The organism is Izhakiella australiensis, from assembly GCF_002006995.1.
In the GTDB taxonomy this organism is placed as follows: Bacteria; Pseudomonadota; Gammaproteobacteria; order Enterobacterales; family Enterobacteriaceae; genus Izhakiella; species Izhakiella australiensis.
On the sequence record NZ_MRUL01000009.1, the window covers coordinates 1 to 199,171 of the forward strand.

At 54.7% G+C, this 199,171-nt stretch carries 182 protein-coding genes and 2 pseudogenes; 69 read left to right on the forward strand and 115 right to left on the reverse strand.

What is annotated here, in order from left to right:
* The 9 genes from BTJ39_RS13465 to fkpA form a co-directional block, all read right to left on the reverse strand.
* The coding region (locus BTJ39_RS13465) for a GTP-binding protein (RefSeq protein ID WP_176110319.1) at positions 1-358 on the reverse strand (358 nt) is incomplete at its 3' end.
* Positions 359-429: 71 nt separating this feature from the next.
* Positions 430-2,538, reverse strand: coding sequence for an elongation factor G (gene fusA, locus BTJ39_RS13470; protein ID WP_078003222.1), 2,109 nt, complete (start codon positions 2,536-2,538; stop codon positions 430-432).
* A gap of 93 nt (positions 2,539-2,631) precedes the next feature.
* The gene (rpsG, locus tag BTJ39_RS13475) at positions 2,632-3,102 is read right to left on the reverse strand and encodes a 30S ribosomal protein S7 (protein ID WP_013510774.1); all 471 of its coding nucleotides are present in this window, start codon (positions 3,100-3,102) and stop codon (positions 2,632-2,634) included.
* Between the two features lie 96 nt (positions 3,103-3,198).
* A complete protein-coding gene (rpsL, locus tag BTJ39_RS13480) occupies positions 3,199-3,573 on the reverse strand; it encodes a 30S ribosomal protein S12 (protein WP_003852912.1) in 375 nt (124 codons plus the stop codon).
* A 125-nt stretch (positions 3,574-3,698) separates the two neighbouring features.
* Positions 3,699-3,986, reverse strand: a complete 288-nt coding sequence (tusB, locus tag BTJ39_RS13485; protein WP_078003223.1) for a sulfurtransferase complex subunit TusB — start codon at positions 3,984-3,986, stop codon at positions 3,699-3,701.
* 8 nt (positions 3,987-3,994) lie between these two features.
* A complete protein-coding gene (gene tusC, locus BTJ39_RS13490; protein ID WP_078003224.1) occupies positions 3,995-4,351 on the reverse strand; it encodes a sulfurtransferase complex subunit TusC in 357 nt (118 codons plus the stop codon).
* Positions 4,351-4,737 carry a sulfurtransferase complex subunit TusD gene (gene tusD / locus BTJ39_RS13495; RefSeq protein WP_078003225.1) on the reverse strand — a complete coding sequence of 129 codons (387 nt, stop codon included), beginning with the start codon at positions 4,735-4,737 and terminating at the stop codon, positions 4,351-4,353. Before tusD ends, tusC begins: the two co-directional genes overlap by 1 nt.
* Positions 4,737-5,459, reverse strand: coding sequence for a helix-turn-helix transcriptional regulator (locus BTJ39_RS13500; RefSeq protein WP_078003226.1), 723 nt, complete (start codon positions 5,457-5,459; stop codon positions 4,737-4,739). The genes tusD and BTJ39_RS13500 overlap by 1 nt, the downstream gene beginning before the upstream one ends.
* 205 nt (positions 5,460-5,664) lie before the next feature.
* The gene (gene fkpA, locus BTJ39_RS13505) at positions 5,665-6,531 is read right to left on the reverse strand and encodes an FKBP-type peptidyl-prolyl cis-trans isomerase (RefSeq protein WP_078003227.1); all 867 of its coding nucleotides are present in this window, start codon (positions 6,529-6,531) and stop codon (positions 5,665-5,667) included.
* Between the two features lie 292 nt (positions 6,532-6,823).
* On the opposite strand from fkpA, the gene BTJ39_RS13510 reads away from it, so the two are divergent.
* Positions 6,824-7,042 carry a SlyX family protein gene (locus tag BTJ39_RS13510; RefSeq protein ID WP_078003228.1) on the forward strand — a complete coding sequence of 73 codons (219 nt, stop codon included), beginning with the start codon at positions 6,824-6,826 and terminating at the stop codon, positions 7,040-7,042.
* A gap of 128 nt (positions 7,043-7,170) precedes the next feature.
* Here BTJ39_RS13510 and slyD read toward each other — a convergent pair whose 3' ends face one another.
* The 4 genes from slyD to kefG form a co-directional block, all read right to left on the reverse strand.
* Positions 7,171-7,716: a peptidylprolyl isomerase gene (slyD, locus tag BTJ39_RS13515; protein ID WP_078003229.1), complete on the reverse strand. Its 546-nt coding sequence runs from the start codon at positions 7,714-7,716 to the stop codon at positions 7,171-7,173.
* A gap of 127 nt (positions 7,717-7,843) precedes the next feature.
* The gene (locus tag BTJ39_RS13520) at positions 7,844-8,038 is read right to left on the reverse strand and encodes a YheV family putative zinc ribbon protein (protein ID WP_078003230.1); all 195 of its coding nucleotides are present in this window, start codon (positions 8,036-8,038) and stop codon (positions 7,844-7,846) included.
* 54 nt (positions 8,039-8,092) lie between these two features.
* A complete protein-coding gene (gene kefB, locus BTJ39_RS13525) occupies positions 8,093-9,898 on the reverse strand; it encodes a glutathione-regulated potassium-efflux system protein KefB (RefSeq protein WP_078003231.1) in 1,806 nt (601 codons plus the stop codon).
* The gene (gene kefG, locus BTJ39_RS13530; RefSeq protein ID WP_078003232.1) at positions 9,898-10,449 is read right to left on the reverse strand and encodes a glutathione-regulated potassium-efflux system ancillary protein KefG; all 552 of its coding nucleotides are present in this window, start codon (positions 10,447-10,449) and stop codon (positions 9,898-9,900) included. The genes kefB and kefG overlap by 1 nt, the downstream gene beginning before the upstream one ends.
* 125 nt (positions 10,450-10,574) lie before the next feature.
* Between kefG and BTJ39_RS13535 the strand changes: the two genes are divergently transcribed.
* Positions 10,575-12,479 carry an ABC transporter ATP-binding protein gene (locus tag BTJ39_RS13535; protein WP_078003233.1) on the forward strand — a complete coding sequence of 635 codons (1,905 nt, stop codon included), beginning with the start codon at positions 10,575-10,577 and terminating at the stop codon, positions 12,477-12,479.
* A gap of 542 nt (positions 12,480-13,021) precedes the next feature.
* Here BTJ39_RS13535 and tauD read toward each other — a convergent pair.
* The 5 genes from tauD to BTJ39_RS13560 all read right to left on the reverse strand — a co-directional run bounded on the left by tauD (position 13,022) and on the right by BTJ39_RS13560 (position 17,249).
* A complete protein-coding gene (tauD, locus tag BTJ39_RS13540; RefSeq protein WP_078003234.1) occupies positions 13,022-13,909 on the reverse strand; it encodes a taurine dioxygenase in 888 nt (295 codons plus the stop codon).
* The gene (gene tauC / locus BTJ39_RS13545) at positions 13,906-14,733 is read right to left on the reverse strand and encodes a taurine ABC transporter permease TauC (RefSeq protein ID WP_078003235.1); all 828 of its coding nucleotides are present in this window, start codon (positions 14,731-14,733) and stop codon (positions 13,906-13,908) included. The genes tauD and tauC overlap by 4 nt, the downstream gene beginning before the upstream one ends.
* Positions 14,730-15,497 (reverse strand): taurine ABC transporter ATP-binding subunit, encoded by a 768-nt coding sequence (gene tauB / locus BTJ39_RS13550; RefSeq protein ID WP_078003236.1) that lies wholly within the window; start codon positions 15,495-15,497, stop codon positions 14,730-14,732. The genes tauC and tauB overlap by 4 nt, the downstream gene beginning before the upstream one ends.
* A 9-nt stretch (positions 15,498-15,506) precedes the next feature.
* Positions 15,507-16,487, reverse strand: coding sequence for a taurine ABC transporter substrate-binding protein (gene tauA, locus BTJ39_RS13555; RefSeq protein ID WP_078003237.1), 981 nt, complete (start codon positions 16,485-16,487; stop codon positions 15,507-15,509).
* A 159-nt stretch (positions 16,488-16,646) separates the two neighbouring features.
* Positions 16,647-17,249 carry a LysE family translocator gene (locus BTJ39_RS13560; protein ID WP_078003238.1) on the reverse strand — a complete coding sequence of 201 codons (603 nt, stop codon included), beginning with the start codon at positions 17,247-17,249 and terminating at the stop codon, positions 16,647-16,649.
* 59 nt (positions 17,250-17,308) lie between these two features.
* Between BTJ39_RS13560 and BTJ39_RS13565 the strand changes: the two genes are divergently transcribed.
* The 5 genes from BTJ39_RS13565 to BTJ39_RS13585 all read left to right on the forward strand — a co-directional run bounded on the left by BTJ39_RS13565 (position 17,309) and on the right by BTJ39_RS13585 (position 22,657).
* Positions 17,309-18,325, forward strand: a complete 1,017-nt coding sequence (locus tag BTJ39_RS13565) for a hydrolase (protein WP_078003239.1) — start codon at positions 17,309-17,311, stop codon at positions 18,323-18,325.
* 1 nt (position 18,326) lies between these two features.
* Complete coding sequence (locus tag BTJ39_RS13570) at positions 18,327-18,545, forward strand: YheU family protein (RefSeq protein ID WP_078003240.1); 219 nt, start codon at positions 18,327-18,329, stop codon at positions 18,543-18,545.
* Between the two features lie 58 nt (positions 18,546-18,603).
* Positions 18,604-19,473 (forward strand): phosphoribulokinase, encoded by an 870-nt coding sequence (locus BTJ39_RS13575; RefSeq protein WP_078003241.1) that lies wholly within the window; start codon positions 18,604-18,606, stop codon positions 19,471-19,473.
* A 414-nt stretch (positions 19,474-19,887) separates the two neighbouring features.
* On the forward strand, positions 19,888-20,520 hold the full coding sequence (gene crp / locus BTJ39_RS13580; protein ID WP_000242758.1) for a cAMP-activated global transcriptional regulator CRP: 633 nt from the start codon (positions 19,888-19,890) through the stop codon (positions 20,518-20,520).
* 64 nt (positions 20,521-20,584) lie between these two features.
* Complete coding sequence (locus BTJ39_RS13585; protein ID WP_078003242.1) at positions 20,585-22,657, forward strand: YccS/YhfK family putative transporter; 2,073 nt, start codon at positions 20,585-20,587, stop codon at positions 22,655-22,657.
* A gap of 69 nt (positions 22,658-22,726) precedes the next feature.
* Here the strand turns inward: BTJ39_RS13585 and argD are convergent, their stop codons facing one another.
* The 4 genes from argD to ppiA all read right to left on the reverse strand — a co-directional run bounded on the left by argD (position 22,727) and on the right by ppiA (position 25,871).
* A complete protein-coding gene (argD, locus tag BTJ39_RS13590; RefSeq protein WP_078003243.1) occupies positions 22,727-23,947 on the reverse strand; it encodes a bifunctional acetylornithine/succinyldiaminopimelate transaminase in 1,221 nt (406 codons plus the stop codon).
* Between the two features lie 87 nt (positions 23,948-24,034).
* On the reverse strand, positions 24,035-24,610 hold the full coding sequence (locus BTJ39_RS13595; protein WP_078003244.1) for an aminodeoxychorismate synthase component II: 576 nt from the start codon (positions 24,608-24,610) through the stop codon (positions 24,035-24,037).
* 44 nt (positions 24,611-24,654) lie between these two features.
* Positions 24,655-25,203, reverse strand: a complete 549-nt coding sequence (locus BTJ39_RS13600) for a YhfG family protein (protein WP_078003245.1) — start codon at positions 25,201-25,203, stop codon at positions 24,655-24,657.
* Between the two features lie 95 nt (positions 25,204-25,298).
* Positions 25,299-25,871 (reverse strand): peptidylprolyl isomerase A, encoded by a 573-nt coding sequence (gene ppiA, locus BTJ39_RS13605; RefSeq protein WP_078003246.1) that lies wholly within the window; start codon positions 25,869-25,871, stop codon positions 25,299-25,301.
* A 259-nt stretch (positions 25,872-26,130) separates the two neighbouring features.
* Between ppiA and tsgA the strand changes: the two genes are divergently transcribed.
* The gene (gene tsgA / locus BTJ39_RS13610) at positions 26,131-27,318 is read left to right on the forward strand and encodes an MFS transporter TsgA (protein WP_078003247.1); all 1,188 of its coding nucleotides are present in this window, start codon (positions 26,131-26,133) and stop codon (positions 27,316-27,318) included.
* Positions 27,319-27,373: 55 nt separating this feature from the next.
* On the opposite strand, the gene BTJ39_RS13615 is transcribed toward tsgA, so the two are convergent.
* From BTJ39_RS13615 to pilM, 13 genes are all read right to left on the reverse strand, one after another.
* Positions 27,374-28,657, reverse strand: coding sequence for a cytosine deaminase (locus tag BTJ39_RS13615; protein ID WP_078003248.1), 1,284 nt, complete (start codon positions 28,655-28,657; stop codon positions 27,374-27,376).
* A 200-nt stretch (positions 28,658-28,857) separates the two neighbouring features.
* Positions 28,858-29,862 carry a tryptophan--tRNA ligase gene (gene trpS, locus BTJ39_RS13620; RefSeq protein WP_078003249.1) on the reverse strand — a complete coding sequence of 335 codons (1,005 nt, stop codon included), beginning with the start codon at positions 29,860-29,862 and terminating at the stop codon, positions 28,858-28,860.
* Positions 29,863-29,877: 15 nt separating this feature from the next.
* Positions 29,878-30,555, reverse strand: a complete 678-nt coding sequence (locus BTJ39_RS13625) for a phosphoglycolate phosphatase (protein ID WP_078003250.1) — start codon at positions 30,553-30,555, stop codon at positions 29,878-29,880.
* Entirely contained in the window at positions 30,539-31,225 is a 687-nt protein-coding gene (rpe, locus tag BTJ39_RS13630; RefSeq protein ID WP_078003251.1) for a ribulose-phosphate 3-epimerase, read from the reverse strand. The genes BTJ39_RS13625 and rpe overlap by 17 nt, the downstream gene beginning before the upstream one ends.
* Before the next feature lie 67 nt (positions 31,226-31,292).
* Positions 31,293-32,108 (reverse strand): adenine-specific DNA-methyltransferase, encoded by an 816-nt coding sequence (dam, locus tag BTJ39_RS13635; RefSeq protein ID WP_078003252.1) that lies wholly within the window; start codon positions 32,106-32,108, stop codon positions 31,293-31,295.
* Positions 32,109-32,232: 124 nt separating this feature from the next.
* On the reverse strand, positions 32,233-33,252 hold the full coding sequence (locus BTJ39_RS13640; protein WP_078003253.1) for an SPOR domain-containing protein: 1,020 nt from the start codon (positions 33,250-33,252) through the stop codon (positions 32,233-32,235).
* An 83-nt stretch (positions 33,253-33,335) separates the two neighbouring features.
* The gene (aroB, locus tag BTJ39_RS13645) at positions 33,336-34,433 is read right to left on the reverse strand and encodes a 3-dehydroquinate synthase (RefSeq protein WP_078003254.1); all 1,098 of its coding nucleotides are present in this window, start codon (positions 34,431-34,433) and stop codon (positions 33,336-33,338) included.
* Between the two features lie 50 nt (positions 34,434-34,483).
* Positions 34,484-35,005 (reverse strand): shikimate kinase AroK, encoded by a 522-nt coding sequence (gene aroK, locus BTJ39_RS13650; RefSeq protein ID WP_078003255.1) that lies wholly within the window; start codon positions 35,003-35,005, stop codon positions 34,484-34,486.
* 363 nt (positions 35,006-35,368) lie between these two features.
* Positions 35,369-36,604, reverse strand: coding sequence for a DNA uptake porin HofQ (hofQ, locus tag BTJ39_RS13655; RefSeq protein WP_241825912.1), 1,236 nt, complete (start codon positions 36,602-36,604; stop codon positions 35,369-35,371).
* Positions 36,507-36,923, reverse strand: coding sequence for a HofP DNA utilization family protein (locus tag BTJ39_RS25420; RefSeq protein ID WP_078003257.1), 417 nt, complete (start codon positions 36,921-36,923; stop codon positions 36,507-36,509). Before BTJ39_RS25420 ends, hofQ begins: the two co-directional genes overlap by 98 nt.
* Positions 36,889-37,416 carry a HofO family protein gene (locus BTJ39_RS13665; RefSeq protein WP_078003258.1) on the reverse strand — a complete coding sequence of 176 codons (528 nt, stop codon included), beginning with the start codon at positions 37,414-37,416 and terminating at the stop codon, positions 36,889-36,891. The genes BTJ39_RS25420 and BTJ39_RS13665 overlap by 35 nt, the downstream gene beginning before the upstream one ends.
* Positions 37,409-37,951, reverse strand: coding sequence for a PilN domain-containing protein (locus BTJ39_RS13670; RefSeq protein ID WP_078003259.1), 543 nt, complete (start codon positions 37,949-37,951; stop codon positions 37,409-37,411). The genes BTJ39_RS13665 and BTJ39_RS13670 overlap by 8 nt, the downstream gene beginning before the upstream one ends.
* On the reverse strand, positions 37,939-38,784 hold the full coding sequence (gene pilM, locus BTJ39_RS13675; protein WP_078003260.1) for a pilus assembly protein PilM: 846 nt from the start codon (positions 38,782-38,784) through the stop codon (positions 37,939-37,941). The genes BTJ39_RS13670 and pilM overlap by 13 nt, the downstream gene beginning before the upstream one ends.
* 118 nt (positions 38,785-38,902) lie before the next feature.
* Here pilM and mrcA point away from each other — a divergent pair, with 118 nt between their 5' ends.
* Positions 38,903-41,461: a peptidoglycan glycosyltransferase/peptidoglycan DD-transpeptidase MrcA gene (gene mrcA, locus BTJ39_RS13680; protein WP_078003261.1), complete on the forward strand. Its 2,559-nt coding sequence runs from the start codon at positions 38,903-38,905 to the stop codon at positions 41,459-41,461.
* A 46-nt stretch (positions 41,462-41,507) separates the two neighbouring features.
* On the opposite strand, the gene nudE is transcribed toward mrcA, so the two are convergent.
* Positions 41,508-42,074 (reverse strand): ADP compounds hydrolase NudE, encoded by a 567-nt coding sequence (gene nudE, locus BTJ39_RS13685; RefSeq protein ID WP_078003262.1) that lies wholly within the window; start codon positions 42,072-42,074, stop codon positions 41,508-41,510.
* A gap of 411 nt (positions 42,075-42,485) precedes the next feature.
* Between nudE and BTJ39_RS13690 the strand changes: the two genes are divergently transcribed.
* The 4 genes from BTJ39_RS13690 (at position 42,486) to pckA (ending at position 48,152) form a co-directional block, all read left to right on the forward strand.
* Positions 42,486-44,630, forward strand: coding sequence for an IgaA/UmoB family intracellular growth attenuator (locus tag BTJ39_RS13690; protein ID WP_078003263.1), 2,145 nt, complete (start codon positions 42,486-42,488; stop codon positions 44,628-44,630).
* 174 nt (positions 44,631-44,804) lie between these two features.
* On the forward strand, positions 44,805-45,206 hold the full coding sequence (gene hslR, locus BTJ39_RS13695; protein ID WP_078003264.1) for a ribosome-associated heat shock protein Hsp15: 402 nt from the start codon (positions 44,805-44,807) through the stop codon (positions 45,204-45,206).
* Positions 45,207-45,346: 140 nt separating this feature from the next.
* On the forward strand, positions 45,347-46,228 hold the full coding sequence (gene hslO, locus BTJ39_RS13700) for an Hsp33 family molecular chaperone HslO (RefSeq protein WP_078003265.1): 882 nt from the start codon (positions 45,347-45,349) through the stop codon (positions 46,226-46,228).
* 304 nt (positions 46,229-46,532) lie between these two features.
* Positions 46,533-48,152 carry a phosphoenolpyruvate carboxykinase (ATP) gene (gene pckA / locus BTJ39_RS13705; protein WP_078003266.1) on the forward strand — a complete coding sequence of 540 codons (1,620 nt, stop codon included), beginning with the start codon at positions 46,533-46,535 and terminating at the stop codon, positions 48,150-48,152.
* 43 nt (positions 48,153-48,195) lie between these two features.
* Here the strand turns inward: pckA and envZ are convergent, their stop codons facing one another.
* Entirely contained in the window at positions 48,196-49,566 is a 1,371-nt protein-coding gene (envZ, locus tag BTJ39_RS13710) for a two-component system sensor histidine kinase EnvZ (protein ID WP_078003267.1), read from the reverse strand.
* Positions 49,563-50,282, reverse strand: a complete 720-nt coding sequence (ompR, locus tag BTJ39_RS13715; RefSeq protein ID WP_001157751.1) for an osmolarity response regulator transcription factor OmpR — start codon at positions 50,280-50,282, stop codon at positions 49,563-49,565. The genes envZ and ompR overlap by 4 nt, the downstream gene beginning before the upstream one ends.
* Before the next feature lie 418 nt (positions 50,283-50,700).
* Between ompR and greB the strand changes: the two genes are divergently transcribed.
* From greB to BTJ39_RS13745, 6 genes are all read left to right on the forward strand, one after another.
* Positions 50,701-51,177, forward strand: coding sequence for a transcription elongation factor GreB (gene greB, locus BTJ39_RS13720; protein ID WP_078003388.1), 477 nt, complete (start codon positions 50,701-50,703; stop codon positions 51,175-51,177).
* A 414-nt stretch (positions 51,178-51,591) separates the two neighbouring features.
* Positions 51,592-52,944, forward strand: coding sequence for a histidine-histamine antiporter (gene hdcC, locus BTJ39_RS13725; protein WP_078003268.1), 1,353 nt, complete (start codon positions 51,592-51,594; stop codon positions 52,942-52,944).
* A gap of 35 nt (positions 52,945-52,979) precedes the next feature.
* Complete coding sequence (locus tag BTJ39_RS13730) at positions 52,980-54,116, forward strand: histidine decarboxylase (protein ID WP_078003269.1); 1,137 nt, start codon at positions 52,980-52,982, stop codon at positions 54,114-54,116.
* Positions 54,117-54,290: 174 nt separating this feature from the next.
* On the forward strand, positions 54,291-55,553 hold the full coding sequence (gene hisS, locus BTJ39_RS13735) for a histidine--tRNA ligase (RefSeq protein WP_078003270.1): 1,263 nt from the start codon (positions 54,291-54,293) through the stop codon (positions 55,551-55,553).
* Between the two features lie 161 nt (positions 55,554-55,714).
* Entirely contained in the window at positions 55,715-57,559 is a 1,845-nt protein-coding gene (locus BTJ39_RS13740) for an ATP phosphoribosyltransferase regulatory subunit (protein WP_078003271.1), read from the forward strand.
* A gap of 134 nt (positions 57,560-57,693) precedes the next feature.
* A complete protein-coding gene (locus tag BTJ39_RS13745; protein ID WP_078003272.1) occupies positions 57,694-60,027 on the forward strand; it encodes a Tex family protein in 2,334 nt (777 codons plus the stop codon).
* Positions 60,028-60,127: 100 nt separating this feature from the next.
* On the opposite strand, the gene BTJ39_RS13750 is transcribed toward BTJ39_RS13745, so the two are convergent.
* Together BTJ39_RS13750 and bioH are read right to left on the reverse strand one after the other, a co-directional pair.
* Complete coding sequence (locus BTJ39_RS13750) at positions 60,128-60,394, reverse strand: YdgH/BhsA/McbA-like domain containing protein (protein WP_078003273.1); 267 nt, start codon at positions 60,392-60,394, stop codon at positions 60,128-60,130.
* A gap of 238 nt (positions 60,395-60,632) precedes the next feature.
* The gene (gene bioH / locus BTJ39_RS13755; RefSeq protein ID WP_078003274.1) at positions 60,633-61,403 is read right to left on the reverse strand and encodes a pimeloyl-ACP methyl ester esterase BioH; all 771 of its coding nucleotides are present in this window, start codon (positions 61,401-61,403) and stop codon (positions 60,633-60,635) included.
* Between the two features lie 34 nt (positions 61,404-61,437).
* Here bioH and gntX point away from each other — a divergent pair, with 34 nt between their 5' ends.
* Positions 61,438-62,121 carry a DNA utilization protein GntX gene (gene gntX / locus BTJ39_RS13760; protein WP_078003275.1) on the forward strand — a complete coding sequence of 228 codons (684 nt, stop codon included), beginning with the start codon at positions 61,438-61,440 and terminating at the stop codon, positions 62,119-62,121.
* A gap of 58 nt (positions 62,122-62,179) precedes the next feature.
* On the forward strand, positions 62,180-62,755 hold the full coding sequence (nfuA, locus tag BTJ39_RS13765; RefSeq protein WP_078003276.1) for a Fe-S biogenesis protein NfuA: 576 nt from the start codon (positions 62,180-62,182) through the stop codon (positions 62,753-62,755).
* Positions 62,756-62,777: 22 nt separating this feature from the next.
* On the opposite strand, the gene malQ is transcribed toward nfuA, so the two are convergent.
* Positions 62,778-64,856, reverse strand: coding sequence for a 4-alpha-glucanotransferase (malQ, locus tag BTJ39_RS13770; protein WP_078003277.1), 2,079 nt, complete (start codon positions 64,854-64,856; stop codon positions 62,778-62,780).
* Positions 64,857-64,868: 12 nt separating this feature from the next.
* On the reverse strand, positions 64,869-67,271 hold the full coding sequence (gene malP / locus BTJ39_RS13775) for a maltodextrin phosphorylase (protein ID WP_078003278.1): 2,403 nt from the start codon (positions 67,269-67,271) through the stop codon (positions 64,869-64,871).
* A 287-nt stretch (positions 67,272-67,558) separates the two neighbouring features.
* Between malP and BTJ39_RS13780 the strand changes: the two genes are divergently transcribed.
* Complete coding sequence (locus tag BTJ39_RS13780; protein ID WP_241825913.1) at positions 67,559-68,302, forward strand: helix-turn-helix transcriptional regulator; 744 nt, start codon at positions 67,559-67,561, stop codon at positions 68,300-68,302.
* Between the two features lie 87 nt (positions 68,303-68,389).
* Positions 68,390-69,010, forward strand: a complete 621-nt coding sequence (locus tag BTJ39_RS13785) for a LysE family translocator (RefSeq protein WP_096777736.1) — start codon at positions 68,390-68,392, stop codon at positions 69,008-69,010.
* 53 nt (positions 69,011-69,063) lie between these two features.
* Here the strand turns inward: BTJ39_RS13785 and BTJ39_RS13790 are convergent, their stop codons facing one another.
* From BTJ39_RS13790 to glpE, 3 genes are all read right to left on the reverse strand, one after another.
* On the reverse strand, positions 69,064-69,822 hold the full coding sequence (locus BTJ39_RS13790) for a DeoR/GlpR family transcriptional regulator (RefSeq protein WP_078003280.1): 759 nt from the start codon (positions 69,820-69,822) through the stop codon (positions 69,064-69,066).
* A gap of 46 nt (positions 69,823-69,868) precedes the next feature.
* The gene (glpG, locus tag BTJ39_RS13795) at positions 69,869-70,687 is read right to left on the reverse strand and encodes a rhomboid family intramembrane serine protease GlpG (protein ID WP_078003390.1); all 819 of its coding nucleotides are present in this window, start codon (positions 70,685-70,687) and stop codon (positions 69,869-69,871) included.
* Positions 70,688-70,751: 64 nt separating this feature from the next.
* Positions 70,752-71,081 carry a thiosulfate sulfurtransferase GlpE gene (gene glpE / locus BTJ39_RS13800; RefSeq protein WP_422386037.1) on the reverse strand — a complete coding sequence of 110 codons (330 nt, stop codon included), beginning with the start codon at positions 71,079-71,081 and terminating at the stop codon, positions 70,752-70,754.
* 218 nt (positions 71,082-71,299) lie between these two features.
* Between glpE and glpD the strand changes: the two genes are divergently transcribed.
* Positions 71,300-72,808 (forward strand): glycerol-3-phosphate dehydrogenase, encoded by a 1,509-nt coding sequence (gene glpD / locus BTJ39_RS13805; RefSeq protein WP_078003282.1) that lies wholly within the window; start codon positions 71,300-71,302, stop codon positions 72,806-72,808.
* A gap of 54 nt (positions 72,809-72,862) precedes the next feature.
* On the opposite strand, the gene glgP is transcribed toward glpD, so the two are convergent.
* From glgP to asd, 6 genes are all read right to left on the reverse strand, one after another.
* The gene (gene glgP / locus BTJ39_RS13810; RefSeq protein WP_078003283.1) at positions 72,863-75,310 is read right to left on the reverse strand and encodes a glycogen phosphorylase; all 2,448 of its coding nucleotides are present in this window, start codon (positions 75,308-75,310) and stop codon (positions 72,863-72,865) included.
* 21 nt (positions 75,311-75,331) lie between these two features.
* The gene (gene glgA, locus BTJ39_RS13815; RefSeq protein ID WP_078003284.1) at positions 75,332-76,765 is read right to left on the reverse strand and encodes a glycogen synthase GlgA; all 1,434 of its coding nucleotides are present in this window, start codon (positions 76,763-76,765) and stop codon (positions 75,332-75,334) included.
* Positions 76,766-76,832: 67 nt separating this feature from the next.
* The gene (glgC, locus tag BTJ39_RS13820) at positions 76,833-78,131 is read right to left on the reverse strand and encodes a glucose-1-phosphate adenylyltransferase (protein WP_078003285.1); all 1,299 of its coding nucleotides are present in this window, start codon (positions 78,129-78,131) and stop codon (positions 76,833-76,835) included.
* A gap of 10 nt (positions 78,132-78,141) precedes the next feature.
* Positions 78,142-80,118 (reverse strand): glycogen debranching protein GlgX, encoded by a 1,977-nt coding sequence (gene glgX, locus BTJ39_RS13825; RefSeq protein WP_078003286.1) that lies wholly within the window; start codon positions 80,116-80,118, stop codon positions 78,142-78,144.
* Complete coding sequence (gene glgB, locus BTJ39_RS13830) at positions 80,115-82,301, reverse strand: 1,4-alpha-glucan branching enzyme (protein ID WP_078003287.1); 2,187 nt, start codon at positions 82,299-82,301, stop codon at positions 80,115-80,117. Before glgB ends, glgX begins: the two co-directional genes overlap by 4 nt.
* A gap of 434 nt (positions 82,302-82,735) precedes the next feature.
* Positions 82,736-83,845 (reverse strand): aspartate-semialdehyde dehydrogenase, encoded by a 1,110-nt coding sequence (gene asd, locus BTJ39_RS13835; protein WP_078003288.1) that lies wholly within the window; start codon positions 83,843-83,845, stop codon positions 82,736-82,738.
* Positions 83,846-84,020: 175 nt separating this feature from the next.
* On the opposite strand from asd, the gene BTJ39_RS13840 reads away from it, so the two are divergent.
* Positions 84,021-84,614 carry a YhgN family NAAT transporter gene (locus tag BTJ39_RS13840; protein WP_078003289.1) on the forward strand — a complete coding sequence of 198 codons (594 nt, stop codon included), beginning with the start codon at positions 84,021-84,023 and terminating at the stop codon, positions 84,612-84,614.
* On the opposite strand, the gene msrA is transcribed toward BTJ39_RS13840, so the two are convergent.
* Together msrA and BTJ39_RS13850 are read right to left on the reverse strand one after the other, a co-directional pair.
* Positions 84,604-85,140 (reverse strand): peptide-methionine (S)-S-oxide reductase MsrA, encoded by a 537-nt coding sequence (gene msrA / locus BTJ39_RS13845; RefSeq protein WP_078003290.1) that lies wholly within the window; start codon positions 85,138-85,140, stop codon positions 84,604-84,606. The genes BTJ39_RS13840 and msrA overlap by 11 nt on opposite strands.
* Positions 85,141-85,180: 40 nt before the next feature.
* Positions 85,181-85,855 (reverse strand): TetR/AcrR family transcriptional regulator, encoded by a 675-nt coding sequence (locus tag BTJ39_RS13850; protein ID WP_078003291.1) that lies wholly within the window; start codon positions 85,853-85,855, stop codon positions 85,181-85,183.
* Between the two features lie 288 nt (positions 85,856-86,143).
* On the opposite strand from BTJ39_RS13850, the gene bhsA reads away from it, so the two are divergent.
* The 3 genes from bhsA to BTJ39_RS13865 all read left to right on the forward strand — a co-directional run bounded on the left by bhsA (position 86,144) and on the right by BTJ39_RS13865 (position 89,512).
* Positions 86,144-86,401: a multiple stress resistance protein BhsA gene (gene bhsA / locus BTJ39_RS13855; RefSeq protein WP_078003292.1), complete on the forward strand. Its 258-nt coding sequence runs from the start codon at positions 86,144-86,146 to the stop codon at positions 86,399-86,401.
* A 31-nt stretch (positions 86,402-86,432) separates the two neighbouring features.
* Entirely contained in the window at positions 86,433-86,690 is a 258-nt protein-coding gene (locus BTJ39_RS13860) for a hypothetical protein (protein WP_078003293.1), read from the forward strand.
* Between the two features lie 440 nt (positions 86,691-87,130).
* Positions 87,131-89,512: a glucose/quinate/shikimate family membrane-bound PQQ-dependent dehydrogenase gene (locus tag BTJ39_RS13865; RefSeq protein ID WP_078003294.1), complete on the forward strand. Its 2,382-nt coding sequence runs from the start codon at positions 87,131-87,133 to the stop codon at positions 89,510-89,512.
* A 67-nt stretch (positions 89,513-89,579) separates the two neighbouring features.
* On the opposite strand, the gene BTJ39_RS13870 is transcribed toward BTJ39_RS13865, so the two are convergent.
* On the reverse strand, positions 89,580-90,656 hold the full coding sequence (locus BTJ39_RS13870; protein WP_078003295.1) for an AbrB family transcriptional regulator: 1,077 nt from the start codon (positions 90,654-90,656) through the stop codon (positions 89,580-89,582).
* Between the two features lie 53 nt (positions 90,657-90,709).
* A complete protein-coding gene (locus BTJ39_RS13875) occupies positions 90,710-91,150 on the reverse strand; it encodes a MarR family winged helix-turn-helix transcriptional regulator (RefSeq protein ID WP_078003296.1) in 441 nt (146 codons plus the stop codon).
* Positions 91,151-92,675: 1,525 nt separating this feature from the next.
* Between BTJ39_RS13875 and BTJ39_RS13885 the strand changes: the two genes are divergently transcribed.
* Positions 92,676-93,080, forward strand: coding sequence for an H-NS family histone-like protein (locus BTJ39_RS13885; RefSeq protein WP_078003298.1), 405 nt, complete (start codon positions 92,676-92,678; stop codon positions 93,078-93,080).
* A 108-nt stretch (positions 93,081-93,188) separates the two neighbouring features.
* On the opposite strand, the gene BTJ39_RS13890 is transcribed toward BTJ39_RS13885, so the two are convergent.
* From BTJ39_RS13890 to BTJ39_RS13920, 7 genes are all read right to left on the reverse strand, one after another.
* Entirely contained in the window at positions 93,189-94,994 is a 1,806-nt protein-coding gene (locus BTJ39_RS13890) for an ABC transporter ATP-binding protein (protein WP_078003299.1), read from the reverse strand.
* The gene (locus BTJ39_RS13895) at positions 94,991-95,914 is read right to left on the reverse strand and encodes an ABC transporter permease (RefSeq protein WP_078003300.1); all 924 of its coding nucleotides are present in this window, start codon (positions 95,912-95,914) and stop codon (positions 94,991-94,993) included. The genes BTJ39_RS13890 and BTJ39_RS13895 overlap by 4 nt, the downstream gene beginning before the upstream one ends.
* Positions 95,914-96,888 carry an ABC transporter permease gene (locus BTJ39_RS13900; RefSeq protein WP_078003301.1) on the reverse strand — a complete coding sequence of 325 codons (975 nt, stop codon included), beginning with the start codon at positions 96,886-96,888 and terminating at the stop codon, positions 95,914-95,916. Before BTJ39_RS13900 ends, BTJ39_RS13895 begins: the two co-directional genes overlap by 1 nt.
* 12 nt (positions 96,889-96,900) lie before the next feature.
* Positions 96,901-97,851: a nucleoside hydrolase gene (locus tag BTJ39_RS13905; protein WP_078003302.1), complete on the reverse strand. Its 951-nt coding sequence runs from the start codon at positions 97,849-97,851 to the stop codon at positions 96,901-96,903.
* Entirely contained in the window at positions 97,848-98,801 is a 954-nt protein-coding gene (locus BTJ39_RS13910; protein WP_078003303.1) for a nucleoside hydrolase, read from the reverse strand. The genes BTJ39_RS13905 and BTJ39_RS13910 overlap by 4 nt, the downstream gene beginning before the upstream one ends.
* Positions 98,798-99,682 (reverse strand): dihydrodipicolinate synthase family protein, encoded by an 885-nt coding sequence (locus BTJ39_RS13915; protein ID WP_078003304.1) that lies wholly within the window; start codon positions 99,680-99,682, stop codon positions 98,798-98,800. Before BTJ39_RS13915 ends, BTJ39_RS13910 begins: the two co-directional genes overlap by 4 nt.
* A 150-nt stretch (positions 99,683-99,832) precedes the next feature.
* Positions 99,833-101,386, reverse strand: a complete 1,554-nt coding sequence (locus tag BTJ39_RS13920; protein ID WP_078003305.1) for an ABC transporter substrate-binding protein — start codon at positions 101,384-101,386, stop codon at positions 99,833-99,835.
* A 143-nt stretch (positions 101,387-101,529) separates the two neighbouring features.
* Here BTJ39_RS13920 and BTJ39_RS13925 point away from each other — a divergent pair, with 143 nt between their 5' ends.
* Positions 101,530-102,435, forward strand: coding sequence for a LysR family transcriptional regulator (locus BTJ39_RS13925; RefSeq protein WP_078003306.1), 906 nt, complete (start codon positions 101,530-101,532; stop codon positions 102,433-102,435).
* On the opposite strand, the gene BTJ39_RS13930 is transcribed toward BTJ39_RS13925, so the two are convergent.
* The 6 genes from BTJ39_RS13930 to ggt form a co-directional block, all read right to left on the reverse strand.
* Complete coding sequence (locus tag BTJ39_RS13930) at positions 102,428-103,030, reverse strand: hypothetical protein (protein WP_078003307.1); 603 nt, start codon at positions 103,028-103,030, stop codon at positions 102,428-102,430. The genes BTJ39_RS13925 and BTJ39_RS13930 overlap by 8 nt on opposite strands.
* Before the next feature lie 395 nt (positions 103,031-103,425).
* Complete coding sequence (gene gntK, locus BTJ39_RS13935) at positions 103,426-103,956, reverse strand: gluconokinase (protein WP_078003308.1); 531 nt, start codon at positions 103,954-103,956, stop codon at positions 103,426-103,428.
* Between the two features lie 162 nt (positions 103,957-104,118).
* Entirely contained in the window at positions 104,119-105,114 is a 996-nt protein-coding gene (gene gntR / locus BTJ39_RS13940; protein ID WP_078003309.1) for a gluconate operon transcriptional repressor GntR, read from the reverse strand.
* Positions 105,115-105,232: 118 nt separating this feature from the next.
* Positions 105,233-105,928 carry a pirin family protein gene (locus tag BTJ39_RS13945; protein ID WP_078003310.1) on the reverse strand — a complete coding sequence of 232 codons (696 nt, stop codon included), beginning with the start codon at positions 105,926-105,928 and terminating at the stop codon, positions 105,233-105,235.
* A 397-nt stretch (positions 105,929-106,325) separates the two neighbouring features.
* Positions 106,326-106,880 (reverse strand): GNAT family N-acetyltransferase, encoded by a 555-nt coding sequence (locus BTJ39_RS13950; RefSeq protein WP_078003311.1) that lies wholly within the window; start codon positions 106,878-106,880, stop codon positions 106,326-106,328.
* 329 nt (positions 106,881-107,209) lie between these two features.
* Positions 107,210-108,880, reverse strand: a complete 1,671-nt coding sequence (gene ggt, locus BTJ39_RS13955; protein ID WP_241825922.1) for a gamma-glutamyltransferase — start codon at positions 108,878-108,880, stop codon at positions 107,210-107,212.
* Between the two features lie 269 nt (positions 108,881-109,149).
* Here ggt and BTJ39_RS13960 point away from each other — a divergent pair, with 269 nt between their 5' ends.
* On the forward strand, positions 109,150-109,440 hold the full coding sequence (locus tag BTJ39_RS13960) for a DUF2756 domain-containing protein (RefSeq protein ID WP_078003313.1): 291 nt from the start codon (positions 109,150-109,152) through the stop codon (positions 109,438-109,440).
* Here BTJ39_RS13960 and ugpQ read toward each other — a convergent pair.
* The 10 genes from ugpQ to BTJ39_RS14010 form a co-directional block, all read right to left on the reverse strand.
* Positions 109,437-110,183, reverse strand: coding sequence for a glycerophosphodiester phosphodiesterase (gene ugpQ / locus BTJ39_RS13965; RefSeq protein ID WP_078003314.1), 747 nt, complete (start codon positions 110,181-110,183; stop codon positions 109,437-109,439). The two genes, BTJ39_RS13960 and ugpQ, sit on opposite strands and share 4 nt — an antisense overlap.
* Positions 110,184-111,254, reverse strand: coding sequence for a sn-glycerol-3-phosphate import ATP-binding protein UgpC (locus BTJ39_RS13970; protein WP_078003315.1), 1,071 nt, complete (start codon positions 111,252-111,254; stop codon positions 110,184-110,186).
* A gap of 1 nt (position 111,255) precedes the next feature.
* Entirely contained in the window at positions 111,256-112,101 is an 846-nt protein-coding gene (gene ugpE, locus BTJ39_RS13975) for a sn-glycerol-3-phosphate ABC transporter permease UgpE (RefSeq protein ID WP_078003316.1), read from the reverse strand.
* Positions 112,098-112,985, reverse strand: a complete 888-nt coding sequence (gene ugpA / locus BTJ39_RS13980) for a sn-glycerol-3-phosphate ABC transporter permease UgpA (RefSeq protein ID WP_078003317.1) — start codon at positions 112,983-112,985, stop codon at positions 112,098-112,100. Before ugpA ends, ugpE begins: the two co-directional genes overlap by 4 nt.
* A 96-nt stretch (positions 112,986-113,081) precedes the next feature.
* Positions 113,082-114,398 (reverse strand): sn-glycerol-3-phosphate ABC transporter substrate-binding protein UgpB, encoded by a 1,317-nt coding sequence (ugpB, locus tag BTJ39_RS13985; protein ID WP_078003391.1) that lies wholly within the window; start codon positions 114,396-114,398, stop codon positions 113,082-113,084.
* A 274-nt stretch (positions 114,399-114,672) separates the two neighbouring features.
* On the reverse strand, positions 114,673-115,386 hold the full coding sequence (livF, locus tag BTJ39_RS13990) for a high-affinity branched-chain amino acid ABC transporter ATP-binding protein LivF (RefSeq protein ID WP_078003318.1): 714 nt from the start codon (positions 115,384-115,386) through the stop codon (positions 114,673-114,675).
* A gap of 1 nt (position 115,387) precedes the next feature.
* Positions 115,388-116,155, reverse strand: coding sequence for a high-affinity branched-chain amino acid ABC transporter ATP-binding protein LivG (gene livG, locus BTJ39_RS13995; RefSeq protein WP_078003319.1), 768 nt, complete (start codon positions 116,153-116,155; stop codon positions 115,388-115,390).
* Entirely contained in the window at positions 116,152-117,423 is a 1,272-nt protein-coding gene (locus tag BTJ39_RS14000; RefSeq protein WP_078003320.1) for a high-affinity branched-chain amino acid ABC transporter permease LivM, read from the reverse strand. Before BTJ39_RS14000 ends, livG begins: the two co-directional genes overlap by 4 nt.
* Positions 117,420-118,346: a high-affinity branched-chain amino acid ABC transporter permease LivH gene (livH, locus tag BTJ39_RS14005; protein WP_078003321.1), complete on the reverse strand. Its 927-nt coding sequence runs from the start codon at positions 118,344-118,346 to the stop codon at positions 117,420-117,422. The genes BTJ39_RS14000 and livH overlap by 4 nt, the downstream gene beginning before the upstream one ends.
* 157 nt (positions 118,347-118,503) lie before the next feature.
* Positions 118,504-119,631 (reverse strand): branched-chain amino acid ABC transporter substrate-binding protein, encoded by a 1,128-nt coding sequence (locus BTJ39_RS14010; protein WP_078003322.1) that lies wholly within the window; start codon positions 119,629-119,631, stop codon positions 118,504-118,506.
* A 401-nt stretch (positions 119,632-120,032) separates the two neighbouring features.
* Between BTJ39_RS14010 and panM the strand changes: the two genes are divergently transcribed.
* The gene (gene panM / locus BTJ39_RS14015; RefSeq protein ID WP_078003323.1) at positions 120,033-120,437 is read left to right on the forward strand and encodes an aspartate 1-decarboxylase autocleavage activator PanM; all 405 of its coding nucleotides are present in this window, start codon (positions 120,033-120,035) and stop codon (positions 120,435-120,437) included.
* 78 nt (positions 120,438-120,515) lie between these two features.
* Here panM and rpoH read toward each other — a convergent pair whose 3' ends face one another.
* From rpoH to ftsY, 4 genes are all read right to left on the reverse strand, one after another.
* The gene (rpoH, locus tag BTJ39_RS14020; protein WP_078003324.1) at positions 120,516-121,373 is read right to left on the reverse strand and encodes an RNA polymerase sigma factor RpoH; all 858 of its coding nucleotides are present in this window, start codon (positions 121,371-121,373) and stop codon (positions 120,516-120,518) included.
* Positions 121,374-121,651: 278 nt separating this feature from the next.
* Positions 121,652-122,644 carry a permease-like cell division protein FtsX gene (gene ftsX, locus BTJ39_RS14025; RefSeq protein WP_078003325.1) on the reverse strand — a complete coding sequence of 331 codons (993 nt, stop codon included), beginning with the start codon at positions 122,642-122,644 and terminating at the stop codon, positions 121,652-121,654.
* On the reverse strand, positions 122,634-123,302 hold the full coding sequence (gene ftsE / locus BTJ39_RS14030; protein WP_078003326.1) for a cell division ATP-binding protein FtsE: 669 nt from the start codon (positions 123,300-123,302) through the stop codon (positions 122,634-122,636). Before ftsE ends, ftsX begins: the two co-directional genes overlap by 11 nt.
* 5 nt (positions 123,303-123,307) lie before the next feature.
* The gene (gene ftsY, locus BTJ39_RS14035) at positions 123,308-125,128 is read right to left on the reverse strand and encodes a signal recognition particle-docking protein FtsY (RefSeq protein ID WP_078003327.1); all 1,821 of its coding nucleotides are present in this window, start codon (positions 125,126-125,128) and stop codon (positions 123,308-123,310) included.
* 177 nt (positions 125,129-125,305) lie between these two features.
* On the opposite strand from ftsY, the gene rsmD reads away from it, so the two are divergent.
* On the forward strand, positions 125,306-125,908 hold the full coding sequence (gene rsmD, locus BTJ39_RS14040) for a 16S rRNA (guanine(966)-N(2))-methyltransferase (RefSeq protein ID WP_078003328.1): 603 nt from the start codon (positions 125,306-125,308) through the stop codon (positions 125,906-125,908).
* Complete coding sequence (locus BTJ39_RS14045) at positions 125,898-126,170, forward strand: DUF1145 family protein (RefSeq protein WP_078003329.1); 273 nt, start codon at positions 125,898-125,900, stop codon at positions 126,168-126,170. The genes rsmD and BTJ39_RS14045 overlap by 11 nt, the downstream gene beginning before the upstream one ends.
* Before the next feature lie 17 nt (positions 126,171-126,187).
* Here the strand turns inward: BTJ39_RS14045 and BTJ39_RS14050 are convergent, their stop codons facing one another.
* A complete protein-coding gene (locus BTJ39_RS14050; RefSeq protein WP_078003330.1) occupies positions 126,188-126,556 on the reverse strand; it encodes a DUF2500 domain-containing protein in 369 nt (122 codons plus the stop codon).
* 181 nt (positions 126,557-126,737) lie between these two features.
* Between BTJ39_RS14050 and BTJ39_RS14055 the strand changes: the two genes are divergently transcribed.
* Positions 126,738-127,364 carry a lysoplasmalogenase gene (locus BTJ39_RS14055; RefSeq protein ID WP_078003331.1) on the forward strand — a complete coding sequence of 209 codons (627 nt, stop codon included), beginning with the start codon at positions 126,738-126,740 and terminating at the stop codon, positions 127,362-127,364.
* Positions 127,365-127,459: 95 nt separating this feature from the next.
* Positions 127,460-129,841 (forward strand): zinc/cadmium/mercury/lead-transporting ATPase, encoded by a 2,382-nt coding sequence (locus BTJ39_RS14060; RefSeq protein ID WP_078003332.1) that lies wholly within the window; start codon positions 127,460-127,462, stop codon positions 129,839-129,841.
* A 23-nt stretch (positions 129,842-129,864) separates the two neighbouring features.
* Here BTJ39_RS14060 and tusA read toward each other — a convergent pair whose 3' ends face one another.
* Complete coding sequence (gene tusA, locus BTJ39_RS14065; RefSeq protein WP_078003333.1) at positions 129,865-130,116, reverse strand: sulfurtransferase TusA; 252 nt, start codon at positions 130,114-130,116, stop codon at positions 129,865-129,867.
* 212 nt (positions 130,117-130,328) lie between these two features.
* On the opposite strand from tusA, the gene BTJ39_RS14070 reads away from it, so the two are divergent.
* From BTJ39_RS14070 to BTJ39_RS14080, 3 genes are all read left to right on the forward strand, one after another.
* Positions 130,329-130,994: a 7-cyano-7-deazaguanine/7-aminomethyl-7-deazaguanine transporter gene (locus tag BTJ39_RS14070; RefSeq protein WP_078003334.1), complete on the forward strand. Its 666-nt coding sequence runs from the start codon at positions 130,329-130,331 to the stop codon at positions 130,992-130,994.
* Positions 130,995-131,042: 48 nt separating this feature from the next.
* Positions 131,043-131,477 (forward strand): GNAT family N-acetyltransferase, encoded by a 435-nt coding sequence (locus BTJ39_RS14075; protein WP_078003392.1) that lies wholly within the window; start codon positions 131,043-131,045, stop codon positions 131,475-131,477.
* A 76-nt stretch (positions 131,478-131,553) separates the two neighbouring features.
* Complete coding sequence (locus BTJ39_RS14080) at positions 131,554-132,111, forward strand: DcrB family lipoprotein (RefSeq protein WP_078003335.1); 558 nt, start codon at positions 131,554-131,556, stop codon at positions 132,109-132,111.
* Between the two features lie 146 nt (positions 132,112-132,257).
* Here BTJ39_RS14080 and iolE read toward each other — a convergent pair whose 3' ends face one another.
* The 3 genes from iolE to iolD form a co-directional block, all read right to left on the reverse strand.
* Positions 132,258-133,154 (reverse strand): myo-inosose-2 dehydratase, encoded by an 897-nt coding sequence (gene iolE, locus BTJ39_RS14085; RefSeq protein WP_078003336.1) that lies wholly within the window; start codon positions 133,152-133,154, stop codon positions 132,258-132,260.
* 115 nt (positions 133,155-133,269) lie between these two features.
* Positions 133,270-134,283 carry a bifunctional inositol 2-dehydrogenase/D-chiro-inositol 1-dehydrogenase gene (gene iolG / locus BTJ39_RS14090; RefSeq protein WP_078003337.1) on the reverse strand — a complete coding sequence of 338 codons (1,014 nt, stop codon included), beginning with the start codon at positions 134,281-134,283 and terminating at the stop codon, positions 133,270-133,272.
* Positions 134,284-134,351: 68 nt separating this feature from the next.
* Entirely contained in the window at positions 134,352-136,292 is a 1,941-nt protein-coding gene (gene iolD, locus BTJ39_RS14095) for a 3D-(3,5/4)-trihydroxycyclohexane-1,2-dione acylhydrolase (decyclizing) (RefSeq protein WP_078003338.1), read from the reverse strand.
* Between the two features lie 534 nt (positions 136,293-136,826).
* Between iolD and BTJ39_RS14100 the strand changes: the two genes are divergently transcribed.
* Both BTJ39_RS14100 and BTJ39_RS14105 read left to right on the forward strand, forming a co-directional pair.
* Positions 136,827-138,746: a bifunctional 5-dehydro-2-deoxygluconokinase/5-dehydro-2-deoxyphosphogluconate aldolase gene (locus BTJ39_RS14100; protein WP_078003339.1), complete on the forward strand. Its 1,920-nt coding sequence runs from the start codon at positions 136,827-136,829 to the stop codon at positions 138,744-138,746.
* Positions 138,747-138,979: 233 nt separating this feature from the next.
* Complete coding sequence (locus tag BTJ39_RS14105) at positions 138,980-139,831, forward strand: MurR/RpiR family transcriptional regulator (protein ID WP_078003340.1); 852 nt, start codon at positions 138,980-138,982, stop codon at positions 139,829-139,831.
* A 43-nt stretch (positions 139,832-139,874) separates the two neighbouring features.
* Here BTJ39_RS14105 and iolB read toward each other — a convergent pair whose 3' ends face one another.
* From iolB to BTJ39_RS14145, 8 genes are all read right to left on the reverse strand, one after another.
* Complete coding sequence (gene iolB, locus BTJ39_RS14110; protein ID WP_078003341.1) at positions 139,875-140,696, reverse strand: 5-deoxy-glucuronate isomerase; 822 nt, start codon at positions 140,694-140,696, stop codon at positions 139,875-139,877.
* Positions 140,697-140,719: 23 nt separating this feature from the next.
* Positions 140,720-142,225: a CoA-acylating methylmalonate-semialdehyde dehydrogenase gene (locus BTJ39_RS14115; protein WP_078003342.1), complete on the reverse strand. Its 1,506-nt coding sequence runs from the start codon at positions 142,223-142,225 to the stop codon at positions 140,720-140,722.
* Positions 142,226-142,556: 331 nt separating this feature from the next.
* On the reverse strand, positions 142,557-143,765 hold the full coding sequence (locus BTJ39_RS14120; RefSeq protein ID WP_078003343.1) for an MFS transporter: 1,209 nt from the start codon (positions 143,763-143,765) through the stop codon (positions 142,557-142,559).
* A 241-nt stretch (positions 143,766-144,006) separates the two neighbouring features.
* Positions 144,007-144,318, reverse strand: a complete 312-nt coding sequence (locus BTJ39_RS14125) for a PTS lactose/cellobiose transporter subunit IIA (RefSeq protein WP_241825914.1) — start codon at positions 144,316-144,318, stop codon at positions 144,007-144,009.
* 1 nt (position 144,319) lies between these two features.
* Positions 144,320-144,631: a PTS sugar transporter subunit IIB gene (locus BTJ39_RS14130; protein WP_078003344.1), complete on the reverse strand. Its 312-nt coding sequence runs from the start codon at positions 144,629-144,631 to the stop codon at positions 144,320-144,322.
* Between the two features lies 1 nt (position 144,632).
* Positions 144,633-146,093, reverse strand: a complete 1,461-nt coding sequence (locus tag BTJ39_RS14135) for a M17 family metallopeptidase (RefSeq protein WP_078003345.1) — start codon at positions 146,091-146,093, stop codon at positions 144,633-144,635.
* Positions 146,086-147,057, reverse strand: coding sequence for a glycosylasparaginase (locus BTJ39_RS14140; protein ID WP_078003346.1), 972 nt, complete (start codon positions 147,055-147,057; stop codon positions 146,086-146,088). The genes BTJ39_RS14135 and BTJ39_RS14140 overlap by 8 nt, the downstream gene beginning before the upstream one ends.
* Positions 147,058-147,089: 32 nt before the next feature.
* Positions 147,090-148,370, reverse strand: coding sequence for a PTS sugar transporter subunit IIC (locus BTJ39_RS14145; RefSeq protein WP_078003347.1), 1,281 nt, complete (start codon positions 148,368-148,370; stop codon positions 147,090-147,092).
* Between the two features lie 168 nt (positions 148,371-148,538).
* On the opposite strand from BTJ39_RS14145, the gene BTJ39_RS14150 reads away from it, so the two are divergent.
* The 8 genes from BTJ39_RS14150 (at position 148,539) to BTJ39_RS14185 (ending at position 158,966) form a co-directional block, all read left to right on the forward strand.
* On the forward strand, positions 148,539-149,399 hold the full coding sequence (locus tag BTJ39_RS14150; protein ID WP_078003348.1) for a helix-turn-helix domain-containing protein: 861 nt from the start codon (positions 148,539-148,541) through the stop codon (positions 149,397-149,399).
* A 230-nt stretch (positions 149,400-149,629) separates the two neighbouring features.
* Complete coding sequence (locus BTJ39_RS14155; RefSeq protein WP_078003349.1) at positions 149,630-150,334, forward strand: ABC transporter ATP-binding protein; 705 nt, start codon at positions 149,630-149,632, stop codon at positions 150,332-150,334.
* Entirely contained in the window at positions 150,331-151,302 is a 972-nt protein-coding gene (locus tag BTJ39_RS14160; protein WP_078003350.1) for an ABC transporter substrate-binding protein, read from the forward strand. The genes BTJ39_RS14155 and BTJ39_RS14160 overlap by 4 nt, the downstream gene beginning before the upstream one ends.
* 48 nt (positions 151,303-151,350) lie before the next feature.
* Positions 151,351-153,003, forward strand: a complete 1,653-nt coding sequence (locus tag BTJ39_RS14165) for an ABC transporter permease (RefSeq protein ID WP_078003351.1) — start codon at positions 151,351-151,353, stop codon at positions 153,001-153,003.
* Between the two features lie 88 nt (positions 153,004-153,091).
* Positions 153,092-154,123: an AI-2E family transporter gene (locus tag BTJ39_RS14170; protein ID WP_078003352.1), complete on the forward strand. Its 1,032-nt coding sequence runs from the start codon at positions 153,092-153,094 to the stop codon at positions 154,121-154,123.
* A gap of 175 nt (positions 154,124-154,298) precedes the next feature.
* Positions 154,299-155,879, forward strand: a complete 1,581-nt coding sequence (locus BTJ39_RS14175; protein ID WP_241825915.1) for an EAL domain-containing protein — start codon at positions 154,299-154,301, stop codon at positions 155,877-155,879.
* A gap of 420 nt (positions 155,880-156,299) precedes the next feature.
* A complete protein-coding gene (gene proP, locus BTJ39_RS14180) occupies positions 156,300-157,805 on the forward strand; it encodes a glycine betaine/L-proline transporter ProP (protein ID WP_078003354.1) in 1,506 nt (501 codons plus the stop codon).
* Positions 157,806-157,979: 174 nt separating this feature from the next.
* Positions 157,980-158,966 carry a sensor domain-containing diguanylate cyclase gene (locus tag BTJ39_RS14185; RefSeq protein WP_078003355.1) on the forward strand — a complete coding sequence of 329 codons (987 nt, stop codon included), beginning with the start codon at positions 157,980-157,982 and terminating at the stop codon, positions 158,964-158,966.
* Here BTJ39_RS14185 and pdxR read toward each other — a convergent pair.
* Positions 158,963-160,441 (reverse strand): MocR-like pyridoxine biosynthesis transcription factor PdxR, encoded by a 1,479-nt coding sequence (gene pdxR, locus BTJ39_RS14190; protein WP_078003356.1) that lies wholly within the window; start codon positions 160,439-160,441, stop codon positions 158,963-158,965. The genes BTJ39_RS14185 and pdxR overlap by 4 nt on opposite strands.
* A gap of 112 nt (positions 160,442-160,553) precedes the next feature.
* Between pdxR and BTJ39_RS14195 the strand changes: the two genes are divergently transcribed.
* The gene (locus BTJ39_RS14195) at positions 160,554-161,276 is read left to right on the forward strand and encodes a GNAT family N-acetyltransferase (protein WP_078003357.1); all 723 of its coding nucleotides are present in this window, start codon (positions 160,554-160,556) and stop codon (positions 161,274-161,276) included.
* A gap of 269 nt (positions 161,277-161,545) precedes the next feature.
* Here BTJ39_RS14195 and BTJ39_RS14200 read toward each other — a convergent pair whose 3' ends face one another.
* From BTJ39_RS14200 to pdxK, 3 genes are all read right to left on the reverse strand, one after another.
* Positions 161,546-161,911: a hypothetical protein gene (locus BTJ39_RS14200; RefSeq protein ID WP_078003358.1), complete on the reverse strand. Its 366-nt coding sequence runs from the start codon at positions 161,909-161,911 to the stop codon at positions 161,546-161,548.
* A gap of 317 nt (positions 161,912-162,228) precedes the next feature.
* Positions 162,229-163,188, reverse strand: coding sequence for a chemotaxis protein (locus tag BTJ39_RS14205; protein WP_078003359.1), 960 nt, complete (start codon positions 163,186-163,188; stop codon positions 162,229-162,231).
* Positions 163,189-163,396: 208 nt separating this feature from the next.
* The gene (gene pdxK, locus BTJ39_RS14210; RefSeq protein WP_078003360.1) at positions 163,397-164,239 is read right to left on the reverse strand and encodes a pyridoxine/pyridoxal/pyridoxamine kinase; all 843 of its coding nucleotides are present in this window, start codon (positions 164,237-164,239) and stop codon (positions 163,397-163,399) included.
* A 205-nt stretch (positions 164,240-164,444) separates the two neighbouring features.
* Here pdxK and BTJ39_RS14215 point away from each other — a divergent pair, with 205 nt between their 5' ends.
* Genes BTJ39_RS14215 through BTJ39_RS14225 form a run of 3 tightly spaced genes read left to right on the forward strand, consistent with a single transcriptional unit; the run spans position 164,445 to position 167,726 of the window.
* Positions 164,445-165,719 carry a nucleoside permease gene (locus tag BTJ39_RS14215; RefSeq protein WP_078003361.1) on the forward strand — a complete coding sequence of 425 codons (1,275 nt, stop codon included), beginning with the start codon at positions 164,445-164,447 and terminating at the stop codon, positions 165,717-165,719.
* Between the two features lie 11 nt (positions 165,720-165,730).
* Positions 165,731-166,759, forward strand: coding sequence for an ADP-ribosylglycohydrolase family protein (locus BTJ39_RS14220; RefSeq protein ID WP_078003362.1), 1,029 nt, complete (start codon positions 165,731-165,733; stop codon positions 166,757-166,759).
* Positions 166,749-167,726: a PfkB family carbohydrate kinase gene (locus BTJ39_RS14225; RefSeq protein ID WP_078003363.1), complete on the forward strand. Its 978-nt coding sequence runs from the start codon at positions 166,749-166,751 to the stop codon at positions 167,724-167,726. The genes BTJ39_RS14220 and BTJ39_RS14225 overlap by 11 nt, the downstream gene beginning before the upstream one ends.
* Here the strand turns inward: BTJ39_RS14225 and BTJ39_RS14230 are convergent.
* A complete protein-coding gene (locus BTJ39_RS14230; RefSeq protein WP_078003364.1) occupies positions 167,713-168,456 on the reverse strand; it encodes a GntR family transcriptional regulator in 744 nt (247 codons plus the stop codon). The two genes, BTJ39_RS14225 and BTJ39_RS14230, sit on opposite strands and share 14 nt — an antisense overlap.
* A 162-nt stretch (positions 168,457-168,618) precedes the next feature.
* Between BTJ39_RS14230 and BTJ39_RS14235 the strand changes: the two genes are divergently transcribed.
* Complete coding sequence (locus BTJ39_RS14235; RefSeq protein ID WP_078003365.1) at positions 168,619-169,179, forward strand: chorismate mutase; 561 nt, start codon at positions 168,619-168,621, stop codon at positions 169,177-169,179.
* 39 nt (positions 169,180-169,218) lie between these two features.
* Here BTJ39_RS14235 and BTJ39_RS14240 read toward each other — a convergent pair whose 3' ends face one another.
* The 8 genes from BTJ39_RS14240 to BTJ39_RS14275 all read right to left on the reverse strand — a co-directional run bounded on the left by BTJ39_RS14240 (position 169,219) and on the right by BTJ39_RS14275 (position 177,594).
* Complete coding sequence (locus tag BTJ39_RS14240; protein ID WP_241825916.1) at positions 169,219-170,322, reverse strand: hypothetical protein; 1,104 nt, start codon at positions 170,320-170,322, stop codon at positions 169,219-169,221.
* Between the two features lie 22 nt (positions 170,323-170,344).
* Positions 170,345-172,861, reverse strand: coding sequence for a fimbria/pilus outer membrane usher protein (locus BTJ39_RS14245; protein WP_176110321.1), 2,517 nt, complete (start codon positions 172,859-172,861; stop codon positions 170,345-170,347).
* Positions 172,862-172,972: 111 nt separating this feature from the next.
* The gene (locus tag BTJ39_RS14250; RefSeq protein WP_078003367.1) at positions 172,973-173,737 is read right to left on the reverse strand and encodes a fimbrial biogenesis chaperone; all 765 of its coding nucleotides are present in this window, start codon (positions 173,735-173,737) and stop codon (positions 172,973-172,975) included.
* Between the two features lie 2 nt (positions 173,738-173,739).
* A complete protein-coding gene (locus BTJ39_RS14255) occupies positions 173,740-174,453 on the reverse strand; it encodes a fimbrial biogenesis chaperone (RefSeq protein WP_078003368.1) in 714 nt (237 codons plus the stop codon).
* Positions 174,446-174,754: a hypothetical protein gene (locus BTJ39_RS25425; protein WP_176110323.1), complete on the reverse strand. Its 309-nt coding sequence runs from the start codon at positions 174,752-174,754 to the stop codon at positions 174,446-174,448. The genes BTJ39_RS14255 and BTJ39_RS25425 overlap by 8 nt, the downstream gene beginning before the upstream one ends.
* Positions 174,755-174,977: 223 nt before the next feature.
* Positions 174,978-175,679 carry a fimbrial biogenesis chaperone gene (locus tag BTJ39_RS14265; protein ID WP_078003370.1) on the reverse strand — a complete coding sequence of 234 codons (702 nt, stop codon included), beginning with the start codon at positions 175,677-175,679 and terminating at the stop codon, positions 174,978-174,980.
* Positions 175,680-175,732: 53 nt separating this feature from the next.
* Positions 175,733-176,290: a fimbrial protein gene (locus BTJ39_RS14270; protein WP_078003371.1), complete on the reverse strand. Its 558-nt coding sequence runs from the start codon at positions 176,288-176,290 to the stop codon at positions 175,733-175,735.
* A 398-nt stretch (positions 176,291-176,688) separates the two neighbouring features.
* On the reverse strand, positions 176,689-177,594 hold the full coding sequence (locus BTJ39_RS14275) for a LysR family transcriptional regulator (protein WP_078003395.1): 906 nt from the start codon (positions 177,592-177,594) through the stop codon (positions 176,689-176,691).
* Positions 177,595-177,733: 139 nt separating this feature from the next.
* Here BTJ39_RS14275 and BTJ39_RS14280 point away from each other — a divergent pair, with 139 nt between their 5' ends.
* The 6 genes from BTJ39_RS14280 (at position 177,734) to BTJ39_RS14305 (ending at position 184,322) form a co-directional block, all read left to right on the forward strand.
* Entirely contained in the window at positions 177,734-178,507 is a 774-nt protein-coding gene (locus BTJ39_RS14280) for an SDR family oxidoreductase (RefSeq protein ID WP_078003372.1), read from the forward strand.
* A gap of 455 nt (positions 178,508-178,962) precedes the next feature.
* Positions 178,963-179,703: a fimbria/pilus periplasmic chaperone gene (locus BTJ39_RS14285; protein WP_078003373.1), complete on the forward strand. Its 741-nt coding sequence runs from the start codon at positions 178,963-178,965 to the stop codon at positions 179,701-179,703.
* A gap of 39 nt (positions 179,704-179,742) precedes the next feature.
* Positions 179,743-182,229, forward strand: coding sequence for a fimbrial biogenesis outer membrane usher protein (locus BTJ39_RS14290; RefSeq protein WP_078003374.1), 2,487 nt, complete (start codon positions 179,743-179,745; stop codon positions 182,227-182,229).
* Between the two features lie 230 nt (positions 182,230-182,459).
* A complete protein-coding gene (gene afaD / locus BTJ39_RS14295; protein ID WP_176110325.1) occupies positions 182,460-182,906 on the forward strand; it encodes an AfaD family invasin in 447 nt (148 codons plus the stop codon).
* Positions 182,907-182,965: 59 nt separating this feature from the next.
* Positions 182,966-183,490, forward strand: a complete 525-nt coding sequence (locus BTJ39_RS14300; RefSeq protein ID WP_078003376.1) for a hypothetical protein — start codon at positions 182,966-182,968, stop codon at positions 183,488-183,490.
* Positions 183,491-183,788: 298 nt separating this feature from the next.
* Positions 183,789-184,322, forward strand: a complete 534-nt coding sequence (locus BTJ39_RS14305; RefSeq protein ID WP_078003377.1) for a hypothetical protein — start codon at positions 183,789-183,791, stop codon at positions 184,320-184,322.
* Positions 184,323-184,430: 108 nt separating this feature from the next.
* On the opposite strand, the gene BTJ39_RS14310 is transcribed toward BTJ39_RS14305, so the two are convergent.
* From BTJ39_RS14310 to BTJ39_RS25170, 5 genes are all read right to left on the reverse strand, one after another.
* Positions 184,431-186,920 carry a membrane-bound PQQ-dependent dehydrogenase, glucose/quinate/shikimate family gene (locus tag BTJ39_RS14310; RefSeq protein ID WP_078003378.1) on the reverse strand — a complete coding sequence of 830 codons (2,490 nt, stop codon included), beginning with the start codon at positions 186,918-186,920 and terminating at the stop codon, positions 184,431-184,433.
* Positions 186,921-187,347: 427 nt separating this feature from the next.
* Positions 187,348-188,856 (reverse strand): aldehyde dehydrogenase, encoded by a 1,509-nt coding sequence (locus BTJ39_RS14315; protein WP_422386038.1) that lies wholly within the window; start codon positions 188,854-188,856, stop codon positions 187,348-187,350.
* Positions 188,831-190,477 (reverse strand): GMC family oxidoreductase, encoded by a 1,647-nt coding sequence (locus BTJ39_RS14320; protein ID WP_078003380.1) that lies wholly within the window; start codon positions 190,475-190,477, stop codon positions 188,831-188,833. Before BTJ39_RS14320 ends, BTJ39_RS14315 begins: the two co-directional genes overlap by 26 nt.
* 14 nt (positions 190,478-190,491) lie before the next feature.
* Positions 190,492-191,211: a purine-cytosine permease family protein gene (locus BTJ39_RS14325; protein ID WP_096777739.1), complete on the reverse strand. Its 720-nt coding sequence runs from the start codon at positions 191,209-191,211 to the stop codon at positions 190,492-190,494.
* Positions 191,212-191,445: 234 nt separating this feature from the next.
* Complete coding sequence (locus tag BTJ39_RS25170; RefSeq protein WP_241825917.1) at positions 191,446-192,012, reverse strand: transcriptional regulator; 567 nt, start codon at positions 192,010-192,012, stop codon at positions 191,446-191,448.
* A 178-nt stretch (positions 192,013-192,190) separates the two neighbouring features.
* On the opposite strand from BTJ39_RS25170, the gene BTJ39_RS14335 reads away from it, so the two are divergent.
* The 7 genes and pseudogenes from BTJ39_RS14335 to BTJ39_RS14365 all read left to right on the forward strand — a co-directional run.
* The gene (locus BTJ39_RS14335) at positions 192,191-192,427 is read left to right on the forward strand and encodes a helix-turn-helix domain-containing protein (RefSeq protein WP_078003381.1); all 237 of its coding nucleotides are present in this window, start codon (positions 192,191-192,193) and stop codon (positions 192,425-192,427) included.
* 2 nt (positions 192,428-192,429) lie between these two features.
* Positions 192,430-194,250 (forward strand): Mu transposase C-terminal domain-containing protein, encoded by a 1,821-nt coding sequence (locus BTJ39_RS14340; RefSeq protein ID WP_241825918.1) that lies wholly within the window; start codon positions 192,430-192,432, stop codon positions 194,248-194,250.
* Complete coding sequence (locus BTJ39_RS14345; protein WP_241825919.1) at positions 194,207-194,572, forward strand: baseplate J/gp47 family protein; 366 nt, start codon at positions 194,207-194,209, stop codon at positions 194,570-194,572. The genes BTJ39_RS14340 and BTJ39_RS14345 overlap by 44 nt, the downstream gene beginning before the upstream one ends.
* Positions 194,569-195,138 (forward strand): YmfQ family protein, encoded by a 570-nt coding sequence (locus BTJ39_RS14350; RefSeq protein ID WP_078003383.1) that lies wholly within the window; start codon positions 194,569-194,571, stop codon positions 195,136-195,138. The genes BTJ39_RS14345 and BTJ39_RS14350 overlap by 4 nt, the downstream gene beginning before the upstream one ends.
* Positions 195,138-196,073 carry a glycine-rich domain-containing protein gene (locus BTJ39_RS14355; RefSeq protein WP_078003384.1) on the forward strand — a complete coding sequence of 312 codons (936 nt, stop codon included), beginning with the start codon at positions 195,138-195,140 and terminating at the stop codon, positions 196,071-196,073. The genes BTJ39_RS14350 and BTJ39_RS14355 overlap by 1 nt, the downstream gene beginning before the upstream one ends.
* Positions 196,073-196,252 carry a hypothetical protein gene (locus tag BTJ39_RS14360; RefSeq protein ID WP_078003385.1) on the forward strand — a complete coding sequence of 60 codons (180 nt, stop codon included), beginning with the start codon at positions 196,073-196,075 and terminating at the stop codon, positions 196,250-196,252. Before BTJ39_RS14355 ends, BTJ39_RS14360 begins: the two co-directional genes overlap by 1 nt.
* A gap of 131 nt (positions 196,253-196,383) precedes the next feature.
* Positions 196,384-196,515 (forward strand): annotated as a pseudogene (locus BTJ39_RS14365) (helix-turn-helix domain-containing protein); the annotation flags it as partial.
* A 5-nt stretch (positions 196,516-196,520) separates the two neighbouring features.
* On the opposite strand, the gene BTJ39_RS14370 reads toward BTJ39_RS14365, so the two are convergent.
* On the reverse strand, positions 196,521-197,336 hold the full coding sequence (locus tag BTJ39_RS14370; RefSeq protein WP_241825920.1) for a purine-cytosine permease family protein: 816 nt from the start codon (positions 197,334-197,336) through the stop codon (positions 196,521-196,523).
* 370 nt (positions 197,337-197,706) lie between these two features.
* Positions 197,707-197,934: a hypothetical protein gene (locus BTJ39_RS14375; protein ID WP_078003387.1), complete on the reverse strand. Its 228-nt coding sequence runs from the start codon at positions 197,932-197,934 to the stop codon at positions 197,707-197,709.
* A gap of 66 nt (positions 197,935-198,000) precedes the next feature.
* Between BTJ39_RS14375 and BTJ39_RS14380 the strand changes: the two are divergent.
* Together BTJ39_RS14380 and BTJ39_RS14385 are read left to right on the forward strand one after the other, a co-directional pair.
* Positions 198,001-198,777: pseudogene (locus BTJ39_RS14380) on the forward strand (LysR family transcriptional regulator); the annotation flags it as partial.
* Between the two features lie 88 nt (positions 198,778-198,865).
* On the forward strand, positions 198,866-199,171 hold a 306-nt coding region (locus tag BTJ39_RS14385), incomplete at its 3' end, for a helix-turn-helix domain-containing protein (protein ID WP_139356346.1).

Here is a 199,171-nt window from a genome sequence, read left to right on the forward strand (position 1 = left end):
TGTGCTCACGCGTCTGCGGCATCGGGCCGTCAGTCGCTGCAACTACCAGGATCGCGCCGTCCATCTGGGCAGCACCGGTGATCATGTTTTTCACGTAGTCGGCGTGTCCCGGGCAGTCAACGTGTGCGTAGTGACGGGTCGGGGTTTCGTACTCAACGTGAGAAGTGTTGATGGTGATACCACGTGCTTTTTCTTCCGGCGCGTTATCGATCTGATCGAACGCACGAGCCTGGCCACCAAACTTCTTAGACAGAACGGTGGTGATTGCAGCAGTCAGAGTGGTTTTACCGTGGTCAACGTGGCCGATGGTGCCCACGTTAACGTGCAGTTTATTACGTTGAAATTGCTCTTTCGCCATGGCGATATTCCTTAACTGGTTATGCCCTCATCCTGGATGAGGGCATCTGTTCACTTTGCTAAATCGTAGCCTTATTTGCCACGAGCTTCGATAACGGCCTGAGCGACGTTGTTCGGCGCTTCAGAGTACTTCAGGAACTCCATGGAGTACGAAGCACGACCCTGGGTCTGAGAACGCAGGTCAGTTGCATAACCAAACATTTCAGACAGAGGTACCTGAGCACGAACGGTCTTACCGGTAGCCGTATCATCCATACCTTCGATGATACCACGACGACGGTTAAGGTCACCGATTACGTCACCCATGTAGTCTTCTGGCGTTTCTACTTCAACCTTCATTACCGGCTCAAGCAGAACGGGTTTCGCTTTCTTAAAGCCATCTTTAAAGGCCAGAGAAGCTGCCAGTTTAAACGCCAGTTCAGAGGAGTCTACATCATGGTATGAACCAAAGTGCAAACGAACCCCCAGATCCACTACCGGATAACCGGCCAGAGGACCTGATTTCAGCTGTTCCTGAATACCTTTGTCAACGGCAGGGATGTATTCACCAGGAATTACACCACCTTTAATGTCGTTGGTGAAGGTATAGCCCGGGCCGCCTGGCTCCAGCGGGAACAGGTCGATCACAACGTGACCATACTGACCACGACCACCAGACTGCTTCGCGTGTTTACCTTCGATATCCTTAACGGTATCGCGGATAGTTTCACGGTAAGCAACCTGCGGTTTACCGACGTTCGCTTCAACGTTGAATTCGCGTTTCATACGGTCAACGATGATTTCCAGGTGCAGCTCACCCATACCAGCGATAATAGTCTGGTTAGACTCTTCGTCAGTCCATACGCGGAATGACGGGTCTTCTTTCGCCAGACGACCCAGAGCAAGACCCATTTTTTCCTGGTCAGCTTTGGTTTTCGGCTCAACGGCGATAGAAATTACCGGCTCAGGGAACTCCATACGCTCCAGGATAATCGGCGCGTTAGTATCACACAAGGTATCACCTGTGGTGACGTCTTTCAGGCCGATAGCTGCCGCGATGTCGCCTGCGCGAACCTCTTTAATTTCTTCACGCTTGTTAGCGTGCATCTGAACGATACGACCAAAACGTTCACGCTGAGCTTTAACTGAGTTCAGCACGGTATCGCCTGAGTTAACCACGCCAGAGTATACGCGGAAGAAGGTCAGGTTACCCACGAACGGGTCGGTAGCGATTTTAAACGCCAGCGCAGAGAACGGCTCTTTGTCGTCAGAATGACGCTCAGCCGGGGTATCTTTGCCATCGTCCAGAATACCTTTAATTGCCGGAACATCTGTCGGCGCAGGCAGGTATTCGATAACCGCATCAAGCATAGCCTGAACGCCTTTGTTCTTAAATGCAGAACCACAGGTGACCAGGATGATTTCGTTGTTCAGTACGCGCTGACGCAGCGCGCCTTTGATCTCTTCTTCAGTCAGATCTTCGCCGCCGAGATATTTCTCCATCAGCTCTTCTGAAGCTTCAGCAGCCGCTTCAATCAGATTCTGATGCCACTCTTCAGCCAGATCCTGCATCTCAGCCGGGATCTCTTCGTAAACGAAGGTCACGCCCTGATCGGCATCGTTCCAGTTGATCGCTTTCATTTTCACCAGGTCGATAACGCCGGTGAAATTGTCTTCAGCGCCAATTGCCAGCTGCAGCGGAACCGGGTTCGCGCCCAGACGGGTTTTGATCTGACCAACAACTTTCAGAAAGTTCGCGCCCATGCGGTCCATTTTGTTAACGAACGCAATACGCGGAACTTTATATTTGTTTGCCTGACGCCATACGGTTTCAGACTGCGGCTGAACGCCACCAACCGCACAGTAAACCATCACTGCACCGTCCAGAACACGCATTGAACGCTCTACTTCGATAGTAAAGTCAACGTGTCCCGGGGTGTCGATGATATTTACGCGGTGCGGCTCAAACTGCTTAGCCATACCAGCCCAGAACGCAGTGGTCGCTGCGGAGGTGATGGTGATACCACGCTCCTGCTCCTGAGCCATCCAGTCCATGGTGGCAGCGCCATCGTGAACTTCACCGATTTTGTGGTTAACACCGGTGTAGAACAGGATGCGTTCGGTAGTGGTGGTTTTACCGGCGTCGATGTGTGCGCTGATACCGATGTTACGGTAGCGCGTAATGGGTGTTGTACGAGCCATTTGATTCCTCTGATTCTCGGACGTTCTAAGTTAGTCAATCCCAGCGGGATGACAGCTTTCGCGCCCGCCGGGTTAATAACAACTACGAGGCTGTTACCAGCGGTAGTGTGCGAACGCCTTGTTGGCTTCGGCCATACGGTGAACGTCTTCACGTTTCTTCACTGCAGTACCTTTGTTTTCTGCAGCATCAGAAAGTTCGTTCGCCAGGCGCAGAGCCATAGATTTATCACCGCGTTTACGAGCAGCTTCAACGATCCAACGCATTGCCAGAGCATTACGGCGAACCGGACGAACTTCAACCGGAACCTGATAAGTAGAACCACCAACGCGACGTGACTTAACTTCGACAGTCGGACGTACGTTTTCGAGGGCTACTTCAAAGGCTTCCAGCTCGTTTTTACCTGAACGCTGAGCCAGGGTCTCAAGCGCAGTATAAACGATTGATTCGGCGGTAGATTTTTTACCATCTACCATCAGGATATTTACAAATTTAGCCAGCAGCTCTGATCCGAACTTCGGATCCGGCAGAATTTTACGCTGACCAATGACGCGACGACGTGGCATGGAAATACTCCGTTGATAATTCAGGATTGTCCAAAACTCTACGAGTTTAGTTTGACATTTAAGTTAAAACGTTTGGCCTTACTTAACGGAGAACCATTAAGCCTTTGGCTTCTTCACGCCGTACTTGGAGCGAGCCTGCTTACGGTCTTTAACACCTGAGCAGTCCAGCGCGCCACGAACGGTGTGGTAACGCACACCTGGCAGGTCTTTAACACGACCGCCACGGATCAGGATCACGGAGTGCTCCTGCAGGTTGTGACCTTCACCACCAATGTAGGAAGTCACTTCGAAACCGTTAGTCAGACGCACACGACAAACTTTACGCAGCGCGGAGTTAGGTTTCTTCGGAGTGGTGGTATATACGCGAGTACATACACCACGTTTTTGCGGGCAAGCTTCCAGCGCCGGCACGTTGCTCTTAGCAACTTTGCGCACGCGCGGTTTGCGAACCAGCTGATTAACTGTTGCCATTAAAAAGCTCCTGGTTTTTTACTTTGCTTCGTAAACACGTAATAAATCCGCCTCGTAATACAACGAGGACGCAGAATTTTAGGGCTGAGCAGAAAAGGTGTCAAGAAATAACCAGGTTTCTCGCACTACCAGGTCATTTGTTGCGGATTTTTAACCGCCAGCGCAACGAAGTCATTATAGTCCACGACGCTGATTTCGGTTGAAATTTGAGCAATAAAGCCGCGCGCCTCAAGATCGTCACGTAAAGCAAACAGCGCGACACCCCTGCTCTGCAGCGCCTGGAACGCCGTCGTGGCGGGCAAAGCGGCAATCACGCCATCCTGCAACATCAGCAGATCATCCCCGGGCTTTAGCATGCGCAACAGGGCGGAAAAATCACACTGGAAGGGAGAATGGCGCAAGGTATGCAGCATCAGAGGCCTCAGAAGGTAAAAATTTGCTGATAGCCAGCCAGCGTTTCACGCAGCGCTGCCGGCGGCAATGGCGTGACCGGCAGCACCCAGCTCGCCTGCTCCAGCCCGCGCTCGCGTACGGAAGCGTCGCAGATAAAACATGATTCCACGTCATACAGCGGCAGCACGCCGAAAGTGGCGATATAGTCACGCGACAAAATTCTGTCCGGTTGCTGCTGAGACAAAATCTGCAGCACCCCGTCGGCAATGAAGAAAACGCCGATCTTGTCACTCAGCGCCGACACGGCCAGTAATGCATCCAGCCCTTCGCGTCCGGCGCTGGTGCCGTGCGGAGGCTGCGTGAAAACAAACGCCACCGATTTCATCAGAACTGCACCACGCGATCGCAGCTTAACGCCGCCTCAGCCAGCGCGCCCAATCCCGACAGCACAAAGCCCGCAGCAAGGTTATCCCCCTCAACGCCAGCCTCGCGCCCTTCTTCACTATTCAGCACGCCGCGCCGCAGCCCGGCGGCGACGCAAATATTCAATGCCACATCATGCTGTTGGTGGAGATCCTGCCATGCGCTCACCATATGCTGCTCATCGCTGGCGGGCGCCGTGAGGCGGTTAGCATTGTAAACGCCCTCACGATAAAAAAAGATACTGACCAGCTGATGTTCACTGGCGCAAAGCGCTCGAGCAAACTGCAGGGCGCTGATGCTCTGCTGCGTACCGTAGGCCGGGCCGGTCACCATCAGGCTGAAACGCATTAGCGATCCTGCCCCTGGAAATCGCCGCTTTTAAACTGGCGGATATACAGATAAACCGTGTGCTTAGAAATATTGAGACGATCCGCCACCTGGTTAATCGCATCTTTAATATCGAAAATGCCTTTTTCGTAGAGATTAAGGACAATCTGCCGGTTCTTGGCATTATTGGAAACATTGCGATCGGCGCTAACCTCTTCAATGGTAAATTCCAGCGTCTGGGTAACCAGATCTTCAACGGATGAAGCAAAGTTTACCGCAGGCGATACCTCCGGCGTTTCCGGCGGAATGAAGGTGGCCATGATTTGTGAGAAAGGCACGTCCAGATTCATATTGATGCACAGCAGGCCGATTACCCGTTGCTGGTGATTGCGAATAGCGATAGTTACCGATTTCATCAGCACGCCGCTTTTGGCGCGGGTAAAATAGGCGCGCGAGACGTTGCTGGCGGCATCCGTCATATCATGCAGCATGCGCAGAGCCAAATCAGTAATCGGCGAGCCAATTTGCCGGCCGGTATGCTCGCCGTTAGCTATTCTTACCGCCGAGCAATTCAAATCCTCCAGAGAATGGAGCACGATCTCACAATGGGAACCAATCAGCATGGCCAGCCCATCAACGACGGCCTCGTAGGAGTTAAGTATCTCACGATCGCTGTCTTCAAACGGATGCTGTTCCAGCAATTCTGAATCGGCGAGATCACCTGTAATAAGTGAATTCGACATTAACGACACCACCCTTATAACCGGAGCCTGTCTGCACCTATCGTGGCAGACTCACTTTTCATGTTTTTGCACCAGGATAAGTTTATCAAATGCAAGAGAGGCACGCCCTGCCTTTGTTAACAATTCCTCAGTTTGATTCAGATGACGGACGGCAGGAAAATGCGGAGAAAAAAATCGCCACCCGGAGGTGGCGACGGCAGGATAATTATTTACTGGCTTTAGTCGCCGCGGCGCTCTTGCCTTTTGCTGCCTGCGCAGACTGCTGAGTTTTATCATCAGCCTGGGTTTTGGCATCGGCCTGGGCTGCCGGTTTAACATCCAGTAGCTCAACGTCGAACACCAGCGTAGAGTTCGGCGGGATACCGGGAACGCCGTTCTTGCCGTAAGCCAGATTCGGCGGGATAACCAGCTTGATTTTGCCGCCTTTTTTGATATGTTTCAGACCTTCAGTCCAGCCGGGGATGACGCCGTCAAGACGGAAGGAAAGCGGTTCGCCACGGGTATAAGAGTTATCAAACTCAGTACCGTCAATCAGCGTACCCTTGTAGTTCACTACCACGGTATCGCTATCTTTCGGCGCCTCGCCGGTACCTTCTTTCTCTACTTTATAGAGCAGGCCGGACTTGGTTTTTTGCACGCCTTTTTCTTTAGCGAATTTTTCTGCGAAAGCCTCGCCTTTAGCGGCGTTATCTTTGGCGTCCTTTTCCATTTTTTCCTGAGCGGCGGTCTTCACCCGTCCCTCAAAAGATTGCAATGTCTGTTCGATTTCCTGATCGGAGAGTTTGCTTTTACCCGCAAATGCGTCCTGAACGCCGGCAATCAGCTGTGACTGGTCAAGCTTGATACCCAGCTTCTCCTGCTCCTTCAGAGAGTTTTCCATGTAACGGCCCAGAGAAGCGCCAAGCGCATAAGCGGACTGCTGATCCTCATTTGTAAATGCAGCGTTCTTCGGCGCCTGCTGCGGCTGAGCCGGTGCCGGCGCAGCCTTGGTTTCCGCCGCCATTGCCATAGGGGCATTCAGGGCGACGGCCATGGTGGTGGCTAACAGCGTTACTTTAAACAGTGATTTCATCCATTTCTCCAAACCCGAAGCCTCTCGCCTCGGAAATCATGTGCAGGCCAGATGACCTGTGGCGGTACTATACCTTTGCGTGAGAAAACAAAACACTCTCACATTCAAACAGCCTGCTCGATAAGACTTTAGCTGCGAGAGGAAGTTTCAACAAAAACATGCGGCTTCCAGTTTATTTTTTCAACCTCTAAGAACAAATTCATCCGTTTTACGTGCATCCATGTTTAGATTACCCTTAATATCAGCATATTAAGACCGGCCGGTTTTGCAGGCGGTAACAAGAGGAAACATGATGCAACAATTCCCGCTCGAACAGCGTCTGGAAGAATTGGAAAGCCGTCTGGCGTTTCAGGAACACACGATTGAAGCCCTGAATCAAACCGTCACTCAGCATGAATTGGAAATGGCGCGAGTACGTGAGCAGATGCGTTTAGTGGTTGAGAAACTAAAAACTGCTGCGCCCTCAATGGTGGCAGATCAGTCCGAGGAAACGCCCCCGCCGCATTACTGATAATCTGTTTCAGTGAAAAAGACGCGCCTGATAATAAGGCCAGCAGAGCACTAAGCTTTGCTGGCCTTTTAATCATCAGTCGCTCGCGGCGCCTTAGCGAACTTGCGCGCCGGAAGGGAAACGCAGACTTAGTGGCAGCCGCAGCTACCGTTACCGCCGCATCCGCCGCCATGTTGATGATCATGGTCGTGGTCATGATGATGGTCATGCTCGCCGTGAACGTGACCGTGAGCAATTTCTTCCTCGGTCGCTTCGCGCACAGCCATAACTTCCACGTTAAAATGCAGGTTCTGCCCTGCCAGCATGTGGTTGCCATCGACGGTGACGTGGTCGTCTTCGACTTCGGTAATCTCTACCGGCACCGGCCCCTGATCGGTTTCCGCCAGGAAGCGCATGCCAACCTGCAGTTCATCCACGCCCATAAAGACATCTTTAGGCACGCGCTGGACCAGGTTGTCATCATACTGACCGTAGGCGTCATTAGCGCCGACGTTCACTTCAAATTTGTCACCAATCTCACGGCCTTCCAGCGCCTTTTCCAGACCGGAGATAAGAGAGCCGTGACCATGCAGATAATCCAACGGCGCGCTCACCGGAGATTCATCAACTAATACACCGTCTTCGGTACGTACCTGATAGGCCAGGCTGACCACCAGGTCTTTTGCTACTTTCATGATTACTCCTAACCGTTGAGAGCGTTCTGTATGCAGTACCAGCTGTACTGACATATTTGATTGCGCCAATTGTACCGGAATTCAAGGCGTCTGTATGGTTAAGCTTAAAAAAAGGTGAGCGATTGCGCTACTCCGGATGAAAGATGCCGATGACCTGCTCTTTTTCACGCACGCTCTTCTGATTTTGCTTGTCGGCCTCGCGCATCTGGTGGCCACACTTAACGCACTCAACCACGTCTATGTTGTTTTCTCGCCATAGCGCCAGCGTATCTCGCTGCTGACAGGCCGGGCAAACTGCACCGGCAATAAAACGTTTAGCCATTGTCACACCTTTTATAACCGATGGGCATGCCGGCGACTTTGCCCGCAGCCCGCTTTATTCATATTCATCCCAGCCGTCAAACTGACGCTGTTCGTGGCGCATTTCCGTTTTGAAAATATCTTCCAGTTCCCGGCGTGCTTCCTTAACGCGGGAAATTTGCTGGCTATCAGCATGGTCAGGCATTAATTCACGCAGCATTCGCATATCGAGCCGGCGAAAGTGCTGCTGAGCGCGAAACGCCTGATGTGGATGCATTCCGAGAGAAATAAGCGCCTTGCGCCCCAGCTCCAGCGCGCTGGAAAAGGTTTCACGCGAGAACTGATCTACGCCGGCCTGTAGCAGCTCATGGGCCTCCACGCGCCCGCGTGCCCGCGCCAGAATTTTCAACTGCGGAAAATGGGTCTGGCACAGCTGCACAATATGCATCGCCGTTTCCGGTCCATTACAGGTAATCACGATCGACTCGGCATTTTCAGCGCCGGCGGCGCGCAACAACTCAAGCTCGGTAGCATCACCGTAATACACTTTATAGCCATATTTACGCATCAGGCTCACGGCGCTGATATCACGTTCCAGCACCGTAATACGCTTTTCGTTGGCCATCAGCAAACGTGCGACAACCTGACCAAAACGGCCGAAACCCACGACAATCACCTGCGGCTCATCGTTCTCGACAAAGGGTTTTTCGCCCTGCTCGTCAATGTCGTTAAAGCGCCGGGCCAGAATCTTATCCACCAGCTGCATCAGCAGCGGCGTGGTAATCATCGACAGCGTGACCGTCACCAGCAGCAGCGGTAGCTGGTCGCCCTTAAACAGCTTCGCCGACGAGGCGGCGGAAAACAGCACGAAGGCAAACTCACCGCCCTGACTTAGCACCGCAGAAAACTGCAAGCGCTCCGAACTGCGCAAGCCATAAATACGTGACAGCAGATAAAGCACCAGCGCTTTGATCGCCACCAGGCATATTACGCCCGCTAAAATAATCCCTATATGGGTATAGAGCACCCCAAGGTTTAACGCCATGCCAACCGAGATAAAGAACAAGCCCAGCAGCAGCCCCTTAAAAGGGTTGATGGCGATCTCCAGCTCGTGCCGGTACTCGCTCTCCGCCAGCAGTACGCCGGCGATAAAGGTGCCGAGCGCCATCGACAATCCCAGCGCATCCATAAATAGCGCCGCGCCCAGCACCAGCAGCAGCGAAGCGGCAATAAAAATCTCGCGTACGCCCGAAGCGGCAATAAAACGCAGAATCGGCCGCAGCAAATAGCGACCGCCAATCAGCATGCCGGCAAAAGCCAGCACTTTCATACCGACCTTCATCCAGTCAGTATGCTCATCACCGTGACCCGCCAGCAGCGGAACCAGCGCCAGCGCCGGGATCACCGCCAGATCCTGAAACAGCAGCACCGAAAATCCAAGCTGCCCCGATTCATTGCGGTTCATTCCTTTATCGCGCATCAGCTGCAGGGCCATCGCGGTTGATGACATTGCCAGTCCAATACCGCCAACCACCGCCGCTTCCCAGCTAAAGTTGGTTAGCAACAGCAGCCCCGACAGCGCCGCCGCACTGAAAATCACCTGCGCGGCGCCGACGCCGAAAATTGAACGCCGTAACTGCCACAGTTTGGACGGGTTGAGCTCCAGGCCGATAATAAACATCAGAAAGACTACGCCCAGCTCGGAGAAATGCAGAATCTCGTCCACATCACTAATAAAACCCAGGCACCAGGGACCAATAGCAATACCAGCCAGCAAGTAGCCCAACACGGCGCCAACGCCGATACGCGCGGCAAACGGCACCACCAGCACCGCAGCAAACAGATAAACCACGCCTGCGGTTAACAGCTCCTGTCCTTCCATCAATACCCTCCCTGAGGTAAGGGTGAAGACAACCACTCGCCGTAAGCACGGGCAAAATTTTTCATCGCCTCCGCTGACTGGCGACGCGCCCAGTAAACGATCATCGGCGTCAGCCAGTGCATGCGGCACATCTGGGCCGTCAATTCAAAAGGGCGCATAATTTCCGACAGCGGATAACGATTCAGTCCGTTGTGATGATAAGCCGCTTCGGGTTCACCGGTGGTGATAACACTACGCCAGTATTTGCCTTCCAGCGCGTTGCCGCCGACGCCGCTGGCAAAGCCACGCGACAGCACGCGATCCAGCCACTCTTTTAACAGCGCCGGGCAACTGTAAGTATAAAGAGGATGCTGAAAAACAATCACCTGATGCTCGCGCAGCAGCTGTTGTTCGCGGTGAATATCAATAAAAAAATCCGGATAGTGGGCATACAAATCATGCACGGTAACGTTATCCAGTTGTTTTGCTGATTGAAGTAGTACCTGATTGGCAATAGAGTCCTGTGACTCCGGGTGCGCATAAAGCAGCAATACTTTCGGCGGCTGCGACATCTTTTCCCCTTCCAAATCGTCGTGTTAATCGGCGATTTCCGTTACCATGCACTACTGCGATGGAATCGGTGATTCCGAAACTCTTTTGAAATACTAATTTAACATATACCCTTAATCCGGCGCTTATGATTGTCTTCTCTTCCTTACAAATTCGACGCGGCGTGCGCGTGCTGCTTGATAGCGCCTCCGCCACCATCAACCCAGGACAAAAAGTCGGTCTGGTTGGCAAAAACGGCTGCGGAAAGTCTACCCTGCTGTCGTTACTGAAAAACGAAATCAGTCCCGATGCCGGCAGCGCCAACTGGCCCGGCACCTGGTCGCTGGCGTGGGTCAACCAGGAAACCCCCGCGCTGGAGAAGGCCGCCATTGAGTACGTTATTGATGGCGATCGCGAATATCGTCAGCTGGAAGCGGCGTTAAGCGATGCCAATGCCAGGGATGATGGCAATGCCATCGCCTTAATCCACGGTCAGCTGGATGCGATCAATGCCTGGAGCATACAGGCGCGCGCGGCCAGCCTGTTAAGCGGTCTGGGCTTTTTGCAAGATCAAATAACCCGACCGGTGAGCGACTTTTCCGGCGGCTGGCGTATGCGCCTGAATCTGGCTCAGGCGCTGCTATGCCGCTCCGACCTGCTGCTACTGGATGAGCCGACTAACCACCTCGATCTGGATGCAGTTATCTGGCTTGAGCGCTGGCTGAAAAGCTACTCCGGCACCCTGATTCTGATTTCGCACGACCGTGATTTTCTCGATCCGGTCGTGGACAAAATTCTGCATATTGAGCAGCAAAATCTGTTCGAATACACCGGCAACTATAGCTCCTTTGAGATCCAGCGCGCCACCAAGCTGGCACAGCAACAGGCAATGTTTGAAAGCCAGCAGCAAAAAGTGGCGCATCTGCAAAGTTATATCGACCGCTTTCGCGCAAAAGCGTCAAAAGCGAAACAGGCTCAGAGTCGCATTAAGATGCTGGAGCGCATGGAGCTTATCGCCCCGGCCCATGTAGATAATCCCTTCAGCTTCAGCTTCCGCCCGCCGGAAAGTTTGCCAAACCCCCTGCTAAAAATGGAAAAGGTCAGCGCAGGCTATGGCGAACGCACAGTGCTCGACGCGATAAAACTGAACCTGGTGCCTGGCTCGCGCATCGGCCTGCTTGGCCGCAATGGCGCCGGTAAATCCACCTTAATTAAGCTGCTGGCGGGTGAGCTGGCGCCGCAGCTAGGTGATATTGGCCTGGCAAAGGGCGTCAAGCTTGGCTACTTCGCTCAGCATCAGCTGGAATTTTTGCGCCCGGACGAATCGCCGCTTCAGCATCTGGCGCGCCTGGCGCCAAAAGTGACCGAACAGCAGCTACGCGATTACCTCGGCGGCTTTGCTTTTCAGGGAGACAAGATTAATGAGCATATCGCGCGTTTCTCCGGCGGCGAAAAGGCCCGGCTGGTACTGGCGCTAATCGTCTGGGATCGGCCTAACCTGCTGTTACTCGATGAGCCAACTAACCATCTCGATCTCGATATGCGTCAGGCGCTAACCGAGGCGCTGATTGATTTTGAAGGCGCGCTGGTCGTGGTATCGCACGACCGGCATTTGTTACGGGCAACGACCGATGACCTCTATCTGGTTCACGACGGCAAAGTGGACGTTTTCAGCGGCGACCTTGAAGACTATCAGCAGTGGCTGAGCGACCTGCAAAAGCTGGAGACGCAGCCGTCAGCCCAGGATCGCAGCGACAATCAAAACAGCGCCCAGGCGCGTAAAGATCAGAAACGACGCGATGCCGAACTGCGCGCCCAGACTCAGCCGCTACGCAAACTGATCGAAAAGCTGGAAAAACAGATGGAGAAGCTGAACGCGCAGCTCAGCCAGACAGAAAACCTGCTGTCCGACAGTGCCATCTACGATCAGAGTCGCAAAGCTGACCTGACCAGCGCATTGCAGCAGCAGGCACAGGCGAAAAGCGAGCTTGAGACCTGCGAGATGGAATGGCTGGACGCTCAGGAGCAGCTTGAACAGATGCAGATGCAATAGCGGTGGTTATGAGGGGCCGTCTGGCGTCACGGCCCTTTTAGCCCGGACTTCAGGAGGTTATTCCCCTCCCTGCCAGCCCGGTTTATTTCACCTGCGGTGGGCTGTTGTGTTTGCCGGTGTTCACCAAAGGTGGAGTATTTTGTTGCATGGGCAGCGGGATTTTTCCACCTTAGGTGGGTTGTTCCGTTCGCTCTGACAGCGGCTGGCTGATTTCTCCACCTTAGGTGGACTGTTCCGTTCGCCAGCCAGGCCGGTGGTTTATTTGCCCGCCGCTGCGGGCGACCGGCAAGGGGCCATCAAACGTCATGGCCCCTTGACCCCGGACTTCCGGCAGTTTCTGCGTGGCTGCGCCCTTCCCTCACGCATGTAGCCCGCCTGACGGGCCGTTCGCGATGCGTTCCCGACGCAGCGCTTACTTTCGCCGCATCCCTGCGGCTCACCCTGGCGGGCTTCATTCGTTCGGCGCAGAAAAGCCTGTTGGTACAGGTTTGCAACAAGGCGCCAGCGGCGGACTGAACGCAGCATACATCAGTATGTGAGCATCAGGACGTACGCGCAGTAACACCGTCGCAGCCCCGCTCAGCCGGCGAGGAGAAAGGTTTATCGCCCAACACCGTCGCCCTATTCATCACCCGCCGGGCAGGATAATAATCGGCATTGGCATAGTGCTGCGTTACCCGGTTATCCCAGATTGCCATATCGTTTTGCTGCCAGCGCCAGCGCACCTGGAATTCGGGCTTGGTGGTATGGGCGAACAGGAAACCGAGCAGTGCTGCGCTCTCTTTTTCACTGACACCCAGGATGCGGGTGGTGAACCCTTCATTAACAAATAGCGCTTTACGCCCGCTGACTGGATGGGTGCGAACTACCGGATGTACAACCGGCGGATTCTTTGCCACCGCCTGCTTCCAGCGCGCATGCTCTTCAGCGCTTTTACGGTATTTAAACTCCGGGAACGATTTGGTGAAGTCGTGCTCCGCCTGTAAACCCGTCAGCAGATTTTTAAACGGATCGGATAATGCCTCCCATGCGGCAATGCCGCTGGCCCATAGCGTATCGCCGCCGCTTTCTGGTAGCAGCTTTGACGTTAATAATGCGACGGCGGGCGGCGTATCGATAAAGGTGACGTCGGTATGCCAGTTATCATTATCCGGCGGATTATCCTGATGAGTATCCAGCACGATAATCTCCTCCACCCCTTCGGCATGAGGATAAACAGGATGGATATGCAGATCGCCAAAGCGAATCGCCAGCGCGCGCTGCTGCGGCGGCGTGACCGGCTGATTACGCAAAAACACCACCTGGTGGCGCAGTAGCGCATGATAGAGCTGCTCAAACTGGCTGTCGCTTAGCGGCTGGCTAAGATCGAGATTGCCGATTTCTGCGCCGATATAAGGTCCCAGCGGGACAATCGTCAGACGTTCATTCATGATGAAACTCCATGCCACGGGGTCAGGCGCTGCTGTAACGCACGCAGCCCCAGTTCAAGAATAAAAGCGATAATGGCGATAACGGCGATGCCGGCCATCACCACATCGGTTGCCAGAAATTCACCGGCCGACTGCACCATAAAACCCAGACCGCGCGTTGCCGCGATAAGCTCGGCGGCGACCAGGGTTGACCAGCCGACGCCAAGCCCGATACGGATGCCGGTAATAATGTCCGGTAGAGCGCCGGGTAAAATAACGTAGCGCAGCACCTGCCAACGACTGGCGCCGAGCGACTGCGCGGCGCGGATACGCACCGGCTGGGCGCCTTTCACTCCTGCAAGGGTGGAAAGAACCACCGGAGCGAAGATCGCCAGATAAATCAGCAGAATTTTTGAGGTTTCACCAATGCCGAACCAGATAACCATCAGCGGCAGGTAAGCCAGCGGGGGGACCGGACGGTACAGCTCAACCAGCGGATCGAGCATGCCGCGCACCGTTTCATTAAGGCCCATCGCGATCCCTACCGGGGTGCCAATAACCACGGCGCCCAGCAGGGCCAACAGGATACGCGTCAGACTTGCGGCCAGATGCTGCCAGAGCGTTGCATCCATGAACCCCTGCGGACTGGCGATGGCAAGCAGTTGATGCAGCACCGCCCCGGGCGGCGGTAAAAATAGCGGCGCAATCAGCTGCAGCGCGGTCACCAGCCACCATATTGCTAACAAGGCCAGCAGCGTTGCCCCGCTGATCGTCAGCTGGCGCGATAGCGGCCAGCGCCAGCTGCGCACCTTCAGTTCGCGCTTTTCACTGGAAATCAGACTCATGCAAATACCTCCCGCTGCTGAAAAAAGCGCGCCAGAACCTGTTCGCGCCGGGCGATAAACTCAGGGTCGGACTTGATGCTGCGACAGCTGGCGCCATCGGCATAGCGCTGGCCAAACGACAACGTCAATCGTTCCACCACTTTTCCCGGGCCGGGAGACAGTAAAATCAGTTCGCTGGCGAGAAAAACCGCCTCTTCAATATCGTGGGTAATCAGCAGAATTTGCTTGCCGCTATCGCGCCATAACGTCAGCAGCAGCGCCTGCATTTGCTCGCGGGTAAATGCATCCAGCGCGCCGAAAGGCTCATCCAACAGCAACAGCTGAGGATCATTGGCCAGCGCCCGGGCAATGCCAACGCGCTGGCGCATGCCACCGGATAGCTGCCAGATTGCGCGCTGCTCCGCGCCGGCAAGCCCGACGCGCGCCAGTAACCGCGCGGCTTTCTGCTCACGCGTTTTTCGGTCAACCCCTGCCAGCTTGAGGCCAAAAGCAACGTTCTCAATCACATTCATCCACGGCAGCAGTCCCTCATTCTGAAAGACCACCCCACGCTCTGCGCCCGGGGCTGTCACTGCCCGCTCGTTCAACACGATGCTGCCACGCTCAGCCTGTTGAAAACCGGCAATCAGATTCAGCAGCGTAGTCTTACCACACCCGGAAGGGCCGAGGACCACGGTCAGGCTACCAGGCTTCAGCTGCAAATTGATATCCTTCAGCGCCGGATGTCCGTCATAGCTGGCATAAAGATGAGAGATGCTGAGCATCGCGCCCCCTTATGGTTTCTGTGCGGCGATGACAAACCGGTTGGTGACAAAATCGTGATAATCAGTGCCCGCCTGAGCGACTTTCCCCTGTTCTTTGAGGAAAGCGGCGGTATCAACAATCGCTTTATTTACCGGCTGACCGAGGTCGGAGATTTGCTGGCTGTTGGTCAGGTATTGATTCCCCTTAACCAGCTGCGGTATCTGCTCAACGGGTACGCCGCTATAGCGGGAAAGTTTCTGCAGATTATCGGGATTTTTCAGCCAGCCTTCCGGGTCATCAAGGTACGCTTTTTGCGCCTGAATAGCGCTGCGAGCAAAGGCGGTGACGATTTCAGGATGCGCGTTGGCAAAATCTTTACGCACCACCCAAACGTCCAGCGTCGGTGAACCCCAGGTGCCGACCTGCTGAGAATCTGTCAGCACCTTACCGCTTTTTTCCAGCTGATTTACCGCGGGCGCCCAGACGTAAGCGCCATCAATATCGCCACGCTGCCAGGCAGCAATAATTGCCGGGGGCTGGAGGTTAATGATCTGCAACCGATCGGGCTTAATGCCCCAGTGCTTCAGGGCTGCCAGCAGGCTGTAATGGGTGGTGGAAATAAAAGGCACCGCGATGCGTTTGCCGATAAGATCCTGCGGCTTGCTGATGTTGTTTTTCACCACCAGCGCCTCGGAGTCGCCCAGGTGTGAAGCTAACAGGAAAACTTCGATCGGCAGATTTTGCGTTGCAGCAACGGCCAGCGGGCTGGAGCCCAGATTACCGATCTGCACATCACCCGAAGCCAGCGCGCGCACGATGCTGGATCCACTATCAAATTTGCGCCAGTCGACATGGGCGCCGCTGAGCTTTTCAAATGTATTATCTGCCTGCGCGACTTTGGCTGGCTCAGCCGAGGTTTGCCAGGCGACGGTCACGTTTGTCGCTTGGGCCTGAAGGCTCAGTGCGGCCAGAACCGCCAGTAGTGCCATGCGTTTTACTGTCTTAATCATTACCTTGCACCCCGGTTATTTTTATTTCGCTATCATGGCGACAGTTTTAACCGGGGGAGACCGTAACGATAAAGGAATAAAAAATTATTTTTTATAACCAAAAATCTTTAGAACAAAAGCAGCAATGCATTACCAAAAATCGAAAAAGCGACGGCGAAATTAGCGCCAGATCAGCAGCACGCAGCTGGCCGTCAGCAGGCCCATTGCCAGATTAAAAATTTTCCAGGCCCGCCGTCCATGTAAAATGCGGCCAATCCCCGCGCCAAAGCCAAGCCAGATAATGCCGGCGACCAGGTTAACCAGCGCCATGCCGATGCTGATAGCCACCACAGAGTGAAGATACTGCGCACCGGCTAACGAAAAGCTGGCAACCGCGCCGAGGGTCATCAACCAGGCTTTCGGGTTAATCAGCTGCAGCATCCCCCCCTGCCAGAACGGCATCGGTTTAGATGGCGCCGCGCCGGTATCCAGTTTTTCATAGGGTGCGCTGGCGATTTTCCAGCTTAGCCATAGCAGATAAACGCTGCCGGCAACTTTCAGAAACAGATGCAGGGAAGGATAGAGTAGAATCAGACCGCCGATGCCAAAAGCAACCATCAACAGCATCAGCTGCATACCCATCATGATACCAACCAGTAGCATTATGGAGCGGATAAAACCATAATTCGCCGCCGAGGCAGTAAGTAACATATTATTGGGGCCTGGCGTGATAGCAGCAACCCAGAGAAAACCCAGCATTGATAAAAAAAGACTCAGTTCCATGGAAGACGGGTGCTCCTCACCCAACAAACAAACTAATCTCCTGAAGCTAACAGTGTGATATGGATCCGACAAGCATTACCGACATAAATTTTCACCGGCCAGATGAGCGTGTTTTTACCCCCCTTGCCGGCTTTCAGAATGCCCATCTGCAAACGCTGCTGCCGCGCATTTTGCGCCGGCGTGTCCGGCTGCGCCCCCACTGGCAGCGACTGGCTTTGCCGGATGGCGATTTTGTCGACCTGGCGTGGAGCGAAGATCCGGCTCATGCCGCACATAAGCCGCGGATGGTGCTGTTTCACGGTCTGGAAGGCAGCATTAACAGCCCCTATGCCCACGGGCTGATTGAAGCAGCACAGCAGCGCGGCTGGCTGGGCGTTGTCATGCACTTTCGCGGCTGCAGCGGCGAGCCAAACCGGCTGAAGCGCATCTATCATTCGGGGGAAACCGAGGACGCCAGTTACTTTTTACAATGGTTGCACACCCGGTGGGGCCGGGTTCCTACCGCAGCAGTTGGCGTTTCTCTGGGCGGCAACATGCTGGCCTGTCTGATGGGCAAGCAGGGTAACGACTGTCTGCTGGACGCGGGCGTGGTGATTTCCGCACCGCTGATGCTCGAACCCTGTAGTGTCAAACTGGAGCAGGGGTTTTCCCGCTTCTATCAGTACTACCTGCTGTCGTTGCTAAAACAGAACGCAATGAGAAAGCTGCGCGCCTTCCCGGGGACGCTGCCGGTTGATGCCCTGCAGCTGAAGCATATTCGTCGGCTACGGCATTTTGACGATGCCATCACCTCGCGCGCTCACGGCTTTAGCGACGCGCTGGATTATTACCGTCAGGCCAGCGCGCTGCCGCTGCTGCATGGCGTGCGCAAGCCGCTGCTCATTATTCATGCCAAAGATGATCCGTTTATGACCGATGACGTCATTCCAGCCCCCGCTCAGCTATCAGCCAGCACCACTTATCAGCTAACCTCAAATGGTGGGCATGTAGGATTCGTCGGCGGAACGCTGCTCAGGCCACGAATGTGGCTTGAGCAGCGGGTGCCCGACTGGCTTGTAAACTGGCTGGAGCAATAGCGTGATTATCCCCTGGCAGCAGCTCGAAGCGGAAACGCTGAACAATCTGATTGAAGCATTTGTGCTGCGCGAAGGCACCGATTACGGTGAGCAGGAGCGCAGCCTCGAACAAAAAGTGGCTGATGTCCGCCGCCAGCTGCAAAACGGCGAAGCCGTATTGGTATGGTCGGAACTGCATGAAACCGTCAATATCATGCCGCAAAATTCGTTTCGCGGGTGACAGCAGCAGGCGGAACGTGATAACAAGACATTCAGCCATTTATCAGGGAGCGTAACCTATGTCAGCAAAACACCCGGTGATCGCCGTAACCGGCTCCAGCGGCGCGGGAACGACGACCACCAGCCTGGCGTTCCGTAAAATATTCCAGCAGCTTGATTTAAAAGCCGCTGAGGTAGAAGGCGATAGCTTTCACCAGTACACGCGCCCGGAAATGGATATGGCAATTCGTAAAGCGCGCGATTTAGGCCGCCATATTAGCTATTTCGGCCCGGAAGCAAACGACTTTGCCCTGCTGGAAAATACCTTTGCAGAATATGGCCGCTCCGGCACCGGCCAGGCGCGTAAATACCTGCATACCTATGATGAAGCCGTTCCGTGGAATCAGGTCCCCGGCACCTTCACCCCCTGGCAGCCGCTACCGGAACCGACCGACGTGCTATTTTACGAAGGGCTGCACGGCGGCGTGGTTACCCAACAGCATAATGTCGCCGGACACGTTGACCTGTTAGTTGGCGTGGTACCTATCGTCAACCTTGAATGGATTCAGAAAATGGTCCGCGACACCACCGAGCGCGGGCATTCGCGCGAAGCGGTGATGGATTCCGTGGTGCGTTCAATGGATGACTACATCAATTACATTACACCGCAGTTCTCCCGCACCCATCTCAACTTTCAGCGCGTACCAACGGTAGACACCTCCAACCCTTTCGCCGCTCGCGGCATCCCGTCGCTGGACGAAAGCCTGGTCGTGATTCATTTTCGCGATCTTGAAGATATCGACTTTCCCTATCTGCTGGCCATGCTGCAGGGCTCTTTTATCTCGCACATTAACACCCTGGTGGTGCCGGGCGGGAAAATGGGTCTGGCAATGGAGCTAATTATGGCGCCGCTAGTAAAACGCCTGATGGAAGGCCGGAAAATCGTCTGACGTGGCAGCCGCTGATTATAAATTAACTACCTGTATGCGGGCATCGGCTAATAGCATTGACTAAGGATTCTCTCAAAAAATTAACCCTATGGCGCATTTGCGCCATGCTTACAGAACAGTATTATCGTTTCGCTTACCGTGGCGCTGACGTTCCTAAAACGCGCATGCTCTGTTAACTGCATCAAGCTGAAGCGAGACAACAGGAGACAGTGAGATAAAGCTATGCTACAAACAAGTCTGAACAATCTGCCGGTGGTAAACCACGTGGCGAAAGCGGGATGAAAACCTGAGCGTTGCTCTGATAACAGACCCGAAATAAATTTCCCGATGGGAAATCGCTTTAACATTTCAATGCCTGGCAGGGAGCTCTGCCCCTGTGTTCAGGGCACGATTACAAACAGAGGATAACAGCGAATGGTGCTCGGCAAACCGCAAACAGACCCGACTCTTGAATGGTTCCTGTCACATTGCCATATTCACAAATATCCATCAAAAAGCACCCTGATCCATCAGGGCGAAAAGGCTGAAACGCTTTACTACATCGTTAAAGGTTCGGTAGCCGTTCTGATTAAAGACGAAGAAGGCAAAGAGATGATCCTCTCTTACCTCAACCAGGGCGACTTTATTGGCGAACTGGGGCTATTTGAAGAAGGTCAGGAGCGCAGCGCATGGGTAAGAGCAAAAACCGCCTGTGAAGTTGCTGAAATTTCGTACAAGAAATTCCGCCAGCTAATCCAGGTTAACCCGGATATTCTGATGCGGCTTTCATCGCAGATGGCTCGCCGTCTGCAGGTCACCTCTGAAAAAGTGGGTAACTTAGCCTTCCTCGACGTGACCGGGCGTATCGCCCAGACGCTGCTGAATCTGGCAAAACAGCCGGACGCGATGACGCATCCGGATGGCATGCAGATTAAAATCACGCGCCAGGAGATCGGTCAGATCGTCGGCTGTTCGCGCGAAACCGTTGGCCGCATTCTGAAGATGCTTGAAGATCAAAACCTGATCTCTGCTCACGGCAAAACTATCGTTGTCTACGGCACTCGCTAAGCCCTATCCTATGCACACGGCGCGATAATGACTATCGCGCCTTTTTATTTTTGTTAAAGGCCATATGTGGCGTCGAATTATTTATCACCCTGAGGTCAATTACGCGCTACGCCAGACGCTGGTGCTTTGCTTACCCGTTGCGGTAGGATGGCTGCTCGGTGATTTACAAAGAGGGCTCCTTTTCGCGCTGATCCCCGCCTGTTGCAACATCGCCGGTCTGGATACCCCGCATAAGCGCTTCTTTAAACGCCTGGTCGTCGGCGGCTGCCTGTTTGCGTTCAGCAGCTTTGCCATTCAGTATCTTGGCCTGCTGAACGTCCCCCTGCCGCTGATCATGTTTGTCATGACGATGCTGTTAGGCATCACCGGCGAAATTAGCCCGCTGCACGGGCGCCTGCTCCCCGGTTCGCTGATCGCCGCGATCTTCACCATCAGCCTTGAAGGGCGCATGCCAATCTGGCAGCCGCCGCTGCTCTACATCCTTGGCACCATATGGTACGGACTGTTCAACTGGTTCTGGTTCTGGCTGTGGAAAGAGCAGCCCATGCGGGAAACCCTGAGCCTGCTTTATCGCGAGCTGGCCGACTACTGCGAAACAAAATATACCCTGCTAACCAGGCTGACCGACCCGGAAAAAACCCTGCCGCCCCTGCTGGCGCGCCAGCAAAAAGCAGTCGACCTGATTAACCTCTGCTATCAGCAGATGCATATGCTGTCGGGGGGCAATCACAATTATTACAAGCGGCTGACGCGCGCCTTTCAGGTCGCACTTGATTTGCAAGAGCATATCGCCGTCAGCCTGCATCAGCCTGAAGAGGTGCAAAAGCTGGTCGAGCAAAGCCACGCTGAAGCGGTGATCCGCTGGAATGCACAGACCATCGCCAACCGCCTGCGGGTGCTGGCAGATGATATCCTCTATCATCGCCTGCCTGACCGCTTCAGCATGAACAAACAGCTAAGCGCACTGGAAAAAATCACCCGCCATCATAACGATAATCCGGTCGGTCATTTCTGCTATCACCATTTCAGCCGCATCGGCCGGGTGTTGCGCACTCAGCGACCGCTGTACCAGCGCGATCTGATGGCCGATCGCCAACGGCGCCTGCCGCTTATACCGGCGCTGCGCAGCTATCTGTCGCTTAAATCTTCGGCGTTGCGTACCGCCGCGCGCTTTGCGGTAATGCTCAGCTTCGCCAGCATCCTCGCGCTGTTTCTCAACATGCCCAAGCCTTACTGGGTACTGATGACCACCATGTTCGTCAGCCAGAACGGCTACAGCGCTACCCGGGTACGTATCCAGCACCGGGCGCTGGGCACCCTCGCCGGATTGGTTATTGCCGCCCTGTCACTGCGCCTGCACGTTCCCGATACTCTGGTACTGCCAGTTATGCTGCTGATCACCCTGGTGAGCTACCTGTTTATTCGTAAATATTACGGCTGGGCAATGGTCGGCTTTACGGTCACGGCGGTGTATTCGTTGCAGCTGCTGTCGCTCAACGGCGCGGACTTTCTCTGGCCGCGCTTGCTGGATACGCTACTGGGCTGCCTTATTGCCTTTGGCGGCATGCTCTGGCTGTGGCCACAGTGGCAAAGCGGTCTGCTGCGCCAGAACGCCCACGACGCGCTTGGCGCTTATCAGTCAGCACTTCAGCTTCTGTTGGGTAATGAACAACAGCCGGAAAAACTGGCCTACCAGCGCATTGTGGTTAACCAGGCCCATAACGCCCTGTTCAACTCGCTGAATCAGGCGATGCAGGAACCGGCGTTTAATGCCCATTATCTGGCCGATATGAAGCTCTGGGTCACTCACAGCCAGTTTATCGTCGAGCATATCAACGCGATGACCATTCTGGCGCGTGAACATACCATGCTTACATCAGCCCTCGCTGAGCGCTATCTGCAAACCTGCGAAATTGCGCTTCAGCGCTGTCAGCAGCGGCTGGAGTATGATGGTCCGGGCTCTGACACCAATATTATGGAAGCGCCGGAAAACTTTCACGAAGGGCCGATTACCGTAGTAGAACGCCACGTCAGGCGCATTCTCAGTCATCTGAAGGTGATGCATACCATTTCATCGCTGGCCTGGTCGCAGCGGCCGCATCATGGCAAGTGGCTGGCGGGAAAACTGCGCAAATAGTGGTTTATGGCTGAGCGGCAAATGCCGCGCCGGGATAAATGGCCGCCTGCGTCGGGGCGGCGCAGTGAACTATGCCTTAACGACTTTTTCCAGCGCGCGGGCAAAGCGCTGCATTCCCTCTTCAATATCCGTTGGTTCAATAATCAGAGAAGGAGCCAGGCGGATAACGCCGGTGCCGGCATTCAGTATCATCACCCCTTCCGCCGCGGCGGCATTCAGAATATCACGCGCTTTATCGACATATTGCGGCTTGAGAGCGGCACCGATGAGCAGCCCCATGCCGCGCACATCGCTAAACACGTCCAGCCGCGAATTAATCGCGTTTAATGCCGCCTCGAACTGCTGACGTCGCTCGGCTACGCCGTTCAGCACCTCGTCGGTGTTGATAATATCCATCGCCGCTTCAGCCACCGCACAGGCCAGCGGATTGCCGCCATAGGTAGTGCCATGCACGCCGGGCGTCATGGCGGACGCGATTTCATTGGTGGTCAGCATAGCGCTGACTGGAAAGCCGCCACCGAGCGCTTTGGCGGTAGTCAGAATATCCGGCACCACGCCGTAATGCTGGTAGGCAAACAGCTTGCCGCTGCGTCCCATACCGCTTTGCACTTCATCAAATACCAGCAGCGCATTGTGCTTATCGCAAAGGGCGCGCAGCCCTTCCATAAAGGCCTGGCTGGCAGGCATGATACCGCCTTCGCCCTGGATAGGTTCCAGTACCACCGCGCAGGTATGGTCATCGATAACTGCTTTCACCGCCTCAAGATCGTTAAACGGAACGTGTACGATGTCTGCGGGTTTCGGACCAAAACCATCAGAATATTTAGGCTGACCGCCAACGGAAACGGCAAACAGCGAACGCCCGTGGAAAGCATTGTGGAAAGCGATGATTTTGGTTTTATACGGGCTGTGCTTTTTGCCAACGTAATAGCGCGCCAGCTTAAATGCCGCCTCGTTGGCTTCCGTTCCTGAGTTAACAAACAGCACCCGCTCAGCAAAGGTAGCGGCGATCAGTTTGCTGGCCAGCCGCAGCGCCGGTTCATTAGTGAAAACGTTACTGGTATGCCATAGCGTTTCACCCTGGCTTTTCAGCGCTTCCACCAGCGCCGGATGGCAGTGGCCGAGCGCCGTTACCGCAATGCCGCCGGAAAAATCGATATACTCCGTGCCATTCTGGTCCCAGACGCGACTCCCTTTGCCCTTGACCGGAACAAACTGTGCAGGTGCATAAATGGGCAAAATAACTTCGTCAAAAGTCGCCCGGTTAACCATTAACTTATCTGCTGCCATGCCTGACCTCGCGCTGTCACATCAATCGTCAAATTGAAAATATAATCATAAAATATGCATAAAAAGTCACCTCAAGGCAACATAAATTCAACGTTGTAAGAAATTATCCAGCAGCTGAAGCCCCTGCTCGCTGAGTATGCTTTCCGGGTGAAACTGCACCCCTTCCAGCGCCAGGTGCCGATGGCGCAGCCCCATAATTTCATCGCGCTCGCCGTCACGCATACTCCACGCTGTGACTTCAAAGCAGGCGGGTAAGGTCGCGGCTTCCACCACCAGTGAATGATAGCGTGTTACGCTCAGGGGCTGATTCAACCCGGCGAACACACCCTGCTGCTGATGCGTAATCTGCGACACCTTGCCGTGCATCACCTGGCGGGCGCGGACGACGCGGCCGCCAAACGCCTGCGCCAGCGCCTGATGCCCCAGGCAAACGCCAAGAATGGGAAGCTTTCCGGCAAAGTGGCAGATCGCCGCCAGCGAAATACCGGCTTCATTCGGAGAACAGGGGCCGGGTGATATCACCAGATGGTCAGGACGACGCGCGCTAATCTCTTGCAGTGAGATCGCGTCGTTGCGGTAAACGTCAACCTCAGCGCCTAGCTGGCAGAAATACTGGTAAAGATTCCAGGTAAATGAGTCATAGTTATCGATAAGCAGCAGCATAGGCACTCCGGCCAAAAAGAAACGCCGCTATTCTACGCATTTTTTTACTGAGGAATATTTATTACTTTTTGCAAAATTGCGGCCAGCGCCTTGCTATCGCCCCGTATGCCCTGCTGTAACGCGGAATCCCATTCTGCACCGTTGGTTTTACGCCACTGAACGTCATAGCCGGCATGGATAATGAGCTGTTCGAGAAATAATCGCAGCGTTCGGCCATTACCACGACGAAACGGAGACAGTACGCTAAGTTCGCAGTAAAACCAGGCCAGTCGCGTCGCCAGGCTCTCCGCTGAAAGCAGCTCAAGCCGCGCCTCTTCCTCAAGGGAAGCCATCAGTGCGTTGCCCTGCTGCTCAAGGTATTCAAAGTGACAGCAGGGAATATCAAAGCGCTGAATATCGGTCACGCGCAGCTCACCGGCATCGTCCAGAACCTCGCCATACAAAGCCTGATGCAATGCGCACAAATGCGGCATGCCGGGATTAAAGGCGCCCAGCGCCAGCGTGGTTCCGGTCAATTGCAGGCTTGCCAACAGATTATCAGCACAGCGCTGCTGCCAGAGGTTTTGTTTTTGTTTGTCTGTCAGAGTCGCCATGCTGCTTCCTCCACGTTTATCGTGCAGTAAGTATAAGCAGCATTATCTGGCTTTGCTGGCGTCCGGGCGCGATAGATGTCGCGCCCGCTGCGCTGTCAGGGAAGCACTTTTGCCGAAAGGATCACAACAGGTTTTACCGGTACGTTCTGGTAAGGCCCGACGTTATGAGTCTGCACCTGGGCGATTTTATCCGCCACATCCATGCCTTTAACCACTTTGCCAAACACCGCGTAGCCAAAATCACGCTGGCCGTGGTCCAGGAAAGCATTATCAGCAATGTTGATGAAGAACTGGCTGGTGGCGCTGTCCTTATCTGCAGTACGCGCCATGGCGATAGTTCCGCGACTGTTAAGCAGGCCGTTGTCCGCCTCATTTTTAATCGGCGGGTTAGTATTTTTCTGCTGCATTTCAGCGGTGAATCCGCCGCCCTGAATCATAAAGCCCGGAATAACGCGGTGAAAAATGGTGTTGTTATAAAAACCGCTGTTCACATAATCAACGAAATTCTTAACCGATATCGGGGCTTTCTGGTTATTCAGTTCGAGTTCTATATTGCCAGCAGAGGTCGTCAGCATAACGTGCGTATCATTTTTAGCAGCCAGAACCGGGGCTGATACGGCAGACAACATTAAAACCGTGGAAAGGGCTGTGAGCGTGCGTTTAAACATGAATCATTCCTTAATGAGGCAGCAAACAACAAACCAACAAGATTCTAAAGAGTGGTTAACCACCGCGCCAGCATTTTACCGATATTTACCTGCGAGTTAATGCGGCACGCTCAAAATACGAGCGACAAAAGGTGACTGGACTCACAAATCGCATGAATACGAAGATATTTGTTTCATTATTTATTTATGAGGATCACGATACTGAGTAAAATAAGCGCAGCTTTTTTTAAGGTTTTCTTTACAATATACAGGTTGTTTTATGTCTAATCACGATCGTATCGGTCTTACCTGGATTAGTTTCCTCTCCTATGCCCTGACCGGGGCGCTGGTTATCGTAACCGGCGTGGTAATGGGTGATATTGCTAAATATTTTGATATGCCAGTGTCAGAAATGAGCAATACTTTTACCTTTCTGAACAGCGGCATTCTGGTTGCTATTTTCCTTAATGCCTGGTTGATGGAAATTATTCCACTCAAGCGTCAGCTGATATTCGGTTTTATATTAATGCTGCTGGCCGTAATCGGCTTAATGCTAACCAAAAGCCTGATGCTGTTCTCAGTATGCATGTTCGTGCTGGGCGTGGTGAGCGGCATTACCATGTCGATTGGTACCTTCCTGATTACCCATTTATATGATGGTCGTCAGCGCGGCGCACGCTTACTTTTTACCGATTCTTTCTTCAGCATGGCCGGCACCCTGTTCCCGGTTCTTGCCGCCTGGCTACTTGCCCACACCCTGCCCTGGTTCTGGGTTTACGTGTGCATCGGTGTAATCTATCTGGCCATCTTTATTTTGACACTGAGCGTGAAGTTTCCGCAGCTAGGTAAAACCGCGTCGAATGAAAACCAGCCGCCGGTGGAAAAAGAAAAATGGGGCGTAGGCGTGGCACTGCTCGCCGTTGCTGCTCTCTGCTATATCCTTGGACAGTTAGGCTTCATTTCCTGGGTGCCGCAGTATGCCAATGCAAATCTGAACATGAATATGCTGCAGGCAGGCGGTCTGGTAGGCAGTTTCTGGACGGCTTACATGGTGGGCATGTGGGCCTTCAGCGCCGTGTTACGCTTCTTCGATCCTCAGCGCATCGTTACGGTACTGGCGCTGCTGGCCACGGCGCTGATGTACTGGTTCGTTAACAGCGGCGATCCGGCAATGCTGAAATGGATTATCTTGGCTCTTGGCTTTGTCTCCAGCGCGATTTACACCACCATCATTACGCTGGGCTCGCTGCAAACTAAAGTTTCCTCGCCGAAGCTGGTTAACTTTATTCTGACCTGCGGCACGGTCGGGACCATGCTGACATTTGTGGTTACCGCGCCAATCGTCAGTCATTACAGCGTGCTTACCGCGCTGAAAACCGCTAACGGCCTGTACGCAATTGTGTTCCTGATGTGCCTGCTGCTTGGCTTCGTGACTAAGCATCGCAGCCACGGTAACTGGAAACACTAAGCTTTAAACCTCAGCTCCCGCTAAAGGGAGCTGTCTGCTCTGACTTCACGCTGACTTACCGCGTGAAGTCGATTGCTTCTTGCTGCTCCAGATACAGCGTTGAGCTGGCGGGTTCCGTTGCCGCAATCACCTTCCCCGCCCGCACCGAATAGCGTACCGGCACCTGACGCCGCAGCGCATCAAATCCATTTTCAGCTGGCAGGATAACCAGACTCGCCGGATTGCCGGTGTGAATCCCGTAATCTTTTAGCTGCAACGTGCGCGCGCTATTGCGCGTAATCAGATCGAGACCGGCGTTAATCTGGTCATAGCCCATTAGCTGACATACGTGCAGCCCCATATGCAGCACCTGCAGCATATTGCCGGTCCCCAGCGGATACCAGGGATCAAACACGTCATCATGGCCGAAGCAGACGTTAATGCCGGCAGCCAGCATCTCTTTAACCCGGGTAATACCACGTCGTTTGGGGTAATCATCAAAGCGCCCCTGCAGATGGATATTCACCAGCGGATTAGCCACAAAATTAATCTTCGACAGCTTAAGCAGCCGAAACAGGCGGGAGGTATAAGCGCCGTTATAGGAGTGCATCGCGGTGGTGTGACTGGCCGTAACGCGCGCGCCCATATTTTCTTTATGCGCTAATGCGGCCACCGTCTCAACAAAGCGCGACTGCTCATCGTCTATTTCATCGCAGTGTACGTCAACCTGACGCTGATATTTCTGCGCCAGCGCAAACGCGATATGCAGCGACTCTACGCCGTATTCACGGGTAAACTCGAAATGGGGAATCGCCCCAACCACATCGGCGCCCAACTTCAGCGCTTCTTCCAACAGCGCTGCGCCATCCGGATAAGAAATAATCCCTTCCTGTGGAAAAGCCACCAGCTGCAAATCCACCCAGGGCGCCATTTCCCGCTTAACCTCAAGCATCGCTTTAAGCGCCGTCAGCGAGGGGTCGGAGACATCAACGTGCGTCCGCACGTGCTGGATGCCGTTAGCAAGCTGCCACTTAAGCGTCTGCTTCGCGCGCGTTTTAACATCGTCATGGGTTAACAGCGCTTTGCGTTCTGCCCAGCGCTCAATGCCTTCAAATAGCGTACCGGAGCGATTCCAGGAAGGCTCGCCAGCGGTCTGGGTCGTATCAAGGTGAATATGCGGTTCTATAAACGGTGGAATGGCCAGTCCGCCTTCGCCGTGCAGGCTTGATTCATCCTGCGGACAATTCTTCAACTGCGGTCCGATGCGGCTTATTTTTCCGGCGGCAATGTCAATCTGCCACAATCCCTCCTGCCCCGGTAAACGCACGTGGGTGATCCGTTTTAGTGGCGAACCATGCATAAACATCTCCTTCGGTTACGATGATGTCTTTACCCTGGCACGGTTTTCACGACTTGAAAATAGCGAGGCGGGCGTAAAAGCGGTAAAAAGCCGATCGGCCAGCAAGCGTTTGATGCCCGGGCAGGCGAGCCAGCGTTCAAATAAAAAACCCCGACGTCACGACGCCGGGGCCAGTCTGGTCTTTGCAGAGGAACAGGAAATTAAGGCTTAGCAACAAAGCCTATGGCCTGATAGACCTTTTTCAGCGTTTCCTGGGCCATCGCACGGGCTTTTTCCGCGCCGTCGCGCATCACCCCTTCAAGGAAGGCCTCGTCGTTACGATAACGATGATAGCGCTCCTGCAGCTCGGTGAGCATCCCGGATACTGCATCCGCGACTTCGCCTTTGAGATGACCGTACATTTTACCTTCGAACGACCTCTCCAGCTCAGCGATTGACTGACCGGTTACGCCGGAAAGAATATCCAGCAGGTTAGAAACTCCGGCTTTTTCTTTAATATCGTAACGCACCACCGGCGGCTCGTCGGAGTCAGTGACCGCCCGCTTGATTTTTTTCACCACCGATTTGGGATCTTCCAACAGGCCAATCACGTTATTGCGGTTGTCGTCTGACTTCGACATTTTTTTCGTCGGCTCCAGCAACGACATCACGCGCGCGCCGGATTTAGGAATAAACGGTTCAGGCACGCGGAAAATATCGCCATAAAGCGCGTTAAAACGCGAGGCGATATCGCGGCTCAGCTCGAGGTGCTGCTTCTGATCCTCACCCACCGGCACCTGATGCGTCTGATAAAGCAGAATATCGGCAGCCATCAGCACCGGGTAATCGAACAGGCCGGCATTGATATTCTCTTCGTAGCGCGCCGACTTGTCCTTAAACTGCGTCATGCGGCTTAGTTCGCCAAAATAGGTATAGCAATTCAGCACCCAACCGAGCTGCGTATGCTCCGGCACGTGAGACTGCGCGAAGATAATACTCTTATTGGGATCGATGCCGCAGGCCAGATAAAGGGCCAGCGTATCCAGCGTCGCCTTACGCAATTTTTCCGGGTCCTGGCGCACCGTGATAGCGTGGAGATCGACAATGCAATATATACACTGATACTCATCCTGCATCTTTACCCACTGACGCAGCGCACCCATATAGTTACCAATAGTCAGTTCACCGGAGGGTTGTGCGCCACTAAAAACGATGGGTTTACTCATTGCTAATATCCTGATTTACAGCCCTAATGCGGGCAGAAGCTGATTGAAATTATCGAGTACGACGTCGGGTCGGCTGCTGTTAATCGGCTCGCCGTGATTATAACCATACGTCATACCAACGCAGGGACATCCTGCCGCCTGCGCAGCGAGAATATCATTGCGTGAATCGCCAACAAATAACAGCGATTCTGGCAGCAGGCCAAATGTGCCTAATACCAAAAATAACGGCGCCGGATGGGGCTTCTTCTGAACGACGTCATCGCCGCCCAGCACCAACGAGAAGCAGTGCGCAATACCCAGAGAATGCAGCAATGGCGCAATAAAAGGCGTAGGTTTATTGGTAACAATCGCCATCGGCAGGCCGCTGGCGGCCAGGGCCTCAAGCGTCGCCTTTACTTCAGGAAACAGTTTGCTGCCCTGCTCAACGGTACGGGCGTAATGCTTATCAAACAGGGTGCGCGCATCATTGATTTGATGTTGCTGCGGCTCCGCGCCCAGCGCCCAGCGCAGGGCGCGGGTAACCATGATATCAGCACCATTGCCTATCCAGGTAGCAACCCGGTCGATCCCTGGAGCAGGCAGATTCAGTTCAGTCAGGGCAAGATCCACCGCGTCGGCCAGCCCCGGCGCACTGTCCACCAGCGTACCATCAAGATCGAATGCCAGCCCCTGAATATTAGTGAAATGAACCATGACGGGACTTCTCCAGTTCAGTGCGCATTTGTTCGATGACCTGCTGATAGTCAGGCTGGCCGAAAATAGCTGAACCGGCCACAAACATATCCGCACCGGCCGCCGCGATTTCAGCGATATTTTCAACCTTGACGCCGCCATCCACCTCAAGGCGGATATCGTAACCGCTCTGATCAATACGCTTACGCGCCACGCGCAGCTTATCCAGGGTGGAAGGAATAAACGACTGGCCGCCAAAGCCCGGATTCACCGACATAAGCAAAATGATATCCAGCTTATCCATCACGTAATCGAGGTAGCTCAGCGGCGTCGCCGGATTAAATACCAGCCCCGCTTTACAGCCGTGCTCTTTAATCAGTTGCAGGGTGCGGTCGATATGCTCAGAAGCTTCCGGATGGAAGGTAATAAAGCTGGCGCCCGCTTTGGCAAAGTCGGGAATCAGGCGGTCGACGGGCTTTACCATCAGATGAACGTCAATCGGCGCGGTGATGCCATAATCACGCAGCGCTTTTAGCACCATCGGCCCCATTGTCAGATTGGGAACATAGTGGTTATCCATTACGTCGAAATGCACAACGTCGCCGCCGGCAGCCAGTACCTTAGCCGTATCCTCACCGAGTCGGGCGAAGTCTGCCGACAGAATCGAAGGGGCAATCAAAGGTTTTTTCATCCGTTTCTCCCAGTTCTTGCGCCTGGCTTCAGGCGGTTAGCAACGTAATTGTCATCAGATAACCGGCTTAAATATACAGGGCCAGCAGCTCATCGACTTTGATTCGACCGCCGCCGCGACTGCTAATTGAGCGTCTGACTTTGATCTGCATCAGGCGCGAAGCACTCTGATACCATTCGCGGGTCAACGGCGTGTCGTGATTCGAAATCAAGACCGGTATCTGATGTTTCGCCGACAAAGTATTCGCCATTTCGGCCAGCAGTTGTTGCTCCTGCAGCGAAAAATTATTGGTATGGTATGCAGTAAAATTCGATGTGGCCGAAAGCGGCGCATAGGGTGGATCGCAATAGACAACCGCCCCTTTGCCTGCCTTGCTCAGAGTAACATCGTATGACTCACAGACAAAAGTTGCCTTCTGCGCGCACTCAGCAAACCAGTACAGCTCGTCTTCCGGAAAATAAGGCCGCCGGTATCGACCAAAGGGCACGTTAAACTCACCGCTAAGGTTGTAACGGCACAGGCCGTTGAAACAGTAACGATTGAGATACAGAAACAACTGCGCCCGTTCGTAAGCATCAGCGCTGCGATTAAAGCGCTCCCGCTGGGCGTAGTAAAAATCTGCCACATTGGATTGTTCGCTGAACAACTTGCGCGCATCCTGTACGAACTCGGCGGTGCGCGTCTTAACGATGTTGTACAGATTAATCAGATCGCTGTTGATATCCGCCAGGATATACTGCGGATAGTCGGTGTTAAGGAATACTGAACCTGCGCCAACGAATGGCTCAATCAGACACTCACCCTCAGGTAAATGACGTCGGATCTCATCCAGTAACGGGTATTTACCCCCGGCCCACTTCAAAAAAGCGCGATTTTTCTTCATGCCGTTATATTAGTTATTCTCTTCAGGCTGCGGCATAACCTACAGCTAAAGCGCTTTAAGAGTGTTGAACGATCCACTGTTATGCGGAGCAGAGCCGTTTAAACCGGCTCTGCCTGTATAGTGATTATTTTTTTACCTGGCTGAGCGGTTTAACCCAAGGGTTCTGCGCACGCACGCCAGCAGGCAAAGAGGCAACCGCGCGTTTGGCTTCAGCCGGCGTGGCGTACGAACCGGTAACCAGCACGTACCATGGCTGGCCGTTGCGCGTCGTCTTATACACGTGATAGCTGCTCAGATTTTGTTTTTTCGCCCAGGCATTCAGGGAATCTTCCCGCGATGCGCCGCTAAGCTGCAACGTATAGCTGCCTGACGGCGCTGCCCGTGAGGCGCTTTGCTCATTACGCGCCGCGCCGCTGGCGGATTTTGCCGCGGGTTTCGCCGTTTGTGCCGGTTCAGACTTATGCGTTGGATGTTTAGCGGCTGCGGAGGAAGATTTTACCGGTGCAGACTGACGAGGCGTACCAGGTGCTTTTGACGAAGACGCGCGCGCGCCGCCCGGCGCCACGGTCGCTGCCGCCGTCGGCAGCGTGCTGCCGCCATCACTCTGCGCGCCAGAGGCGGCATCGTTAACCTGATTTTGCTGATTATTCAAGGCGCTGTTGAGGTCGCCCGGCAGTTCTACGCGACGCTGACCTTCCGGAACAGGCTGCGCTTTGCCTTCCGTCGGGGTTGATGCGATAGCCGGGGGATTGAGCTGCTGAGGCGAACTGCCGTCAGCAGGCGTCGCTGGCGCCGCGCCGTTACCTCCGGTGCTATTACCGGCCACATCGTTCGGCGCTGATGGAGAAGCATTGCCCTGGCTGCCTGAAGAGGTGCCGGCAAGATCGATATTTTTCTCAGCGCCGCTCTGTGCAGTGGTTCCGCCAGCGGCAGAGTTCTTGTCAGTCGCAGCCGGTTTGTCGTTGCCATTGAGCGCGGAGCCGATGCCAATAACCAGCAGCAGCAGCACCAGGATACCGATACCCATCATCATACGCTGGCGTGAAACCGGCACCTTGTTCGCAGAAGACGGCTTACGTGGCCGCGTAGGACGACGGTCACTGGCATCAGGTTTTAGCTCATCTTCCGGTTTAAATTCGTCCATCAAACCTCCTCCAGTCTGGCGACTTCGCCACACGTTTCCGTGTGAATAGCATTTTGGTCAACTTAGCAGCGTCCTAACGCCCGTCAGGCGATCGGGTTCGCGATACACTCTTCTATTGCAGCCAAAACAATATCATGGGCTACGCCGCCCCGCACCTCAGCTGCACCGATACTGAGAGGCAACACCAGGCGCAGCTCGCCGGCTAATACCTTTTTATCCCGCAGCATATGGGGCAGATACTCTTCGGCTCGCATCGCTGACGGGCCGCTGGTCGGCAGGCCTGCGCGCTCAAGCAAATTAATGATACGCGCGGTTTGCCCGGAGGTGAACTGTCCGAGGCGCTCCGCGGTCCTGGCGGCCATGACCATGCCAGCGGCGACGGCTTCGCCATGCAGCCAGTTGCCATAACCCATATGCGCTTCAATGGCGTGCCCAAAGGTATGCCCCAGGTTCAGTAAAGCACGCTGGCCGCCTTCCCGCTCGTCGGCCGCGACAACCTCGGCTTTAAGCTCGCAACAGCGGCGAATACACCAGGCCATGGCGGCGCCGTCCAGCGCCAGCAGCGCATCGAGATTATTTTCCAGCCAGTCAAAAAAATCGCCATCGAGGATGATGCCGTATTTAATTACTTCGGCAAGTCCGGAGGCGAGCTCACGCGCGGGCAGGCTATTGAGGCAGTTCAGATCGATAATAACCGAGGCGGGCTGGTAGAAGGCACCAATCATATTCTTGCCCAGCGGATGGTTAACGCCGGTTTTACCGCCGACCGAGGAATCAACCTGAGACAGCAGCGTGGTAGGCAACTGGATAAAGCGCACGCCGCGTTGATAACTGGCAGCGGCAAACCCGGTCAGGTCGCCAACCACACCGCCCCCCAAAGCAACCAGGGTAGTATCACGACCGTGCGCGCCTTCCAGTAGCGCGGTAAACACCTGATTCATCACCTCCAGCGATTTATGCTGCTCGCCGTCAGGTAAAATACGCGAATCAACCCTGATACCGGCCTGCTCAAGAATCAATCGGACTTTATCAAGGTATAGCGGAGCCAGCGTCTCATTGGTCACCAGCATCACCCGGTCACCGGACTTTAGCGGCCAGAAAGAAGCCGGAACGTCAAACAAGCCGGCCGCTATGGTAATAGGGTAACTGCGATCCCCCAGTGAGACGGTGATCTTTTCCATGATGCGCTTACTGCCTTAATTGATTAGCGATGGATTCAGCTGGCGGCGACTCAGCGCTTTTCCAGCATGCTGATGATTTGGTTGGCAACCACCTTCGCGCTTTGCTCATCCGTACGGATAGTCACATCCGCGATCTCTTCATACAGCGGGTTACGTTCTCCAGCCAGAGATTCCAGCACTTCACGCGGCGGTGAATCAACCTGAAGCAATGGACGCTTCTTGTCTCGCTGCGTACGCGCCAGCTGCTTTTCTATGGTGGTTTCCAGATAAACCACTACGCCGCGCGCAGAAAGGCGGTTACGCGTTTCGCGCGATTTAACCGAACCTCCCCCCGTTGCCAGTACGATGCCCTGCTTTTCAGTGAGTTCGTTGATGATTTTTTCTTCTCGATCGCGAAACCCTTCTTCGCCTTCGACGTCGAATACCCAGCCCACATCCGCTCCGGTACGTCGCTCAATTTCTTGATCAGAATCGAAAAATTCCATATTGAGTTGTTGAGCTAACTGACGCCCAATCGTGCTTTTTCCGGCACCCATAGGCCCAACCAGAAAGATATTGCGTTTCTCTGCCATTTTTTCGGTATTACTAAGACAATTCGTTAATGATACCCCGTCCTCTATGGACAGGACATGAACTGAAACCTCATGAGCGATAGTGCGAGAGTCAGACGAAAATTATCTCAACACTACCCGTGCTTTGGCAACCAAATAGTTCATTTGGTCTGGCGCAGTTTTATTCGCCATAAAGGGTGAGTAAGCAACTTTTTTTGCGAACGGACGCCCAGGGCAATGAAAACAGTGCTCCAGAATCCGTAACGCGCTCTCCCGGACTCAGCCATAAAGTAAACCGCTAACCTTGTAAGCTAATTCCAGGCGTGCGTCAAACGCTCTTCTACCCCGACAGCAGAAAAATCAACCGTTAGCACAGAGAGTTTGCTATTCATTGGTAAGATGCGGGGTAATAAAGATCACTAGCTCACGCCGCTTTTGCTGGGAAACCTGATGACGAAATAGCCGCCCCAGTAGCGGAATATCGCCCAGCAGCGGCACCTGCGTTTTTCCATTGTCCCGCTGCTGCTGAAAGATTCCGCCCAGCGCCAGCGTCTGACCATCGCGTACGGTGACCTGAGTGTCGATCTCCTGTTTATCGATGGTAACCACCTCGCCGTCACCGTTGTGCACCGTTTTCCCCGGGACGTTCTGCGTGATATGGAGTTTCAGCAAAATCCGACCATTGCCGAGGATAAGCGGCGTAACCTCCATTCCCAGCACCGCTTCACGAAACTCCATTGAGGTTTTGCCGTTGCTGCCGCTGGAAACCTCATAGGGTATTTCCGTGCCTTGTTTAATACTGGCCGGTTGCTGATGCGAGGTGAACAGATGTGGGCTGGCGATAATCTCTACCTGATTTTCCCGCTCCAGAGCGCTAAGTTCCAGCGACAGCAGGCGTCCATCAATATGCGCCAGCGAGAATCCCGCGCTGATAGCAAGGTCCGCCAACGGTAAATTGACATGAAACTGGCTGGCGCGCAGCGCCTGATTAATCGGGTCAGCGCTCTCCAGCCCCCACCTTACCCCAAGCTGCTGCAGCTTTTCTTTATTAATAGTAACGATATGCGCTACCAGCTCAACCTGCTGCAGCGGGATGTCCAGCGCCGTAATCCATTGCGCCGTTTCTTCAAGGGCTGGCGCGATATCCCGCAGTAGCAGGCTATTGGTGCGGGCATCAAGGGTAACGCTACCGCGGGCGCTCATCAGCGCCGCTTTTTCTTTTTGCAGGCTGCTAAACAGCACCCCGGCATTGGCATATTGCAGGTGAATGACGCGATTTTTCAACGGCATGCGCTGTCGGGCATCGTCCCCGGCTGTCCGTTCAGCCAGAGCGGTCTGAGGGCGAGGAAATACCAACAGCACGTTGCCCTGTTTTTCACTGCTGATGGCGGCCATGCGGTTAACCAGCCGCCATGCCTGCGGCCAGGGCACCTCATGCAGGCTGAGTGTTAAGGTGCCTGCAACGCCGGGAGCAATCACCAGGTTAACGCCACGCTGTGCGGCCAACGCCTGCAACACATCGCTAACCGGCGCCTCGTTGAATGTCAGGGAAACCATCGGCTCTGCTGCCTGAACGTTTTGCATCGGAACCAGCAGCAGGGGCAACATCCATGTACGCATTGCGTTGACCTTTTTTTAAGGAATAAAAATAATCTGACGTCCGACACTGCCCCTGCCAGCTAAGGGTGACGCCGGTAAAATCAATCCTGACAATTTGCCACTGAGTCCGGCGTAAACGTGACCGCTCGACCAACATGAAACGGTGGTTATGCGGCGATTGCCAGCGGCTGACAAGCCTCCCGTCGCTGCCGATAACCCCCAGTAGCCGCCATGATGACGGTGGTGCGGGTCGGGAAACACAGTCCGGAGCGGGGGGAAGAAAAGGGTCGCGTCCCTGAGCGCCATTACAAAGCAGTAGCAGCAGCCAAAGTCGGCTCATCAGCCACCTCCAGAACCAGATTCATATACAGCGTTCGCTCACGCAGGCGCAGTCTTAGCCTGGAGATGACAGCGCCTGGCAATTGACGCAGCAGGCTCGTCATCAGCGGGGAGACCTGCGGCCACTCCACGGCAATCTGTAGCGAGCGCGTGGAGGGCGACGTTTGCCATTGCAACAAATGTGCCCGCGATGCGCGCAGTAATGCCGACAGCGAGAAATCCCGGCGGGCAAGGTCGACGACTCTTTTCGACTGCTGGCTTTGCCGGGCGTGCAGAAGCCGGGATGCAGGCAACGCCGCCAGCTGCTGCAGGCACGATGCAGCATTGCTGCGTAAATAGCGCTGCTGCTGCGCCAGTTGAATCGCCTGCTGCCCGGCAGCTCGCCCCGTAACCAGCCAACAGCCAAAGCTCAACCAGAGCGCCATAAGCAGCAGAATGCAGCACCTGCGCCACGGCGGAGATGTCAGCAGCCACCATATGCCGGACTCAATCATCACGTCCTGCCTCAGCCCAGCGGCCAGTCAGGGTAAAATCGAGCGAGCCGCCGGCGGCTCGCTTGAGGTGAGTAATAGTCAGCCGGTCGAACAGTCCGGCACTTTGCAGCGCGCTTCGGAAAAGCGTACTTTCTTCAACCTGCGTACAGCGCCCTGTAAAGATTACGGCTTGCGCATCACCGCTAATTGCTGTCAGCCAAAGCCCCGGCGGCAGCCTGGCATCCAGGGTATTCATTAACTGCTGCCAGCCCATTAAACGCCGGTGGCGCCGTTCAAGCCGCTCCAGCGTTGCCTGCTCTGAGCGAATTAAGCGCTGCAGAGCCGCTCTCCGGGCAAGCGCATGCTTAAGCTGGGTCTGAGATTGCCGCCAGGCCTGATTTTCAATCGCTTTCAGCGCATTGAATTGGTGCTGAAGCATTCCGGCCAGCGCAATGACGCCTGGCAGCATCAGCGGCAGGAGCAGCCCTTTTAGCCAGCGCCGTCGTTGAGATGCCAGCCAGCGCTCACGCCAGGGCAACAGGTTCACCCATACCATGTATTCTCCTCCTGGCGCAGCGCCAGCCCTGCGGCCAGCGCGAAAGGCTGCTGATGCCGGGGAAGCGGCGGCTGCAGATTATCGAACAGAGAAAACGGGTTCAGCGCCTGATAACCCGGCCGCGTCGGGCAATCGCTTATAGCATCACTCATAAATACCGGTCCGCTGGCAGACAGGCGGGTATCGATCAGCGCCTGAATCCCGCTGACATCGCGGCGAAGACACCATCCGGCGACAGGATGCTGCTGAGGAGAAAACCACAGCCAGTGATCGCTGAGAGCATGTACCAGCGTCGCCTGAGCGGGCAGCTTCATAGCGGCAGCTAGCGCCCCCAGCGCCCCTGGCGTCAGTTCCAGTACATCCGGGGTCAGGCCTGCGGCCTGTAAGCAGCCATGCCAGCTATCCAGCGCCGTACGATGAGCAGCCGTAAGGCATATCTCCCCGGACGATGGATGCTGACGGTAATCAACGACCAGCTCCTTCAGGTCAATTGGGAAAAATCGCCTCGCCGCTGCGGTGATATACCTGCTACGCTCGGGTTCCCGTAGCTGGTTTTTCTCCTCCGGCAGCGCCAGCTGGCGCTGTAAAACTAACTGAGGATGAAGACCTACGCGCAGGGAAACGTTATAAGGCAACCGCTGGCGCCATGCGCTGAGCAGTGCAACCAACGTTTCAGAACGTTGGATAACCCCCTGAACCAGGGTGTCATCAGGGAGGGGGTAACGCCACCAGTGGCGCAGCTTCCAGCCTTTACGGCGATGACGTTGGACGGCCAGCGCACAAAGCTGACCATTCTGAATATCAAGACCAATTTTCCAGCGTTGAAAAGACATCGGGCGCGATCTCCATATCGGCGGAAACAAAAGAACGTATCAAAGCCTTTAGCTTGCATTTATACTACCGCGCGATTGTTTATAAACTGCCCAAACGACTATAAGTGGGAATAATCAGGTGAAGTTCGTAAAGTATTTTTTGATTCTTGCAGTCTGTTGCATTTTGCTGGGAGTCGGCTCGGTCTATGGCCTGTATAAATTTATTGAGCCACAGCTGCCGGACGTAAATACGCTGAAAGATGTGCGTCTACAGACGCCGATGCAGGTATTCAGCGCAGACGGAAAGCTGATTGCTCAATACGGTGAGAAGCGGCGGATCCCGGTCACCCTGCAGCAGATACCGCAGTTACAAATCAATGCGTTCCTTGCCACCGAGGACAGCCGGTTTTATGAGCATCATGGTGTCGACCCGATTGGCATCTTCCGCGCCGCCAGCGTCGCGGCGTTTTCCGGCCGGGCTTCGCAGGGCGCCAGTACCATTACTCAGCAGCTGGCTCGTAACTTTTTCCTCAGCCCCGAACGGACGCTGATACGAAAAATTAAAGAGGCTTTTCTCGCCATCCGCATTGAGCAGATGATGACGAAAAACGAAATCCTTGAGCTTTATCTCAATAAGATCTATCTCGGCTATCGCGCATACGGCATCGGCGCCGCAGCCCAGGTTTACTTCGGCAAAACGCCTGAACAGCTCAGCCTGAGCGAAATGGCGATGATCGCGGGCTTGCCTAAAGCGCCCTCGACGTTCAACCCGCTTTATTCACATACCCGGGCGCTGCAGCGGCGTAATGTGGTGTTAGCGCGCATGCTGGATCAGCACTACATCACCCAGCAGCAGTACGATGAAGCGCGCAACACGCCGCTGGTCGCACGCTATCACGCGCCGCAAATTGAATTCTCAGCGCCCTATCTCACCGAGATGGTGCGTCAGGAAATGATCAAACGCTATGGTGAAAACGCCTATACCGATGGCTTTAAGGTGTACACCACCATTACGGAAAAATTGCAGGTTGATGCCCAAAAGGCAGTGCAGGATAACGTCATCAACTATGACATGCGCCATGGCTATCGCGGGCCTTCCGAGGTCTTATGGAAAGCGGGTGAGCGCGCGTGGGAACATAACGAAATACTGAAAAAGCTTAAAACGCTGCCCACTTATGGCCCGCTGGAACCGGCGGTCGTGACGACAGTAAATAGCCAGGAAGCCACGGCCACTACGCGCGACGGCAGTTCCGTTTCACTGGGACTGGCAGGTATGCGCTGGGCACGTCCTTACAGGTCAGATACCCTACAGGGACCGACGCCGCGGACTATCGGCCAGGTGGTTCAACCCGGACAACAAATTTGGGTGCGCAAGGTCAACGACGACTGGTGGCTGGCTCAGGTGCCTGACGTTAACTCAGCGATAGTCTCTATCGATCCGCAAAATGGCGCGGTGCTGGCGCTGGTCGGCGGTTTTGACTTCAATCAGAGCAAATTTAACCGCGTGACCCAGTCGCTGCGTCAGGTGGGTTCTAATATCAAACCGTTTCTGTATACCGCGGCGATGGATCGTGGCCTGACGCTGGCTTCAATCCTTAACGACGTGCCCATTTCCCGTTGGGATGCCGGCGCTGGCGCTGACTGGCGGCCGAAAAACTCGCCGCCAACCTATGCCGGACCGATTCGCTTACGTCAGGGGCTTGGCCAATCAAAGAACGTGGTAATGGTACGTGCGATGCGGGCGATGGGCGTTGATTACGCGGCAGAGTATTTGCAGCGTTTTGGCTTCCCGGCGCAAAATATCGTCCATACCGAATCGCTGGCTCTCGGTTCCGCGTCCTTCACGCCGCTGCAAATGGTCCGCGGATATGCCGTGATGGCTAACGGCGGCTTCCTGGTAGACCCTTACTTCATCGGCAAAATAGAAAATGAGCAAGGCGAGACCCTGTTTGAAGCGAAACCAAGAATTGCCTGCCCGCAATGTAATCTGCCGGTTGTCTATGGCGAAACCCAAAAAGCGCTGGCGCTGAACAACGAAAGCGTTGAAAACGTTGCCGTTTCACAGGAAGGCAATAACAACGCGGTTCCGGCGCCGCAGCTGGAGCAGGTGGCGCCAAACCAGGCGAATCAGGACAGCGCGCAGCAATATGCGCCGCACGTCATCAATACGCCGCTCTCCTTCCTGATTAAAAGCGCGCTTAACTCCAACATTTTCGGCGAGCCGGGCTGGATGGGAACCGGCTGGCGCGCCAGCCGTGACCTGAAGCGTAATGATATTGGCGGTAAAACCGGTACCACCAATAGCTCAAAAGATGCATGGTTTTCTGGCTATGGTCCGGGCGTGGTGGCTTCGGTCTGGATTGGTTTTGACGATCATCGCCGCGATCTTGGTCGCACCACTGCATCCGGCGTGATTAAAGATCAAATTTCTGGCTATGAAGGCGGCGCTAAGAGCGCACAGCCAGCATGGGATCAGTTTATGGCGGCCGCTCTGCAGGGCGTACCGGTACAACCGCTAACCCCACCGGAAGGCGTGGTCACGGTTACTATCGATAAAGCGACCGGGAAACTGGCGAAAGAGGGTGGCGGTTATACCCGACAGGAATACTTTATCCAGGGAACGCAGCCGACGGAATATTCTACCCATGACGTAGGCACCACTCTGCAGGAAAACGGTGAGAGCCACGAGCTGTTTTAAAAGCACCAAACGGCGCCGGTTTCAACCGGCGCCGTTTTATTCTCATTCAATAAGCTAAACGCCCCTGCTGCACCAACCATTCGCGCACCAGGAATAGCGCGCTGACGTTGCGTGCTTCGCGAAAGTCCGGCTCGTTAAGTAAGGCCATCAGATTTGCCAGCGGCCAACGACGCACCGGGAGCGGCTCAGGCTCATCGCCTTCAAGTTTCTCCGGATAAAGTCCTTCAGCGACCACAATGTTCATTTTGCTGGAAAAATAGGACGGGGCCATTGTCAGCTTACTCAGCGCCTGTAGCCGTTCGGCGCCAAAACCGACTTCCTCTTTTAATTCGCGGTTAGCGGCTTCAAACACCGTCTCGCCAGGATCGATAAGCCCTTTGGGAAATCCCAACTCATACGCCTCCAGCGCCACGGCGTACTCTTCGATAAGAATCAGACTATCATCAATGATCGGCACAATTAGCACGGCCTCCCGTCCTGAAGGACGCATACGCTCATAAATCCGTTTCACCCCGTTGCTGAACTCAAGATCTACCGATTCGATGGTAAAAAGTCGCGACTGAGCAACGGTTGCAACGCGATGAATAGCAGGCTTTTGTCGTTCTTTGGTCATCCTGGCCTCTGATCGTGCGAATAGGGTTGAATCAATGCATGCGCCAATGCCATGCAGATCGCATATCTCAATATTGTGCGGCAGCCATTGCTGGAAGCCAATCGAAAGTGGCGATATTTTGACTTTTTCTGATACTTTCAACCTGTTACTACTCAAATTTAATGCCAGATGTCAACACAGACGGAACAAAATAGGACTATACCGATACCTCACAATCTATATGGTTGATAAGATTTGCTAAGGCATTATTATATAATTATTCTAATCTCATGATTTTATGCTTCTTTTTCATTATGCCAACGCTGAGTCCATACGGCCTGTTTGCGTGTACTGAATAAAATAACCAGTTATGACAAAGGCCTGTTTACTAGATTTACTCCTGAGGAGTCACTTGCCGCAGATGAGGGAAGCATGAATACAATAGCTCTTATAGTATTGCTTGTGCTTGTCTGTGCTCTGCTGATCGCTGGCTATTTCTGGTTCAAAGCACGTCGCCAGCCGAAACTGCCGGAACCTCAGCTGTTTCTCGATCCCGCGCATCGCAAGCTTACCTTCGACGAACAGCAGGCTATACAGCGCTATATTGACTCCCTTGAAAAACGTCGCCATGGCAACATTTTCCCTGATAGCTATCGCCGCCAGGTTGAAGATAAGCTGACGCTAACCTCACAAAGCCTTAACGTCTACCCGCTGACCCGTGCGATTACCCGCTATGGGCTCTCGACTGATGAGCCGGATAAATGGCGCTATTATCTGGATGAAGTTGAAGTTCACTTACCGCCGCAGTGGGAACAGTATATTGCCGATGAAAACTATGTTGAGCTGGTCAAAACTTATCCTGTTCCGTTAATTATCTCGTTAAATGGTCATACGCTGACTAATGACAATACTGAAAACGTTACGTTACCGCCGACGGTACCACCGGCAGGTCGCAATGCGTCTATTCGTCAGGAAGAGTTTGAAAATATTGAGCTGATCCGGGTACGTAAAGAGACGCTGCCGGAGCATGCGCTGAGCCGCTCGGACGGCACGCGCGAAGCGCTCGCTATCTGCGCTGCGCTGCTGCTGTTTTTTATCAGCCTGATAAGCCCACTGCTGCTGATGCCATGGCTGATTGCCGCTGGCGTAGTGATTGCCGCAGTCAGCGGTTGGTTTCTTTATCGCACGCCCGGTGAAAAATCGCTGCGCGATATCCACTGCCTGCGCGGCGCGCTGAAGCGCTGGGGGTTATTCAGCGAAGCTAACCAGAGCCAGATGAGCAATCTATCACTGGGAAGCATTGATCTTATTTATCCCTCACACTGGCAACCGTACGTTGCTAACGACCTGGGTCAGACCACTGACGTTGAAATCTATCTCAATCGCCAGGTGGTGCGCCAGGGGCGCTTCCTTTCTCTGCATGACGAGGCGCGGAATTTTCCCGTTCAGCGCTGGCGTAAAAACGTCGTGCTGGCGGCGGGGTCGCTGTTGGTTCTGGCGCTGCTGATTACCTGGATCCCCCTCAGCATGCCGCTCAAACTCAGCGTTGCCTGGGTTAAAGGCACCGAAAGTATTCGCGTAAACAACGTTGAGCAGCTGGAAAAAACCGCGCTGCATATCGGCGATCGCCTGCGTATCAATGGTTATGGCATGTGCTCGATTCCCGCCACCTACCAGGGAAATCGCAGCTATGCCTTTATGCCTTTTGACTGTTCGGCCGTTTACTGGAACAACGCCGCACCGCTTCCGCTACCGCAATCAGACATCATTGATAAAGCCACTGCGCTGCTCAACAGCACCAACCAGCAGCTGCATCCGCAAACGGCCACGGACCCCAAGCTCAACCCGCAACTGGCAACGGCGATTCAAAAATCGGGCATGATTTTGCTGGATGACTTTTCCGATGTGGTGTTAAAAACGCAGGATCTCTGTAGCCAACAGCAGGACTGCGTACGACTAAAGAATGCGCTGGTCAATCTGGGAAATGCTAAAGACTGGAGCTCGCTGGTGCGCCGGGCCGATTCCGGTTCACTCAATGGTATGAACGTTTTGCTGCGCCCGGTAAGTGCAGAAGCGCTGGAAAATCTGGTCAATACCGCAACCGCGTCGTTTTTCTACCGTGAAACCCGTCGGGCAGCCGATGCGCTTAACAGCCCACCGCCCGGCGGATTTTTAATTATGAGCGATGAAGGCTATCCATTGGTCAACCAGCCGGCACCGGCGGTATCTTTATTTGACTACAACGCGCCGGAGCAGTGGCCGGAGCTGCAACGCCTGGCGGGAATGTTACTGCATACTCCCTTCGCCGCTTCCGGTATTATTACCAATATCAGCGTAGATGCTAATGGCACGCAGCATATTGCGATACACAATGAGCCGGACACTATCACGCTCTGGCGCTATCTCGGCATCAGCCTGCTGCTGTGCATATTGCTGCTCAGCCTGATCATCAATAGCCTGTTAGCGCTGCATCGGGTTCATCGTAATCGCGTGCGGATGCAGAAAATACAGCAGTATTATGAAAGCTGCATGAACCATACTTTATCGCCGCCGCCACCCGTGAGTTCGCTATTCTGATGACAGAAAATGCCTAAGACGGGCTTTTTCACGCGCCTTAATGCAAACGTTGGATCGTCCGGGCTTGATATCCTATTTTTAACCCACACACTAGTAACCCGTCATCGCGTCAGGGGTCTATGCTAACCGCACCGGTCCGGCAACCAGCCAGGCCGGCCAGCGCAGGAACAGATTATGCAAGAAACGTCGGGCGAAGAGGTAAGGCTTGATAAATGGCTTTGGGCCGCACGGTTTTATAAAAGCCGCGCTATCGCCCGCGAAATGATCGATGGCGGCAAGGTCCATTATAATGGTCAGCGCTGTAAGCCCGGTAAGCTGGTCGAATGCAACGCCGAGTTGACGCTGCGTCAGGGTAATGACCAGCGGACGGTGATCGTCTGCGGTCTCAGCGATCAGCGCCGTCCAGCCAGCGAAGCTCAGCTTCTTTATCGTGAAACGGAACAGAGCATTGAGAAGCGGGAAAAGCTGGCGCTGGCGCGTAAAATGAACGCGCTTAGCATGCCGCATCCGGACCGACGGCCGGATAAAAAGGAGCGGCGGGATCTGCTCAGATTTAAAAATGGCGGTGAGGAATAAAGCCACTGTGCCTGCCGTTGCCGATGGGCGTTGCTGAAGCCGATAAGACCGCTACCCGGCCAGATAAAAATTCCGTGAACCCGCGAGGTCAGATTAGCAATAACGACGCACGGGCCGGTCGCAAAACATGAGAGAAAAATATGTCACATTCCGATCAGATACATCGTTACCTCTTTGAAAACTACGCCGTACGCGGCGAACTGGTAACGGTCAGCGAAACCTGGCAGGAAATAATCAAAGATCATGATTATCCTCAGCCCGTACAGCAGCTGCTGGCTGAACTGCTGGTCGCGACCAGCCTGCTGACTGCAACGCTGAAATTTGATGGTGACATAACCGTTCAGCTACAGGGTGATGGCCCACTGACGCTGGCGGTTATCAATGGCACCAATAATCAGCAGATGCGCGGCGTTGCGCGTATGCAAGGCGACATCGCGCCCGGCAGCAGCCTGAAACAAATGGTTGGTAAAGGCTATCTGGTGATTACCATCACGCCTTCACAGGGGGAACGTTACCAGGGCGTGGTTGGGTTGGAAGGCGATACCCTGGCCGCCTGCCTGGAAGATTATTTCATGCGTTCGGAACAGCTGCCGACCCGGTTGTATATCCATAGCCGAAGCGACGAGCAAAATGCCGGCGCCGGCGGCATATTGCTACAGGTTTTGCCGGCTCAGGACGCCGATAGCAATGACTTTGACCATCTGGCGACGCTGACCTCGACGCTCAAAACTGACGAGCTTCTCGACCTGTCCGCGCGCGACGTGCTCTGGCGCCTCTATCATCAGGAAGAGGTGACGGTTTACGATCCCCACCCAATCAGTTTTCACTGCTCATGCTCACGCGAACGCTGTGAGGAGGTGCTGAGAACGCTGCCAGCAGAGGAAGTCGACCAGATTTTACAGGAAGACGGTAAAATCGATATGCACTGCGATTACTGCGGCAGCCACTATATTTACGATGCCGTCGATATTGCGGCCCTGCGTAACGATGCGGCAGAGAGTGGCAGCGAGCGCACACATTAATCGCTGATAATCGCCGTCTTTAACCCCGGGAGCGTAACGCTCCCTTTTTTTGGCAGCTAAGCTGAAGCTTGCTGAAATTTATTTTTTAGGAGCATTCCTTAATAACTTTACTTTCTTAACCTACTAATTAACTGGAAATATTTATCTTCAGCTCATTTCAGCAATAATTTCTGCCTGACCTCTCATTTTCTGCGTTCGTATACCTCCGCGTCATGTGGGCAGGTGTAAACTGCGCGCGATCGCAGTGTTCATCCGATCGTGAGCCCTGCCTGTATTACCTCGTCATCGATAAAGGAGCAGTCACATGCGCGCTAACGACCTGGCCCCTCAGGACCTTGTTCAGTATGGCATTACGGATGCAACCGACGTCGTTCACAATCCTGATTACGACACATTGTTTGCCGAAGAAACCCGTTCAGACCTTCAGGGCTATGAGTGTGGCATCGTCACTACATCCGGCGCAGTTGCCGTCGATACCGGCATTTTTACCGGAAGATCGCCGAAAGATAAGTACATAGTGCGCGATGATACCACCCGCGACACGCTGTGGTGGAACGATCAGGGCAAAGGGAAAAACGATAATCAGCCACTTTCCCAACAAACCTGGGAGCGGCTGAAATCGCAGGTCACTCAGCAGCTATCTGGCAAACGTTTGTTTGTCGTCGATGCCTGGTGCGGCGCCAATCCTGATACCCGCCTTAGCGTAAGATTTATTACTGAAGTCGCCTGGCAGGCTCACTTTGTTAAGAACATGTTTATCCGCCCGGACGATGCCGCACTTGCTGATTTCAAGCCTGACTTTGTGGTGATGAATGGCGCCAAATGCACCAACCCTGACTGGCAGCAAGAAGGCCTGCATTCGGAAAATTTCGTCGCCTTTAACCTGACGGAAAAAATACAGCTGATTGGCGGCACCTGGTACGGCGGAGAAATGAAAAAAGGGTTGTTCACCGTGATGAACTACCTATTGCCGCTGCGGGGCATTGCCTCTATGCACTGCTCGGCCAACGTCGGCAAGAAAGGGGACGTTGCCGTATTCTTTGGCCTTTCCGGCACCGGGAAAACCACCCTGTCCACCGATCCAGCACGCCAGCTGATCGGCGATGACGAACACGGCTGGGACGATGACGGCGTATTTAACTTTGAAGGCGGCTGCTACGCAAAGACGATTAACCTTTCGGCCAGCGCCGAGCCGGAAATTTTCCAGGCTATTCGCCGCGACGCCTTACTGGAAAATGTCACCGTACGCGCCGACGGCAGCGTTGATTATGCTGACGGCAGTAAGACGGAAAACACCCGCGTTTCCTACCCGCTCTATCATATTGAAAACATCGTTAAGCCGGTGTCAAAAGCGGGCCACGCGCGCAAGGTTATTTTTCTTACCGCCGACGCCTTCGGCGTGCTGCCGCCAGTGGCGCGTTTAACGCCAGACCAAACGCAATACCATTTTCTCTCCGGTTTTACCGCAAAACTGGCGGGAACCGAACGCGGCATTACTGAGCCAACACCAACGTTCTCCGCCTGCTTTGGCGCGGCGTTCCTGACGCTGCATCCCACCCAATATGCAGAAGTGCTGGTCAAACGCATGCAGGCGGCAGGTGCTGAAGCATGGCTGGTCAATACCGGCTGGAACGGCGCAGGAAAACGCATTTCGCTAAAAGAAACCCGGACGATTATTAACGCAATACTTAACGATGAACTGCAGGACGCAGCGATGCAAACGCTGCCGGTTTTCAACCTGGCAATTCCGCAAACGCTGGCGGGCGTCGATAGCGCCCTGCTCGACCCTCGTACCAGCTGGTCATCGTCAGAAGACTGGGATCGGCACGCCCGGGATCTGGCGCAACGCTTCATTACTAACTTTGATAAATATACCGACACTCCCGCAGGGGCAGCGTTGGTAGCGGTGGGTCCGCAGCTTTAATCGGAAATTTTCCGATAAAAAAGGGAGCTCACGCTCCCTTTTTTTATTTCCCGGGTTTTTCTGCCGGCGGCGGCAACGCGCCGGAAGTACGCACATCCGGCATCGGCAGCCAGGCGCGAATGCGTAAGCCACCGTGCTCGCTGCTGCCAATGTCCAGCGCGCCCTGATGCGCATCGATAATACGCTGCACAATCGCCAGCCCCAGACCGGTTCCACTGGTACTGCGGGCGCTATCGCCGCGCACAAAAGGCTGAAACAAATGTTTAAGCTGCTCCGGTTTGATGCCCGGTCCGTCATCTTCAACCTGGAACCAGGCGCGCTGCAGTTCCGAGCCGGAACTGACTTTTATCCAGCCGTTACCGTAGCGGGCAGCATTGACCACCAGGTTTGCTACCGCGCGCTTTATCGACAGCGGATTAATATCCAGCATTAGCTCACCCTGCTGAATGCCGTTCTCAATCTCGCGCTCATAGCCGCTTTCAGCCGCCACCACTTCGCCCAGCACACCGTTCAGATCGGCTCTTTCCGTCTGGATCTCCTGACCAGTACGCAGATAATCGATAAATTGCTCAATAATGGCATTACATTCTTCGATATCTTTGTTGATAGATTCAGCCAGGTAACCGTCTTCCTCGCTCATCATTTCAGTCGCCAGACGAATGCGCGTCAGCGGCGTCCGCAGGTCGTGGCTGACGCCAGCCATCAGTAACGTACGGTCGTCGGCTAGCTGCTTCACTCCGGCCGCCATCTGATTAAAAGCACGCGTTACCGAGCGCACCTCTGACGCGCCATATTCGCGCAGCGGCGGGGGAATAATGCCTTTGCCAACCTGCAAAGCGGCATGCTCCAGATCCACCAGCGGTCGGTTCTGGATACGAATAAACAGCCAGGCGCCGCCAATCGCCAGCAGCATAATCGCCAGGGTATAGCGGAATAGCGGTGAGAAGTCGCCCTGATGAATTTCCGTTAGCGGTACCCGCACCCAGATATCAGGCTGCAACCAGGTTTTCAGCCAGACCACCGGCGAGTTTTTATTGACCTCAACCCGTACATCGGTTGGTCCGCCAAGCTGCTGTGCCATTTGCTGACTGAGGAACTCGTAATGCTGCGCCCAGCGCAATCCGCTCTCCTGAGCCGCTGCGTTGGTATAAAGCGAAATGCCCAGCTCGCGATATATCTCGCGCCGAAAAGCCGGAGGCACCTCCAGCTGCGTACCGTCTTCTAGCTGCAGCCGATCGGTCATTAACATACGCACTTCGTAGGCCAGCACCTTATTAAACTGCTGCAGGCTGGGAAGAATAGCGAAGTTAAGCACAACCAGATAGGTCGTTACCAGGCTGACAAACAGCAAGGTAACGATCAGCAACAGCGTACGAGCAAACGAGCTACGGGGCGAGAAACGCAGTCGCCTCATGCTTTACTGCCATCCGGCACAAAGACGTAGCCTAACCCCCATACGGTCTGGATATAGCGCGGATGGGCCGGATCTTCTTCAACCATACGACGCAGGCGCGAGATCTGTACGTCGATAGAACGCTCCATGGCGCTGTATTCACGGCCACGCGCGAGGTTCATCAGCTTATCGCGGGAAAGCGGCTCACGTGGATGGCTGACCAGCGCTTTCAGCACGGCAAACTCACCGCTGGTAAGCGGCATAGGTTCATCTTCGCGAAACATTTCGCGGGTGCCGAGATTCAGTTTGAATTTACCAAAGGCGATCACGGCTTCTTCCTGAGAAGGCGCGCCCGGTAGCTCATTGGCCTGGCGGCGTAACACCGCGCGAATGCGCGCCAGCAGCTCACGCGGGTTGAACGGTTTTGGAATGTAGTCATCCGCACCGATTTCCAGCCCGACGATGCGGTCAACCTCTTCCCCTTTCGCCGTCACCATAATAATGGGCATCGGGTTACTCTGACTGCGCAGACGACGGCAAATTGACAGACCGTCTTCACCGGGCAGCATCAGGTCAAGCACCATCAAATGGAAGGACTCACGCGTCAGCAGACGATCCATTTGCTCGGCATTCGCCACGCTACGAACCTGGAAACCTTGTTCCGTCAGATAACGCTCAAGCAGTGCGCGTAGACGCATGTCGTCATCTACAACCAGAATTTTGTAGTTTTCTTGCATTTCAATACTCCCAAAGGCGCAATTGCCTGAACCTGTATTCTCAAAAACTCCAGCGTTCGTGACAATTCATAATAGTTTATATTCTAGCCGAAATTGTTACAAAGCATATTAAACAGCAGCTTATCTTTATACTTTATGGGAAAAACGACACTTTTGCCGCCTAAAATCCATTAGCCGCGATAGCCATTTATTGTTAGTAATCAATCAACTTTCAGGGCGAAATCATTTCCACTACGCTGCAAACCCTATTTTCCCGATGCGTATGGCCGTTGACGGGCGCCCTGCCAGTAAAGCCCGCTATCATGTTGCCGTCTACACCGCTAAAATATACGTTTGGTATGCAGATGACAGCATCAACCACGTGGCGCTGACTGCATCCACCCCAATTTATCGTGAAAATTTACCGGGACTACTTGCCATGCCGACAAAAATCATCACCCGCGAAGGTTTCAATAAACTGCAGGAAGAGCATGATTATCTGTGGCGGGTTAAGCGTCCTGAAATAACTAAGATCGTCTCATGGGCAGCCAGCCTCGGCGATCGCTCGGAAAATGCGGATTACACCTACAATAAAAGACTACTACGCCAGATCGACCGCCGGGTGCATTTCCTGCGCAAGCTGATGCCCGCTCTGCAGGTCGTCGATTACTCCCCCCAGCAGGAAGGCCGCGTCTTCTTTGGCGCCTGGGTCACCATTGAAAATGACAGCGGCGCCAGCCGGCGCTTCCGGATTGCCGGCCCGGAAGAGATTTACGGTGAAAATAAAGACTACATTTCCATTGATTCACCGATGGCAAGAGCGTTGCTGAAAAAAGCCGTCGATGATGAATTCGAAGTCACGACGCCGGAAGGCGTGAAAAAATGGTATGTCGTTAGCATTGAGTACCCCAAATAATAGCGATTCAGATCCGCTGCGATAAGCGTTGCTTATCGGCTATATTCCCTCTGTCTTATCAGCGTAAAAATAACTATTAATCCCGCCATGTTTCCGCCACCAGCTAACAATCATTTAACGCTGGCATCACGTTATTAAACATCCTCTTTTTTATGCATCCCCCGCTGTCGAAATAAAACCATCCCACCGGTTAATTACGCCATATAAAAAAATACCTGCTGCGCTAATAAAAAAAGGGGACGGAGTTAAATTAAGAAAAACAGCTCAATTATTAATCATAAAGTTCGCCATCTTCGTTATTATCACCAAATAAAAATGACTTAGATCAAAAATAACCACCCACCTGCCCATAGAATCACCTGAAAATCGTTAACGGTCTTATCTCTGCACATTTTATCAAACAGGAACGAAATTATGGGAAAGGTAAGTTCTGCCTCCGCAACTAAAATGGGGGTCGTTGCCCTTACGCTGGTAACCGCCTCAAATATGATGGGCTCCGGCGTATTTATGTTACCAACCAACCTTGCTGGCGTCGGATATATATCCTTATGGGGTTGGTTATTTACCATTATCGGCGTTATTGCTATCGCGCTGGTATTTGCAAAAACCAGTCTACTGACGCCGCGCAACGGTGGCATCGTGGCCTACGCAAGCGATGCGTTTGGTCCGTTCATCGGTTTCCAGACGACCGTCTGCTACTGGATAAGCGCCTGGGTCGGTAACGTCGCCCTGCTGGTTGCCGGTATCGGCTACCTGAGCTACTTCTTTCCGGAGTTAAAAAATCCGCTATACGGCTGTATTGCGGCGATTGTTATTCTTTGGGGCTTTATTGCCCTTGCCAGCCTGGGGGCCAGAGCGGCGGGCCGCGCGCAATCTTTTACCGCCAGCTGCATGCTGCTAGTGGTGCTGGGCATCGGCGTCGTCGGCTGGTTCTGGTTCGACCCTAAAATGTTTAGCGCGGTGTATAACGGCACCGGAAAAAGCGACACTTCAGCGATTATTACCGCCGCCTCCATCGCGCTCTGGGGCTTTTTAGGCGTTGAATCCGCCGTGGTTTCAACCGGACAGGTCAATAATCCGGAAAAAACCGTCCCCCAGGCAACGGTCTATGGCCTGCTGATCGCCTCCGTCTGCTATGTCGGCAGCTGCTCGGTCATTATGGGGCTGGTGCCGCACGAAGAGCTGGTCAACTCCGCGGCGCCTTTTGCCGACGCCGCCCGGTATATGTTCGGCGAAACGGCGGGCAACATCGCTTCGGCGCTGAGCATCATCGCCTGCTTCGGCTCAATTTCCGGCTGGCTTATTTTGCAGTCAGAAGGCCCACGCGCTGGCGCGCAACAGGGACTTTTCCCGCAGTTCTTTGCCGATACCAATAAACACGACGTTCCGATGAAGAGCCTGATTTTCACCGGCGTACTGATGAGCGTGGTGCTGCTGCTCACCGCATCACCCAACCTTGCTCAGCAGTTCCAGGTGGTCATTCTGATGTCGGTCTTCGCCTCGCTTCTGCCCTATATGTATGCCCTGATTTCGCTGCCCATCATCATGGTTTCTAAAAAACAAAACCGCGGGCCGACCTTCATGTTTTACAGCGTCATGGTAGTGATTGGCATGATTTACAGCATTTTTGCCCTGCTGGGCGCCGGCAGCGACTCCATGTTCTGGGGCATCGTAATGATGATGATCACTATCCCCTTATTCTGCTTCGTTGCCGTCGGAAAAAACAAGAAAGGACAGGACATTCTCTATCTGGATAAAAAAGCCTGATTCACCTAATTCATATTTTACAAGGAGCTAAGAAAATGAATTTATCTATTAAAGATCAGAACAGACTCGACGCTTTCTGGGCATATTGTGTAAAGAACCAGTATTTTAATCTCGGCTATCCTGAGTCAGCCGATTTTGACTACACCATTCTGGAACGATTCATGCGCTTTTCAATTAATAATTGCGGGGACTGGGCTGAATACTGTAATTATCTGCTCAACTCTTTCCAGTTTGAGAAAGAGGTGATGGAGTTTTTTGCTGACCTATTTCATATTCCGTTTAAAGAAAGCTGGGGGTATGTTACTAACGGCGGCACCGAAGGCAATATGTTTGGCTGTTATCTCGCCCGCGAAATTTTTCCCGATGGCACGCTTTATTACTCGAAAGACACGCACTATTCGGTCGCCAAAATTGTTAAGCTACTACGCATCAAATCACGACTGGTCGAATCACAGCCTAATGGCGAAATCGACTATGATGACTTGATAAATAAAATCCAGTCTGACAATGAACCTCACCCTATTATCTTCGCCAACATCGGCACGACGGTAAGAGGCGCTATCGATAATATCGGCATTATTCAGCAGCGTATCGAACAGATCGGCATTCCGCGCGATGAATATTACTTACATGCGGATGCGGCCCTGAGCGGCATGATTTTACCGTTTGTCGACGATCCACAGCCTTTCACTTTCGCCGATGGCATCGACTCTATTGCCGTTTCCGGCCATAAGATGATCGGCTCCCCGATCCCCTGCGGTATTGTGGTCGCGCAGCGCAAAAACGTTGATCGCATCTCAGTGGAGATTGACTACATATCCGCCCACGACAAAACCATCACCGGCTCGCGCAACGGTCATACGCCGCTGATGATGTGGGAAGCAATCCGCAGCCGCAGCTTCAGCGACTGGCAGCGTCGTATCAAGCACAGTCTGGAAATGGCGCAGTATGCAGTCGATCGCTTCCACGTCGCCGGTATTGATGCCTGGCGCAATAAAAACTCCATTACCGTGGTCTTTCCCTGCCCTTCAGAAGCGGTGTGGAAAAAGCACTGCCTGGCGACATCCGGAGAGGTGGCACATCTCATCACCACCGCTCACCACCTCGACACCAGCAAGATCGATGAACTGATCGACGACGTAATCGCCGACCTTAACTTCCAGGCTGCCTGAAGAGGAGAAATAAAACCCTCCGTCGCACTGAAGCGTCGCCGCCATCAGCGCTAACGATGGCCGGCGACGCTGCCAACGCAGCGGTTTTCATCTCCTGATGCCAACCGCGAATAAAGGCGAAAAGACGCCTTGCCGAAGTCAGCGCCGGAATTTTATTGCGAAAAGGATAACGACATGAATAAGTTACAATCAATACGCGGTATGCGTGATGTTCTGCCTGATGAAACGCCCATGTGGCAATGGCTGGAAAGCAAATTCCGTCATATCGCCTATCGCTATGGCTATCAGGAAATGCGGCTGCCGTTACTGGAGCCGGTATCGCTATTTGAACGCGCCGTCGGCGAAACCACCGATATTGTGTCGAAAGAGATGTACAACTTCCTCGATAAGAACGGCGAGCACATCACGCTGCGACCAGAAGGCACCAGCGGCTGCATGCGTGCGGTGCTGGAAAATAATATGTGCTACAACAAAACACAGCGCCTTTGGTACCAGGGTCCGATGTTTCGTTATGAAAGGCCACAAAAAGGCAGGCTCCGCCAGTTTACCCAGTTCGGTGTTGAAGCCTTTGGCATGGCCGGTGCAGACGTTGATGCCGAACTGATCTTTATGGTCCGGGATCTGTTCAGGGAACTGGGTATTCTCAACCATGTCCGGCTTGAAATTAACTCACTCGGCACGCTGGAGGAAAGGAGAGAGCACCGCCGTGAACTGGTAAAATGGTTTGAACAACACCGTGAGCTGCTCGATGCGGATAGCCTGACCCGGCTTGAAGTGAATCCACTGCGCATTCTCGACAGTAAAAACCCTGAAATGCAGGAGATGATCGACCAGGCGCCACGCTTGCTGGATTATCTTCACGAAGCGTCGCGCGATCATTTTGAAACCCTGTGCCTGATGCTCGATAAAGCCGGGATTGCCTATAAGATCAACCCCCGTCTGGTACGCGGTCTGGACTACTACACCCGCAGCGTATTTGAATGGATCACCGATGCGCTCGGTTCCCAGGGGACAGTCTGCGGCGGCGGGCGCTATGACGGTTTGGCCCAGCTGTTCAGCGATAAACCGTTGCCGGCAAGCGGCTTCGCCATTGGCATTGAGCGGCTGCTGCTGCTGATCCAAACCGTAACCCATGACCATCATCCCGACTGGCATTTCAGGCCGGACGCGGTCATCACCAGCGAGCTTGACGATGATGGCGTACAGACGCTGATGCTGGCGGAAAGCCTGCGCCAGCAGCATAGCGCGCTAAATATTCTGGTCGACTGCAGCGGAGCGAAGCTCAAAAAACAGCACCAAACGGCGCTTAAAACTCACTGTAAGTACATTATTACGCTAAATAAAGACGACGAAATCCGCCTGTGGAACCTGAGCGATAACACCCAGACCGCTGTGGATGAAAAACAGCTTGCCGCTCAGCTAAGCAAACACACGTGATGGTCAATCTGGCGGCGTCGATCATTCTGCAAGACCGGCGCCCCGACACAGACCTGATAACCCGCCAACAGCACCCCAGTGCATACGCAATGTGAAGCGTAGACGCTGCGCACGCCATGATGCCGGAATAACGCTGGGCGGCGAAAAATTAAAAGGAAAACATGTCCAGAACCCGACGACTTTTTATCCAGGGCGTGCCGCATCTGATTGGCCTGCGCGGACACAATTACTCGCCGCTGTTTCAGGCGCCAGAAGACTACCATCAGTTTCTCAACGATCTGGATGCCGCCCTGGAACAGTTTGACGTCAGGCTGTATGCCTATTCTCTTGCGCCGGAGCATATCTTGCTGCTGCTGGAGTCAACGACCAAAGATATGCTCGGGCGTTTTATGCAGTCGCTTGGCCGCCACTACGTTCCCTGGTATAACCACCGCTATGGACGCCGGGGGACGCTATGGGACAACCGATTTCTTGCCAGCCCGGTCGAGCCTGATAGCTACTTTTTACTGGTAAAAAAATTCGTTGAACGCAGCAATCAAGGAAAAGAAGGCTATCACAGCTTTGCGGATACGCCTGCTGAACGCATCACCCGCCACAGCGTCTGGCTGGCATTGGCGACTACGCCGGAAGAGCGTAAAAAGAAGTATCAACAGCTTTACCAGCAACCGCCCAATACCGCGCTGACTAACCGATTTCAGTCTGCCCTTGGGCAAAACTGCCCCATCGCGACCGCCGGTTTCACCAAAGCTATGGAGCAGCAGTTGGGGAGATTGCTACGTCCGAGGCATTGCGGCCGGCCCCGTAAATATGAACGTAGCCAGGTTGAAGAATGGACCTGGCTGGAAAAACAGGCTGGTCATATCCTGCAACGCTATGGCTATAACGAAGTGCGCCTGCCGCTACTGGATGAGTGGGAAAAAGCGCTCGACGACCCGCCCTTCTCGCACGAGAACAACCCGGTTCCGTTGAATAATCAGGCCCTGCTTGCCGGCGACGGCACGCGCGGATGCCTAAGGCTACTGGCGCAGAATGCCAGACTGCCCGAACTCTGTAAGCTCTGGTATCAGGGAACGCTTTTCCGACGGCCGAATCAGTCGGCGCAGTTGAAGCCCAGCCCGCAGCTTGGCGTTGAAGCGTTTGGCTATCCCGGTGTGGCTATTGAGCTTGAACAGATTATTTTGCAATACCGCTTTTTCCAGTTTCTCAAGCTGGACGGCTACGCGGAGCTGCGGATTAACAACCCAGGAACGTCAGAGGAGTATCAACGCTTCCGCCATGCCCTGCTTAATTATTATTATCCGATCCGCCACCTGCTCACCGATGCGCAGAATGCATTGCTGAATAGCCAGCCTGAACAGCTGCTGATGGACAAAGACAGCCTGCTGCAACGGCTGGCGGCTACCGCGCCATCGCTTACTCATTTTATCTCCACCGCATCCAGAAAGCGTTTCGAGCATCTCTGCAACGGCCTGAATCGCATGGGGGTGCCCTGGATGCTTGATGAAAATATGTATCCCACCAATGATTACTGCCACCTGGTGGTGGAATGGCATAACGAGCGCAACGCCGATGCAGGCTTACTGTGCCGCGGCGGGCGCTATGATGGCTGTGCCAGCAGGGTCACCGGGCGGCAAACTTTCGCCTGCGGGTTTGCATTCATGCTGGAACCCATTATGCAATTACTGCACGAAGTGCGACGCCCCACCCTACCCGCCAGGAAAGTGGATATTATTCTGATACCGGCACAAAGCCACGCGCACTCCCTCACGTTGCATATTGCCGATCAGATACGGCAAGGCTATCCGGATCTCAGCATCGCCAGCGACTTCTCTGGCCTGAAAGCCGCCACCCGGGAAAAAAACGCCTGCCGTCAGGGCGCACGCTTTATTGTTACCGTCGATGATGAACGACAGCAGGTTGTGCTCAACGATCTGGAAAAACAGCGCCAACAGCAGCTCTCCCCGCAGGCGCTACTGATGGAGTTACGCAGCGCGGCAATGCTGTAGGCGCGCCATTCCAGCGCCCGCAATCTGCGTTTTAACAGTAAGAATCCGGTGAAAGCACGGCTAACGGCTGGCATTTTATCTCTCCAATCCGTATAACTGTCCCCTGTTTCTTTAGCCACTAAGTATCCGCAAAGATGAGTCATTCGCTGAGCCGTATTATCGCAACCGAATTGCACGTCCGGGACGAACAGGTTGAAGCCGCCGTTCGTTTGCTGGATGAAGGGAATACCGTGCCGTTTGTGGCACGCTATCGTAAAGAAGTCACCGGAGGGCTGGACGATACCCAGCTGCGCCAGCTGGAAACCCGCCTCGGCTATTTGCGCGAGCTGGAAGAGCGACGCCAGACAATCCTCAAATCCATTGAAGAGCAGGGCAAGCTGACAGACGAGCTGGCCAGTGCAATAAGCGGCACGCTCAGCAAAACCGAACTGGAAGATCTCTACCTGCCCTATAAGCCCAAACGTCGCACCCGTGGGCAGATTGCGATCGAAGCGGGACTGGAACCGCTGGCGGACAGCCTGTGGCAGGATCCTTCCCAGCAGCCGGAAAGCCTGGCGCAACGCTACATCGATAGCGAGAAAGGCGTTGCCGATAGCAAAGCCGCGTTGGACGGCGCACGCTATATCCTGATGGAACGCTTTGCTGAAGATGCCGGTCTGCTGGCTAAAGTGCGTAATTACCTGTGGAAAAACGCACATCTGGTGGCCAAAGTGGTCGACGGCAAAGAGGAAGCCGGCGCTAAATTCCGCGACTACTTCGATCACCATGAGGCGCTGTCCACCGTCCCGTCCCATCGGGCGCTGGCCATGCTGCGCGGTCGTAATGAAGGGGTGTTACAGCTTTCTCTCAATGCCGATCCGCAGTTTGACGAAGCGCCTCGTGAAAGCCAGGGCGAGCAGATCATCATCAGTCATCTTAATCTACGATTGAACAATGCCCCGGCCGATAGCTGGCGGCAGGCCGTCGTCAGCTGGACATGGCGCATCAAGGTGCTGCTGCATCTGGAAACCGAGCTGATGGGCGTGGTGCGTGAAAGAGCCGAAGAAGAGGCGATTAACGTTTTTGCCCGCAATCTGCACGACCTGCTGATGGCCGCGCCGGCCGGTCAGCGCGCTACCATGGGATTGGACCCCGGACTGCGCACCGGTGTAAAAGTCGCGGTTGTCGATGCAACCGGCAAGCTGGTCGCCACGGATACCATTTATCCGCACACCGGCCAGGCCGCCAAAGGGGCAACGGTGGTGGCCGCTTTATGCGCTAAACACCAGGTGGATCTGGTTGCCATCGGTAACGGCACGGCTTCCCGTGAAACCGAACGCTTCTTCCTCGATGTACAAAAACAGTTCCCGCAGATTCAGGCGCAAAAAGTTATCGTCAGCGAGGCGGGCGCCTCGGTATATTCCGCTTCGGAATTAGCCGCGCTGGAGTTCCCCGACCTTGACGTTTCGCTGCGCGGTGCGGTTTCGATCGCCCGTCGGCTGCAGGACCCGCTGGCTGAGCTGGTCAAAATCGAACCTAAATCAATCGGCGTCGGTCAGTATCAGCACGACGTCAGCCAGAGCCAGCTGGCTAAAAAGCTGGACGCGGTCGTAGAGGATTGCGTAAACGCCGTCGGCGTTGATCTGAATACCGCCTCCGTCGCCCTGCTCACCCGGGTTGCCGGCTTAAGCAAAATGATGGCGCAGAACATCGTGACCTGGCGTGACGAAAACGGCCGCTTCCAGGATCGCCAACAGCTGCTGAAAGTGAGCCGACTCGGCCCCAAAGCCTTTGAACAGTGCGCCGGCTTTTTACGTATCGGCCAGGGCGACAACCCGCTGGATGCCTCCACCGTTCACCCGGAAGCGTATCCGGTGGTTGAGCGCATAATGGATGCCACCCGCAAGACGATCAAAGAATTGATGGGCAATGGCGATGCGCTGCGCGCTATCAAGGCCGTCGATTACACCGATGAACGCTTCGGCCTGCCCACCGTCAGCGACATCCTTAAAGAGCTGGAGAAGCCGGGACGCGACCCGCGACCTGAATTCAGAACGGCGCAGTTTGCCGAAGGTATTGATACGCTCAACGACCTTCAGCCCGGCATGATTCTGGAAGGCGCGGTAACCAACGTGACCAACTTTGGCGCTTTTGTAGATATCGGCGTCCATCAGGATGGTCTGGTACACATCTCATCGCTGTCGGATAAGTTCGTTGACGATCCGCACAAGGTGGTGAAAGCGGGTGATATTGTTAAAGTCAAAGTGATGGAAGTGGATATTCCGCGTAAGCGTATTGCACTGACCATGCGTCTTGATGAACAGCCTGGCGAGAGCGCCAGCCGGCGAGGTGGTTCCAACTCAGCGCCGCGCGAGAACAATCGCGCACAGCAAAACAGTAAGCCACGCGGGCGCACCAGCCCCGCTCCGGCAGCGGGTAACAGCGCCATGGGCGATGCGCTAGCCGCAGCGTTTGGTAAGAAACAGTAATCGACTGCAACCACAAAGGGGGTCGGTTAACGGCTCCCTTGTGGTCGCGTCAGGTCGTACCATTGTTACGGGCAACGTGCCCGGCAGCGAGCGCCAGGCGTTATTTATACACCTCGGCGGTGGCGTGAAGGTGCCCTTTACCGGCAGCAGCAATAATCACATAGTACTTGCCGCCTTTCTCATCTGCTTTTTTAGCAAGATGCTGCTTGGCATCCATCGGATCGAGGGTAGAGTTGGTATCGACGGTGCCAATCATTTCCAGCTTCATCTCTTTGGCTTTTTCGCGCGAGATCTCCTGAGCGGCAAAAACGCTGAAAGACAAGGTGCTGATAATAGCGGCGGCGGTAAGGGATTGAAGCAGTTTCATATTATCTCTCCTGAGAAAATTACGTCCATACAGAGCTATCTGCCCTGGCGGCAAACCTTTGCCATTACGAGAGCAACCCTGCTCCGTTTAATAGTTGTAGCTGCAAACTATAAAAAAATACAGCAAAACGTCGGCCGGAAATGTTGCGATTTATCGTTTCAGCGTTATTTTGCTGACAAACCCGCAACGGCCGATTTTCCCCGCAGCAAATCAGTGCCATCGGGCAGCGCGGCGGCGACTAGCTGTCGGCAATAAATGCCAGTAAGCAATCGCAAAACTGCTCGGGATGCGAAATGAAAGGTGCATGGGCGGCCTGCGCGATCACCTGGCTTTGACTCTCCGGCCAGCGCTCGTCCAGCAGCTGCGCTACCCGCCTTGGCACCAGGCCATCCAGGTAGCCGTAGATACGTAGCAATGGCGTCGGAAAATCATCCATCGCAGCCCGCAGATCGACTTTTTTCAGGATTTCCAGGCCGCCGTTCAGCACCTCCACCGCAGGAGCGGACTGAGCCAGCACAGTTTGTTTAAGCTGTCGCGCATCCTGACGCGCATTGTGGGTTCCCAGAGTCTGCAGGGCCAGAAATCGTTCCACCGTACGCTGGTAGTCCTCGCTGAGCTGCTGCTGAAAATCTCCCAGCGTATGGGGTTTAATACCCGGCCACGCATCCTCAGCCGCAAAGCAGGGCGAGGAAGCCACGGTAATCAGCGCCGATACCCGTTCCGGCGCCTGCAAGGCCGCCTCGCTCGCGACCAGACCACCCAGCGACCAGCCCAGCCAGATAGCCCGCTCTGGCGCCCGCGCCAGCAGCGTCTCCGCCATCTGCGACAGCGACATCGCTCCAAATCCCTGACTGCGGCCATAGCCCGGCAGGTCCACAAGGTGCAGACGAAATTGCGCGCTAAGTCGCGGCACGATGTCGTGCCACACCTCTGCGTTCAATCCCCAGCCGTGCAGCAGCACAAAATCGCGATCGCCACTGCCCGTGGTGTGCCAGTGAAGGGAGGTCATCGGTTATGGTCCTTGTTTTAACTGTGAGGCCACTATGCTAACAATCCCTGCCTGCTGTTGGCTATGCCAGATGCCGCTGCGCCTGCCGCAGCACGGTATATGCAGCGTTTGCCTGAAAGCGCTTCCTGCGCCGCCGCCGGTGTGTCCCTGCTGTGGCCTTCCGGCCAGCAAGAACGACGCGCCCTGCGGGCGCTGCCAGCTACACCCGCCGCCCTGGCAGCGAATGATTCTGGTCAGCGATTACTGCGAGCCCCTGCGTAAGCAGGTTCATCAACTGAAATTTTCCCAGGGAACAGCACGTGCGGTAATGCTTGCCCGGCTGATTCTGCTAACCTGGTTAACAGCACGACGCCAGCGCGCTTTGCCGCGTCCTGATCTTATGCTGACGGTACCGCTGCACCACCGGCGAGCGCTGAAGCGAGGCTATAACCAGCTGGCACCGTTGGCGAAGCAGCTGTCGCACTGGACCGGCATTCAATGGCGGCCTGAGGCATTGACCCGCTGGCGGGCCGGTAAGGTGCAGCACCGGCTCAGCGCCAGCGCACGCAGACGCAACCTGCGCGGAGCCTTCCGCCTTGAAATAGACGTTAATGGCCGTCATATCGTGCTGCTTGACGACGTAGTCACCACCGGCAGCACCGTCGCGGAGCTAAGCCGCCTGCTGATGCGGGCGGGCGCGGCCAGCGTCGAGATTTGGTGCCTGTGCCGAACCTTGTGAAGCGTTCGGCATCGGCGTATAATAACTGAGTAATTTAGTCAACTATTGAGCAATCACCATGATCCGTATTACTGATGCAGCACAAGAACATTTCGCCAAACTGCTTTCAAATCAGGAAGAAGGCACCCAGATTCGTGTGTTCGTTATCAATCCGGGTACGCCGACGGCAGAGTGCGGAGTCTCCTACTGTCCGCCGGATGCGGTGGAAGCAACCGATACTGAACTGAAGTTTGAAAAGCTATCAGCCTACATAGATGAGCTGAGCGCGCCCTATCTGGAAGATGCCGAGATTGATTTCGTCACCGACAATCTTGGCTCCCAGCTCACGCTGAAAGCGCCAAACGCTAAAATGCGCAAGGTCGCCGACGATGCGCCGCTTATTGAGCGCGTTGAATACCAGCTTCAGGCGCAGATCAACCCACAGCTTGCCAGCCACGGCGGCCGCGTTTCGCTGATGGAGATTACCGACGAAGGTTACGCCATTCTGCAATTTGGCGGCGGCTGTAACGGCTGTTCAATGGTCGATGTCACGCTGAAAGAAGGCATTGAAAAAGAACTGCTGAATACCTTCCCTGAGCTGAAAGGCGTGCGCGATCTGACCGAACACCAGCGCGGCGAGCACTCCTTCTACTAAGCCGGCAACACCGCAGCGATGTTTATCGCTGCGGTTTTTTCTGCCGCCGTCGGCGATCGACCGCCGTCACCAGCGTTTTTATCTCTTTATTGGCGAAAATAGCCTCCAGCGGCTGGCTCAGCTTGCGCCGCCAGTTTGGGTATTCATCCACCGTTCCCGGCACGTTGACAGGTAAGTGCATCGCCAGCCAGTCCTCAGGCTGCAATCCCAGCAACGCGGACTCGGTCTGCGCCAGAAACAGGTGCATTCCCCGACGTAAGTTCGTCGACATCGCCATGCGTCCGGCATCCTTTCCCACTGACGAGGGCAGGCAACCGGCCTGATGCAGAGCGTTAAGCAACGCCTGTTTCTGACGGGCGCGGTTTTCCAGCAGCGACTGATATACCCCGGCATCCGGATACATCCCAAGCCCGGCCCCCAGCTGTAAGTCACCTCCGGTCCAGAACCCTTCCAGGGTGGGCAGATCGTGCGTGCTGGCGCTGGCAATAGCCTGGCGCGCCCAGCCTGACGGGGGGCGATAGCGGCCCGCCGCAGTCTGCTCAAACCACAGCACCTTCCATGAATAGATAGCGCAGCGGCGAAGTTTGCTGACGATTTCTTGCGGCACGGTGCCCAGATCTTCGCCAATCACCATACAGTGATGACGCTGACTTTCCAGCGCCAGAATCGCCAGCAGATCATCGACCGGATAGCGTACATAAGCCCCATAATCGGCGCTTTTCCCCTGAGGAACCCACCATAATCGCAACATCGACATCACATGGTCGATGCGCAATGCGCCGCTGCTGGCCATATTGGCGCGCAGCAAATCGATAAATGGCTGATAGCCCCGCGCCTGCAAAACCTGAGGATGGACCGGCGGCAGGCACCAGTTCTGACCGAGCGGGCCGAGGGGGTCCGGCGGCGCGCCGACCGATGCTGCCATGCAGTAAAGCTCGCGATCGCACCAGGTTTCACTGCCGCCCTGTGCCACGCCCACGGCCAGATCGCGATAAAGGCCAATGGTCATTCCACTTTGTCGACATACCTGCCAGCAGCGATCGTATTGCCGCTGTGCCAGCCACTGCAACCATTGATAAAATCTGAGCTCATTTTGCCGCGACTGACAGAACGCTTTCACCGCCGCGCTGTTGCCGTGGCGCAGCGCTTGCGGCCACTGCTGCCAGTCGCTACCGGCGTTCCCGGCGCTCACCTGTTCAGCCTGCACCACGTCATACGCCGACTGCTGCCACAAACTTTCGCCACCGTGCTCAATGAAGGCGGCAAAAGCGCGGCGCTCATCATCATCCTCGCGACGCTGAGAGAAATGTTGCCAGGCATGGCGTAGCGCGGTCATCTTCAGCGCTGCGACCGCCGTGTAATCGACAAACGGCGTTTCGCGCGCCGCCTGTAGCTGCCGCTGAGTGTTGTCGCTTTGCCACCAGCGCTGCGCTGCATGACTGCGCAGAAAATCTTCAACCGCCGGTACCTCGATATAGCTGATATTAAGCCAACGGCGGGATGAGGGACTGTAAGGGCTGGCCTGTTCCGGCAGCGCCGGATAGAGCGCATGCAGCGGATTGAGGCCAATGAAATCCCCACCCCAGCCGGCCACCTGGCGGATCAGCTGCTGCAAATCGCCAAAATCGCCCATTCCCCAGTTAGTGGCAGAGCGCAGGGTGTAAAGCTGCACCATTACGCCCCAGCGTTTCTCACCGGCCTTCATTTCTGCGGGTTGATAACAGCGCGCTGGCGCGATAATAATCCGACAGTGCCAGCATTGCTCCTGCCGGGTCAGGGTCAGTTGGTGATACCCCAGCGCCAGCGCATCCGGCAGTTTTATTTCGCCGTTATCCTGCACGCTCCCCTGCCAGCGTCGGCCCTGCTCGCTGACCAGCTGCCAGTCGCCGGCGCCGCTAACCGTCAGGTAATTGCCACGTCGGCGCGTGAAGACCTTCACCGGCGGCAGAGGCCCGGCTTCTGCAACAGTCGTCCGGGCCATAGCTGCCAGCAGCAACGTGATGCTTTCATCACTGACCGTCAGCGCCTCGCCTTTAGCCGAACGATATTGGGTGGCGATGCCGGCCGCCAGAGCGGCCTGTTCAAGCTCCGGGCTATTCATGTTTGCTCCTGCTCAACGTTTGGCCTGCCAGATGCGCTGCTGATAGTCGCTGATCGCCCGGTCGGCGCTAAAAAAGCCGGTGCGCGCCGTATTCAGTATCGCTTTGCGCGTCCAGCTTTCGCTGTCCAACCACAGCTGGTCCACGCGCTGTTGTGCTGCGCAGTATGACGCGAAGTCCGCCAGCACCAGCCAGGGATCGCCGCCCTTTGTCAGGCTGTGTAGCAGCGGGGCAAACGCCTGTTTGTCTTTCTGACTGAAAACGCCCTTTTCCAAATCTCTCAGCAGGCTGTCGAGATGCTTATCCTGCTTGCGCAGCTTGCGCGGATCGTAGCCCTGTTGCTTGAGCGCTTTTACTTCATCCACGCTGTGACCAAAGATAAAGATGTTCTCCTCGCCCACCTGTTCAGCGATTTCCACATTGGCGCCATCCAGGGTGCCGATGGTCAACGCGCCGTTCAGCGCCAGCTTCATATTACCGGTGCCGGACGCCTCATAGCCGGCGGTTGAGATCTGCTCTGAGAGATCCGCCGCCGGAATAATCATCTCCGCGGCGCTGACGCGGTAATCAGGAATAAGCACCACCTTCAGCCAGTCGGCCGCGCGCGGATCGTTATTAATGACCTGCGCCACCTTATTGATGGCGTAAATGATATTTTTCGCCAGTACATAGCCCGGAGCGGCCTTGGCGCCGAATATAAATACCCGCGGCACCCGCTGCGCGTTAGGGTTATCAAGCAGCATCCGATAGCAGTGCAGAATGTGCAGCAAGCCGAGATGCTGGCGCTTATATTCATGCAGCCGCTTGATCTGCACGTCAAACATCGCCTGCGGGTCGACAATTATCCCGGTACAGGTTTGGATATAGTCTGCCAGTTGCCGTTTGTTCTGCTGCTTAATCTCACGGTAGCGCTGGCGGAACGCTTTTTTGCCCGCGTGTTTCTCCAGGCTGAGCAGTTGCTCAAGATCGTTGGCCCATTCAACGTTCAGCGTCTGATCAATCAGCGACGCCAGCGCCGGATTACACTGCTTGAGCCAGCGACGCGGCGTTATGCCATTCGTGACGTTATGAAATTTTTGCGGCCACAGCTGGTGATATTCCGGGAACAGATCTTTCACCACCAGGCCGGAGTGCAGCGCCGCTACGCCATTCACCGCAAACCCGCTGACCACGCACAGGTTAGCCATGCGCAGCTGACGATCGTGCAACACGGCAACCTTTTCCCATACCGCATCATCCCCCGGCCAGGTTTGCCTCACCAGCGCATGAAAGCGTTTATTGATCTCTTTCACGATCTGATGATGGCGCGGCAGCAGCTTCCGTACCAGGCGCTCATCCCACTTCTCCAGCGCTTCCGGCATCAGGGTATGATTGGTGTAGGCAAACAGGCGGCTGGAGATGTGCCAGGCCGCATCCCAGTCGAGCTGGTGCTCATCCAGTAGCACCCGCAGCAGTTCAGGAATTGCGATGGTCGGATGGGTATCGTTGAGCTGAATCACCTCAAAGTCCGGCAGCTGCTGCAGCGTACGGCCTGCCAGATGGTGGCGACGCAGGATATCGGCGATCGCACAGGCGCACTGGAAGTATTGTTGCATCAGCCGCAGCGCCTTACCTTCATCATGATTATCATTGGGATAAAGCACCTGGGTCAGGCTTTCCGCGTTAACGCCATCTTCTGCGGCTTTAAGGTATTTACCGTCGTTAAAACGCGTCAGATTAAACGGCTGCGGGCTTCTGGCGCGCCATAAGCAGAGGGGCAGCGTCACGCCGTTGCGATAGCCGACGATCGGCAGTTCCCAGGCTTCGCCGGTGAACCAGCGATCAGGCTGCCAGAGCGGCTTACCCTCTTCGGTTTTAATCACGCTGCCGCCGAGGCCAACCCGCACATCGCGTGCGCGGTTGTAGTGAAACCAGGGATAGCGATCGCGGTGCCAGTCATCAGGCGCCTCTTTTTGCTGGCCGTCATCAAATGACTGGCGAAAAAGGCCATACTGATAATTCAGACCGTAGCCAGTTCCCGGCTGGCCTCGGGTCGCCATGGCATCAAGATAGCAAGCCGCCAGGCGTCCGAGTCCCCCATTGCCCAGCGCAGGGTCCACTTCCTGTTCCAGCAGATCGCTCAATGAAATCTCATAGGGTTCGAGCAGCGCGGCAACGTCGTTATACCAGCCAAGGTTAAGCAGGTTATTACCGGTCAGTCGGCCAACCAGAAACTCCATGGAAAGATAGTTTACGTGGCGCTGCGCCCGACGCGGTTTCACCTGCGGCAGAGCAGCCAGCTGTTCTGCCAGCGCGCCGCTGACGGCCTGCCACCACTGCTGTTGCGTCATCGCCTGCGCGCAGGTTACTCCAAACTGCTGCCACTGCCGTGTCAGCGCGGCGGCAAAACGCGACTTACTGAATTTTTGCTGCGACATTTGATCCCTCTTTCACTGAGAAAAACAGAAAACTGCGCGCCGGGTTCACATTCTATCCCGCTATATAGTAAAGACGTCAGATGAAAAAAAGCGCTCCGCTAACCCGAATAAGCGCGTATTTTTATCAAAAGGCGCATCGGGACATCTGGCGCAAAGCCACCTCAACTGGTTTAATCATAAGCATAATCCAGCCTCTGCAACCGCGGATCGTTATCTAAGGAATTTCTCTGGAAAAACATCTTCATCACGTCCGCCAGCATCCGCCAACTATCCCCGGTACCGAATCGATGTCATTGCTCACCGGGCACGCCTTTCCGCGACACGCCCACGATCAGTTTGGTATCGGCATTTTCGTGCAGGGGTCGCAGCGTTCATGGAGCAACATCGGCAGCGTGGAATCGGCTGCGGGCGACGTGATTATGGTGAATCCGGCAGAAATTCATGACGGGCTGCCGCTACAGGGGCCGCGCGGCTGGCATATGATGTATCTCAACCCGGAAATGGTGATGGGAGAGCTAAGGGAGCAGCCGCAGACGGACAATATCATTATGCGCCCGGTCGTCAGCGATGCGGCGCTGGGCTGCGCGATGCGCGCGCTGTTTAACGAAGTGCTGGCTGCCACGCCTGACCCCATCGCCGCCGAGCAGGCGTTGCTGCTCTGCCTGATGCGGATCACCCGCTATCATGCCTTCACCGCCGCCGTTCGGGAACCCCTCTCCCCGGCCATCACGCTTGCCAAAGAATATATTGATGATGCGCCCGGCAACGCCATTTCGCTGAGCATGCTGGCGGATTTGTGCGGCATGACTCGCTTTCAGCTAATCCGCAGCTTTACCCGCGAAGCGGGCACCACGCCCCATGCCTATCTGATTCAGGCGCGGGTGCGGCTGGCAAAACGCCTGCTGTTAGCGGGTCATAAGCCCGCCGGAGCGGCGTTAAGCGCAGGATTTGCCGACCAGAGTCATCTTACCAGGGCTTTCCGCCGTCAGTTTGGCCTCACGCCCGGCAAGTATCTGCACGCGATGCTTTAGTCGCCAGCGCGCAATTTCCTTCAAGACAGCCCCCGGCTTCCCGACGATATTCTGCGTTACCTATCCGCTCAAACCCAGGAAGACGTAATGCAGATAACCGGCGAATTTTTAATAACTTCATGCATCGTGGTGATTTCGCCAGGCAGCGGCGCGCTTTATACCATCGCCACCGGCCTGACTCACGGGGTAAAAAACAGCATTATCGCCGCCGTGGGATGTACGCTGGGCATTATTCCCCACATCGCGGCGGCCATCACCGGGCTGGCGGCGATATTTCACAGCAGTACGCTGGCGTTCAGTCTTATCAAATGGGCTGGCGCAGCCTGGCTGCTGTATATGGCATGGCGTACGCTGAGGGAGTCCGGCGCGCTGCAACTCACTCGCCCGGACCATCGGCGTACGCCGGGAAGGACCATCGCGCACGCCGTACTGATCAATCTGCTGAACCCTAAGCTGTCACTCTTTTTTCTGGCGTTCCTGCCGCAGTTTATCAGCAGCCATGCGGCAACGCCGCTGCGCGATATGCTGATACTCAGCGGCATTTTTATGCTGATCACCCTGCTGGTTTTTATTTTTTATGGCGCTTTTGCGGCGCTGGTGCGCGATTACGTACTTTCCCGGCCGGCGGTAATAACAGGCTTACGCTGCTGCTTTGCTGGCGGCTTCACCGCCCTGGCCGTCAGACTTATCTTTACGCAAAGGGCATAACGCGGCGGCCCGATAAAAAACGCCAGCGCTCTCAGCTGGCGTCAGGGCGGTTTTCAGCACAGCTCCAGATGAACATCGTGCTGTTCAATGACCCGCATTACGCTGTCGGGCGGCGTATCGTTGGTAAACAGATAATCAATCAGGCTCATGTTGCCGAGGTTGACCATCGCGTTACGGCCAAACTTCGAGTGGTCAGTGACCAGCATCACGCAGCGCGAATTCTCGATAATCGCGCGCTTAGCGCGCACTTCGTGGTAATCGAACTCCAGCAGCGAGCCATCCATATCAATGCCGCTGATGCCAAGGATGCCGTAATCAAGGCGAAACTGCGAAATAAAATCGAGGGTGGCTTCGCCCATGATGCCGCCGTCACGCGTGCGCACTTCACCGCCGGCAAGAATAACGCGAAAGTCGCTTTTCCCCATCAGCAGGGTCGCCACGTTAATATTATTGGTCACGATACGTAGATTCGTGTGGTTCATCAGCGCGTACGCCACCGCTTCCGGCGTGGTACCGATGTCGATAAACAGCGTAGAGCCGTCAGGGATCTGGCTGGCAACGCGCTGGGCAATGCGCGCTTTTTCCGCCGACCACATCATTTTCCGATCCTGCCAGGCGGTGTTTTCTGAACTGGAAGGCAGCGCGGCACCGCCGTGGTGGCGATGAATTTTATTCTGCTCGGCCAGATCGTTAAGATCGCGACGGATGGTCTGCGGGCTGACGGCAAAAAAGTCCACCAGCTCCTCTGTGCTGACATAACCTTGTCGACGCACCAGATCGATGATGGCGTCATGACGTTGGGTCTGCTTCACGAGAGTCTCCTGCTGTTATTATTTATTTTTCGTTGCAGCGCTGAGGTCAGCGCCGCGCCTGTCTGGTATCCACCCAGGCCATGGCAAGGCCCAGCAGCAGCCCGGTAAGGTGCGCCGCGTTGGCAATCTCCATACCAAACCAGCCCATATAGCCGATAAACAGCCACAAAATGGCGAAGCCCATTAGCCCACGCTCGAGGTACACGCCGCTGTCAGGATCGCGCTCGCCCCTGAGCCATGCATAGCCCATCAACGCATACACCACGCCGGAAAGGCCGCCGAACATAATGCCGCTAAAGCGCGCCTGCATCCAGCCGCTAAGCAATGCGGCAATCACCGTCAGAACGAACAGCTTGCCGCTTCCCAGCCGCCTTTCAATCACGCCGCCGATATACCACCACCAGATAAGGTTAAACACGATATGCAGCAGTGAAAAATGCAGCAGTATGTGAGAAAACCAACGCCACAGCTCAAAATATTGCCCGCTATCCGGCCAGGATAACCAGCTCATGACCTCCGTTTCGCCCAGCAGCTGCATCAAAATAAACACCAGCACCGCCGCAATCATCATGCCGAGCGTTAACGGCCCGGCTCGCGCCTTCAGCGCCGGTAAAAGCGACGATGAGCGATAGCGCAAACCGCTGGTGGTGGTGCCGCTATGCCAGCTGGCCGCCTGATAGCGCGGATGATTAGGGTCGCGAACGAACTGATGAAGTTCGTTTTCAACCGTTTCCCGCTGTGCTTCGCTATCCAGCCAGAGGGTTACGCCATCCCCCTGCTCAGCGTGGAGGTGAACGCCGCGGCTGGACATATAATCGATAAACGCCTGCGCCTGGCGCGGGTTAGTAAAATGCGCAATACGGATCATGCTGCTTCCCTGTTAACCTCAGCAAAAAGGCAGTATACCGCGCCGGCGGGCAATTGCCGACTCAGCGCGCATCGGATTCGATTTGTTCAGGAAACGCCTGACGCCAGTGCTCAAAGCCGCCGTCAACGCTGTACACCGCATCAAATCCCTGAGTAAGCAGATACTCCGCTGCGCTTTTACTGCTGACGCCGTGATAGCACATCACCAGCAACGGCGTTTCAAACTCAGTTTGCTGAATAAAGGTATTCAGGCTGCTATTGGTCAGATGGAATGCGCCCGTTGCATGCGCTATTGCGAAACTCTGCGGATCGCGGATATCCACCAGCCGTGCGTCGCCCTGCGCCAGCATCTCGCTGGCCTGCTGTACGCTGATACACTCAAATTGGTCCATCGTTTTCATCTCTGTTCCCATGATTACTGCAGGTTAGTTTACCGCGAACCTACGCCACAATAACCCGGTAGAGGTGAGGGATATTGTATCAATTTTGTTACCTGAATCACGCCTGAATGTTTTTATCTGGTTAACACTGGCGCCGATGTTGGTTTACGAGTACAATCATGCTCGAAAACGAACATTAAAGAACAAACCCGAACATCGGAGGGGATGACGTGGAAACCAAAGACTTGATCGTTATCGGTGGCGGTATTAACGGTGCCGGCATTGCGGCTGATGCCGCAGGACGCGGCCTGTCAGTGCTGATGCTCGAAGCGCAAGACCTGGCGTGTGCGACCTCCTCCGCCAGTTCCAAGCTAATCCACGGTGGCCTGCGCTATCTGGAGCACTACGAGTTTCGTCTGGTCAGTGAAGCGCTGGCAGAGCGCGAAGTGCTGTTGAAGCTGGCCCCGCATATTGCTTTTCCTATGCGCTTTCGCCTGCCGCATCGTCCGCATTTGCGTCCGGCCTGGATGATCCGCATTGGCCTGTTTATGTATGACCACCTTGGCAAACGCACCAGCCTGTCGGGCAGTAAAGGATTGCGATTTGGCTCAGACTCGGTGCTTAAGCCCGAAATCGTGCGCGGTTTCGAATATTCAGACTGTTGGGTTGATGATGCGCGTCTGGTGGTTCTCAACGCTCAGGAAGTGGTGCGTCACGGTGGTGAAGTACGTACCCGCACTAAAGTAACCCGCGCATGGCGTGAAAACGGCCTGTGGGTGGTGGAAGCGGAAGACATCGATAGCGGAAAAACCTTTACCTGGCAGGCCAGAGGTCTGGTCAACGCAGCGGGCCCCTGGGTACGCGAACTGTTTGATAACAAACTTCAGCTCAAATCGCCGTACGGCGTCCGCCTGATTAAAGGCAGCCATATCGTGGTGCCGCGCGTACACAACCAGAAGCAGGCTTACATTCTGCAAAACGAAGATCACCGCATCGTGTTTGTTATCCCGTGGATGGACGAGTTCTCTATCATCGGTACTACCGACGTCGAATATCAGGGCGATCCGCAGGATGTGAGTATTGATGACAACGAAATTAATTATCTGCTGAAGGTCTACAACGCGCACTTCAAGCAGACGCTGAGCAAAGAAGACATTGTCTGGAATTACTCCGGCGTGCGCCCACTGTGCGACGATGAGTCAGATTCGCCGCAGGCAATTACCCGCGACTACACGCTCGACGTTCATGATGATAACGGCCAGACGCCGCTGCTCTCCGTCTTTGGCGGCAAGCTGACAACCTATCGTAAGCTTGCGGAGCATGCGCTGGAGAAGCTGGCAAAATACTATCCAAATGCCGGCCCGGCCTGGACGCGCAACGGCGTATTGCCGGGAGGTAATTTCACCGGTAGCCGTGAAGATTATGCCGTCAGCCTGCGACGCCGTTATCCATTCGTCAGCGAAGCGATGGCGCGTCACTATACCCGCACCTATGGCAGCAACACCGAGATACTGTTGGGCGAAGCGAAAACCCTGGAAGAGCTGGGTGAAAACTTTGGCCATGAATTCTACGAAGCGGAGCTGCGCTATCTGGTGAAGCATGAATGGGTGCGCAGGCTGGATGATGCCATCTGGCGCCGGACAAAACAGGGAATGTGGCTGAATGATGCGCAGAAAGCGCGAATCAGCGAATGGCTGGCCAGCCACAGCGAAGAACCCTCGCTATCCATGGCATCCTGACATCATGCGCAATAAAAAGCGCGGGTTTATCCCCGCGCTTTTTACTTCACTTCACTACAGCCGCACCGGCTTGATCCCCCAGATCTCATCGGCGTACTCCTTAATGGTACGATCCGAGGAGAAATACCCCATGCTGGAGATATTCAGCAGCGCTGTACGCGTCCATTCCTCGCGATTGCGGTAAAGATCGTCCACTTTATCCTGCGTATCCACATAGCTGCGATAATCCGCCAGCAGCTGATAATGGTCGCCAAGATTGACCAGTGAATCAAAGATATTGCGATAGCGCCCCGGTTCCTGCGGGCTGAATACGCCGGTGGCAATCTGCGTGAGCACCTGATGCAGTTCTTCATCCTGCTCATAAAACTCACGCGGGTTATAGCCATCGCGACGCAGCGCCTCCACCTGTTCGGTGGTGTTGCCGAATATAAAGATATTCTCTTCACCCGTATGCTGGCGCATTTCGACGTTGGCGCCGTCCAGCGTCCCAATGGTCAGCGCACCGTTCAGCGCGAATTTCATATTACTGGTGCCGGAAGCTTCCGTTCCGGCAGTGGAGATTTGCTCTGAGAGATCGGCCGCCGGAATAATGATCTGTGCCAGGCTCACGCTGTAGTTAGGAATAAACACCACTTTCAGCTTATTTTTAACCAGCGGATCGTTATTGATCACCGCCGCGACATCATTGATCAGATGAATAATATGTTTTGCCATGTAATAGGCCGAAGCGGCCTTACCGGCAAAAATACACACCCGCGGCACCCAGTTCCCTTCCGGTTCGGCTTTAATGCGGTTATAGCGGGTAATGACGTGCAATACGTTAAGCAGCTGACGCTTGTACTCATGAATACGCTTAATCTGGACATCAAATAGCGCGTTAGGGTCCAGCACGATATCCATCTTCTGGGCGATATACTCCGCCAGGCGCTTTTTATTGCTCAGCTTGGCGTCGGCAATCTGCTGGATAAAGGCCGGATAATCAATATGCTGCTTCAGCTCTTCCAGCTGGCTAAGATCGGTGCGCCAGGTCTGGCCGATGGTGTCATCCAGCACCTGTGAAAGGGGCGGATTGGCCAGCGCCAGCCAGCGCCGCGGCGTAACGCCATTGGTTTTGTTACAAAAGCGGCCGGGAAACAGATGGGCGAAGTCAGCAAACAGCGACTGGACCATCAGGTTAGAGTGCAGCTCCGATACGCCGTTTACCTTGTGACTCACCACCACGGCCAGCCAGGCCATGCGCACCTGTCGACCATTACTTTCATCAATAATGGAAACCCGCGACTGCAAATCCCAGTCGTCAGGATAATGCTCATTGATGGTCTTGAGAAAATAGTCGTTAATTTCAAAAATTATCTGCAAATGGCGCGGCAAAATTTTGCCAAGCATATCTACCGGCCACCGCTCCAGCGCTTCCTGCATCAGGGTGTGGTTGGTGTAGGAAAATACCTGGCAGGCAACTTCAAAGGCGTCGTCCCAGCTAAACTTGTGCGCATCAATCAATACCCGCATCAGCTCCGGGATCGCCAGCACCGGGTGGGTATCGTTGAGGTGAATGGCGATTTTATCCGACAGATTGTCGAAGGTCTGATGCATGAGCCAGTGGCGGTTCAGGATGTCCTGTACCGTTGCGGAAACCAGGAAGTACTCCTGGCGCAGACGCAGCTCGCGACCAGAATAAGTGGAATCATCCGGGTAAAGCACGCGGGATACGTTTTCCGAATGGTTTTTATCTTCTACCGCGGCGAAGTAATCGCCCTGGTTAAACTTGCCAAGATTAATTTCGTTGCTGGCCTGCGCGCCCCACAGCCGCAGAGTATTGGTCGCATCGGTATCATAGCCGGGGATTATCTGGTCATAGGCGGTCGCCAGCACCTCTTCGGTTTCCACCCAGCGAATACGGCTTCCCTCGTGCTGTAAGCGCCCGCCAAAACGGACCTTGTAGCGGGTGTTATAACGCTGAAACTCCCAAGGGTTGCCGTATTCCAGCCAGTAATCTGGTGATTCAGCCTGACGCCCATCGATAATATTCTGCTTAAACATGCCGTAATCATAGCGGATGCCGTAGCCTCGCCCAGGCAGGCCCAGGGTGGCCAGCGAATCGAGAAAACAGGCAGCCAGACGCCCTAACCCGCCGTTACCCAGCCCCGGATCGTTTTCTTCTTCAATCAGCTCGGCCAGGTTCAGTCCCATATCTCTCAGCGCCATATCGGTATCTTCATACATCCCTAACGCCAGCAGGGCATTGGATAATGAGCGGCCGATAAGAAACTCCATCGACAGGTAATAAACCTGGCGTACGTCCTGCGACAGCTGGGCGCGATTCGAGCGCAGCCAGCGTTCAACCATGCGGTCGCGAATGGCGAGTAACGCCGCATTGAGCCATTCATGTTTATTGGCAGCTGCCGGGTCTTTGCCGATGGTAAACATCAACTTATAAGCAATAGAGTGCTTGAGAGCTTCTACGCTCAGCGTCGGCGATGCGTAGGAAAACGGTGCGTTCATATCTGCTATCCCCTGAACTGGTTACAACAAGCGTTGATAAAGATCGCGATAAGCTACGGCAGCAACATGCCAGCTGAAATCCATGCCCATTGCCTGGCGCTGAACGTAACGCCATAGCGTGGGCCGGGACCACAAAACAAAGGCGCGCCGGATAGCACGCAGCAAAGACCAGGCGTTGCTGTCTTCAAAGCTGAAGCCGCTGGCCATCCCGTCAGCCAGGTTCTCCAGCGAACAGTCATTAACCGTATCCGCCAGACCGCCGGTTCGCCGCACCAGCGGCAAGGTGCCATATTTCAGGCCATAAAGCTGCGTCAGGCCACAAGGCTCAAAACGGCTGGGCACCATAATCACGTCGGCGCCGCCCATAATGCGGTGAGAAAACGCTTCGTGGTAGCCTATCTGCACGCCCACCTGGCCCGGATGCTCAGCCGCGGCGGCCAGGAACCCCTGCTGCAAAACCGCATCGCCGGCCCCCAGCAAGACCAGCTGGCCGCCCTGCTCCAGCAGACCCGGCAGCGCCTCCAGCACTAAATCTAATCCTTTCTGCTTCGTCAGGCGGCTCACCACAGCAAAGATCGGCGCTTTTTCATCAATCTTTAGCCCCATCGCCACCTGCAGCTGACGTTTATTTTCCTGCTTGGACTCCAGCGTATCGCGATTGTAGCGCGCGGTCAGCAGCAGGTCATAGGTCGGGTCCCAGATCGCCGGATCGACGCCGTTCAGAATACCGGTCAGACGCCCTTCAAGCATGCGCTGCTTGAGCAAATCCTCCATGCCGTAGCCAAACTCCGGCAGGGTGATTTCTTTCGCATAGGTCGGACTGACCGCCGTGATATGGTCGGCATAAAACAGTCCCGCTTTGAGATAAGAAATTTGATTATAGAACTCCAGGCCATACATATTAAAAAATGACCTGGGCAGCTGGATCTGCGCCATATGTTGAGCCGAGAACAATCCCTGATAGGCCAGATTATGTACAGTGAACACGGATTTTGCCGGTCGCCCGCGCGCCGCCAGGTAAGCGCAGGTCAGTCCGGCATGCCAGTCATGGGCATGCACGATGTCAGGCCGCCAGTGGGCATCCAACCCGCAGGCTATTTCGCAACCGACCCACCCCAGCAGCGCAAACCGCAAATAGTTATCGGTATAGGCGTACTGTGATTCATCATGGTAGGGACTGCCGGGACGATCGTACAATCCCGGCGCATCGATCAAATAAATACCCACCCCGTTAAACTGGCCGAAGTGCAACTCGGCATAGCCGGCAAACGTATGCAGCGCCGCCACTTTTTGCGTATCCACGATGCCCTTTTTCAGGTCGGGAAACGCCGGAAGCAGCACTCTGACATCTGCGCCCTCGGCAATCTGAGCCGCCGGTAATGCCCCGATTACATCTGCCAGCCCGCCAGTTTTCAACAGCGGGAATATCTCCGAACACACGTGTAGCACCTGCATTATCGGCTCCTTACCAAGCGCGAGCGTATTCCTGCGCAGCGCGAAATAGTTTAATTTTTTTAGTCAGTTAACTGTTATGGCCGGCCAGTCTGGCCAGCATGCTGCGTGTTACCAGCACTATCCCTTCTTCGGAACGATAAAAGCGTTTGCTGTCCTCGTCCGGATTCTCCCCAATAACCATCCCTTCCGGTAGTTCACAGGCGCGGTCGATGATGCAGCGACGCAGGCGACATGAGCGCCCCACCACCACATCAGGCAGCAGGACCGAGGAATCGATATTGCAGAAAGAATTAACGCGCACGCGCGGAAACAATACCGAATGCACCACCACCGAGCCGGAAATAATGCAGCCGCCGGAGACCAATGAATTCATCGTCATACCGTGGCTGCCTGAACGATCCTGAACAAACTTTGCCGGCGGTAACGGCTCCATATGGGTACGGATCGGCCAGCGCTGGTCATACATATCCAGCTCCGGCGTAACCGAGGCCAGATCCAGATTTGCGCGCCAGTAAGCCTCCAGCGTACCGACATCGCGCCAGTAGGGCGCCGCATCTTCATCACCGGTTACGCAGGAAAGTGCAAAAGAGTGGGCATGGGCCTCGCCGCTGGCGACAATTTTGGGCAGCAGATCCTTGCCAAAGTCATGCTTAGATTTTTCATCGGCCAGATCGTCTTCCAGCAGCTGATAGAGATAATCGGCGTTGAAAACATAAATTCCCATGCTGGCAAGAGACTGAGTGTCATCGCCCGGCATGGCCGGCGGATTCTCCGGTTTCTCCACGAAATCCACCACCCGGTTGTTTTCATTCACCGCCATGACGCCGAAAGCGCTGGCTTCGGCGATCGGTACCGGCAGGCAGGCGATAGTACACAAGGCATCGTTATCCACGTGATCGAGCAGCATGCGCGAATAATCCATCTTGTAGATGTGATCGCCGGCGAGAATGACAATGTAGCGCGCCTGATAGCGGCGAATGATATCGAGGTTCTGCGTCACCGCATCGGCCGTGCCGCGATACCAGCTTTCGGTAGAAAACCGCTGCTGCGCCGGTAGCAGGTCAATAAACTCGTTCATCTCCTCATTAAAAAGCGACCAGCCGCGCTGGATATGCTGCACCAGGGTATGTGACTGATATTGCGTGATGACGCCGATACGCCGGATGCCGGAGTTAATGCAGTTTGAGAGTGCGAAATCGATAATACGGAACTTACCGCCAAAGTGAACCGCTGGCTTAGCGCGTTTGGCGGTAAGATCTTTTAATCTCGATCCGCGTCCGCCCGCCAGAATCAGCGCCACGGTCTGGCCTGGAAGCTGTTTGGCCAGCATCAGGCTATCAGTATCGTTTTTATCTAACTTAACCATGTCTGACTCCTTATGCTTTTTCGTGGAACACGCAGATACCGCCAGCCAGCCCGCGCCATACGGTGTGCGCGGCGGAACTATTTTCTGCGGCAAAAGGCGGTTCGGCGTACCAGCTTCCGCCGGGCAGCCTGATATCCTGCGTCCGATCGCTGGCATTTAAGGCAATCAGCCAGCGTTGCGACAGGCGAATTTGCAATACGTTTGCCCCCTGCTGCCAGCCGTCGGCGTCCAGTAGCGCGCCGTCGCCATCAAGCCATTCGACGCTGCCATCGCCCTCCTGCCACCAGCGATTGGCGGTCAGGGCCGGAATGCGCCGCCGTAAATGAATAAGCTCAGCGACGAAAGCGAACAGCGCAGGATCCTGATGCTGCCAGTCAAGCCAGGTGGTGGCGTTATCCTGGCAATAGGCATTGTTATTGCCCTGCTGCGAGTGGCCGCTCTCATCGCCAGCCAGCAGCATCGGCGTACCCTGAGCGAGTAGCAAAGAGGTTAACAACGCCTGTACGCTACGCCGCCGCCGCTCCTGCACCGACGGTTCAGCGTCCAGCCCCTCAATGCCATGGTTGTTGCTAAAGTTGGCATCATGGCCGTCGCGGTTATCTTCGCCGTTAGCCTGGTTATGCTTATGGTTAAAGCTAACCAGGTCGCGCAGCGTGAATCCGTCATGGGCGCAAATCAGATTGATACTGGCCGAGGGAAGACGTTCGCTGCGTTGAAACAGATCGCTGGAGGCGGCGAAACGGCGGGCAAACTCCCCTTTACCGCAATCGCCTTTCAGCCAGAAACGCCGCACGGCATCGCGAAAATGGTCATTCCACTCAGCGAAAGGTGACGGAAAATTACCCACCTGGTAGCCATCCGGACCAATATCCCACGGTTCCGCGATCATTTTGACCCCGGAGAGCAACGGGCAGGCGCGCATAGCGGCAAACAGCGGCGCATCCTGGCGAAAACCGGGGGTTCTGCCGAGCACCGTGGCCAGATCGAAACGAAAGCCATCGACCTGAAAGTCAGTGACCCAATAGCGCAGGCAGTCGAGCATACTTTCCAGCACCTGCGGATGCGTCAGATTGCGCACGTTGCCGCAGCCGGTCCAGTTTTGATATTCACCGTTTTCCGTCAGCCAGTAGTAATTTTTATTATCGACGCCGCGAAGCGAAAGCATCGGCCCGCTATCTTCCAGCTCGGCGGTATGGTTAAACACCACGTCGAGAATAACTTCGATGCCAGCCCGGTGAAGGGCGCGGATAGCCGTCTTCAGCTCGCAGAGCGGATCGTCAGTACTGGCGTAGCGTCCATCAGGCGCCCATGGCGCCAGGGTGTTGTAGCCCCAATAGTTGCTCAGGCCCATTTGCTGCAACCGCGGTTCGTTGGCAAAGCAGGCAACCGGCAGCAGCTCAAGGGTGCTAACCGACAGCGCTTTCAGGCTGTCGATAAACGCCGGATGGCCCAGCGCAGCATAGCTCCCGCGCTGAGCCGCTGGGATGCCCGGATGATGACGCGTCAGTCCGCGTACGTGCGCTTCGTAAATCACCGTCTCGCCCCAGGCAACGCGCGGGCGTTCAACGTTCTGCCAGTCAAACTGGCTATCGACCACCACGCTTTTTGGCGCCAGCGCCGCGTTGTCATGGGGATCGGGACGCTCATCACCGCCCTGAAACCGCGCATCGTCAGCGACGTTGCCGTCCACCAGACGCGCGCAGGGGTCGAGCAACAGCTTTGCCCGATTAAAACGATGGCCCTGCTGCGGCGCCCAGGGACCATCAACACGATAACCGTAGCGCTGCCCCGGCCCGACGCCAGCCAGATAACCCTGCCAGATATCGCGGCTGCGCTGCGTTAATGGATGCTGAGTTTCCTTACCCTGAGCGTCAAAAAGGCACAGCGTGACGCCCTCCGCGTACTGGGAGAACAGCGTGAAATTCACCCCTGCGCCGTCCCAGTGCGCCCCTCCCGGACTGGCTGCACCCGCACGCAGTATGCTCATGGCGCCTCCCGCAGTAACCAGAGCGTAGCGAGCGGCGGCAGGGTCAAAACCAGTGAATAAGGGCGGTCATGGCTGGCAATATCATCACTGCGCACGACGCCCATGTTGCCCGTATTGCTGCCGTGATAGCGGTGAGCATCGCTGTTCAGCACTTCGCGCCAGACGCCCTGCTGATTAACGCCGAAGCGATAGTGATGGCGAGCGACGGGGGTAAAGTTGCTGGCGACAATCAGCTCATTACCGGCCCGATCGCGGCGAACGAAAACCAACACTGAGTTGTCCGCGTCATCGACCACCAGCCATTCAAAGCCATCGGGATCAAAATCACATTGATGCAGTGCCGGAACGTCGCGGTAGAGGTGGTTTAGATCGCGAACCAGACGCTGCACGCCATTATGCCAGTTGTCTTCGCCTTCCAGCAGGTGCCAGTCAAGACTGCTGTCGTGGTTCCATTCGCGCCCTTGGGCGAACTCATTACCCATAAACAGCAGTTTCTTACCGGGAAAGCCGTACATCCAGCTGTAATACGCGCGCAGGTTGGCAAACTTCTGCCACACATCGCCCGGCATGCGATCCAGAATGGAGCGCTTACCGTGAACCACTTCATCATGGGAAAGCGGCAGAACGAAGTTCTCGGTGTAATTATAAACCATGCCGAAGGTCATCAGATTATGATGGTAACGACGGTAGATCGGGTCGAGCTTCATATAATCGAGGGTGTCGTGCATCCAGCCAAGGTTCCACTTAAACCAGAAACCCAGCCCGTCCATTTCTGGCGGGCGGGAAACGCCGGGATAATCAGTGGACTCTTCCGCTAGCGTAATAGAACCCGGTGCCGCATGCCCGAGGGTACGGTTGGTATAGCGCAGGAAGGATACCGCCTCAAGATTCTCACGCCCGCCATAATAATTGGGCACCCACTCACCTTCAGCGCGGCTGTAATCACGGTAAATCATTGACGCCACGGCATCGACGCGTAGCCCGTCAATGCCGAAGCGCTCAATCCAGTAAAGGGCGTTGCCAGCCAGATAGTTACTCACTTCCCGGCGACCATAGTTATAAATCAGGGTATTCCAGTCCTGATGAAAGCCTTCACGCGGATCGCTGTGTTCATACAACGCCGTGCCGTCGAACTGCGCCAGACCAAAATCATCTGATGGAAAGTGGCCCGGCACCCAGTCAAGCAGCACGTTCAGACCAGCCTGATGGGCAGCGGCGATAAAGGCGCGAAACTCATCGCGGGTGCCAAAGCGCCGGGTAGGCGCATACATTCCCAGAGGCTGGTAGCCCCAGCTCCCGTCAAAAGGGTGTTCGTTAATCGGCATCAGCTCAAGATGTGTAAAACCCATATCTACCGCATAGGGGATCAGCTGCTCGGTCAGCTCTTTGTAGCTGAGCCAGAAATTATTGTCGGTATGGCGCCGCCAGGAGCCGAGATGCACCTCATAGATAGAAATCGGCGCATCGAAACCATTAGCACGCTTGCGCACGTCGCTCATGGCGACCTTTTCAGGTAGCCCGCAAATCATTGATGCCGTTTCCGGGCGCATCTGCGCTTCGAAAGCGAAAGGGTCGGCTTTCAATCGCAGCTGCCCTTTGACGTCAATCAGCTCAAACTTATACAGCTGGCCCTGGCGCGCGCCGGGAATAAACAGCTCCCAGACGCCATTCTCGACGCGCTGACGCATCGGATGACGCCGCCCGTCCCAGTAATTAAACTCACCAACCACTGAGACGCGCTGTGCGCTCGGTGCCCAGACGATAAACCGGGTACCGGTGACGCCGTCAATCACGCAGGCGTGCGCCCCCATGGTTTCATAGGGACGCAAGTGCGTACCTTCGGCCAGCAGCCAGCTGTCCATCTCTTCTAACAGCGTGCCGAAACGATAGGCGTCATCAATAAGATTCTGCTGGCCGTGCCAGGTGACCGCCAGCTGATAGCGAAACGGCTTTTTTCGACGCGGCACCACCCCCTGGAAAAAACCTCTGCCATCCAGGCAGGCGAGCTGAACGCACTTGCGCCCGGTTGACGTTTCAATCACCCATACTTCACTGGCATCCGGCAGCAGCGCGCGCACCTCAACCCCCTGATCGGTAAGGTGCATACCAAGTAATGAAAAAGGATCGGCATAATGGCCTGAGATCAGCGCGTTAATGACGCGACGATCGGGATGCTCTGACATGACTTTCTCTTCCTGTGGTCGTTGGCAGCTAAAATGCATACAGCCATAAAAAAAAGAAACCTACCTAAGCTGCACTTTATGTAAGTCAGACTACGCCAGCATGAAGCCGGGCAAGAATTCCCATACGGTGTAAATTGCAAATCAGGCTTGCAGTAAAAAGTCGTATCGTTAAAGCATAGCCAGCTCATTAAAAAAATTAGAGATTGAATAACAAAAAATTTTAATGCCGACGGCAGAATGAGGCTTCGCTTGCAAAAATCGAAAAAGCTCGCCGAATTTAAACGGCGTTATCTGTTCAGATGCTATGGCAATAATGCCGCTTCGCAGGTGGATGGAACATGAATAAAATCAAGAAGTGGTGAAAACCATCGCCTCCGGAAATGAATAAGGCAAAAACCGGGATGCTCCTCCCGATTTTTGCCGGCAGTAAGCTTTTAGTCGACCAGCAGACGCAGCATGCGGCGCAGCGGCTCTGCCGCGCCCCACAGCAGCTGATCGCCCACGGTGAAGGCCGACAGATATTCCGGCCCCATATTCAGCTTGCGCAGACGGCCAACGGGCGTCGCCAGGGTACCTGTAACTGCCGCAGGCGTCAGTTCGCGCATGGTAACCTCGCGATCGTTCGGCACCACTTTAACCCAATCGTTATGACCGGCCAGCATTTGCTCAATATCAGCCAGCGGAATATCTTTTTTCAGCTTCAGCGTAAACGCCTGACTGTGGCAGCGCAGCGCGCCGACGCGCACGCACAAACCATCAACCGGAATAATATTGCGCGTTGCCAGAATCTTGTTGGTCTCGGCCTGGCCTTTCCACTCTTCGCGGCTCTGACCGTTCTCCAGCTGCTTATCTATCCAGGGGATCAGGCTGCCGGCCAGCGGCACGCCAAAGTTATCCGTCGGCAATACGCCGCTGCGCGACATCTCCGTCACCTTACGTTCGATGTCCAGAATAGCGGAGGACGGGCTTTGCAGGGCTTCGGCCACGCCATTGTGCAGCAGGCCCATTTGCATCAGCAGCTCGCGCATGTGACGCGCGCCGCCGCCAGAAGCCGCCTGGTAGGTAGCGACAGAGGCCCATTCCACCGCATCCTGAGCAAATAACCCGCCCAGCGACATCAGCATCAGGCTGACGGTACAGTTACCGCCGACATAGGTTTTGATGCCGCGATCCAGCCCCTCTCTGATCACCTGATGGTTGACCGGATCGAGAATAATAATCGCGTCATCCTTCATACGCAGCGTGGAAGCGGCATCAATCCAGTAGCCCTGCCAGCCTGCGCTGCGCAGCTTTGGATAAACCTCGGTGGTGTAATCTCCGCCCTGGCAAGTAATAATAATGTCCAGCGCCTTCAACGCGTCAATATCATAGGCGTCCTGCAGCGTGCCGCCAGACTGGCCGCCAAAAGACGGCGCGGCCGATCCATGCTGAGATGTGGAGAAAAATACCGGGCGAATCGCGTCAAAATCGCGCTCTTCGCTCATGCGCTGCATCAGCACAGAACCCACCATACCGCGCCAGCCAACCAGACCTACTGTTTTCATTTTACACCTGCCCTCTCGGATGCTGTTCCTGGCATCACATAATTTGGTTTACCTCTGACAAACAACTCTACAAAATGCAGCACGTCAGGCAAGTGAATAAATTCGATTAGGCCTGTTTTTTTAGCAATGCAGCTTATAACGCCTGGATCAGGCGAAAATTAAGAGAACGGCAACGATGAGTGAAATGATCTCCGCAACGGTATTATTGTTGCTAATTATGGACCCGCTGGGCAATTTACCGATTTTTATGTCGGTTCTGAAGCATCTGGAGCCAAAACGTCGGCGGGTAGTATTGATAAGGGAGCTATTAATCGCCCTGGCGATTATGCTGTTGTTTTTGTTTGCCGGTGAAAAAATTCTCGCATTTCTCAATCTGAGAACTGAAACCGTTTCTATTTCCGGCGGGATTATCCTTTTCTTAATCGCCATCCGGATGATTTTTCCGGCCCATGATAACAACAGCAGCGGTCTGTCTGCTGGCGAAGAACCTTTTTTGGTTCCACTCGCTATTCCGTTAGTGGCCGGGCCATCGCTGCTGGCAACGCTGATGTTGTTATCGCACCAGTATCCGCATCAAATGAGCTATCTGGTCGGCGCGCTGTTAATTGCCTGGGGGCTGACTGCGCTAATCCTGTTGCTTTCCGGGCTGTTCCTGCGGCTGCTGGGCGAGAAAGGGGTGAATGCGCTGGAGCGGTTGATGGGGCTTATCCTGATTATGCTCGCCACCCAGATGTTTCTGGATGGCATTCGCACTTACCTCAGGCTTTAGTCAGCCGGCTGGCAAACTGTTTTTTCAGCTTTTGCAACTTAGGGGGAATAACCGCCAGACAATAACCATTTTGCTGGCCTTCCCCCTGCCAGTAATCCTGATGGTATCCCTCAGCCGGATACCAGGCGCTCGCAGGTTCGATCGCCGTCACTATCGCATCGCGGTGATCGGCCTGCGTGCGTTGAATGGCTTCTTTTGCCGCCTGCTGCTGCGCTTCGCTCTGCGGAAATATCGCCGAACGATACTGGGTGCCAATATCGTTACCCTGCCTGTTCAGCAGAGTTGGATCGTGAGTCGCAAAAAAGATATCCAGCAGGTCGCTGTACGCAACCTTGCTGGCGTCAAAGCCGATGCGAATGGCTTCCGCATGGCCGGTGTCGCCGGCGCAGACCTCCCGGTAGGTCGGATTTTCCGTACGCCCGCCGGTGTAACCGCTTTCGACGCTTAGCACGCCGTCAATTTGCTTAAACACCGCCTCGGTACACCAAAAGCAGCCGCCAGCCAGTACCGCATATTCAGTCGACATCTTTTCTCCCCCGTTTTAAGTTTTGCCGCTGCGCCCCGGGCTAGCGAGCGCACGCGTTGGCGTTTGCGCGCGGTTCACACCCGAGGCGGCTCAGAACCGGCCACTGTAGCATCAGAGCATCCACAATCGCATCCAGCCGGGCGCGGTCCGCGCCCTCGCGCGCCTGCACCGACATCCCCTGCAGCACGCAGTTTAAATAATCGGTCAGTGCGCTGATATCGGTGTTGCTATCCAGCTCGCCGCGCTGCTGGCGCTGCCGTAAAAATTTAAGCAGCGTATTGAACTGTACGTCATGGCGTTGATGTAGCATTTTTGCTATTTCGGCTGACCCGGCAGACAGCGTGCTGGAGGTGCAGATAAAAAAACAGCCTCCGGGCCGGCTTCTGTCAGTAAAGCAGGCCGCCGTTGAACGAAAATAGTTTTCGATAACCTGCTCAACCATGCTATTCGGGCAGTCAAGCTCGGCCTGACGTTGACGGCCGAACTGTTCGATATAGCGCTCCATCGCCGCCCGAAAAAGCCCTTCTTTATTCGTAAATTCGGCGTAAAGCGTTGGCGCCTTAGCGCCGGTAGCCGCCACTAAATCGGCAAGGGAAGTCGCTTCGTAGCCATGCCGCCAGAAAAGATCCAGAGCTTTATCAAGCGCCACGTCACGTTCAAAAGTTTTTGGCCTGCCGCGTCCTTTGCGGCTATATTCCAGCTGATCGGTCGCCATCTTTTGCCCTCCACTCAAACCGCACGAATCATTAAATTATCAATCATTACAAAATCAATCAACCCCATTATAATAAACATGACAACTTCTCTTCTGCGCCTCCCCATCTGCGGGTCATCCGCGCGGTAAAAAAACTTTAAAATTCTAAAAATCATAAAGATAGCAATTAAGTTAACGATTATTAAAAAATAAAGTTGACGTGATGTGCATCACACTCTACGATTTAATTATCGATCGTTAATTAAATGACGATAAGATATTCAACCTGCAAATTTAAGAGAGACCATCATGAAATCATTATCAATCATCCTGACCGCTGCTGCCCTTATCACCCTGCCCGCTGCCGGGTTTGCCGCCGAGCTGGTTGCACAGGCGCCGCACAATCAGCAATCTATCGGTGTCGTTTCCGCTAACGGCGTAAACAACCTCGATTCATTACAGGCGCAGCTGTCAGCCAAAGCCGACGAAGCCGGCGCGAAATCTTTCCGTATAACCTCCACGACCGGCAACAACAAGCTGCATGGTACTGCGGAAATCTTCCAGTAATCATTGAGGCGCCTGTAAAGACGAAGCCATCATGAAAGTGATCAAAGCCGCTGTAGCTATTGCCATACTGCTTAGCGCCTTGCCGCTTACCAGCCAGGCGACGGAGAGTGCTTCCCATCCGTTCATCGCCCGGCAGGCAACGGACAGCATCAGCGCCACCGGCAGCACATCGCTGATTTCGCTGACGCGTCAGCTGGAAAAGAATGCACAAACGGTAAACTGCCCGGTTGGCAATATTTCCAGCGCCGGGCGCTCCCAGCCCGCTGAGGCAACCGGCCTCTATAACTGACCGTTTTTCCCCATAATAAAGGCGGACGTCGATGACGCCCGCCTTTATGCTGTCCACTGCTTTTCTTCCCCGCCAACATCCTGCCATTGCGCCTGCGCGATGACCTGCACCCCGTTTAGTTAAAAAAATGTGATTCCGTTAACACTTTTTCAATGGTAATTTACGCCGCGAAAAATACTGCCTGCCGGTAACTTTCCGGCATACCTGACTGTAAAGCGGAAAAGTAACCATTGCAGTGGATAGTTATTAATCAGCTTCTATTCTTAAAACGCGACGTTGGTCTTTATGACGCCGGGCGGCCTCAGGCATAAGCCGGTGAATCGCCTGATTAAGTAGAAAAGAATTAGAAATAAGCACGCCCGAAGGCGCGCAACTGGCACTCTCTGCTGCGTCTCATTGAGAAACGTCAGCAATTAAAGGAAAACGCAAAGGTCATTACTATGGAATCAAAAGCATCCCTATCACGCATACTGGTGATACTTACTGCTTTATTCACCGCCCTGAGCGGCATCTATCTGTCCGGCGGCGGCATCTGGCTAATCAGCATCGGCGGCTCGGTTTATTATCTGATAGCCGGGATCGCGCTGCTGATCACCGCCTGGTTAATATATCGTCGTAACGCCATTTCCCTGCTCCTTTATGCTGGATTCCTGCTTGCCACCTTAATCTGGGCCCTGTGGGAAGTTGGCTTCGATTTCTGGGCATTGACGCCGCGCCTCGACGTGGTGTTTTTCCTCGGTCTGTGGATGGTGCTGCCATTTATCGCCAAGGCGATGATCGTGCCCAATGCCGGCGCGCTGAGCGGCGTACTGGTTATTACCGTGCTGGCGTTAGGCTGGGCGGTATTCCACGATCCGCAGGAAATTAATGGCACCCTGCCAGCACAGGATAAGTCAGCAGCAAACGTCAGCGATCCGACGGTTCCGCCAGGCGACTGGCCGGCATACGGGCGAACCCAGGGCGGGACGCGCTATTCACCGCTCAGCCAGATTGATGACAAAAATGTCAAAAACTTGCAGGTGGCCTGGACTTTCCGCACCGGTGATGTCAAAACCGCCAACGATCCGGGAGAAATCACCAATGAAGTCACCCCGATTAAAATTCGCGATACCCTGTATCTCTGCTCACCGCATCAAAAACTGTTCGCGCTGGATGCGACTACCGGCAAGCAGAAGTGGACATTCGATCCGGGCCTGAAACCGAACCCGACGTTCCAGCACGTCACCTGCCGCGGCGTCTCCTGGCACGAAGATAAAGCGGCGCTGGCGGCTGCGCGCAATCATGCGCCGGCAGCCTGCGCACGACGTATCCTGCTGCCGGTTAATGACGGCAGGCTTTACGCTCTGGACGCAGATACCGGCGCCCGCTGTACGGGCTTTGGTGATAACGGCGAGCTAAACTTGCAGGCCAATATGCCTTACGCCACGCCCGGCGCCTACGAACCGACCTCACCGCCCGTGGTTACCGATAAGGTGATCGTGGTCGCCGGCGCGGTGACCGATAACTATTCGACAAAAGAGCCATCCGGCGTGATCCGCGGCTTCGACGTTAACAGCGGCAAGTTACTGTGGGCATTCGATCCCGGCGCGAAAGACCCTAATATCATTCCGCAGGGCGAGCAGCATTACAGCCCGAACTCACCTAACGCCTGGGCGCCGGCGGCGTATGACGACAAGCTGGATTTGGTTTACCTGCCGATAGGCGTCGCCACGCCGGACATCTGGGGAGGCCATCGCACGCCGGAAATGGAGCGCTTTGCGAGCGGCATGCTGGCACTTAATGCCACGACCGGCAAGCTCGCCTGGTTCTATCAGACCGTGCATCATGACCTTTGGGATATGGACGTACCGGCTCAGCCAACGCTGGCGGATATTCAGAAAGACGGTCAGACGGTCCCGGTTATCTATATTCCGGCTAAAACCGGTAATATCTTTGTACTCGACAGGCGCACCGGGAAACCGGTCGTCGCCGCGCCGGAAAAACCGGTGCCGCAGGGTGCCGCCAAAGGCGACCACGTTTCTGCTACCCAGCCCTTCTCTGACCTGACCTTCCGTCCGAAGAACAATCTGAGCGGCAAAGATATGTGGGGCGCCACTATCTACGATCAGCTGGTGTGCCGGGTGATGTTCCATCGCTTACGTTACGAAGGCATTTTCACCCCGCCTTCAGAGCAAGGCACCCTGGTGTTCCCCGGCAACCTCGGCATGTTTGAATGGGGTGGCATTTCGGTGAATACCGATCGTCAGGTGGCGATAGCTAACCCAATCGCCCTGCCGTTCGTATCCAGGCTGATCCCGCGCGGGCCGGATAATCCGATCGAGCCGGATGAAAACAGCAAAGGCGGCAGCGGCACGGAAACCGGCATTCAGCCGCAGTATGGCGTACCGTACGGCGTCACGCTGAATCCGTTCCTGTCTCCCTTTGGCCTGCCCTGTAAGCAACCCGCCTGGGGTTATGTTGCCGGCGTTGACCTGAAAACCAATCAGATTGCCTGGAAAAAGCGCATCGGCACCGTGCGTGATAGTTCGCCGCTACCGCTACCGTTCAAAATGGGAATGCCGATGCTGGGCGGCCCCATCTCTACGGCGGGCAACCTGTTCTTTATTGCCGCAACCGCAGATAACTACATCCGGGCCTTTGACGTCACCAATGGTAAACAGCTGTGGCAAGCCCGCCTGCCGGCTGGCGGCCAGGCCACTCCAATGACCTACGAGGTTAATGGTAAACAGTATCTGGTTATTGCCGCAGGCGGCCATGGCTCCTTCGGCACCAAGCTTGGCGATTATGTGATCGCCTATGCCCTACCTGATGGGCATAAATAAGGCCGCTCAGCGTTAAAACGCGGCAGCCCGGTAAACGCCAAACCGCGACCAACGGGTCGCGGTTTTTTTATTGCGGCGTCTTCTTTTCCACCAGCCGGGCGATCAGCCGGGCCAGGGCGGGGCCGCAAATTAATACCAGCATAAAGCGACCCGTTTGCATCGCCATAACAAAGGGCATGTCCACATGGCTGGAGGCGGCGATAATTGCCACGGAGTCGGCCCCACCCGGACTGGTTGCCAGATAAGCGGTCAGAGGATCAACGTTGCCAAAATGCACCAGCAGGGCGGCAAAGCCGCCGCAAAGCACCACCAGGCTGAGAATCGACAACAATATGCGCGGTAAGGCTTTAGTCGCATACTTTAGAATATCGCGGTTAAAACGCAGGCCGATGCTCCAGCCAACAACAGCATACGCCAGCATCAGCAGCCAGGGCGGCAGCTCTATTTGTAGCAGATGGTTATCGTGCAATATTGCGCCTACTATCAGGCTCAGCAGCATAGGCCCGGCGGGGATTTTCCAGCGTTGTCCACACCAGGTGAGCAGGCCAATGAGCAGTAGCGTTAGCGCAAAGGCCCCCCAGTTGACCGGGCTGAATAGCTGAAAGCTCGGCGAAACCGGTACGCTATCGCCGCCGCTCCAGAAGCGAGCCACCAGGGTTGCGACCAGCGCGACGATCATCACCCGCAGATACTGCATAAACGCCACCAGGCGCACATCGGCACCGAAGCTTCCCGCCATTAACACCATCGCCGTCGCCGCACCGGGAGACGATCCCCATACCGCGGTAGAACCCGGCAGCACCTGAAAACGAGCCAACAGCCATCCCAGCACCGAGCTGGCAATCAGTACCGAGAACACGCAGGCAAAAAATAACGGCCACTGTTTGGCTATTTCACCAAACACCGAGGGCGGGATCACCCGTGCGATCATTGCGCCAACCACCCCTTGCGCCAGCTGAAACAGTAAGGGAGGAACCTTGAGTGGTCGGTTGCTAACGGCAAAAACAATCGCTGCCGCCATGGGACCCAGTAACAGGGCGGCCGGCAAATGAGCCAACTCAAGCACAAAGATAAATGCCGCTGAAAGCATAATCAGCCATAGCCAGTGCGATAAGGGTAGCGTCGCAGTTTCAGAATCAGCCATTAAACACCCCGGATAACGGAAACGATCTCAGCAATCACGCTGAAAGGTCATAATTAGTTGCGATGGATATCGCTGACGGCAATGCGCTGTAGCAGACCGATAGCCTGCTGGAGCAGCTGTTGTTCATTCGCATTGAGCTCACGATCGATAGTTGCCGCCAGCCAGTCATCGCGTAGCGCCCGGTTAGCGCGAATAAATTCGCCACAGCGCGCGGTGCTACGGTACTGTGTTTTGCGGCCATCCTGCGGGTCAGGTTCCCCGCGCAGCATGCCGGCGAGCTGTAAAGCGGCAACAATGGCGCCCATTGACTGTGAGCGCATGCCTTCGGCATGTGCCAGATCGGTTACGGTCATCGGCCCGTTACGCTCGATATGTCCTAAGACTGCGATTTGCGACCAGGTTAGCTCCCCGCCGGGGGCTTCTTCCCGTAGCCTGCGACGCAGCTTGCCAACGGCCTGACGTAGCTCAGCAGCTGTTTGTAAGATATCTTTCATCCGAACGCCCTCTATTAGCCTGCTAACAGTATCCTCCTGAGCAGGCAAACAGTGAAGTTAAACTTCCTATCCGCGTAGTATAGGGGCGGTATTTTCTGAAAAGCTCATTATGCAGAGCAGTCTCATAGTCCCCCCGGGTAAAATACGTAAAGTACCTCCACCGCTGAAGCAGTTAATAATCAGCGTCAATAAGCAGGCGATGCCTGCATCGAGTATCATCTGGAGAACTAATATGGTTGAGATCGGTATTGTCGCTACCAGCATGGTTTGTCTGGTGGGACTTTTTTTCTGACGTAGTAAAATTTGAGCCCATACCAGGGGTGCAAAGATAAGTGGTGATGGCAGCGGATGCTGCGTTAATCAGCGATGCTCGCCATCACCATTCAATTCTGAAACCAATAGAGCCCCATGGCCATTCTGAACAACCGCCAGCTAACTATTAAGATTCCTCTTATAAACGTGTAAATACCAGCGCTATCAAAAAGATAATAGCATCCTGATTCAATAGCCAATGTTTATCCGAGCTGTCAGCCTGTAATAAAACTTTAAGAATCCTTCATCATTTAGCATGACTACTTTAATAAGTCATAAACCCGATGCCGCGGATTTGGTTTTTGGCATTGTTCAGCCAGCGACCAGCAGCAAGAAAACGCGACCCAGGTATTTCTTACGCATCAGAGTTGTAAAATCATCAGTAACAATAAGGATAAAACCGATCAACATCCGCGGATGCCCAAAAAATGAGACCTGCTTGTTTATTCACATCAGGCAGCGAATAACTTTTTTCATCGCAGTACAACGGTAATATCACTCACTTTGGGTTGTTATACAGCGCCGGAGGCCCGTTTATTATTGTCCAGCTCAGGCCATAGTGCCGCCATAATCACTCGCCGCTGTCGCCCTAATGCAATCCATTCTCAGAAACCGGGCAAAAGGATAAAGACGTCATTCCTGCAACAGGAAGATAAGTTACCGCTCAGATCGTTCATCAACAAACAATACATATGAAGCGCATTTTTAGCGTAACCGGCAGCACTGATTGTGATTTGTTTCACTAAATAACGCGGTAATTATCATAATAAATAGACATAGCGGCGCTTCACCGTTCAGATTTTTCGGCAACGTTGCGCTGCCCCGGTGCTGTGATGTTATTATGATGTTGCCCTTTCAGTCATACTATTTATCCTTTGACGTAACAGCCCGGTGACTATCTCTGTCATAAGACAAGCATCACAATGTATCGCTACAGGCAGGCTGCCAATATCATGGACCAGGTTTGAATTATGTGGATATAGCACCATATCAAGAGTAGATTGTGGAATATAATATCGTTCAGCAATCATCCCCCAGGAATCATCTCACTAAAATGATATTTCTAAACGGTAGGTTAATGTTCGGTAACATATCGATTGTCATATAGACAAATTTATTTAAATTAACTATTTTTTAAATAGACATTTCCCGGTACACTTAACCGCGAAATGACACTAAACTGATTAATCAACTTTACTCTACGGACTGTTTTATGAGCGAAACTCTGAAGATTTTAAATAATATCCGAACTCTCCGTGCGCAGGCTCGTGAACTTCCGCTGGCTGAGCTGGAAGAAATGCTGGAAAAACTTGATTCAGTTGTCAGCGAGCGTCGCGAAGCTGAAGCCGCAATTGCGGAAGAAGCGCGTCAGAAAGAAGAGAAGCTGGCTAAATATCGTCAGATGCTTCTGGAAGACGGTATTGACCTTAATGAACTGACCGCGGGTGATAGCGTTTCTTCTAAACCGCGTGCAAAACGCGCGCCGCGTCCGGCTAAATACAAATACACAGATGAAAATGGCGAAGAAAAATCCTGGACAGGCCAGGGACGTACGCCAGCTGTGATTAAACAGGCTCTGGACGACGGCAAAAAGCTGGAAGACTTCCTGATCAAATAAGCTAACTCTGCCGGCAAAGGCCCAGTAGGGTTTAAGAGCAATAGCTGTTTTTTTCGCTCAACCGGCGGTGATTAATTGTTTGAAGCAGCGCGATGCGCTGCTTTTTTATTATGTTTCCGTGGCTATTTGTACAAAATGCTGCTGGCTTATCTGGCGATACTGTCGCTCTGGCGATTGATAATCGAGGGGCTTTAACGGCCCGCTAAGATCGGCCACTAACTCAACCTGCGGACGCGGCTGGGTCGGGTCTGGCACCGGAACCGCCGACAGCAGACGACGCGTATAAGGATGCTGCGGGTTCTCAAAAATATCAGCACGTGAACCTATTTCCACTATTTCGCCCTGGTACATCACGGCGACCCGATGGCTGATGCGCTCAACGACGGCCATATCATGAGAAATAAACAAATAAGCCAGCCCGGTATCACGCTGTAGCTCCAGCATTAAATTAATAATCTGTGCTTTGACCGTCACGTCCAGCGCAGAAACCGCTTCATCGGCGATAATTAACGCCGGGTTTAATGCCAGCGCGCGCGCAATACAAAGACGCTGACGCTGACCGCCGGAAAACTGATGCGGGAAGCGCGTTGCCATATCCGCCCGTAATCCCACCCGGGTCAGTAAGCGATCCACTTCCGCGCCGACGGTGGATTTGTTAAACAAACCGTGGCTAATCAGAGGCTCGGCAATCGCCTCGCCAACCCGCATACGTGGATTAAGGCTTTCATAGGGATCCTGGAAGATCATCTGCGCGCGGGTACGCAGCTGTGCCAGCCTGTCCGGCCGCGCCAGGCGCATATCTTCACCACATAAGGTGATTTCGCCGCGCTGTGGCTGGCTAAAGCGCAGAATTGCACGACCGGTGGTGGATTTGCCGCTGCCGGACTCCCCGACCAGCGCCAGGGTTTCACCGGGACGGATGCTTAGCGAAACGTTTTCTACCGCGTGTACCTGCCCGGTTACCCTTCTTAGCCAGCCGCTGCGCACCGCAAAGCGCTGCACCAGGCCGTTGACCTCCAGCACCGAAGCGCCCTGCTGCGGCGCGTTAGCCAACGCATCTTCTGCCTGAGATGCCCCGCCGTCGGCCAAAGGAAACGGCTGCGGCAACGCTATCCCTTTCATTGCGCCCAGCAGGGGAACCGCCGCCAGTAGCCGCTGGCTATAGGCATGCTGAGGCTGCGCGAAAAGCTCGCGGGTAGCGCGCTGCTCCACCGCCTTTCCCTGATACATCACCAGCGTGCGATCGGCCATGCCTGCGACAACGCCCATGTCGTGAGTAATAAACAACATCGCCATGCCGTTTTCCGCTTGCAGCGTTTTCAGTAAATCGAGGATCCCCGCCTGGATAGTAACGTCCAGCGCGGTAGTGGGTTCATCGGCAATCAGTAAATCGGGCTGGCAGGCCAGCGCAATGGCAATCACCACCCGCTGACGCATCCCGCCGGAAAAGCTCAGCGGATAATCATCAAGTCGCGCGCGGGCGGCGGGAATGCGCACCTGTTCCAGCAGACGCAGCGCCTCGGCCCGCGCTGCGCCGCCGCTCATTCCCCGATGACGCTGCAACACTTCGGTTATCTGCCGTCCAATCTTCATCACCGGATTCAGGCTGGTCATCGGCTCCTGAAACACCATGCCGATAGAATTACCGCGAATAGCGCGCATTTGCTGCCCATTCAACGCAAGCAGATCCTGACCAGCGAACTGCACCCGTCCGCGAATACGGCTCTGCATTGCCGGCAATAGCCGCATTAGCGACATCGCCGTCACGCTTTTACCCGAGCCGGACTCGCCAACCAGCGCCAGGGTCTCGCCGCGATCCAGTGAGAAAGAGAGATCCTGCACCACCGGCAGCCATTCCCCCTGAACCTGAAACTCGGTCGTTAGATTTTCTACCTGCAACAGCGGCTGACTCATTGTTGCGCCTCCTCACTGCGGGGATTAAGCAAATCACGCAGAGCATCGCCAATCAGGTTGATGGCAACAATCAGCAGTAACAGCGTTAATCCGGGAAACAGGCTAATCCAGTAATCACCCGACATCAGGTAGTCAAATCCGTTGGCAATGAGCAGCCCCAGCGACGGCTTAGTCACCGGCAGGCCAATGCCAAGAAACGAAAGCGTTGCCTCCAGCATAATGGCGTAGGCCACGCGCATGGTAGCCACCACAATCAGCGGCGGCAGACAGTTCGGCAACAGATGGCGCAGCAGAATATGCCGTCCCGGCAGCGCCATGCCGCGCGCGGCCTCCATATAGCTGCGCTGACGTTCCACCAACGCCGCACCGCGAATCGTGCGCGCGTAGTAGGCCCATTGGGTCACCACCAGCGCCAGAATAATTTTGTCGACGCCCTGCCCTAGCAGGGCCAGCAGAATTAAGGCAATCAGGATCGGCGGAAAGCTGAGCTGAATATCAACAATACGCATGATTAACGTATCGGTTTTTCCACCGCGCCAGGCGCTGATCAGGCCGAGCAGCATGCCAATCGCCAGCGCCAGAACGGCGCTGACTACGCCAACCAACAGGCTGGTTCGCGTGCCATACAGAATGGCGCTCAGCAGATCGCGCCCCTGGTCGTCAGTCCCCAGCCAGTAAGTCATGCCGGACATACTCTGGCTGCCAGGCGCTAATCGCCCGTCCATAATATCCAGCTGCGACAAATCATACGGATTTTGCGGCGCCAGCAGCGGGGCCAGCACCGCGGCAATAACAATCAGCGCCAGTACGATAATGCCGGTCAGCGACAGGCGATTATGCAGCAGGCCCGCGAGGGTACGTCGCCATGCGCCATAATCCGGCGCGCGGGTACGCTGGCTGTGAATACTTCCGTCGCTCATCAGTGACCTCCGCTCAGACGCACGCGGGGATCGACCACGGCATACAGCACGTCCACCAGCAAATTAATCAGGCTGAACATCACCACGGTCATCATCAGATAGGCAAGGATCACCGGCCGGTCCAGAACGCTGATCGAATCGATAATAAGTTTGCCCATGCCCGGCCAGGCATAAATAGTTTCCGTTACCACGGCAAAGGCAATCAGCGAGCCCAGTTCAAGGCCAATCACCGTAATCAGCGGAATTAGCGTATTGCGCAGCACGTGGACGAATAAAATGCGCGCCTCCGACAGCCCTTTCGCCCGGGCGAAGCGCACATAATCCTGCTGCAAACACTCCAGCACTCCGGCGCGGGTCAGGCGAATAATTAGCGAGATTTTAAACAGCGCCAGGTTCAGCGCGGGCAGCAGTAAATGGCGCAGCCCGTCAGCAGTAAACAAGCTTAACGGCACGCCGAACACCTCAATGGTATCGCCGCGTCCGGATGCCGGTAGCCAGCCAAGCTTAACGCTGAATAGCATGATCATCATCATGCCGATCCAGAAGGTCGGCAGGCTGAACCCCAGAATAGAGAACGTCATGATGGATTTGGCTATCCAGCCGTCAGGGCGCATCCCGGCCAGCACGCCAAGCGGGATCCCCACCACCAGCGCAATAACAAACGCCACCAGCGCCAGCTCAAGGGTTGCTGGCATCCGCTGAAAGATCAGATGAACCGCAGGCTGATTAAAAACGTATGAATTACCCAGATCGCCATGCAGCAAATTAACAATGAACAGACCGTACTGCTGCCAGACCGGCAAATCGAGGCCGAAAGCGTGGATCACCGCCTCGCGATCGGCTGGCGTAGCATTGCCGCCCAGCAGCATATCAATAGGATTGCCGACCAGATGAATCCCGCCAAATACCAATAGCGACATGACGCAAAGCGTCAGCGCGGTTTGCCCGAGCCGCCCCAGTAAGAATCCCAGCATCCAACTCTCCTGTTAAATTGCGTGGCCACCGTAGGTTGCCAGCCGCGCCGACAGCAGGCCAAGAAAGCCCGCCTCATCCACAGTCTGCATCACCTCAGCATTAGCCGGCTCTTCCAGCTTGCCGTGAAAATCTGCCCAGGTATATCCTGCCGTCGGTCCGGACGTCGCCACGCCTATCCGTGACTGAACGCCGGAAAACAGCTGCGGCGCCAGTAGCCAGCCGATGGTGGTGGCATCATGAACCGGGCCGCCTTCGCGTCCGTAGCGCTTGATATCGCTGCGGTCGAATCGACGCAGCAGCGCGGCAACTGCGCGCCCGACTGCGCCGCCCTGCTGCTCAAAACCAAGTATATGCTCAGCCGTTACCAGCGCCTGGAAGGTCATATCCAGCGGCATTACCGTTAGCGGAACGCCGCTGTTAAACACCACTTCCGCCGCGTGAGGGTCGGCATAAATATTAAACTCAGCCCAGGGTACCCGGTGGCCCAGCGCGGTAAATGCACAGCTCATGGTCACGATGCGGCCGATGCCCTTGCTCACCAGCGGGTCCTGTACCAGCGCCAGCGCAAGATTCGTCAACGGGCCGAGCGCGCATAGCGTCAGCGGCTCGCCGCTTTCTGCCGCCAGCCGCGCCTGGCGAATAATAAAAGAAACCGCAGAGTCCGGCTGTGGTTGCAGATCGGTCGCCGGCATCAGATCGTCGCTAAAGGCGCCGACATGCGCATAGCGTCCGAAAACCTGTTTTCCCATTAACGGGCCCGGCGCGCCGGCGAAAACCGGCACCTGCCGCCCGGAAAGCGCGACGATCTTACAGGCATTCGCCAGCGTGGCAGTTAGCGGCACGTTTCCCGCCACGGCGGTAATCCCCAGCACTTCCAGCTCCGGTGAAGCCAGCGCCAGCAAAATAGCGATCGCATCGTCAACGCCGGGATCGGTATCGATAATAATACGCTGGCGGCTCATGGCTGTTCTCCATAGCGGGCAATTCGCGTCAGCATCAGGTCAAATACGCCGCTGGCGTTAACCTCGGTCACCACGCTGGCGTTGGCTGGCAGTCCGGATTTACCGTACCAGTCTGCCTGAGTATGACCCAGTAGCTGCGGACTGTCGTATTCAACAAATACCCGCGCCTGCTGGCTGGTAAATAAAGCCTTGTCCAGCAGCCAGGCGATGACCAGCGGGTCGTGTAAAGGACCGCCGCGTGAACCGTAGCGCGCAACGTCGTTACGATCCCAGAATGCCATTAGCTGGCCCAGCGGCTGCGCCAGTCGCCCGGCGCAGCGGGTAAACTGGCCGACATGTTCAGGCGTCAGAATGACCTGATGCGTCGCGTCCAGCGGCAGCACGGTAATGGCAAACTGCTGGGAAAAAACGCAATGGGCCGCATGGGGATCGGCCAGCATATTGAATTCGGCGCTGAACGTACGATTGCCATTATCCCGAAATGCACCGCCCATCAGCACCACCCGCTCAATGCCTTCGGCGATCGTCGGATCGATACGCAGCGCGACCGCCAGATTAGTCAGCGGTCCCAGACAGCAGAGCGTCAGCGGTCTGCTCTGCTCCAGCGCCCGGCGGCAGCTGGCAATAATAAAGTCGACGGCATGAACGGCGCTGACCTCACGCCGTGGCGCAGGCAGCGCCAGCCCGCCCAATCCATTATTGCCGTGAAACTGCCCGTGAATAGACGGACGCAACAGCGGACGCCAGCAGCCGGCATAAACCGTAATATCGTCACGACCGCCCAGCGCGGTAATTTGCAGCGCGTTACGCTGGGTAACCGCGAGCGGCTGGTTGCCGCAAACGGTCGTAATACCAAGAATATCCAGCTCCGGCGACACAAACGCGGTGAGCAGCGCAATGGCGTCATCAATCCCCGGATCGCAATCAATAATCACCGGCAGCGCCATCATAGCACTCCCACGTCACGTAACACCGCCGCTATCTCTTCGCGGGCCGCGTGGTTTAAAGGCTGCTGTGGTGGTAGCGGATCGCCGACGGCAAAGCCCTGCAGCTGCAGGGCCGCTTTGATGCAGGCGGCAACCGAGTATTTGGCAAAAATTTCGTTTATCCGCCATAGCGGCCGCTGAAGCGCCATCGCCTGAGTCCAGTCACCTGCCGCCGCCGCGCGCCACAGCGCAATGCTCTGCTGCGGCACGATACAGGCTGGCCCGGCCATCCAGCCAACGCCGCCAATCAGCATCACGCAGGCCGGAATGTGCGCCGAGGCGGAGAAGACCTGCATCCGGCCGCGCGTGCGCTCAATAATTGACAGCAGGCGTCCGGTATTGGTTGAGGCGTCTTTAAGATAGGCAATATTTTCAACGTGGCTTAAGCGTTCGATCACTGGCAGGCTGAGGTCGGCGCGCTGAAACTGCGGATTGGTATACAGCACCAGCGGCTTATTGTCGGCCGCCGCCGCGATGGCCCGAAAATAGTGCTCGATCGCCTCGTCATTTAAAGGGAAGTAGGCTTCAAGAATAGCCAGGATCCCGTCAGCGCCGGCATCAAGGCAGGCGCGAGTCTGTTGCTCAGCATCCTGCACCGTCGTCGATGCCACGCCGGCGATAACCGGCACCCGCCCGCGGGCGGCGGCGACCACCGTGCGGACAACGTCCAGCCGCTGATGATTATTAAGATAGGCAAACTCGCCGGTGCTACCCAGCGGCGTCAATCCCTGAACGCCGCAGTCAATAAGATGCTCAACCAGCGCAGTCAACACTGGCTTATTAATGCTGCCGTCCGGCCCCACGGGGGAAACCAGGTACGGAAACACACCGCTAAAAGAAGTCATCGCTTCTCTCTCATTTTGTAGATTACCCTGGCGTTGACGGAGTCAACGATAAAAGCCCTGGTGTTGGCTTATCTCTCCGGCCAGCGCAAAACGACAGCACGGAGAGGATTAATAAGGCCCTGGTGTTGGCCTGTTTTTTCGATGATTATTTTATTTGTCAGCAGAGCGAACGTAATACGGCAATGTATAACCGTCGGAACGCCCCTGGTACTGATACTGCTTTTTCATTGCCCAACTATTCGAAAAGAATAAAACCGGAATAACGCCCTGCTGCTGCATCGCAAGATCTGTCGCCTGCTGTAACAGCTTTTCACGCTGGCCATTGTCCAGCGTTGACCGCGCCTGATTCAGTAAGCGGTCAAACTGCGCATTGCTGTAGCGCCCGCGGTTACCCTGTCCGGCATTCGGCCCAAACGTTTCCAGCAGCGGGCCCAGTACGCCTGATGCCTCGCCGGTTTCATCCGCCGCCCCGCCCATAACCAGGCTGAAATCACGCTTTGCCGCGCGCGAGAAATACACGCTGCCCGGCATCGTCACCACGTTGGTGTTAATGCCGATGCGGTTAAACATCTGTCCGAGCGCCTGAGCAACGCGCGCATCATTAGGATAGCGGTCGTTAGAGGCATGAAAAGTAAGTGAAAAACCCTTAGGGTAACCGGCCTTAGCCAGCAGCTGTTTAGCCTGCTGCGGATCGTATTTCGCGTCCGGCACCGCCGCGGAGTAGCCAAAATATCCCTGCGGCACCAGCTGTGACGCCGGCATTCCCTGCCCGTCGAGAATGCGATCGACTATCGCCTGGCGATTAATTGCCAGTGACATCGCCTGGCGAACCTCAAGCTTGCGCAGCGGGTTTGTACCATCAGCGCCGCTGGCAAACGGCGAGCGGTCGCGATCCTGATCCGGATGCAGGTAAAGCACGCGGTTGCCCGGCACGGTGACCATGCGCAGCGTATCTTTACCGGCAAGCGTTTTTCCGTCGGCTGAAGGCACGGCCTCGATCATATCAACATCGCCGGAGAGCAAAGCTGCCACTCTGGCGCTGCTGTTTTTGTACAGCTTGAGAACCACCTTGTCCCACTGGGCTTTCTCTCCCCAGTATTGGTCGTTACGCGCCAGCACCACCTGATCGTCCGGCGTCCAGGAAACAAACTTAAACGGGCCGGTGCCAATGACGTCTTTGCCTTCATTAAGGGTACTGCTGGGCGTATGCTCTAGCCTGGCCGGCATTATCGCTATACGGCTGAGATTATTCAGCAGCAGCGCCGCCGGAGAGCGGGTAACTATTTCGACCGTCATCGGATCAATCGCCTTTGCGTCGGCGATATCCGCGACGTACGGCGTATAAGCGCTCGGACTGCTTTTCGCCGCCAGCGCTACGCGTTTAATGCTGGCGACCACGTCATTGGCCGTTAGCGGCGAACCATCATGAAACTTTACGCCGGGACGCAGCTTAAAGCGCCAGGTCTTATCATTTACCGTCTGCCACGACACAGCCAGCGCCGGGGTTATTTTTTGCGTAGCGTCCTGATTGACCAACCCGTCAAACAGGTTACGAGCCATGGCGCTGTTCGCACCACCAACGTAAAATTGCGGATCCATAGAGGTCGTTGATGAAGCCAGACCAATGGTCAGATCGGCCGCTTGTGCCAGCCCGGCACCGGAGAAAAGCAGAGTAAACAGAACGGCCAGTTTTGCCTTATGCATTCATTATGTCTCTGTTGTCGTTGTCATCATTTCTGATTATTTGTAAGACGGTGACGCTTTCAGTCTAGGAGGTGATAATCTGGATGAAAAATTGTATTTTGTATTCTATTCATAAGTAAACATTATGTTTAAACCGAGCGTACATGAGCCGAATCAATCCAAGACAGGTCGAAGCGTTTCATAAAGTGATTCTGACCGGCGGCATTACCCAGGCCGCCAATATGATGAATATTACCCAGCCTGCGGTCAGCCGCCTGATTAAGGATTTCGAGTACGCCCTCAACCTTAAGCTGTTTGACCGGGATGGTCGTGGACTGGAACCGCGTGAAGAAGCGCTGAAGCTGTTTCGTGAAGTCGAACGCATCTATCTCGGCCTCGATCACATCGCCCGCATTGCAGATGACATTCGCCAGTCCAGAAGCAGCGTATTGCGTATCGGCGCAGTATCTCCACTTTCCGCACTGTGTACCGAATTTATTTTGCCGCCGCTGATCGGCGCCAATCCTGAACTGTCGTTATTTATGGATGTTGAAAGCACCGCCTCCATCATCGATATGGTGCTGAGTAATCAATACGACGTTGGCTTTATTTATGGCCGTCCGACGCTGAAAGGCCTCAGAGCCGATTTGCTGGGGGTAACCCAGGCGGTGGCGGTCATGACGGCGGATCATCCGCTGGTTAACCAGCCCCAGGTGACGCTACAGGATCTGACGTTGCATCGGGCAATACTCCCCGGACGTAAAACGGTAATGCGCGAGCGGCTGGCGCAGCTGCTCAGTGACCAGAGCCTGGCGCTGCACAGCCCGATCGAGACATCGCTGGTACAGTGCTGCACCCTGGCGGCCGCAGGGCTTGGCATCGGCGTAGTGGATATCGTCACGGCGCTGACCAGCAAAGCAGAAATAGTGATGAAACCGTTTGAACCGGCGATTGAAGTGGCGTGGCTGGCAATTTTCCCGCCGCAGCAAGGGCGTAGCATGCGGGTTGAACAGCTGGTTGAAGAGATGCGTGAAAAACTTGCTTCGCTGGAGGCGGCAAACGCTAATTGAGGGAGTTTCTGTCTGCCGCCGCAAACCACTCCAGCGTTCCGCCGGCGCTGATAAAGCTTTTAATCGCTTTCATTTCATGGTGATGGCGGTAGTGGCTGTCCGCCAGATGCAGGCCGATAATTTCGCTTTGACGGCGGAGATAGTGGGCGATCACCTCGCCGCCTGGCTGAGACTGTTGCAGTTTAGCCTCGGTTTCCAGCACCTGCTGATGCTGGCGAATGCGCGCCGTTTCATCGTCGTTGAAAGCCGGCATCAGTACTAAAAAAGTCGGCATCAGCTGGATACCAACCACCAGCCGCTGGCGGGCATCCACGATGGTAGCAAACACGGGCTGGAAGCCATCATCATACTCATCACGCCGTTCAAAGCCCTGCTCGCCGGCAATGCGTGATATCCAGCGCTGGCTACGAAAAGCTTCAGCTACGCCGGCGATGGCATCATAAATGGCATTGGTGGCCAGTAAACGAAAGGTCAGGGTTGGCAAACCCGGCGTGGTATCGCCGGTAATAATGGCAAAAAACCACTCCGCCTCATGCTCAATGTCTTGCGGCTGATGAGCAAAGCTTGAGCTTTGAGGTTCATTTGCCGGTTTCATTCAGGTGGCCCTGATATCATATTCTCTGCTAATCGTTGGGGTGAATCATTATATTTCATCATATTTTCAGCGCCCACAGAGATTATCACTCCTTGATTCCACCAGCTCATGCATGTTGTTACAGATGCGCAATATACTGCGAAATGCCACCAGCAACTACGCTTTTGTCAAGATTTACTTTATCAGAAAGCCCCCCGGTAAAACGCATGCTTTGCCGGTTTCATTGCGGGATAATTCACATACTGAAGAAAAATACTGGCGCCGCACCACTCGTCAAAGCAACGCGGACAGAGGATAAAGATCGCTTTTCCCGCCCGGAACAGTGACGCTTAACGCCTCAGGGTGAGTAGCGTCTGAGACGCCATATGCAGGCAGCGCGGGCAGGCTGAAGGGCGTTAGCCGGCTCGGTTTTGAATGGTATGGATGGTATCAGCCACCACGGCTTCCAGCGTGTGTTTGATATCAACCACCAGCACGTCGGGTTCGTCGCTGCCGGGTTCCTGTAAGGTTTCAAACTGGGTTACCAGCATCTGCGGCTTAAAAAAGTGGCCTTTACGCGCGCGCAGGCGGCTTTCAATCGTTTCAAAGTCGCCTTTCAGATAAATAAAAGAGAGATTCTGGTTCCCTTTGCGCAGTAAATCACGATAGCTCTTCTTCAGCGCGGAGCAGACAATCAGCGAAACGCTGTGGGTGCGCTGCATGGCAAAAGCGGCATCGTTTAGCGCCTGCAGCCAGGGCTTGCGGTCGTCGTCGTTCAACGCATGGCCTTGTGACATTTTATCAATATTCGCGCGCGGGTGGAGAAAGTCACCGTCCAGAAAAGCGGCTTTCATTTGATAAGCCGCTTCACTGGCAACGGCTGATTTACCGCTCCCCGAAACCCCCATGAGGATAAAAACATGATTAGCACAAGCAGGTGTTGTCATAACGGCTCCGGAAAATCCATAGTAATGTTATCGGTAACATTGTCTGAATCGCGGCGTATTAAGGCAACAGACCAGCGCGGAAAAGCTCAAATTTGTGATGCTGGTCATAAAAAAGACGGCAGAAACGCCCGGATACTTCTTCGCCCCTCACTCAAAGGCGCCTCAGATGCTGCCGCCCTCTGAAAGAGTGAAACCAATGTCCACCGGCTGCTGCGCTACCGTCTCACCCTGAATACGCGCTAGCAGCATTCTGGCGGCTATGCTGCCCATTTCTTCGCGCGGGGTAATCACCGTTGCCAGGGGCGGGTTGACCACCCGGGAGATATCGTGCCCATGAAAACCGGCGATCGCCATCTGCTGCGGTACGCGTAGCCCCTGACGCTGACATTCAAACATCGCCCCCACCGCCAGGTCGTCATTGGTGCAAAACAGGCTATCCGTTTCAGGATAGCGCCTTTGCGCCTCGCGTAGCAGTGCCCCACCGGCGGAAAACGTTGAGGCTTCCGGCATCATCACGCTGCGCGGCTCGCGCCCTGCCTCGCGCATCGCATTTTCATACCCCTGCTGCTTTTGCAGCGTGCGTTCGTCCATGCGCGCGCCAAGATAGACCGGATAACGGTAGCCTTTTTGCAAAATAGCCTGGGTCATCTGCCGGGCGGCCTCGTAATTATTAAAACCGACCGCCATATCCAGGCAGGGGGAAACACTGTCCATCATTTCCAGAACAGGAATACCGGCAGTTTCAATCATACGCAGACTGCCGGGCGTATGAGTGCGCTCGGTCAGAATCAGGCCGTCAATATTCCAGCCCAGCAGTGAGCGCATCTGCAGCTCTTCTTTTTCCGGGCTGTAGCCAAAGTGCGCCACCATGGTTTGGTAGCCCGCCGCATCGGTGATGCTTTCAATGCCGCGCAGCACCGCCGCAAACACCTGATTAGTAAAGGAAGGTAACAGCACGCCGATAGCGCGACTGGTGGAGTTAGACAGAATATCGGGCGCACGGTTGGGAATATACCCCAGCTCATCTAACGCAGCGGCAATACGCGTTTGCAGTGCAGCTGAAACCTGAGCCGGGTTGCGCAAATAGCGGCTGACCGTCATCTTAGTAACGCCGACCCGGTCGGCAACATCCTGTAAAACCGGTCTTTTCTTTTTCATGATACAGCATCAGCCTGGATGAAAGAGTCTGATGCTGAGTGTACCAAATTTGCGGCACAGAGGGGATGGCGTTGCCGCTGGCAGCACCAGGCGCAGTAACCTCCTGCGCCTGATAGGTTTATACCGCCGGAAGGTCGAACAGTAAGACTTCCGCCTCGGAGGAAGCATTGAGCGTCAGCTGAGCTTCATCCCAGATGGCCAGCGCGTCGCTGGTGCTGGCGGCCTGGCCGTTAACGCTGATATCGCCGTTTACCACCTGAAGCCAGTAGCGACGTTCGGGTTGTAAACTCAGGGTTTCGCTGTCACTGGCCCTGAGCGCCCAGCGCGACAGCGTCATATCCTGGTATACCTTCAGCGAGCCATCACGGGCGTCCGGGGACAGCACCAGCTGGCTTCCCTGGCGCTGGTCAAAGCGACGCTGCTCATAGCGTGGCGTAATGCCGGTACTTTCCGGGATGATCCAGATCTGATACAGGTGCAGCGGCTGTTCATTGCTGGCATTGTATTCAGAATGCCGGACACCGCTGCCGGCGCTCATGATCTGAAACTCACCGGCCGGGATCTGCTCTTTGTTACCCATGCTGTCCTGATGCTCAACGGTGCCGGAGAGCACATAGGTCAGAATCTCCATATCTTTATGAGGATGGGTGCCAAATCCTTGGCCAGGGGCAATAACGTCTTCATTAATGACCCGCAGCGCCGAGAACCCCATAAAATCAGGATCGTAATAGTTGGCAAAGGAGAATGTATGCCAGCTGTCGAGCCAGCCATGATTCGCATGACCACGATCGTTTGCCCGTCGTAAATAAATCATCTTCATTCCTCCACACTATTTTCCTTTAGTGTGCAACGGCGGTGGACAACAAGATAGCGGAGAGAATTGACCCCTCTGTTCAAATTTACCGAAGAAGTTGCTTGCTGCGGACAAAAAAAAGCCAGCACTGGGCTGGCTAAGAAACACTGGAAGCAATGTGAGCAATGTCATGCCACCAGGAGGTTCATCTGAGGTGTCAGGAGTCCCCTGAAGGCGTGGATAATAATAACCATTATCATTCGCAGTTGTAAAGTATTTTCATTTACTTTTTTCCCGACAATCATCATAAAAGCCCATGATGTTTAAGAGGTTTTATCAACACCCACTGACATAAGTATGCTAAAAACGGCCCGGACGAAAGGCTATTTATCTCTCTCACCGACGGCAGTTTTCGCCGTTAGTCACGCGGCCGCCGGGAAAAATAATCCCGCCGCAGCAGGCCAAATAGCCAATCGTTATGCCAGGCATTGCGCAGCCGGTAGCTTTCCCGCAGTTCACCTTCGATAACAAAGCCCGTTTTCTCCAGCAGGCGCCGGCTGGGCAGGTTTCCGGCGGTCACGGTAGCACTGAGACGCCTTATTCCGCCCCCGGTAAAAGCAAAGTCACAGACCGCCAGCAGCGACTCGCCGGCAAAACCCTTGCCCTGGGCTTCAGGCGCAAACAGAAAGCCCACCTCGGCGCACTCAGTCTCCGATTGAACATAGCCGGTAACCCCCAGCGCTTTCCCGCTGTTCGCCTCACGCACAACCAGGCAGAGCCAGTGTTTGCTGCCGGGCGTCCACGGCGGTAGCCGCGACTCAAAACCGGCGCGAATTTCCGCCGCCGGCTTGATATCGGAAATGTAATACTGCACCTGCGATGACATAAGCAGGCTCTGATAGAAAGCCCAGTCGCGCTCCTCAATCTGCGTACAGATAAGCCGATCGGACGTAAGCTGTAACCTGCTGGACACGCGGTCCTCCTACAAAAATAACGCCTGTGTCTATTTCATGACCTGCAGCGCGGCGTCACCTTTGATGACGGATGGAATCTTTACCACCAAAAACATGGCAACAGCGTCAGTCAGTGCCCCCCTATCTCCGGGGTAGAAAATGCGCCGCATCAGGTATTTTTCATACATCGACCTGGAGAGATCCCCGCTATTAATGGCATAGCGTCGGCGACCGCTTATGGTCCGAAAAAACCAACATAAGCGATTGAATCTAAATACTATAAACAAATTTATCCATAATCGCAGGAGCTTTCGCCCCTGCGATTATGTCGCCCGGTACAGGAGGTAAACTAGTATCCTGCGGTCAAATCACCGGGCGTACGCGGATCGGAGGCGCCGTACAGCATACCGTTCGGCCCAATCATGATACTTTGCGTACTGCCCATCGCCGGCTGCACCTTCACATGCTGACCCCGTGATTCAAGGATCTTCAGGGTATCCGGGCTGAAGCCCTTCTCCACCCGCAGCTCATCCGGCAGCCACTGCTGGTGAAAACGCGGCGCGTTGGTGGCTTCGGCAACGTTCATCCCGAAATCGATGCTGTTGACCACCATTTGCAGCACGGTAGTGATAATGCGGCTGCCGCCAGGGCTGCCGGTCACCAGCCAGGTTTTGCCATCTTTGACGACAATGGTCGGCGACATCGAAGAGAGCGGGCGTTTAAAGGGTCCGACGGCGTTGGCTTTACCACCGACCAGGCCATAAACGTTCGGTGTCCCCGGCTTAGCGGAAAAATCATCCATTTCATTGTTCAGCAAAATACCGCTGTCCGCCGCCACGATGCCGCTACCGAAATTAGTATTGAGGGTGTAAGTCACTGAAACGGCATTACCTTGCTTATCCACCACCGAAAAATGCGTTGTCTGATTACTTTCATAAGGCGCCAGGTTACCGGGCTTAATTTCAGTCGACGGCCGCGCTTTAGCCAGATCGATTTTCTGCGCCAGCGACTTGGCGTAAGCCTTGCTGGTCAGTGCCCGCCAGGGCACGCTGACAAAATCGGGGTCGCCAAGATACTGAGAACGGTCGGCATAAGCGTATTTCTCGGCCTCAGCCGTTACCTGCATTGCATCCGCGCTGCCAAAGCCCATTTTCGCCAGATCGAAATTTTCGAGGATGTTCAGGATCTGCACGATATGGATCCCACCCGATGAGGGCGGCGGCATAGAGTAGACCTCGTAGCCGCGATAACGACCGGAAATCGGCTGGCGCTCAACCGCTTTATAGGCGACAAGGTCGGCTTTAGTAATAAAGCCGCCGTGCTGCGCCATCTCTTTGGCAATCTGGTCGGCAATCCAGCCTTTATAGAAGGCATCCGGCCCCTGACGGGAAATCAGCTCAAGGCTATGCGCCAGGTTGGTTTGTACCAGCCGCTCACCTTTTTTCCACGGCGTGCCGTCAGCCTTAAAGAAAATAGCCTTGCTGTTTGGATGATTAACCAGCACTTCGCTGCCATAGGTTTTCAAATCGTCCGCCAGACCATCATTAACGATAATCCCTTTGCGCGCCAACGTCAGCGCCGGCTGGATTAGCTTACTGAGCGGCAGGGTGCCATATTTCTTATTCGCCAACGCAAATCCCGCGACGGTGCCGGGGATTCCGGAGGCCAGATGAGAAGTTAGCGACTTCTTACTATCAGCATTACCCTTCTCGTCAAGGAACATATCGGCATAGGCCTTATTTGGCGCCATTTCCCGAAAATCGATCGCCGTAGTATGGCCGCTGGCGGTGCGTAACATCATAAATCCGCCGCCGCCAAGGTTACCCGCCTGGGGATGCGTCACCGCCAGCGCAAAGCCGACGGCGACGGCGGCATCAACGGCATTACCACCCTGTTTTAATATCTCAACACCGACGTTGGTCGCCGTAGCATCAACCGAGGCCACCATACCGTGCTGTTCTTTAACCGGATGAAAAGTATCAGCATCGACGCCATAAGAAACCGGTGGCGGTGCCGCCATTGCCGGCCCCTGCCACCATAAAAAAAAGCCAACAAATATCCACGCCAGCCGGCGCTGCGGTTCTGCTCTCATCTGATTTATTCCTTATGATAATAATGAAATACCCCGTCATTTTCTCCGCCGCTGTACCCCAAACGCAGCCGCAATTACCGGTTTAACTATGGAATAAACTGACAAAAAAGCGATCCTTAACGTAAATAAGGAGCCTTCCTGGAACAGAAATGAGCGTTATGTCTTACAATTGAGTGAAATCACAAGGAGGACTGCATATGAAATGGGTTATTTTTCTGGCGGCCGCGCTTCCCCTGGCCGCCATGGCTAACACGCTGAATAATACTAATCAGCCTGGGCAGAGCAACCAGCCTTTTAATCCCAGCACGCAGCGCATGCAGAATCAGATGCGTAATCAGCAGCAAAATCAACAGCTAAAGCTACAGCAGGACCAGCAGCAGCAAAGCCAGCAGATACAGCAGAAAATGCAGGAACAGCGTAATCAGGCGCAGCAGCGTCGCCTGAAAACGCCGCAGGGGAACCAGACCGGTCCCCGCAGCAACTACTAAGCGTTAAAATCCGGGCCAATCAGGTCGATGCGATCGGTACAGATGGCATCGACCCCCCAATCTAACAAGGTTTTCGCCCGACGCGGATCGTTGACGGTATAAACCAGAATCCTCAACCCGGCCTGCTTCACTGCCGCCACGCGCTCCTGGGTGAGAATGCTGTGATTAAAGTGCAGTGACACGCACTGCAGCGCCTCGGCTTTCTCCTGCCAGTCATCAATCCACTCGTGCAGCAGATAGCCACGCGCCAGCTCCGGCGCCGCCTCTTTGGCAGCGACCAGCGCATCATATTCAAATGAGGAGAGCAGCGGCGGCGTCATTCCCTGCCACAGCGCCCTGGCGGCCAACGCAACGGCCCGTCCGGTTTCTTGCGCCAGTCCGGTCGTCGGTTTAATTTCGATATTGGCCATCATGTCATAGCCACGACAGCGGGCGGCAACCTGCTCCAGCAGCGGCAGACGCTCGTTAGCAAAAGGGCGACCAAACCAGCTGCCGGCATCCAGCATAATCAATTTTTCCCACGACAGCTCCCCGGCAACGCCCCAGCCGTTGCTGGTGCGGTCGAGCGTATCGTCGTGCAGCAGGAATATTTCACCGTCGAGCGATAGCTTAGCGTCAAACTCGATCATTTTGTGCCCGAACTCAGCACCTTTGTCGATAGCCGCCAGAGTATTCTCCGGGGCCAGAGAACCGCCGCCACGATGAGCAACGATTGCCGGATAGGGCCAGGCATTCTGTCTCATTTATTCAATCCGCTGTCCGCTTTCAGTATCAAAGTAGTGTAGCGATTTGGCTGGCAAATGCAGCCACAACGTGCTGCCGGCCGTTGGCCGATCGGCATGAGGCAGTCGTACCACCACACTGCCATCCCCCCATTTTCCATGGGCAAGGTTATCCGCGCCAAGAATTTCCAGCGTATCAACCTTCAGCGGTATGGTTTCACGCGCGCCACTGCTGACGGCCAGATGCTCAGGACGCACGCCAAGGGTGATCTTACGCCCCGCCCAGGCGACTTTTGCTTCCGGCAGCGGCAGGGTAAAATCGCCGATATTCAATGTCAGGCCGTCGCTGCTTACTTCGCCTGCCAGCAGATTCATTGCTGGCGAGCCGATAAAGCCAGCGACGAAAAGGGTCGCCGGGCGCTCGTAAATCTCTACCGGGGTGCCCAGCTGTTCCAGTATCCCTTTATTCATGACCATTACCCGCTGAGCGAGCGTCATCGCCTCCACCTGATCGTGGGTGACGTAGATACTGGTGGTACGCAGCCGACGATGCAGCTGCTGCAGCTCCAGGCGCATTTGCACCCTCAGGCGCGCATCAAGGTTAGACAGCGGTTCATCGAACAGGAACACCGCTGGCTCACGCACGATGGCGCGCCCCATCGCTACGCGCTGACGCTGGCCGCCGGAAAGCTCGCGCGGGCGCCTTTTCAGCAGCGCCTCAAGCTCCAGCGCCTTTGCCGCCTGCTGCACCTTTTCCGCGATTTGTACTTTGCTCATGCCGCGAATTTTCAGGCCATAGGCCATGTTCTCTTCCACCGTCATATGCGGATAGAGCGCATAGTTCTGAAACACCATCGCAATACCGCGATCTTTCGGCTCCAGCTCGGTGACCTGGGCGTCATCAATATAAATATCGCCGGTGGTTACACGTTCCAGACCGGCAACCATACGCAGTAACGTCGACTTGCCGCAGCCGGAAGGGCCAACCATCACCATAAATTCGCCGTGTTCGATGGTGACATCCAGCGGATGAATGATTTGAAGCTTGCCATCGTAAGACTTGGTAACCGCCTGAAGTTTTACTACTGCCATGTTATTTCTCGCTCTCAACCAGGCCACGCACAAAGGCACGCTGCATCACATATACCACTATTACCGGCGGGATCAACGTCAATAGCATCGCCGCCATCACCTCATTCCACTGCGTCGGCGAACCGCTGGTGGAGATCATACTTTTAATCCCGGCTACCGCCGTGCTGAGCCCCGCATCGTTAATGATCAGCAGTGGCCAGAGGTACTGGTTCCAGCCATAAATAAAGGTGATAACAAACAGCGCAGCCAGATTGGTTTTTGATAGCGGCAGGACGATATCCCAGAAGAAACGCATCGGACCGGCGCCGTCAATGCGCGCCGCTTCCAGTAGCTCATCCGGCAGCGACATAAAAAACTGGCGAAACAGGAAAGTGGCGGTAGCAGAGGCCATCAGCGGTAGCGTCAACCCACTGTAGCTGTCGAGCATATGCAGGTTCGAAATCACCTCAACCGTCGGGAAAATACGGACCTCAACCGGCAGCATCAGGGTAATAAAGATCAGCCAGAAAAATAGGCCGCGCAGTGGAAAGCGAAACCAGACCAGGGCAAAAGCGGACAGGATGGATACCACAATTTTGCCGAAGGTAATGCCCAGCGCCATGATCAAACTGTTAAGCATCATCAGGCTGAAAGCGGGCCCGCTGCCGTTAACGCCGCGGGTCCAGATACGCGAAACGTTTTCCCACAGATGGCTGCCCGGCACCAGCGTCATCGGCACCTTATACACTTCATTGCCGTCCAGCGTCGCCGCAACAAAAGCAACGTAGAGTGGAAAAAGAATGGTCAGCACGCCCAGGATCAGCATGGTATGACTGAAGATATCCAGTCCGCGTCGGTTTTCGATCATTGGTAACGCACCTTACGCTCAATAAAGCGAAACTGAAGCACCGTCAGGCCGATAACCAGCAGCATCAACACCACTGACTGCGCCGCCGAGGTGGAAAGATCCAGTCCGGCAAACCCTTCCCGGTAAATTTTGTAGATAAGGGTGGTGGTCGCCTGTACTGGCCCGCCGCCGGTAGCCGCATCAATAACCGGAAAGGTATCGAAGAAGGCGTACACCAGGTTTATCACCAGCAGGAAGAAACTTACCGGGGTGATCAGCGGCAGCGACAGATTAAAAAAGCGTCGTACCGGCCCGGCGCCATCTATCGCCGCTGCTTCGACTAATGATTTGGGGATCGACTGTAACGCTGCGAAGAAAAACAGAAAGTTATAGCTCATCTGCTGCCAGATGGAGGCCAGCACGATCAGAAACATCGCCTGTCCGCTGTTTTGCGCATAGTTCCAGTTATAGCCCAACTGGTTAAGGATATGGCTGAACAACCCCAGACCCGGATTAAACAGAAACATCCACAGCACCGCAGCGACCACCGGCGCAACGGCATACGGCAGCAGCAAAAGCGTCTGATAGAGCTTTCTCATTCTGATGACGTAATCTGCCAGCGCCGCGAGAAACAGAGAAAAGGCCATACCAAACCCCGTAACCAGCGCGCTGAATTCAATGGTGGTCCAGAAAGAATCCAGGTAGTAACTGTCGCTGAAAAGATGTTTGAAGTTCTCCAGGCCAACGAAGGTGCTGGAGATGCCGAAAGGATCAATGTTCTGTAGCGAATACCACAGCGCTTCGCCGGCGGGCCAGATAAAAAATATTGCCGTGATCAGCAGCTGGGGCAGAACCAGAAGATAAGGCAGCGGGCTGGTGCGAAATCCGGGACGGAATGATGACATAGCGTGCTCTGTATCGATGAAAAACCACAACCGGAAAACATCCGGCACCCGCAAGCAATTTGCAGATGCCGGATGGGTCACGCCGGTTTAGCCGGGTTACTTAACCTGCTGTTCGAAGCGGCGCAGCAGCTGGTTACCGCGCTTAACTGCGTTATCCAACGCGGCCTGCGGTGACTGTTTGCCGGTCCAGACGCCTTCCAGCTCTTCGTCAACCACGGTACGGATCTGCGGCATATTGCCAAGACGCATACCCTTGGTATAAGGCAACGGCGCCTTGTTCAGCATCTGCCGGGTGGCAATGTCCGCCCCGGGGTTTTTGTCATAAAAGCCCTGTTTTTTGCTCAGCTCAAAAGCGGCGGTGGTGATCGGCAGATAGCCGGTCTTCTGATGCCATTCAGCGGCGATTTCAGGCTGTGCCAGAAACTTCATGAACTCCGCAACGCCTTTATAGGTTGCCGGGTCCTTGCCTTTCATCACCCACAGGCTGGCGCCGCCGATGATCGCGTTCTGCGGTGCGTTTTTAACCGTATCGTCATACGGCATCATGCCGACGCCAAAGTTAAACTTCGCATAATGACGGATATCTGCCAGCGAACCGGAAGACGCGGTGGTAATGCCGCAATCACCGTTATAGAACTTAGCGGTTGGCTCATCTTTACGGCCGTAGTAGGTGAAGTCGCCTTTCTTGTTCATATCTTCCAGCATCTGGATATGGCGTACCTGCACCGGCTTGTTGAACTCCAGAACCGTATCGGTGCCGTCAAAGCCGTTGTTTTTGGTGGCTACCGGCAGGCCGTGCCAGGCGCTGAAGTTTTCAATCTGAATCCAGCCCTGCCAGCCGCTGGCATAACCGCAGCTCATGCCAGCCTTACGCAGCGCAGCGGCATCTTTCGCCAGTTCCTGCCAGGTTTTCGGCGGCTGGTCCGGATTAAGACCCGCTTTTTTGAACGCGTCTTTGTTGTAATACAGCACCGGCGTCGAGCTGTTGAACGGCTGAGAAATCAAATGACCTTCAGCATCGCTGTAATACCCGGCGACGGTAGGGACAAATTGCTTCTCATCAAAGGGAATGCCTGAGTCTTTAAACACCTGAGAGACCGGTACGATGGCTTTAGAAGCCATCATGGTTGCCGTACCGACTTCATAAACCTGCAAAATAGCCGGAGCTTTACCAGTACGCACCGCGGCAATACCGGCAGCCAGGCTCTGCTCGTAGTTGCCTTTATAAACCGGCACCACTTTGTAATCGGGGTGGGCTTCATTGAAGCGCTTAGCCAAAGAGTCGACTTCGACGCCCAGCTCGCCTTCCATTGAATGCCAGAAAGGAATTTCCGTGGCGGCAAAAACGTTACTGCTAACGGCCAGGCCCAGCAGTACGCCGAGCGAGGTGTGACGCAAAGTAAACGATGACATATCAGGTTCCTGTGCCATTTTGTTGGTAAGCGCGAAAAAACGAATTAAAACACGCATTTTTTGTTCGCGAAGTAACATGACACGCAAAAATGACAGTTAGATAACCAGAATGTTACTGAAATGTGACACGGTTAATATTCAGGAATGACAGTAAGATGCGTTGCTTTCACCGACGGCGGGCAGTGAACCGACGATGTAGCACCGCAAGCGGTACGGAGAGTGAAAACGCGCTCTGCGCCGCCCGCCCAGCCGGCGCAGAGAAATATGATGAAAGTTAAGCGCCTAAATAAGCGCTGCGCACCGCCTCATTAGCCAGCAGCGCCTCACCGGTATCTTCCAGCACAACGTGACCGTTTTCCAGCACGTAGCCGCGGTCGGCCAGCTTCAGCGCCTGGTTGGCGTTCTGCTCGACCAGGAAAATGGTCATCCCTTCCTGACGCAGCTGTTCGATGGTATCGAAGATTTGCTGAATAATAATCGGCGCCAGCCCCAGCGAGGGCTCGTCCAGCAATAGCAGACGCGGCTGGCTCATCAGCGCCCGACCGATCGCCAGCATCTGCTGTTCACCACCGGACATGGTGCCCGCACGCTGAATACGGCGCTCCTCCAGCCGGGGAAACAGCTCGTATACCCAGCGAAGACGCTGCTGGTAAGCCTGGCGCGCGGCAAAAAATCCGCCCATCGCCAGATTCTCTTCAACCGTCATGCGCGCAAAGACGCGCCGCCCTTCCGGGACGATGGCAATCGCCTCACGCATAATGCGCGCCGTTTGCCAGTCGGTTATCGTCTTACCATCGAAGACGATATTTCCGCTGCTGGCGCGCGGTTCACCGCACAGCGTTCCCAGCAACGTGGTTTTACCGGCGCCGTTGGCGCCGATCAGGGTAACGATCTCGCCTTGTTGAATATGCAGGCTGACGTCATGCAGCGCCTGTATCGGCCCATAGTGCGCGCTGACGCCTTCCAGAGTGAGCATCGGGTTAGCCATATTATGCTTCCCCCAGGTAGGCGCGGATAACGTCAGGGTGATTACGCACTTCTTCCGGCGTACCATTCGCCAGCGGCGTCCCCTGATTGACCACATAAATGCGATCGGAAATGCCCATTACCAACTTCATATCATGCTCTATCAGTAATACGGTGACCTTATGCTCACCGCGTAGCTCGGCGATCAGCTGATCCAGCTCATGGGTTTCTCGCGGATTAAGACCCGCGGCCGGCTCATCCAGCATCAGAATATCCGGCATGGTGACCATGCAGCGGGCGATTTCTAAGCGCCGCTGCTGACCGTAGGCCAGATTACCTGCCTGGCGATTCGCCATTTCCAGCAGGCCAACGCGCGTAAGCCAGGTTGCCGCCCGGTCTAACGCTTCGCTCTCCGCTTTGCGAAAAGCCGGCGTCTTCAGCAAGCCGGAAAAAACCCCGCTTTTCAGGTGCTGATGCTGAGCAACCAGCAGGTTTTCAATGACGGTCATTTCACGAAACAGTCGAACGTGCTGAAAAGTGCGCACTACGCCCATGCGGGCTATCTTTTGCCCCGACAACCCTTCCAGATGCTGATCGCGTAAGGTAATGGTGCCGCCGGTTGGCTTATAAAAACCGGTCAGGCAGTTGAACACCGTGGTTTTCCCTGCCCCATTGGGACCGATCAGCGAAACAATTTCCTGCGGGTAAAGGGCAAGCTCAACGTTATTGACCGCCAGCAGGCCGCCAAAGCGCATCATCAGCCCCTCAACTGCTAATAAAGGCGGGTTCATGCCTGCTCTCCTTTCGCGCCTGCTTTTAGCTTCAGCTGCGGACGCTTCATCGGCAGCAGTCCCTGCGGACGCCAGATCATCATCAGCACCATCAGCCCGCCGAGAACCAGCATGCTGTATTCATTCAGATCGCGCATCAGCTCGCGCGATACCACCAGCAGTACAGCCGCAAGGATCACCGCCAGCTGCGAGCCCATTCCACCCAGCACCACGATCGCCAGCACAAACGCCGATTCGACAAAGGTAAACGATTCCGGGCTGACAAACCCCTGGCGGGCGGCAAACAGCGTACCGGCGAAGCCGGCAAACGCGGCGCTGATAGTAAAAGCCGTTAGCTTTATGCGCGTCGGGCTGAGTCCCAGCGAACGGCAGGCGATTTCATCCTCGCGCAGCGCTTCCCACGCCCGCCCCAGCGGCATACGCAGCAGTCGGTTAATGACGAACAGCGTCAGCACCACCAGCAGCAGCGCCACCAGGTAAAGAAAAATAACCCGATCGCCCGGATCGTACTTCAGGCCGAAATAATCGTGGAAGGTGCTCCAACCGCCCTCGCTCACCTTGCGGCCAAATTCAAGGCCAAACAGGGTAGGTTTGGGGATCTGGGCAATACCGTTAGGACCGCCGGTAAAGGACGTATTGTTTAACAACAGAATGCGTACGATTTCGCCAAAGCCGAGCGTGACAATCGCCAGATAGTCGCCGCGCAGGCGCAGTACAGGAAAACCGAGCAGCAGGCCAAACAGCGCCGCGACCAGCCCGGCCAGCGGCAGGCACTGCCAGAAGCCCAGCCCGTAGTAATGGTTCAGCAGCGCAAAGGTGTAAGCGCCGATGGCATAAAAGCCGCCATAGCCCAACACCAGCAGACCGGAAAGGCCTACCACCACGTTTAGTCCCAGGCCGAGCATCACGTAAATCAGCGTCAGGGTGGCAATATCTACCGTACCGCGTGATACCAGAAACGGCCAGGCTATCGCCGCCACAATCACCAGCCCCATCAGCAGCTTCTGCTTCGGCGTTGAGCCGTCAAACCCCGGCAGCACCAGCCCTTTACCGCTCCGTTTCATCGCCCCCTGAAACAGCGGACGCAGAAGCTGGAACAGGAATACCACGCCACAGGCGGTAAATATCCAGTTCCAGCGCAGCTGACCGGCGTTAACCACCACCAGCTTTGTGCCATCCAAATCGAGCCGCATTCCCATAAAGAAAGTTGCCAGCAGCAGCAATACGGCCGTCGAGATCACGGCATTGACCAGATTGAGGTGTTTCATACTTTTTCCACCTCCGGCCGTCCGAGAATACCGGTCGGCATGACCAGCAGCACGACAATCAGCAGGGCGAAAGAAACCACGTCTTTGTACTCGGTGCTGAGGTAAGCGCTGGTAAGCGCTTCGGCAATGCCCAGCACCAGCCCGCCGATCATCGCGCCGGGAATACTACCGATGCCGCCCAGTACCGCAGCAGTAAAGGCCTTCATGCCCGCCATAAAGCCAATAAACGGGTTGATGGAACCATAAAACTGCCCCAGCAGCACGCCAGCGACGGCAGCCATCGCGGCGCCGATGACGAAGGTTAAGGAGATCACCCGATCGGTATTAATACCCAGCAGGCTGGCCATTTTCAGATCTTCGGCGCAGGCGCGGCAGGCGCGCCCCATGCGCGAATAGCGGATAAACAGCGTCAGCGCCAGCATCGCGCCAAAGGTAACCAGCCAGATAACCAGCTGCATCGTCGACAGCGTCGCCGCAAAGCCGTTGCTTTCACCCAGCGTCCACTGCCCGTTAATCAGACCGGGCAGCGCCAGATCACGGGAGCCTTGCGTCAGGCTGACGTAGTTTTGCAAGAAAATCGACATGCCGATGGCGGAAATCAACGCAATCAGGCGTTTAGAAGAGCGTACCGGCTTATAGGCCACCCGCTCGATGCTCCAGCCATAGGCGCTGGCAATGACGATCGCCACGATGAATGCGGCGGTAATCAGCAGCCAGCCGACATCAATACCCATCATCATCAGCGCAGCAATAACGATAAATGAAACGTAGCTGCCGATCATATAGACCTCGCCATGGGCGAAGTTGATCATGCCAATAATGCCGTAAACCATGGTGTAGCCGATGGCAATCAGCGCGTAGGTGCTGCCTAACGTTACGCCGTTGAACATCTGCTGAATAAAATAAAGGAACTGCTCGGACATACCTGAACACCTTACCAATCTACCTTAAAAGGTAGAAACGCCTGGCGCGATACCAGGCGTTATTGTCGCAACCCGCTGACGCGGGCAGCGCTGGAGCAATGGCAAATCGAAATTTGCCCCAGCGCTGCCACGCCAGGCAGGCAAGTAAACGCCTGATTTATTTCACGGCGGTCGAAGAGCCGTCTTTATGCCACTCAAATACACCGAACTCGAAGCCTTTCAAATCACCTTTCTGATCCCAGCTCAGATTACCCATCACCGTCGGCACCGGCGCGCCGGTTTTCAGATTTTTTGCGATAGCTTCCGGTTCGTCGCTCTTACTGCGCTCAATTCCCGCCGCCAGCGACTGAATTGCCGCATAGGTAGTCCAGACAAACGGGCCGGTCGGATCTTTACGGTTAGAGGCTTTGTTGGCTTTAATCGCATCAACGATAGCTTTGTTATCCGGCAGCTGATCATAACGCTTCGGCAGCGTGACCAGCATGCCCTCAGACGCGTCACCGGCAATATTAGACAGCGATGCATTGCCCACGCCTTCCGGCCCCATAAAGCCGGCTTTCAGGCCCGCTGCACGAGACTGACGCAGAATCTGTCCCATTTCCGGATAGTAGCCGCCAAAATACACGAAATCGACGTTCTCTTTTTTCAGGCGGGCAATCAACGCGGAAAAGTCTTTATCACCGGCGGTAATGCCTTCAAACAGGACGACTTTGGCGCCCGACTTTTTCAGGCTGTCCTGCACCGAACGTGCCAGGCCTTCGCCGTACTGCTGCTTATCGTGGATAATCGCAATACGTTTAGGTTTCACCTGACCAAGGATGTATTTAGCGGCGGTCGGGCCCTGGTCGGAATCCAGCCCGGTGGTACGCATTACCAGCTCATAGCCGCGAGAGGTCAGTTCAGGCGCCGTTGCCGCCGGCGTGATCATCAACACGCCTTCGTCGTTATAGATATCTGAAGCGGGCTGAGTAGAGGAAGAGCACAGGTGGCCGATAACGTATTTAATGCCGTCATTGACGACTTTGTTGGCCACCGCAACGGCCTGTTTCGGATCGCAGGCATCGTCATATTCAACGCCGACCAGCTTGTCACCGTTAACGCCACCTTTGGCGTTGATATCTTTAATCGCCTGCTGCGCGCCGGTGAACTGCATATCGCCATACTGCGCTACCGGGCCGGTTACCGCACCGACGATAGCCACTTTAATATCTTTAGCCAGGGCGGCATGGCTCATCGCCAAAGCAATACATCCTGCCAGCAGCGCGCTACCTTTACTCATTTTCATTGGCACTTCCCCATCTGTATTTACTGTTGTGGTTTGCTTTGTTGGTTATAGTGACCGGGAAAGTCGCAAACTCTTTTAATGATAATGAGTTAGCATAATATTCCGGTCTGTTTTATAGATAAGGCTTTTAAATTCAGTTTATTAAACAGGAATTTTCTGCTGTAAATCAACTAACCTATTGCGAAAATAACGCTTACCTCAGAATATTTCGCTAACAGTTTTGATGGCATTTCAAACAGAATAGTAGTTTAAAATTCTAACTTTAAGCACAGTATTTACCGCATTAGTCTGCCCAATTGCTAAAAGACGGTGAGTTCGTGGTGTAAATCAGAAACGGAGTATTTGCGTTATATTCGCTCAAAATCACTACAGTATCCCGGCTAATCATTTCGGACCTGACGATGAAACTAACGATTATTCGCTTAAAAGATTTAACCCAGCAGGACCAGACGGATTTGAGTAAAATCTGGCCACAGCAAGCAATCCCGACGCTGGTAGAGACGCTCAGCGAGCAGTCTCAGATATACGCCGCCCGCTTTAACGATCGGCTTCTTGCCGCACTGCAGCTCGATGTCAGCGGCACGCAGGGCCGTATCGGTCACCTGGAAGTTCGTGAGGTTACCCGCCGCCGCGGAGTGGGAAAATACCTTCTGGAAGAGGTGATGGCGCAAAATACGGCGATAACCTTATGGCGCGTCGCCAACGACGGTAGCGCTGAGCGCGGCGCCATTGCCGCCTTTATGCAAAGCTGTGGCTTTCGTGCAGAAGTCGACGGCTGGGTAAAACGCGCGCGCACCGGCGACTGAGATACGCTGCTTCAGGCAATAAAAAAGCGCCCATAAAAAGGGCGCTTTTTTGCAGAGGTTCAGTACGTAGCGAATTCGTCAGGCTTCAATCGCCATACGCAGCTTTTTCATTGCATTCTTTTCCAACTGGCGGACGCGTTCGGCAGAGACGCCATAGCGATCGGCCAGCTCCTGCAGCGTGGTTTTATTGTCTTCATCCAACCAGCGCGCCCGAATAATATGCTGACTACGTTCGTCCAGCCCTTCCATCGCGAGCGTTAGCTTGTCCGCCGCGTGACCTTCCCAGTTGTCTTCTTCAATGCCGTCGGCAAAATCAGAGGTTTTATCCTGCAGATAGAGCACCGGCGCCATCGGCTTACCTTCGCCCGGCTCGTCGTCAGCGCCCATATCAAACGCCATATCCTGCGCGGCCATGCGGGATTCCATTTCGCGTACGTCGTGGGTGGAAACGCCCAGTTCGCGAGCCACCATGTCCACTTCTTCCTGATTAAACCAGCCCAGGCGCTGCTTATTTTTACGCAGATTAAAGAACAGCTTACGCTGAGATTTAGTGGTCGCGACCTTCACAATACGCCAGTTGCGCAGCACGTATTCGTGAATCTCCGCCTTAATCCAGTGCACGGCGAAAGAAACCAGTCGCACGCCAACTTCCGGATTAAAACGGCGCACCGCTTTCATCAGGCCGATGTTACCTTCCTGAATCAGGTCCGCCTGCGGCAGCCCGTAGCCTGCATAGTTACGAGCGACATGAACAACAAAGCGCAGGTGAGACAGGATCAGCGTCTTTGCCGCATCCAGATCGCCCTGGTAATGCAGCCGTTCAGCCAGCGCTTTTTCCTCATCTGCCGTCAGCACAGGCCAGGCATTGGCCGCCCGGATGTAAGAATCCAGGTTGCCTAAAGGAGCAATAGCTAAAGTTTGCATTTCTTTGGTCATTCAAACCCTCTCAATTAATCAATTCAGACGCTGCGCAATCCCTGACGCGAAGGCCAGCCTAAGCTAACCGCAGCTGAAAGCCAGAAGCTATCCGTGCGCAATCATTATAAGTCAGACCGCAAACTTATCCACAAGTTCATTGCTGCCTGTGCATAATTTTAATAGCGGTCAGTCGAACAATGACGATATAGCAAAAGAAAGTGACGCTAAGATGATCTTTCCCTGCCGGTTTTATCACGCAGCAAGGAAAGATTATATCAAAAAAATGTGAAAGTAGGTTACTGCGGCGTAAATCGGCGTAAATGTTGTACCGTTGCCAGCAAAGCGGCGCTCCAGCCGATAATGGCGGCAACCAACAGCAGCAACAGCCCTTCATCCCAGGATAACCCATGCAGCGTAAAGGTCGTGCCAAAAACCGCAGCAACCTGCGACACCACCGACTCCAGGCGCAGAACCATAATTTCCGATAGCACCAGAGAGAAGATCGCCCCGACAAAACCGAGCAGCGCGCCGCCATAGAGGAAAGGGCGTAGTATAAAACCGTCGGTTGCGCCGATCAATTTCTGCACGTTAATGGTATCACGGCGGGCAAAGATGCTGAGGCGCACGCTGTTGCCGATCACCAAAAACACGGCGATGATCATCAGCACGCCGATCATGGTGGCAACCTGGCCGGCCAGTCCGGTTAATGCCGCCAGCCGGGCATACCAGCTGTCATCCATTTTCACTTCATCCACGCCCTGAGTTTGCGCCACCCGGTCACGCAGGGTTTTCATGGTATCGGAATTTTGAAAATCCAGCTTCGGCGTAATGATGGCTACTGCCGGTAGCGGATTCTGTTCCAGCATATCCAGCGCGCCGCCGAACCCCGACCAGTTGCGGAACTCACCGCGCGCTTCATCGCGCGACAGATAGTTAACTTTATCGACGCCCTGCTCTTTTTTCAGCATGGCGACCACGTTCTCAGCCGCATTATCGTCGAGGGTTTTATCAAGATAAACCGTCAGCTGCGGCGCCGGATACCACTGTGTTGCCGCCTGATGTACGTTTTTCCAGGCGATATAGCAAATGCTCGGCAAGGTCAGAGAAATCGCGATTACCATCACCGTTAACAACGTTGCCAGCGGCTGGCGCCACATATCTGACAGCGTGCCGCGCAGGGCGTAGCGCCACTGCTCCTGCCAGCCGCCTTTCAGCGCTTTACTTTTCGAGGGTAGCCTCTGCTTTTGTGCTTTAGGAGCGGCCGGGCGCTTGTTACGCTTATTCACCATGATGGCCTCCGTGCAGTCTTCCCTGGTTAAGCGTCATCACACGGTACTGGCGACGGGCGATCAGCCCCATGTCATGGGTTGCCATCAGTACGGTGACCCCTACGCGATTAAACTCCTCAAACAGACGCAAAATATCCTCGGAAAGCGCGTTATCAAGATTGCCGGTTGGTTCATCAGCCAGCAGCACAACGGGCTTGTTTACCACCGCACGAGCGATACCTACCCGCTGCTGCTCACCGCCGGACAGCTGGATCGGAAAGCTTTTTGCCTTATCGAGCAACCCAACTTTATCCAGCGCGGCGGAAACGCGACGGCGAATATCTTCGGCGCTGGCTCCCGAAATAATCAGCGGGATGGCCACGTTATCGTAAACAGAGCGATCCATCAGCAGGTGATGATCCTGAAAAATCATACCGATCTGACGGCGTAAAAAAGGCACTTCACTATTTTTCAGACGGCTGATGTTATGGCCGCTAAACCAGATCTGCCCGGCGCTTGGACGCTCAATACCGCAAATCAGCTTCAGCAACGTACTCTTACCGGCGCCAGAGTGTCCGGTCAGGAATGCCATCTCGCCGGGTTGGAGATGAAAGTCCACGCCCTGTAACGCCTGGCGGCCGCCGAGATAAGCCTTACTGACCTCTTCAAAGCGAATCATCCTAATCAGTCCTCTCGGGCAAAAAGTGCCTCAATAAAATCGTCGGCTTTAAACGGACGCAAATCCTCAATACCTTCACCAACGCCAATGTAACGAATCGGAATGCCAAACTGATCGGCAACGGAGAAAATCACGCCGCCTTTTGCCGTTCCGTCCAGCTTAGTCAGGGTAATTCCCGTCAGATTCACCGCTTCATGAAACAGCCTGGCCTGACTGATAGCATTCTGCCCGGTGCTGGCATCAATTGTCAGCATGACTTCATGAGGCGCATCCTCATCGAGCTTCTTCATTACCCGCGTAATCTTCTTCAGCTCTTCCATCAAATGCGCTTTGTTTTGCAAACGCCCGGCGGTATCGGCAATCAGAACGTCAACATTACGCGCCTTTGCCGCCTGGATGGCATCATAAATAACCGAGGCCGAGTCGGCGCCGGTATGCTGCGCCACCACCGGAATATTATTACGCTGACCCCATACCTGGAGCTGTTCAACCGCGGCGGCGCGGAAGGTATCTCCCGCAGCCAGCATGACCGATTTTCCTTCAGACTGATACTGCCGCGCCAGCTTGCCGATGGTTGTGGTTTTACCCACGCCGTTAACGCCAACCATAAGAATAACAAACGGGCTTTTGCGACTGATATCCAGCGGCGCATCAACTTTCGCCAGAATTTCCGCCATTTCACTTTTCAGCAGGCCGTAAAGCGCCTCTGCATCGCGCAGCTGCTTACGGCTGGCCTGCGCGGTCAGGCTGTTAATGATACGTCGGCTGGTCTCTACGCCGACGTCGGCTATCAGCAGCTGCTCCTCTAACTCTTCAAACAGATCGTCATCTATTTTTTTGCCGTGGAACAATCCGATAAATCCGGAACCCAGATTCTGTCGCGTTTTTACCAGGCTGCGTTTCAGCCTGGCAAAAAAGCCTTCGCGCGCCGGGCGCTCCTGTTCCACAGGCAGCGCCGCTTCCTCAACCTCTGCGGCCACCTGGCGGGCTAAATCGTCATCCTGCGGCTCTGCCGCCAGCGCAGCAGCCTCCAGCTCCGCTTCCGACAGCGCGTCCGGCTGACTGTCAGACTGGCTTTGCCCGGGAGATAAATCGGCATCCTGCGGCGTCGGAGCGTCATTCCGTGGCTCCAGCGACGTAGTAGAATCAAGATTAGCGTAGGAAGACGCGTTTTTCTCCGGGTCAACGGTTGGCGCAGCAGCGTCCTGCGGCGGCAGAGTAAACGGCCGCCCTTCAACCGGTTCCAGAGCCTCAAGACTGGCTTCGGAGAGCGCGTCCTCTCTGGGATCAACCGCAGGTATAGCGGCGGCGTCTTCCCATTCAGCCTGCATCGGATGCTGTTCTGTCGGCGCGACCTTATGCTCCGGCTCTGCATCAGCCCGATCGGCGTCTTCCCATTCAGCCTGCACCGGATGCTGTTCTGCCGGCGCAGCCTTATGCTCCGGCTCTGCATCAGCCCGATCGGCGTCTTCCCATTCAGCCTGCACCGGATGCTGTTCTGCCGGCGCAGCCTTATGCTCCAGCTCTGCGTCAGCCCGATCGGCGTCCTCCCATTCAGCCTGCACCGGATGCTGTTCTGCCGGCGCAGCCTTATGCTCCGGCTCTGCATCAGCAGGCTCTGCATCTTCAGGCAGCCATTCTTCGGCGCTGCTTTTCTCTTCGGGTGTCAGCGTAGCCTGTGCGTCATCATCAGCGGTAACAGCCGACGGCGCTTCAGGCGCTGCAGATTCAATCTCTTCCTGCTGCGCGGCCTGCTCTGTCTCTTTTTGCTCATCCCGCCCTAATCCCAGCCAGGAAAAAAAGCCGCGTTTTTTCTCTTTTGCCATTGTGTTACAACACCCCTTGATGGCTGACCCGGCATCAAGCGCCCGGTTTTTTATTGTTCAGATGATTAGTTCGCTAGTCTAACACTTTCCGGCGGACGCAAAACAGCACCCTTTTTACCGTTTCCAGTAAGCGGTAACCCCGCTAAACTACGCAAAAAATTATGACGAGTTGTAAAGATGAAAAAACCACGCGGCCGGGCTGAAGGCCAAATCCGCATTATTGGCGGCCAGTGGCGCGGGCGTAAGCTCCCGGTGCCGGACAGCGACGGCCTGCGCCCGACCACCGACAGAGTACGAGAAACCCTGTTTAACTGGCTGATGCCCGTCATGGTCGACGCGCGCTGTCTCGACTGCTTCGCTGGCAGCGGCGCGCTAGGACTTGAGGCGCTTTCCCGCTATGCCTCCGCCGCTACGCTGCTGGAGCTGGAGCGCCCGGTGGCGCAGCAGCTGGAAAAAAACTGCCGGACGCTGGGCGCCAACAACGCGCAGGTTATCAACACCAATACCCTAAATTGGCTATGCCAGGCTGGCGAGCCTTTTGACGTGGTTTTTATCGATCCTCCTTTTCGTAAAGGCTTGCTGGATCAGATGCTGCCATTACTGGAGCACCACGGCTGGCTGGCAGCGCAGGCGATGATCTATATTGAGAATGAAACAGAAGGCGGAGCCCCGCAGGTTCCCGCCAACTGGCATTTATACCGCGAAAAAATCGCCGGACAGGTTGCTTACCGCCTGTACCAGCGTCACCCCATAAATCAAGGAACTGAAAATGATGATTAATATCGGACGCCTGTTGATGGTATGCGTCTGGTTATTTTTGCTATGGAATCTGGTTGATCCTTTTCCCAAGCCGCTGCGCTATTTTGTACATGTTGCACTGTTCTTTATGATCATCATGCACGGCCTGCAGCTCACTCTTATGAAGGCAACACAGCCGAAAAACGCAGCGCCGCTGAGCGGTAAAGTTCAGCTAAAAATGTTCATCTTTGGCGTATTTGAGCTGCTGGCCTGGCAAAAAAAGCATTACCCAAAGAAAAAATAGCAGGCTTTCCGGGCGCCTCAGCGCAGGGCATTTCCGGCAGGCAAAAAGCGGATAAAACGCGATCCCTGCACTTCCAGGGTGCCCCTTTTCCCTTTGTCCAACTGCCGGTAATCCTTTTCACTGAGTATTAATTTAAAATCCCCGGCGCCGTTGAGCGGATGAAACCAGGCCTCATACCGCATATCTTCCCCGGCAATCACTTCACGCTGACGCGAGCGACGGCTGGAGGCAGGGAATTCCCGCCGGGTCTTCACCTCAACCTGTATGCTACGCACCGGGGATGCATCGTTTACAGCGACCTCACGCCGCTGTTTCATAAACTGTCGTGTCGCCAGAATCGCAATAACAGCCAGGACAATAATAAAAAACAACGGTGGCTTGCTCATAACTAACGTCTCCTCCCGCTTTTTTTTTACCAGATGCGGGCGAGAGAATCCAACCGGAGCTCTCTCATTGTCACAGAGCCCCACCCTCACCTACACTGTCAGCGCAAGAATGGATTTCCATTTACAATTTGGTGTTTATGCAGCTTTCAGACGCTGCATATCCCGTTTGAAAGGAACAACTATGATCTGGTCTTTTTTGGCGGTCCTATTTTCCGGTTGGTTGTATGTCGACGCCTCTTATCGCGGCCCCCAATGGCAGCGCTGGGTATTTAAACCCGTCACCTTACTGCTGCTGCTCGGCTGGGCCTGGCAAGCGCCCATGCTTCGCACGACGGAATATTTGATTTTACTCGGCCTGCTGGCGACGCTGATTGGCGATGCGCTGATGCTGCTGCCGCAAAAGCGCTTGCTGTATGCTATTGGGGCGTTCTTCCTTTCCCATCTGCTTTATACCATTAGCTTTATCAGCACTATGACGCTGCATTTTTACTGGCCGATCCCATTGGCGTTATTGATTATCGGCGCGCTGCTGATTGCCGCGCTCTGGAGTCGCCTTGAAACGCTGCGCTGGCCGGTTTTCACGCTGATCGGCATGACGCTGTTGATGGTATGGGTTGCGACGGAAAGCTACGTGATTTTGCCCGGCGATCGCAGTTTCTCGGTTGCCGTCGGTTCCTCGCTGCTGCTGCTGGGCATTGCCATCTGGCTACTCAGCCATTATCGCAGGCGCTTTCGCGCCGACAGCGCGCTGATCGCAGCCTGTTATTTCGCCGGTCACTTTATGATCGTCCGATCGCTTTGGCTGTAACCTTCCGCTAAAAGAAGCTTGACTCTGGAGTGGACTCCAGAGTGTAGGATAGCGACTGCGGCAGCTTTCGCCGCAGTCGTTTAACGGAGGTTTCTATGCGCGCACATTTTGGCTGCGGCTGCGGCCACAAACACGCTTCCCGCCAACACGGATGCAGCGTCAGCTCGCAACCCAGGCTGACAAAACTAACTCAGATCAACCCGTTAACATGCGGTTCCGACGCCTGCTGCGATAGCGAAGACGGCGGCGGCGGCGATACGTCCGCTGACGAAAGCGACAGACCTGCTGCGCGAAAAATCAGACAGGTCGTGCCGGCAACACCCTGCGCCGACGCCTGCTGCGCTAGCAACGCCAGCAGCAGTGGCGATCGGGTAGATGGCGCTGTAGCTCCCGGGGCACAGCAGCGCTTTCGCTGGCTGATTACCGGCATGGATTGCCCTTCCTGCGCACGCAAAATAGAAGTCGCCGCACGGCGGGTTGCTGGCGTCCAGCAAGCTCAGGTGCTGTTCAGTACCCAGACGCTACAGGTGGAAGCCTTTGGCAACGTCGTGACAGCCGTTGAACAGGCCATCGCGCAGGCAGGCTTCACCCTGACGTCGGCAGACAGGCCAACGGCCGCACCCAGCTCAAACCTCTGGCGCGAAAACGCGTTGCTGATAACCGTCGCGCTATTCACCGCGATCAGCTCACTGATCGCGCATTTATGGCCAGAGGCCGGAAACGTTGCCTTTACGATTACCACCTTCACCGGTCTGACGCCGATTATTCGCCGCGCCTGGGGCATACTGCGTAGCGGTCAGCCCTTCACTATCGAAATGCTGATGAGTATCGCCACACTGGGCGCCCTGACGATTGGTGCCTGCGCAGAAGCATCGATGGTGTTATTGCTATTTATGCTCGGCGAGCGCCTTGAAGCCTTTGCCGCTCAGCGCGCCCGCCGCGGTGTGACGGCCTTAATGGCTCTGAAGCCGGAAACCGCCACCCGCCTCCACGGTGACCAGCAAGAGGTGGTAGCGCTGTCCGCGCTGCAACCGGGAGATATCATTGTTATTTCCCCCGGCGATCGGCTGCCTGCCGATGGCGTGCTGATGACCGCTGAGGCCAGCTTTGATGAAAGCGCGCTGACCGGCGAATCCATGCCTGTCGCCCGCAAGACCGGCGCAGCGCTGATGGCTGGTGCCCTCAGCGTGGATGCCCGCGTACAGCTGCGCGTAACATCACGCCCCGGAGAAAGCGCCATCGACCGCATTCTGCAGCTTATTGAGGAAGCAGAAAGCCACCGTGCGCCGGTAGAACGCTTTATTGACAGCTTCAGCCGCTTTTATACGCCCGCCGTGATGTTACTGGCCCTGCTGGCCGCCGTACTGCCGCCGTTACTGTTTGCTCAGCCCTGGCATGAATGGCTGTATAAGGGACTGACGCTGCTGCTGATTGGCTGTCCTTGCGCGCTGGTGATTTCCGTGCCGGCCTCAATAACCTCGGCGTTGGCTACCGCCAGTCGGCTGGGCGTATTGATTAAGGGGGGAGCCGCCCTTGAGCAACTGAGTAAGATTCGCACCCTGGCGTTTGATAAAACCGGTACGCTGACCGCCGGTCAGCCGGAAGTGAGTACGGTAGAAAGCTTCACCGAAGCGCAGACTGACGTTACGCTGGCTCTGGCCGCCGCGGCAGAACAAGGTTCCAGTCATCCGTTAGCGCGCGCTATCATGGCAGAAGCGCAGGCGCGCAAACTGGCGGTGCCAGTGGCGCAAAACCACCGGGCGCAGGCTGGCCTTGGCGTGACGGCGCTGCTCGGCCAATCGCAGCTGACGATTTGCTCGCCTTCCGGCCTGAAAGCTGACCAGCTCAATGCCAAACAATGGGTGCAGGTGCGCCACTGGGAAAACGCCGGGAACACCGTGGTTATATTACTGCAAGACGGTCAGCCTGAAGGCCTGATAGCCCTGCGTGACCGGCTACGTGACAACGCCCGGGAAACCGTCGCTGAACTGCAGGCGCTTGGCATTGAGAGCGTGATGCTAACCGGTGACAATCCGCGTACCGCGGAAGCTATCGCCGCAGAGCTGAAAATTGACTGGCGTGCGTCGCTGCTGCCCGCAGATAAGGTCAGCGAAATCAAGCGGCTGTCTCAACAGCAGCCGGTCGCGATGATCGGCGATGGCATCAATGATTCTCCGGCAATGAAAGCCGCAACGCTGGGTATTGCAATGGGCAATGGCAGCGACATTGCGCTGGAAACCGCCGACGCGGCACTAACCCATAGTCGCCTCAACGCCCTGGCCCCGCTTATTCGCTTGGCGCGCAAAACTCGCCGCAATGTGCTGCAAAACATCAGCATTGCGCTGGGATTGAAGGGGGTATTTTTAGTAACGTCGCTGCTGGGCTTTACCGGCCTGTGGCTGGCAGTACTGGCCGACTCCGGCGCGACGGCGCTGGTAACGCTCAATGCGTTGCGCCTGCTGCGGCAAATTCGTTAATACCAGCGTGGCCTGACGGTTTTTCAGGCCACGCCTTTTTTAATCAGATAGCGATAAGGCTTACTGTCGATCTCCTGCGCCAGCAGGGTATGCTCCATAAAAGTACAAAAACCGGGAATATCACGGGTGGTTGCCGGGTCATCGGCAATAATCAGCAGCGTCTCACCTGCGGCCATATCCCGCACGGTTTTGCGCACCATCATTACCGGTTCCGGGCAGCGTAGCCCCATCGCATTGAGGGTTTTATCAGCGTGGGCGTTAATATCGCCAGTCATTGTCATCTCACCAACAAGAGTAAAACAGGGACGCCAGTTTACCCCCTGCAATGGCCCCTGCAAACCCGCATCGCGACGCCATCGTTTGCGTATTAATTAACCATTGCATACTCTGTGGTTTAGCGTATTATGCCGCCGTTATTTTTTTATACTGATTTCTGCTTTGGCTCGCTAAAGCTGGGTTCCCTCACCCCAAGATAAAAAGGTTCAATATGATCGCTTTTACACCGCGCCAGCGCCTGCACGCGCTTTTTTGGCTATCGCTTTTCCATCTGCTGGTAATTACTTCCAGTAACTACCTCGTGCAGCTCCCCATTGCCATCTTTGGTCTGCATACCACCTGGGGCGCATTCAGCTTTCCTTTTATTTTTCTGGCGACTGACCTGACGGTACGTATATTCGGCGCACCGCTGGCACGACGTATTATCCTGGCGGTGATGGTACCGGCCCTGTTTATCTCATACGTCATCTCTGCGCTGTGGTTTAACGGCGAATGGCAGGGCGTGGCAGGATTACAGCAGGTCAACCTGTTTGTCGCGCGCATCGCCTGCGCCAGCTTTATGGCCTATGTACTGGGGCAGATCCTTGATGTCCATGTTTTTAACCGCCTGCGCCAGAAGGCGCAATGGTGGGTGGCGCCCGCCGGCGCGATGTTTCTGGGCAATATCAGCGATACTCTGGCTTTCTTTTTTATCGCTTTTTACAAAAGCCCTGACCCCTTCATGGCGCAGCACTGGGTGGAAATCGCCCTGGTGGACTACAGCTTCAAGGTTTTAATCTGCATGATTTTCTTTCTGCCAGCCTACGGGGTACTACTTAATACCCTGCTTAAACGTATGGCGGAAAAATCCGAACAACCGCGTTTCAACTTCGGCTGAGGCCAAAAAAAGTTTACAATGGCGGTCTGCCTGAAGTTGGAGATCGCCATGTCTATAATCCTTCGCCACGCCTCGCTGAAAGAAATTCATTTGCTTTACAATCAGCTGCCTGAGTTCGATGCCTATCATTCATTAAACGATATGGAAATGCGCATCGCGGACAAACCACATCTGGTGCGTATCGCAGAAATTGACGGCGAACTGGCGGGTTTCAAGCTGGGCTATGCCCTGGATAAAAACTGCTTTTACAGCTGGCTGGGCGGCGTGCTGCCCGGCTTTCGTCGCGAAGGTGTCGCACATGCACTGCTACGCGATCAGGAGCTGTGGGCGCAGTCACAGGGCTATTCCAGAGTCAGCGTTAACACCCGCAATCGCTTTAAAGAGATGCTGCTGTTGCTGGTCAGCCGCGATTACCAGCTGGTCGCGCTGCAACCCGGTGAAACGGCAGCGGAGCACAAACTTCGTTTAGAAAAAGCGTTATAGCCTATAACTGGTTGCTTTTACTGGCCCAATACGTTTGACTGTGACAGAGAAAAGACGCGGTAAATAAGGGAAACGGATGCGTAATCTACTTAAATATGCAGGAATAGGCTTACTGGTAGTCGGTCTGGCTGCCTGTGACGGTAAAAATGATAAAACGGGTAGCGAAAGCGGCGGCGCCAGCAGCAGTCAGTCGGCACAAAATGTTTCGTTACTGGACGGCAAGCTCTCCTTCACTCTGCCTGAGGGCATGTCGGATAAAAGCGACAAACTGGCCACTCAGGCCAGCAATATGCACGTTTATGCGGACGATTCGCAGCAGCGAACCATCATTGTTCTGGTAGGCGATAACTCTAATCAGAATCTGGACGTTTTTGCCAAACGCCTGGAAAACGAGCAGCGCAATCGCGATCCTCAGCTTCAGGTAATCAGCAATAAAGCGTTAACGCTGAGCGGTCATGAGGCGCAGGAACTGAATACCGTTATCTCGGCAAATAATCAGACCAGCTGGTCTTCGATTATCCTGGCGAAGCTGGATGATAAAGTGATAACCATGCAGATTTCTCTGCCGGCGGATAACCAGCAGCAGGCTCAAAGCGAAGCGCAAAAAGTGGTGGACTCGATCAAGCTGAAATAGCGGCTTAAGGATATTCCCGGTAAAAAAAACGCCTGTATTACAGGCGTTTTTTATTTAATTTGCTTAACCGGTCTTGGGTATCAGGGCGCTGACTGGCGTTAAGCAAAAATTGCATTAGCACCGCCTGACGCGCCAGCACAAACCAATCAGATACCCGCGGTTTCGCGCAGATAGCGGCGGGCCTTCACAGCATACTCAAACGGGTTAGCCAACGCCGGATCCTGCTCGGCCTCAACCACCATCCAGCCTTGATAATTGGCGTTATCTAAGGCTGCAAATACCGGTTTGAAATCGATATCGCCATCGCCAGGCACGGTAAACGTGCCGCGCTTGACGCCCTCAAGGAACGACAGATGCTCAAGCCGTACCTGTTCAATAACCGGGTTTCTGACGTCTTTAAGGTGAACATGATTAATTCGCGGCAGATAGCGGGTCAGGATCGCCAGCATCTTTTGTTGGCTACCTTCGGAATAATACGCATGGCCGGTATCATACAGTAAGTAAACGTCGTCATTGGTCATTGCCATAAAACGATCGATCTCTTCCGTGGTCTGAATCCCCGTCCCCATATGATGATGCAAACAGACCTGCATTCCCTTTTCGCCAGCCAGCGCGGCCAGCTGGTTATAACCCTCTGCCGTAAGACGCCACTCTTCATCGCTAAAGAAAGGCTTATCGTCCAGCACGGCCTTATCCGTCCCCTGAATGCTCCGGCTCTGCTCGGAGCAGCCGATCACTTTCGCCCCCATGGCGTGCAAAAAATCACGGTGATTAATAAATTCATCGATGGTTTTCGCCTTATCGCCAGAGGCGAAGAAGGTGCTGAACCAGGCGTTAACGATCTGCAAGCCGCGGATTTCCAGCATCGGCTTTAATACTGCCGGATCGCGCGGATATTTATTCCCCACTTCACTGCCGCTGAATCCGGCCAGTGCCATTTCACTCACGATTTGCTGAAAGGTATTCTCTTTCCCCAGCTCCGGCATATCATCGTTTGTCCAGCCAATAGGGGCGATAGCCAGTCTGACGTTATCTTTATTCATGATAGTCGCCTTGCTTATTTAACAGTTCTCGTACAAACGGGTTGCGTCAGCTGCTGGCCTGGCAACCCTCGATTCACATCGGCACGCGCAGGCGCGTCGCATCGGCACCGGTTGGTTACCGGCTGTAGAATGCCGGGCGCGGAGGCATACTCACCGGCTCTATCGCCGCGCTCTGCTGCGCTTTAAGGCAGGCATCGGCAGCCACCGATGCGGCAAAACCGTCCCAGGCTGACGGGCCGGTCAGGCGGTCGGCTTTCACATCGTTAATAAAGGCCTGCAGCTCCACGTCATAGGCATCAATAAAGCGGTCTTTCCAGTCAGTCAGGATAGTATTAGCCAGCCGCGCATCCTTACGCAGCTGAATGGAGGAAGGTTCCGGCAAGCGAGCGATGCCCTCTTCGCCAACCACTTCGCACTGAATGTCGTAGCCGTAGGCGCAGTTGACGAAAATTTCCACGTCAATGCGAATGCCCTTGTGGGTTTCGAACAGCACAACCTGCGGATCTTTTAGCTTCGCATGTGCCTTTGAAGTGGTGCGCGGGTAGACCACCTGCACCGTTTTATAATCATCATCGGTCAGCCAGCGGAGCACGTCCAGCTCGTGAATCAGGGTGTTGGTGATCGCCATATCGGTGGTGTAATTTTCCGCCACGCTCTGATTGCGATGGGCGCAGTGCAGCATCAGCACCTCACCGATATCGCCATCATCGATCACCTTTTTCAGCGCCCGGTAGCCGCTATCATAAGGGCGCATAAAGCCGACCTGAACCAGCCGCTTACCCTGGGCGATTTCAGCCTCGACAATGCGATGACAGCCTTCGGCACTCATTGCCAGCGGCTTTTCACAGAAGACATATTTACCGGCCGCCACCGCCGCCAGAGTAAACTCCTCGTGCGTCGGATCCCAGGAGGTCACCAGGATGGCCTCTACATTGGGGGCATTAATGACGTCCATACCATTGGCATAAACCTCGGCTTTCAGCCCCAGGCTCTCAACCGCGTTTCTGGCGCCCTCAAGGTTAATATCAGATACGGCAACCACTTCTGCGCCCTGCAATACTTTACTGCAGCGACGTATATGCTCGCGCCCAATCGCACCACTACCGATTACACCAAGTTTCAAAGTCATGTTACTACCCTCGTAGGATGTAGGGTTGGTATGAGATGGCTGCCAGTCAGGCTGACAGCGAAGCCTGTTTAATATTTACGTGCCTTATCGATATGCTGATTGAGCATGCGGGCCACGGTATTAATACGTTCGGACTCGGATACCTGAGCGCCGCCAACGCGCCACCAGCTCAAATAGTTATGCACCATTGTTTTTGGCAGCACTTTTACGTCAATCAGCGTTGAGCACGGCGACAGACGCGACGCTTCCAGCGCCTGCTCCAGCTGTTCAAGGGTGGTAACCCGCCAGGTTTTACAGCCGTAGCCGGCAGCGATTGCGGCGAAATCTACCGGCATCAGATCACCGTCGAGCATGGCGGTTCGCGGATTGCGGAAGCGGAATTCAGTGGTGAAGCTGTCCATGCCATGGCCAATCTGGAGATTATTAATGCAGCCGTTGGTCATGTTATCGAACAGTATGACGTTGATTTTGGCGTTTTCCTGAACGGAGGTAACCAGCTCGGAGTGCAGCATCATAAAGGCGCCGTCCCCCACCAGGGTATAAACCTCACGCTGCGGCTCCGCCAGCTTCACTCCGAGGGCAGCGTTGACTTCATAGCCCATGCAGGAATAGCCATACTCGACGTGATAGCCATTGTAATCTTTGGTGCGCCAGATCCGTTGCAGATCGCCCGGCAGGCTGCCCGACGCGCCAACAATGACTGCATCGGCAGGCAGCCGTTCGTTAAGCCTTCCCAGCACGCTGCTTTGCGTCAGAAAAGAGTCGGTCAGGCGGTTAAACTCGGCAAAGACTGCTTCACGATCCAGATCGTCATCAATTTCCGGTACGTAATTCTCGCCGCCGTAGGTCGCCTGGAAGACACGCTGAGTTTCCAGCTGCTGCTTATCTCGCGCCTGCTCAATCATCTCGCCCCAGCCGCTGTGAAAATCACTGTCAATTAACCTTGATTCCAGCGCGCTGATAGCTTCACGCGCGTCGGCGACCAGCTGAACCGCATCGAGCTTATAAGCATCAAAACGGCTGACGTTAATATTGAGGTAGTCCACCTCAGGATGCTGAAACAGCCATTTCGACGCGGTGGTAAAATCGGTATAGCGCGTACCGATGCCAATGATCAGATCGGCTTCTTTTGCCAGCATATTGGCAGAAAGACAGCCGGTTTCACCCACGCCGCCAACGTTAAGCGGATGGTCTGAAATAATCGTGCCCTTGCCCGCCTGCGTTTCAGCAAAGGGGATTTGAAAACGTTCCGCAAACTGGCGCAGCGCCTGACCGGCTTCAGAATACTTCACCCCGCCTCCGCAGACGATCAGCGGCTTTTTCTTTCTGCATAGCAGCGCTGTTGCCTGCATCAGCTGGCTTTCGGAGGGCAAGCGGCGATCGAGAAGATGAACGCGTTTTTGGAAAAAGTACTCGGGGAAATCCCAGGCTTCTCCCTGCACATCCTGCGGCAGGCAGATAGTTACCGCGCCGGTCTCGACCGGATCGGTTAGCACGCGTAGCGCATTAATACAGGCCGTCATCAACTGCTCGGGGCGATTAACCCGATCCCAGTATTTACTGACGGCGCGAAAGGCGTCGTTGGTGCTAATGCTCAGGTCCTGACTTTGCTCAATCTGCTGCAGCACGGGATCTGGCTGGCGCGTGGCGAATACGTCACCGGGCAGCAGTAGCAAGGGAATGCGATTAGCCGTGGCGGTCGCCGCCGCGGTGATCATATTGGCGGCACCAGGCCCCACGGAAGAAGTGCAGGCAATAATTTCCCGCCGCAGCTTTTGTTTAGCAAAGCCAATTGCCGCATGGGCCATTCCCTGCTCATTTCGTCCCTGATACACCACTAAATCGCCGCGATCCTGTTCCAGCGCCTGCCCCAGCCCGAGAACATTACCATGGCCGAAAATCGCAAAAATGCCCTTGATAAATTGATGCTCGACTCCGTCGACCGACAGATACTGATTATTGAGGAATTTGACCAGCGCCTGGGCGGTGGTTAAGCGGATGGTGCTCATAATAACGTCCTTAGCTTTCCTGCTCGCCAGACTGTCGGCCGTGCGTCATGCCACCTTGATTACGCCAACCTGAGACCACAGGAACAGATGAAACATGTCGCGATTATAAACAAATTTTTTTTTCACTAAATACGATTACAGAAGAAACATTTCATTATGCGAGTGAGATCGCATATCAGACGGTAAATGGCTCTGCCGCCTCAGGATCGGATCGCAGCACTAACGCCCGCGGGGGCCGGGAAAACCACGGGGGATAACCCCCTGATATGCCAGAAACGGAGAGCAGTTAACGGATGGCGTACCGGCGGCGCCAGCGGGAATTCATCGCACCAATCGCGGATGGATACCGCTGCTCTTGAGAGTTTTATCTGGCTCACACTTCCGGCCACTTAATTTCATTTTAAATTGAAAATGAAACGTTTATTTCTTATGCTAGCGTTACATTTAGGGTGACAAGATCGGCAAGCGGCAACTCACGCCGGCATCTCCGACGAGACTCGCAAGAGTCCACTCATCACTGAAGGAATTACCTTTATGCAAACAAAAGACTCACAGCTTGACGTGATTTGTATCGGGCGCATCGCCGTTGACTTTTATGGTCAGCAGGTCGGGGCTCGTCTGGAAGATGCCAGCTCATTTGCCAAATATCTCGGCGGCTCTTCCGGGAACGTCGCCTACGGTACCGCTATTCAGGGATTGAAATCAGGGATGCTGGGCCGCGTTGGCGACGAGCATATGGGGCGTTTTTTACGCGAGGAGCTACAGCGCGCGGGCGTCGATACGCGCTGCTTATTTACCGATAAAGAGCGTCTCACCGGACTGGTCATCCTTGGCATTAAAGATCAGGAAACGTTCCCGCTTATTTTTTATCGTGAGAAGTGCGCGGATATGGGGCTGGTAGCGGAAGATATTCATGAAGACTACATAGCCTCATCGCGATCCGTGGCGGTTACTGGCACCCATCTGTCCCATCAGGATACTCGCGCCGCGGTGCTGAAAGCGCTGAAAATAGCGCGTCATCATGGACTGAGAACGGCGCTGGATATCGACTACCGCCCGGTGCTATGGGGATTAACGTCACTCGGCGATGGCGAAACGCGCTACATCGAATCACAACGCGTTACCGAAGAGCTTCAGGAAGTGCTGCATTATTTCGATTTAATCGTCGGGACAGAAGAGGAATTCCATATTGCCGGCGGCAGCACCGACACCCTGACGGCGCTGAGAGCCGTACGCAAAACCACCCGGGCAACGCTGGTTTGCAAACGCGGGGCGCTCGGCTGCGTGGTGCTGGAAGACGATATTCCACAAAGCTGGGATGAAACGGCACTCCACAGCGGCGTGCGCGTGGAGGTGCTGAACGTGCTGGGCGCAGGCGATGCTTTTATGTCCGGTCTGCTGCGCGGCTGGCTGAATGATGAAGGCTGGGCGCAAGCCTGTCGCTACGCCAACGCCTGCGGCGCTCTGGTGGTCTCCCGCCACGGCTGCGCGCCGGCAATGCCAACCAAAGAGGAGCTGGATGACTATCTCAGCCGCGCGGAATCCGTCGCGCGCCCGGACCGCGATCCCCATCTTAATCATTTGCACCGCGTCACCACCCGCAAGCAGCGCTGGCCTGAACTATGCGTTTTCGCCTTTGACCATCGTAAACAGCTGGTTGAAATGGCGCAGCAGGCCGGCGCGGATACCGCACGCATACCAAAGCTTAAAATGCTGTTGCTACGGGCTGCGCAAGAGACCGCCGCAGAAGCAGGCCTGCAAGGCCGCAGCGGCATTCTTGCCGACACCACTTACGGCCAGGAGGCACTGAATGCCATTAGCGGTAAAGGCTGGTGGATCGGACGTCCGATTGAGCTTCCAGGTTCCCACCCACTGCGCCTGGAGCATGGCAATGTGGGCTCGCAGCTAATCGGCTGGCCGCAGGAACAAGTGGTGAAATGCCTGGTGTTTTACCATCCACACGACGGCGAAGCGCTGCGCAAAGAGCAGGATGAACTGATACTGGATGTCTGGCGCAGCTGCAATCAATCCGGTCATGAATTACTGCTGGAAATTATATTATCGCCGCAACAGTCCGAGCAAAAAGAATCATATTATCTGGATATTATGCGCCACTTCTATGCTCTCGGCATCCAGCCTGACTGGTGGAAACTCCCCCCGCTTTCTGCCGCCAGCTGGCGCGAGGCTGGCCCCCTGATAGAGAAAGAAGATCCTCACTGCCGGGGTATTTTGCTGCTGGGTCTGGATGCGCCGGAAGAAACGCTCAAGGCCGGCTTTGCCGCCGCAGCCGATGCGCGTTGGGTCAAAGGTTTCGCTGTAGGGCGCACCATATTCGGTCAGCCCTCACGGGAATGGCTGCAAGGCAAGCTGGATGACGAGGCGCTGGTAAGCCAGGTTAAGGATAATTATCAAACGTTGATTAACTACTGGCGCGAAGTGCGTCCGGCGACCTGACGCCGGTAAAAACGCCCCGTCTTAGCGGGGCGCTTTTACCCCTTCTCAGAATCCTCTCCCTGGACTGCGCGTTCTTCCCGCACGGTGCAATCCATCGCCTGCACCGGCGACCCGTCAATGTGAAGCGCGATGAAATAAACTGGGTTAATTATGGATTAAAATGAAATTTTTATTCATTTTGGTAAAGTATTTCCTATTGTATGTCTTTACTCTTATTTAGCGAGTCTATAGCAATGAGCACAACCAACCCCACACAGCTGACTTTGTTGCAGGACGAAATCCGTCGCCGCTACGATACGCTCAGTAAGCGATTGAAGCAGGTGGCACGCTATATTCTTGATAATAGCAATAGCATCGCTTTTGATACCGTCGCCTCCATCGCACAGCAGGCGGACGTACCGCCCTCAACGCTGATCCGCTTTTCCAATGCATTTGGTTTCAGCGGCTTCAACGAAATGAAACAAGTTTTTCGTCAGCACCTGATGGAAGAAACGGCCAGCTACACCGAACGTGCGAAGCTCTTTCGTCAGACCGCAACCGACGATACCAACACGCCTGAAAGCCCGACGGAAATACTCAATGTATTTACCATGGTTAACTCTCAGGCGCTGCAACAGCTGGCGATGCAAACTAACCCCGAGCAGCTGGATAAAGCCGTGTCACTGCTGGCCGGCGCGGAGAATATTTACGTCATCGGCCTGCGCCGGTCGTTCAGCGTCGCCTCTTATCTCACCTACGCCCTACGGCATCTGGAACGTCGGGCGTTTTTGATCGATGGCCTCGGCGGCATGTTTGCCGAGCAGCTGAGCATGGTTAATCCAAAAGATGTGGTTATCGCTATCAGCTACTCCCCTTACGCTCGCGAAGCCGTCGAGCTGGTTGAGCTGGGCGCCGGGCGTGGTGCGCAGCAAATTGCTATTACCGACAGCCAGGTAAGTCCGCTGGCCGCCTTCAGCGACGTCTGCTTTGTGGTACGTGAGGCGCAGGTAGATGGTTTCCGCTCACAGGTTGCCTCACTTTGCCTGGCGCAAACGCTGGCGGTATCGCTGGCGCTTAATAACGCCAGCAGCGCCAACAACAAGTAGCTCAGCCCGCCACCGTGCAAAGTAGAGGCTGACTGATTGACCGCTATGGCTGGCGCGGATAGGCGTCGCTGTTTATCCAGGCATGGTCCTTTTCCCAGGTAAATTTCCACAGTCGTACCGGACCGGCCATGACGTTGAGATAATAGTTGTTATAGCCCGCCAGCGTTGCAACCGGGTGATAGCCACGCGGAACCATCACCACATCCTGGTTATATGCCGCCATGCATTGGTCCAGCGAACGATCGTCGGTATAAACCCGCTGCATGGCAAAACCTTGCGGCGGGTCGAAGCGATGATAGTAGGTCTCCTCCAGATAGGTTTCATCGGCAGAGTCGTGCTGGTCATGCTTATGGCTTGGATAGGAGCTGCTGTCGCCTTCATCGGTGTAAACCTCCACCACCAGCAGGCTATCTGCCGGCTCGCTGTCCGGTAGGATGTTATGCACCAGCCGCTTATTGCGCCCCTTGCCCCGCCGCTCAACGCCGACATCATCAGGCGCGATCAGCCGTGCCGGCAAGCCGCCGCCGGTTGAGGGCGCGCTGCATACTGCCAGCTCCAGATCGGAATCAGCGACCACCTCAACCCGATCCGACGCCGGAACGTAAACCGACCACGGCGGCGTGCGTTCGAAAGGGGACAGGCGCTTACCAATACCGCTAAATTCAGCATGGCGAGTTTTAACCGAGGCCAGCCCGGCCACCAGCACCAGACAAAGTTCCTTGTCGCCGCTTTCCAGCGTCAGACGCTGCCCCCGCCGCAGCTGATAGGCGGCGAATCCTACATAGCGCCAGCCGGCGCTCTCCGGCGTGATCTGCTGAATACAGCCATCAGAATCCGGCTGCTGACGCTTAGACAGTAAAGACATTCGCTTGCTCCTTTTCGGCTCGTTTACCCGAGCGTAGGCATACTGAATTCAGAGACGATATGCTCACCTGCAGGCCAGCGCGTAGTGGCGGTTTTCATGCGCGTATAGAAGCGCACGCCGTCCGGACCGTGTACGTTGAGCGCGCCAAAAACCGAACGCTTCCAGCCGCCGAAGCTGTGAAAAGCCATGGGTACAGGAACCGGCACGTTGACGCCGACCATTCCCGCCTCAACGTCCTGCACAAAGCTGCGCGCGGTGTGTCCGTCGCTGGTAAAGATGGCGCTGCCGTTGCCGAACTCATGGCTGTTTACCAGCTGCAGCGCGCTCTGATAATCGGCGGCGCGCATGATGCTCAGCACCGGTCCGAAGATCTCTTCACGCCAGATAGTCATTTCCGGCGTCACCTTGTCAAACAGGGTGCCGCCTACGTAGTAGCCATCATCATGACCTGCGACCTTATAGTTGCGCCCGTCAATGACCAGCGCAGCACCTTCCTGTTCGCCCTTATCAATATAGCCCAACACTTTTTGCTGATGCGCGGCAGAAACCAGCGGCCCCATTTCGTTCTCCGCATCGCCACGTTTATTACCCGGCCCAACGCGCAGCGCTTTAATCAGCGGAGTCAGCCGTTCGATGAGCGTGTCGGCGGTTTCATCGCCAACCGCGACCACCACGGGCAGCGCCATGCAGCGCTCGCCGGCAGAGCCAAAAGCGCCCCCCATAATCGCGTTGATGGTCGCATCAAGATCGGCATCCGGCATCACGATGGCATGGTTTTTCGCCGCGCCGAAAGCCTGTACGCGCTTACCGTGAGCACTGGCCGTTTTGTAAATATGCTCCGCCACGCCGGAGGAGCCGACAAAGCTGACCGCCGCGATGCGGGGATCCTGGTAGAGCTGCTCAGCATCCTGATTAGAACAGTGAACCACGTTAAACACGCCATCGGGCAGGCCGGCCTCGGTGAGCAACTCAGCCATACGCACGGCAGCGGAGGGGTCAAGCGCCGGGGGCTTAAGAACAAAGGTATTGCCGCAGGCCAGGGCAATGGGGAACATCCACATTGGCACCATTGCCGGAAAATTAAACGGGGTAATGCCAGCGACGACGCCGACCGGCTGCATCAGCGAGTAGCTATCAACGCCGGTGCCGACGTTAGCTGAATACTCGCCTTTAATCAGATGCGGGATACCACAGGCAAACTCCACCACTTCCATGCCGCGCGTCAGCTCGCCCTGAGCGTCAGACCAGACCTTGCCATGCTCGCTGACAATCAGCTCCGCCAGCTCGTCACGGTGCTTTTCCAGCAGCGCTTTGAAGTTAAACAGCACGCGGGCACGACGCAGCGGTGAGGTATGCGACCAGCCGTGAAATGCCTGATGTGCTGCGCCAATTGCCTGAGAGACCTCCTCTGACGAGCTTTGGGTTAATTCGCGCACGACCTTACCCGTTGCCGGATCGTAAACCGGGATAGTTTCGCCCGTGGCGCTGTGGGTGATTTTCCCCGCGATAAAGTTTCCTGTGATTTGCATGTTGTTGCCTCTGTGAAGTGAGAGATCCTTGTCGGCAGCAGCGAAACGCAGGCCGACCGGACAAGCTGTCTGCATCAGGAAACAGTATAATAATGGAATATTTTTTTCAAATATTGCAGTTTGAAAAATTCATTTTTAGCGGAAACGATCGCATTTTCGCCTTTCAGGATAGCCGGACAGGCATCAGCCTGATGGCGTCAGAGCGCACTATCAGAGCCTGCCTTTGCGCACTCGCCGATCAAATTTTGCGAAGGCCGTCAAAAAATTTAATTTCGCGGCGAACAAAATATGAAATAAAAATTCCCACAGAGAAAGTTACCGCCGGCCGTCTTTATTCAGCGGCCGCCGGCAGCTGCGTTCGTCGTTTTAGCCGGATCGTCAGTAGCAGCGCGGCAGTCACCAGGGCGGCGCTAAGCAAATAGACCTGCGGGACACCGGCAAAGCTGATAACCAGCCCCGCCAGCGGGCCGGTCAGCCCAAGCGACAGATCCATAAAAGCGGTATAGGTTGCCAGCGCGCTTCCCTGATTCTGCGGCGGCACCTGTTTTACCGCCACCACGCCGATCGCCGGGAACACCAGCGAGAATCCGGTGCCGGTAAGCAGCGCCCCCAGCTTCGCCATCCAGGGGGTGAAGGCGCCGCCGACCATCAGCAACCCGACGGTTTCAACGCCAAAGCAGATAACCGCGACTATCATGCCGCCATGGCGATTAATCGCATTGGGAAACAGCAGCCGGGTTAGCACGAAAGCGCCGCTGAACAGCGCCAGAGCATAAGCACCGCCGTCCCAGCCTTTGAACTGATAAAATAAAGTAATAAAGGTGGCGATAACGCCAAAGCCCACCGAGCCCAGGGCGAGGATCACGCCGTAACCCCAAATTTTACCCAGCACGGCGCGAAAGGGCAGCAGCTTGCCTTTATTGCCCGCCACCGCCGGTCGCGGCAGGGCACTAACTATCGCCAGGAGCGCAATAGCTAAAATAATTAACGCCAGCAGCAGCAAGCCGCCGTACTGATAGATAACCACCCCCAGAGGCGCGCCAATCGCCATCGCACCATAGCTCATGACGCCATTCCAGGAAATGACCCGGCCGATATGCAAGGAACCCACCACGCCGACGCCCCACAGGGATGCGCCGGTGCCCGCCAGACTTTGACCGACGCCAAGAATTAAGCGCCCCGCGCACAGCAGAATCAGGCTAACGAGCGGCATGGAGGAAAAGAGCGCAGCCAGCAAATAGCACAGGCCGCTGAGAAAGCAGCCGCACAGGCCAAGCACCACCACTTTCTTTGGCCCCCAGCGGTCGGCATAGCGTCCGGCATGGGGTCGGCTAAGTAAGGTAGCGAAATATTGCAGGCTGATCACCAGCCCGGCCCAGAAGGCGCTAAACCCCATCACATCATGTACATATCCCGGCAGTACCGCCAGCGGCAGGCCGATAGTCAGAAAGCTGGCGAAATTAAAAATAATCACTGAGAGAATGCGCAGATTAAGACGTAAGGCGCTTTGAGCGGGCTGCTGGGCGCGGGGATCGGACATGAAAAAGTTAACTCGTCGGCGGAAAGTTATGCACCAGCATACTATACGCCTGCTAAGAGTTTAACCATCAAAGCCCATGGGGCGGCAAGCGGCGCGTAATTTCAGACTGCGGCGAAAAACGTCGCGCCGCTTTTACCACCGCTTCGACGCGGTGCTGCCGCCAATACGCATAATTTATGGTAGCCACAACAATACGACACCAGCCCGCCCGGCAACAGCGCTGGCGCCGTATTGCATGCAATCAGCGGTGAGTTTTCTGATGCAGAGCGATAATCTCTCTGCCCAGCTCCACCAACATAATCGCATTCATCAGATGATCCTGCGCATGTACCATAATCAGGTGAACCGGAATTTTACCGCTGCCCTCATCCTCGCCGATCAGCCGCGTCTGCACCTCGTGCGCCGAAGAGAGCGCCTCCTGAGCCTGCTGCATCAACTGCCCGGCCTGCTCAAAGTCGCCGTCTTCACGCGCGCAGCGGATGGCCTGAAAAACCAGGCTGCGGGCATAGCCGGAGTTAGTAATTAACTCCATGATTTCATTTTCTAATTCCACATCAAGCCTCGTCTAACAGCGCTAATGCCTGCTCCAGCACCTTATCGCCTTTCATGGTGCCGTAGGCCATCATGTCGATGCAGGCTACTTTTTTGCCGTGCTCGTCAGCAATTTTCTGGCACTCCGGCAGCTTGTAGCGAATCTGCGGGCCCAGCAGCGCAACATCAAATTCCTCGACGCACGCCTTATAATCACGTACTGATTTGGCCGCAATTTCGACCCGTAAACTGCGCGCTTCCGCCGCTTCCTGCATTTTTTTTACCATCAGGCTGGTAGACATGCCCAGGTCGCAAATCAATAGGATCTTTTTCATTTCACTTCTCCATATCTTCCAGCAAATGCTGTATTAACAGAGGGACAGGACGGCCTGACGCAACGCTATAACCTTTTTCACGCCAGAGCGCCGTACCGCTGATGTCCAGGTGCGCCCAGGGCATATCGTCCGGGCAGAAACGGCTGAGGAACCAGGCCGCAGAGGTGCTGATCGCGGCACTATTGGTGGGAGTATTACAGTAATCGGCGATGTTACTCGCTATCTGACCGGCAAAGCGCTCATCAAGGGGCAGCGACCATACTTCATCGCCACAGCGCTGGCCTGCCTGCGTCAGAGCATGGCGCAAACTTTCGTCCTGCGTCATCAGGCCGGACAGGTCATAGCCCAGGGCCTTTACCACCGCGCCAGTCAGCGTGGCGAGATCGATAACGTAACGCGCCGGCTGCCCGTTGACGATCATCCGGCTGGCCCATGCAATGCCATCAGCCAGTACCAGCCGCCCTTCGGCATCGGTATTATTAATTTCAACGCTGTGACCGGCATAGCTGACGGCGACGTCGCCGGGACGCATTGCCGCAGGCCCAATCATATTCTCCGCCAGCGCCAGCACCCCAACCACAGGCTGCGTAAGCTGCAACTCGGCGGCGGCTACCAGCAGGCCCAGCACGTTCGCCGCGCCGCACATATCGTACTTCATGGTGTACATACCGTCGCCGCTTTTCAGCCAGTGGCCGCCGGTATCAAAGGTGACGCCTTTGCCGACATAAGCGGCGAACGGCAGCGGCGCTTTTCCGGCATAGCGTATAACCACCAGCCGCGGCGGATTATTACCGCCCTTGCCCACCGCCTGTAACAGCCCAAGGCCTTGCTGCTTTATCTGCGTTTCATCCAGCACTTCGCAGCTCAGGTCGGGATAGCCGGCAATCAGCGTCTCAACCTCGTCGGCAATGAATGCGGGCGTGCAGTAATCACTGGGCATATCGGCCAGCCGGCGCGCGATATTCATCCCCTTGGCAGTGGCGTATGCCTGGCGCAGCAGCGCACTGAAATGCGCCTGCTGCTGCGTCTGGCAGTAGAATATCAGGCGGGAGACCCGCGCCGGCTTATTGTCATCGCTGACCGTTTTCAATCCGAGATCCACCAGCTGATAGTCAAGACTGAACAGCAAGTGGAACAGCGCCAGCGCGTTCGCCTGGCGCGTCAGTAAACCGCAATCGATAATCAGGCTTGCCGCCGCATTTTGTGCCAGTAGCGCACGCCAGGCATCGGTTAGCTTGGCGGCCTGCCGGTGCTGCCAGAGCGTTGCAGGCAACAGCGTCAGATGACTGAACGGTTCGCAGCCGTAGGCCGCATCCGCCACGCGCCCCTCATCCGCCCGCATGCTTTGCAGCAGCGTCTCAGGCGCGCCCAGCGACGCCGGTAACGCACTTTGCGGGTAGCTGATTAAATGACTGGCGCTATCGACAGGACAACGCTCAGAGCAGAGTTGATATTCAATCATAGCGGGTCTCCTCAAGCACGATGGGCGCCCGGATGCGCGCCGCATAATCATCCATCCATTTTTCATCCGCCGGAGCATAGCGCGTGGTATTCAGATGGCGCTCGGCCAGATAAACGGTCGGCGGCAGCGTTTCACTGGCGACCACAAATGAAAAGTTGCTGATATTGGTCGATGCGCCGAAGGCGCCGTCAGCGTTCATGCAGACAACCGAAAGGTCACCTACGCGGCCAAAGCGCGACATCAGGCGATCTTCCAGCTCAAAAACCACGGTATCCGCCGCCTGCTGCGGCGACATCCCCTGTGCCATCCGCCGTACGATTTCGTAGCTGGTGCAGCCTTTCATCAGGTCTTCACCTACGCCGGTCGCCGTCGCCGCGCCAGTCTGGCTATCACAATAAAAACCGGAGCCGATAATTGGCGAATCTCCCAGCCGGCCGCGACGTTTCATAAACAGTCCGCTGGTGGAGGTCGCGACGCTCATTGAGCCATATTTATCCAGCGAAATAATGCCCACCGTGTCATGGCCATCGTAAGGGCTAAGTCCCTTATCGATCGTTTGCTGGCAGCGCTTACGATAATGTTGCGTCGCGCGTTCAGTCAGCATCTTTTTGTCGCTAAATCCCTGACTCAGCGCCCATTCACGGGCGCCCTGACCGACCAGGACGCTGTTAAAACGCTCGCGGCTGAGCGCCTGCGCGACCCGCACCGGATTGGCAATATCGATCAGATTGCCGACGGCGCCAAATGCCAGGGTATCGCCGTCCATAAAGGCGGCGTCCAGCTCCACGTCACCATTTTCACCGGGCAACCCGCCATAGCCGACGGATTTATACAGCGGAAAGTCCTCGACTTCGGCGACAGCATCGACCACGGTGCGGCCGGCTAAGGCGCCAGCAGACAGCGACTGGCTTGCGGTTACTACGCCTTCCAGCGCCATGCGCCATGTTGCAATCATTCCCCACATATTTTGCTCCTGCATTGTGGATTGATGTTGGTTTAAGCCACCTCTGCCGCCCGATACTGCTTATCGAGCACCTTCAGGAAAGGCAGGTAGAGAAGCGCGCCGATAAGCAGATTGGTCAGCTGCATCAGGCTGCCGCTGAGATGAGCGGTAACGATAAAACCGCTAATTACCGGCGGCAGCGTCCAGGGAATAAATACCCCGGTGGTGACAGCTACCACGCCAATCTTCATCGCCACGTATTGCACGGTAACCAGCACCAACGGCACCAGGTTAAAAGGGATAAGCATGATGGGATTCATAATGATCGGCAGGCCGAACAAGATGGGCTCGTTAATGTTAAAGCAGGAGGCCACCGCGCCGAGACGCGCCACTTCGCGCATGCTTTTGCTGCGAGCAAAAAACAGCATCGCGATAACCAGCGACAGCGTAGCTCCGGCGCCGCCCATCCAGATCATGTCGAAAAACTGTTCGGTTATCACGTGCGGCGGCACGTGCCCGGCTTGCATCGCCGCCAGATTATCGGTCTGATTTTCCATCCACAGTGGGCGGATAATGCCGTTGACCATCGAACCGGAGTTGATGCCGACCGACCACAGCACGGTAATGCTCAACACCGTCAGCAGCGCCCCGAAATACGAGGTGCCGAAATGGCGAATCGGTACCGCAACCACATCATAAATAAACTGATGAATGGTCTGATAGCTGGTGTGGGCAAAACCAATGCGAATGCCCAGCGCCAGTACGATGACAATTAATCCTGGGATCAGCGCCGCAAAGGACTCCTGTACCGCCGGCGGCACGCCTTCAGGCATTTTAATCACCAGATGTTTACGCTTCAGATAGCAAAACAGTTCAGTCCATACTAGTGAACCGATCATCGAGACAAACAGGCCTTTACTGCCGATCCACTCGGAGGGGATCGCCATAAGGTCGCCGGCTGCATCAAGGGTGATAAACGGCGTCAGAATTAAAAAGCACACCAGCGCCAAAATTCCGCAGGAAACGCAGTCCTCTTCATATTGCTCCGCCAGCCGGTAAGCCACCAGAAAGCTAATAAACAGCGCCATGGTGGAAAATACCGCATTGAAGGGGATCTCAACGATGCTCTTCCAGCTTGCGCCAAACAGCGTGGCCATCAGATGCTGGTAACCCGAGTACGGAAACGAAGAGACAATCAGCAGAATGGAACCAACAATAATAAAGGGCATGAAGGAGATGTAGGCATTGCGAATCGCACATAGGTGCTTTTGCTGTGCCACTCTGGCCGCCAGCGGCATCAGCCGGGCCTCCAGAAATCCCATGACATTGTTCATGCATAACCCCCTGCTAAGGTGATAATAGAAACGATGCAGTGCAACCCGGGCCGATTATCATTGAATGAATTGCTCAGAAAGTTGAATTAGCTCACAACACCATAGAAATTGGATAAAAATCTCATTAGATTAGATATCATTTAACTGCGGTTTACCGGAGAGAAATTGATGGAAATAAAGCTACATGCTAACGCAACAACTACCCCACGAATTCGCAGGTATATCCAGCAGTCAGATAAAAGCGATCGTCAGCTGGCTAAGGAACTGGGCATCTCCGTTGCCACCGTCAGACGCTGGCGACAGCGTGAGGATGTGGCCGACAGAAACACCGCGCCGGTCACCACGCGCAAAGTGTTGAGTCCTGAACAAAGCGCTTTGATCAACTGGCTGAGACAAACCTTTTTAATTTCGCTGGATGAGCTGCTGGTCGTGGTTAATCAGGGGATGGGGCTGTCCGTTTCACGCGCCGGTCTCGACCGCTATCTGACGCGCGTGGCCGATAAAAGCGCCGCTAAAGCACTGCGCGGCAGAAAAGCCAGCCAGGCCGGGCTACGCCCGACCCATCTCCGCTTGCACTATCAGAGAATTAATCTGCTGCCGGACGACGGCGGTGAATGGCACCTGCTGTGGGCGCTGGAACCGGTTAGCGGCTGGGTGACGGCTCAGGCTTTCGCCGGCGTGTCTCCCCATCTGGTCGTCATCTGGCTGAGCCAGCTGCTTGACGCTGCGCCATGTGATATACAATCTATTGAGACTGAAAATAAAACGGTGTTTGGCTACCAGAACGCCAAACAGCAGCCGTTACAGCTCTGGGCTGAACAGCACCCGCTGACGCTGCACTGTGATGAAAGCGCAGAACGCGACGTTGCGCTGCGACTGAATATCCCCCTGACGGCGCTGCTCCCGGCAACGGAAGGTTGCGATCTCAGTCAGGCTATCGGTCAATTCTGTCAGCGCTACAACCATCACTGGACGCAAAAAAAGCTGGGTCATCTGACGCCCTTTGACTTCGCGCAGGCGGCCCGCTAAAGCGGGCCAGGCTGTCCGCCATTAACCTACCGCACGCCGCCTTCTCCGGCGAGAAGCGCCGCCATTCCGCTTAATAAAACCGTCATATAGCCCCCCTATACTGCGCTTCATCAAATCCCAAAGAGGATAGAAAATATGTGGACTCCCCTGTTTTTTACACAGGTGAGAGCGACCCTCCGGGTGACGGGTGCGGGTATAACGGCCTGTTCTTGCCTCGTTGGGATAAAGCCATGACGCCCTCATCCTGCGCTATCTCACTGCAAGGTATTCATTACGCGTTTGCCGGCAATACGGTGCTAAACGCCCTCGACCTGAAGGTTGAGTCGGGTGAAGTCGTGGCATTGCTCGGACCTTCCGGCTGCGGAAAAAGCACGTTGCTGAAACTACTGGCGGGCCTGCTACAGCCGCAGCGCGGCGAGATATATTTTGGCAGCCAGCGGGTTGCCAGCGCTAACAGCATGCTGCCGCCGGAACAGCGCGATCTGGGGATGGTGTTTCAGGATTACGCCCTGTGGCCGCATATGTCGGTAGCGCAAAATGTGGATTTCCCTCTGCGCATGCGCAAAATCCCGCTGTCAGAACGCCAGCTGCGCGTACGGACGGCGTTAGATCGCGTGGGCCTGACAGAAATGGCTAACCGCAAACCTTCCGATCTCTCCGGCGGCCAGCAGCAGCGCGTTGCCCTGGCCCGCGCCATCGTCGCCGGGCCGCAGATACTGCTGTTTGATGAGCCACTTTCCAATCTGGATAGCGAACTGCGCGAGACGCTCTGCCGGGAAATCGCCGGGCTGCTGCGTCAGTCAGGCACCACCGCCGTATACGTAACTCATGACCGCCATGAAGCCGAGCTACTCGCCGATCGTATCGTGCATCTTTCATTCGGCGCCGTCTCTGCCATCCGAACCGTTACTTCATCCTCAGGGAAATCCACATGAAAATATTCAGCCAGTATAAAACAGGAGCGATCTTCGCGATGATATTGACCTCCGCCATGATGATTAATGATGCCAACGCACTGACGGTTTACACCGCCGGCCCCGGTTCGCTGGCCAAAAATCTGGCCGCCGGTTTTGAGCAAAAAACCGGCGTCAAAGTGAATATCTTTCAGGCAACCACCGGCAAGGTAATGGCCCGTCTGGAAGCTGAGCAGGCCAATCCACTGGCCGATATTCTGATATCTGCCTCCTGGGATACCGCAGAAGAACTGCACAATCGCGGCTGGCTGCTGGCCTATCAGAGCCACAATGCGGAAAAGGTGCCGCCAGCGCTGAAAACCACGGATTACGTCGCCCAGGGGATCTCTGCGCTGGGCATCGTCTGGAATACTAAAAGCGGTACGCCGGAGCCAAAAGAGTGGCAGGATCTGACTACCCCCGCCTTTAAGGACAAAGTCACCACGCCGGATCCAGCTCTCTCCGGTGCCTCGCTTGACCTGTTAATCGGCCTGCAAAACAGCATGGGCGAACAGGCCTGGCAGCTGTTCAGCCAGTTGAAAGATAACGGGATGATAATCGGCGGTCCGAATGCACAGGCGGTAACGCCGGTCATGCAGGGAGCTAAAGCTGCGGTGTTCGGCGCAGTTGATTATGTTTCTTACAAGAACATCAAAGATGGTGAAGCCATCAAAGTTATTTTTCCGGCCAGCGGCACCGTTGCCGCGCCGCGCCCGATGATGATCCTTAAAAGCACCCAGCATGCCAGTGATGCGAAGGCCTTTATTGACTACGTTCTGTCGCCGGAAGGCCAGGCGCTGGTCGCCGACGCCTGGCTGATGCCGGCCCGCACCGATATCAGCGCCAAACGTCCACTGCTCAGCGATTTGAAGCTGCTGCAGGTCAATAATCAAACCGGCAGCGATCGCGCGCAGGTCTTGCAGCGCTTTAGCGCACTATTCTCCCGTTAAACTTTCCAGCTGCGGCGGGCTTATCGCCCGCCTTTTCAGGAGCCTGCCGTGAAACTTCGCGCGATCGTTATACTGACCGTCAGCCTGCTGATAATTCTGGTGGCGCTACCGCTGCTATTCATCGTGCTTCAGGCGGTATTCCCGGCCTTTAGCGAAGGCTCGTTACGCGGCGCCTTCACCCCCTTTTTAACCCTCTGGCGCGATCCACAACTCGGTGCATCGCTGCGGGGAACGCTGGGGCTCGGCCTGGGCGTTGCACTCGGCAGCGCGCTGCTGGGCCTGCCTTTAGGGGTAATACGCGGCCTGTTTAACCTACCGGCCGCGCGCCTGTGGGATCTACTGATGCTGATTCCCTTCCTGACGCCGCCCTATATCGCCGCACTGTCCTGGATACTGGCATTGCAGCCTAATGGCTATCTGGCGCAGCTGACCGGTTTCGATCTGAATAAGCTCTTGTTCAGCGCCACCGGCATCATTCTGGTCATGACGCTCAATATTTTCCCGGTGGTCTATTTTGCCGTCTCCCGCAGTCTGCTTGCCAGCGGACAAAGGCTGGCAACCATTGGCCGGGTACACGGCGCCAGCGCCTGGCGCGCTTTCTGGCATATTACCCTGCCAATGCTGCTGCCTGCGCTCGCCGCCGGCATGCTGCTGGCGTTTACCATGGCAATTGAAGAGTACGGCGTTCCCGCCGCCCTGGGCAGTCGTTCAGGCGTGGTGATGCTGACAGTCAGCATTGAGAAAAAGCTGGCGGACTGGCCGATCGATCTCTCCGGCGCCTCGCTGCTTTCGCTGCTGCTGGTGCTGGTAGCGCTGTCCGGCTGGTGGCTACAGCGTCGCCTGGTCGGCAATAAAGAGATAACCAGCATAACCGGCAAACCGATGGAAAATCAGGGCGCGCATTTAGCCGGCTGGACCATACCCGCGCTGCTGGTTTTCGCCGTTACTGCACTGCTGGCCGTGGCGCTACCAATGTCCTCAATGTTGCTGACGGCGTTTTTATCCACCCTTTCCGGCGGTATCAGCGGCGATAATTTTACCCTGCGACATTTTGCGCTGCTTTTTTCGCAGCAGGGCGAGGCGCTACAGGCGCTTTCTACCAGCCTCAGTTTGGCGTTCGGATCGGCGCTGATAACCGGTGCATCAGGACTGCTTTGCGCGTGGCTGGTGGTGGCCCGCCGGCTGCGCTATGGCGCCTTGCTTGACGGGCTATCGCTCCTTCCCGCCGCGTTGCCGGGCGTGGTGGTCGGCGTCGGGCTGATTTTGCTCTGGAACCAGTCGTTCTGGCCGTTTACGCCCTATAACAGCAAGGCCATCTTGTTGCTCTCGTACTGCTGCCTGCTGCTGCCCTGGCCTGTGCGCTACATCGGCAGCGCACTGCGTCAGCTGGGAAACAACCTCGAATCCGCCGCGCGTGTACACGGCGCCAGCCCCCTGACCGCCCTGCGACTTATCGTTCTGCCTCTGGTTTTCCCCAGCCTGCTGGCCTCTATGCTGATGGTTTTTGCCGTCGCCTTGCGGGAGCTGGTGACCTCGCTGCTGCTGGCGCCGGCCGGAACGCAAACCATATCGGTATTCGTCTGGCGCCAGTTTGAACAGGGCTCGGTTGGCCAGGGAATGGCGATGGCCAGCGTGGCGGCGCTAGTCGGGCTGCTGCTAATGCTGCTAGCCCTAGGCATTATGCAGCGCAGCCAGCGCTGATGAGATTAATCCTTAACTGAGCCATACGCGCACGCTGGCCTGAGAAAGCTCTACACTTTAGCGGCATAGCGTGAAAAGAGGAACGTTGATGGCGGTGCCGCAGCAAGAGAGAATCGGGCAAAATCTACTGATTAAACTGGCAACGCTGGTAGTTCTGCTCGCCGGTATTCACGCCGCCTCAACTATTCTGGTGCCGTTTTTACTCGCGCTTTTTATCGCCATCGTGCTCAATCCGCTGGTTTCCTGGCTGATGCGCCATGGGCTACGACGCGGATTTTCAATTGCGCTGGTGATGCTGGTGATGCTCGCGCTGTTCGCCATTGTTGGCGCCATGCTGGCAGGCTCGGCACACGAGTTTTCCGACATTTATCCGCAGCTGCACGGGCAAATTGAGCACCGCATGCGCTGGCTGCAACATCTGGCAAGGCCTTTTCATCTTAATGTCTCCACCAGCGCGCTGGCGCAGCGCCTCGATCCCGACACGGTGATGAGCATGGCCTCCAGCCTGCTGACCAAGTTTTCCGGCGTGATGTCGGGCCTGGTTCTGCTGCTGATGACCGTAATATTCATGCTGCTGGAAGTACATCACCTGCCTTACAAATTACGCTTTGCGCTGGTAAACCCACGCATCCGCATCGCCGGTTTGCACCGTGCGCTTAAAGGCGTCACCCATTATCTGGCGCTAAAAACGCTGATCAGCTTATTTACCGGCATCACCGTCTGGCTGGCGCTATGGCTTCTGGGCGTCAAGTTCGCCCTGCTTTGGGGACTGGTCGCTTTTATTTGTAATTTCGTCCCCAATATCGGCCCCATTATTGCCGGCATACCGCCGGTAGCGCAGGCGCTGCTGCTAAACGCACCGCTGACGGCCGGACTGGCGGCGCTGTTGTTTGTTGTCATCCATATGGTATTTGGCAACATGCTGGAACCACGGATTATGGGAAAGAGGCTCGGCCTGTCGTCACTGGTGGTCTTTCTGTCGTTGATTTTTTGGGGCTGGCTGCTGGGGCCGGTGGGTATGCTACTGTCGGTTCCGCTGACCAGCGTATGCAAAATCCTGATGGAAACCACCCCGGGAGGCAGCAAGCTGGCAATTTTACTGGGCAATGGTCGTCCCTGACTGCCGGTAATCCCTGCAAATCAATAACGAAACGGTAGCGCACGTCGCCCTGACGCCACGGAAGGAAGGCCCGGCGAGCGCATGACATTTATCCCGCGATCCGGCTATCGCTTTAACTGCGGCAGATTGACATTGCCATGGTATGCTTGCGTCAGCACCGAGCGAGGAATCTGCCGTGAAAAAACTGGGATCGAAGCCAATTGTAAGGCACTGGACGCTACTGGCCGCAGCCGCCCTGTTACCGCTTTTACTTAGCCTGATTTTCAGCTATTTTGCCGCGCGTAGTCAGCTTGGTCGTCATATGAATAGCATCGGCGAAAGCCTGATGAACCAAAGCGAACAGATTAGCGACCGCGCGCAGGATATGCTCAATACGCTACAGCGTTTTGCCGGCCAGCCCTGCGAAAGTTCGCTGATTGATATACAGCGAATCAGCAATCTGAATGCCTACTTTCGCTCAATCGGACTGCTGCAGGGTAACCAGATCGTTTGCTCCTCCGCCTACGGTTCGTTTACCGGTCCGCTTAATGCGTTGATTTCTCCACCTTTATTTAACACGCAACACCTGACGTCAAGCATCTCCGTTGCCGGTACCTATGGCGTGCCTCATCGCTCCGCCGTGCTTTATCTGCGACGGCCTCACGGCGATCGGGGAAGCTATGCCATCGTCGAAGGCCAGTATCTGCTCGACTTTATGCAGGCAGTCGGACGCCCGCGCGGCGACGTTCTCAGCCTCAGGGTCGGCGATGGCTATGCGATACGTAGCGGCTGGTTGCCGCCGAATAATAATCCCCTCTGGGGCAACAGCCAGCTAACGCTGCACTCTACGCGCTATCCGATCGCACTTAGCGTTGAATCACCGGCCAGCGAGTTTCTGCGCATCTGGCAGCAGCTGCTGTTAACTTTTCTACCGCTGGGGATAATCCTGGCGCTGGTGTTTAGCCTGATGGCAAATAACTGGCTAAAGCGCAGGCTCTCATTTCACGATGAAATGCGCCGGGCCATTGCCAGAGATGAATTTTTCGTTGTCTATCAACCGGTTTATAGCAACAAAACCGGGGAGGCCAGCGGGGCCGAAGCGCTGATGCGCTGGCAGCGGAGCAATGGCGAATGGGTCAGCCCGGATATTTTTATTGCCGCTGCGGAAGCCGAAGCAATGATCATCCCGCTGACCCGCCATCTGCTCTCATTGATCGTTCGCGACAGCGCTGACTGGCAGGTACCCGCCGGATTTCACCTTGGCGTGAACGTGGCAGCAGAGCACTTACAGGATGCGAGCTTTCTCGACGATATCCGCCAGTTCGCCCGTCACATGGCATTGCACACTCAGCAGTTGAATATCACCCTGGAGCTCACCGAACGCAGCCTGATCGGCGATCCGCAAACGGTAATCAGCAAGCTGGAAGAATTACGCAGCGAAGGCTTTCGCGTCGCGATTGACGATTTTGGCACCGGCCACTGCACCCTTTCCTATTTGCAGACGTTCCCGCTTGATTACCTGAAAATTGATAAGGGCTTTGTCGCGGCGATTGAGCAAGTCAATGGTGAAACGCCGGTGCTGGATACCATTATTCAGCTGAGCCACAAGCTGGCCCTGCAAACGGTCGCCGAAGGCGTAGAAACGCCGTTGCAGTTTCACTATCTCAAACAGCGCGGCGTAACCTTTATCCAGGGCTATCTGTATGCCCGGCCGATGCGCAGCGAAGAAATGATAAACTGGCTGAAAAATCCACCGCCGTTTCCACCTGAAATCTGACAGCCCGCCGCCGGCTGAATCGTCGCACAGTGACTAAATGCTGCGGGTGAAGCCGCCGACGCGAAAACGCATTTTTTCACTATACTCCTTCTGGCACTCCAATTTCTTGCCAGCGGAGAACCACCAGAAAAATCAACTTATTAACAGTAAGTTAAGAAGAAAAACAGCAAGGAAATTACACACCAAAAGTGATACTGCAAATCAACTTTTAATTTCCACACCGCAAACAATTACGTTGAGAAATTATGAAAACAGGAAGGAAAACGTTAAGATAACCCTCTGCTGACTCGATTAATTCGATATAAATAATGTCATTCGAGTCCGTTTTTAGCACAAGCCGCAGGGCTATTTCCTCGCTGCGCTTATCAGGAAAACACGGCGGGAAAGTTCCACAGGATTAGTAACTACAGGGTGTTTGATATGAAGCTACGTAGGAAGCGTGTTAAACCGATTGGGTTAAAAGACATAACAATTATTGACGACACAAAATTGCGTAAAGCGATTACCGCCGCAGCACTGGGCAACGCAATGGAGTGGTTCGACTTTGGTGTATACGGTTTTGTTGCTTACGCACTTGGCCAGGTTTTTTTCCCCGATGCCAGCCCGGGCGTGCAGATGGTTGCCGCACTGGCCACATTCTCTGTTCCATTTTTAATTCGTCCTCTCGGCGGTATGTTCTTCGGCGCACTTGGTGACCGCTATGGTCGTCAGAAAATCCTCGCCATCACCATCGTCATCATGTCTATCAGTACCTTTGCCATCGGCCTGATCCCCTCCTATGCCTCAATAGGCATCTGGGCGCCGATTTTGCTGCTGATAGCCAAAATGGCGCAGGGCTTTTCGGTTGGCGGTGAATATACCGGCGCGTCGATTTTCGTTGCCGAATACTCCCCGGACCGTAAACGAGGCTTCCTTGGAAGCTGGCTGGATTTTGGCTCGATCGCCGGTTTCGTACTGGGTGCCGGTATCGTGGTGGTGATCTCCGCTATCGTCGGTCAGGAGAAATTCCTCGACTGGGGCTGGCGCGTTCCCTTCTTCCTTGCCTTGCCGCTGGGCATGATCGGTCTCTACCTGCGCCATGCGCTGGAAGAAACGCCGGCTTTCCAGCAGCATGTGGAAAAGCTGGAACAGGGAGACCGCGAAGGTCTGGCTGCCGGTCCGCAGGTCTCTTTCAAAGAGGTTGCCACCAAACACTGGCGCAGCCTGCTGACCTGCGTAGGGCTGGTGATCTCCACCAACGTGACCTACTACATGCTACTGACCTACATGCCAAGCTACCTGTCGCATAACCTGCACTACAGTGAAGATCACGGCGTGTTGATTATCATCGCGATTATGATCGGTATGCTGTTCGTTCAGCCAGTAATGGGCCTGATGAGCGATAAGTTTGGTCGTCGCCCCTTTATTATTATCGGTAGCATTGCCCTGTTTGCGCTGTCGATCCCCTGCTTTATGCTGATTAACAGCAATGTGCTCGGGCTGATATTCGTTGGCTTGCTGCTGATGGCGATCGTGCTTAACGCCTTTACCGGCGTCATGGCCTCATCGCTGCCGGCCATGTTCCCGACCCATATCCGCTACAGCGCCCTTGCCAGCGCCTTTAATATCTCAGTGCTGGTCGCCGGCGTAACGCCTACGGCTGCGGCCTGGCTGGTTGAGAGCACCAATAACCTCTATATGCCAGCATATTATCTGATGGTGATTGCGGTTATTGGCTTGATCACCGGCATCACGATGAAAGAGACCGCCAACAAGCCGCTGCGCGGGGCGGCGCCTGCGGCTTCCGATATGGAAGAAGCGCGCGAAATCCTGCAGGAACATCACGATAATATCGAACATAAAATTGAAGATATTGATGCGCAGATAAGCGAGCTGGAAGCTAAACGTAAAAATCTGGTGCAGCAGCACCCGACCATTAACGAATAGTTGTTCCCCTCTCATCCCCCGGCTACCGGGGGATTTTTTTTGCCCGGCGATAGCTAATTTCTGGCCCTGAATCCTGGGCATTTCTGGCTAAAGCTATTACTCTGAACGGACATTGCTGACGCGTCGTTTAAGACAGTTATCCTCGATCCCGACAAGAGTAATAAGGTTCTGGTTATGAAAAAACCTGAAATTCCTGCCGATGAGCCGTTCCGCCTGGGTGAACTTCGCGGGCTCGATCTTCTGCATACCCCCGCAGAAGAACGCTTTGATCGCCTGACCCGACTGGCAAAACGATTGTTTAACGTTCCTAACTCCGTCGTGGCGCTGCTGGATGACCGGTATCTGTGGTTTAAATCTTGCGAAGGCTTTAGCTCTAAACCCATCAACAGAGAAGACACCTTTTGCGCCCACGCCATTTTGCGTGACGAGGTGCTGGTGGTTGAAGATGCCCACACCGACGATCGTTTTCACGACAACCCGGCAGTAACGGATTCGCCGCATATCCGCTTTTATGCCGGCTGCCCTCTGCGCACGCCAGCAGGTGCCAGAGTTGGCACCCTGTGCCTGTTTGATAGCGAACCGCGCAGCTTCAGCGAGGACGATAATCACACCCTGCGCGATCTGGCTTCAATGGCCGAAGCTGAGCTGATCGCTTTTCAGGCGGCAACCTCGGATGAACTGACGCAGATAAGCAACCGGCGCGGCTTTATTACGCTGGGCCAGATGATGCTGAATGCCTGTCAGCTACGGGCGGTTAACGCCTGCCTGACTTTTCTCGACCTCGATAAATTTAAAGCGATTAACGATACGCTGGGACACCGGGAAGGCGACCGGGCGCTGATGGATTTCGCCGACGCCATGAAAGTGGTTTTTAGCAGTGCAGACCTGTTCGCCCGCCTCGGCGGAGATGAGTTCGTAGTGCTGTTTCACGATACATCGCAGGAAAAGGCCGAAGCGCTGCTGGAGAAATTCACCCGCTACCTGCACGAACAGGGAATAAACCTGAATCGTCACTATCAGCTGAATTTTTCCCACGGCGTGGTCGAATTCGATCCGCATCAGCCACAAACCCTTGAACAGCTGCTGGCACAGAGCGATGACAAGATGTACCGCCACAAGCAGCATCGTCGCAACGGTCTCAATGGCATTAAGTCCGGTTAATCCCGCAGGCGGCTGGCAGCAATAAGCTGTGAAAGGCGCTGTACCAGCGGTGCAAACTGCGCTTCAGCGGTATTACCATAGCCCAAAACCAGACCGTTATTCTCGCCGGCGGCGGCCAGATAAAAATGCGAAAGCGCGCCCGGCGCCATACCATAAGCCTGGGCAGCATTAACGATAACGCTATCCGGCCAGGCTGGCGGCAGACGGATGGTCAGATGCATGCCGCTGTCGCCGCCGGTGAGCTGATATGGCACTTTCAAGTGGTTCGTCAGCGCCAGCAGCAATGCATCTCTGCGCTGGCGATAAAGTCGCCGCATCCGACCAAGGTGGCGACTAAACTGCCCTGAACCGATAAACCGCGCCAGTGCCAGCTGCTCACTGCGATGGCCGCCGCGCAGCGTTTCCTGTAGCAGCGCCGCAGCGCGCGCCTGCAGATCGTCAGGCAGAATCACAAAGCCAAGGCGCAGCGAGGGAAAAAGCGTTTTGCTGAAGGTTCCCATATACAGTACCGGCGCCTGTGGTACTAACCCCTGCATCGCACCAATCAGATCGCCGGTATGGCGGAATTCACTGTCGTAATCATCTTCAATAATCCAGGCGCCGCAGCGCTGCGCGTCGGCAATCAGCTGCAGTCGACGGCGCACGCTCATTACCTCGCCGCTGGGATACTGATGCGACGGCGTGGTATAGATCAGGCGCGGCGGCTGCTGCCATTGCGCGGCGGGCACGCAAAGACCTTCACTATCCACCGGCAGCGGCACCAGTTTAAGATCGCCACATTGAAAGGCGCTTACCGCGCCGCGATAGCCCGGATCTTCAAGCCATACGCGCTCTGCTGGATTGGTCAGCAGTCGGACGCACAGCATCAACGCCTCCTGCGCCCCTTCGGTGATAACCACCTGATCGGCAGTTGCCCGCACGCCGCGCGTCAACGCCAGATGCTGAATAATCGCCTGACGCAGCAGCGGCTCGCCAAGGGGATCGCCATAGCCCAGCAGGCGGTGTCCGTCTTCGCGTAGCGCCCGATCGACGCAGCGCCGCCAGGCAGCAAGAGGAAAACGTGACAGGGCGGGAACGCCGGGGCGAAAAGGCGCATTATCATCAGCAGCGCGCTGGCTCAGTTTTAAACGCTCAAGACGCCCGGCCAGCTGCGCATCAGGCTGCGGCATCAGCGGCGTGGCGGGCTGATGCTGATGAAGTTGCGCCACCCGCGTTCCCTGACGGCTGAGCATGATATAACCCTCGGTGCCCAGCAGCTCATAGGCCGTCGTTACGCTGTTACGTGATACCCCAAGCCGCTGCGCCAGCTCGCGGGAACCGGGCAGGCGACAGCCCGGCAGCAAACGACCATCGAGGATCGCCAGACGCAGGCGCTGCATTATCTGTGCTGGCAGCGTGGGACCGCCAGGCTCACGCTGCAACGGCGGCTGAAAAAGGAGTCCGAGCGCATCACTGATCTCCGCTGGCGGGCGCATGTCGTTACTTCCTCGCAGTTCGTGGCACCTTAAAAAGTACAAATCGTGGCACTTATTATCAAGCCATAACAACTTTACACTGCGGCTAATTACCCAGGCAAAGGAAACCCGTATGACGCAGCATTACAATCAATTCGGCCAGCCAGTCGGCCCCGCCATGCCAGACTGGAGTGAGCGACCACTACCGGGTAAAGTCACAATTGACGGGGATTATTGTCGCATTGAGCCGTTAGACGCCGCACGTCATGGGAACGATCTTTTTCAGGCCTGGGAGCAGGCTGCTGACGGGCGCGACTGGACCTGGCTACTTGCCGAACCCTTCAACAGCGTCGATGCTTTCCTGGCCTATATCGAGCAGTCCGTAAAAGGCCAGGACCCGCGCCACTATGCGGTAATTGACCGGCGCAGCGGCAAAGCCGTCGGCACCCTGGCGCTAATGCGCCAGCAGCCCCAGCACGGCGTAATTGAAGTCGGACATGTCACCTTTTCACCGCTGCTAAAGCAGTCGCCGCTCTCCAGCGAAGCGCAGTTCCTGCTGATGCGTTATGTGTTTGATACCCTTGGATACCGCCGCTATGAGTGGAAATGTGACAGTTTAAACGCCCCATCGCGTCGCGCTGCGCTACGGCTGGGTTTTAGCTATGAAGGCACCTTTCGCCAGGCGTTAGTTTATAAAGGACGCAGCAGAGACACAGCCTGGTTCTCAATTATTGATAGTGAGTGGCCACTAACCAAAAAAGCCTTATCGCAGTGGCTGGCAGCAACTAATTTTGATGCTCAGGGTAAACAGCGTAATTCGCTGGCTACCCTCAGACAGCGGCTTGCCGGAGAATAGGATAAAAATATAAAGCAACTGCGTTTATGCTGCTCAGCAGAGCTGAGCGCAACGGCCCAAACCATGAGAAAGCAAACCGCGACGACAAATAAACCACACGATAATCGCTGCATCAGGACCAAAGCGCGGGCAAAGTAAGTGAACACTCACAAACATCTCACAGCAACCCTGCGCCAAAGGCTTTTCTGCGACAAACGGATGAAGCCCGCCAGGGTGAGCCGCAGGGAGGCGAACGGCAGACCCTCATTGCTGTAAGCCCGGTACCCAAGTCACAGAAGGCCCGGCTGCTTTCCGCACCGGCACAAGCACATCCGTGTGGCCTGGCGCACGGCCATCCATGGCCGCGAGCCTACTGAAATCAGCCGGGCCTTCTCCTCCCCCGTAAGCTTCTTCATCGCTTTAAGTAAAAAATAAAACCCGGTCTGCGCCGGGCTGGATGCCCGCAACGTGGTTTTGCTTTTTAATAAAAAACGAATGCCATTTTCAGCAAACCTGCACCCAACGTCTTCATTAATTAAAAACGGATGCCGTTTCAGCAAACCTGTACCAACAGGCTTTTCTGCGCCGAGCGAATGAAGCCCGCCAGGGTGAGCCGCAGGGAGGCGGCGAAAGTAAGCGCTGCGTCGGGAACGCATCGCGAACGGCCCGTACGGCGGGCTACATGCGTGAGGGAAGGGCGCAGCCACGCAGAAACTGCCGGAAGTCCGGGGTCAAGGGGCCATGACGTTTGATGGCCCCTTGCCGGTCGCCCACAGCGGCGGGCAACTATGCCACCTGCCTGGCAGGCGAACGGAACAACCCACCAAAGGTGGAGAAATCAGCCAACCGCCGCGCAGACGAACGCAACAGCCCACCGCAGGTGAGATAAACCGGGCTGGCAGGGAGGGGAATAACCTCCTGAAGTCCAGGATAAAAGGGCCGTAACGCCAAACGGCCCTTTACCGCCCATGAATCAGGGCTGAAGTACCGACTTAATCGCGCCAAACAGCTCATTGATTTCAAACTTCGCCACGTAGCCATCCGCCCGAACTTTCCGGATATGCTCTTCATTGGCGCTACCGGTGAGAGACGAGTGAATAATCACCGGGATACCGGCCAAAACCTTGTCGCCCTTAATGCTGCGCGTCAGGGTAAAACCATCCATCTCCGGCATTTCCAGGTCAGTCAGCACCAGCGCGATCTTATCGCTGACCGGCTGACCGCTCTCCAGAGATTCTCTGGCAATCTGCTGAATGTATTTCCAGGCTTCCAGACCGGTGGTGTGCATGATGGCAGGCAGCTTCATCGCCTCCATCGCCTTTTCCAGCATCTGACGTGCGACTTTTGAGTCTTCGGCGACGATAACGCTGGCGCCAGGCTTGATGCTAATGGTCTTATCCTGGACGATTTTATTTTCGTGGACTTCCCGCGTGGACGGGATAATTTCATGCAATACCTGCTCTACGTCGAGGATCTGCACCAGCCCTTTCTCGCCGGAAAGACGTTCAAGCGAAGCGATACTGGTAACGTATTTGGCGTTCAGCGCCATCTCAGAGGGATGCACCTGGCTCCACTCAAGACGAACGATATCGTCAACAGACTCAATCGCGAAGGCCTGGGTACTGCGGGCATATTCAGTTACCAGCAGCAGATTGTGCCCGGTTTCAGGGACGCAGCCGGCCACCGCCGCTAAATCAATTACCGGGATAATCTGTCCACGAATGCTGGTCATTCCCAACAGCGGCGCCGCCATACCCGCCGCTTTGGTGATTTCCGGCATTGGCATAATTTCGCGCAGTTTAAATACGTTGATGCCATACAGCTCAGAGGCGCCTTTCGCCGTTTCTACCCCCAGTCTGAACAGCAGCAGTTCAAATTTGTTGGTCAGCGCCAGATTGGCACGCTCATCAATGTCTCGTTGGATATTATCCATGCCCGTCTCTCTGATTTTGTCGTTGTGAATACGCCAACCGGTTAGCACACCAACAGATGATCAGTGCGTATAAGGCCAGGGTTAAAGCTACTATCGGCGCGCCGACGAAAAAAAAGAGGGGAATGATGAAAAAAGTATCAATTAAGTGATCGCTGACAGATATCGCGGCAGGCTCCCGGAGCCGAATAATGCGGCCCGGGAAGGAGGTTTACTCCATCAGCTTCAGCTCACGCCAGCCCGCCTCACGGGTTCGCCAGACGCACTGCTGCGCGAACAGACCGGCCTGACGCGCAGCCTCAGCGACGGGCAGCCCTTTCAGCAGCCCCGCCGTCATTTCGGCGGTGAACAGATCGCCGGTGCCCTTGGGCGGGTCAGGGTAGCAGGGATGTTCAGTCACGCTCACCGCCTGGGCAGTGACGCAGAATACCTTCATTTGCTGCGCATCATCGCTACGGGCTGCGCTGGTGACCACCACCCATTTAGTATGCTGGCTTAATAACGACCGCGCGGCGTCAACAATTTCATCTTCATGCCGGAGGGTTTCGCCGCACAAGCAGCCCAGCTCAAAGCGATTAGGCGTCAGGCCGGTGGCCAGCGGGGCCAGGCTGTCGCGGTAATGCTGAGCAAGCGCGGGATCGACATAAAAACCGGTATCTTCATCACCCAGTACTGGATCGATAATCATCAGCAGATGCGGCTTTTTCGCTCTCATCTCAGCCAGCCAGGCCGCCAGCGCCTCGGCTTTATCGATGGTTCGCAAATAGCCGGTAATAATGGCCCGCACCTGAGCATCAAGCCCGCGTTCGGCAATCGCCTGTAAATAGCCCTGAAACCATTGCTGAGGGATTTCGCCGCCATAGCAGGTGGGATAATGGGGTGTATTGCTGAGTAATACGGTAGGAACCGCCAGCGCCCGCAGTCCGTTGCGCGTCAGAGAAGGGACGGCAATACTGTTGCCAACGCAGCCATAAATCACCTGCGACTGCACTGAAATAACGTCAATAACTTCAGCCGTGCTCGCTGCGGGCCGATATTCTCCATGTTCGCTCATTAATACCTCTTCTCAGTGCTGCAGTGTTGGTCGATATTACGCACAAATTTTGCGCCTGCCGCGCGCTTCAGGCAATCAACATCCCTGATCAATCGCTGCTAATCGCTAACCCGGTGCGAGGTAGATCAAATAATAAGCCAAAGGTATTACAAAGGTACTATTATTGGTGCTAGATTGGTTACACCAATATCCGGGAGTACCCTACATGAAAAATAAAATCGCCAGCCTGTCATTTATGATGTTCCTTGAGTGGTTTATCTGGGGCGCATGGTTCGTTCCGCTCTGGGCGTTTCTCAGCAAAAATGGTTTCAGCCCGGTGGAGATAGCCTGGTGCTACGCCTGTACTTCTATCGCCGCGATTCTTTCTCCTATCCTGGTCGGTTCGCTCGCCGATCGCTTTTTTCAGGCACAAAAGGTACTGGCGCTGCTGATGATAGCCGGCGCGGTTCTGATGTTTTTCGCCGCCCAACAGCAGCAGTTCACTACCTTCTTCCCGCTGCTGCTGCTCTATGCCCTGACCTACATGCCCACCATTGCGCTGACCAACAGCATCGCTTTTTCTCACGTTGAGGACGTGGAGCGCGACTATCCGCGCATCCGCGTAATGGGCACCCTCGGCTGGATAGCCTCCGGCATTGCCTGCGGCTTCCTGCCGCCGCTGCTCGGTTTTGGCGATATCTCTGCCAGCAACATACCGCTGCTGATCACCGCCGCCAGCTCCCTGCTGTTGGGTATTTTCGCCCTGACGCTGCCCGCCACCCAGCCGAAAAGCACTGGAAAATTCAGTCTGCGCGTGGCGCTGGGCCTGGATGCGCTGCAGCTGCTTAAAGATCGCAGCTTTCTGGTGTTCTTCGTCTGTTCATTCCTGTTTAGCATGCCGCTGGCATTTTACTACATTTTCGCTGAGGGTTATCTGACCGAGGTCGGCCTGGCGCACGCGACCGGCTGGATGACGCTGGGTCAGGTGTCGGAGATTTTCTTCCTGCTGGCGCTGCCGTTCTTTATCAAACGCTTTGGCATCGGCAAAGTGCTGCTGCTGGGACTGGTCACCGCCGCGCTGCGCTATGTGTTCTTTGTCTTCGGCGGCGACCAGAATGCGCTGACCATCGGCCTGCTGTTTATGGGCATTTTGCTGCACGGCGTCAGCTATGATTTTTACTTCGTTACCGCCTATATCTACGTCGACAAAAAAGCACCGGTCGCCATGCGCAACGCCGCACAGGGCCTTATCACCCTCGCCTGCCAAGGGATCGGCAGCCTGCTAGGCTATCGACTGGGGGGTTACCTGATGCAGGAGATGTTTGCTTTCGATAAGCCGCGTAACGGGCTGACCTTCAACTGGGCAGGCATGTGGCTGTTCGGCAGCGTGATGATAGCCCTGATCACCGTGGCCTTTATTCTGCTGTTCCGCGATGGCAAAAAGCGCAGCGACGAATTAACCACCTATCAAGCAGAGGCTCAGGCTGAGAGCCGGCAATAAGGGAAAATATAATGACCACTTTTCACCAGGAAAAACGCATTCTCGGCGCCTTTTACGGCCAGGCGCTGGGCGATGCCATGGGCATGCCGTCAGAGCTGTGGCCGCGTCAGCGGGTGAAACAGCATTTTGGCTGGATTAACAGTTTTTTACCGGGGCCGAAGGAAAATAGCGCCGCCTGCTACTTTAAGCGCGCCGAGTTTACTGATGACACGTCGATGGCGCTGGCGCTGGCAGACGCCATCCTCAGCCATGAAGGAGACATCGTCGCTGAAACCATCGGCGCCAACATTTTACGCTGGGCGGATACTTTCGACGCCTTTAATAAAAACGTGCTCGGTCCAACGTCGAAAATTGCGCTGAATGCGCTGAAAGCCGGCACGCCAATTGCGCAGCTGGAAAACAACGGCCTGACCAACGGTGCGGCAATGCGTATTTCGCCGCTGGGATGCCTGCTGCCCGCCCGCGATCTGGATGCCTTTATCGACGCCGTCGCGCTGGCCTCCAGCCCGACGCATAAAGCCGACGTCGCCATTGCCGGCGCAACGGTAATCGCCTGGGCCGTCTCGCGCGCCGTCAGCGGCGCTGGCTGGCCGGTAATTCGCGATGAGCTGCCCGCTATCGCCCGCGCCGCACAGGAAAAGCGCGTGACCACCTTCAGCGCCTCGATGGCCGCCCGCCTTGAGCTGGCGCTGACGGTCGTTGCCGGGGGTTGCGGCGTTGAATCAACCATGCAGAAAATTTATGACCTGGTCGGCACCGGCACCAGCACCATTGAATCGGTGCCTGCCGCCATTGCCATGGTGGAGCTCTCCGGCACCGACCCCAATCGTTGCGCCGTTCTGTGCGCAAATCTGGGTGGCGATACCGACACCATCGGCGCCATGGCGGTCTCCATTTGCGGCGCCCTTAACGGTATTGATGCCATTGATAGTGACTTAAAAGCGCAGCTGGATGACGCTAATCAGCTCGACTTTACCCGTTACAGCGCCGCCTTTAGTCGCTTACGTCAGCAGCGCGAGGGCTGCCATCATGACGCCTGATCTGCTCGACAGGCTGGAGAGCCGCTACCCGGTTTGCATCATCGGTGCGGCGGTAGTGGACGTGATTGCCGATGCTTACACCTTGCCCCATCGCGGCAGCGACGTGGAACTGCACCAGCAGGACGTGGCAGTCGGCGGCTGCGCGCTAAACGTTGCGATTGCGCTGCGCAGGCTGAATATCTGCGCCACTAACGCCCTGCCGATGGGTAACGGCGTCTGGGCAGGCATCATACGTCAGAAGCTGCGGCAGTATGATATTCACAGCGTAACCGAAACCGCCAGTGGTGATAACGGCTGGTGTCTGGCGCTGGTAGAGCCGGACGGCGAGCGCACCTTTTTATCGGTAAGCGGCGTGGAGAATCAGTGGGATGACGCCATGCTGCAAACCATACCGCAGCAGCCAGGCGGCTGGTTCTATCTGTCCGGCTACCAGCTGACCAGCGCCAGCGGCGAGAAGCTGCTGCGCTGGTTTGAAAATCCGGGCGCCATGCAGCGGCTGCTGATCGATTTCGGCCCGCGGCTGGCAGAGCTGGATGCGGGATTTTTTACGCGCGTTATGGCCCTTAAGCCGCTGGTGACGGTCAATCGACAGGAAGCCGAAATGTTGTGGTATGAACGGCTGGAACAGCAGGATAACTTCGATGTACAGAGCCTGCTGAGGCAGTGGGTTAGCCGTTATGGCAGCCCGCTAATCGTCCGGCTGGACAGCGAAGGCGCGGGCTTTAACGACGGCCGCCAGCAGAAATGGCTGGCGCCGCTGCCGGCGAAAGTGGTGGATACTATTGGCGCCGGCGACAGCCACGCCGGCGGCCTGCTGGCCGGTCTGGCTGCCGGCTGGCCGCTGGAAGACGCCATCGCTTTAGGCAACGCCGTTGCCTCGTTTGTGGTGTCCCATCGCGGCGGCGACTGCTCGCCGGACCGGGAATCACTGCGTAAATACTGGCAGCAGAGCCTTACTCCGCAATAAACACATACATATCGCCACGGCAGTAGCTGATGCTGTACTCCAGCGGCGCAGCGTGCTCATCCAGCGCCAGCTGACGGATGACCAGCACCGGGATATTATCCGGCAGCGCAATGTGCTGTTTCAGGTCAGCGTCCGGCATGCGGGCGCTTACCCGGCTCTGGGTTTTCACCGGCTGGATCTGATGACGGCGGAAATAGTCGTACAGGGAAATACCGATATCATCGGCGTCGTTAATATAGGCCAGCGGAACCCATGATTCTTCAACCGACACCGCCTGGCCATCAACGTAACGGATGCGTTTGAGTAGCCAGACCTCGCTGCCAACGGCCAGCTCAAGCTTCTGCGCGATTTCACTGTTGCAGCGCAGACGGCTTTTATTAATCCAGACGGTGTCCGGCGTTTTACCCCGTAATACCGCCTGCTGCGACAGCCCTTTCGGCTCCTTAAGCGAATACTCAAACTGGCTGCAAATCTGCGTGCCGTAGCCACGACTGCGGAATACCACGCCCTGCTTTTCCAGCTCATCCATCGCTTTGCGCACCGTAATACGGGAAACGCTGAGCGCCTGACTGAACTCGCGCTCGCTCGGCAATATTTCTTCATTCTGCAAAAGGCCCTGCCGTACGGCCTGGATGATAACGGCGGCAAAACGCTTATACAGCGGGGTTTTATTATCCTCAGCCAGCGTTTCAGCCAGCTGCCTGAGTAGCGCTGCGTGATTGTTGCTCATCGGTGAACCTGGCCTGATTAAACTGACGCCACCATCATACTGGATTTTTGGCCGATCTCCGTCTTAAATCCATAACGTCAGCCCAATGACGCCTTGCACGCTAGCGACCGGGCTGGCAAACAGGGCAATAATGGGAAATGACGTGAACCATAAGGACGGAAAATGCAAAACAAACCGCTAAGCTTCAGCAAACGCAATCTTTTTGCGCTGCTACTGACCCTAATCTGTACCAGCCTGCCGGCATATGCTGCCGACAGCAGTCAACCCGGCGAGCTGATCAACCAGCGGCTGGGCTGGATGAAAGACGTGGCAGGCAGTAAAGCGGCAAACCATCAGCCGGTAGAAGATTTAGCCCAGGAAAAAAAGGTGATGGCCAGTACGCTGCAGCTTGCGCAAAGCCAGGGGATTGCGCCGGACAGCATTAAGCCTTTTATTCAGGCGCAGATGGACGTGGCTAAGGCGATACAGTATCGCTATCGCGCCGACTGGCTCTCGACGCCGGAAAAAGGCTGGCATCCGCGCCCGCTGGACGAAGTCAGAACGAAAATATCTCAGCTATCGACGCAGATTGTTGAGAAAATTGCGCAAGACCTGAAGGCCGGCGCGGGGCATTTTCCGCCCGCCGAAGCGGCCTTTACAGACAGTCTGCAACAGAAAAACCTCAAGCCGGCGGATAAGCAATTATTATATAAAACGCTTATTCAGACTCACCTGTCACAGTAAGCCGGTGCAGGGGCTAGCGTCGTTCTGCCAGCCTCTGCGTTAATTAAAGGTCACCAGCACTTCCGTGGCCGCATGCACATCGCCAAAGGGCAGATCCTTGCCGCCGGAGCAGAGGCGCCAGGTAATCTCATTCTGAATGACCCGGGAAGTATCGCTGTCGGCAATCTGACCAATCTTCAGCTGCGTATTATCAAAAGAAACGCCGCTGTCAGCGGTACACTGCCCGCTTCCGGTAACGCCGTTGCCAATTTCGCCGGTAATGTAACCGCCGCCCTCCTGCAGCGCCAGTCGCGATTTATTTCCCTGATACAGCCCACTGGAGGCGCGAAACTGAACGTTTAAATTGGTGGAAATTCGATCGGAATCCTGAAAGCACTGCACATTAAAGTGCTTTTTTACTTCGGCCAGCTGCGCGCCGGTCCGCAGATTACCAGAGACCGAGCCAAAATCAATTAGCGCCGGCGTATCAACATTACAATGCAGATTATTCACCCTAAAAACGATGTCACTGGGAAATATTTGCTGGTGAATATCACCAGACATCCCACCCACCGTATAGGATCCAAAGTACATCGGCTTGACGTTAATATCGTCACTGGTCTGCGTGCCATCGGCGACAATAGCCCAGTAGCCATTAATCGATGCCGTACGTTCTGTTTTGGCGAAAAAGCCACTCATCGAACTATCTTTATTCGACGGCGGCACGCACCAGGCATAGCCAGCAGAGGATCCGATGGTTTCACCAGCCGAGGTGGTTACCTGGGTCTCTGGAATGCCGATGTGCCCGGACATGGTGGTAGGTTTGTCATTATCATTTTTACGCCAGTAGGTCGCAGACACGCTGGCGATCGGTATAATGCCAATGCCGTGGGCTATTTTATAGGCCTGATAGCCGCCAATATTGGTTAACTGGGAAGAGGACATACACCGGCTCACAATATCTGAAATGGCCACCATGCCGTATTTGGGGTCCATCCATAGCCAATCAAGATCGTGCGTTTCCGTATAGCTGTAGGGTAAACCTGACCAGACGATACCAATACCTTTACCAACAGTGATGGTGTCAGCATAAGAAAAGGCGCTTTGTATAAGCAGGCTCAGCAGCGCCAGCTTTAAAAACGGGTAACGTAAAAAATTATTCATACAACCTCTGTAAAATCCCGGGCTATTGGCAATCGACGGTAATATTTCTTACCGGGTTATAATCTGATGCCGCTTTACTGTGCGATAGATCAAAGGCCGCCCGGCACTGCTCGCCGGTGCCGGCTCCCCATTTGGCGAATAATTTTCCTCTGGTAGCCAGCCCCGTCAGGTAAACCTGCCCGGCTTCGCCAACAATCGAGGTGTCAGCGTCATTATTTTCGGAGATAACCGTGACGGTGCTGCCAAAACGCAGCGGCCGATTATTATTTTTCATCGTAATCAGCGCCTGATAACCGACGCGGGGATTAAAGATAGCCCTGACAACCGCCCCCCTGGTGGGATAAACCATCACGCTGGATTGCTTAATGTCGACATCATCAGGCAGCGTGGTTGGGTCAAGGCTAATATTATTGCGCCGATAGGCGGCGAGATAAGGGATCACAGCATAGCCACGGTCATTAGTAGTAATATTGCCGTTAGTCACCGTCGCGCCGCCAGCTCCCGGGGCTTCAACAATCGCCAGTGAATCACCCAGCATCTGGCTGAGAGTCACGCCGTGGGGGTGAATGACTATTCCCCCATTAATGCCGGCGTTCAGCGTACGCGCGCTGTTATTATAGTTATACCCGACATTGACCTGACCCTGGGCGCCCTGGTAGCTGACGTTCAGATTACTGTTTTTATCGCCGCGCGCCGTGGCCCAACTTTGCGACAGATTATAAGAAAGCTTACTGTTAAGGGCATTACCGGTAATGCCTGCCTGCTGCTGCGTTTGCCCCCGTCCAGAATGCGTCAGCTGATAACTCGCATAGATGTTGTGCAACGCTGTCCTTTGCGGAGAAAACAGCGCCAGCGGAACCTGCATATTAAACGCTAGCTGCCTGTTTTCCGGCCAGTCTCCCTGATTATACACGCGCTCAATGCTGTAATTAACGCCTACGCTAATGCCGCGAATTACCGTACTCAGACCGGCAGACAAGGTGTTATCAATCCGATTATTATTCCAGTAATTATAGCGGGACGCCGATAAGAATAGCGTGCCAAACTTTCCGAGCTGTTGATTAAGGCTGGTCTGAAATAACGAGCGCTGCCGTTCGCTACTTCCCGAAAGGTAATCGTGATAAGCAAACTGACGATAATTATTAAAATCGGTGAAGCTATAATAATTTTGCGTACTGTAGCGGTAGGCCGTCAGATCAATTGATGTCCCGGTATTCATCAGACTTTTTGAATAACGCAGGCGGTAAGACTCTCCCTGCTGGAATCCCTTCATACCGTGCAGTTTCGCCGAAGCCGTCGTAATATCGGCAGACAGTGCGCCAAAACTCCCCAGCGACAGCCCCACGCCGCCAACGGCAGAAAGATAGCGCTCAGAAAACAAGCCGCCGCTATAAAAGGTAACGTTATGTGGCAGACCCAGAATATACGACGCCAGCAGGAAGTTCGCATTTTCGGCATCTTTTAAACCATTGCTGTGAAAGCGTCCGGTGGTTATCTCGTATTTATAACTGCCGGGACGGCGCATTACCGGCAAAGAGGAATAGGCAATTTTTTGCGTACGCACTTCGCCGTCAGCTTCCCTGATAGTCACAATCAAATTACCACCCTGCCCGGCCTGGTAGAGATCTGAAATACGAAATGGCCCTGGTGGGACATAACTTTGATAAACAATATTGCCATTTTGCGTTACCGTAACCCGGGCATTGGTTCGCGCCACCCCGCTGATTAGCGGTGCAAAACCACGCAGGCTATCCGGCAGCATTTCGTCGCTGGAGGCCAGCTGTAGCCCCTGAAAAGGAAAGCTATCAAATACCTCGTTACCCGTATTATTTTCTCCCAGCAAGATTTGCGACTTTAGCGGAATAATATCCCGCTGCAAATAAGTGGTATTAACCTGTAACTTTTGAAACCTGGCGTTACCGATTGCTGAACCGTAGATATCATTATAGCTGTAGGTCACATTACTCCGCAGGCGCCAGGCTCCCCAGTTAACGCCACCCGATAAATTAGCAAAAAGATTATTTTGCTTACTATCGGCAGCGCGCGTGCCACGGTATTCTGAGCTGCTACCATTAATATTATAATTTAGCAGCGCCGCTGGCACGCCTTCATCCCAGAACTGTGAGTCAACATAGCCCTGCGCGCGACTTTGCATATTTACCTGCGGAATGCTGATATCCAAACGCAGCTGAGAAATATTAAATTTTACTTGAGCATCTTTTATATACTGGCTAATGTCGCCCACGGGTTTATTGACAGATAAAGACATAAGTTTCGGCGTAGCATTTATATTCACACCCATTCTTTTTAAAAAGGCGGTTGTTAACTCTACACGATTTTTTTTATCACCCCCCGGACTGAAGGTCATCATATGCTGGCCTTCATAGTTTTGATTAATATAAACATCAACAAGATACTTACCCGCAGACATGCCGCCTGACTCAGAAAATGCGTCGAGATTAGCAATATCCTGTTGACCGCCGCTAAGAGATAACAGGGCCGGATCGAAATAATCCTTACTATAAACTTTCTGAATCATTATTAACGGCAGTGAACACGTCGTTATAACAATAAAATTATAAAAGAAAAATCCCTTTTTCATTTCAAAAGCCTGTTACGATGATACAGAATTATGAACCGGCAGAGGCGTTCAAAGCTCCTGCCTCTTTATTTCTGTTTTCCAGCCATCCTCATCCATTAATTCCCATTTCACTTCGCCTGAGACGCGATCCGGAATCCGATACACTCTCTCTCCCTGAGGCGGTACCATCAAACGTAAATGGTCATTATCAAAGTGAAAGTGACCGATTTGTAATGAGGCAAATGTCAACCAGTAAGGCGTTGGATTTTTAACAATAAGCCTGTTTTTATTGCGTAAAAAGCGTACTTCCGCCGACAGCGCGTCTATCACCCGTTTTTTAAGGCGATATGGCCGAAAAAATACTTTCAGATTCGTCACCACTACCATGGCAACATAGTTAGTTTTTTCCTCACGCTTCTGGGCAGGAATGGTCCTTAAAGAAATAAAATAAACGGACTCTTTTTTATCAGATAGCGGTACTTCATTACGCCGTATACGGAGCACCAGCTCGCTGTGCGCCTCAAGGCGACTGAGGGGCGGTGTAACGATAAAGGGCATTGGCTGAATAGCGGCAACGCTGCCGCTGGCCAGCCCGGTGGATGGATCAACGGCTTTAAACTGCGCCTGAAGCAAAAATACGTTATCCGTTTTGTTATGTACTTTTAACGTCACGCCATTTTTATCTTTCTCAGAAAATATGACGCGCGTAACGTCCAGCTCAATTCCACCGCCCGCTTGAATCCGCGCATAAGCTGGATGAAAAAATGCAGTGAGGAGTATTAACAAGGCGCAAAGCCTGCCCACATTAAGCGGTAATAAGGGAATGAATAGCATAATCAGAAACCCTCATTATGGTAATATTGAGACAAAACACCATAGTCATTAATAACGCGCCAGCTAACCTTTGTTATCTTTTTATTCGCCGGTATAAATGCCCGCCCCCCGGGTGGAATCATAATGGGTTTGCTCAGAACTGAAGTTGAGGATCCCTGCGGCCTCAGCCTGGCAACGGTCATAAAGTAGCCGCCAGGATTAATAACCAAAAGTCCATGATCCTTTCGGCTAAACTGTAAGGAAGCGGCTGCCTGTTCGAAGGTTTGCGCCATATGTGCCGGACGGTAAAAAATCTTGATTGTAAACCTGAAGCCCAATGACAGTTTCGATGCATCTGCCGGCCAGTGCTCCTCGTTCTGCGTTGGAATCGCGCTAACGGTAAGATATGAAACCGACTCCTTTTCCCCCGGCCAGTCGCTCTTAGCCGGAATAATTTTTAATATTTGCTGCTGCCCGGCCGCTAATAAAAACAGCGGCGGCGTTAGCATAAAGGGACCCGTTAGCCTGTCATCAGCATGCGCAACGCTTCGCGCCTGTATCAGATAGCGCTGCCCGCTGCTGTTGCGTACGCTAAGCGTCTTAACCTTATCCGTGGCGGAAAAAACCACTCTCGTCCGACTTAAGCTAACGCCTTGCGCACTGGCTACCGTGCAAAGCGCACCGCCGGCCATCAGCAAGAAAAGCAGCAACAGGCGTGTTTTCAGGCGTTTATTCATAGAAAAAGTCAAACATTATCGCAGCGCGCAATGCGCCGGGCTTTACCGAAGCGCAGGCATCGCCATCACCGCAGCTTACCCCGACGAAAAAGGGCAACTGACCGCCGGAGGGAAGTTGACCGGCCTGTCCTACGGCGATTTTATTGCCGCTGCGCACTTCTGTATCACTGAAGGTCGGTGTTTGCCGCTGTTGATACAGAATTATACCCGCCCCGCCGGCGTGCGACGCGGCCTCATTTCTGAATAACCATTTACTCCCCTGCAGCTTACCTTCTCCGTAGGTTTTGATTGTCGGCGTCATTGTTTCTCCCGGCACTCCCTGGCAATTGCTAATATTTAGCGTGAACGGTTGAACACCCACCAGCGCGCCGGCTACAAGAGCGCGTCTGTAAATATCCCCCAGCGGCAACAGGGTTCGACTAAGGCTGATATCACATGTCGTTTTAGATATATTGGCTTCAAAATTCACTACCAGCGCGGCGGCATCTTTTACCATTCCGACAGAGAGTAATAATAAAATAAAATTAATGTATCTTTTGAGAATAGGCATTAATTCCGCCATTATCATTTATCGTACGCCACACAACATTTCCTTTATGCCAGGTGGTGGCATAAACATGATGACTAAAGGGTGGTAACATTAAATCGGCTGCTTTTGATAAATTAACATAATGACTATCTATTCTTATTGATGAAAAACTAACGTAATAAGGTGAATCATTCGTCACTTTTATGCCATTCTTTTCCGGCACAAAGCGCAATTTCCTCTGCGCATCCTCCGGTGAACTGTGCAACCCATCAGGTCGGTAAAAAAGCTTAATGATATTACTCACACCAAACTTTACCGCACCAAATGTTTGATCTTCCTTCGCATTTTTTTTCTTTTCTTTAGCAGACGGAATCGCGGTAGCCTTAAAGAAAAATAACGACTCTCTGTCATGTGGGAGATCGGCATTGAGCATCGAAATACGTATTTTATTTGTCTCACCGGCCTCCAGCCTGAAAAGCGGTGGCGTAACAATAAAATAACGACTCTGTTTACCTTCCGACGTACCAATAACCGATGCGCTGACAAGATAAGTGTCGCCAGTGGTCGTATTACGAACCTCAGTATTAATACTTTTCTCACCTTGTTTATAGATCAGCCGGGTAGCATTAATACCAAAACCATCGGCATGCGCAGAAAATGAAAAAATAAAAAATAACTGAAAACTTAGCTTTTTCATGGGTTTTTCAGAAAAGAAATAGCAGGCTGACGGCTTGTCAGCCTTGATGAGAATTAGTTGTAGGCAAAGCTGAAAAGAATCGGAGCGTTAATGGCACCCAGCGTCACATTGTCAGCCAGCGATGCAGAAGCCAGTCCAACCTGCATACTCAACGTTTTATTATTGAAGTCTGCAGCGGAGGGGGTTTCACCAGCCGTTGCCACTTTAATTTTTTCACCGTTCTTTATATAGGCATTCGGACTATCAAGTAGATTCAACATGACGCCAGTATTTGAACCGCTGGAGTTAAAGATATTATCATAGCCCCCCAGCGTCTGCCCTGAAACGGTTATACTGGCAATATCCCCTGTGGACTCGGGGCTTTGGCAGTTATTCAGGCCAACGGTGAAATTCTTAACGCTTTCAGGAATAGGTGTGGCAACGCTTTTAAAATCGGTGCGGGTAAAGTTACCTAAATCGATATTGCTATTTGAAAGCGATATATCGCAGGTTCCCGCCGCCACGTTTGCCGTTACTGTTAACTGAGCATTCGAGGATGCGTTTACATTTGGTGCCAGCACTGAAAGTCCAGCACCAAGAATGACTGATGAGAAGCGAAAAAATTTATTCATATAGTCCCTTACTTATTAACTCCTACATGGTACCGTCCTGGGCGGATTGATATAGTGACATAAAGTAAGAGCTGAAGTAAACACCATCATTGCCATGGGAATTAACTCTAAAACACAGCCAGCTGGATTAAAGAGACATTAATTCAAAGTTGATTTTTTAAAACTGGTTAAATATTAGCCTGATATTAACCATGGCAACAATAAAAACAGCATGGAACCCGGCAATCCTTCAGACCGTCGTAACCCAGGATTGCAGGATAGCGCGAGTGGCTGCATTACCTTACTTTACATAACAGGAAATAATACGAAATTTTTATATCATGCATATTATAAAGTCAGGATAATGGCAGCAGCACAGTTTGTAATTGACACCCGATGCGATTGCGCTCAGTCGGCCGCTAATTCAGATGCATTTTCTCCTTAATAAGCGGCTCAACCCAGCCAATAAATAGCAGCAAAGACTGAGAGATGTGTTTGCGATGTGGATACAAAAGCGAAACCGGAAGCGCCGCAGGTAAATAATCTGGCAGAATTTCAACCAGTTCTCCGCAATCTAAATGTTGTTGTACATCATATTGTGGTATCTGAATTATTCCCATTCCTGCAAGGCAGCAGGAAATATAGGCTTCGGCATTATTTACCGTTATCAAACTTTGCATCGCTATAAAATGCGCATGACCGTCTTCATGCCATTCCCAACGCTCAACTCTGCCGGTGGTAGGCGAAGCGTAACTCACCATAAAATGCCTGGATAATGCGTCAGGACTATCTGGCATACCGTACTTGCTGATATAGCCAGGCGAGGCCACATTTATCAGCGGGAGATAGCCCAGCTTTCGCGCCACGAGGCTGGAATTAGCCAGTACGCCAACCCGCAGCGCACAGTCAATGCCTTCCTCAGCCAGATTGACATTACGATCTGACATTCCCATATCCAGCGATATCAACGGATATTGTCGAAAAAAATCCGGCAACGCCGGAGAAATAATCAGCCGCCCAACGCGCCCGGGAACGTCAATTTTTATATTGCCAGACGCCTGAGCGCCATCATTTTTGAACATATTTTCCGCCTCTTCCACTGCGGATATGGCGTTTTGGCAAAGTTCATAAAAAGCACATCCATGTGAAGTAAGAGAAATACTACGGGTGGTTCGATGAAAAAGACGTACGCCAACGCGCGTCTCCAGCTCCGCAATCGCAGCAGAAACCGATGAGCGTGGCATATTCATCACGCTGGCAGCACGGGTAAAGCTATTACTTTGAACCGCCTGCACAAAAATACGGAAGAGATCAACTCTATCCATGTTACCCATAGCTCCTATTATTGTTCGTGTTTTCTGAACACTTTAAACATAGATGACGACTTTATATATCAATAACTGCCGCTACTCTTGAATAAAAAAATATTTACTTTTATTTAATAAATAATAAAGGAGTAATACTATGACACACCACAGTATTTTAGATAAGATTATTCTCATTACTGGCGGCGGCAAAAACCTTGGTGGATTAATTGCCCGTGATTTTGCCAGCCACGGCGCTAAAGCCATTGCCATTCACTATAACAGTGAAAAAAGCAGAGCAGAGGCTGAGAATACCGTTGCGGCGGTCAAAGCCGCAGGTGCGCAGGCGCAAGCATTTCAGGCCGATCTGACCAGCGCTGCCGCCATGACGCAGCTGTTTACTCAGGTAACCAACGCATTTGGCAAACCCGATATTGCCATTAATACGATTGGTAAAGTACTAAAGAAGCCCATCGCTGAAATTTCTGAAGCAGAGTACGATGAAATGAGCGCCGTTAACGCTAAGTCGGCATTTTTCTTTCTGAAAGAAGCCGGAAAGCACCTTAACGATAATGGTAAAATTTGCACGCTGGTCACTTCGCTGCTCGGTGCATTTACGCCGTTTTACGCCGCCTATGCCGGGATGAAAGCCCCGGTAGAACACTTCACGCGCGCCGCAGCAAAAGAGTTTGGCGATCGTGGTATTTCCGTCACTGCTATTGGTCCGGGTCCGATGGACACGCCCTTCTTTTATCCGGCCGAGAGCGATGACGCGGTGGCCTACCATAAAACGGCGGCGGCACTCTCCCCCTTCAGTAAAACCGGTCTGACCGATATTGATAATATCGTTCCCTGGGTGCGTTTTCTGGTATCAGAGGGCTGGTGGATGACCGGACAAACTATCCTGGTCAACGGTGGCTATACCACTAAATAAGCCGCTGAATACGGGCGCTATAATCAGCGGTGCCGCTCAGGCTTAATGCGTTAAGCCTCCTGATTTGGTTTTTCACCGGCCAATGACGACGCGCGGTCACCGCTATTTAACGTGGATGGTCACCGTGACCGCTTCGTGAAAGGCCCCGGTTTTTTCGCTTCGAATAAAAGGCCGCCTGCTCCGTCGGAGCTGACCTTTCCAACCTTATTTTCCACGATTATGGCACCTTTAGTGTCTATATTGGCGCCATTGGCGGCGATCCCCGAATACTAATCGCGTTCCCGCCGCGCGCACCATCGTGCTGACCAGTTATTTCATCACGCGACACCGCTTATTTTTCGTACCCGTCAGATATACCGCCCGCCGCTGCCTCCTTAGAATTTGCAGCAGTTAACGAGGCACCGGACTCTGCTGCCTTCCCTGACCTATCACCTCTCTGACGGGAAATACGCGAAATGAAATTTATCTCTACTGTCGCTATGACTGCGGCGCTGTTCGCCCTGAGCGCAGGCTCACTGGTAAAGGCTGCCGACCAGAACATCACCACCAATACCAACTCTTTTAGCGTCAAACTTGGCGCGACGCGGGTTATCTATCCTGAAAACTCGGACGGCGCCACCCTGTCGCTGGCTAACCCGCAAAGTTATCCCATTCTGGTCCAGTCTTCGGTGGTGGCGGCAGATAAAAAATCACCGGCGCCGTTTATCGTCACGCCGCCGCTGTTTCGCCTTGAAGCGAATCAACAAAGTCGCATACGAGTGGTGAGCACAGGTGCCAATCTGCCCGCCGATCGGGAAACCCTGCAATGGCTGTGCGTCAAAGGCGTGCCGCCGCAGCAGGCGGGTAACAATGCCAGCCATTCCACCGACACGCAAATTAACTTACAGCTCTCGATTAATACCTGCGACAAGCTGTTTTTCCGTCCGGCGTCGGTAAAAGGCGGACCGGATGACGTTGCAAATCAGTTGACCTGGCGCCGCCAGAATGGCGCGCTGCAGGTGACTAACCCAACGCCGTTTTATATCAGCTTTGCCTCAGTGCATATCGGCGGCAAAGCGCTTTCCGGCGTTGAAATGGTGGCACCCTATTCCTCTGCAACCGTGCCGTTTTCCGCTACCGCCAGCGGCGAGGTGGAATGGCAGGTGATCACCGATTTAGGCGGTGAGAGTCGTACCTTCCGCGCTGCGCTGAAATAACCCGACTAAATCACTCTGCAGCAGTGGGAGGTTGAACTGATGAAAATGACACGTTTAGCTTTCGCGCTGCTGGTGATTATCGGCGCAGAGCACGCCCAGGCGGAAGATTATACCTTTGACGCCTCTCAGCTCGATGGTAGTGCGAAAAATAGCGATATGGCCCTGTTCAATCAAGGGTTGCAGCAGCCCGGTACCTACAGCGTAGATATCGTATTAAATGGCGAGACTGTCGACAGTGGCGAGGTCAGGTTTAAGCTGGAAAAAAATGCGGCGGGCAAACCGTGGCTGGCCCCCTGCCTTAGCGTCACTCAACTGGCGCGCTATGGCGTAAAAACCGACGACTATCCGGCACTGGCTGCCAATGGCGGTAGCGCTGACTGCGCCAATATTCTGGCGATCCCGCAGGCTAAAGCATTGCTGGACCTGAATACTCAGCAGCTGCTGCTCAGCATTCCGCAGGTTGCACTGCGGCCAAAACCGAAAGGCATTGCGCCACGCGAAAGCTGGGATGACGGCATCACGGCGTTTTTGCTCAACTACAATGCCAGCAACATTCACACCGAATACCGTAGCGCCGCTCACAGTGAAGAAAACAGCTGGCTGCAACTGCAGCCGGGCCTCAACCTCGGCGCCTGGCGCATCCGTAACGCCACCAGCTGGCAGCAAAGTAGCGACAGGCCCGGTCACTGGCAATCGAGCTATATCTATGCCAGCCGGGGGCTATATGATCTACAAAGTCGACTGACCCTTGGTCAGAGTAACAGCAGCAGCGAAATTTTCTCCGGCGTGCCGTTCACCGGCGTCATGCTGGGTTCTGATGACAGCATGGTGCCCTATAACCTGCGCCAGTTCGCGCCGGTTGTACGCGGCATTGCCCGCACTCAGGCGCGCGTGGAAGTCAAGCAGGGCGGCTATGTTATCTATAACCAGACCATCGCTCCCGGCCCGTTTGCGCTGAACGATCTGGCGGTTAACGCCGGCGGCGGGGATCTTAACGTCACGGTCTGGGAAACTGACGGCAGCCCGCAGACCTTCACCGTGGCTTATCAGACCCCGGCTATCGCTCTGCATCAGGGTTACTTCAAATATAACCTGATGGCAGGGCGCTATCGCCCAACCGATCCCACCGCGGCCAAAGCGCCGGTCGTGCAGGCCACGCTGATGTACGGCCTGCCGTGGAACCTCACCGCTTACGGCGGCGTGCAGAATGCTCAGCATTACAATGCGCTGTCGTTGGGCATAGGCTTATCTCTGGGCTACTGGGGCAGCCTGTCGGTGGATGATACCCGTGCGCGCAGCCAGCGTCAGGGGAAGGACTGGCAGCAGGGCAGCAACTGGCGTATCCGCTACAGCAATCAGCTTAACGCTACCGGCTCCTCATTCAGCCTCGCCAGCTCGCAGTATGCCTCTTCTGGCTACAGCACGCTGTCAAGCGTACTGGACAGCTATCACCGCGCCGGGAACGGCGACGCCGGCGCCAATAGCAACATACGTTCCAGCACCGATATCGCTCTCAGCCAGACCCTTGGCGAATACGGCAATCTGAGTCTGAATGCCTCCCGTACCCAGTGGCGCGGCAGATCGGGGCATGATGACAGCTGGGGTTTGAGCTATAGCACCATCATTCAGGGGGTGTCTTTGACGCTGAACTGGAGCCAAAGCAAAGCCTGCGGTCGGGAGGGAGAATCCTCGCGTCAGCAGATAACCAGCATTGGCCTCAGTATGCCTCTCAGTCGTTGGCTGGGTGGCAACATGAATGCCAGCTGGCAAATGACGTCACCTTCGCAGGGAGGCGAGAGCCAGACCGCAGGCTTAAGCGGTCAGACATTTGACCGCCAGCTGACATGGAATGTACAGCAGCGCTATCAGGCCGGCAGTCAGCCGCAAGAGCGCAACAACAGCACGTTACAGGCCACCTGGAACGGCGCTTACGGTCAGCTCGGCGCTAATTACAGCTACAGCCAGACCAGCCGTCAGACCGGCGTTAACCTTGCTGGCGGCATGATAATTCACCGTCACGGCGTAACGTTTAGCCAGCCGCTTAGCGACACCGTGGCGCTGGTTGAGGCACCTGGCGCCGCAGGCGTGGCGCTCTATAGCTGGCCGGGAGTGAAAACCGACTATCGCGGCTATACCACCGCCTCCGGCATCGGCGCCTATCAGGAAAACGAGGTCAGTCTCGATCCAACGCAGCTGCCTGACAACGCAGAAGTTTTGCAGACAGATAAAAAGGTGGTACCAACCCAGGGCGCGGTGGTGGAAGCGCGCTATAAAACCCGCATCGGCGCCCGGGCGCTGGTACAGCTGACCGGCGCCGCCATACCGTTCGGCGCAGCGGTAACCGTTGAAGACCAGCCTGGCGGCGCCGGACTGATAGACGACAAAGGCCAGGCCTATCTTACCGGCCTGCCCGCTAGCGGCCGGCTGACGGTGAAATGGGGTGACCAGCAGTGCCATATGGATTATCAGCTGCCGCACCGCAAGGGGCCTGGCGGGCTTTATCAGCTCAGCGGCGTTTGTCGTTAACAACAGATCCGCTAACTGGATGTTTATTTTTCCCCTCATATCATGATGTTACATCAGCGCGTGGATGACTGCCGCGCGCTGAGCCTACGTTGCCCCCGCATTGCCATCCTGACGGCAAAATCCGCCATTTTCGTACCAGTCAGATAGGCCCATCCAGTGCAAAAAAATATAATCTCTCTCGCCGGAATAGCCTGGCGCGCGGAGTTTCATTCCCCCCTATGGAGTGCGTTATGTCGATAGCTAAACGAGGCCGCATTACTTTGCTGGCGCTGTTACTGACGGCGTTTAGCATGCAGGCTGTCAGCGCCGCAGAAACTGCACAGCTGGTACTGCGTTCGCAGCAGGGCATGGTTTCCGGTTACCTGCATGACGGTACGCGTATTGTGCTGGGGCGCGTAATCAGCCACCTCAGCCACACCGCATTTCATCTTTGGGGAGATGCGCAGCACAGCGATACGCGCCCGACAGCGTATTTTCTGACTGGCAGCCAGGATAGCCGCCATCAGCTGCGAGTCCGTCTGGAAAGCGATAACGGCTACGCCGATGACAAAAGCGGTGGCGGACTTATTTTGCCAACGATAAACGATGAGGCCAGCTTTTATCTGGTTATCGATGGCGATCAAAACGTTATTGCGGACAGCTATTCCTTTGGATTTGCTGCGGCGACAACGCCCTGAACGGCACGACAGTGAATTCATCAAACTTCGAAACTGAAACAATGCACAAAGGTATACAAATGAAGATCAGCTATTTACTGGCATCAATGGGCCTGTTGGCCTCAACCACTGCTCTGGCAGCAGCCACCGTCGATCCCGCTGCACTCGGTGGCAGCGCGAATCAGTTCGTAGAGGTCACCTTTCAGGAACCGCTGGCGGTAACCCACACCTTAACTAAAACAGGCGCGGCGCTTACAGCCGGTAAAGTAGGCGATAGTAATACCACCCTGGCCTCAGGCAAAGTTACCGTCACCGCAGGGACATTTAGCGCGACACAGACGCTGGCGATTAAACCAACGACCGCCGCAAAAGACCAGCCTGGTACTAACTACGTGGCGGGTACTGCCGTCAATACCAGTAAGCCAGAAGATAATTTTACTTTCTGGCTATATGGTAAGTCGGTGAAGACGGTAGGCGGTAACAACTGGGTTCTGGATACAGCCGGAAATAAAGAAATGAAGTATGACGTTATTGCTTATAAAGATACGGTTATTAAAGCCGGGGCATACAAAATCGCTATCGATGCCGCCGTTTATAGCGAATAAATGCACACCCGTAATAATCCTATAACACTAACAATTAAACCGGCAAAAAACTGACAATGGATTTAACGCAACACAGTGCCAATTATATTAATAACGCTGTCAAGCATGAGCGCCGGGCATTGTTGAAATTCCTGCAAGGATATAACAACACCCTTATTCATCACCGGGAAAATGGGTATTTTCAGGAATAATTTAATTATATTTGTAAAATATCAATCCAGATATAAGTCAGAAAAAAAACAGTTTTTTCTGAGGTCTCCTGACCGCAAAACATCAAAAAATTAACTAAGGTATTTATATGATATTGAAAAAATTACTGGTCGCATTAAGTCTGCTGACCTCAACCACCGTTCTGGCAGGGACCATTGATTCAGCGGCACTCAGTGGTACCGCGAATCAGTTCGTTGAGGTTACTTTTCAGGAACCATTGGCGGTTAAGCATGCGTTAAATATCGCTGCAGCTAAGTTTACCGCAGGAAAAATGTCGGATGAAACCGTACTTGCAACCGGCGAGGTAAATGTGACCGCAGGGACGCTGAAAGCAGGGCAATCTCTGGCCGCCGCGCCAAAACACGTCCCGGCCAATGCGCAATCTGGTCCGAAATGGACGACGGGTCAGGCAATCGACACCTCGGTGCTAAGTAATACGTTTAATTTTACTATGACAGCCGGTGAGCCTACTGAAAACATTTCTGTTAAGGATGCCGGTGGAAAAAAATGGCTGGTTGAGCAAAACGACACCTTGCACTATCGAATAATACTGAGTCGTGATGCCGTAATTAAACCCGGAAAATATACCATCTCAATTGATGCCGCAGTTTACTCTGAATAAACGTTTCACAAACTATTTGCACAACAGCAATATAAGGCTTTACGCCAGCGTAAAAAAAGCGCGCCGGCCAGGGCGCGCTTTTTTTTCCTTAACGGTAACGACGGCTTATCAGCTGCCTTCAGGCAGCGCATAGGCCAGTACGTAGTCGCCGGCAGGGGTTTCCATAAAGTGATGACCGCCCGCTACGATGACCAGATACTCGCGGCCATTTTGCGTATAAACCATCGGGTTAGCCTGTCCGCCGGCAGGCAGCGGCGTGCTCCATACGGTTTTGCCAGTCTTGATATCAATCGCGCGGATCAGGTCATCCGTCGCCGCAGCGATAAATACCAGTCCACCCGCGGTTACCACCGAGCCGCCGTTATTCGGCGTACCGATATTGATCGGCAGGCCGGTCGGTAAACCAAACGGGCCGTTACGACGTGCGGTACCCAGCGGACGATCCCAGATGGTGCGGCCATCGCGTAAATCGATCGCGCGGATACCGCCGTAAGGCGGTTCTTTACACAGCATTTTGGTGAAAGGCAGACGCCAGCCGGCATTAACGTTAACCGCATAGGGAACGCCAATCTGCGGATCGCCCGCCCCTTCAGCGTGACCCGCGTCATGGGGGTTATACGGGATCTGATCGCGCGGTTTCCAGCCCAGTGCGTCAGCTTTGGCACGCGGTACCAAAATATTGTAGTTCGGCATGTCATTGTAATTGGCAATGATAATGCCGCGCTGCGGGTCGACCGCTACGCTGCCCCAGTCCGAACCGCCGTTATAGCCTGGATATTCGATAGTATGACGATCGGCCTCCGGCGGGGTATATTGCCCTTTATATACCGCTTTCTGGAACTGGATGCGGCACGCCATCTGATCGAACGGCGTCAGCCCCCACATATCCTGCGGCGTCAGATCGGGTCTGCTCAGATGATGGAATAACGAGTAAGGCTGAGTTGGCGAGCGCGAGTCCGGCTCGACGCCGCCGCCGGGAACCGGCCGTTCCTCCACGCCAAACAGCGATTTGCCGGTACGACGATCAAGCACATAGATTTCGCCCTGCTTGGTCGGCACGATAATCGCCGGCACCTTCTCACCGTTCTTCGCCGGATAGTCGATCAGCGTCGGCTGCGAGCCCTGGTCGTAATCCCAAACGTCTTTATGCGCCGTCTGGAAAGACCAGCTCGGCAAACCGGTATCAACGTTGATCGCCGTCAGCGATACGGCATATTTATTTTCCGCATCGGTGCGCGAGCTGCTCCAGTAATCGCCGGAAGAGTTACCCAGCGGTAGATAAACCAGGCCCAGCTTGTCGTCGCCGGTGAAGGAGGTCCAGACATCAGGCGAACCACGCTTATAGGCGTTGGGGCCGGTTTTTGGCGTGCTGGTATCCGGCGCGGCCGCATCCCATGCCCATTTCAGCTTACCGGTGCGCACGTCATAAGCTTTAATCACTCCCGGCGGCCCGAAGGCGCGCTGGCCGTCAATGGTCTGATGCGCCACCACCAGCGTATCGCGGATCACCACCGGCGCGGAGTTGATCGCCACGTAGCCGTCGTAGACCTCGCCCATATCCGCAGCAAGATTAACCGTCCCCTGGTCGCCGAAATCACGGCAAACGTCGCCGGTTTTGGCGTCCAGCTCAATGACGCGGGCATCAAGGGTTCCGAGAATAATACGCTGGCTGCACGCTTGCGCATTCGGGCTATTACCGGACGCGGCGGCCGCAACGTTAGCGACGCTCGCGGCGTTCTGCCCCGTGGTAACATGGCTGTTGGTCTGGCCGTCAAACCAGGTCAGGCCACGGCAGGCGGCAGTATAAGGAATCGATTTATCGCTGACTTTCGGGTCAAAGTGCCACTTCTCTTTACCGGTTGCGGCATCAAGGGCAAAGACCTGATTATGTGGCGTACAGGTGTATAGCGTATCACCGATTTTAATCGGCGTGTTTTCCGCTCCCCAGCGCGCTTTAGGTAAATCGCCGGTGCGGAATTGCCATGCCAGCTTAAGGTTTTTCACATTGTCCGGCGTTATCTGCTTCGCGCCGGCAAAACGCTGCGACGCCAGCGAGCCGCCATAGGTATACCAGTCGCCTGAATCGGGATTGGATGCTTTGCCGCTGCCGGTGTCGGTTGCAAACGAGGCGCTGCCCGCTTCCGGCACGTTAGACGCCGGCGTGACGTTCAGCGGCGCAAAGGGTAGCGCGGCCGCAGCCACAAAAGCTAACACCAGTACGCCCGCCAGCAAGCGGGAGAATACCCGGCTGGTTCCGGGGCGCAGCCCGGGAAGCTGGAAGGCAAAAATAATGCCCAGCAGCAGCATAATATCGAAGCGCGGCACCCAGCCCCAGTAATCAAGACCGGACTCCTGGATGGTCCAGATCAATGTGCCGATGAAAACCAGCGCAAACAAATAAGCACCGGCGCTACGCCGCCTTAATATCAGAATCGCGGACAGAATGCTGCCAATACCTGCCAGCAGGTAATACCAGTTCCCACCTACGGCGACCAGCCATCCGCCGCCGATTGTCATCGCAATGCCAAATATCAGCAAGATCAAGGCAAATACGATATTCCAGACTGAAAGTCTGGTTATTTTATTTGATTTGCTCAAAATATATTTTCCTTAGCCAAAAAAGGTAAAACTACCTGCAAAAGAATAGTACATATTCCTGTCACCGATTGATAATTACGCCGCGTTAATAACTAAGCACCCGCAGCTCCCCCTCCGCTGACGCGCTTGTATTACGTCTGGTGGGCTGACAAAAATTATGCCACCGCGTTTTTTAATTATTACATATCCTCATAAGATTTTTCCCACGATATATATCTGAAATAAAGTCCATACAATAACGCAGTGTAATAATATGCGCGGCTGAATTAATAAATAATCGTTAAGCAGCAATGTCTCTTTACGCGCAGCGCTAAGCGAAAGCACTCGCCGCCAGAAAAAAACACAGTTCAGGGAGAGGGCAAGCCCCACCGACGGACAGGTGCCTGAGGGCAGCAAATACCGTCGGAGGAGCCCGGCGAAAGGCAGGTTATCGAAGCTGAAACCAGGTGGTCTTCAGATGCGTGAACTTATCAAAGGCATGCAGCGACAGGTCGCGACCAAAGCCGGACTGCTTATTGCCGCCAAAAGGCACCGTGACGTCGAGCGCATCAACGGTATTGACCGAAACCGTCCCGGCGTTAAGCAAGGCGGCGACGCGATGCGCCCGGTGCAAATCGTCGGACCAGACCGAGGCCGCCAGCGCGTAAATATGGTTATTAGCCAAATCGATAGCCTGCTGCTCATCATCAAAGGCGCGCACCGCCAGCACCGGTCCGAAGATCTCCTGCTGCCAGAGCGCCATCTCTTCACTCTCAGCAACCAGCAGGGTCGGCTGAACGTAGTTGGCCACACCATCAATGGCAATCGCTTCGCCGCCCGCCAGCAGGGTTGCGCCCGCCTCCCGGGCGGCGGCAATGGCTGCCATCACCTTTTGCTGGTGAGCCGCGCTAACCATCGGTCCCATCGTCGCTGCCGGATCGAGCGGATTTGCCGGCTGCCACGCGCTCAGCTTCTGGCGCAGCTTGTCAATAAACGCGCTGTAGATGCTGCGTTCCACCAGCAGGCGGGAGTTAGCAGAACAGACTTCGCCCTGATTAAAGCAGATGCCGAAAGCGGCTTTTTCTGCCGCCAGATCGAGGTCCTGACAGTCAGCAAAAATAATATTGGCGCTCTTGCCGCCGCACTCCAGCCACACCTGTTTGAGGTTAGACTGCGCGGCATACTGCATAAACGCTTTACCCACCGTGGTAGAGCCGGTAAAGGTCAGTACGTCAATATCGTTATGTAAACCCAGCGCGGTGCCGGTTTCGTTGCCAAGGCCGGTAACCACGTTCAGCACGCCGGCAGGCAGCCCCGCCTCCAGCGCCAGCTCGGCAAGCCGCAGCGCCGAGAAAGGCGAGTTTTCCGAAGGTTTAAGGATCACGCTGTTACCCGCCGCCAGCGCCGGTCCCAGCTTCCAGGCGGCAATATCCAGCGGGAAATTCCACGGCACCACCGCCGCCACGACGCCGCAGGCTTCGCGGGTAATGGTTGCCAGCGCGTTTTTGGCCGTCGGCGCAATCTGGTCATAGATTTTATCGACACTTTCAGCATACCAGGCGATAACGTGGGCGGCGCCGGGCACATCGATATGTAGCGCATCGTTAATGGGCTTGCCCATGCTGACGCTTTCCAGCAGCGCCAGCTCTTCGCGATGCTGGAGGATCAGGGCGGAAAGCTTCAGTAACACCGCTTTTCTTTCCTGTGGAGAGCGTCCGGACCAGCTGCCGGAGGCGAACGCTCGCCGGGCAGACTTAACCGCGAGGTCCACATCCTCCGCTTGCAGCGCGCTGACCGCCGCCAGTTCGCGATTGGTCGCCGGGTTAATCACCGTAAACGTCTTTTTGCTGGCGGCAAGCCAGGGTTGGCCGTCAATAATGGCATGGCTGATGAAGCGCTGATCGCGCAGTTTATTCTGCCAGTAAGTGATATCAGACAAAGGCGTTCTCCTGCGCATGTTGTGATTGCGATGAGCCAGCGCCGCCGAGGATCATATCCGCCGCGCGCTCGCCGATCATAATTGCCGGTGCGTTGGTGTTGCCGCTTATCAGAGTGGGCATAATGGAAACGTCGGCAACCCGCAGATTTTGCAGGCCATGGACTTTTAGGGTTTGCGGGTCGACCACACTCATGGCATCGCTGCCCATTTTGCAGGTGCCGACCGGATGAAATACCGTCGCACAGTAATCTTTTACATAGCGGTGCAGCTGCTCGTCGGTCTGCACCTGCGCACCCGGCAGCATCTCTTTGCCGCGAATGCTGGCGAATTCCGGCTGCGCCAGGATGCTGCGCGCGGTTTTAATCCCTTCAACCAGCACCGCTGCATCATTAGGGTCGGCCAGGAAGTTGAAATCGACGACCATCTGGCCCTGACGGTTGAGCGCCAGCGAGCCGATAGATTTGGGCCGCAGCACGCAGGTGTGAATGGCGTAACCGTGCCCCCATTCAAAAAGCCGGCCGCGATGGCTGCGGTAGCCCGGCACGAAATGAAACTGAATGTCCGGCGCGCCAGAGCTGAGCCGGGTGGAGGCAAAGCCGCCGGCTTCAACGTAATTGGTGGTCAGCCAGCCCCTGCGACCAAACAGGTATTTTAACGGTGCGGACAAAACCGGCTTCCAGGCCGATAGCGAAAATCCCAGGGTCAGCGGGCTGCGGGAGCGAACGGTCACCAGGCCGTCGAGATGATCCTGCAAATTCTGTCCGACGCCGGGCAGATGGTGCTTCACGTCAATGCCCGCATTGCGCAGCATATCCTGTGGGCCAATGCCGGACTTCATCAGCAAGTGTGGTGAACCGATTGAACCGGCGCAGAGGATCACTTCTTTATTCGCCAGCAGCGTAAGGTGCTGCTGGCCGTCCGCCGCCAGCACGCTGACCCCTTTAATCAGCTTATCTTCGATAATCAGCTGCTGCACTTCACAGTCGGTCTTCACCGTCAGATTGCGACGGGTAAGGTGGGGATGCAGGAAAGCCCGGTAGCTGGAAAGTCGCTGACCATTCTTCTGAGTGAGGTTATAAATACCCACGCCGGCCAGGCTGGCGCCGTTGAAATCACGGTTGTCGGCAAGGCCAAGCCGCTTACCGGCGTTAACAAACAGCGTGGAAACCGGGTTTGGATCGCGTGGTTTATCCACCAGCAGCTCGCCGCTAAAGCCGTGATAGGCCGGGTCCTGTCCCAGCTGATTATTTTCCGAACGCTTAAACCACGGCAGCACATCATCCCAGCCCCAGCCAGGGCAGCCGGCGTCGCGCCAGCGATCGTAATCAGACGGCAGGCCGCGAATATAAATCATGCTGTTCATTGATGAAGAGCCGCCCAGCGCCTTACCGCGCGGGATATGGATCTGGCGGCCATCCAGATTGGCCTGTGGCGCCGACCAGAAATTCCAGCTGAACTTTTTACTTTTATACAGCGTAATAGTGCCGGCTGGCGTCTGAATACGCGGCGTGTTATCGCGACTTCCGGCTTCAATCAGGCAGACACTGCATCCGGCGCGTTCAGATAAGCGCGCCGCCAGCACCGATCCGGCCGATCCGCCGCCAATCACGATGTAGTCGTATTTACTGGTGTTGTTCATAAGGCATTCACTTGTTATTTATAAGCAGAGGTTTGTGTCAGCGTTTGCGGGCGGCGGCTCATCAGGTAATAAACCGGCGAAACCACCACCAATCCTACCAGCCAGGAAATATCCGCGCCGCCAAGGGAGACCGAGGCCGGGCCGGTATATATCTCCGTCGACATAAACGGAATTTCTACCGCGATCCCCAGCAAATAACAGAAGATTGCTCGTACATTGTAATAGCCGTAAATACCCCCATCGCGGCGGAAGAAAGAGGGAATATCATATTTCCCGTGGGCGACCAGATAGTAATCGACCAGGTTAATGGCGGTCCAGGGCACCAGTACGTACAGCAACATCAAAATAAAGTTGGTGTAATTAACCAGGAAGTTATCCTGGCCGTACACCGCAATCGCCACTTCAATGGCGACGGTAATAATTGCCGTGGCAATGCGCGAGCCGGAAAGCGGGGACCATTTAGCAAAAAAAGTTTGTCCGAGCGTCAGGGTACACAGCACCCCGCAATACAGATTCATGGCGTTGGTGGCGGCAATGCCGAGTGCAAAAACGATAATGACCGTGGCCGATAATCCGCCGGTGGTATCGACGATTGAGGTAATCAGGTCACCATTAATCACGCAAATCGACACCAGAATGCCGAGGATCATCGGGAAAAAAGAGCCCAGCACGCAGCCGATGTAGCTGCACCAGAACACGCTGTTTTCGCTGATATCTTGTGGGGAGGTGATCATTCTTGCACAGTTAAAGTATTCAGGAAATTTGCCGAAAAGACTTATGGGATAGGGACTTGAGAGGATTTTGTGATTTTGCACCGCTTCAACAAAATCGAGCACAAACAATTAATTTTGCGTTTTATTTTGCACTAAAACGATCTGAGACCGATTGTTATTAGTGAGACTTTAAACATCTTTTAAAGCCAGCTTCAACATCCAATATGCAAGAGCATTGATCTGCATGCCAATGTTTCAACCGGCTTTCTGCTCTTTAATCATTGGGCGATTACCTGCGGTTAATTCACCACCATCAGATGCCCCTTTTTTAGCCTCTTCATGGGCATTTATAAGCTCTAAAGCTCTTTGCTTCAGTTCTGGAGAAAGTGCAAGTAGGCTTTCATTCAATTGTTGATTGTTAGAGCCTAGTTTTAAGATGCCTGAAGCCCCTTCCTTTAGCATTAAGCGTAGCAAAGCTTCAGATTCACTTTTACTCATGAACTCGAAGGCAGAAATCCATGCATTGCGTAAAGAGTTGTCATCGACAGACTTAGTATTACGCTCCGTATGAGTACTGCTTGAATTCTCACCTGTTGCAATCCACTCAACAGAAACATGCTCCACATTAGATATCTTTATTGCCACGTTGAGAGATGGTTCTGTGCCTCTGGTCAGATAGTTATTTAAGGTTGAAAAAGATAAGCCCCAATCTCGGGCTGCCGCTCTAACAGTACGAGTGCCAATAAGTGCTCTGAGCCTATCAGCAATGCTTTCCTTTACTTCCCCTTCAAAAGCAATTTTGCTTTCCTTTTGTGTATTCACTTTCTTTTCCTCTAACACGCTGATTATAAAAGCATAATTTTCAAATCACCAATTTGTGCTCATTAAGACAAAAGAAACGGCATATTTTGCTTTACATGAGCTATATGTGGATCAATACTTACACCATCGGATAAGCCTTCGGTGTTATCCGTGCGTATAACTAGCTAAGGGTAATCGAATGCACGAGAGAAAAGAAGTAGCGGGCGCCGACTGGCATCGCATCGATATCGTTGCGGAGCTGCATAAACGCGGCTTTACCATGCGTGAATTGTCAGAGCAGGCTGGTTTAAAACCAGACACGCTCAAAAATGCACTTCACCGCTCCTACCCCAAAGGCGAGCGCATCATCGCGGATGCTCTCAATGTAGATCCCTCCAATATCTGGCCCAGCCGATACCTGCGTAAGGTTTCCTGATTATGTACGTAACGGTTAATGAGCTGGCAGGTATGCCGGGACTCCCCGGCACCTCACAGGGACTGAGGCTCACCCTGAATAAAAGAACGTCCGGTGCACCACACCTGGTTCGGAAACGCCAGGGGACTAAAGCCTTTGAATATCACGTTGACTGCCTGCCGGAAGAGACACGTCGCATTGTGCTGGAGAGGCATTATCAGCAGTTGCTGGCAAGTCAGACGCCGGTTGAGTCAGGAAAACCGGCCCAGCGGCCCGCTCATGCACCGAAATCACAGGAGCTGGCGCTGATACGCCAGTGTCCCGCGCTCCTCGAACGTGAGATTTCCTCTCTCACGGACAAACAAAAACAGATTGCTGATGCGCGTGCCGCGCTGGCGATGGAGGCCGAGCGCCTGCGCAACGCGGGGATGTCACGCGCGGCCGCAGTGAAGTTTATTGCGCAGGCATCCCGAGCAGGCACGCTGCCTGAGCACCTGAAAAATCTGGCTGAAATCGCCAACGCCCGTAAAGGTTCAACCCGCAGCGGCGTGGGTGAGCGCAGCCTGCAGGAATGGCTCAGCGTTTTTCTGACCACCCGTCCGGGCGTTGAAAGGCTCGCCATGCTGGCACCGGGTTATCTCAAGGCTAAAAAGCCGGAGCAAATCACGTGGTTGCCTGACTTTCTCGCCCACTGGCGCAGCCGCAAAGGCCCGTGTCTGCGCGAAGCCTATCGGGATTTTAAGGCTGAATGGGAAAGTGTTTATGCCGGACAGCCAGCGATGATTGCGGCCTGCCCATCCTATGACGCCGTGCGTCGCGCCATGGACAAGCTGCCGAAGCGTGAAAAAGCCCGTGGTCGTGTCAGCGGGTCTGCCGCGCTGGTTTATGAGTGCTTCCAGAAACGTGACTGGTCACAAATGCCCGTTAATGGTTGCTGGATTGCCGACGGTAAGTCACTGGATATGAAAGTCGCGCACCCGGACCATAGCCGCCCGTTTACGCCCGAGCTGACGCTGATTATCGACGGTCGCACCCGCTTTATTACTGGCTGGAGTCTGGCACTTTCTGAAAGCGTGATTGCCGTGGCTGATGCCTATCGCTACGCCATGAAGCACCACGGCAAGCCGCTCTTTGTGTATTCGGATAACGGTGGTGGTGAGACCAACAAAACGCTTGATGCTGATGTGACAGGTATTTTCAGTCGCCTTGGCATCGACCACCCGACCAGTATTCCAGGACGGCCACAGTCACGCGGCATCATCGAACGTCTTAACAAGGGAGTGCCGCGTCGCGTCGCCATGCAGTTTGAAACCTATAACGGCTCATCAGCTGACCCGGAGCACGCCCGCATTACGGCACGTGCGATTCAGTCAGCCGTTAAGGCACAGGAAAACGGACGTGAACTCACGCCGGTGCAGCGCACCGCACTGGGAAAACTGCCGTCATGGCAGCAGCTCCTTGATGCGATTGCGCATGAGGTGGACACCTACAACAACACTCACGAACACAGCGAACTGCCGAAACGCAACGGGCGTCACATGACCCCGGCAGCGTTCCGCCGCGCCGTTCTGGAGGTTGAGGGTGATGAAATTGAATACCTGACCGACGTTGAGCTGCGTGAAGCCTTCATGCCGGAAATGGTTCGTACCGCGCAGCGCGGCTGGGTGCGCCTGTTTAACAACGACTATTTCTCTGAGCAGCTGATTACAGTGGACGGTGAAGAGGTCCGCGTCGCGTTCGACATTCACGACCCGCAGGAGGTTAGGCACTGTCGATGTGGTGATCACATCAGCGGGTGGGATGCCATCTGCGGCCATTATCGCCGCCTGCCAGGCTTATATTGATGACCATCGTCCGGTCACAGCCAAAGATACTCTTGTACTCGCGCCGACCTTCCGTAACGTGGATATTACAGCAGCCATCAGCGTCGAAGGCGTCACATTCGAAGCGGCGAAAACCAGCGTGATAACCGACCTGACAACATTCATCAGCAATCTTGAGCCGGGTGAAGCGTTTATCAAATCGCAGGCCGAGGGGGTTATCACCAACATTACAGGCATTACTGACCGCAGCATTACATCACCAGCCGCAAACGTTCTGCCGCTTGTCAACGCATCCGTCGTCGAATGGATACGTATCGGCGATATTGAGGTCACGCTGCTATGAATTACCGCAACCTGCTTGCCGGACTGCTCCCCCCGATTGCCTACAGCCCGGAGCGGAAAGCCATTAACGCGGAAATAACCGGCGAAGGAAATGCGTTTAACCTGGTATCAATGAGCGCTGATGAAGTCGCTGGCGCTGCCACACCGCTTTTTTCAGATGGCCTGCTGGCGGACTGGGAACGGGTTCTGGAGTTGACGCCAGGTGACGATGACTCCTGGCAGCAACGCCTTGAAGCCGTATTGCTGAAGCTCGCTGAAACCGGGGGACTCAGCCGCAGTTATTTTATAAAGCTGGCAGCCACGGCGGGCTACACAATTACCATTGATGAATTTGAACCATTCCGGGCCGGTACAAACAGTGCCGGTGATCCGCTTTACGTCCCTGAAATCATCTATGTCTGGGCAGTCAACGTTAAGTCCAGCGTGACTGTTTATTACTTTCGTGCGGGTATTTCGTTACCTGGTGAGCGACTTGCGACCTACGGAAACAAAGTGCTGGAAACGATTTTCGGGAATCTCAAGCCCGCACATACCTATTGTTATTTTACTTATGAGGAGCAGGCCTGATGCAGCAGCTGATGCCACCTATTGATAGCCCGGACAACCTTTTCCACAATGGCAACCCCCTTACAGGGGAAAAGGGGACGATTGTCACTGCTGAATTCCTTAATAACTCTCAGAGCGCAGTGCGCGACGTTCAGACCGAGCTACTTGCCATTCTTGCTCAGGCAGCGACAGACGCAAAACCGGATGTGCAGAATCAGCTCCTTACTGCACTGAAAAAGCTGTTTTTATCACGAGCGAACCCTTTTAGTGATATTGCCTCCGACGGTGCCATAGCAATTACCCAAGCTCTCACAAACCTTGGTTTAGTAGACAGCAATGGATACGTCGGCAGAAAGACTGGCGAGCAGTGGATCACGTCATCCAAAATGTTAACGTTAAACCCTCTGACGACGCACTTCAAAGCGATCATTACGGGAGCTGGCGCCGGAGGGGGTGGTGCGTTCAACGGCGGTGGCTCCAGTGATAATTTCTCGGGCGGTGGCGGTGCGGCGGGTGGCACTGGTATTAAATGGTTTAAAGTGTCTGACGTAACTGACTGGGCGATCGTTATTGGCTCTGGCGGGACTGAGGCTACTAAAGGGGGAGATTCATCATTCAGCGGCATCGTTGCGCCGGGTGGTGCTCCTGCTGTTGCATCCACCGTTTTTGCAGCCGGAGGGACAGGGGTTGCGGGAACGGGCGCAGATATCAACTTACCGGGAGGTGATGGCGGTGATGGGCAGAACGGCGCATATCTTCTCAGCGGGTTCGGTGGGGCCAGCTACTGGGGAGGCAGCCGCCGCGCTGGGCAGGGGCAATCTGGGTCCATAGCAATCCCAAAAGCAAAAGTTCCAGGTGCCGGCGGTGGCGGCGCTTTTGATACGCAAAAAATGGGTGTTAGATTTTATGGTGGACAAGGCGCAGATGGCATCTGCTTTATTGAGGAATATGCATAATGCGATACGCAATAATTGAAGCCGGAGCGGTTGTAAACATTGTTGAATGGGATGGCAATGGAGATTTGTTCAAAAATTTCAACATAATAAAAGTTGAAAATATACTCTGTGGCATCGGCTGGGCTTATAAAAACAAAAAATTCATAGCCCCGCCAGATGAATCAGTTTTACCTGATTAGCGAAACTAGCCCGGCGAAAGATGCGTAAATTGTTTGCGGCTCAGAAATATTAATCTCTGTCATCGTTGATGATAGTCCGGTGCTGGTAGTAGCGAACTGATACTGTACTGCTCCTGATGCTGTCGAATAAACGTTTAAAAACAGAGCAATGGGCACAAATGGGAAGATTGATTGCCGAAGGAGAGCCACGTAAGCGAGTAGCCCTTATCTTTGATGCAGGAATATCCACACTCTATCGTCGATTCCCTGCCGCCTCATCTTAATAGAGCTATTTAAGATCGGCGATTTTATTTGCATTGTGCATAATCTCTTTTTTTAACCGGGTCTTAGCTATGCATAATCTTATGCGTTTTGGTGCAAAAAATTTCGCCGCGCTACAATCTTTCGGCATATAGCGCGAATAATCAGAAACGTAGGGAGCGTAGGCCAGCTGCCAGAGCGCTGCTATAGAAATGGCGCCGAGAAAACCGCTAATGTTAAAGCCGTTTCTGCCGAGAAAGTCCGCAGGCAGGCCGTGACGGAAAATGATCCAGCCAAAGGCAACCGCCAGAACCACCCCGGAAACCCACGACATAATTTTGGTGTAAGCATGAATCAGGTTATAGCCGAAGGCGCAGGCAATCAGGCTGAGCAGCGCGACGGCGATGATACCCGCGTCCGTGGATACCGGCTGATAAATAGCGTGTAGCGACTGGCCGCCCAGCACCAGGTTAGAGGCGAAAAAGCCGATATACATGATGACGACCAGAGCCACGACCAGTACCGACCCGTAAGAACCAAACTGGCCGCGCGTCTGCACCATTTGCGGCACGCCGAGCTGCGGCCCCTGCGCCGAATGAAGCGCCATAAAAAGCCCGCCGGCCAGGTTGCCGATCAGCACGCCAACGGTCGCCCAGACGAACGAAAGGTGAAATACGCTGACCGCCAGCGAACCGGTAATGACGGTCAGCAGCATAATGTTAGAGCCAAACCAGATAGTGAAAAGGTCACGCGGCTTGCCGTGCCTTTCAGACAGTGGAATAGGCTGAATGGTACTCAGCTCGACGGTGGAAACCGATGCGCTATTTTTATGGCTGTTTGTCATAATTTTCATCTCAACAGAGTTGGCCAGCAGGCTGAATGCGCTCCTGAACAGCTACCAACTCTCCGTGCCGTTGGTAACGGGATTGTTGATAGATTGTTACAGTGAGATTCATGGTGCAGCAGCCCTGTCATCAGCGAAAGGACTAAAAATATGGGCAACCTCTATAAAAATTTTTGTTAGCACATCGCTGAGGGCAGGCGCCCCTTTTACGTGCAGCGGCGACGGGTGTGACGGGGTTCAAACATTTTAAAAGCGTAATTTTTCAATAGGTTGTAATTCAAAGAATTTAATTGCCTCACCGCAGTGCAGGGATGCGCCAGCAACTGGCATCATTGACAATAAAAAAACTATTAACTAATCCACATAAGGATTATAAAAAATATGATCGGCGCGCTGCATCTTCGCCGGGATCCGCCAGGGCTGGCGCCGTGAAAGACAAAAACGTCAGGTGAAATAATAAATAAATCATTGAAATTAAAGTTAAATAACATCCATCCGCGCTGACTATTTGCTTAGCTGACAGCAAATCTACCCTGGCTGCTGCCGCTGGAATGGAGACCGCCAGCCGGTGAAGAAAATCCGGCGTCTGTTCTTGCATAAACCGCACAAGCTAGCTTAAAACTATTCAACCAACCAAACTGAATATAAAAATTAAGGCTTTGCTATGCCTCATTTTACCCTTAAGCAGCTTAAATATTTCGTTGCCGTGGTCGAAGCGGAAAGTATTGCGGAAGCATCCAGACAGCTGCACATCGCCCAGCCCTCAATCTCCATCGCGGTAAAGAGCCTGGAGGATATGTTCGACCAGCAATTCTTTATTCGCCATCACGCGCAGGGCGTGTCGATGACGCCGAGCGGCCAGCGTTTTTATGAAAAAGCAAAGGAGCTGCTCAGGCTGGCCTATCAGTTTGAACAGAACTCCAAAGCTGATAATGAGCTGGTTTCCGGCGTGATCTCGATTGGCTGTTTTGAAACTGCGGCGCCGCTTTATATGCCACGGCTGATTGCCGGATTTAAAAAGATATACCCCGATATCACCATCAAGATTTATGACGGCGAACAGCATGAAATCGCTCACGGCCTGCATCGCGGTCGTTTTGATCTGGCCTTTCTCTACGATCTTGAGCTGGATAACGCGATCCATACCGAAAGGTTGAATGCGCCGCAGCAACCCTATGCGCTGCTGCCAGCCGATCATCCGCTGGCGCAGCGGGACTCGGTAAAGCTTTCCGAGCTGAGCAGCCTGCCAATGGTCCTGCTCGACGTGGTGCCCAGCCGAAATTATTTCATCGGCATTTTCAAAGAAAAGGGTTACAACCCGGACGTTGCCTACAGCTCCCCTTCCATTGAGATGGTGCGCTGCATGGTAGGCCAGGGGCTGGGCTTTTCACTGTTGGTAACCCGGCCGCTTTCCGATACTACCTACGATGGCCAGCTATTAGGCGACAATTACCCCGTCCGATTCGCGACAATTACTCTGGCCTGTTTGTAACCTTAGCGTCCCGTTTTTTCCCCACCCGGGAGAGGTTGTGGCGCTGAATATCAGGCAGGTCAGTTTTTACATGACTCAACGTAATAAAGGTCTTACCCAGGAAGCCGCTGCGGCTACTGCGGGCATCTCGGTCCGTTCAGGCCGGCGTATTGAAAAAGGACAGTGGCAACCGTTCGGGGAGCGACACTGGCGGACCCGCCAGGATCCTCTGGAGGATGTCTGGCTGAGCGACATTCTTCCCTTACTTGAATCCCGGCCGCAAATCTCGCCGGCAACGGTTCTTGAGTATCTGCAGGAGAAATATCCGGGCAAATATCCTGATAAGCTGCGCAGGACGTTACAG

Coding starts and splice junctions, on each gene's coding strand:
- BTJ39_RS13910 (WP_078003303.1), bottom strand. CDS start 98,801: ATGATGGCGCTGCCGGTGATTATTGATTGCGATCCGGGGATTGATGAC.
- BTJ39_RS13640 (WP_078003253.1), bottom strand. CDS start 33,252: ATGGACGAATTTAAACCGGAAGATGAGCTAAAACCTGATGCCAGTGAC.
- BTJ39_RS14280 (WP_078003372.1), top strand. CDS start 177,734: ATGACACACCACAGTATTTTAGATAAGATTATTCTCATTACTGGCGGC.
- BTJ39_RS13730 (WP_078003269.1), top strand. CDS start 52,980: ATGAATTTATCTATTAAAGATCAGAACAGACTCGACGCTTTCTGGGCA.
- BTJ39_RS13870 (WP_078003295.1), bottom strand. CDS start 90,656: ATGGCTGATTCTGAAACTGCGACGCTACCCTTATCGCACTGGCTATGG.
- BTJ39_RS13690 (WP_078003263.1), top strand. CDS start 42,486: ATGAATACAATAGCTCTTATAGTATTGCTTGTGCTTGTCTGTGCTCTG.
- BTJ39_RS14340 (WP_241825918.1), top strand. CDS start 192,430: ATGTACGTAACGGTTAATGAGCTGGCAGGTATGCCGGGACTCCCCGGC.
- BTJ39_RS14045 (WP_078003329.1), top strand. CDS start 125,898: ATGATGATTAATATCGGACGCCTGTTGATGGTATGCGTCTGGTTATTT.
- BTJ39_RS14000 (WP_078003320.1), bottom strand. CDS start 117,423: ATGAAACACCTCAATCTGGTCAATGCCGTGATCTCGACGGCCGTATTG.
- iolD (WP_078003338.1), bottom strand. CDS start 136,292: ATGAGCACCATCCGCTTAACCACCGCCCAGGCGCTGGTCAAATTCCTC.
- BTJ39_RS13740 (WP_078003271.1), top strand. CDS start 55,715: ATGTCCAGAACCCGACGACTTTTTATCCAGGGCGTGCCGCATCTGATT.
- BTJ39_RS14350 (WP_078003383.1), top strand. CDS start 194,569: ATGAATTACCGCAACCTGCTTGCCGGACTGCTCCCCCCGATTGCCTAC.
- BTJ39_RS14145 (WP_078003347.1), bottom strand. CDS start 148,370: ATGAACAATGTCATGGGATTTCTGGAGGCCCGGCTGATGCCGCTGGCG.
- BTJ39_RS14265 (WP_078003370.1), bottom strand. CDS start 175,679: ATGAAAAAGCTAAGTTTTCAGTTATTTTTTATTTTTTCATTTTCTGCG.
- hisS (WP_078003270.1), top strand. CDS start 54,291: ATGAATAAGTTACAATCAATACGCGGTATGCGTGATGTTCTGCCTGAT.
- ftsX (WP_078003325.1), bottom strand. CDS start 122,644: ATGGTGAATAAGCGTAACAAGCGCCCGGCCGCTCCTAAAGCACAAAAG.
- BTJ39_RS14185 (WP_078003355.1), top strand. CDS start 157,980: ATGAAAAAACCTGAAATTCCTGCCGATGAGCCGTTCCGCCTGGGTGAA.
- BTJ39_RS14070 (WP_078003334.1), top strand. CDS start 130,329: ATGATCGCTTTTACACCGCGCCAGCGCCTGCACGCGCTTTTTTGGCTA.
- BTJ39_RS13850 (WP_078003291.1), bottom strand. CDS start 85,855: ATGGCGACCGATCAGCTGGAATATAGCCGCAAAGGACGCGGCAGGCCA.
- BTJ39_RS13865 (WP_078003294.1), top strand. CDS start 87,131: ATGGAATCAAAAGCATCCCTATCACGCATACTGGTGATACTTACTGCT.
- kefG (WP_078003232.1), bottom strand. CDS start 10,449: ATGTCGCAGCCGCCGAAAGTATTGCTGCTTTATGCGCACCCGGAGTCA.
- panM (WP_078003323.1), top strand. CDS start 120,033: ATGAAACTAACGATTATTCGCTTAAAAGATTTAACCCAGCAGGACCAG.
- BTJ39_RS13930 (WP_078003307.1), bottom strand. CDS start 103,030: ATGAAACCGGCAAATGAACCTCAAAGCTCAAGCTTTGCTCATCAGCCG.
- tauA (WP_078003237.1), bottom strand. CDS start 16,487: ATGATTAAGACAGTAAAACGCATGGCACTACTGGCGGTTCTGGCCGCA.
- proP (WP_078003354.1), top strand. CDS start 156,300: ATGAAGCTACGTAGGAAGCGTGTTAAACCGATTGGGTTAAAAGACATA.
- BTJ39_RS14320 (WP_078003380.1), bottom strand. CDS start 190,477: ATGAACAACACCAGTAAATACGACTACATCGTGATTGGCGGCGGATCG.
- ftsY (WP_078003327.1), bottom strand. CDS start 125,128: ATGGCAAAAGAGAAAAAACGCGGCTTTTTTTCCTGGCTGGGATTAGGG.
- BTJ39_RS14115 (WP_078003342.1), bottom strand. CDS start 142,225: ATGCAAATCACAGGAAACTTTATCGCGGGGAAAATCACCCACAGCGCC.
- argD (WP_078003243.1), bottom strand. CDS start 23,947: ATGGCAGCAGATAAGTTAATGGTTAACCGGGCGACTTTTGACGAAGTT.
- iolB (WP_078003341.1), bottom strand. CDS start 140,696: ATGTCTTTACTGTCTAAGCGTCAGCAGCCGGATTCTGATGGCTGTATT.
- BTJ39_RS14240 (WP_241825916.1), bottom strand. CDS start 170,322: ATGAATAATTTTTTACGTTACCCGTTTTTAAAGCTGGCGCTGCTGAGC.
- BTJ39_RS14345 (WP_241825919.1), top strand. CDS start 194,207: ATGCCATCTGCGGCCATTATCGCCGCCTGCCAGGCTTATATTGATGAC.
- gntK (WP_078003308.1), bottom strand. CDS start 103,956: ATGACAACACCTGCTTGTGCTAATCATGTTTTTATCCTCATGGGGGTT.
- tauB (WP_078003236.1), bottom strand. CDS start 15,497: ATGCTCAGCATCTCTCATCTTTATGCCAGCTATGACGGACATCCGGCG.
- BTJ39_RS14230 (WP_078003364.1), bottom strand. CDS start 168,456: ATGAGCAACAATCACGCAGCGCTACTCAGGCAGCTGGCTGAAACGCTG.
- greB (WP_078003388.1), top strand. CDS start 50,701: ATGCCGACAAAAATCATCACCCGCGAAGGTTTCAATAAACTGCAGGAA.
- BTJ39_RS13625 (WP_078003250.1), bottom strand. CDS start 30,555: ATGGTTCATTTCACTAATATTCAGGGGCTGGCATTCGATCTTGATGGT.
- BTJ39_RS13970 (WP_078003315.1), bottom strand. CDS start 111,254: ATGGCAGTAGTAAAACTTCAGGCGGTTACCAAGTCTTACGATGGCAAG.
- tusD (WP_078003225.1), bottom strand. CDS start 4,737: ATGCGTTTCAGCCTGATGGTGACCGGCCCGGCCTACGGTACGCAGCAG.
- tusA (WP_078003333.1), bottom strand. CDS start 130,116: ATGACTGGCGATATTAACGCCCACGCTGATAAAACCCTCAATGCGATG.
- glgP (WP_078003283.1), bottom strand. CDS start 75,310: ATGAACGCACCGTTTTCCTACGCATCGCCGACGCTGAGCGTAGAAGCT.
- BTJ39_RS14325 (WP_096777739.1), bottom strand. CDS start 191,211: ATGATCACCTCCCCACAAGATATCAGCGAAAACAGCGTGTTCTGGTGC.
- ugpE (WP_078003316.1), bottom strand. CDS start 112,101: ATGATCGAAAACCGACGCGGACTGGATATCTTCAGTCATACCATGCTG.
- BTJ39_RS13500 (WP_078003226.1), bottom strand. CDS start 5,459: ATGTCGAATTCACTTATTACAGGTGATCTCGCCGATTCAGAATTGCTG.
- BTJ39_RS25425 (WP_176110323.1), bottom strand. CDS start 174,754: ATGACGCCGACAATCAAAACCTACGGAGAAGGTAAGCTGCAGGGGAGT.
- BTJ39_RS13785 (WP_096777736.1), top strand. CDS start 68,390: ATGCAGATAACCGGCGAATTTTTAATAACTTCATGCATCGTGGTGATT.
- BTJ39_RS14255 (WP_078003368.1), bottom strand. CDS start 174,453: ATGAATAAACGCCTGAAAACACGCCTGTTGCTGCTTTTCTTGCTGATG.
- BTJ39_RS14140 (WP_078003346.1), bottom strand. CDS start 147,057: ATGTGGGGAATGATTGCAACATGGCGCATGGCGCTGGAAGGCGTAGTA.
- kefB (WP_078003231.1), bottom strand. CDS start 9,898: ATGGAAGGACAGGAGCTGTTAACCGCAGGCGTGGTTTATCTGTTTGCT.
- aroB (WP_078003254.1), bottom strand. CDS start 34,433: ATGGAAAAGATCACCGTCTCACTGGGGGATCGCAGTTACCCTATTACC.
- BTJ39_RS14215 (WP_078003361.1), top strand. CDS start 164,445: ATGAAAAATAAAATCGCCAGCCTGTCATTTATGATGTTCCTTGAGTGG.
- BTJ39_RS13510 (WP_078003228.1), top strand. CDS start 6,824: ATGCAACAATTCCCGCTCGAACAGCGTCTGGAAGAATTGGAAAGCCGT.
- BTJ39_RS14360 (WP_078003385.1), top strand. CDS start 196,073: ATGCGATACGCAATAATTGAAGCCGGAGCGGTTGTAAACATTGTTGAA.
- trpS (WP_078003249.1), bottom strand. CDS start 29,862: ATGAGTAAACCCATCGTTTTTAGTGGCGCACAACCCTCCGGTGAACTG.
- glgA (WP_078003284.1), bottom strand. CDS start 76,765: ATGCAGGTGCTACACGTGTGTTCGGAGATATTCCCGCTGTTGAAAACT.
- pdxR (WP_078003356.1), bottom strand. CDS start 160,441: ATGCGCCCGCCAGCGGAGATCAGTGATGCGCTCGGACTCCTTTTTCAG.
- asd (WP_078003288.1), bottom strand. CDS start 83,845: ATGAAAACAGTAGGTCTGGTTGGCTGGCGCGGTATGGTGGGTTCTGTG.
- BTJ39_RS13670 (WP_078003259.1), bottom strand. CDS start 37,951: ATGGTATGGGTGAACCTGTTGCCCTGGCGTGAGCGCTGGCTGGCATCT.
- msrA (WP_078003290.1), bottom strand. CDS start 85,140: ATGTCGACTGAATATGCGGTACTGGCTGGCGGCTGCTTTTGGTGTACC.
- livF (WP_078003318.1), bottom strand. CDS start 115,386: ATGGCTAACCCGATGCTCACTCTGGAAGGCGTCAGCGCGCACTATGGG.
- tusC (WP_078003224.1), bottom strand. CDS start 4,351: ATGAAATCGGTGGCGTTTGTTTTCACGCAGCCTCCGCACGGCACCAGC.
- rpsL (WP_003852912.1), bottom strand. CDS start 3,573: ATGGCAACAGTTAATCAGCTGGTTCGCAAACCGCGCGTGCGCAAAGTT.
- iolG (WP_078003337.1), bottom strand. CDS start 134,283: ATGACTTTGAAACTTGGTGTAATCGGTAGTGGTGCGATTGGGCGCGAG.
- BTJ39_RS14155 (WP_078003349.1), top strand. CDS start 149,630: ATGACGCCCTCATCCTGCGCTATCTCACTGCAAGGTATTCATTACGCG.
- glpE (WP_422386037.1), bottom strand. CDS start 71,081: ATGGACCAATTTGAGTGTATCAGCGTACAGCAGGCCAGCGAGATGCTG.
- BTJ39_RS14100 (WP_078003339.1), top strand. CDS start 136,827: ATGCAAACAAAAGACTCACAGCTTGACGTGATTTGTATCGGGCGCATC.
- BTJ39_RS13520 (WP_078003230.1), bottom strand. CDS start 8,038: ATGGCTAAACGTTTTATTGCCGGTGCAGTTTGCCCGGCCTGTCAGCAG.
- BTJ39_RS14270 (WP_078003371.1), bottom strand. CDS start 176,290: ATGAATAAATTTTTTCGCTTCTCATCAGTCATTCTTGGTGCTGGACTT.
- rpsG (WP_013510774.1), bottom strand. CDS start 3,102: ATGCCACGTCGTCGCGTCATTGGTCAGCGTAAAATTCTGCCGGATCCG.
- fusA (WP_078003222.1), bottom strand. CDS start 2,538: ATGGCTCGTACAACACCCATTACGCGCTACCGTAACATCGGTATCAGC.
- BTJ39_RS14120 (WP_078003343.1), bottom strand. CDS start 143,765: ATGTCCGATCCCCGCGCCCAGCAGCCCGCTCAAAGCGCCTTACGTCTT.
- BTJ39_RS14135 (WP_078003345.1), bottom strand. CDS start 146,093: ATGATTGAATATCAACTCTGCTCTGAGCGTTGTCCTGTCGATAGCGCC.
- BTJ39_RS14315 (WP_422386038.1), bottom strand. CDS start 188,856: ATGCGCAGGAGAACGCCTTTGTCTGATATCACTTACTGGCAGAATAAA.
- glgX (WP_078003286.1), bottom strand. CDS start 80,118: ATGAGCATACTGCGTGCGGGTGCAGCCAGTCCGGGAGGGGCGCACTGG.
- BTJ39_RS14235 (WP_078003365.1), top strand. CDS start 168,619: ATGCAAAACAAACCGCTAAGCTTCAGCAAACGCAATCTTTTTGCGCTG.
- BTJ39_RS13875 (WP_078003296.1), bottom strand. CDS start 91,150: ATGAAAGATATCTTACAAACAGCTGCTGAGCTACGTCAGGCCGTTGGC.
- BTJ39_RS13750 (WP_078003273.1), bottom strand. CDS start 60,394: ATGAAACTGCTTCAATCCCTTACCGCCGCCGCTATTATCAGCACCTTG.
- tauC (WP_078003235.1), bottom strand. CDS start 14,733: ATGAGTCTGATTTCCAGTGAAAAGCGCGAACTGAAGGTGCGCAGCTGG.
- hofQ (WP_241825912.1), bottom strand. CDS start 36,604: ATGCGTACATGGATGTTGCCCCTGCTGCTGGTTCCGATGCAAAACGTT.
- BTJ39_RS13585 (WP_078003242.1), top strand. CDS start 20,585: ATGTGGCGTCGAATTATTTATCACCCTGAGGTCAATTACGCGCTACGC.
- BTJ39_RS13920 (WP_078003305.1), bottom strand. CDS start 101,386: ATGCATAAGGCAAAACTGGCCGTTCTGTTTACTCTGCTTTTCTCCGGT.
- BTJ39_RS14250 (WP_078003367.1), bottom strand. CDS start 173,737: ATGCTATTCATTCCCTTATTACCGCTTAATGTGGGCAGGCTTTGCGCC.
- ompR (WP_001157751.1), bottom strand. CDS start 50,282: ATGCAAGAAAACTACAAAATTCTGGTTGTAGATGACGACATGCGTCTA.
- BTJ39_RS13575 (WP_078003241.1), top strand. CDS start 18,604: ATGTCAGCAAAACACCCGGTGATCGCCGTAACCGGCTCCAGCGGCGCG.
- BTJ39_RS13535 (WP_078003233.1), top strand. CDS start 10,575: ATGATTGTCTTCTCTTCCTTACAAATTCGACGCGGCGTGCGCGTGCTG.
- BTJ39_RS13745 (WP_078003272.1), top strand. CDS start 57,694: ATGAGTCATTCGCTGAGCCGTATTATCGCAACCGAATTGCACGTCCGG.
- BTJ39_RS13885 (WP_078003298.1), top strand. CDS start 92,676: ATGAGCGAAACTCTGAAGATTTTAAATAATATCCGAACTCTCCGTGCG.
- aroK (WP_078003255.1), bottom strand. CDS start 35,005: ATGGCAGAGAAACGCAATATCTTTCTGGTTGGGCCTATGGGTGCCGGA.
- bioH (WP_078003274.1), bottom strand. CDS start 61,403: ATGACCTCCCTTCACTGGCACACCACGGGCAGTGGCGATCGCGATTTT.
- BTJ39_RS14080 (WP_078003335.1), top strand. CDS start 131,554: ATGCGTAATCTACTTAAATATGCAGGAATAGGCTTACTGGTAGTCGGT.
- BTJ39_RS14010 (WP_078003322.1), bottom strand. CDS start 119,631: ATGAAAATGAGTAAAGGTAGCGCGCTGCTGGCAGGATGTATTGCTTTG.
- glgC (WP_078003285.1), bottom strand. CDS start 78,131: ATGGTTAAGTTAGATAAAAACGATACTGATAGCCTGATGCTGGCCAAA.
- hslO (WP_078003265.1), top strand. CDS start 45,347: ATGTCACATTCCGATCAGATACATCGTTACCTCTTTGAAAACTACGCC.
- BTJ39_RS14150 (WP_078003348.1), top strand. CDS start 148,539: ATGGAAATAAAGCTACATGCTAACGCAACAACTACCCCACGAATTCGC.
- hslR (WP_078003264.1), top strand. CDS start 44,805: ATGCAAGAAACGTCGGGCGAAGAGGTAAGGCTTGATAAATGGCTTTGG.
- BTJ39_RS13780 (WP_241825913.1), top strand. CDS start 67,559: ATGTCATTGCTCACCGGGCACGCCTTTCCGCGACACGCCCACGATCAG.
- tauD (WP_078003234.1), bottom strand. CDS start 13,909: ATGAATGAACGTCTGACGATTGTCCCGCTGGGACCTTATATCGGCGCA.
- BTJ39_RS13960 (WP_078003313.1), top strand. CDS start 109,150: ATGAAATGGGTTATTTTTCTGGCGGCCGCGCTTCCCCTGGCCGCCATG.
- BTJ39_RS14335 (WP_078003381.1), top strand. CDS start 192,191: ATGCACGAGAGAAAAGAAGTAGCGGGCGCCGACTGGCATCGCATCGAT.
- slyD (WP_078003229.1), bottom strand. CDS start 7,716: ATGAAAGTAGCAAAAGACCTGGTGGTCAGCCTGGCCTATCAGGTACGT.
- BTJ39_RS13840 (WP_078003289.1), top strand. CDS start 84,021: ATGAGTGAAATGATCTCCGCAACGGTATTATTGTTGCTAATTATGGAC.
- BTJ39_RS13915 (WP_078003304.1), bottom strand. CDS start 99,682: ATGACTTCTTTTAGCGGTGTGTTTCCGTACCTGGTTTCCCCCGTGGGG.
- BTJ39_RS25420 (WP_078003257.1), bottom strand. CDS start 36,923: ATGAGCCGACTTTGGCTGCTGCTACTGCTTTGTAATGGCGCTCAGGGA.
- afaD (WP_176110325.1), top strand. CDS start 182,460: ATGTCGATAGCTAAACGAGGCCGCATTACTTTGCTGGCGCTGTTACTG.
- BTJ39_RS14275 (WP_078003395.1), bottom strand. CDS start 177,594: ATGGATAGAGTTGATCTCTTCCGTATTTTTGTGCAGGCGGTTCAAAGT.
- rsmD (WP_078003328.1), top strand. CDS start 125,306: ATGAAAAAACCACGCGGCCGGGCTGAAGGCCAAATCCGCATTATTGGC.
- BTJ39_RS13595 (WP_078003244.1), bottom strand. CDS start 24,610: ATGCTGCTGCTTATCGATAACTATGACTCATTTACCTGGAATCTTTAC.
- BTJ39_RS13925 (WP_078003306.1), top strand. CDS start 101,530: ATGAGCCGAATCAATCCAAGACAGGTCGAAGCGTTTCATAAAGTGATT.
- BTJ39_RS14205 (WP_078003359.1), bottom strand. CDS start 163,188: ATGGATAATATCCAACGAGACATTGATGAGCGTGCCAATCTGGCGCTG.
- ggt (WP_241825922.1), bottom strand. CDS start 108,880: ATGGCGGCACCGCCACCGGTTTCTTATGGCGTCGATGCTGATACTTTT.
- gntX (WP_078003275.1), top strand. CDS start 61,438: ATGCTAACAATCCCTGCCTGCTGTTGGCTATGCCAGATGCCGCTGCGC.
- BTJ39_RS13600 (WP_078003245.1), bottom strand. CDS start 25,203: ATGGCGACTCTGACAGACAAACAAAAACAAAACCTCTGGCAGCAGCGC.
- BTJ39_RS14195 (WP_078003357.1), top strand. CDS start 160,554: ATGACGCAGCATTACAATCAATTCGGCCAGCCAGTCGGCCCCGCCATG.
- dam (WP_078003252.1), bottom strand. CDS start 32,108: ATGAAGAAAAATCGCGCTTTTTTGAAGTGGGCCGGGGGTAAATACCCG.
- BTJ39_RS13890 (WP_078003299.1), bottom strand. CDS start 94,994: ATGAGTCAGCCGCTGTTGCAGGTAGAAAATCTAACGACCGAGTTTCAG.
- BTJ39_RS14370 (WP_241825920.1), bottom strand. CDS start 197,336: ATGACAAACAGCCATAAAAATAGCGCATCGGTTTCCACCGTCGAGCTG.
- pdxK (WP_078003360.1), bottom strand. CDS start 164,239: ATGAGCGAACATGGAGAATATCGGCCCGCAGCGAGCACGGCTGAAGTT.
- ftsE (WP_078003326.1), bottom strand. CDS start 123,302: ATGATTCGCTTTGAAGAGGTCAGTAAGGCTTATCTCGGCGGCCGCCAG.
- ugpQ (WP_078003314.1), bottom strand. CDS start 110,183: ATGAGACAGAATGCCTGGCCCTATCCGGCAATCGTTGCTCATCGTGGC.
- BTJ39_RS14170 (WP_078003352.1), top strand. CDS start 153,092: ATGGCGGTGCCGCAGCAAGAGAGAATCGGGCAAAATCTACTGATTAAA.
- BTJ39_RS14160 (WP_078003350.1), top strand. CDS start 150,331: ATGAAAATATTCAGCCAGTATAAAACAGGAGCGATCTTCGCGATGATA.
- malQ (WP_078003277.1), bottom strand. CDS start 64,856: ATGAATAGCCCGGAGCTTGAACAGGCCGCTCTGGCGGCCGGCATCGCC.
- nudE (WP_078003262.1), bottom strand. CDS start 42,074: ATGACCAAAGAACGACAAAAGCCTGCTATTCATCGCGTTGCAACCGTT.
- iolE (WP_078003336.1), bottom strand. CDS start 133,154: ATGAATAAAGATAACGTCAGACTGGCTATCGCCCCTATTGGCTGGACA.
- gntR (WP_078003309.1), bottom strand. CDS start 105,114: ATGAAAAAGAAAAGACCGGTTTTACAGGATGTTGCCGACCGGGTCGGC.
- BTJ39_RS14375 (WP_078003387.1), bottom strand. CDS start 197,934: ATGCAAGAACAGACGCCGGATTTTCTTCACCGGCTGGCGGTCTCCATT.
- rpe (WP_078003251.1), bottom strand. CDS start 31,225: ATGAAAAAACCTTTGATTGCCCCTTCGATTCTGTCGGCAGACTTCGCC.
- hdcC (WP_078003268.1), top strand. CDS start 51,592: ATGGGAAAGGTAAGTTCTGCCTCCGCAACTAAAATGGGGGTCGTTGCC.
- BTJ39_RS13905 (WP_078003302.1), bottom strand. CDS start 97,851: ATGAGCCGCCAGCGTATTATTATCGATACCGATCCCGGCGTTGACGAT.
- rpoH (WP_078003324.1), bottom strand. CDS start 121,373: ATGACCAAAGAAATGCAAACTTTAGCTATTGCTCCTTTAGGCAACCTG.
- BTJ39_RS14200 (WP_078003358.1), bottom strand. CDS start 161,911: ATGCGTTCCCGACGCAGCGCTTACTTTCGCCGCCTCCCTGCGGCTCAC.
- pckA (WP_078003266.1), top strand. CDS start 46,533: ATGCGCGCTAACGACCTGGCCCCTCAGGACCTTGTTCAGTATGGCATT.
- BTJ39_RS13615 (WP_078003248.1), bottom strand. CDS start 28,657: ATGCATGGTTCGCCACTAAAACGGATCACCCACGTGCGTTTACCGGGG.
- crp (WP_000242758.1), top strand. CDS start 19,888: ATGGTGCTCGGCAAACCGCAAACAGACCCGACTCTTGAATGGTTCCTG.
- ugpB (WP_078003391.1), bottom strand. CDS start 114,398: ATGTCATCGTTTACTTTGCGTCACACCTCGCTCGGCGTACTGCTGGGC.
- envZ (WP_078003267.1), bottom strand. CDS start 49,566: ATGAGGCGACTGCGTTTCTCGCCCCGTAGCTCGTTTGCTCGTACGCTG.
- BTJ39_RS14105 (WP_078003340.1), top strand. CDS start 138,980: ATGAGCACAACCAACCCCACACAGCTGACTTTGTTGCAGGACGAAATC.
- BTJ39_RS14305 (WP_078003377.1), top strand. CDS start 183,789: ATGATATTGAAAAAATTACTGGTCGCATTAAGTCTGCTGACCTCAACC.
- BTJ39_RS13565 (WP_078003239.1), top strand. CDS start 17,309: ATGGATCCGACAAGCATTACCGACATAAATTTTCACCGGCCAGATGAG.
- BTJ39_RS14285 (WP_078003373.1), top strand. CDS start 178,963: ATGAAATTTATCTCTACTGTCGCTATGACTGCGGCGCTGTTCGCCCTG.
- ppiA (WP_078003246.1), bottom strand. CDS start 25,871: ATGTTTAAACGCACGCTCACAGCCCTTTCCACGGTTTTAATGTTGTCT.
- bhsA (WP_078003292.1), top strand. CDS start 86,144: ATGAAATCATTATCAATCATCCTGACCGCTGCTGCCCTTATCACCCTG.
- BTJ39_RS13900 (WP_078003301.1), bottom strand. CDS start 96,888: ATGCTGGGATTCTTACTGGGGCGGCTCGGGCAAACCGCGCTGACGCTT.
- BTJ39_RS14225 (WP_078003363.1), top strand. CDS start 166,749: ATGACGCCTGATCTGCTCGACAGGCTGGAGAGCCGCTACCCGGTTTGC.
- BTJ39_RS14060 (WP_078003332.1), top strand. CDS start 127,460: ATGCGCGCACATTTTGGCTGCGGCTGCGGCCACAAACACGCTTCCCGC.
- BTJ39_RS14130 (WP_078003344.1), bottom strand. CDS start 144,631: ATGAAAAAGATCCTATTGATTTGCGACCTGGGCATGTCTACCAGCCTG.
- BTJ39_RS13560 (WP_078003238.1), bottom strand. CDS start 17,249: ATGGAACTGAGTCTTTTTTTATCAATGCTGGGTTTTCTCTGGGTTGCT.
- BTJ39_RS13895 (WP_078003300.1), bottom strand. CDS start 95,914: ATGAGCGACGGAAGTATTCACAGCCAGCGTACCCGCGCGCCGGATTAT.
- BTJ39_RS14290 (WP_078003374.1), top strand. CDS start 179,743: ATGAAAATGACACGTTTAGCTTTCGCGCTGCTGGTGATTATCGGCGCA.
- BTJ39_RS14300 (WP_078003376.1), top strand. CDS start 182,966: ATGAAGATCAGCTATTTACTGGCATCAATGGGCCTGTTGGCCTCAACC.
- BTJ39_RS14075 (WP_078003392.1), top strand. CDS start 131,043: ATGTCTATAATCCTTCGCCACGCCTCGCTGAAAGAAATTCATTTGCTT.
- BTJ39_RS13665 (WP_078003258.1), bottom strand. CDS start 37,416: ATGATTGAGTCCGGCATATGGTGGCTGCTGACATCTCCGCCGTGGCGC.
- BTJ39_RS14245 (WP_176110321.1), bottom strand. CDS start 172,861: ATGATTCAGAAAGTTTATAGTAAGGATTATTTCGATCCGGCCCTGTTA.
- BTJ39_RS14055 (WP_078003331.1), top strand. CDS start 126,738: ATGATCTGGTCTTTTTTGGCGGTCCTATTTTCCGGTTGGTTGTATGTC.
- BTJ39_RS14355 (WP_078003384.1), top strand. CDS start 195,138: ATGCAGCAGCTGATGCCACCTATTGATAGCCCGGACAACCTTTTCCAC.
- BTJ39_RS13945 (WP_078003310.1), bottom strand. CDS start 105,928: ATGATTTATTTACGACGGGCAAACGATCGTGGTCATGCGAATCATGGC.
- BTJ39_RS14220 (WP_078003362.1), top strand. CDS start 165,731: ATGACCACTTTTCACCAGGAAAAACGCATTCTCGGCGCCTTTTACGGC.
- fkpA (WP_078003227.1), bottom strand. CDS start 6,531: ATGAAATCACTGTTTAAAGTAACGCTGTTAGCCACCACCATGGCCGTC.
- tusB (WP_078003223.1), bottom strand. CDS start 3,986: ATGCTGCATACCTTGCGCCATTCTCCCTTCCAGTGTGATTTTTCCGCC.
- glgB (WP_078003287.1), bottom strand. CDS start 82,301: ATGTCAGAGCATCCCGATCGTCGCGTCATTAACGCGCTGATCTCAGGC.
- malP (WP_078003278.1), bottom strand. CDS start 67,271: ATGTCGCAGCAAAAATTCAGTAAGTCGCGTTTTGCCGCCGCGCTGACA.
- livG (WP_078003319.1), bottom strand. CDS start 116,155: ATGAACCCGCCTTTATTAGCAGTTGAGGGGCTGATGATGCGCTTTGGC.
- BTJ39_RS14050 (WP_078003330.1), bottom strand. CDS start 126,556: ATGAGCAAGCCACCGTTGTTTTTTATTATTGTCCTGGCTGTTATTGCG.
- ugpA (WP_078003317.1), bottom strand. CDS start 112,985: ATGTCATCATTCCGTCCCGGATTTCGCACCAGCCCGCTGCCTTATCTT.
- BTJ39_RS13860 (WP_078003293.1), top strand. CDS start 86,433: ATGAAAGTGATCAAAGCCGCTGTAGCTATTGCCATACTGCTTAGCGCC.
- nfuA (WP_078003276.1), top strand. CDS start 62,180: ATGATCCGTATTACTGATGCAGCACAAGAACATTTCGCCAAACTGCTT.
- livH (WP_078003321.1), bottom strand. CDS start 118,346: ATGTCCGAGCAGTTCCTTTATTTTATTCAGCAGATGTTCAACGGCGTA.
- pilM (WP_078003260.1), bottom strand. CDS start 38,784: ATGTCTTTTCAACGCTGGAAAATTGGTCTTGATATTCAGAATGGTCAG.
- tsgA (WP_078003247.1), top strand. CDS start 26,131: ATGTCTAATCACGATCGTATCGGTCTTACCTGGATTAGTTTCCTCTCC.